202 protein-coding genes, 2 tRNA genes, 1 pseudogene and 1 riboswitch are annotated in these 230,686 nt (G+C 54.8%); of the genes and pseudogenes, 86 read left to right on the top strand and 119 right to left on the bottom strand.

Features of this window, described 5'->3' with window-relative positions; genetic code table 11:
- Positions 1-461: 461 nt before the first annotated feature.
- From wrbA to G5574_RS20550, 3 genes are read left to right on the top strand one after another with little or no spacing between them, the layout of a single operon-like run.
- Positions 462-1,061, top strand: a complete 600-nt coding sequence (gene wrbA / locus G5574_RS20560; protein WP_164483114.1) for an NAD(P)H:quinone oxidoreductase — start codon at positions 462-464, stop codon at positions 1,059-1,061.
- A 20-nt stretch (positions 1,062-1,081) separates the two neighbouring features.
- Positions 1,082-1,312 carry a YccJ family protein gene (locus G5574_RS20555; RefSeq protein WP_006118682.1) on the top strand — a complete coding sequence of 77 codons (231 nt, stop codon included), beginning with the start codon at positions 1,082-1,084 and terminating at the stop codon, positions 1,310-1,312.
- A gap of 54 nt (positions 1,313-1,366) precedes the next feature.
- Complete coding sequence (locus tag G5574_RS20550; protein ID WP_033737598.1) at positions 1,367-2,740, top strand: NAD-dependent succinate-semialdehyde dehydrogenase; 1,374 nt, start codon at positions 1,367-1,369, stop codon at positions 2,738-2,740.
- A gap of 65 nt (positions 2,741-2,805) precedes the next feature.
- Here the strand turns inward: G5574_RS20550 and agp are convergent, their stop codons facing one another.
- From agp to G5574_RS20535, 3 genes are all read right to left on the bottom strand, one after another.
- Positions 2,806-4,413, bottom strand: a complete 1,608-nt coding sequence (gene agp / locus G5574_RS20545; RefSeq protein WP_174250606.1) for a bifunctional glucose-1-phosphatase/inositol phosphatase — start codon at positions 4,411-4,413, stop codon at positions 2,806-2,808.
- 261 nt (positions 4,414-4,674) lie between these two features.
- A tRNA-Ser gene (locus G5574_RS20540) sits at positions 4,675-4,762 on the bottom strand.
- Positions 4,763-4,833: 71 nt separating this feature from the next.
- Positions 4,834-4,921 (bottom strand) — tRNA-Ser (locus tag G5574_RS20535).
- A gap of 222 nt (positions 4,922-5,143) precedes the next feature.
- Here G5574_RS20535 and yccA point away from each other — a divergent pair.
- Together yccA and tusE are read left to right on the top strand one after the other, a co-directional pair.
- A complete protein-coding gene (gene yccA, locus G5574_RS20530; RefSeq protein WP_133745120.1) occupies positions 5,144-5,800 on the top strand; it encodes an FtsH protease modulator YccA in 657 nt (218 codons plus the stop codon).
- Positions 5,801-5,902: 102 nt separating this feature from the next.
- Positions 5,903-6,229: a sulfurtransferase TusE gene (gene tusE / locus G5574_RS20525; RefSeq protein ID WP_006118678.1), complete on the top strand. Its 327-nt coding sequence runs from the start codon at positions 5,903-5,905 to the stop codon at positions 6,227-6,229.
- On the opposite strand, the gene yccX is transcribed toward tusE, so the two are convergent.
- The gene (yccX, locus tag G5574_RS20520; protein ID WP_033737600.1) at positions 6,230-6,508 is read right to left on the bottom strand and encodes an acylphosphatase; all 279 of its coding nucleotides are present in this window, start codon (positions 6,506-6,508) and stop codon (positions 6,230-6,232) included.
- Between the two features lie 81 nt (positions 6,509-6,589).
- On the opposite strand from yccX, the gene rlmI reads away from it, so the two are divergent.
- Both rlmI and hspQ read left to right on the top strand, forming a co-directional pair.
- On the top strand, positions 6,590-7,780 hold the full coding sequence (gene rlmI, locus G5574_RS20515) for a 23S rRNA (cytosine(1962)-C(5))-methyltransferase RlmI (RefSeq protein ID WP_033737601.1): 1,191 nt from the start codon (positions 6,590-6,592) through the stop codon (positions 7,778-7,780).
- 59 nt (positions 7,781-7,839) lie between these two features.
- On the top strand, positions 7,840-8,157 hold the full coding sequence (gene hspQ / locus G5574_RS20510) for a heat shock protein HspQ (protein ID WP_006118675.1): 318 nt from the start codon (positions 7,840-7,842) through the stop codon (positions 8,155-8,157).
- A 33-nt stretch (positions 8,158-8,190) separates the two neighbouring features.
- Here the strand turns inward: hspQ and G5574_RS20505 are convergent, their stop codons facing one another.
- Entirely contained in the window at positions 8,191-8,604 is a 414-nt protein-coding gene (locus tag G5574_RS20505) for a CoA-binding protein (protein ID WP_164483112.1), read from the bottom strand.
- 167 nt (positions 8,605-8,771) lie between these two features.
- Between G5574_RS20505 and G5574_RS20500 the strand changes: the two genes are divergently transcribed.
- Positions 8,772-9,410 carry a YccT family protein gene (locus G5574_RS20500; RefSeq protein ID WP_006118673.1) on the top strand — a complete coding sequence of 213 codons (639 nt, stop codon included), beginning with the start codon at positions 8,772-8,774 and terminating at the stop codon, positions 9,408-9,410.
- A 68-nt stretch (positions 9,411-9,478) separates the two neighbouring features.
- On the top strand, positions 9,479-9,937 hold the full coding sequence (gene mgsA, locus G5574_RS20495; protein WP_039341234.1) for a methylglyoxal synthase: 459 nt from the start codon (positions 9,479-9,481) through the stop codon (positions 9,935-9,937).
- A gap of 1 nt (position 9,938) precedes the next feature.
- Here the strand turns inward: mgsA and helD are convergent, their stop codons facing one another.
- Positions 9,939-11,993, bottom strand: a complete 2,055-nt coding sequence (gene helD, locus G5574_RS20490; RefSeq protein ID WP_164483111.1) for a DNA helicase IV — start codon at positions 11,991-11,993, stop codon at positions 9,939-9,941.
- 123 nt (positions 11,994-12,116) lie between these two features.
- Between helD and G5574_RS20485 the strand changes: the two genes are divergently transcribed.
- Both G5574_RS20485 and yccS read left to right on the top strand, forming a co-directional pair.
- Complete coding sequence (locus tag G5574_RS20485; RefSeq protein WP_054634211.1) at positions 12,117-12,560, top strand: YccF domain-containing protein; 444 nt, start codon at positions 12,117-12,119, stop codon at positions 12,558-12,560.
- Positions 12,541-14,688: a YccS family putative transporter gene (gene yccS / locus G5574_RS20480; protein WP_110267708.1), complete on the top strand. Its 2,148-nt coding sequence runs from the start codon at positions 12,541-12,543 to the stop codon at positions 14,686-14,688. Before G5574_RS20485 ends, yccS begins: the two co-directional genes overlap by 20 nt.
- On the opposite strand, the gene G5574_RS20475 is transcribed toward yccS, so the two are convergent.
- A complete protein-coding gene (locus G5574_RS20475; RefSeq protein ID WP_033737607.1) occupies positions 14,685-15,311 on the bottom strand; it encodes a TfoX/Sxy family DNA transformation protein in 627 nt (208 codons plus the stop codon). The two genes, yccS and G5574_RS20475, sit on opposite strands and share 4 nt — an antisense overlap.
- 210 nt (positions 15,312-15,521) lie before the next feature.
- On the opposite strand from G5574_RS20475, the gene sulA reads away from it, so the two are divergent.
- Both sulA and ompA read left to right on the top strand, forming a co-directional pair.
- Positions 15,522-16,013 carry an SOS-induced cell division inhibitor SulA gene (sulA, locus tag G5574_RS20470; protein WP_033737608.1) on the top strand — a complete coding sequence of 164 codons (492 nt, stop codon included), beginning with the start codon at positions 15,522-15,524 and terminating at the stop codon, positions 16,011-16,013.
- Positions 16,014-16,364: 351 nt separating this feature from the next.
- Entirely contained in the window at positions 16,365-17,435 is a 1,071-nt protein-coding gene (gene ompA, locus G5574_RS20465; protein ID WP_033737609.1) for a porin OmpA, read from the top strand.
- An 82-nt stretch (positions 17,436-17,517) separates the two neighbouring features.
- On the opposite strand, the gene matP is transcribed toward ompA, so the two are convergent.
- Complete coding sequence (gene matP, locus G5574_RS20460; protein ID WP_164483110.1) at positions 17,518-17,985, bottom strand: macrodomain Ter protein MatP; 468 nt, start codon at positions 17,983-17,985, stop codon at positions 17,518-17,520.
- Positions 17,986-18,080: 95 nt separating this feature from the next.
- Between matP and G5574_RS20455 the strand changes: the two genes are divergently transcribed.
- Both G5574_RS20455 and fabA read left to right on the top strand, forming a co-directional pair.
- Positions 18,081-19,907 (top strand): AAA family ATPase, encoded by a 1,827-nt coding sequence (locus tag G5574_RS20455; RefSeq protein WP_039341249.1) that lies wholly within the window; start codon positions 18,081-18,083, stop codon positions 19,905-19,907.
- 68 nt (positions 19,908-19,975) lie between these two features.
- The gene (fabA, locus tag G5574_RS20450) at positions 19,976-20,494 is read left to right on the top strand and encodes a bifunctional 3-hydroxydecanoyl-ACP dehydratase/trans-2-decenoyl-ACP isomerase (RefSeq protein WP_006118663.1); all 519 of its coding nucleotides are present in this window, start codon (positions 19,976-19,978) and stop codon (positions 20,492-20,494) included.
- Positions 20,495-20,563: 69 nt separating this feature from the next.
- Here the strand turns inward: fabA and rmf are convergent, their stop codons facing one another.
- The 6 genes from rmf to rlmKL all read right to left on the bottom strand — a co-directional run bounded on the left by rmf (position 20,564) and on the right by rlmKL (position 28,531).
- The gene (gene rmf, locus G5574_RS20445; protein WP_006118662.1) at positions 20,564-20,731 is read right to left on the bottom strand and encodes a ribosome modulation factor; all 168 of its coding nucleotides are present in this window, start codon (positions 20,729-20,731) and stop codon (positions 20,564-20,566) included.
- Positions 20,732-20,989: 258 nt separating this feature from the next.
- Positions 20,990-21,574: a membrane integrity-associated transporter subunit PqiC gene (gene pqiC, locus G5574_RS20440; protein WP_033737612.1), complete on the bottom strand. Its 585-nt coding sequence runs from the start codon at positions 21,572-21,574 to the stop codon at positions 20,990-20,992.
- Positions 21,571-23,214, bottom strand: coding sequence for an intermembrane transport protein PqiB (gene pqiB / locus G5574_RS20435; protein WP_033737613.1), 1,644 nt, complete (start codon positions 23,212-23,214; stop codon positions 21,571-21,573). The genes pqiC and pqiB overlap by 4 nt, the downstream gene beginning before the upstream one ends.
- Complete coding sequence (gene pqiA, locus G5574_RS20430) at positions 23,201-24,469, bottom strand: membrane integrity-associated transporter subunit PqiA (RefSeq protein WP_006118659.1); 1,269 nt, start codon at positions 24,467-24,469, stop codon at positions 23,201-23,203. The genes pqiB and pqiA overlap by 14 nt, the downstream gene beginning before the upstream one ends.
- 16 nt (positions 24,470-24,485) lie before the next feature.
- Complete coding sequence (locus tag G5574_RS20425; RefSeq protein ID WP_033737615.1) at positions 24,486-26,411, bottom strand: ABC transporter ATP-binding protein; 1,926 nt, start codon at positions 26,409-26,411, stop codon at positions 24,486-24,488.
- Positions 26,412-26,416: 5 nt separating this feature from the next.
- Complete coding sequence (gene rlmKL, locus G5574_RS20420; protein ID WP_164483109.1) at positions 26,417-28,531, bottom strand: bifunctional 23S rRNA (guanine(2069)-N(7))-methyltransferase RlmK/23S rRNA (guanine(2445)-N(2))-methyltransferase RlmL; 2,115 nt, start codon at positions 28,529-28,531, stop codon at positions 26,417-26,419.
- Between the two features lie 108 nt (positions 28,532-28,639).
- On the opposite strand from rlmKL, the gene G5574_RS20415 reads away from it, so the two are divergent.
- Positions 28,640-29,749, top strand: a complete 1,110-nt coding sequence (locus G5574_RS20415) for a YcbX family protein (RefSeq protein WP_164483108.1) — start codon at positions 28,640-28,642, stop codon at positions 29,747-29,749.
- 1 nt (position 29,750) lies between these two features.
- On the opposite strand, the gene G5574_RS20410 is transcribed toward G5574_RS20415, so the two are convergent.
- From G5574_RS20410 to G5574_RS20395, 4 genes are all read right to left on the bottom strand, one after another.
- The gene (locus tag G5574_RS20410) at positions 29,751-30,293 is read right to left on the bottom strand and encodes a cell division protein ZapC (RefSeq protein ID WP_006118654.1); all 543 of its coding nucleotides are present in this window, start codon (positions 30,291-30,293) and stop codon (positions 29,751-29,753) included.
- Between the two features lie 142 nt (positions 30,294-30,435).
- Positions 30,436-31,446 carry a quinone-dependent dihydroorotate dehydrogenase gene (pyrD, locus tag G5574_RS20405; RefSeq protein ID WP_033737618.1) on the bottom strand — a complete coding sequence of 337 codons (1,011 nt, stop codon included), beginning with the start codon at positions 31,444-31,446 and terminating at the stop codon, positions 30,436-30,438.
- Positions 31,447-31,580: 134 nt separating this feature from the next.
- A complete protein-coding gene (locus G5574_RS20400) occupies positions 31,581-32,882 on the bottom strand; it encodes a flippase (protein ID WP_039341264.1) in 1,302 nt (433 codons plus the stop codon).
- 83 nt (positions 32,883-32,965) lie between these two features.
- Positions 32,966-33,946, bottom strand: coding sequence for a glycosyltransferase family 2 protein (locus G5574_RS20395; protein WP_164483107.1), 981 nt, complete (start codon positions 33,944-33,946; stop codon positions 32,966-32,968).
- A 756-nt stretch (positions 33,947-34,702) separates the two neighbouring features.
- Here G5574_RS20395 and ssuE point away from each other — a divergent pair.
- Genes ssuE through ssuB form a run of 5 tightly spaced genes read left to right on the top strand, consistent with a single transcriptional unit; the run spans position 34,703 to position 38,963 of the window.
- Positions 34,703-35,254: an NADPH-dependent FMN reductase gene (gene ssuE, locus G5574_RS20390; protein WP_039341268.1), complete on the top strand. Its 552-nt coding sequence runs from the start codon at positions 34,703-34,705 to the stop codon at positions 35,252-35,254.
- Between the two features lie 9 nt (positions 35,255-35,263).
- Positions 35,264-36,217, top strand: a complete 954-nt coding sequence (locus tag G5574_RS20385) for a sulfonate ABC transporter substrate-binding protein (RefSeq protein WP_006118649.1) — start codon at positions 35,264-35,266, stop codon at positions 36,215-36,217.
- Positions 36,218-36,227: 10 nt separating this feature from the next.
- Positions 36,228-37,376 carry an FMNH2-dependent alkanesulfonate monooxygenase gene (gene ssuD / locus G5574_RS20380; RefSeq protein WP_033737623.1) on the top strand — a complete coding sequence of 383 codons (1,149 nt, stop codon included), beginning with the start codon at positions 36,228-36,230 and terminating at the stop codon, positions 37,374-37,376.
- 10 nt (positions 37,377-37,386) lie between these two features.
- Complete coding sequence (gene ssuC, locus G5574_RS20375; RefSeq protein ID WP_033737624.1) at positions 37,387-38,178, top strand: aliphatic sulfonate ABC transporter permease SsuC; 792 nt, start codon at positions 37,387-37,389, stop codon at positions 38,176-38,178.
- Positions 38,175-38,963, top strand: a complete 789-nt coding sequence (gene ssuB / locus G5574_RS20370; RefSeq protein WP_164483106.1) for an aliphatic sulfonates ABC transporter ATP-binding protein — start codon at positions 38,175-38,177, stop codon at positions 38,961-38,963. Before ssuC ends, ssuB begins: the two co-directional genes overlap by 4 nt.
- 32 nt (positions 38,964-38,995) lie before the next feature.
- Here ssuB and pepN read toward each other — a convergent pair whose 3' ends face one another.
- A complete protein-coding gene (gene pepN, locus G5574_RS20365) occupies positions 38,996-41,611 on the bottom strand; it encodes an aminopeptidase N (RefSeq protein WP_039341279.1) in 2,616 nt (871 codons plus the stop codon).
- Positions 41,612-41,852: 241 nt separating this feature from the next.
- Between pepN and pncB the strand changes: the two genes are divergently transcribed.
- The 4 genes from pncB to G5574_RS20345 all read left to right on the top strand — a co-directional run bounded on the left by pncB (position 41,853) and on the right by G5574_RS20345 (position 47,426).
- The gene (gene pncB / locus G5574_RS20360; protein ID WP_164483105.1) at positions 41,853-43,058 is read left to right on the top strand and encodes a nicotinate phosphoribosyltransferase; all 1,206 of its coding nucleotides are present in this window, start codon (positions 41,853-41,855) and stop codon (positions 43,056-43,058) included.
- 157 nt (positions 43,059-43,215) lie between these two features.
- Complete coding sequence (asnS, locus tag G5574_RS20355; RefSeq protein WP_039341285.1) at positions 43,216-44,616, top strand: asparagine--tRNA ligase; 1,401 nt, start codon at positions 43,216-43,218, stop codon at positions 44,614-44,616.
- 300 nt (positions 44,617-44,916) lie between these two features.
- The gene (ompF, locus tag G5574_RS20350) at positions 44,917-46,026 is read left to right on the top strand and encodes a porin OmpF (protein ID WP_033737627.1); all 1,110 of its coding nucleotides are present in this window, start codon (positions 44,917-44,919) and stop codon (positions 46,024-46,026) included.
- A 209-nt stretch (positions 46,027-46,235) separates the two neighbouring features.
- The gene (locus G5574_RS20345; RefSeq protein WP_033737628.1) at positions 46,236-47,426 is read left to right on the top strand and encodes an amino acid aminotransferase; all 1,191 of its coding nucleotides are present in this window, start codon (positions 46,236-46,238) and stop codon (positions 47,424-47,426) included.
- Between the two features lie 42 nt (positions 47,427-47,468).
- Here the strand turns inward: G5574_RS20345 and G5574_RS20340 are convergent, their stop codons facing one another.
- From G5574_RS20340 to cmoM, 7 genes are all read right to left on the bottom strand, one after another.
- Positions 47,469-48,098 carry an MBL fold metallo-hydrolase gene (locus G5574_RS20340; RefSeq protein WP_058701021.1) on the bottom strand — a complete coding sequence of 210 codons (630 nt, stop codon included), beginning with the start codon at positions 48,096-48,098 and terminating at the stop codon, positions 47,469-47,471.
- A gap of 36 nt (positions 48,099-48,134) precedes the next feature.
- On the bottom strand, positions 48,135-48,686 hold the full coding sequence (gene mepK / locus G5574_RS20335) for a peptidoglycan L,D-endopeptidase MepK (protein ID WP_033737630.1): 552 nt from the start codon (positions 48,684-48,686) through the stop codon (positions 48,135-48,137).
- A gap of 187 nt (positions 48,687-48,873) precedes the next feature.
- Positions 48,874-50,688 carry a L,D-transpeptidase gene (gene ldtD, locus G5574_RS20330; protein ID WP_164483104.1) on the bottom strand — a complete coding sequence of 605 codons (1,815 nt, stop codon included), beginning with the start codon at positions 50,686-50,688 and terminating at the stop codon, positions 48,874-48,876.
- Between the two features lie 169 nt (positions 50,689-50,857).
- A complete protein-coding gene (mukB, locus tag G5574_RS20325) occupies positions 50,858-55,324 on the bottom strand; it encodes a chromosome partition protein MukB (protein WP_006118637.1) in 4,467 nt (1,488 codons plus the stop codon).
- A complete protein-coding gene (mukE, locus tag G5574_RS20320) occupies positions 55,321-56,046 on the bottom strand; it encodes a chromosome partition protein MukE (protein WP_006118636.1) in 726 nt (241 codons plus the stop codon). The genes mukB and mukE overlap by 4 nt, the downstream gene beginning before the upstream one ends.
- Positions 56,027-57,349, bottom strand: a complete 1,323-nt coding sequence (mukF, locus tag G5574_RS20315) for a chromosome partition protein MukF (RefSeq protein ID WP_033737632.1) — start codon at positions 57,347-57,349, stop codon at positions 56,027-56,029. Before mukF ends, mukE begins: the two co-directional genes overlap by 20 nt.
- Positions 57,346-58,137, bottom strand: coding sequence for a tRNA uridine 5-oxyacetic acid(34) methyltransferase CmoM (gene cmoM / locus G5574_RS20310; protein ID WP_110267717.1), 792 nt, complete (start codon positions 58,135-58,137; stop codon positions 57,346-57,348). Before cmoM ends, mukF begins: the two co-directional genes overlap by 4 nt.
- A gap of 125 nt (positions 58,138-58,262) precedes the next feature.
- Between cmoM and elyC the strand changes: the two genes are divergently transcribed.
- Positions 58,263-59,048 carry an envelope biogenesis factor ElyC gene (gene elyC, locus G5574_RS20305; protein WP_058701024.1) on the top strand — a complete coding sequence of 262 codons (786 nt, stop codon included), beginning with the start codon at positions 58,263-58,265 and terminating at the stop codon, positions 59,046-59,048.
- Positions 59,049-59,147: 99 nt separating this feature from the next.
- Here the strand turns inward: elyC and kdsB are convergent, their stop codons facing one another.
- The 11 genes from kdsB to serC all read right to left on the bottom strand — a co-directional run bounded on the left by kdsB (position 59,148) and on the right by serC (position 72,122).
- Positions 59,148-59,897, bottom strand: a complete 750-nt coding sequence (gene kdsB, locus G5574_RS20300; protein WP_039341301.1) for a 3-deoxy-manno-octulosonate cytidylyltransferase — start codon at positions 59,895-59,897, stop codon at positions 59,148-59,150.
- Positions 59,894-60,076: a Trm112 family protein gene (locus G5574_RS20295; protein ID WP_006118631.1), complete on the bottom strand. Its 183-nt coding sequence runs from the start codon at positions 60,074-60,076 to the stop codon at positions 59,894-59,896. The genes kdsB and G5574_RS20295 overlap by 4 nt, the downstream gene beginning before the upstream one ends.
- Before the next feature lie 84 nt (positions 60,077-60,160).
- Positions 60,161-61,378: a winged helix-turn-helix domain-containing protein gene (locus G5574_RS20290; protein ID WP_164483103.1), complete on the bottom strand. Its 1,218-nt coding sequence runs from the start codon at positions 61,376-61,378 to the stop codon at positions 60,161-60,163.
- 21 nt (positions 61,379-61,399) lie between these two features.
- Positions 61,400-62,401, bottom strand: coding sequence for a tetraacyldisaccharide 4'-kinase (gene lpxK, locus G5574_RS20285; RefSeq protein ID WP_033737637.1), 1,002 nt, complete (start codon positions 62,399-62,401; stop codon positions 61,400-61,402).
- Positions 62,398-64,146, bottom strand: coding sequence for a lipid A ABC transporter ATP-binding protein/permease MsbA (msbA, locus tag G5574_RS20280; protein WP_033737638.1), 1,749 nt, complete (start codon positions 64,144-64,146; stop codon positions 62,398-62,400). The genes lpxK and msbA overlap by 4 nt, the downstream gene beginning before the upstream one ends.
- Positions 64,147-64,180: 34 nt before the next feature.
- The gene (locus G5574_RS20275) at positions 64,181-66,436 is read right to left on the bottom strand and encodes a DNA internalization-related competence protein ComEC/Rec2 (RefSeq protein ID WP_164483102.1); all 2,256 of its coding nucleotides are present in this window, start codon (positions 66,434-66,436) and stop codon (positions 64,181-64,183) included.
- Positions 66,437-66,637: 201 nt separating this feature from the next.
- The gene (ihfB, locus tag G5574_RS20270) at positions 66,638-66,922 is read right to left on the bottom strand and encodes an integration host factor subunit beta (RefSeq protein WP_003849360.1); all 285 of its coding nucleotides are present in this window, start codon (positions 66,920-66,922) and stop codon (positions 66,638-66,640) included.
- 82 nt (positions 66,923-67,004) lie between these two features.
- A complete protein-coding gene (gene rpsA, locus G5574_RS20265; protein ID WP_033737767.1) occupies positions 67,005-68,678 on the bottom strand; it encodes a 30S ribosomal protein S1 in 1,674 nt (557 codons plus the stop codon).
- A gap of 121 nt (positions 68,679-68,799) precedes the next feature.
- Positions 68,800-69,480 carry a (d)CMP kinase gene (cmk, locus tag G5574_RS20260; protein WP_006118623.1) on the bottom strand — a complete coding sequence of 227 codons (681 nt, stop codon included), beginning with the start codon at positions 69,478-69,480 and terminating at the stop codon, positions 68,800-68,802.
- A 189-nt stretch (positions 69,481-69,669) separates the two neighbouring features.
- Positions 69,670-70,956 carry a 3-phosphoshikimate 1-carboxyvinyltransferase gene (aroA, locus tag G5574_RS20255; protein ID WP_039341315.1) on the bottom strand — a complete coding sequence of 429 codons (1,287 nt, stop codon included), beginning with the start codon at positions 70,954-70,956 and terminating at the stop codon, positions 69,670-69,672.
- An 80-nt stretch (positions 70,957-71,036) separates the two neighbouring features.
- Complete coding sequence (serC, locus tag G5574_RS20250) at positions 71,037-72,122, bottom strand: 3-phosphoserine/phosphohydroxythreonine transaminase (RefSeq protein WP_164483101.1); 1,086 nt, start codon at positions 72,120-72,122, stop codon at positions 71,037-71,039.
- Between the two features lie 310 nt (positions 72,123-72,432).
- Here serC and ycaO point away from each other — a divergent pair, with 310 nt between their 5' ends.
- The 4 genes from ycaO to pflA all read left to right on the top strand — a co-directional run bounded on the left by ycaO (position 72,433) and on the right by pflA (position 78,684).
- Entirely contained in the window at positions 72,433-74,196 is a 1,764-nt protein-coding gene (ycaO, locus tag G5574_RS20245) for a 30S ribosomal protein S12 methylthiotransferase accessory factor YcaO (RefSeq protein ID WP_058707603.1), read from the top strand.
- Positions 74,197-74,574: 378 nt separating this feature from the next.
- Positions 74,575-75,435 carry a formate transporter FocA gene (gene focA / locus G5574_RS20240; protein WP_164483100.1) on the top strand — a complete coding sequence of 287 codons (861 nt, stop codon included), beginning with the start codon at positions 74,575-74,577 and terminating at the stop codon, positions 75,433-75,435.
- 72 nt (positions 75,436-75,507) lie between these two features.
- Complete coding sequence (gene pflB / locus G5574_RS20235; RefSeq protein ID WP_164483099.1) at positions 75,508-77,790, top strand: formate C-acetyltransferase; 2,283 nt, start codon at positions 75,508-75,510, stop codon at positions 77,788-77,790.
- A 153-nt stretch (positions 77,791-77,943) separates the two neighbouring features.
- On the top strand, positions 77,944-78,684 hold the full coding sequence (pflA, locus tag G5574_RS20230; RefSeq protein WP_164483098.1) for a pyruvate formate lyase 1-activating protein: 741 nt from the start codon (positions 77,944-77,946) through the stop codon (positions 78,682-78,684).
- 96 nt (positions 78,685-78,780) lie between these two features.
- Here the strand turns inward: pflA and G5574_RS20225 are convergent, their stop codons facing one another.
- The 6 genes from G5574_RS20225 to lrp form a co-directional block, all read right to left on the bottom strand.
- Positions 78,781-79,935 (bottom strand): MFS transporter, encoded by a 1,155-nt coding sequence (locus G5574_RS20225; protein WP_006118615.1) that lies wholly within the window; start codon positions 79,933-79,935, stop codon positions 78,781-78,783.
- 316 nt (positions 79,936-80,251) lie between these two features.
- Positions 80,252-81,544: a serine--tRNA ligase gene (gene serS / locus G5574_RS20220; RefSeq protein ID WP_039341327.1), complete on the bottom strand. Its 1,293-nt coding sequence runs from the start codon at positions 81,542-81,544 to the stop codon at positions 80,252-80,254.
- A gap of 91 nt (positions 81,545-81,635) precedes the next feature.
- Positions 81,636-82,979 carry a replication-associated recombination protein A gene (locus tag G5574_RS20215; protein ID WP_164483269.1) on the bottom strand — a complete coding sequence of 448 codons (1,344 nt, stop codon included), beginning with the start codon at positions 82,977-82,979 and terminating at the stop codon, positions 81,636-81,638.
- A gap of 7 nt (positions 82,980-82,986) precedes the next feature.
- Positions 82,987-83,598, bottom strand: coding sequence for an outer membrane lipoprotein periplasmic chaperone LolA (lolA, locus tag G5574_RS20210; protein WP_006118612.1), 612 nt, complete (start codon positions 83,596-83,598; stop codon positions 82,987-82,989).
- A 182-nt stretch (positions 83,599-83,780) separates the two neighbouring features.
- Positions 83,781-87,269 (bottom strand): DNA translocase FtsK 4TM domain-containing protein, encoded by a 3,489-nt coding sequence (locus G5574_RS20205; protein WP_164483097.1) that lies wholly within the window; start codon positions 87,267-87,269, stop codon positions 83,781-83,783.
- 118 nt (positions 87,270-87,387) lie between these two features.
- A complete protein-coding gene (gene lrp / locus G5574_RS20200) occupies positions 87,388-87,882 on the bottom strand; it encodes a leucine-responsive transcriptional regulator Lrp (protein ID WP_006118610.1) in 495 nt (164 codons plus the stop codon).
- Positions 87,883-88,406: 524 nt separating this feature from the next.
- On the opposite strand from lrp, the gene trxB reads away from it, so the two are divergent.
- The 5 genes from trxB (at position 88,407) to infA (ending at position 94,296) form a co-directional block, all read left to right on the top strand.
- Positions 88,407-89,375, top strand: a complete 969-nt coding sequence (gene trxB / locus G5574_RS20195) for a thioredoxin-disulfide reductase (RefSeq protein ID WP_033737645.1) — start codon at positions 88,407-88,409, stop codon at positions 89,373-89,375.
- Between the two features lie 135 nt (positions 89,376-89,510).
- On the top strand, positions 89,511-91,277 hold the full coding sequence (cydD, locus tag G5574_RS20190; RefSeq protein WP_164483096.1) for a heme ABC transporter permease/ATP-binding protein CydD: 1,767 nt from the start codon (positions 89,511-89,513) through the stop codon (positions 91,275-91,277).
- A complete protein-coding gene (cydC, locus tag G5574_RS20185; protein ID WP_164483095.1) occupies positions 91,277-93,007 on the top strand; it encodes a heme ABC transporter ATP-binding protein/permease CydC in 1,731 nt (576 codons plus the stop codon). The genes cydD and cydC overlap by 1 nt, the downstream gene beginning before the upstream one ends.
- Before the next feature lie 33 nt (positions 93,008-93,040).
- A complete protein-coding gene (gene aat / locus G5574_RS20180) occupies positions 93,041-93,733 on the top strand; it encodes a leucyl/phenylalanyl-tRNA--protein transferase (protein WP_110267728.1) in 693 nt (230 codons plus the stop codon).
- Positions 93,734-94,077: 344 nt separating this feature from the next.
- On the top strand, positions 94,078-94,296 hold the full coding sequence (gene infA, locus G5574_RS20175; protein ID WP_002211347.1) for a translation initiation factor IF-1: 219 nt from the start codon (positions 94,078-94,080) through the stop codon (positions 94,294-94,296).
- Between the two features lie 90 nt (positions 94,297-94,386).
- On the opposite strand, the gene clpA is transcribed toward infA, so the two are convergent.
- Entirely contained in the window at positions 94,387-96,663 is a 2,277-nt protein-coding gene (gene clpA, locus G5574_RS20170; protein ID WP_006118605.1) for an ATP-dependent Clp protease ATP-binding subunit ClpA, read from the bottom strand.
- Positions 96,664-96,716: 53 nt separating this feature from the next.
- The gene (gene clpS, locus G5574_RS20165) at positions 96,717-97,037 is read right to left on the bottom strand and encodes an ATP-dependent Clp protease adapter ClpS (protein WP_006118604.1); all 321 of its coding nucleotides are present in this window, start codon (positions 97,035-97,037) and stop codon (positions 96,717-96,719) included.
- A 318-nt stretch (positions 97,038-97,355) separates the two neighbouring features.
- On the opposite strand from clpS, the gene cspD reads away from it, so the two are divergent.
- Positions 97,356-97,580, top strand: coding sequence for a cold shock-like protein CspD (gene cspD, locus G5574_RS20160; RefSeq protein WP_006118603.1), 225 nt, complete (start codon positions 97,356-97,358; stop codon positions 97,578-97,580).
- Positions 97,581-97,647: 67 nt separating this feature from the next.
- On the opposite strand, the gene G5574_RS20155 is transcribed toward cspD, so the two are convergent.
- The gene (locus tag G5574_RS20155) at positions 97,648-99,297 is read right to left on the bottom strand and encodes an ATP-dependent nuclease (RefSeq protein ID WP_058701033.1); all 1,650 of its coding nucleotides are present in this window, start codon (positions 99,295-99,297) and stop codon (positions 97,648-97,650) included.
- A gap of 135 nt (positions 99,298-99,432) precedes the next feature.
- On the opposite strand from G5574_RS20155, the gene G5574_RS20150 reads away from it, so the two are divergent.
- The 3 genes and pseudogenes from G5574_RS20150 to ltaE all read left to right on the top strand — a co-directional run.
- Positions 99,433-100,332: a LysO family transporter gene (locus G5574_RS20150; RefSeq protein ID WP_039341349.1), complete on the top strand. Its 900-nt coding sequence runs from the start codon at positions 99,433-99,435 to the stop codon at positions 100,330-100,332.
- A gap of 123 nt (positions 100,333-100,455) precedes the next feature.
- Positions 100,456-102,177: a ubiquinone-dependent pyruvate dehydrogenase gene (poxB, locus tag G5574_RS20145; protein WP_033737651.1), complete on the top strand. Its 1,722-nt coding sequence runs from the start codon at positions 100,456-100,458 to the stop codon at positions 102,175-102,177.
- 62 nt (positions 102,178-102,239) lie between these two features.
- Positions 102,240-103,238 (top strand): annotated as a pseudogene (gene ltaE, locus G5574_RS20140) (low-specificity L-threonine aldolase); the annotation flags it as partial.
- A 90-nt stretch (positions 103,239-103,328) separates the two neighbouring features.
- On the opposite strand, the gene G5574_RS20135 reads toward ltaE, so the two are convergent.
- Complete coding sequence (locus tag G5574_RS20135) at positions 103,329-104,129, bottom strand: N-acetylmuramoyl-L-alanine amidase (protein ID WP_174250623.1); 801 nt, start codon at positions 104,127-104,129, stop codon at positions 103,329-103,331.
- A gap of 20 nt (positions 104,130-104,149) precedes the next feature.
- The gene (locus G5574_RS20130) at positions 104,150-104,470 is read right to left on the bottom strand and encodes a heavy metal-binding domain-containing protein (protein ID WP_033737653.1); all 321 of its coding nucleotides are present in this window, start codon (positions 104,468-104,470) and stop codon (positions 104,150-104,152) included.
- Between the two features lie 105 nt (positions 104,471-104,575).
- On the opposite strand from G5574_RS20130, the gene G5574_RS20125 reads away from it, so the two are divergent.
- The 6 genes from G5574_RS20125 to G5574_RS20100 all read left to right on the top strand — a co-directional run bounded on the left by G5574_RS20125 (position 104,576) and on the right by G5574_RS20100 (position 109,053).
- Positions 104,576-105,115 carry a lipoprotein gene (locus tag G5574_RS20125; RefSeq protein ID WP_058701036.1) on the top strand — a complete coding sequence of 180 codons (540 nt, stop codon included), beginning with the start codon at positions 104,576-104,578 and terminating at the stop codon, positions 105,113-105,115.
- A gap of 222 nt (positions 105,116-105,337) precedes the next feature.
- Positions 105,338-106,066 carry an arginine ABC transporter ATP-binding protein ArtP gene (gene artP, locus G5574_RS20120; protein WP_110267732.1) on the top strand — a complete coding sequence of 243 codons (729 nt, stop codon included), beginning with the start codon at positions 105,338-105,340 and terminating at the stop codon, positions 106,064-106,066.
- Between the two features lie 15 nt (positions 106,067-106,081).
- Positions 106,082-106,813 (top strand): arginine ABC transporter substrate-binding protein, encoded by a 732-nt coding sequence (artJ, locus tag G5574_RS20115; protein ID WP_033737655.1) that lies wholly within the window; start codon positions 106,082-106,084, stop codon positions 106,811-106,813.
- Positions 106,814-106,819: 6 nt separating this feature from the next.
- The gene (artQ, locus tag G5574_RS20110) at positions 106,820-107,536 is read left to right on the top strand and encodes an arginine ABC transporter permease ArtQ (protein ID WP_164483094.1); all 717 of its coding nucleotides are present in this window, start codon (positions 106,820-106,822) and stop codon (positions 107,534-107,536) included.
- On the top strand, positions 107,536-108,204 hold the full coding sequence (artM, locus tag G5574_RS20105) for an arginine ABC transporter permease ArtM (RefSeq protein ID WP_039341365.1): 669 nt from the start codon (positions 107,536-107,538) through the stop codon (positions 108,202-108,204). The genes artQ and artM overlap by 1 nt, the downstream gene beginning before the upstream one ends.
- A 117-nt stretch (positions 108,205-108,321) precedes the next feature.
- Complete coding sequence (locus tag G5574_RS20100) at positions 108,322-109,053, top strand: arginine ABC transporter substrate-binding protein (RefSeq protein WP_164483093.1); 732 nt, start codon at positions 108,322-108,324, stop codon at positions 109,051-109,053.
- A 60-nt stretch (positions 109,054-109,113) separates the two neighbouring features.
- On the opposite strand, the gene rlmC is transcribed toward G5574_RS20100, so the two are convergent.
- From rlmC to G5574_RS20050, 10 genes are all read right to left on the bottom strand, one after another.
- The gene (gene rlmC, locus G5574_RS20095) at positions 109,114-110,259 is read right to left on the bottom strand and encodes a 23S rRNA (uracil(747)-C(5))-methyltransferase RlmC (protein WP_164483092.1); all 1,146 of its coding nucleotides are present in this window, start codon (positions 110,257-110,259) and stop codon (positions 109,114-109,116) included.
- A gap of 48 nt (positions 110,260-110,307) precedes the next feature.
- Entirely contained in the window at positions 110,308-110,775 is a 468-nt protein-coding gene (locus tag G5574_RS20090) for a YbjO family protein (RefSeq protein WP_033737659.1), read from the bottom strand.
- A gap of 73 nt (positions 110,776-110,848) precedes the next feature.
- Positions 110,849-111,694, bottom strand: coding sequence for a putrescine ABC transporter permease PotI (potI, locus tag G5574_RS20085; protein WP_164483091.1), 846 nt, complete (start codon positions 111,692-111,694; stop codon positions 110,849-110,851).
- Positions 111,691-112,653 carry a putrescine ABC transporter permease PotH gene (gene potH, locus G5574_RS20080; protein ID WP_039341374.1) on the bottom strand — a complete coding sequence of 321 codons (963 nt, stop codon included), beginning with the start codon at positions 112,651-112,653 and terminating at the stop codon, positions 111,691-111,693. The genes potI and potH overlap by 4 nt, the downstream gene beginning before the upstream one ends.
- Positions 112,654-112,662: 9 nt before the next feature.
- Complete coding sequence (potG, locus tag G5574_RS20075) at positions 112,663-113,796, bottom strand: putrescine ABC transporter ATP-binding subunit PotG (RefSeq protein WP_033737661.1); 1,134 nt, start codon at positions 113,794-113,796, stop codon at positions 112,663-112,665.
- Positions 113,797-113,906: 110 nt separating this feature from the next.
- Positions 113,907-115,016: a spermidine/putrescine ABC transporter substrate-binding protein PotF gene (gene potF / locus G5574_RS20070; protein ID WP_033737662.1), complete on the bottom strand. Its 1,110-nt coding sequence runs from the start codon at positions 115,014-115,016 to the stop codon at positions 113,907-113,909.
- 491 nt (positions 115,017-115,507) lie between these two features.
- Positions 115,508-115,987, bottom strand: a complete 480-nt coding sequence (locus tag G5574_RS20065; RefSeq protein WP_033737663.1) for a type III secretion system chaperone family protein — start codon at positions 115,985-115,987, stop codon at positions 115,508-115,510.
- 86 nt (positions 115,988-116,073) lie between these two features.
- Positions 116,074-116,976 carry a 30S ribosomal protein S6--L-glutamate ligase gene (rimK, locus tag G5574_RS20060; RefSeq protein WP_033737664.1) on the bottom strand — a complete coding sequence of 301 codons (903 nt, stop codon included), beginning with the start codon at positions 116,974-116,976 and terminating at the stop codon, positions 116,074-116,076.
- Between the two features lie 22 nt (positions 116,977-116,998).
- On the bottom strand, positions 116,999-117,721 hold the full coding sequence (gene nfsA / locus G5574_RS20055) for an oxygen-insensitive NADPH nitroreductase (protein ID WP_033737665.1): 723 nt from the start codon (positions 117,719-117,721) through the stop codon (positions 116,999-117,001).
- Positions 117,722-117,737: 16 nt separating this feature from the next.
- Positions 117,738-117,992 carry a DUF1418 family protein gene (locus G5574_RS20050; RefSeq protein WP_054687954.1) on the bottom strand — a complete coding sequence of 85 codons (255 nt, stop codon included), beginning with the start codon at positions 117,990-117,992 and terminating at the stop codon, positions 117,738-117,740.
- 236 nt (positions 117,993-118,228) lie between these two features.
- Here G5574_RS20050 and G5574_RS20045 point away from each other — a divergent pair, with 236 nt between their 5' ends.
- On the top strand, positions 118,229-118,492 hold the full coding sequence (locus G5574_RS20045) for a GrxA family glutaredoxin (protein WP_033737667.1): 264 nt from the start codon (positions 118,229-118,231) through the stop codon (positions 118,490-118,492).
- A 105-nt stretch (positions 118,493-118,597) separates the two neighbouring features.
- Here G5574_RS20045 and ybjM read toward each other — a convergent pair whose 3' ends face one another.
- Positions 118,598-118,963: an inner membrane protein YbjM gene (gene ybjM, locus G5574_RS20040; RefSeq protein WP_033737668.1), complete on the bottom strand. Its 366-nt coding sequence runs from the start codon at positions 118,961-118,963 to the stop codon at positions 118,598-118,600.
- 254 nt (positions 118,964-119,217) lie between these two features.
- Between ybjM and G5574_RS20035 the strand changes: the two genes are divergently transcribed.
- Together G5574_RS20035 and ybjG are read left to right on the top strand one after the other, a co-directional pair.
- Entirely contained in the window at positions 119,218-120,921 is a 1,704-nt protein-coding gene (locus G5574_RS20035; protein ID WP_164483268.1) for an aspartate:alanine antiporter, read from the top strand.
- Between the two features lie 367 nt (positions 120,922-121,288).
- Complete coding sequence (gene ybjG / locus G5574_RS20030) at positions 121,289-121,894, top strand: undecaprenyl-diphosphate phosphatase (RefSeq protein ID WP_033737669.1); 606 nt, start codon at positions 121,289-121,291, stop codon at positions 121,892-121,894.
- 91 nt (positions 121,895-121,985) lie between these two features.
- Here ybjG and G5574_RS20025 read toward each other — a convergent pair whose 3' ends face one another.
- Positions 121,986-123,188: a serine hydrolase gene (locus tag G5574_RS20025; RefSeq protein ID WP_164483090.1), complete on the bottom strand. Its 1,203-nt coding sequence runs from the start codon at positions 123,186-123,188 to the stop codon at positions 121,986-121,988.
- Positions 123,189-123,461: 273 nt separating this feature from the next.
- Here G5574_RS20025 and G5574_RS20020 point away from each other — a divergent pair, with 273 nt between their 5' ends.
- Positions 123,462-124,118, top strand: coding sequence for an HAD family hydrolase (locus tag G5574_RS20020; protein WP_039341391.1), 657 nt, complete (start codon positions 123,462-123,464; stop codon positions 124,116-124,118).
- A gap of 1 nt (position 124,119) precedes the next feature.
- Here the strand turns inward: G5574_RS20020 and G5574_RS20015 are convergent, their stop codons facing one another.
- Together G5574_RS20015 and G5574_RS20010 are read right to left on the bottom strand one after the other, a co-directional pair.
- Positions 124,120-125,256 carry a PQQ-dependent sugar dehydrogenase gene (locus G5574_RS20015; protein ID WP_164483089.1) on the bottom strand — a complete coding sequence of 379 codons (1,137 nt, stop codon included), beginning with the start codon at positions 125,254-125,256 and terminating at the stop codon, positions 124,120-124,122.
- A gap of 159 nt (positions 125,257-125,415) precedes the next feature.
- Positions 125,416-126,051 carry a carbonic anhydrase gene (locus G5574_RS20010; RefSeq protein WP_033737671.1) on the bottom strand — a complete coding sequence of 212 codons (636 nt, stop codon included), beginning with the start codon at positions 126,049-126,051 and terminating at the stop codon, positions 125,416-125,418.
- Between the two features lie 375 nt (positions 126,052-126,426).
- Between G5574_RS20010 and rimO the strand changes: the two genes are divergently transcribed.
- A complete protein-coding gene (gene rimO / locus G5574_RS20005) occupies positions 126,427-127,755 on the top strand; it encodes a 30S ribosomal protein S12 methylthiotransferase RimO (protein WP_039341398.1) in 1,329 nt (442 codons plus the stop codon).
- On the opposite strand, the gene G5574_RS20000 is transcribed toward rimO, so the two are convergent.
- From G5574_RS20000 to G5574_RS19975, 6 genes are all read right to left on the bottom strand, one after another.
- Entirely contained in the window at positions 127,752-128,201 is a 450-nt protein-coding gene (locus G5574_RS20000) for a DUF4385 domain-containing protein (RefSeq protein ID WP_033737673.1), read from the bottom strand. The two genes, rimO and G5574_RS20000, sit on opposite strands and share 4 nt — an antisense overlap.
- Positions 128,198-129,103, bottom strand: coding sequence for a glutathione ABC transporter permease GsiD (gene gsiD, locus G5574_RS19995; RefSeq protein ID WP_039341402.1), 906 nt, complete (start codon positions 129,101-129,103; stop codon positions 128,198-128,200). Before gsiD ends, G5574_RS20000 begins: the two co-directional genes overlap by 4 nt.
- A complete protein-coding gene (gene gsiC / locus G5574_RS19990) occupies positions 129,103-130,029 on the bottom strand; it encodes a glutathione ABC transporter permease GsiC (RefSeq protein ID WP_058701044.1) in 927 nt (308 codons plus the stop codon). The genes gsiD and gsiC overlap by 1 nt, the downstream gene beginning before the upstream one ends.
- A gap of 109 nt (positions 130,030-130,138) precedes the next feature.
- Positions 130,139-131,674: a glutathione ABC transporter substrate-binding protein GsiB gene (gene gsiB, locus G5574_RS19985; protein WP_164483088.1), complete on the bottom strand. Its 1,536-nt coding sequence runs from the start codon at positions 131,672-131,674 to the stop codon at positions 130,139-130,141.
- Positions 131,675-131,728: 54 nt separating this feature from the next.
- Positions 131,729-133,618, bottom strand: a complete 1,890-nt coding sequence (locus G5574_RS19980) for a dipeptide ABC transporter ATP-binding protein (protein WP_164483087.1) — start codon at positions 133,616-133,618, stop codon at positions 131,729-131,731.
- The gene (locus G5574_RS19975) at positions 133,581-134,540 is read right to left on the bottom strand and encodes an isoaspartyl peptidase/L-asparaginase family protein (RefSeq protein ID WP_164483086.1); all 960 of its coding nucleotides are present in this window, start codon (positions 134,538-134,540) and stop codon (positions 133,581-133,583) included. The genes G5574_RS19980 and G5574_RS19975 overlap by 38 nt, the downstream gene beginning before the upstream one ends.
- A gap of 218 nt (positions 134,541-134,758) precedes the next feature.
- Here G5574_RS19975 and moeA point away from each other — a divergent pair, with 218 nt between their 5' ends.
- Both moeA and moeB read left to right on the top strand, forming a co-directional pair.
- Entirely contained in the window at positions 134,759-135,994 is a 1,236-nt protein-coding gene (gene moeA / locus G5574_RS19970) for a molybdopterin molybdotransferase MoeA (protein ID WP_164483085.1), read from the top strand.
- Entirely contained in the window at positions 135,995-136,762 is a 768-nt protein-coding gene (gene moeB / locus G5574_RS19965) for a molybdopterin-synthase adenylyltransferase MoeB (RefSeq protein WP_058707619.1), read from the top strand.
- A gap of 93 nt (positions 136,763-136,855) precedes the next feature.
- On the opposite strand, the gene G5574_RS19960 is transcribed toward moeB, so the two are convergent.
- The 7 genes from G5574_RS19960 to mntR form a co-directional block, all read right to left on the bottom strand.
- Positions 136,856-138,448, bottom strand: a complete 1,593-nt coding sequence (locus G5574_RS19960) for an ABC-F family ATPase (RefSeq protein ID WP_039341417.1) — start codon at positions 138,446-138,448, stop codon at positions 136,856-136,858.
- A 321-nt stretch (positions 138,449-138,769) separates the two neighbouring features.
- Entirely contained in the window at positions 138,770-139,171 is a 402-nt protein-coding gene (locus G5574_RS19955) for an H-NS family histone-like protein (protein WP_014606234.1), read from the bottom strand.
- 702 nt (positions 139,172-139,873) lie between these two features.
- Positions 139,874-141,403 (bottom strand): efflux transporter outer membrane subunit, encoded by a 1,530-nt coding sequence (locus G5574_RS19950; protein WP_164483084.1) that lies wholly within the window; start codon positions 141,401-141,403, stop codon positions 139,874-139,876.
- A gap of 1 nt (position 141,404) precedes the next feature.
- Positions 141,405-142,973, bottom strand: coding sequence for a DHA2 family efflux MFS transporter permease subunit (locus G5574_RS19945; RefSeq protein WP_033737679.1), 1,569 nt, complete (start codon positions 142,971-142,973; stop codon positions 141,405-141,407).
- Positions 142,970-144,118 (bottom strand): HlyD family secretion protein, encoded by a 1,149-nt coding sequence (locus G5574_RS19940; protein WP_033737680.1) that lies wholly within the window; start codon positions 144,116-144,118, stop codon positions 142,970-142,972. The genes G5574_RS19945 and G5574_RS19940 overlap by 4 nt, the downstream gene beginning before the upstream one ends.
- Before the next feature lie 143 nt (positions 144,119-144,261).
- Positions 144,262-145,371 carry an SLC13 family permease gene (locus G5574_RS19935; protein WP_054634256.1) on the bottom strand — a complete coding sequence of 370 codons (1,110 nt, stop codon included), beginning with the start codon at positions 145,369-145,371 and terminating at the stop codon, positions 144,262-144,264.
- A 24-nt stretch (positions 145,372-145,395) separates the two neighbouring features.
- On the bottom strand, positions 145,396-145,854 hold the full coding sequence (gene mntR, locus G5574_RS19930) for a manganese-binding transcriptional regulator MntR (RefSeq protein ID WP_033737682.1): 459 nt from the start codon (positions 145,852-145,854) through the stop codon (positions 145,396-145,398).
- 212 nt (positions 145,855-146,066) lie between these two features.
- Between mntR and G5574_RS19925 the strand changes: the two genes are divergently transcribed.
- Positions 146,067-146,252 (top strand): hypothetical protein, encoded by a 186-nt coding sequence (locus G5574_RS19925; RefSeq protein WP_133745104.1) that lies wholly within the window; start codon positions 146,067-146,069, stop codon positions 146,250-146,252.
- 396 nt (positions 146,253-146,648) lie between these two features.
- Here G5574_RS19925 and ompX read toward each other — a convergent pair whose 3' ends face one another.
- On the bottom strand, positions 146,649-147,161 hold the full coding sequence (gene ompX, locus G5574_RS19920) for an outer membrane protein OmpX (RefSeq protein ID WP_164483083.1): 513 nt from the start codon (positions 147,159-147,161) through the stop codon (positions 146,649-146,651).
- Positions 147,162-147,530: 369 nt separating this feature from the next.
- Here ompX and rhtA point away from each other — a divergent pair, with 369 nt between their 5' ends.
- From rhtA to glnQ, 5 genes are all read left to right on the top strand, one after another.
- Positions 147,531-148,442, top strand: a complete 912-nt coding sequence (rhtA, locus tag G5574_RS19915) for a threonine/homoserine exporter RhtA (protein ID WP_033737685.1) — start codon at positions 147,531-147,533, stop codon at positions 148,440-148,442.
- 320 nt (positions 148,443-148,762) lie between these two features.
- Positions 148,763-149,266, top strand: coding sequence for a DNA starvation/stationary phase protection protein Dps (gene dps / locus G5574_RS19910; protein ID WP_033737686.1), 504 nt, complete (start codon positions 148,763-148,765; stop codon positions 149,264-149,266).
- A 331-nt stretch (positions 149,267-149,597) separates the two neighbouring features.
- On the top strand, positions 149,598-150,344 hold the full coding sequence (glnH, locus tag G5574_RS19905; RefSeq protein WP_110267746.1) for a glutamine ABC transporter substrate-binding protein GlnH: 747 nt from the start codon (positions 149,598-149,600) through the stop codon (positions 150,342-150,344).
- Between the two features lie 78 nt (positions 150,345-150,422).
- Positions 150,423-151,082, top strand: a complete 660-nt coding sequence (gene glnP, locus G5574_RS19900) for a glutamine ABC transporter permease GlnP (RefSeq protein ID WP_033737688.1) — start codon at positions 150,423-150,425, stop codon at positions 151,080-151,082.
- A complete protein-coding gene (glnQ, locus tag G5574_RS19895; protein ID WP_039341430.1) occupies positions 151,079-151,801 on the top strand; it encodes a glutamine ABC transporter ATP-binding protein GlnQ in 723 nt (240 codons plus the stop codon). The genes glnP and glnQ overlap by 4 nt, the downstream gene beginning before the upstream one ends.
- Positions 151,802-151,881: 80 nt before the next feature.
- On the opposite strand, the gene rlmF is transcribed toward glnQ, so the two are convergent.
- Both rlmF and G5574_RS19885 read right to left on the bottom strand, forming a co-directional pair.
- Positions 151,882-152,805 (bottom strand): 23S rRNA (adenine(1618)-N(6))-methyltransferase RlmF, encoded by a 924-nt coding sequence (gene rlmF / locus G5574_RS19890; protein WP_033737779.1) that lies wholly within the window; start codon positions 152,803-152,805, stop codon positions 151,882-151,884.
- Positions 152,806-153,011: 206 nt separating this feature from the next.
- Positions 153,012-154,118: an SDR family oxidoreductase gene (locus tag G5574_RS19885; protein ID WP_162286260.1), complete on the bottom strand. Its 1,107-nt coding sequence runs from the start codon at positions 154,116-154,118 to the stop codon at positions 153,012-153,014.
- Positions 154,119-154,443: 325 nt separating this feature from the next.
- Between G5574_RS19885 and G5574_RS19880 the strand changes: the two genes are divergently transcribed.
- Positions 154,444-155,073 (top strand): flavin reductase family protein, encoded by a 630-nt coding sequence (locus G5574_RS19880; RefSeq protein WP_369974373.1) that lies wholly within the window; start codon positions 154,444-154,446, stop codon positions 155,071-155,073.
- Between the two features lie 191 nt (positions 155,074-155,264).
- Here the strand turns inward: G5574_RS19880 and hutG are convergent, their stop codons facing one another.
- Both hutG and hutI read right to left on the bottom strand, forming a co-directional pair.
- On the bottom strand, positions 155,265-156,053 hold the full coding sequence (hutG, locus tag G5574_RS19875) for an N-formylglutamate deformylase (RefSeq protein WP_110267748.1): 789 nt from the start codon (positions 156,051-156,053) through the stop codon (positions 155,265-155,267).
- On the bottom strand, positions 156,050-157,267 hold the full coding sequence (hutI, locus tag G5574_RS19870) for an imidazolonepropionase (RefSeq protein WP_110267749.1): 1,218 nt from the start codon (positions 157,265-157,267) through the stop codon (positions 156,050-156,052). The genes hutG and hutI overlap by 4 nt, the downstream gene beginning before the upstream one ends.
- An 84-nt stretch (positions 157,268-157,351) precedes the next feature.
- Here hutI and G5574_RS19865 point away from each other — a divergent pair, with 84 nt between their 5' ends.
- Complete coding sequence (locus G5574_RS19865) at positions 157,352-158,707, top strand: formimidoylglutamate deiminase (RefSeq protein ID WP_110267750.1); 1,356 nt, start codon at positions 157,352-157,354, stop codon at positions 158,705-158,707.
- Positions 158,704-159,249: a HutD/Ves family protein gene (locus tag G5574_RS19860; RefSeq protein ID WP_110267751.1), complete on the top strand. Its 546-nt coding sequence runs from the start codon at positions 158,704-158,706 to the stop codon at positions 159,247-159,249. The genes G5574_RS19865 and G5574_RS19860 overlap by 4 nt, the downstream gene beginning before the upstream one ends.
- Here the strand turns inward: G5574_RS19860 and hutC are convergent.
- Positions 159,233-159,988, bottom strand: a complete 756-nt coding sequence (gene hutC, locus G5574_RS19855; RefSeq protein WP_039341448.1) for a histidine utilization transcriptional repressor HutC — start codon at positions 159,986-159,988, stop codon at positions 159,233-159,235. The two genes, G5574_RS19860 and hutC, sit on opposite strands and share 17 nt — an antisense overlap.
- 303 nt (positions 159,989-160,291) lie before the next feature.
- On the opposite strand from hutC, the gene hutH reads away from it, so the two are divergent.
- From hutH to G5574_RS19840, 3 genes are all read left to right on the top strand, one after another.
- Positions 160,292-161,848 carry a histidine ammonia-lyase gene (gene hutH / locus G5574_RS19850; RefSeq protein ID WP_164483082.1) on the top strand — a complete coding sequence of 519 codons (1,557 nt, stop codon included), beginning with the start codon at positions 160,292-160,294 and terminating at the stop codon, positions 161,846-161,848.
- Positions 161,849-161,858: 10 nt separating this feature from the next.
- Positions 161,859-163,541, top strand: a complete 1,683-nt coding sequence (gene hutU, locus G5574_RS19845; RefSeq protein ID WP_006118568.1) for a urocanate hydratase — start codon at positions 161,859-161,861, stop codon at positions 163,539-163,541.
- 410 nt (positions 163,542-163,951) lie between these two features.
- Complete coding sequence (locus G5574_RS19840; RefSeq protein ID WP_164483081.1) at positions 163,952-165,115, top strand: M20 aminoacylase family protein; 1,164 nt, start codon at positions 163,952-163,954, stop codon at positions 165,113-165,115.
- Here G5574_RS19840 and ybiB read toward each other — a convergent pair.
- The 4 genes from ybiB to G5574_RS19820 all read right to left on the bottom strand — a co-directional run bounded on the left by ybiB (position 165,112) and on the right by G5574_RS19820 (position 169,546).
- The gene (ybiB, locus tag G5574_RS19835) at positions 165,112-166,080 is read right to left on the bottom strand and encodes a DNA-binding protein YbiB (protein WP_058707632.1); all 969 of its coding nucleotides are present in this window, start codon (positions 166,078-166,080) and stop codon (positions 165,112-165,114) included. The genes G5574_RS19840 and ybiB overlap by 4 nt on opposite strands.
- 27 nt (positions 166,081-166,107) lie before the next feature.
- Positions 166,108-168,270, bottom strand: coding sequence for an ATP-dependent DNA helicase DinG (gene dinG / locus G5574_RS19830; RefSeq protein WP_039341457.1), 2,163 nt, complete (start codon positions 168,268-168,270; stop codon positions 166,108-166,110).
- A gap of 197 nt (positions 168,271-168,467) precedes the next feature.
- Positions 168,468-168,986, bottom strand: a complete 519-nt coding sequence (locus G5574_RS19825) for a GNAT family N-acetyltransferase (protein ID WP_110267754.1) — start codon at positions 168,984-168,986, stop codon at positions 168,468-168,470.
- On the bottom strand, positions 168,983-169,546 hold the full coding sequence (locus G5574_RS19820) for a helix-turn-helix domain-containing protein (RefSeq protein ID WP_164483080.1): 564 nt from the start codon (positions 169,544-169,546) through the stop codon (positions 168,983-168,985). Before G5574_RS19820 ends, G5574_RS19825 begins: the two co-directional genes overlap by 4 nt.
- 147 nt (positions 169,547-169,693) lie before the next feature.
- Between G5574_RS19820 and G5574_RS19815 the strand changes: the two genes are divergently transcribed.
- Positions 169,694-170,428 (top strand): MerR family transcriptional regulator, encoded by a 735-nt coding sequence (locus G5574_RS19815; RefSeq protein ID WP_006118575.1) that lies wholly within the window; start codon positions 169,694-169,696, stop codon positions 170,426-170,428.
- A 172-nt stretch (positions 170,429-170,600) separates the two neighbouring features.
- On the opposite strand, the gene G5574_RS19810 is transcribed toward G5574_RS19815, so the two are convergent.
- From G5574_RS19810 to bglX, 8 genes are all read right to left on the bottom strand, one after another.
- On the bottom strand, positions 170,601-171,332 hold the full coding sequence (locus G5574_RS19810; RefSeq protein WP_033737703.1) for an ABC transporter permease: 732 nt from the start codon (positions 171,330-171,332) through the stop codon (positions 170,601-170,603).
- On the bottom strand, positions 171,320-172,267 hold the full coding sequence (locus tag G5574_RS19805; RefSeq protein ID WP_054687967.1) for an ABC transporter ATP-binding protein: 948 nt from the start codon (positions 172,265-172,267) through the stop codon (positions 171,320-171,322). Before G5574_RS19805 ends, G5574_RS19810 begins: the two co-directional genes overlap by 13 nt.
- The gene (locus G5574_RS19800; protein WP_164483267.1) at positions 172,260-173,435 is read right to left on the bottom strand and encodes an ABC transporter permease; all 1,176 of its coding nucleotides are present in this window, start codon (positions 173,433-173,435) and stop codon (positions 172,260-172,262) included. The genes G5574_RS19805 and G5574_RS19800 overlap by 8 nt, the downstream gene beginning before the upstream one ends.
- Before the next feature lie 2 nt (positions 173,436-173,437).
- Positions 173,438-174,295 carry a glycine betaine ABC transporter substrate-binding protein OsmF gene (gene osmF, locus G5574_RS19795; RefSeq protein ID WP_050504735.1) on the bottom strand — a complete coding sequence of 286 codons (858 nt, stop codon included), beginning with the start codon at positions 174,293-174,295 and terminating at the stop codon, positions 173,438-173,440.
- A gap of 231 nt (positions 174,296-174,526) precedes the next feature.
- On the bottom strand, positions 174,527-175,060 hold the full coding sequence (gene idi, locus G5574_RS19790) for an isopentenyl-diphosphate Delta-isomerase (RefSeq protein ID WP_006118580.1): 534 nt from the start codon (positions 175,058-175,060) through the stop codon (positions 174,527-174,529).
- A 147-nt stretch (positions 175,061-175,207) separates the two neighbouring features.
- Positions 175,208-177,103, bottom strand: coding sequence for a methyl-accepting chemotaxis protein (locus G5574_RS19785; protein WP_054634278.1), 1,896 nt, complete (start codon positions 177,101-177,103; stop codon positions 175,208-175,210).
- 177 nt (positions 177,104-177,280) lie between these two features.
- Positions 177,281-178,387: a suppressor of fused domain protein gene (locus G5574_RS19780; protein ID WP_164483079.1), complete on the bottom strand. Its 1,107-nt coding sequence runs from the start codon at positions 178,385-178,387 to the stop codon at positions 177,281-177,283.
- Positions 178,388-178,583: 196 nt separating this feature from the next.
- The gene (bglX, locus tag G5574_RS19775; RefSeq protein WP_033737709.1) at positions 178,584-180,881 is read right to left on the bottom strand and encodes a beta-glucosidase BglX; all 2,298 of its coding nucleotides are present in this window, start codon (positions 180,879-180,881) and stop codon (positions 178,584-178,586) included.
- A 151-nt stretch (positions 180,882-181,032) separates the two neighbouring features.
- Here bglX and dld point away from each other — a divergent pair, with 151 nt between their 5' ends.
- Positions 181,033-182,736 (top strand): D-lactate dehydrogenase, encoded by a 1,704-nt coding sequence (gene dld, locus G5574_RS19770; RefSeq protein WP_039341475.1) that lies wholly within the window; start codon positions 181,033-181,035, stop codon positions 182,734-182,736.
- A 50-nt stretch (positions 182,737-182,786) separates the two neighbouring features.
- On the opposite strand, the gene G5574_RS19765 is transcribed toward dld, so the two are convergent.
- The 3 genes from G5574_RS19765 to G5574_RS19755 all read right to left on the bottom strand — a co-directional run bounded on the left by G5574_RS19765 (position 182,787) and on the right by G5574_RS19755 (position 187,085).
- Positions 182,787-185,240, bottom strand: a complete 2,454-nt coding sequence (locus G5574_RS19765) for a DUF3772 domain-containing protein (RefSeq protein ID WP_033737711.1) — start codon at positions 185,238-185,240, stop codon at positions 182,787-182,789.
- A gap of 134 nt (positions 185,241-185,374) precedes the next feature.
- On the bottom strand, positions 185,375-186,322 hold the full coding sequence (pbpG, locus tag G5574_RS19760) for a D-alanyl-D-alanine endopeptidase (protein WP_164483078.1): 948 nt from the start codon (positions 186,320-186,322) through the stop codon (positions 185,375-185,377).
- 175 nt (positions 186,323-186,497) lie between these two features.
- The gene (locus tag G5574_RS19755) at positions 186,498-187,085 is read right to left on the bottom strand and encodes a Yip1 family protein (protein ID WP_033737713.1); all 588 of its coding nucleotides are present in this window, start codon (positions 187,083-187,085) and stop codon (positions 186,498-186,500) included.
- Between the two features lie 206 nt (positions 187,086-187,291).
- Between G5574_RS19755 and G5574_RS19750 the strand changes: the two genes are divergently transcribed.
- Positions 187,292-187,870, top strand: coding sequence for a DedA family protein (locus G5574_RS19750; protein WP_033737714.1), 579 nt, complete (start codon positions 187,292-187,294; stop codon positions 187,868-187,870).
- Here G5574_RS19750 and G5574_RS19745 read toward each other — a convergent pair.
- Entirely contained in the window at positions 187,864-188,637 is a 774-nt protein-coding gene (locus tag G5574_RS19745) for an SDR family oxidoreductase (protein WP_033737715.1), read from the bottom strand. The genes G5574_RS19750 and G5574_RS19745 overlap by 7 nt on opposite strands.
- 156 nt (positions 188,638-188,793) lie before the next feature.
- Between G5574_RS19745 and G5574_RS19740 the strand changes: the two genes are divergently transcribed.
- Together G5574_RS19740 and G5574_RS19735 are read left to right on the top strand one after the other, a co-directional pair.
- Positions 188,794-190,608, top strand: coding sequence for a glycoside hydrolase family 15 protein (locus G5574_RS19740; protein WP_164483077.1), 1,815 nt, complete (start codon positions 188,794-188,796; stop codon positions 190,606-190,608).
- Between the two features lie 195 nt (positions 190,609-190,803).
- On the top strand, positions 190,804-191,943 hold the full coding sequence (locus G5574_RS19735; protein WP_033737717.1) for a L,D-transpeptidase family protein: 1,140 nt from the start codon (positions 190,804-190,806) through the stop codon (positions 191,941-191,943).
- A 115-nt stretch (positions 191,944-192,058) separates the two neighbouring features.
- Here G5574_RS19735 and G5574_RS19730 read toward each other — a convergent pair whose 3' ends face one another.
- Positions 192,059-193,081, bottom strand: coding sequence for a transporter (locus G5574_RS19730; protein ID WP_033737718.1), 1,023 nt, complete (start codon positions 193,079-193,081; stop codon positions 192,059-192,061).
- A gap of 162 nt (positions 193,082-193,243) precedes the next feature.
- Here G5574_RS19730 and G5574_RS19725 point away from each other — a divergent pair, with 162 nt between their 5' ends.
- Both G5574_RS19725 and ppk2 read left to right on the top strand, forming a co-directional pair.
- Positions 193,244-194,848, top strand: coding sequence for an inorganic phosphate transporter (locus tag G5574_RS19725; RefSeq protein WP_006118524.1), 1,605 nt, complete (start codon positions 193,244-193,246; stop codon positions 194,846-194,848).
- A gap of 14 nt (positions 194,849-194,862) precedes the next feature.
- Positions 194,863-195,780, top strand: coding sequence for a polyphosphate kinase 2 (ppk2, locus tag G5574_RS19720; RefSeq protein WP_039341492.1), 918 nt, complete (start codon positions 194,863-194,865; stop codon positions 195,778-195,780).
- A gap of 12 nt (positions 195,781-195,792) precedes the next feature.
- Here ppk2 and dusC read toward each other — a convergent pair whose 3' ends face one another.
- From dusC to G5574_RS19705, 3 genes are all read right to left on the bottom strand, one after another.
- Positions 195,793-196,797, bottom strand: coding sequence for a tRNA dihydrouridine(16) synthase DusC (dusC, locus tag G5574_RS19715; protein ID WP_164483076.1), 1,005 nt, complete (start codon positions 196,795-196,797; stop codon positions 195,793-195,795).
- A 2-nt stretch (positions 196,798-196,799) separates the two neighbouring features.
- Complete coding sequence (gene rhlE / locus G5574_RS19710; protein ID WP_033737723.1) at positions 196,800-198,149, bottom strand: ATP-dependent RNA helicase RhlE; 1,350 nt, start codon at positions 198,147-198,149, stop codon at positions 196,800-196,802.
- Between the two features lie 224 nt (positions 198,150-198,373).
- Positions 198,374-198,766, bottom strand: coding sequence for a YbhQ family protein (locus G5574_RS19705; protein WP_033737724.1), 393 nt, complete (start codon positions 198,764-198,766; stop codon positions 198,374-198,376).
- Positions 198,767-198,943: 177 nt separating this feature from the next.
- Here G5574_RS19705 and G5574_RS19700 point away from each other — a divergent pair, with 177 nt between their 5' ends.
- Genes G5574_RS19700 through G5574_RS19690 form a run of 3 tightly spaced genes read left to right on the top strand, consistent with a single transcriptional unit; the run spans position 198,944 to position 201,911 of the window.
- Positions 198,944-199,705: an endonuclease/exonuclease/phosphatase family protein gene (locus G5574_RS19700; protein ID WP_006118519.1), complete on the top strand. Its 762-nt coding sequence runs from the start codon at positions 198,944-198,946 to the stop codon at positions 199,703-199,705.
- Complete coding sequence (clsB, locus tag G5574_RS19695; protein ID WP_033737726.1) at positions 199,702-200,946, top strand: cardiolipin synthase ClsB; 1,245 nt, start codon at positions 199,702-199,704, stop codon at positions 200,944-200,946. Before G5574_RS19700 ends, clsB begins: the two co-directional genes overlap by 4 nt.
- Positions 200,946-201,911 carry a lysylphosphatidylglycerol synthase domain-containing protein gene (locus G5574_RS19690; RefSeq protein ID WP_033737727.1) on the top strand — a complete coding sequence of 322 codons (966 nt, stop codon included), beginning with the start codon at positions 200,946-200,948 and terminating at the stop codon, positions 201,909-201,911. The genes clsB and G5574_RS19690 overlap by 1 nt, the downstream gene beginning before the upstream one ends.
- A 37-nt stretch (positions 201,912-201,948) precedes the next feature.
- On the opposite strand, the gene G5574_RS19685 is transcribed toward G5574_RS19690, so the two are convergent.
- Positions 201,949-202,656, bottom strand: a complete 708-nt coding sequence (locus G5574_RS19685) for a Bax inhibitor-1/YccA family protein (protein WP_164483075.1) — start codon at positions 202,654-202,656, stop codon at positions 201,949-201,951.
- Positions 202,657-202,751: 95 nt separating this feature from the next.
- The gene (locus G5574_RS19680; RefSeq protein ID WP_164483074.1) at positions 202,752-203,846 is read right to left on the bottom strand and encodes a DUF1615 domain-containing protein; all 1,095 of its coding nucleotides are present in this window, start codon (positions 203,844-203,846) and stop codon (positions 202,752-202,754) included.
- 106 nt (positions 203,847-203,952) lie between these two features.
- Here G5574_RS19680 and G5574_RS19675 point away from each other — a divergent pair, with 106 nt between their 5' ends.
- Positions 203,953-204,738 carry an OBAP family protein gene (locus G5574_RS19675; protein WP_006118514.1) on the top strand — a complete coding sequence of 262 codons (786 nt, stop codon included), beginning with the start codon at positions 203,953-203,955 and terminating at the stop codon, positions 204,736-204,738.
- Here the strand turns inward: G5574_RS19675 and moaE are convergent.
- The 5 genes from moaE to moaA all read right to left on the bottom strand — a co-directional run bounded on the left by moaE (position 204,735) and on the right by moaA (position 207,433).
- Entirely contained in the window at positions 204,735-205,187 is a 453-nt protein-coding gene (gene moaE, locus G5574_RS19670; protein ID WP_058701075.1) for a molybdopterin synthase catalytic subunit MoaE, read from the bottom strand. The two genes, G5574_RS19675 and moaE, sit on opposite strands and share 4 nt — an antisense overlap.
- Positions 205,188-205,433 carry a molybdopterin synthase sulfur carrier subunit gene (gene moaD, locus G5574_RS19665; RefSeq protein WP_006118512.1) on the bottom strand — a complete coding sequence of 82 codons (246 nt, stop codon included), beginning with the start codon at positions 205,431-205,433 and terminating at the stop codon, positions 205,188-205,190.
- Positions 205,426-205,911 carry a cyclic pyranopterin monophosphate synthase MoaC gene (gene moaC, locus G5574_RS19660; protein WP_033737733.1) on the bottom strand — a complete coding sequence of 162 codons (486 nt, stop codon included), beginning with the start codon at positions 205,909-205,911 and terminating at the stop codon, positions 205,426-205,428. Before moaC ends, moaD begins: the two co-directional genes overlap by 8 nt.
- A gap of 2 nt (positions 205,912-205,913) precedes the next feature.
- Positions 205,914-206,429: a molybdenum cofactor biosynthesis protein B gene (gene moaB / locus G5574_RS19655; RefSeq protein ID WP_006118510.1), complete on the bottom strand. Its 516-nt coding sequence runs from the start codon at positions 206,427-206,429 to the stop codon at positions 205,914-205,916.
- 14 nt (positions 206,430-206,443) lie between these two features.
- A complete protein-coding gene (moaA, locus tag G5574_RS19650; RefSeq protein WP_172912616.1) occupies positions 206,444-207,433 on the bottom strand; it encodes a GTP 3',8-cyclase MoaA in 990 nt (329 codons plus the stop codon).
- Positions 207,422-207,555, bottom strand: a riboswitch (molybdenum cofactor riboswitch). Its footprint overlaps the gene before it by 12 nt.
- 201 nt (positions 207,556-207,756) lie before the next feature.
- Here moaA and G5574_RS19645 point away from each other — a divergent pair.
- Positions 207,757-208,662, top strand: coding sequence for a gluconeogenesis factor YvcK family protein (locus G5574_RS19645; protein WP_164483073.1), 906 nt, complete (start codon positions 207,757-207,759; stop codon positions 208,660-208,662).
- 1 nt (position 208,663) lies between these two features.
- Here the strand turns inward: G5574_RS19645 and uvrB are convergent, their stop codons facing one another.
- Complete coding sequence (gene uvrB / locus G5574_RS19640) at positions 208,664-210,685, bottom strand: excinuclease ABC subunit UvrB (RefSeq protein ID WP_033737734.1); 2,022 nt, start codon at positions 210,683-210,685, stop codon at positions 208,664-208,666.
- Between the two features lie 882 nt (positions 210,686-211,567).
- Between uvrB and G5574_RS19635 the strand changes: the two genes are divergently transcribed.
- Positions 211,568-212,290, top strand: coding sequence for an ABC transporter ATP-binding protein (locus G5574_RS19635; protein WP_033737785.1), 723 nt, complete (start codon positions 211,568-211,570; stop codon positions 212,288-212,290).
- On the opposite strand, the gene bioD is transcribed toward G5574_RS19635, so the two are convergent.
- From bioD to bioB, 4 genes are read right to left on the bottom strand one after another with little or no spacing between them, the layout of a single operon-like run.
- Positions 212,291-212,962, bottom strand: coding sequence for a dethiobiotin synthase (gene bioD, locus G5574_RS19630; RefSeq protein WP_054634286.1), 672 nt, complete (start codon positions 212,960-212,962; stop codon positions 212,291-212,293).
- Entirely contained in the window at positions 212,959-213,714 is a 756-nt protein-coding gene (bioC, locus tag G5574_RS19625) for a malonyl-ACP O-methyltransferase BioC (RefSeq protein ID WP_164483072.1), read from the bottom strand. The genes bioD and bioC overlap by 4 nt, the downstream gene beginning before the upstream one ends.
- Entirely contained in the window at positions 213,698-214,849 is a 1,152-nt protein-coding gene (gene bioF, locus G5574_RS19620) for an 8-amino-7-oxononanoate synthase (protein WP_033737737.1), read from the bottom strand. The genes bioC and bioF overlap by 17 nt, the downstream gene beginning before the upstream one ends.
- A complete protein-coding gene (gene bioB, locus G5574_RS19615; RefSeq protein WP_006118502.1) occupies positions 214,849-215,880 on the bottom strand; it encodes a biotin synthase BioB in 1,032 nt (343 codons plus the stop codon). Before bioB ends, bioF begins: the two co-directional genes overlap by 1 nt.
- 85 nt (positions 215,881-215,965) lie before the next feature.
- On the opposite strand from bioB, the gene bioA reads away from it, so the two are divergent.
- Positions 215,966-217,258, top strand: coding sequence for an adenosylmethionine--8-amino-7-oxononanoate transaminase (gene bioA / locus G5574_RS19610; protein WP_164483071.1), 1,293 nt, complete (start codon positions 215,966-215,968; stop codon positions 217,256-217,258).
- 73 nt (positions 217,259-217,331) lie between these two features.
- A complete protein-coding gene (locus G5574_RS19605) occupies positions 217,332-217,808 on the top strand; it encodes a kinase inhibitor (RefSeq protein ID WP_033737738.1) in 477 nt (158 codons plus the stop codon).
- Between the two features lie 49 nt (positions 217,809-217,857).
- Here G5574_RS19605 and pgl read toward each other — a convergent pair whose 3' ends face one another.
- Positions 217,858-218,856 carry a 6-phosphogluconolactonase gene (gene pgl / locus G5574_RS19600; protein ID WP_164483070.1) on the bottom strand — a complete coding sequence of 333 codons (999 nt, stop codon included), beginning with the start codon at positions 218,854-218,856 and terminating at the stop codon, positions 217,858-217,860.
- A gap of 155 nt (positions 218,857-219,011) precedes the next feature.
- Here pgl and G5574_RS19595 point away from each other — a divergent pair, with 155 nt between their 5' ends.
- Positions 219,012-219,830 (top strand): pyridoxal phosphatase, encoded by an 819-nt coding sequence (locus G5574_RS19595; protein WP_058701081.1) that lies wholly within the window; start codon positions 219,012-219,014, stop codon positions 219,828-219,830.
- Positions 219,831-219,864: 34 nt separating this feature from the next.
- Here the strand turns inward: G5574_RS19595 and modC are convergent, their stop codons facing one another.
- From modC to G5574_RS19575, 4 genes are all read right to left on the bottom strand, one after another.
- Positions 219,865-220,926: a molybdenum ABC transporter ATP-binding protein ModC gene (gene modC / locus G5574_RS19590; protein ID WP_164483266.1), complete on the bottom strand. Its 1,062-nt coding sequence runs from the start codon at positions 220,924-220,926 to the stop codon at positions 219,865-219,867.
- Positions 220,920-221,615, bottom strand: a complete 696-nt coding sequence (gene modB / locus G5574_RS19585; RefSeq protein WP_006118496.1) for a molybdate ABC transporter permease subunit — start codon at positions 221,613-221,615, stop codon at positions 220,920-220,922. Before modB ends, modC begins: the two co-directional genes overlap by 7 nt.
- Positions 221,612-222,385, bottom strand: coding sequence for a molybdate ABC transporter substrate-binding protein (modA, locus tag G5574_RS19580; protein WP_174250605.1), 774 nt, complete (start codon positions 222,383-222,385; stop codon positions 221,612-221,614). Before modA ends, modB begins: the two co-directional genes overlap by 4 nt.
- Positions 222,386-222,520: 135 nt before the next feature.
- Positions 222,521-222,676, bottom strand: a complete 156-nt coding sequence (locus G5574_RS19575) for an AcrZ family multidrug efflux pump-associated protein (RefSeq protein ID WP_006118494.1) — start codon at positions 222,674-222,676, stop codon at positions 222,521-222,523.
- A gap of 141 nt (positions 222,677-222,817) precedes the next feature.
- Here G5574_RS19575 and modE point away from each other — a divergent pair, with 141 nt between their 5' ends.
- From modE to gpmA, 6 genes are all read left to right on the top strand, one after another.
- Positions 222,818-223,600 (top strand): molybdenum-dependent transcriptional regulator, encoded by a 783-nt coding sequence (modE, locus tag G5574_RS19570; protein ID WP_164483069.1) that lies wholly within the window; start codon positions 222,818-222,820, stop codon positions 223,598-223,600.
- Positions 223,601-223,676: 76 nt separating this feature from the next.
- A complete protein-coding gene (modF, locus tag G5574_RS19565; protein WP_164483068.1) occupies positions 223,677-225,149 on the top strand; it encodes a molybdate ABC transporter ATP-binding protein ModF in 1,473 nt (490 codons plus the stop codon).
- A 220-nt stretch (positions 225,150-225,369) separates the two neighbouring features.
- Positions 225,370-226,416 carry a galactose-1-phosphate uridylyltransferase gene (gene galT / locus G5574_RS19560; protein ID WP_164483067.1) on the top strand — a complete coding sequence of 349 codons (1,047 nt, stop codon included), beginning with the start codon at positions 225,370-225,372 and terminating at the stop codon, positions 226,414-226,416.
- On the top strand, positions 226,413-227,561 hold the full coding sequence (gene galK, locus G5574_RS19555; protein WP_006118490.1) for a galactokinase: 1,149 nt from the start codon (positions 226,413-226,415) through the stop codon (positions 227,559-227,561). The genes galT and galK overlap by 4 nt, the downstream gene beginning before the upstream one ends.
- Positions 227,555-228,589, top strand: a complete 1,035-nt coding sequence (gene galM, locus G5574_RS19550) for a galactose-1-epimerase (RefSeq protein WP_054687986.1) — start codon at positions 227,555-227,557, stop codon at positions 228,587-228,589. The genes galK and galM overlap by 7 nt, the downstream gene beginning before the upstream one ends.
- 148 nt (positions 228,590-228,737) lie before the next feature.
- Complete coding sequence (gpmA, locus tag G5574_RS19545) at positions 228,738-229,490, top strand: 2,3-diphosphoglycerate-dependent phosphoglycerate mutase (protein ID WP_006118488.1); 753 nt, start codon at positions 228,738-228,740, stop codon at positions 229,488-229,490.
- 60 nt (positions 229,491-229,550) lie between these two features.
- On the opposite strand, the gene aroG is transcribed toward gpmA, so the two are convergent.
- Positions 229,551-230,603, bottom strand: a complete 1,053-nt coding sequence (aroG, locus tag G5574_RS19540) for a 3-deoxy-7-phosphoheptulonate synthase AroG (RefSeq protein ID WP_006118487.1) — start codon at positions 230,601-230,603, stop codon at positions 229,551-229,553.
- Positions 230,604-230,686 lie beyond the last annotated feature (83 nt).

The raw sequence follows: 230,686 nt of genomic DNA, 5'->3' as shown, positions 1-230,686 counted from the left end.
TGTATCTGTTTTCAGGCGCTATTGTGATCAGTGCTCCGGGCGAATGCAATTCCGTTTGCTGCCGCGTGACTGTCGCCTCGCATCAGGCGGCACCCCGTCGCCTAACACGGTCTGGGCTGGAGCGATAACAGGTGAACATACCTGCACCTGTTTGCGATCTTCTGATGCATGAACGTTCAGTGCCACATCGCTTCACGTGAGGCGGCTTGATGTTCATCGAAGGACATGTGCGTGGAAGCCTGTGTGACATTCCACCTTTTAGGTCTCTGGATCGCTGAAAATTACATTTAGAAACAGACTCTACGCTAAGAATTGACTTAAAAGACGACGATTAATCCTTAAAAAAACCCATTCTCAGCATTTTCAGTGTCGTTACGCTGACTGTCTGACCGGTGATTTCTCACAGTCAGGTAAAGCTCTTCTATACTTTTCGATGTGTTGACTAACTCCCGGAGAGATCAATGGCTAAGATTCTGGTGCTTTACTATTCAATGTATGGACACGTTGAAACCATGGCGAACGCTGTCGCAGAAGGCGCACGCAAGGTGCCTGGCGCCCAGGTAGATGTGATGCGCGTCCCTGAAACCATGGATGCACAACGCTTTGCGGAAGTTGGCGGTAAAACTCAGCAATCCGCGTCTGAAGCGACGCCAGAGATACTGCCTGACTACGATGCCATCATCGTGGGCACCCCTACCCGTTTCGGCAACATGTCAGGGCAGATGCGAACATTCTGGGACCGGACAGGCGGCCTGTGGGCCTCTGGCGCGCTCTACGGCAAAATTGCCAGCGTCTTTACCTCCACCGGTACCGGAGGAGGACAGGAACAAACCATTACGTCTGTCTGGACCACCCTCGCCCACCACGGCATGGTCATCGTGCCTATCGGCTATGGTACCAAAGAGATGTTTGACATTTCTGAGGTCCGCGGCGGTACGCCTTATGGTGCCACTACGCTGGCCGGTGGTGACGGTTCACGTCAGCCAACCCAGGAAGAATTGATTATTGCCCGTTTCCAGGGCGAACACGTTGCCGGGCTGGCAGCAAAACTTAAGGACTAACCTTTCAGAAGGAGATCAGTATGTCGACGAATCAGTCAAAAGCACATCACGTTGGTGAATGGGCCAGTTTGCGTCACACCTCGCCCGAAATTGCCGAGGCCATTTTTGAAGTCGCAAACTATGACGAGCGCCTGGCGGAAGAGATCTGGCGTCAACAGGGAAGCGATGACGTATTAATCCGCGCGTTTGAAAAAACCGATCAGGACGTCCTCACGTGGGACGACAAAACGGTTGAGCGAAAGAACGTCTGACGGCATGGCGGGCATGGCCCCGCCCTTTTTTTATCGTTGACCACGGAGAATTCTATGTCTTCCTATCAAAGCATCAACCCGGCAAACAATCAGTTAATGAAAAGCTGGCCTTCCCATGACAGCGCGGCCGTGACGCAAGCGCTGGAAACGGCGGATCGGCTGTTCCACTCTGACTGGAGTAAAGGCGCTATTCAGCCACGACTTCAGGTATTGAAAAAACTGGCTGATCTGATTGATGACCGTGCGGAAGAACTGGCGACTATTGCCAGTAAAGAGATGGGCAAGCTGATTGGCCAAAGCCGTGGCGAAGTCAAAATCTGCGCGCAAATCGCCCGCTATTACGCTGAGCATGCAGAACGCATCCTGAAGCCACAACCTTATGAAAGTGAGTTGGGCGATGCCTGGGTTGAGTATCATCCCATTGGTGTGCTGGTTGCGGTCGAACCGTGGAACTTCCCCTACTACCAACTGATGCGCGTGCTGGCACCAAATCTGGCACTGGGTAATCCGGTACTGGCTAAACACGCCAACATCGTGCCGCATTGTGCCGATGTCTTCGAAAAGCTGGTGAAGGAAGCGGGCGCGCCTGAGGGTGCCTGGACCAACCTGTTTATCTCTACCGATCAGGTTGCGGAACTGATTGCCGATGACCGGGTACAGGGCGTGGCTCTGACAGGATCCGAACGGGCGGGAAGCGCCGTTGCTGAACAGGCCGGTAAGCATTTGAAAAAATCCACGCTGGAGTTGGGCGGCAATGACGTCTTTGTGGTCACGGAGGATGCCGATCTGGATGAAGCCGTTCGTCAGGGCGTGCAGGCGCGACTGAGCAACTGCGGTCAGGTCTGTACAGCAGCCAAGCGTTTTATTCTGAACGAGAAGATTGCGGATACCTTTATCGATAAATTCAGTGCGGCGCTTAACGCAGCGGTGTTGGGCGATCCGCTGGATGAGAAAACCACTCTGGGACCGCTTTCGTCGGCTGATGCGCGCGATCGTCTGGTTAAACAGGTTGATGAAGCCGTCGCAAACGGCGCTAAGCTGGTCACAGGTGGTAAAGCGGTGGCGGGCGTAGGGTGCTATTACCAGCCCACGCTGCTTACCCATATCACCCGCGATAACCCTGCCTATTTTCAGGAGTTTTTTGGCCCGGTGGCGCAGGTTTATGTGGTCGCCAGTGATGACGAGGCGGTGGCCCTGGCCAATGATTCACACTATGGGCTGGGCGGTTCCGTGTGGACACGCGATATTGCGCGTGGCCGTAAGCTGGCCTCCGCCATTGAAACGGGCATGGTGTTCATCAACTCGCAGAGCGACACCTCTGCGGAGCTGCCTTTCGGCGGTGTGAAGCGTTCTGGCTACGGACGCGAACTTTCCGATCTGGGTATCAAAGAGTTTGCGAACCAGAAACTGGTGGTTGTGGCCGGATAAGCAGCCTGAAGCGTAAAAAAAACCCCGTCTTGACGGGGTTTTTTGTTTTCAGTGACCGAAAGCTATTAGTTGGCTGCAGCGGGCTGCTTCGCAGGACTGTTATCCGTTTTATTTTGCGCGTTGGCGGCGTTTTCCGCTTTGGCTTTGTCATCCGCTGCTTTCTGGGCAGCAGCCTTATCAGCGCTGGCCTTCTCATCCGCCGCCTTTTGCGCAGCGGCTTTATCCGCGGCGGCTTTATCAGCTTTCGCTTTCTCGTCAGCCGCTTTGTCCGCCTTTACCTTATCGTCAGCCGCTTTCTGGGCAGCAGCGTTATCAGCCGTCGCCTTATCGGCGCTGGCTTTATCGTCAGCTTTTGACTCCGCAGGATTCGCCGCGCCCGCGTTGGCACTGGCCGCTGGCTGCTCTGCCGCCGCCGGTTGCAACGCGGTCCCCTGCAGCGCGCTGTTCAGCACCTGGGTAAACTGCTCCCAGCTGCAGTAACCGTTCGCGTCAGTCGGGCAACCCGCCAGTTGCAGGGTGACGCGCTTCGGTGGCGTTTTCAGACTTAACACCTGGGCATCGCGCAACTGATCGGCGGTCTGATACACGTATTCCATCTTCAGCAGGTCTTTGTTGTTTTTGGCATCATGCCAGCGTTCAAAAACCACCTGTCCACCGATGGGCGTTTTCTCATAGGTCTCTGGCAGATCATAAGGTTTGACCTGTAAGGCGCTCAACAATGACGCTATGTTGGAGTCATGCCCTACCATCAGGGTCACTTTGGGTGAGTCAGCTTTATCCTGATCGATGAGCTGGCTGCGGATATAGTCCACCAGCGGAGCCGCGACGTTGCGTGCCACATCTGGTGTGGTAAACAGCGTGTCCTGATAACCGTTTTTGATCGCTGACAGTGACTGCCACTGCTCAGGGGTTTTAATTTGCCCCCAGGCAACCTGATCCAGCGGGAAGCCTTCGTAATATTGCAGCGTAAAGGCATCCATAAGGGAATTCCCCACTTTCAGCGGTCCGTTCACGCCAGGCTCTTTGCCGTTTTCAACAATAAAGGTATTTTGCCCACTGCTCAGATCGCACTGCTTTTTGTTATTACAGGCCGGAGAAGACTTGTAGTCGACAATTTTGTCCAGACGCTGATACGCTGGCTTCAGGGCCAGCTTCTCATTAGCGGCAGTCATGTCCGCCAGCGCTTTTTTGATGAATTCTTCATTGCCGTCGGTGATCACGGGATTAAATACCGGATCCATGCTGCCCATTTCATCCTGATGGGTCACCGTAATATCACAGCCCGGGAAGGCACCATTTACAAAAAACTGGGCCGTCGCTACGGTACGTTGCAGGCTGTTTGCGTAGACAAACACACTGTTGCTGTCCGGACAGGCGCCGTTCTTCACCAGGCCCTGCTGCGCAAGCCACTGGCGCGTGTAGTTACCCATATAGACTTCCAGCACGCCACCTTTGGTGGTCAGTTGCCCGCCGGGCACCTCCCACTCTGGCCAGCTTTTTTTGGTGGACTGTGCCAGTACGCTACCGTTATCCGCAAGCGGCGCACGCAGATTATGGCGGCTAAACATCAGTACCTGCTGGAGCTGCATCTCGTTATCCGCGGCGTGGGCCAGCGTCCCGATCGGTAATGCAGCGAGTACCGACAATGCGCAAAGACTCAGTTTCTTGATCATTGTGCCTATTCCATTCATTCAGTAAAAAAACACTCTGGCTATCAACCGATTAGCTCGCCATAGAGCGACGTGACGGATAGTGTAACTCAGCTTGCCCCTGAAAAGCGCCAGGTGACAGTAAAAACAATTACTGGACTATAGCAGAGATACCGGACGCGGGTAAAAACAGTCCAGTTTACTGAAAAGGCAGGGATAATAATGAAGAAATGTGTCAGGCACGTAAAACGAAACAGGCCAGCACGCTGTGCTGGCCTGTGAATGTGGCGGAGGAAGAGAGATTCGAACTCTCGGATGGTTTCCCATCGGCGGTTTTCAAGACCGCTGCCTTAAGCCGCTCGGCCATCCCTCCGGGTTGTCATACTACTGCAAAGGCAAGATGCGATAACGCTGTCTTGCCACTTCACTCTTTAAGAGATGAAGTGGCGGAGGAGGAGAGATTCGAACTCTCGGATGGTTTCCCATCGGCGGTTTTCAAGACCGCTGCCTTAAGCCGCTCGGCCACCCCTCCGCAATGACGCGCACTATAAACATCCCCTATGGAGATGTAAAGCCTGTGATAATCCGTTCGCCTGAAAAACAGTCAAAAAAGCGTTATTCGTTGTCAAAATCGCCAGTGTGCTCAAAGAATTAGCGTTTTTTTCGCGTAAAGAAGGGTAAAACCTCTTTTCACGCTTTATCGCGCTGCGTATTCTCAACGCATATTTGGTGTTCTGCCTTACAGGAGCGCAACATGGACAGAATAGTTTCATCATCATCGCGACAGTCATTACTGAGTACGCACAAGGTCCTGCGTAACACCTATTTTCTGCTGGGCCTGACCCTCGCCTTTTCCGCGCTGACCGCAACAGCGAGTACACTGCTGGCCCTGCCCGCCCCGGGTTTGATCCTGATGCTGGTGGGCTTCTATGGTCTGATGTTCCTGACCTACCGTCTGGCTGACAGCCCGGCGGGAATTTTAGCTGCTTTCGCATTTACGGGCTTCCTGGGCTACTGTCTGGGTCCTATCCTGAGCACCTATCTGGCCGCAGGGATGGGTGACGTGATCGCCCTGGCGCTCGGCGGAACGGCACTGGTGTTTTTCTGCTGCTCTGCCTATGTGCTGACAACAGGACGGGATATGTCTTTCCTTGGCGGCATGATGATGGCGGGCTTTGTCGTGTTACTGGTCGCCGTTGTGGCGAACCTGTTCCTGCACTTGCCAGCGCTGCAACTGGCGATTAGCGCCCTGTTCATTCTGTTCTCGGCGGGGGCTATTTTGTGGGAAACCAGCAACATCATTCATGGCGGCGAAACCAACTATATTCGTGCAACGGTCAGCCTGTATGTTTCCCTCTATAACATCTTCGTGAGCCTGTTAAGCATCCTGGGTTTCTCACGCAGTAACTAACGCACTGCAGGTAAACTGAAAAACCCCGCTCAGGCGGGGTTTTTGCTTTTTCTGTGGGGCCAGTTTGGTAAACTGCAGCCCGAACGAATCTGAGGATGCACTATGAATTACAACGGTGACGAAATTGCTGTCGATGCCGAAGGTTATCTGAAAAACCATCAGGACTGGAGCGAAGGCCTGGCGCTGCAGATTGCGGCAGAAGAAGCCATCACCATGACAGATGCCCATTGGGAAGTCGTGCGCTTCGTACGCGACTTTTATCTGGAATTTAATACTTCCCCCGCCGTAAGAATGCTGGTGAAGGCGATGGCAAAAAAGTATGGCGAAGAAAAAGGAAACAGCCGTTACCTGTTTCGCCTTTTCCCCGAGGGCCCTGCTAAGCAGGCAACCAAAATTGCCGGTCTGCCAAAACCGGCAAAATGCCTGTAATCAACCCGTGGTGAAGCCGTGCGGCATGTCAGCGGCATGATGCGGCTCCACCAGGACCTTTTCTACACGGGCTGTGCGCGGCCCGCCCGCTTTTAACCAGTCAAGTAATGCATTGACCTGTTCGGCATCGCCGCAGGCCAGGACTTCCACACGACCATCTTCAAGGTTCCGTGCGTAACCCTGCACGTTAAGTGTGTTTGCTTTCGCCTGGGTGCTGTAACGGAAACCCACGCCCTGCACCGTGCCCTGTACCCAGACTTTGTAACAGACCTTCGCCATGGCCTTCTCCTGCCTTTCGTTGCAATTTGCCGTTATCCACTGGACAATAGCGCCTCATTTTTTCAGGTAAGCATAGCAAATATGACCGTTCGATTGATTCTCGCGAAGGGACGTGAAAAGTCCCTGCTCCGTCGCCATCCCTGGGTTTTCTCTGGGGCCGTTGCTCGTCTGGAAGGCAAAGCGCAACAAGGTGAAACCATTGATGTCTGTGACAGTAATGGCAAATGGCTGGCTCGCGCCGCCTATTCACCGCAGTCACAGATTCGCGCCCGCGTCTGGAGCTGGCAGCAGGACGAATCCATTGATATCGCCTTTTTCGTGCGGCGTTTTCAGCACGCGCTGGTCTGGCGTGAATGGCTGGCTGAGCGCGATGGGCTGGACAGCTATCGCCTGATCGCTGGCGAGTCGGATGGTCTGCCTGGCGTGACTATTGACCGTTTCGGACGCTTTCTGGTGCTGCAGTTATTATCCGCCGGCGCAGAATACCAACGCCCGGCTATCATTTCAGCGCTGCAGCAGTGCTTTCCGGATTGTGCTATCTACGATCGATCTGATGTCGCTGTCCGTAAAAAAGAAGGGCTGGAACTGGCGCAGGGCACCGTTACCGGTGAGTATCCTCCCGCACTCTTGCCGATCACCGAACACGATATGAAACTGCTGGTGGATATTCAGGGTGGGCATAAAACAGGCTATTACCTTGACCAGCGCGACAGCCGTTATGCCACACGGCGCTATGCCAAAGATGCTCGCGTGCTTAACTGTTTCTCCTACACCGGTGGCTTTGCCGTATCAGCGCTAATCGGCGGTTGTCAGGAAGTTATCAGCGTAGATACGTCTCAGGACGCGCTGGATGTTGCACGACAAAACGTTGAGCTGAATAAGCTGGATCTCGCGCGTGCTAAATTTCAGCGCGATGATGTCTTTAAACTGCTGCGCCGCTACCGTGATGAGGGTGAAAAATTTGATCTCATCATTATGGATCCGCCTAAGTTCGTGGAGAATAAAAGCCAGCTCATGGGAGCCTGCCGTGGCTATAAAGACATTAACATGCTGGCCATTCAGTTACTGAATCCCGGCGGAATATTGATGACCTTCTCCTGTTCGGGCTTAATGGCTACCGACCTTTTCCAGAAAATCATCGCAGATGCCGCACTGGATGCCGGCCGTGACGTGCAGTTTGTTGAACAGTTCCGCCAGGCGGCCGATCATCCCGTGATTGCAACCTATCCTGAAGGACTTTACCTGAAAGGCTTCGCCTGCCGCGTCATGTGACTTGAAATGACTGTCCCTGCCCCCATATAACAGGCAGGACAGTTTTTTCGGAGGTCATCATGATTGCCAGTAAATTTGGTATTGGTCAGCAGGTTCGTCATCGCCTCTCCGGCGTGCTGGGTGTCATTGTCGATGTCGATCCTGAATACGCGTTAGATGAGCCGCACCTGGATGAAATTGGTGCCGCCGATACCATGCGCAGTGCGCCCTGGTATCATGTGGTGATGGAAGATGAACAAGGCAGTCAGGTTCATACCTATGTGGCTGAAATTCAGTTGGCCGGTGAAACCAGCCCGGAACATCCTGAGCAGCCCTCAATGGATGAACTGGCCGCCTCGGTACGTAAACAGCTTCAGGCTCCTCATCTGCGCCATTAACAGCGGGCGGCAACGGTGTTGCCGCGCCTGATATTAGTGTCCCAGCCCCAGTCTCGGGATCTCGATTTTGGGGCAACGATCCATAATCACCGTCATTCCCGCATCCTGGGCCAGCACGGCGGCCTGCTCATTGATTACCCCAATTTGTAACCAGAGCGAATCGGCTCCGGCAGCGATGGCTTCCTGAGCCACTTCCCATGCCGCCTCTGAATTGCGGAACACATCCACCATATCGATTTTTCCCGGCACCTCTGCCAGCGATCCATAGGCTGTCTGCCCTAACAGGGTTTTGCCTGCCAGCTTCGGACTCACCGGAATAACCTCATAGCCTTGATCAAGCAGATACTTCATTACGCCATAACTGGGGCGTTCCGGACGATCACTCGCCCCCACCAACGCGATGCGTTTTGTCCGGGTCAGTACCTCACGAATAGTCTGATCATTCATGTCCATCTCCTTTCACTTTAATCTTTAGTGTAGATGAGGCGTTACAGAGTTCGCACCTGGCGTAAAGACATATTGTGCCGCTTCGCTCGAATATATATGTATAATTGTAAACTTAATGCCATAATGTAAAAAATTGCTACATCCACCCACTTTTGACCGGAGTCGAAATGAAGCTGTCAATGGCTGTAACGGGGTTTATTGCCCTCCTCGTTTCGGCGTCCTGTTCTGCAATTACGTTAAAACTTGATCCGCAGATTACGCTAATGGTACTGGACGGGCGTAAGATTTCAGGCTCTCTCTTGAAAGGGGCCGACAGCCTGGAGCTTGAACGGGGTCAACATCAATTTTTATTTCGGGTAGAACAACCGGCAGATCCGCGTAAGACGGCGCTACCGGGCTACCAGTCCGTGCCCATGATCGTGGCATTCACTGCGGCGGCAAAAACCATCACGATTCGCCTGCCACCGCTGACCAGTGCGCGCGAGCGACATAACTTCGACCGAACGCTGGCCTTCAGGCTGGTGGACGAGAAGGGCAAAGAAATATTCAGCGTGCGCGATCGTCTGCCCACCAGCCCGGGCGTGGACATCGAAAAAGCCATGGTTAAGTATAATCGCATGGGCCTGGCGGCCTCTGTGCCGCAATTCGCGAATCTTACCGCGCCCTCTCCTTCTGCCCAACTGACGGCGGACCTCGCCTGGTCCGTTCAGAGCACAACGCCTTCAATTCAGCGCTGGTTTGAACGTTTTGATGAAGCAACCCGCCAGCAATTTATCAATCTGGTCAAAATGCTGCGGGCAAGCTGATAGACAGAAAGCGTACAAGGTAAACTGCGGCAACGGGCTGTTGGGCTCACTGGCATCAGGATGCTGTTATGGACTACACCGTACGAACGCTTGGTCAACAAAAACATATCGCGCTGGTCGCCCATGACCATTGCAAAGCTTCTCTGCTGGACTGGGTTACACGAAACCAATCCGCACTTGAACCCCATATTCTTTACGCAACCGGGACGACCGGTAATCTCATCAACCGTCACACCGGCCTGAACGTGAACGCGATGCTCAGTGGCCCGATGGGCGGCGATCAACAGGTCGGTGCGCTCATTGCCGAAGGCAAAATAGATGCGCTGATGTTTTTCTGGGATCCGCTTAATGCCGTGCCCCACGATCCTGATGTTAAGGCCCTGCTTCGTCTGGCGACAGTGTGGAATATTCCGGTCGCCACCAATCGGGCAACGGCCGATTTTATTATTCAGTCACCGCTTTTTTCGCAGACAGTGGACGTGCGAATCCCGGATTACGCACGCTACCTTGCCGAACGCCTGAACTGATTCAGGCTTTACGTAATACGGGTACATCCAGTGCCCGGAACGCATCGACGAAGACTGAGGGTTGTTGTTTATCGAACAGCAACCAGACCTGTTGCCGCGCGCGCGTCAGGGCAACATACGCCAGCCGGTGCTCTTCTGCATCAGGGAAGTCTTCGGGCTGCGGCAGCAGCCCCTGCTCCATAATGGACTCACGCTGCGGCGCGGGAAACCCTTCTTTGCCTTGCTGCAGACCCAGCACAATGACGTAATCGGCCTGCTGACCTTTACTGGCATGAATGGTCATAAAATCGATACGCATTTTTGGCCAGCGGGTTTTTGCCTTATCCAGCAGTTCAGGACGCAAATAGTGATAGCGGGCCAACAGCAGTACGCGCTCATCCGCTTTAACATAACCGCTTAGTTTGTTAAGAAGTGCCTCAAGCTGATCGTGCGGGAGCAAAGCAATCGACTTTTTATTCCCTTTCGTCAGACTGTTTAAGGGCTTACGCAGTTGATGCGGATTTTGCTGGATAAACCGATTTGCCACTTCACCAATACGATCATTGAAACGATAGGTCGTATCCAGCACACAACGATCGCCCTCACCAAAATAGTGATGGAATGCCGTTGTCAGACTCATCTCTGCGCCGCTGAACCGGTAAATTGCCTGCCAGTCATCGCCCACCGCAAACAATGTCGTGCGTGTGTTTTGCTGACGCAGCGCGCTGAGTAAAGCCGCGCGTTGTGGCGAGATATCCTGAAATTCGTCAACCAGAATATGCTTCCAGGGACTGACAAAGCGGCCCTTTTCGAGGATCGCGATGGCCTGATGAATCAGCCCGGAGAAGTCGACTGCGCCCTCGTCCTTAAGCGCACTTTTCCAGGCCTTCAGAAGGGGTGCCATCAATTTAATCCGCTTACTGAATACGTCGCGCAGCGCGTCAGGTACATCCTCAATCATGGCGGCCTGTGCGCCGCCATGCATCCGCATCAGGCCAAGCCAGCGTTCAAGACGAGACGCCAGGCGCTGTGCTAAACGATCATCCTGCCAGAAAGGGCCTTCGCTGACCTCCCACTCCAGTTCATCACGCAACCATTGCCGCCAGCCATTCGCCTGAGCTTTTTTTTCATTACACTGCTGACGCCAGTGGTCGATCAGCCATGTCCGACGCGCGTCGGGATCGCTTTCGAGTTTACTGATGACCGGCTGTTTATGACTTCCTTCCCGAATGATATGCAGGGCCAGCGCATGAAACGTACGCGCCTGGATATCCCCGGCCCCTAAGCGGCTTTGAATACGGTCATTCATCTCTTCCGCCGCATGACGACCAAATGCCAGCAACAAAATCTGATCGGCAGCGGCCAGTCTGCGCTGTAACAGCCACCCCGCGCGGGCCACTAATACTGACGTTTTGCCGCTGCCAGCGCCCGCCAGCACCAGCACAGCGTCTTCGCCGTTAACCACCGCTTCTGCCTGTGATTCGTTCAGCGGGGTGGATTCCACCGTGGCGAAAAAATCCCGGTAGCGGGTCAACATGGCGGCCGTCCAGTCACGATTGCGCTGCGTCATCGCCGTCTCGCCCTGCTGCAGCCAGTATTGGCAAAATGCCCAGTTTTCACGGCAGGAATCAAACTGCTCAATGCGGGAAAGCGGCAAAGGTAACGCGTCAAATTGTTTGCGGATCTTATCTTTGATCGCCTGAAGTTCGCTGCGCTTCAGCCAACGCTCCTGTTCGCTGAATCCCTGAATGTCGTCGCGCAGCGCCTGTAAAACCGCCGCGCATACTTCACTCATTTCCTGACTCCAGCTTTGCCACGACTGCATGAGATAGTGGAAAAAACGCTGCGTCTCCTGCCATTCCGTACCGTGCAAACGCACAACCTTGTTGTCCGCCAGTAAGAATTCCAGTTCACCCCACACCATTCCCCGTTTACAGGTGATGTCGGACAACTGATTGAAGGGGATCAAATATTCGTGTTTGTCGCCGCTGACCTCAACGCCCGCGGATAACAGGCGAACACGATGATAAGGATGCTGGGCAAGCCGTTTGCCCATGGATGTTGCTTTAAGTTCCACGCCGACACCAACGACCGAGATAGAGAGTAATCGGAGTTTACCTGTCAGACTCTTGACGCTCCAGCCTTAAAACACGCTAAACTTGGCGGCACAGATTGCGGAGTGCAAAAGGAAAAGCCTGTTATGCGTACTGTTTTAAATATTCTTAATTTTGTCCTGGGTGGATTTTTCACCACGCTGAGTTGGTTATTCGCCACGCTCATCAGTATCGTCCTGATCTTTACCCTGCCCTTAACGCGCTCCTGCTGGGAGATCACTAAGCTGTCATTTCTGCCGTTTGGCAATGAAGCGGTCCATGTTGACGTTCTGCGCCCGGAGAATAAAAGCCCTATCATGAACACCGGCGGCACGTTTCTGAACATTTTCTGGTTTATCTTTTTCGGTTGGTGGTTATGCCTGTCGCACATTTCTGTCGGCATCGTGCAGTGCATCAGCATTATTGGTATTCCGGTGGGCCTCGCCAATTTCAAGATTGCCGCCATTGCACTCTGGCCGGTAGGACGTCGGGTCGTCTCTGTGGAAGAGGCGCGTGCCGCGCGTGATGCCAATGCCCGCCGCCGCTATTAGTATGCTGTCCGGGTGGCGAAAGTATCTTTTTAACAGCACCTGGCGTTATCTGCTGCGCATTCTGTTTGCCTTATCAGGATGTGCGGCTGTGCCCTGGATACTGCAGCAAATTGAGTGGACGATTCCGTTAACCCTCGGCGTGGTTGCCGCCGCGCTGGCCGATCTGGATGACAGGCTGGCCGGGCGGCTTAAAAACCTGCTGATTACCTTACTTTGTTTTTGCATCGCTTCGGTTTCAGTAGAGCTGCTGTTCCCGCATCCGTTGGTATTTATTATCGGCCTGGCAGGTTCAACATGGGGATTCATTCTGTTAGGCGCGCTGGGACAGCGCTATGCCACCATTGCATTTGGCGCCTTACTGATTGCCGTTTACACCATGCTGGGCATTGGGTTGTTCTCACAATGGTATATGCAGCCCATGCTGCTGTTGGTTGGGGCTCTGTGGTATAACCTGCTGACGCTGCTGGGCCATTTAATGTTTCCGGTTCGTCCAGTGCAGGAACAACTGGCAGCCAGTTTTTCACAGCTGGCCCACTATCTGGATGCCAAAGCCAATCTGTTTGATCCTGACGCGGGTGAACAGGATGATGCTGCATTTGTTAAAGCCGCGATGGTAAACAGCCAGCTTGTTGCACAGCTCAATCTGACCAAGACCACCTTGCAAAGCCGTTTACGAGGTGACAGAGGCTCACGCGGTACCCGACGCAGCCTGCACTATTACTTCGTGGCTCAGGATATCCATGAACGCGCCAGCTCTTCGCATCTGCAGTACCATCTTCTGCGTGGCGACTGGCGTTACAACGAGATCCTGTTTCGCTTTCAGCGTTTACTGAATATGCAGGCACAGGCCTGTCGCCAGCTTGCCCGGGCGATTCTGCTGCGCGAACGCTGGGAACATGATGGCCGCTTTGAGCGTGTTTTTGAACGTCTGGAAAATGCGATTCACCGGCTGGCACAGAGCGAGCCGGATGCCGCCCATACCGGTGCACTGCTTTGGCTGCTTCGCAACCTGCAGGCCATCGATGCACAACTGGCCTCAATCGAAACCGAGCAGGCGCAGGCAGTTGATCCGCAGCACAGCGACAACCTGCTGTCACGCGAAGAACTGAGTGGCTGGAGTGATATTAAACTGCGCCTCAGCCTTCACCTGAGTCCGGCCTCTGCCCTGTTTCGCCACGCCGTACGCATGTCGGTTGTGATGTGTGTGGGATACGGATTTATTCAGATTACCGGGCTGGAGCGCGGCTACTGGATCCTGCTGACCAGTCTGTTTGTTTGCCAGCCTAACTATAGCGCAACCCAACGCCGACTGGCGCTACGCATTGGCGGCACGCTCGCGGGCATTGCGCTTGGACTGCCCCTGCTCTGGCTGGTCCCTTCCATTGAAGGCCAACTGGTCTTGATTGTGGTCACGGGCGTCATGTTCTTTGCGTTTCGTCAGGTGCAGTATGCTCATGCAACCTTGTTCATTACTCTGCTGGTGTTGTTCTGTTTTAATTTGTTAGGCGAAGGCTTTGAGGTGGCCCTGCCCCGGGTAGTGGACACGTTACTGGGCTGTGCGCTGGCCTGGCTGGCCGTCACCTTTATCTGGCCAGACTGGCGTTTTCGCCAGCTTCCGGCGGTGGCGACGCGCACACTCAATGCCAATTGCCGTTATCTGGATGCCATTATGGAACAATACCATCAGGGCAAAGATAATCGCCTCGCTTACCGTATTGCCCGCCGCGATGCACACAATGCTGACGCGGAACTGGCCTCCGTCGTGTCGAACATGAGCAGTGAAACCCGTACCAACCCTAAGCTGCGGGAATCGGCCTTTCAGCTACTTTGCCTGAACCACTCGTTGCTCAGCTATATCTCCGCGCTGGGGGCGCACCGCGATAAAGTCACTGATCCAGCGCTGCTGGCACTTCTCGACGACACGGTGTGCTATGTCGAAGATGTGCTGCAAACCGACATCGTCAGTGACAGCCGGGCTGAGGAAATGCGTCGGGAACTGGAACAACGCCTTACCCGGTTTACCGCCGGGTCTGATTCGCCTACGCCGCTGGTACTGCAGCAACTGGGGTTACTGGTTGCCTTGCTGCCGGAAATCGCTCGCCTGCGGCGTGCTTTAGGTTCTCACTAAGGCCCTTTCTTCGCCTCTTCCACTGTTTTGAGCGCAGCCTGGTACCATTCACCCAGCTCCGCTTTAACCGTTGGCGGGAGAGCGGCTTCATGATGGCCCGAAATAGCACCCTGAAGCGCCAGCAAGGTTTTGAAACCTAGGTGCTGGTTATAACGTTTTAGTTTTAACCAGCACGCCCTGGCGCCGACCTCGTGCAGGTGTTTAACGCTGCAAATGCCTATCTCATGCAACATCATTTCCAGCCGTAAGCTGACATTAGGCAGATCTTTTAAACGCACCCGGCCTTGTCGGTCATCCTGTTCCCGACGGGCGGTCTGTAGTGAGGCCGCTGAGAGCGCAACCAGATGCTCCGGGTCACACCATAAATTTTCATCGACCCTGAAATAATTCAGGCTGACCGGCATACCGCGTTTGCGAAAAATAAGCGGCTCCAAGGGGCGTTTAGCCACATATTCCCGCAGGGCTTCGCTGGCGCGCAGATAAAGCTGATCGTCTTTTATCAAGGCAAACACGACGCGCTCAACAGCTAAGGCGTAACCGCCAAACTGAGTACGGGATTCGACATTACCTAAAGGTGCCAGTTGTTGTTTTGATCGCAAAACGACCCGCTGTTCTTTCTTCATATCATCACCTCCTTGTAACAAAAACCTGTTAAAAACGTTACTATTCAGTCGGTTAGAAGATAAGAAAATTCAGTTGCAGGTTCAATGAATAAATCACTTTGGCGTCAACATTATGCGAATTTTGCGAGGCATTTTCAGAAATTCAGGTTGATCTTTATCCAGGATGTCATTACTGTATATCCATACAGTCAACTGCTGAGTGATTAATTTATGCGCACCCAACATCCCCGTAATGTATGCCCGACTCACCGTTACGCTTCGCCTTCTGACCCCGCTTCTCAGAGCGGCTGGATTACTGAATTGCGCTATAGCGAAAAACCGGGAATGATGCAGATGCTGCTGTTACCGTTGCTTCAGCAACTGAGCCAGCAATCCCGCTGGCAGCTTTGGTTAACACCTGCGCATAAGTTGAGTCGGGTCTGGATGCAGGAAGCAGGCTTGCCCCTGGAGAAAAGTATGCATATCGCCGACGCTGAACGTTACAACGCCGTCGAGGCCATGATTAAGGCCCTGCGTACGGGAAATTACAGTGTCGTTTTAGCCTGGATTCCCTACGATCTGGATGAAGATGAGCGTCGGGAACTGGAGCTCGCTGCGGCTGAAGGTGAAGCGTTAGGACTCATCCTGCGCTCGGGTGAGTCCCCTAAAACGCCAGTCAGACCAGAAAGTCGGCTAAAAATTCAGTCTGATTTGTTTCATTAAGTAAAAAATGAGATTTATCTCAAGAAATTTTTTCTCTCGCGTTGGGCTAAGACACTGATTCTGCTCCTGCCAGTAATGACAATGGCTTAGCCCCCATTTTGCGGGTTACCCCCATCACAGAAGTTCACCCTAAATTGTTAGAATTTATGTATAAAACACTGTTTTTTTACATAAGTGCCTCACATCACACTTGTAAGTTTCCAATCTCGTTGTAGACTTTATCTCGCCAGGGTGCTCAATAACCTCCGTTTTTTGCGGTAGAGTCATAAGCGAGCGTTTTGACCCGGCGAAGGATTAAACCAAGAGCAACCTTTATGCTCATTGCCTATTTGGATGATAACGAGGCGCAAAATGAAAAAGACAGCTATCGCAATTGCAGTGGCACTGGCTGGCTTCGCTACCGTAGCGCAGGCCGCCCCTAAAGATAACACCTGGTACACCGGTGCTAAACTGGGCTGGTCTCAGTATCACGACACTGGCTACTACGGTCACGGTTACCAAAATAACGACGGCCCAACTCACGAAAGCCAACTGGGTGCTGGCGCATTCGCCGGTTACCAGGCTAACCCATACCTGGGTTTCGAGCTGGGTTATGACTGGTTAGGCCGTATGCCTAACAAAGGCAACCAGGTTAACGGCGCTTTCAAAGCACAGGGCATCCAACTGGCTGCTAAACTGAGCTACCCAATCGCTGACGATCTCGACGTTTATACCCGCCTGGGTGGTATGGTATGGCGTGCAGATTCTACCCAGCAAGTAGTTGGCGGCAACCGCATCAGCGACCACGACACCGGTGTTTCTCCACTGGCAGCGGTTGGTGTTGAGTATGCTCTGACCAAAAACTGGGCAACCCGTCTGGATTACCAGTGGGTGAACAACATCGGTGACGCACAGACCGTTGGTGCTCGTCCAGACAACGGCATGCTGAGCCTGGGTGTTTCTTACCGTTTCGGTCAGGATGATGTTGCTGCGCCAGCTCCGGCTCCAGCACCAGCACCAGCGCCAGTTGTTCAGACTAAGCGCTTTACTCTGAAATCAGACGTTCTGTTCACCTTCAACAAGTCAACTCTGAAGCCAGAAGGTCAGCAGGCTCTGGATCAGCTGTACAGCCAGCTGAGCTCAATGGATCCTAAAGACGGTTCAGTCGTTGTTCTGGGCTTCACCGATCGCATCGGTTCAGAGCAGTACAACCAGAAACTGTCTGAGAAACGTGCTCAGTCTGTAGTAGATTACCTGGTATCTAAAGGTATCCCTGCTAACAAGATCTCTGCTCGCGGCATGGGTGAATCTAACCCAGTGACTGGCAACACCTGTGACAGCGTGAAAGGCCGTAAAGCCCTGATCGACTGCCTGGCGCCAGACCGTCGTGTAGAAATCGACGTTAAAGGTATCAAAGACGTGGTAACTCAGCCTCAGGCTTAAGTTATACGTGATAAAAAACCCCGCGCATGCGGGGTTTTTTTTGTCCTTTAATCCGGAGCAGGCCTGAATATTGCTCCGTAAACTACCCGTTGTCAGTATCCGACTTGCCCAGTATAGCCTGCAAATCCTGCTTCAGCGTCGACATCTGGCTGGCGTACTTTTCTTTGCGTTCGGCATCTTCAATTAGCTGCACAATCGTTTCAGACAGGGTGCAGTTGCGCCGTTGCGCCAGGCCGGCCAGCCGCTGCCAGACCAGATATTCCAGATCGATGGATTTTTTTCGTGTGTGCTGATGCTCGGCATTGAAATGCCGTTTTCGCCGCGCACGGATCGTTTGTTTAAGCCGGTTGTCCAGTTCGGGATGAATGTGTTGGCTAATCCAGTCGTTAACGTCGACGGGATTATTCTCCATCATTAACAGCTTATCGACTGCCGCCTGTGCCGCGCTGAGTTCAAGGTGACGCGTGACCAGTTCACCTTCCCGATGTTTTTTCACCAGGTATTTCCACTTCCATCCACATTCAAGATTTTCGAGCTGCTGGTATTTCATCGGAATCTCATCGTGATCACGTAACGAACTAAGAATAACAGCTTTTTTACTGGATGCAGCAACGAAAAACATGTCGTCAGTGTCACAACTTCTGATTGAACTCCGCAGTGCTTAAGCACAGTGAATCCTGTATAATCTCGCTTTTCTCAAAACAGACAAATGCGATTATTTTGACCAGCACTCAACTCACGTGGCAAACCTTACAGCCGGATAGCGCGCAATATCAATCCGTTTTCTCCCGAATTGCTGATGAAGAAACCGATGCTTTAGCAACGGTGCAGCCCCGATTGCTGAATGCGCTGGCCCACTTGCACCATCAGAGTCAGGGTTTTCCTTTGCTGCTGGTTCGCAGCCAGGAAAACCGCGATTATCTCTCGCTGATCGCCAGTGCGGCACAGCGCGTAATGGGCACCGCTTCGTCCCTGGCGGGCGGGGATTATCATATCCTGGCCGACAACGTCACGTTGCAGCCGCCCACTGACAGTCAGCGTCCTTTTACCAGCCAGGGTGGTGTGCATTTTGCCGACTGGATTGAGCAGGAGCAGCTGTTTGGCTGTGTCCGGGTACATAAAGATCGTATTCAGCTGGAACCTGGTCTGATCCATCGTGCCAATGGCGGAACGCTGGTGCTTTCACTCCGTGCGCTCCTCGCTCAGCCCCTGCTCTGGCTGCGGCTGAAAAGAAGCATTGAGCAAGGCTACCTCGAATGGCTGTCGCAGGATGAGCGCCGCCCTTTGCCTGTCTCTGTCCCGCCGCTTCCGCTGAAGTTAAATCTGGTGCTCTGTGGCGAACGCGATACGCTCGCTGATTTTCAGGAGCTGGATGCCGAAGCGCATGAGATGGCGATTTACACTGAATTTGAAGAAAACCTTCAAATTGTGGATGAAGATGATGTGCTGGCATGGTGCCGCTGGACAGTAGATTTGGCCGCACAGGCTGATATCGCTGCGCCAGATGAGGACTTTTGGCCTGAGCTCATCAAAGAAGGCGTTCGCTATAGTGGCGATCAGGAAACCTATCCCCTTTGTCCACGTTGGCTGCTGCGTCAACTACGTGAGACCGCGTTGATGGGTGAAACACTAAACGCTGAAGCCTTGCGTGACGCGCTGGAAGCACGTCTGTGGCGCGAAAATTATCTGAATGAACGCATGCGTGATGAGATTTTGCTGCGCCAGATTTTGGTCGAAACGGAAGGCGAAGTGGTGGGCCAGATCAACGGTCTTTCCGTCGTGGAATATCCCGGTCACCCGCGGGCCTGGGGCGATCCCTGCCGTATCACCTGCGTGGTTCATCCTGGCGACGGTGAATTTACCGACGTCGAACGCAAAGCGGAGCTGGGCGGCAATATTCATGCTAAAGGCATGATGATTATGCAGGCCTATCTTATTGCGGAGCTGGAGTTAGATCAGCAACTGCCTTTTTCTGCTTCGCTGGTGTTTGAACAATCCTATTCGGAAGTTGACGGCGACAGCGCGTCGCTGGCAGAACTGTGTGCTCTGATCAGTGCCCTTGCCGATACGCCGCTAAATCAGCAAATCGCGGTCACGGGCTCGGTCGATCAGTTTGGTAACGTCCAGCCGGTCGGTGGCCTGAATGAGAAAATTGAAGGCTTCTTCGACATCTGCCATCAGCGTGAGCTGACAGGTCAGCAAGGTGTGATTATTCCTGCCTGCAATGTGCGCCACCTGAGTCTGAATCAGCAGGTTGTGAGTGCGGTCGAAGCCGGTCGTTTCCATATCTGGGCAATCGATACGGCTGATGAAGCGTTGCCCTTACTGACAGGAAAAGTCTGGAACACGGAAGACGGCGAAGGCGAATGCCTGCTGCGTACGATTCAGGAGCGCATCAGTCAGATGAATCAGCCTGAGCCCACTCCCCGGGCATGGCCGTTGAGATGGCTTAACTGGTTCAACCACCGTTAATCTCATTTGCTCAGTGTACAACTGTTCGCTAATATTCGTGATTCACTAAAAGAAGGCTTAATAAGAACATGGTAGATAAACGCGAATCCTATACCAAAGAAGACCTGATCCTGTCTGGTCGCGGTGAACTGTTCGGCGAAAATGGTCCGCCACTCCCTTCCGGCAATATGCTGATGATGGACCGCGTGGTCAAAATGACCGAGGACGGCGGGAAATACGATAAAGGCTTCGTGGAAGCTGAACTGGATATCAATCCAGATCTGTGGTTCTTTGGCTGCCATTTCATTGGTGATCCGGTAATGCCTGGCTGTCTGGGCCTGGATGCGATGTGGCAACTGGTTGGCTTCTATCTCGGCTGGCTGGGTGGCGAAGGAAAAGGCCGCGCGCTGGGCGTGGGTGAAGTTAAATTCACCGGTCAGGTTCTGCCAGACGCGAAAAAAGTCACCTACCGCATTCACTTTAAACGCGTGATTAACCGTAAACTGGTGATGGGCGTGGCAGATGGTGAAGTGTTTGTTGACGGGAATTTGATCTATACAGCCAGCGATCTGAAAGTTGGCCTGTTCAAAGATACTGCTGCATTCTGACGTTTCATTCCACAGAAACGAAAACCTCCGCACAGTGCGGAGGTTATATCCCTTTTCAGTGACATCCGGCTAAGCCGCAGCCGACCTGTCCTCCATGGCTTGTCGCCAACCTCCCAACCAGTGAGACTTAGCGTCTATCATTTGATACGGACACATCTCTTTAGAGCGTCCTGTAATGCCAGCTTGATAACCACGTGAATGGGCGCGCTCAAGGCGGTCTCGTTTCTGTCTCTTCATACTCCGTGTCCCTCATGTAAGGTCTGTGGAATCTGGTGGAAAGAAAAAGGTGGCGAATTAATGTTCAGCCACCCTTTTGTTTTACTCGCTCTGTATGAAAAGATCAATGCGCAATATTCACGCCAGTGTCACAAATATGACCTGCTCCAGACATATACTTTCTGTTTCACCCTATGAAACTGTGACGATATCCGTATGATTTATAAAGAAAGCCTGGAAAACGTCAGAAAAATTATATGTGCTGAAACAACACGTTAACTAAAGCCCTGTTGCGGTTGACTCTGCCGTGGTTGCACCGCGTGCAATCTGCTGTGCGATTTGCTGCCAGCCCTGTGCCAGCGTTTTAACCAGCGAATCATAGCCATCTTCCCGCTGCGGTAGCACCAGATTAAAAGCCTGCTTTGTGAAGCGCCCCTGATGTTCCAGTGTCCACTGACCGCTGATAACCGCCTTGCCATCATAACGGCCCTGGAAATCATTCACCGTTACGCTCAGCGTATCGTGCTCCTGACCGATAAGCGTCTGGGTAACCAGACGGCCGGGTAACGCTTTCGTCAGATTAGTGATCAACGTTTGTTGCAATTGCTGATCGAGCGGGCTGGCCCACAGATTATTAGCGGCAATGACATATTTTACGTCGCTGGTCTGATAGACCAGCCCATTGCCCGCCAGATAGTCGGGGACCGTAATTTGCTGCACCCATAATGTCGGCTGCGCATTCGCCTCGCTGCTTATCACCTGCATTGAGGCTGCCCCCGAGGGCAGCTGATAATAGGTGGTATTGACCGTACTGCTACAGGCACTCAGTGCGAGAGCGGCAAAAAGCATTAATCCTTTTTTCATTGTTTCGCCCTCTTTGGCTGGGGATCCTGTCCCGGTTTGGCCTCAAACACTAACGCATTACTTTTCGCATTTAACGTTTTTAACACGGGCTGAAGTTCACGCAGCACCTGATCAAGCCGTTGCATATCGCCCACCAGCTTGCTGTAAGCCGGGGAGCCTGGCTGTAACCCTTTCATGCTACGGTTCAGCTCACGAAGCGTCTGCTGCGTTTCTTCTGGCAAGGTCTTCATCGCCGGACTGCTGGTCACCACATTGATGTTATCAATAGTACGCTGCAGATCCCTGAGCGTCTTCTGACTCTCTTTCAGTGTGCCCGTGGCTTCCGTCACCATGTTGTTCAGCGGTAAACTGTTAATCTTATCCAGCGCCGCCATCAGTTTTTGCTGGATCTGACTGAGGCCGCCGCTTACTGTTGGAATCACTTCGTATCCCGCGACTTTATCCGGACCGGTATACGGCGGTGCGTTATTATAGAAGTCGATATCCACATACAGCGCACCGGACAGCAAATTGCCCGTTTTCAACGTTGCGCGCAGGCCACGTTTCTTACCATCCTGCAGATGCTGCTCAAGATCGAAGTTTTGCCCTAAACGGTTAATAAAGCGATCGGGTTCAATACGAATCAATACCGGCACGCGATAATCATTATTTAACGCCTGAGCGGTGCCCGCATTCATGAACGGCACTTCCGCAACGGTACCCAGACGAATGCCGCGGAATTCAACCGGCGCGCCCACCTGCAAGCCACGAATCGAATCCGAGAAGAACATCAGATAGTCGATATGATTGGTGTACAGCGAATCCTGAATACTGCGTTGATCGTCGAACAAATGATATTCAGCCTGATTCTGCGCCGCTTTGCCTAAATCCCACCCGTCCGGGACGTCAAAACTCACCCCGCCGCTAAACAGCGTGGTCAGGGATCCCATTTCGACACGCATCCCTGAGGCCGACATATCGACCGCGATGCCGCTGTCTTTCCAGAAGCGCACATTGGTCGTCACCAGGCGATCGTAAGGCGCGGCGATAAACAGCTGATAGGTCATCAGGCGTTTATCCGTGTCGAACGTACTGGTTTCAACGGTGCCGACACGGAAACCGCGGAACAGAACCGGATCGCCCGGATTCAGTTGGCCTGCTTTATTACTGTCGAGCGTAATCCGGATACCTTTGGCATCCGGCGGCGCAAGCGGCGGTGAATCCATCAGGGTGTACTGCTCCAGAGGCGCTTTTTTGGTGCCAGGCTGCAGCTCAATATAGGCCCCGGAAAGTAACGTGCCCAGACCGGTTATCCCTTCACGGCCCACCTGCGGTTTAACTACCCAGAAGACGCTGTCGCTGTGCAACAGTTTTTCCATACCGGCATTCAGTCGGGCTTTAATTTCCACATGATGAAGATCGTCTGTCAACACCGCACTTTCCACCACGCCAACGTTCACGCTGCGACTTTTAATCGTGGTTTTGCCCGCTTCGATCCCTTCTGCACTCTCGGTGATCAGGGTCACTTCGGGCCCCTGATGGCTGAAGTGATAAAACAGAATCCAGCCGCCTATTAATAACGTGACAATAGGGACGATCCATACCGGTGACCAGCGCTTGATCTGGTCCACTTTGGCATAACCGTGATTATTTTCCGTCAAGATGCGGCTCCTTCATGTTTTTCTCACCAGCACGATCCCAGGTTAAGCGCGGGTCAAACGTCATTGCCGCAATCATGGTCAGAATCACCACCAACGCAAACAACACCGCTCCCCATGCCGGATAAATTTTCATTAATTGCCCCATGCGCACCAGCGCAGAGAGCACGGCAATCACAAAGACGTCAATCATTGACCAGCGCCCCACAAACTCAACGACTTCATAAATCCGGTGCATTTTGTGGCTGTCGCGCTGCCCTCGCCCACTGGCATCCCAGCACAGCCAGCCAATCGCCAGCATTTTCAGAGACGGCACCATAATACTGGCGATGAAAATCACCAGCGCGACCGGATAAGAGCCATCGCCCCACAGCAAAATGACGCCAGCCATGATGTTGGACGGCATCGCGGAGCCCAGGGTTTCCGTAATCATGATGGGCAGCAGATTGGCCGGCACGTAGAGCATAACGGAGGTGATCAGCAGTGCCATGGTCCACTGCAGGCTGTGCTTACGTCGGGCATGGGCAACTACGCCACAACGGGGGCATTCCTGCTGCGCCACGGGCAAGATCGCCGTACAGCAAGGACAGGAGCGCAGCCCCTGCCTGAGTCCGCTAATGCCGGGCTGTGGTGCATGCGGCAAAGGCGGCGGTGCCTCAATTTGCAGCCAGAGCCAGCGACGGTCCAGGCACTGAAACGCCCGCAGTTGTAAAAGACAAAACAGACACCAGGGCCAGAAACTGGTTTCAAGGCTGATTTCGCCATAGGCCATGAGCTTCACAAAACTTACCAGCACACCGGCCATAAAAATTTCGGCCATGCCCCAGCTCCGCATATGAAACAGAATACGCGCCAGCCCCAGTTTCAGGCTAAGGGGCATCTTGACCTGGTTGACCAGCAGGACCAGCGTGACCATGCAAAACGCCGGAATCGCCTGAACAAACAGCAGAAACAGGGTGGCCAGGCTGGCATAGTCATCGGCCACCATGACACCAGGAATTTGCATCAGGCTAATCTGGCTGGAGAGCCCAGCCACTTTCATGGTGATAAACGGGAACAGATTGGCCAGGACTAACATAAACAGTGCCGCCAGCGCATAGCCGGTGGGACGTTTGCGTGGCTCTGACCAGTTGACTGTCAGGGACGTGTGGCAGCGCGGGCATGACGCGCGGCTGCCAACAGGGATATCCGGCAGTTTGACCATCAGGTCGCATTGTGGACAAAGCATCCACGCACTGGTTTTGTCTGCAGAACACATTCCCTGACCCTTATCGCTAGCCGCCGTTTTTCATTGATTCCAGTTCTTCCCAACGCGCAAACGCGGTTTCCAGCTGCGCTTCCACCTGAGCCAGTTCATCCAGCACCGGCTGCGTTTTATCGTGCGGCTGGCTGAAGAAATCCGGGTGGCTCATGCTTGCCTGCAGTTCGCCGATACGCGCCTCTAACTGTTCCAGTTTTTGCGGTAACTGCTCCAGCTCACGCGTCAGGTTATAGCTTAGTTTGTTCGCGCTGCGTTTGGCAGATTCATTTTTCGGTTCAGCAGACTGAGCGGCACGATTTGCCTCTTTCGCTTTCGCGGTCACCTGCGTTTTTTGCTGCTTATAGGCCGCACGCTGCTGTTGGGCATCGTGATAACCCCCGACGAAGGTGCCAATCTCACCATTGCCTTCAAAGATCCAGCACTCCGTCACGGTGTTATCCACAAACTGACGATCGTGGCTGACCAGCAGCACGGTGCCCTGATAGCCGTCGATAAGCTCTTCCAACAGTTCCAGTGTTTCCACATCAAGGTCGTTGGTCGGTTCATCGAGGATCATCAGGTTACTTGGGCGCAGAAACAAACGCGCCAGCAGCAGGCGGTTACGTTCGCCACCGGACAGCGCTCTGACAGGTGTCATCGCCCGCTTGGGATGGAACAGGAAGTCCTGCAGATAACCCAGCACATGGCGGGGCTTACCGTTCACCAGCACTTCCTGCTTCCCTTCGGCGAGGTTATCCATCACCGTTTTGTCGGGATCGAGTTCTGCACGATGCTGATCGAAATAGGCCACTTCAAGCTTGGTGCCTGAATGCACGCGGCCATGGTCGGCCTTAAGCTGTTGCAGCATCAGGCGCAGTAAGGTGGTTTTGCCACAGCCATTTGGGCCAATCAGGGCAATCTTGTCGCCGCGCTGAACCTGCGCCGAGAAATCGTTAACCAGTTGCTTGCCGTCTACCGCGTAATCGACATTCTCCAGCTCAAAGACAATTTTGCCGGAACGGGACGCTTCGCCGACCTGCATATTGGCTTTACCCATCACCTCACGGCGCTCTGAGCGCTCGCGACGCAAGGCTTTTAACGCGCGGACGCGGCCTTCATTACGGGTACGGCGCGCCTTAATCCCCTGACGGATCCACACTTCTTCCTGTGCCAGCTTGCGATCAAACTCGGCGTTTTGCATTTCTTCAACGCGCAAGGCTTCTTCTTTGCCTTCCAGATAGGCGTCGTAGTTACCTGGCCACGAAACCAGTTTGCCACGATCCAGATCCACGATACGGGTGGCCATATTGCGAATAAACGAACGGTCATGAGAGATAAACACGATGCTGCCGCTGAAACTTTTCAGGAAGGTTTCCAGCCAGTCAATCGTTTCAATATCCAGGTGGTTCGTTGGCTCATCCAGCATCAGTACGCGTGGATTACTGACCAGCGCACGTCCGAGCGCGGCTTTACGTAACCAGCCGCCCGATAACGACGACAGCTCCGTATCCGGCGACAGGCCAATCTGCTGCAACACATCATTGATGCGACTTTCCAGTTGCCACAGATTGTGGTGATCCAGAATGCCCTGCAAGCGTGCCATCTCATTGAGGTTCCTGTCGCTCGGATCCTCCATGACCTGATGGGAAATCGCGTGGTAGGCTTTCAGATGCTCCGCCTGTTCCTGTACGCCTTCTGCCACAAAGTCGTAAACCGAGCCGGTAATATTTCGCGGCGGATCCTGTTGCAGACGTGCGACGACCAGATCGGTCTCATAAATGATGCGACCATCATCCAGCGGTTGCTCGCCGTTGATGATTTTCATCAATGTGGATTTACCCGCACCGTTACGACCAACCAGACACACGCGCTCATTCTCTTCGATGTGCAGCTCGGTGTTATCTAACAGCGGCGCATCGCTGAAGGAGAGATAAGCGCCGTGGATACTAATTAATGACATGTAGCTTATTCCTTACCGGCATGTGTAATCAGCCAGCAGTTGTGAATTTGGCGATTACGCGCAAAATCCTGTGACAGGGTTTTCTGTGTGATGTCCTGCGCCTGAAGGCCTAATGCCTTAAGGCCGTCCAGATCCATTTTGAAACCACGTTTGTTATTCGAGAACATGATGGTGCCGCCTTTGCGCAGCAGACGCTTCAGATTGCGCATCAGCATCATATGGTCGCGCTGCACATCGAAACTCTCTTCCATACGTTTAGAGTTTGAGAACGTAGGCGGATCGATAAAGATCAGATCGAAATTTTCATCAGTTTCATTCAGCCAGCTCAGGCAGTCCGCATGCAATAAGCGATGCTGACGGCCTGTCAGGCCATTCAGCCGCAGGTTCCGTTCCGCCCATTCCAGATAGGTGCGCGACATATCCACTGTGGTCGTAGAACGCGCGCCGCCCAGCCCCGCATGGACGCTGGCGGTGCCGGTGTAGGCAAACAGATTCAGGAAATCTTTGCCCTGGCTCATCTGGCCCAGCATTTTGCGCGCAATATGGTGATCGAGGAACAACCCGGTGTCCAGGTAATCGGTCAGATTCACCAGGAAGCGGGCATTGAATTCCTGCACCTCGAAATAATCGCCCTTCTCGCTCAGTTTCTGATACTGCGCTTTGCCCTTTTGGCGTTCGCGGGTTTTCAGGATGAGGCGGCTGGACGGCAGCTCCAGCACGCTGAGCGTCGCGCTGATAACATCGAACAGGCGCTGACGGGCTTTATTTGCGTCGATAGTTTTCGGTGGCGCATATTCCTGTACCACTACCCAGTCCGCATAGCGATCCACCGCCACGTTGTAGTCAGGCAGATCGGCATCATAAATGCGATAGCACTCAATCCCTTCCTGGCGCGCCCATTTATCGAGCTTCTTCAGGTTTTTACGCAAGCGGTTAGCGTAATCTTCGGCAATCTGGTTGGCGCGCTCACCACTGGCGGCAGATAACTGATAATTCTTCTGTACGCAGTCCAGTGGTCCGTTTTTCGCCTTGAACTGCCGCTCGGCGCGCAGTTGCAGGCAACTGAGCAGCTCGGGTGAGGCGCTGAACAGCGATAAGTTCCAGCCCGCAAAATGCTGCTTCATCAGCCGCCCCAACTGACTGTGCAGGGCAATAAGCGCAGGCTCGCTTTCCAGACGCTCACCGTACGGTGGGTTACTCAGTACCGTGCCCGTTACGCCGTTCTCAAGCGGATTGTTCAGCTTCAGCAGGTCCTGTTGACCAAAGGTGAACAACTCGAAAACGCCTGCGCGGCGGGCGTTGGCTTTCGCCCATTCCAGCACCCGGCCATTATTATCGAAACCATAAAAACGTGCCTGACAGGCCGCCGTGCCCGCACGGGCCCGCGCCTGCGCATCGCGTTTAACGTCCAGCCACAGGCTTTCGTTAAAGCCGGCCCAGGCCGTAAAGCCCCACTGGCTCCGGAGTAAACCTGGCGCACGATCGCAGGCCATCAGTGCCGCTTCAATCAGCAGCGTACCGGAACCACACATCGGGTCGATGAGCGGCGTAGTCGTTTGCCAGCCTGAACGCATCACAATGGCTGCGGCCAGGTTCTCTTTCAACGGCGCCTGACCGGTTTGCTGGCGATAACCACGCTGGTGTAATGCGCTGCCGCTGAGGTCCAGTGCAATGCTGGCGCGATCGTCGTCGAGCCAGACGTTAATGCGGATATCCGCCTGTTCACGAACCACATCTGGTCGTGGCAGATTGCGGCGGGTAAAGCTGTCAACAATCGCGTCTTTGACACGCAACGCGCCAAACTGACTGTTACGGATCGCCTCGTTAGTCCCGTTAAAATGCACCACAAAGGTTTTATCGCTGCCAAAGGTAGCAGGCCAGTCAATGCCCTGCACACCAAGATAAAGATCGAGATCGCTGTACACGCCCACCTCCGTCAGCGGAAGCAGAATGCGCGACGCCAGACGGCTCCACATCAGGCTTTGATACATGACGCGATCGTCAGCTTTGAAGTGAACGCCTCCCTGTACCACTTGCAGGTCCTGCGCGCCCAGCGCGTCCAGCTCATTTTTTAACAGCTCTTCGAGCCCACGCGCCGTGCTGGCAAACAGAGAATTCATATCGTCACTTTTTACTCTTGAGAAAATTGTTGCGCATTATAGCGAATCGCAGACCTATGTCATAAAGTTAGCTTCTTTTGTCTTGCGCGCCTGCTTCAGGAGACTGTCATGATTACGCTTTCCCGCTTGTTTATTCATCCTGTTAAATCAATGCGGGGGTTGCAGGTTTCCCATGCCTGGGCTGCCAATAGCGGATTGACCTTCGATCGCATTTTTATGGTGACCGAACCCGATGGCACTTTTATTACTGCGCGCCAGTTCCCGGAAATGGTGCAGTTTACGCCCGCCGTCACCCCTGAGGGATTATTTTTACAGGCGCCCGACGGCAGTCAGTTGCTGATTCGCTTCGCCGATTTTACGCAAACGGAAGCGCCAACAGAGGTATGGGGAAACACCTTTACCGCCCGTATCGCGCCCGAGGCGATCAACCAGTGGCTGAGTGCCTTTTTCCCAAGACCGGTCCAACTGCGCTGGACTGGACCACAGCCGTCACGCCGCGTGAAGCGCTTCACCGAGGTGCCGCTGGGGTTTGCCGATGGCTATCCTTATCTGTTAGTGAATAATGCCTCTCTACGGGATCTGCAGCAGCGCTGTCCGGCCAGCGTGCGCGTTGAGCAATTTCGTCCTAACCTGGTGGTCAGCGGTGCGCCTGCCTGGGATGAAGACAACTGGGCGGAGATTACGGTAGGTCAGGTACATTTTGCCGTCCCTAAGCCCTGCAGTCGTTGCGTGTTTACTACGGTTAGCGTTGAAAATGGCCAGAAACATCCTGACGGACAACCTCTCGCCACACTTCAGGGCTTTCGCACCGCACAGGACGGCAGTGGTGACATTGATTTTGGCCTGAACCTTATTGCGCTAAACAGCGGGATTATTCGTGTCGGTGATGACGTCAAGGTCGTCAAACGCCAGCCGCCACGCGCCTATGGTGCGGGAGAGGTTGTGGAAACCCTCAAGCCGCAGCAGCAATCCCCCAATGCGGTGACGATTTCGTATCAGGGCCAGACATTCAGCGGCGATAACCAGCAAATTTTGCTTGAGCAGCTCGAAGCCCAGGGGTTCCGCATTCCCTACTCGTGTCGGGCAGGTTTGTGTGGCAGTTGCAAAATCACCCTGGTGGCGGGAAAAGTGAAGCCCTTAAAACAGAGTGCCATCCGTGAGGATGGCACAATATTGAGTTGCAGTTGTATTCCTGCCGGGGATATTGATGTGAAGTAAGTTACACCGCGCGTGCATAACGCGTGGTTTTTTCCTGCTGATGCGGTTGAAGACGGTCGTTCATCACTTTAATCGCATCCCCTAACACCATTCCTTTGCCCGCCAGCGTTAACGCGGGCTGCGCCAGCAGGCAGAGCGCGGCGTTATCGCCATTTTCAACCACCAGCAAACGTGCCTGCTCGCCATTCTCGGCCAGCGTAACCTCAACCATCTCGCCGACCGCAGGTTGCATTGGCTGGCGATGTGCGGAGAAATGCCAGCTTTTGGGCATCAGGGGTTTTAGAAAGCGGGCGGCCACCAGCGCATTTAACACCAGTTCGGCGCGCTGATTACTGCTTAACGGGCTCTGGCGGCACTTCTCTTCAAAGGTGAAATAGAGCGCGGCGTCATCAACACAAAATCCGGATTCCGTGAAAGCATCCGGTGTCAGCATTTTGCGTGCATAGCGGGAACGAAAAAGCATACCGTCAGCCAGATCGAGCATCATCCGGTCGTGCTCGGCGTCATAATACCAACGCCAGTTGTCATCGGGTTTAATTTTCATCGTGTGCCCTGTATTTACCGCTGTGCTAAAGGCAAAATATCTGTCGAAGAATAATGAATGCTGAAAAATCGTGCAACAGGACAAAATATAAACGAGCCGGAGAGAGAAATAAACCCCCCGGCGCATTAATAGAGCGATTCTCTTAGATGTGGGTCACGATATCTTTAATTAAGCCCGGACCTTTATAAATAAAACCAGAATAAATTTGAACGAGCGTGGCGCCGGCAGCGATTTTTTCTCGTGCTGCGGTCAGCGAATCAATTCCGCCCACGCCAATAATGGGCAAACGCCCCTGCAGCTCTTGTGACAGACGCTGAATGACGGCGGTGCTGCGCGACTGAACCGGACGTCCACTTAATCCCCCGGCTTCCTCGCTATATTTCAGTCCATTCACCAGGGTACGATCCAGCGTAGTATTTGTGGCAATGACGCCATCAATTTGGTGGCGAACTAAACTGTCAGCCACCTGGATCAACTCGTCTTCAGAAAGATCCGGCGCGATCTTTACAGCGACAGGCACATATTTGAGATGCCGCTTTTCCAGTTCTTTTTGTTTTGCTTTGATGGAACTGAGCAGATCGTCAAGCGCCTCACCATATTGCAGAGAACGTAAACCTGGCGTATTCGGTGACGAAATATTGATGGCAATATAACCGGCATGGGCATAAATTTTCTCCATGCACAGCAGATAATCGTCTTTGCCCTGCTCCACTGGCGTATCTTTATTTTTGCCAATATTGATGCCCAGCACGCCCTTGAATCGGGATTTTTTGACATTTTCCACCAGATTATCCACGCCGAGATTATTGAATCCCATGCGGTTAATAATCCCTTCGGCTTCAACTAAGCGAAACATGCGCGGCTTATCGTTACCTGGCTGAGCCCGTGGTGTGACCGTTCCCACTTCAACAAAACCAAATCCCATTGCGCCAAACGCATCAATGCACTCGGCATTTTTATCCAGCCCGGCCGCAAGGCCCAGCGCATTATCAAACGTCAGCCCCATACAGGTCACGGGGCGCGAGGGTAAACGCTGGCGGATAAGGGCTTCCAGCGGCGTGCCGCTCATAAAGCGTAACTGCTGAAAGGTGAGATGGTGCGCGCGCTCAGGATCGAGCCTGAATAACGCCGGTCGGACGATTGAGTAAAACATGCACTCTCCTGGAAGACGGAAGCGACGGTGGAAATCAGTGCACAGGAAATTGTGCGCCAGAATGGTAAGGTGCTCTGGCGCAAAAGTAAATCGTGGGGCGTTAAGCGAGGAAACTGTTTGACGCAGATTTGATCTTACACAACGGAATCGTTTGCCGTGCGCGAATTCATCCTGTCCGGAAACGCATAGTCACGCCAGATATTGTGGCGAACCATAATGCCAAAAATACCGATACAGACCAGCACTTCCGCCAGCACCATTGACCATGCTGCGCCGATCGCGCCAAATTTCCACGCCAGCAAACAGCAAACAGGTACGTTGACGACGCCCGCGACCATCATCACCATCATGCGCTGACGCGCCAGCCCGTGCGGAATCAGAATCTGCAGTCCGGCGGGATAGGCGATATTGCCGAACAGGAAGCACAGCACAAAGACGCGGAGAACATCGGCTGACGGCAGGAAGTCTTTGCCTAACAGCAATGACACCACCTGATCGGCAAACAGCCAGGTAAAGATCACAATAGACAGACTGAGGCCAAAAGACAGCATCAGGCTTTTACGTGTGGCAGCAACCGCAGCCGCTTTATCGCGACCAAACAGATGGCTGACGCGCGGGAAAAACGCGCTGCCAATCTGCTCCGGTACAGAATTCGCGGCTTTGCGCAGCCTGTCCGCACCGTTGTAGATCCCCACCATGTAGTGGGAGGTAAAGCTGGCGAGAATCACGACGTTTACGCTGTTAAACAGGTTAGCACCGGCAATGGCGATAAACACATCTGCACTGTCGGTAATGCGCTGTTTGATCTCTTTCGGTTCGAAGCGATACGCGCCAATCACCTTCATTTCCAGCACAAACTTTAGCGTAATAATGGCGTTAATAATTGATACCGCGCCCGGTATCAGCGCCGCCAGCCAGGTATCGTCCGGTGTTTTCACCAGTAAAAACGTCAGCGGGATGGCACAAAAGTTGCCAAAGGTGGCGATCATCGCCGTTTTACCCAGCTTCTCAAAACCCTGCATCAGCCAGCCAAAGGAAAACAGTGAACCGACTAACGTGGTGCAGTTAGCCAGAATAATAAAAAACAATGAATGCCAGGACGGATTAAACCAGGTCGCCGTGAGCAATGTGCCGCTGGTCAGCAGCAGCAGCATCAGTTTGGCATTGAATGTTGACCAGAAGAGTTGCGTCACGCGCGCCTTATCATCACGGTGGTGGGCAATGTCTTTAGTCGTAAAAACATTGAACCCCCAGTCAGAAATCGTACTGCAGTAAAGTACGCAGGCGATGGCCAACGCCAGAATCCCCATATGATCGACACCCAGCACGCGCGCCAGGTAGGGTAAGGTCGCCAGCGGAAACAGGAAAGAAGCTCCCCGGTACGCCAGCAAAGATAAGATATTGACTACTAAACTTTTATCGAGCACTTTTGCCATGTCGCAACAACCTTATACACATTGCATGCCTCACCTTCTCATTTCGCTCAGGTGCAAACAATATCACTTGCCATTTTTCGGAATTACGGAACGCGTTTGAGTTCTTTTTTCACTTTATGGCTTTGCAATAAAATGAAGGTTTCCGGACTGTTGAACAGCAGCCACTCTTTCAGACTGCTGGCTTTAACTCTGCGCCCGAAATAACGAATCGCATTAAGCACATAGTCAGGAACGGGCGTCTGGTTGTAGAGCGACAAATAAATCATCAACCGGAAGGAATGAAACAGGTAGGCTTTTTCTAAATCCTTTTTCAATTCACTTTTATGAAGTGAACGGCACAATGTGTTGAAGGTTGTAATAAATGCATTGTAGCGTTGAATAAAAAAGGTCGGGTTTTTGCTACTGTTGGTCAGTGAGCCGCCACGGATGCGCTGTTTGTAATAGGTTTGACGGCTTACCCAGACCTGATTGCATTTCATAAACACCGATAACGTGAAATTATGGTCTTCATGAACACGATCGATAAAACGTAACTGATGCTGCTGGATGACGCTTTTTTTCACGACATAATTCCAGGCGGCGGAAGTATACGAACCGTTTTGTAACAATCCCAACAGGACATCCTGCGGGCGCTGAATGCCAAACAGGCCGTGCCTGACTTTCGGCCATGTGATTTCCGCTTTGTCTTCACGGTAAGCACTGGAATTAAAACAAAACAAATCCGTATCCGGATAATGCTCAATGACCTGAGCCAGTTCGCTGACAAGGCCGTCCACCACCACATCATCAGGATCGCAGAAAAAAACAAACTGTCCTTTAGCGGCCTCTACGCCTTTGTCACGCGCATTGCCTGCTCCTCCATTCGGAATCGTGATCACCTTGACCTGGGGCAGGTGCGCATAATGCTGTTCAATTAACGCCACTGTCCCGTCAGTCGAACTGTCGTTAACAATGATAATTTCATTCGGCGCGCGAATTTGACTTACCAGGGAGTCAACGCATTCAACAATATATTTCTCAACGTTGTACGTTGGAATAATGACCGATAACAGGATGTCAGACATACATGATTTCTCTGCTGTTAGAAAATGAAAAATAAAATCCACCAGCCTGAGACAGGCACTGACTAAGGGCGAATAGTTATATTTAAAATAACAGGCGCTTACATTGAGCAGCGTTATTTTAATGCCTGATGCCGCAAAATGCCTGCCTCAATATCGTGCGGAGGCAGCACAGGCAAAAACCATCGTAAGAAAAACTAAAGTTTAATCACTTACCTTTCGTCACTTTGTTGAGAAATCATTTAATAAATACATCAGTCCCCTTTTCACTTTCGCCCTGCCGCCTGTAACCAGTTGTGAAATTCCATTAAAATTTTTATAAATGCTGGCCCTGTTTATCTGACACTTTTGTGGAACCCGTCTTAAACCCAGGTTTATCACATCACAAAACCCCGTTGAAACATCGAATCTTTTTCGCTTTGTCCATTTTGATAACCCACAGTCAGAGAAGACCATTCTTTTCTTTCATAGATTTATTTCAATATTGCGATATTCAAGTAACCAAATGTACGAAATCCATCTGCGACAGAGAATTCATTCATCCGGATTAATGTATCCCGTTGCGTACCAGGCCGTTTTTAAGATTTGTCGTAGCGGTTTTCTCCTGGATTCCAGATGCCACGCCTTATCTTCCTTTTGCGGTTTTCACCTTTAGATTGTCAGAAAAATCATTTAAGCCCTGCCGTGGCCTCTGCCAGGATGAAAGCCTGAGTTCTCAACAACAGATAATCAATAACTTTCAGTTATAAGGAGTAGTGAATGCGAGTGCTTACCCTGGCAGGCAGTCCACGGTTTCCTTCACGGTCCACCTCGTTACTGGCGCTGTGCCAGCACAAACTGGAAGCGCGCGGCGTGGAAGTTATTCCGTGGAATATTCATAACTTTCAGCCGGAAGACCTTATTAACGCCCGCTTTGATTCTCCGGCGATTCTGGCGCTGAGCGAGGACTTGTCTGCCGCCGATGGTCTGGTGATTGCTACGCCCGTTTACAAGGCGTCTTTCTCGGGTGCGCTGAAAACGGTGCTGGACCTGTTGCCCGAACGCGCACTGGCACACAAAGTCGTGCTGCCGCTTGCCAGTGGTGGCAGCGCAGGCCACATGCTGGCGCTGGATTACGCGCTCAAGCCCGTTTTAAACGCGCTGAAAGCGGAAGAAGTGCTTCATGGGGTTTATGCCGAAGATAAACAGATCACGCATTACGATCGTCAGCCAGAACTGGATCCCCTTCTGGCCACCCGCCTGGATGAGGCGGTGGATTCTTTCTCACTGGCATTGTCACGCCGTCATCAACCGGTTGCCTGGGCAGTATAAGGATTAAGCATGAAACGGATAGTAAGCGCATGGTTACTGGCAGGGATGTTGATAACGGGAACTCAGGTTTATGCTGCTGAGCCAGCCCCCGAACAGGTGCGTATCGGCTACCAGAAAGGATCGGTCAGTATGGTGCTGGCAAAAGCTCACCGGTTACTGGAAACGCGTTTCCCTCAGACCAAAATACAGTGGGTTGAATTTCCAGCCGGGCCACAAATGCTGGAAGCCCTGAACGTTAACAGTATTGATATTGCCAGTACCGGCGATATTCCACCCATTTTTGCCCAGGCGGCGGGGGCAGATTTACTCTATATCGGCTCGGAGCCGCCTAAGCCCAAAGCCGAGGTGATTCTGGTCAGCCAGGACAGCCCGCTGAAATCGGTGGCCGACCTGAAGGGCAAAAAAGTGGCCTTTCAGAAAGGCTCAAGCTCGCACAACCTGTTACTGCGCGCACTGGAGGAGGCCGGCCTGTCAATCAAAGATATACAGCCGGTTTATCTTACGCCTGCCGATGCCCGCGCGGCCTTTCAGCAGGGTAACGTTGATGCCTGGGCGATATGGGATCCCTATTATTCCGCAGTGCTGCTTCAGGGGCACGTTCGCGTTTTAAAAGACGGTACCACACTCAATCAGACCGGTCCGTTCTACCTTGCGACGCGCGCATTCGCCCAGAACCATAATGACTTTGTCTTAGCAACGCTCAAAACCTTTAGCGATGCGGAAGCGCTGACGCGCAGCGAACGTGACCAGAGCATTCATCTGCTTGCCACCTCCATTGGCCTGCCTGAGGCGGTCATTGCCAGTAATCTGGATCATCGTCCCCCTAGCCCGGTCAGCCCGGTCAGCGCGCACACTGTTGCGTTACAACAGAAAACCGCCGATCTGTTTTATGCCAATCACCTGATTCCCGTGAAAGTATCAATTGCCGATCGCATCTGGCATCCCCGTAGCGTGACGCAATAAGGAGAGAAAAATGAGTGTTTCCGTATTCTGGTTCCTGCCCACCCATGGTGACGGTCACTACCTTGGCACGGCCGAAGGTGCGCGCCCGGTCGATCATGCGTATCTGCAGCAGGTCGCGCAGGCAGCCGATCGCCTGGGTTTTGGTGGCGTGCTGATCCCGACCGGCCGCTCGTGTGAAGATGCCTGGCTGGTGGCCGCCTCATTAATTCCGGTCACTCAGCGCCTGCGTTTTCTGGTTGCCCTGCGCCCTGGCGTGATTTCACCGACTCAGGCCGCCCGCCAGGCCGCGACGCTCGATCGCCTGTCTAACGGACGTGCACTGTTTAATCTGGTAACGGGCGGCGATCCCGAAGAGCTGGCAGGTGATGGCGTTTTCCTCGACCATCGTGAACGCTATGCCGAATCGGCCGAGTTCACCCGCGTCTGGCGCCGGGTGCTGGAAGGTGAAACAGTAGACTACGAGGGCAAGCATGTGCATGTGCGCGGGGCGCGCCTGATGTTTAAGCCGGTGCAGCAGCCTCGTCCACCGCTGTGGTTTGGCGGGTCATCAGAGCCCGCTCAGGATCTGGCCGCTGAACAGGTTGATGTGTACCTCACCTGGGGCGAGCCGCCTGAACTGGTAAAAGAAAAAATTGAACAGGTGCGCGCGAAAGCCGCTGCTCAGGGCCGCCAGGTTCGTTTTGGTATCCGCCTGCATGTCATCGTCCGTGAAACCAATGAAGAAGCCTGGCAGGCCGCCGACAAACTGATTGCTAACGTTGATGACGCCACTATTGCCAGAGCGCAAAGCGCCTTCCAGCGTACCGATTCCGTTGGGCAGCAACGCATGGCCGCCCTGCACGGAGGTCGCCGTGACAAACTGGAGATTAGCCCCAATCTCTGGGCTGGCGTTGGGCTGGTTCGCAGCGGTGCCGGTACCGCGCTGGTGGGCGATGCCCCAACCGTAGCGGCGCGAATGAAAGAGTACGAAGCGCTGGGCATTGAAACCTTTATTCTTTCCGGCTATCCGCACCTGGAAGAAGCCTATCGCGTGGGCGAGCTGCTGTTTCCCCATCTGGATCTGAAGATACCTGAAGTGCCTCAACCTCGGGTCGTTCAGGCGCACGGTGAAGCAGTTGCGAACGATTTTACCCCCGAGAAAAAAGCCGCACGGGCCTGAGGAGATCGCCATGATCCGATTACGTCAATCCTTCTCAGCGGCGCTTGTGCCCTGGCTGTTACCGGTGTTACTGGTCGTGGTCTGGCAGATTGCGTCGCAGACCGGCTGGCTCTCCAGCCGTATCCTGCCGGCACCGGAGAAGATCGTCACCACCTTCTGGCAACTGGCCGCCAGCGGCGAGCTGTGGCGGAATCTGGCTATCAGCAGCTGGCGCGCGCTGCTGGGCTTTAGCATCGGCGGTTCGATCGGGTTAGTGCTGGGATTGATTACCGGCACCTCACGTCTGGGCGAGCGCCTGCTGGATACCTCGGTACAAATGTTACGTAACGTGCCTCATCTGGCGCTTATCCCGCTGGTCATCCTGTGGTTTGGTATCGATGAAACCGCCAAAATTTTTCTGGTGGCGCTGGGCACACTGTTCCCGATTTATCTGAATACGTATCACGGCATTCGCAACGTGGATCGGGGGCTGGTTGAAATGGCACGCAGCTATGGCTTATCAGGCTGGAGCCTGTTTGTGCAGGTGATATTGCCGGGTGCGTTACCGAGCATCATGGTCGGCGTGCGTTTTGGTCTGGGATTAATGTGGCTCACGCTGATTGTGGCTGAAACCATTTCCGCTAACGCCGGGATTGGCTACCTGGCCATGAATGCCCGTGAGTTTCTGCAAACCGATGTGGTGATGGTCGCCATTATTCTTTATGCCCTGCTGGGGAAACTGGCCGATGTCAGTGCGCTACTGCTGGAACGTGTCTGGTTACGCTGGCATCCGGCTTATCAACATAAGGAGGAAGCTGCATGATTAACTCCGCTATACCGGCGCGTCTGACGGCCGGTACGCCGGTTGGTGTAAAGGGCGTCAGCAAAAAATATGGCGAGCGTACGATTCTTAATAACCTCGACCTGCACATACCGTCTGGACAATTTGTGGCCGTCGTGGGCCGCAGCGGCTGCGGCAAAAGTACCCTGCTGCGTTTGCTGGCCGGGCTGGAAAACAGCACTGAGGGTCAGCTACTGGCCGGCACTGCGCCATTGCACACGGCGCGCGACGAAACCCGTCTGATGTTCCAGGATGCGCGACTGCTGCCCTGGAAAAAAGTGATTGATAACGTGGCACTTGGTCTGCGGGGCAATGCCTGGCGGGAAGCCGCACACGAGGCGCTGGCGGCCGTTGGGCTGGCCGATCGCGCCAGTGACTGGCCTGCCGCCCTGTCTGGCGGTCAGAAACAGCGCGTGGCACTGGCTCGCGCCCTGATTCATCGCCCCGGTCTGCTCCTTCTGGATGAGCCACTCGGCGCGCTCGATGCGTTAACCCGAATTGAGATGCAGGAGCTGATTGAATCACTGTGGCAGCAACACAATTTTACGGTGCTGTTGGTCACCCATGATGTCAGTGAAGCGGTTGCAATGGCGGATCGGGTTCTGCTGATTGAGGAAGGTCGGATTGGGCTGGATTTGCAGGTTGATTTGCCGCGTCCCCGGCGGCGGGGTTCCGCCCGTCTGGCCGAGCTGGAAGCGGAGGTGCTGGATCGGGTGATGCGTCGCAGTGCGGCAGATAAACCGCCGCGCTATGCGCAACAGCGCTGATGAAACGGCGGGCCATGGCCCGCCGTTTTTTATCAGGCGTTAAGCGCCTTGGTAATTTTCTCGTACAGATCGCCCGACAGTTTCTCCAGACCCTGTAGCTGCTCCAGCGCCTGGCGCATCAGCGCCTGACGGCGAGTATCGTAACGTTTCAGACGAATCAATGGCTCAATCATGCGCGACGCAACCTGCGGATTTCGGGTATTTAAATCCGTCAACATCTCCACCAGGAAGCGATAGCCGCTGCCATCTTCGGCATGGAAGGCCGAGGGGTTCCCCGATGCGAAGGCACCGATCAATGAACGAATACGGTTGGGGTTCCCCATGCTGAACGAACGGTGCGACAGCAACCGGCGCACGTTAAGTAACGCATTCTGCGCCGGGCTGGTGGCCTGCAACATAAACCATTTGTCCATCACCAGGCCATCGCGATGCCAGCGATCGTCATAGTCAGCCAGTAAGGCGTCACGGCACGGCAACTGCGCCGCCACGGCGGCCGAGAGTGCCGCCAGGGAATCGGTCATATTATTCGCGCGCTGATACTGTGCCTGAACCAGTTTATCGGCCAGATCCATGTCACCAAACGCCAGATAGTACAGGCAGATGTTTTTCAGTGACCGTTTGCCTGTTTCCGCATGATCAACGTGATAGTCCGCCTGCTGATTGGCGTTATACACGGCAAAGAATTCATCCGCCAGTTCACGCGCCAGCGTACGGACCAACGCTTCGCGCACCAGCGCAATGGCCTGCGGATCGATAATCTCAAACAGCTCGGCAATTTCGTTCTCACTCGGCAATGTCAAAATCAGCGCCGTCAATGCCGGGTCGCTGTCTGCGTCAAGCAGCACGGTGCGGAAAGCATCGGCAACGTGCAGCGGCAGTGACAAATGCTGCCCCTGCTGATGACGCGCAACATTGAGACGTAAATAGGTTGCCAGCAGACTTTGCGCCGCATCCCAGCGGGAAAAATCGTTACTGGCATGGCGCATCAGGAAGGTGAGCTGGGCATCGCTCCACTTGTAATCAAGTTTCACAGGTGCGGAGAATTCACGCAGCAGTGAGGGCACCGGCTGGAAATAGACGTTATCAAACGTAAACGTCTGGAACTCTTCCGTCACGTTCAGGACGTGATGCACAGGATGGCCATCGCGCTGCAACGGAATCACCTTGCCCTGGCCGTCATACAGTTCGATATCCAGCGGGATGTGTAGCGGCAGTTTTTCTTTCTGATCGGCTGTCGGTGGCGTGTGTTGCGTAACGTGCAACGTGTACTGCTCCAGTTCCGGATTGTAGTCGTCGCGTACCGTGACGGTTGGTGTACCTGACTGGCTGTACCAGCGGCGGAACTGAGACAGATCAACGCCAGACGCGTCTTCCATCGCCTGAACAAAATCATCGCAGGTGGCGGCGCTGCCGTCATGCCGTTTGAAGTACAGTTGCATCCCTTTCTGAAAGTTCTCCTCTCCCAGCAAGGTATGCATCATGCGGATCACTTCCGATCCTTTTTCATACACGGTTAAGGTGTAGAAATTATTCATTTCGATCACCTGATCCGGCCGGATCGGGTGCGCCATCGGACTGGCATCCTCAGCAAACTGCGCGCCGCGCATGATACGGACATTATCGATACGATTAACGGCGCGCGATCCCAGGTCTGAACTGAACTCCTGATCGCGGAAGACGGTCAGCCCCTCCTTGAGGCTCAACTGGAACCAGTCACGACAGGTGACGCGGTTGCCGGTCCAGTTGTGGAAATATTCATGGCCTATAACGGCCTCAATCCCCAGGTAATCTTTATCGGTTGCGGTTTCGGCTTTTGCCAGCACATATTTGGAGTTAAAGATGTTAAGCCCTTTATTCTCCATCGCGCCCATATTAAAGAAGTCCACCGCGACAATCATAAAGATGTCGAGGTCATACTCCAGGCCAAAGCGCTCTTCATCCCACTTCATGCTGTTTTTCAGCGAGGTCATTGCCCAGTCGGCGCGGTCCAGATTGCCTCTGTCAACAAAGATCTCCAGTGCGACATCACGCCCCGAACGCGTGGTAAAGCTGTCGCGCAGCACGTCAAAATCACCTGCCACCAGCGCAAACAGATAGCAGGGCTTCGGGAACGGATCCTGCCATTTCACCCAGTGACGTCCCTGCTCGTCATGACCACTGTCGATACGGTTGCCGTTCGACAACAGGAAAGGATAGCGGTTGCCATCGGCAATGATGGTGGTCGTGAAACGCGCCAGCACATCCGGCCGATCCAGATACCAGGTAATATGGCGGAAGCCTTCGGCTTCACATTGCGTACAAAGTGCCTCACCGGACTTGTACAATCCTTCAAGCGCGCTGTTGCGGTCAGGATGAATGTCATTCACGATTTTCAGCGTGAAACTGTCTGGCAACTGGCTGAGTACCAGTGCGCCTTCTTCCTCTTTATAAGCCGTCCAGGCCTGGCCATTAACTTCCAGCGAGATCAGGGTCAGATCTTCACCGTCCAGACGCAATTCAGCCCCGTTATCACCCTGGCGTTTAACCTGACTGATGGCCGTGACGCGCGTAGTCGACTCATCCAGTTCAAAGGTTAAATCAATATCGGTGATGGTATAATCGGGAGCCCGGTAATCGTGGCGATATTTTATTTTTGGCTGCTGCGTCATATTTCGTCTCGCAATGAATAGTTTACCCGTCAAAGTCTAAGCCTGATGCGTTAAGCTTGCCATGCGTAATGCATGTCGTGGGCAAAATGGCTACACTTTCTTAACAATGACACAATTCGGCCTCGACTCGCTATCCTGAAATATGCTGTGATCGCCGTCTGTTAGTGATTTATACTTTTGCGTCTTTGTGACGTTTAATACACCGGGCTCTGCGCCACCGAACAGGATGCCGAAACGCGCCATGACAGGACATGCTTCCCCGATACTGACTTCGCTGCTGGATACTGACGCGTATAAGCTTCATATGCAGCAAGCCGTCTTCCATCGCTACTATGATGTTACGGTAGCGGCGGAGTTTCGCTGCCGCAGCGATGAGTTACTGGGTTTTTATGCTGACGAAATCCGTGCAGCGATCAATGCCATGCAGACGCTGGCGCTGACCGACGCCGAATATGCCTGGTTATCTGACCTCCCCTTCTTTGCTGACGACTACCTTAACTGGCTGCGCAATTTTCGCTATGACCCCCAGCAGGTCGACGTGCAAAATCACAACGGCAAGCTGGCCATCCGAATTCAGGGGCCCTGGCGTGAGGTCATCATGTGGGAAGTTCCCCTGTTGGCCTTGATCAGCGAAGTGGTGCATCGCCATCGTACACCACACACCGGCAGTCAGCAGGCCGTGGACTTTCTGCACCAGAAACTGGCGACGTTTAAAACGCAAATTGCGGATACCGATATGTCACGTTTTCGGTTGATGGATTTTGGTACCCGTCGCCGCTATTCCCGGTCGGTGCAGGAAGCCATTGTCAGTACGCTGAAGCAGGACTTTCCCTGGCTGATGGGCACCAGCAACTATGATCTGGCCCGCCGTCTTGAACTGACGCCTGTCGGCACGCAGGCGCACGAATGGTTTCAGGCTTTTCAGCAAATCAGTCCGGTGCTGGCGAACAGCCAGCGGGCCGCGTTACAGGCCTGGCTGGATGAATATGATGACAAACTGGGTATTGCGTTAACGGACTGCATCGCTATGGACGCCTTCCTGCGCGACTTCGGCCCGGTCTTCGCCCGCCGTTACCAGGGTTTACGCCATGATTCGGGCGACCCGGTTGAATGGGGTGAAAAAGCCCTGGCGCATTATCAGCAACTGGGCATAGATCCACAGAGTAAAACCCTGGTGTTCTCCGACAACCTGAATCTGGATAAAGCGCTGGCGCTCTATCGCCACTTTGGTCAGCGTACTCACGTGGTGTTTGGCATTGGCACCCAACTGACCTGCGATATTCCCGGCGTGACGCCACTCAATATTGTCATTAAGCTGGTGCAGTGTAACGGGAAGCCGGTTGCCAAGCTGTCAGACAGTCCGGGCAAAACCATTTGTCAGGATAAAGCCTTCGTCAGAGCCTTGAGAAAAGCCTTTGACCTGCCACTGGTAAAAAAAGCCAGCTAAGCGCTATGTGACTGGGGCGCGCTGCGCCCCGCTTTTCTGGCAATAAATCTGCCCTTCCCCCTGAATTTTGCTTGTTTCCTGTTGACTCGCAAGTAACATAGCAACACCCCAGTCTGGGGAATTCATTCACACACTTCTTCTATATAGAGAGATATTTATGAGCGTAGTGCCTGTAGCGGATGTACTGCACGGTCGCGTCGCGGTTGACAGTGAAGTCACCGTACGTGGTTGGGTACGTACCCGAAGAGATTCAAAAGCCGGTCTGTCCTTTATCGCCGTGTATGACGGCTCCTGCTTTAATCCCGTTCAGGCCGTCGTCAATAATTCTCTGAATAATTACCAGGACGAAGTGCTGCGCCTGACTACCGGCTGCTCCGTCATTGTCACGGGTACCGTTGTGGCATCTCCGGGCCAGGGGCAGGCGTTTGAAATCCAGGCGACAAAGCTGGAGGTGGTAGGCTGGGTGGAAGATCCCGACAGCTATCCTATGGCGGCCAAACGTCACAGCATTGAGTATTTGCGTGAAGTCGCCCACCTGCGTCCACGCACGAACCTGATTGGTGCCGTAGCCCGTGTTCGTCACACGCTGGCGCAGGCGCTGCACCGTTTCTTCCATGAGAACGGCTATTTCTGGGTTTCTACGCCGCTGATTACCGCTTCCGATACCGAAGGTGCGGGTGAAATGTTCCGCGTATCAACGCTGGATCTGGAAAACCTGCCGCGTGACGATCAGGGCAAAGTCGACTTTTCAGAAGACTTCTTTGGTAAGGAAGCTTTCCTGACGGTATCCGGCCAGCTCAACGGCGAAACCTACGCCAGTGCGCTGTCAAAAATTTATACCTTTGGCCCCACCTTCCGGGCCGAAAACTCCAACACCAGCCGTCATCTCGCCGAATTCTGGATGCTGGAGCCAGAAATAGCCTTCGCCTCCCTGGATGATGCGGCCGATCTGGCGGAAGCCATGCTGAAGTATGTGTTTAAAGCCGTCCTGGAAGAACGTGCAGACGACATGGCGTTCTTTGCCGAGCGCGTTGATAACGACGCCATCGCTCGTCTGGAGCGCTTTGTTACCACAGACTTTGCGCAGGTCGACTATACCGATGCCGTCGAGATTCTGATGAACTGCGGCCAGACGTTTGAGAACCCTGTCTCCTGGGGCATTGATTTGTCTTCTGAGCATGAGCGTTACCTGGCGGAGAAACACTTTAAAGCGCCTGTCGTTGTGAAAAACTACCCGAAAGACATCAAAGCGTTCTACATGCGCCTTAACGAAGACGGTAAAACCGTGGCCGCGATGGATGTGTTAGCGCCTGGCATTGGTGAAATTATCGGCGGTTCACAGCGTGAAGAGCGTCTGGATGTACTGGATGCGCGTCTGGAAGAGATGGGGCTCAAAAAAGAGGATTACTGGTGGTATCGTGATCTGCGTCGCTATGGCACCGTTCCCCATTCCGGATTCGGATTAGGTTTCGAACGTTTAATCGCCTATGTCACAGGCGTACAAAATGTAAGAGATGTTATTCCATTCCCACGTACGCCACGTAATGCGAGCTTCTGATTTTCAGCATTTAATATAAGAAATTCATATATATAAAGAGGTCGGCTTCGCCGGCCTTTTTTTATTTTTGTAAATTTTGATATGACTCACAAAGTTCCGTTATTTTTACATTTAGAAATACATTTTTTATCTTTGAAACAAGATTACGACTTTTGTAGCATTTTCGCAGTAGAATTACCCGATGGGGGATGGAAAGATGCGTGCAGACACAGGAGACACCAAACTTCTTTCAAGGTTCATGTAAAGATTTCTTGACGGCAGTGGCAGGTGTCCAAATAACTCCAATGAGGGTAATAAATAATGATGAAGCGCAACATTCTGGCAGTGGTTATCCCTGCTCTGCTCGCCGCTGGCGCAGCCAATGCAGCAGAAGTTTATAACAAAGACGGCAATAAGCTGGACCTGTACGGTAAAGTGGATGCACGTCACCAGTTCTCTGATAACTCAGGTGATGACGGCGATCAGACTTATATTCGCTTCGGCTTCAAAGGCGAAACCAAGATCAATGACCAGATGACTGGTTACGGTCAGTGGGAATACAACATTCAGGGTAATAACTCTGAAGGTTCTGATGCGCAAACTGACAATAAAACCCGTCTGGGCTTTGCTGGCCTCAAGTTCGGCGATGCCGGCTCAATCGACTATGGCCGTAACTACGGTGTGGTTTATGATGCCATCGGCTGGACAGATATGCTGCCAGTATTCGGCGGTGACTCAGGTAACTCAGACAACTTCATGAACGGTCGTAGTGGTGGTCTGCTGACCTACCGCAACAGTAACTTCTTTGGTCTGGTAGATGGCTGGAACTTTGCGCTTCAGTATCAGGGCAAAAATGAGAATTCAAATCGCGCTGATCGTAGAGCAAATGGCGATGGATGGGGTGCATCAACATCTTACACCTCGCCAATCGGCGTAGGCATTGTTGGTGCATATAGCAGCAGCGATCGTACTGACTCGCAGGCTCAGGGTGTTGCAGCCAACGGCAATATTGTTGGCGCTGGCAAACATGCTGAAAGCTGGGCAACCGCTCTGAAATATGATGCTAACAATGTTTATCTGGCAGCGATGTATGGTGAAATGCGTAATGCAGCACCAATTTCAATCGTTACTGGCCCAACAACTACCGCTCCTGCCTTTGCAAACAAAGCTCAAATCATTGAGATGGTTGCACAGTACCAGTTTGACTTCGGTCTGCGTCCTTCACTGGCTTACGTTCAGTCCAAAGGCAAAGACATTGAAGGTATCGGCGATGCGGATATCTACAAATACTTCGATGTGGGCGCAACCTACTACTTCAACAAAAACATGGCCACCTACGTTGATTATAAAATCAACCAGCTGGACAAAAACAACCCACTGGGCATTCCTAACGACGACGTAGTCGGCCTGGGTGTGGTTTACCAGTTCTAAGTTTGTTGATGCAGTACAAAAAACGGAGCTTCGGCTCCGTTTTTTATTGCCTTTATTCAGCGCAGCCGATACGTGGCCCCCTTCTCCCTATAAGTACCGGTAATTCTGCCGACCGGACAATGAATTTTATCGCAAACGGTTGGCATTTCGCCGTGCTGACGTTAACCTGATGCTTCATTTGCTAAAGTTCACGCTACTGGACCCGACTCATGTTTGAATCGATCTCTGCTGCACCTGCCGATCCTATCCTTGGCCTGGCCGATCTGTTTCGTGCCGATGACCGCCCGAATAAAATTAATCTCGGTATTGGCGTTTATAAAGATGAAACCGGGAAAACCCCGGTGCTCACCAGCGTTAAAAAAGCAGAGCAATATCTGCTGGAAAACGAGACCAGCAAAAACTACCTGAGCATTGACGGTCTGCCGGATTTCGCACACTGCACTCAGGAATTGTTATTTGGTAAAGGCAACGCCCTGATTTCGGCGGGCCGCGTACGTTCCGCGCAGACGCCAGGCGGGACAGGTGCACTGCGTGTCGCTGCGGATTTTCTGGCCACGCAGACGTCGGTGAAGCGCGTATGGGTCAGCAACCCGAGCTGGCCGAACCATAAAAACGTGTTTAACGCCGCGGGTCTCGAAGTGTGTGAATACTCGTATTATGATGCGGTCAACCATACGCTGGACTTTGACAGCATGCTGGCCTCGCTGAAAGAGGTTAAAGCCGGTGATGTGGTGCTGTTCCACGGCTGCTGCCATAACCCAACCGGTATCGATCCGACAGCAGAGCAGTGGCAACAGCTGGCTGCGCTTTCCAAAGCCAATGGCTGGTTGCCGCTGTTTGACTTCGCCTATCAGGGCTTTGCCCGTGGGCTGGAAGAAGATGCAGCAGGTCTGCGCCTGTTTGCGGCCAGCCATCAGGAGCTGATTGTGGCCAGTTCCTATTCCAAAAACTTTGGTCTGTATAATGAACGCGTGGGTGCGATTACGCTGGTGGCGAGCGATGCAGCCACGGCCGATACTGCCTTCAGTCAGGTGAAGTACACGATTCGCGCTAACTACTCTAACCCACCGTCACACGGTGCGGCAGTGGTGGCAACCATCCTGGGAAATGACGCGCTCCGTACCATCTGGCAGCAGGAGTTGTCCGATATGCGTCAGCGTATCCAGCGCATGCGTCAGCTGTTTGTGAATACGCTGGCGGAAAAAGGGGCGCAGCAGGATTTCAGCTTTATCATTAAGCAGAACGGTATGTTCTCGTTCAGCGGGCTGACCAAAGATCAGGTCATTCGTCTGCGTGAAGAGTTTGGCGTATATGCGGTGAACTCAGGCCGGGTGAACGTGGCCGGGATGACGCCCGATAATATGTCTGCCCTGTGTGAAGCGATTGTCGCCGTGCTGTAATCCTGTCCTTATGAAAAAAAATGGGCCTGAGTGGCCCATTTTTTATTGCAGAAAAGGATTCGTCAGACGTTCACGACCTAAAGTGGATAGCGGACCGTGACCGGGCAAAAACGTCACATCATCTCCCAGCGGCAACACTTTGTTTTTGATGGCATCAATCAGATGCTGATGGTTACCCTGCGGAAAGTCGGTGCGTCCTACACCACCGTTAAAGATCACATCACCGGAAACCAGTAAACGCCCCTGTCGGTCAAAAAACACGATATGACCTGGCGTATGACCGGGACAGTGCAGAACCTCAAGATTAACCTGACCAACCTGAACAGTGTCCCCCTCTTCCAGCCAGCGATCGGGCGTAAGCGGCGCGCAGTACTCAAGTCCAAACATCTGGCTCTGCGTGGGCAATGCCTCAAGCCAGAACGCATCCTGTTTGTGCGGGCCTACCAGTGGTATGTTCCAGCAGGCCGCCAGTTCCGCCGCGGCCCCGACATGATCAAGATGACCATGCGTCAGCAGGATCTGGCCAGGCGTTAAATCAAGCTGTTTCAGCGTTTGCCTGATTGTATCGGCGTCACCACCCGGATCCACTATCGCAGATTCACGTGTGGTGTCGCACCAGATAACCGAACAGTTCTGCGCGAAGGCGGTAACGGGGATAATGTGATAATTCATAACGCTCCATGGTCGGCACCCGCAGCGTTGCCGACGTTACGACCAGTGCCTGACCGGACCGGTATCAATATGTACAAAGTTGCTGCTGGGGTAATATCCTACACCACCCGCCCGCATTTTTAACGCGGCTTTCCGGACATTCGCCAGACTAATCCCCTCAATATGGAAATCCATCGCCTGACCTTTGGTGTGGTAGCTGTGTTTTGCGACACCAGGACCAGATTCGCGCAGCATATTATTGGTGGCCAGAGTACGGTAGCCCGAGATCAGCTGAACGGGCTTACGCGTTTCCAGCAGCGCCTGGAGGCGGTAGAGCTGATCGAAAAGGTGGGGATCGATACTTTTGATTTTATTGGCGCGGTAGTCACGGAAAAAATGGTTAAGACGCGATAACTCGCTCTTGTCGTAACTTTTACCGTTGAAGAATTCTGTTTTGAGGGTTTCACCCGTGTGAAGGTTATTCAGCGTTAAGACGCGCGGTCGTGACGTAGACAGTGAAGCCATCGCTGACGTCGGCAACAAAGCCAGTCCCGCAGCGGCACTTCCGCAAAACAACAGTTTGCGACGGACAGAATCAATTGTAGACATGAAGCGTTTTACCTGAGAACAGAGCCAATGACACGTGCAAAAAACGCACTGGCGGAACCATAACTTTCTCGCGGTAGCACGTCAACCCATGTCTGGCAAGTTTGGAAGGCGGGGCCTCATCGGAGACACCGCCTTTCTCAGGTCATCTTCCTGCGCGCAATGCGCACTTACGGTTAAAAATCAACCGTTAGAGGAGCAACTGCTGCGCGCGACTCAGCACCAGACTCCCGGAACGGGCAGTATTATCATAATTGTAAATATCTGTACGAAACTGCGTTTTACCATCATCCGCGACCCAGGCGGTTAAATAATACAGGTTAACCGGTATCCGATGGCGAATAGGCACATAGCGCGTATCACCCTGTTTTAACGTCCCCGAGATACGGGCATCATTCCAGCCTACATCCTGCAGCAGAATGCCCGCCAGTTCAGACGCTTTGTTGACCCGCACGCAGCCCGAGCTGAGTGCGCGAATATCGCGCTGGAACAGATTATGATTGGGCGTGTCGTGCAAATAGATAGCATCTGAACTGGGCATATTAAATTTGAAACGGCCCAGTGAATTGGTCTGCCCCGGCGCCTGACGAATTCGGTACGGGAACGACGAGGCTGACACCATACTCCAGTCGATCATGGTGGGATCGATCACTTCCGCATCCGCACTCCAGCCCGACAGCAGGGTATATCCATGCTTATACAGGTACGTCGGGTCCTGTTTCACTTTTGGAATGATGTCTTGGCGCACCAGCGTGGTAGGCACATTCCAGGGCGGATTCAGCACCACGTTGTTGAGCGCGCTGCGCATCAGTGGCGTTTTACGGTCTGGCCGGCCCACAATCACCCGCGATGTCAGCACCCTGGTGCCGTTGTTGTAATAATTCAACGAGTAATTGGGAATGTTGACCATAATGCCGTTGTGCATATCATCCGGCAGCAAACGCAGGCGTTGAATGTTCAGCGCCAGCAGGGCGGCACGTTGCTGAGGTGACACATTCAGCCATTCACGTGTACGCGGACCAATGGCTCCATCCGCGTCCAGCCCCTGCCACTGTTGAAAGCGTTTTACCGCTGCGACCAGATTATCGTCATAGACATTGACGCCACTTGTCGCCGTAGGTGCCACTTGTACGTTGTCCGGCGCGCCTGGCGGTGGCGGCGGAATAGCGTTCACGGCAACGGCAGACGGGCTGACCGCGACAGGTTCACTGTGGCTGACCGTAACTGGCGCAGTAGGAACCGCATCGTCATTCGGCGCAGGTGCCGTCGCCTGTGCACTTAACATACCGCTGCGCCGCAGGATTTCCCGCAGTGCCGGTACATCATCACTGACCTGACCCGGCCTTACCGTGTCGCGATTTTTGATTTGCGGCCACGGCTGTTTATCGTTAAGCAGGTTTATTAACGCTTTGTGCATTAAGGGATACTGCGGATGTTGCGGTTCCAGCGAATTCACAAAGGCCGCTGCCCGCCCCGCATTCACGGCGTTCTGCCAGGCATTAATGACGGACACCGACGGCACCGCCAACTTATAGGGCACCGTACTGTAGAGCCACGTTTCCCCCTGTGCAGGAACCGACGAGACAAACTGCAGATAACCCAGCATGGCATCGGACAGTGTCACATCGCGGGCGAATCCGGTAATGGATGGATCGGTCAGACGCTCCACCCACCGGGTAAATTGTGGCTGGACGCCGGATAACGCTACCTCAGCCAGCTGCTGCTGAAACTTCTGCACGGCGTCATGATCCTGCCAGATCGGTTGCATATTTCGCGCGGCATACAGGGCGGCCAGTGAAGCACCGTAAAAAGGCTGACTGTCACTGGCAAACGCCTGGCGAATTTTTTGCTGACTGGCAGAAACAGAGGTGGTGGCCTGGGTCGAATGGACACCGGGCATGGCCGCGATGATAGCCGCCTGGGACGGCACGCACGGACTCAGCGCAAGTGCCAGCACCAGCCATGAACTAACCTGATGAATTGTTAAGCCTTTATTCAGTAACATCCCTGCCCCCTTCATTAATCTACCGCGCAGCCTGAGAGGAAAAAGCTGCAATCGGGCTGTTACTCATATGACTGAGTATACAAACAAAAACGGCATTTGCCTCCTGCGACAAATGCCGTTACCAGATTAACCAATGGCGCTGTTTTTGACTATCCTTGCCGCACGAATATTATGTCGTCGTTTCACTGGCCGAATCGGCTTCACTGCCGCGTTTGGCAGGCAGCGGATCGGCGGCGAAACCCCGTAATCCCACGACATGAACGTGTTCGGTGTTGTTAAACACTTTACGCATCAGTTTGTAGGTCGTGCCCTTCTCAGGACTGATGTTCTCAGGTGCAGCGATGACCAGTTGCATCTCCAGGCGCTCACAGAGTTCAAACAGCGTGGCGATTGAACGCGCATCCAGACGGGCGGCTTCATCCAGGAACAGCAAGCGGCAGGGTGAGATATCTTTCCCACGCAGACGGCGTGATTCCTCTTCCCAGCTCTGCACGACCATGACCAGGATCGACATACCGGTACCAATCGCTTCACCGGTAGAGAGCGCACCACTTTCTGCACGCAGCCAGCCATCGGAGCCACGATTCACCTCGACTTCCATCTCCAGGTAGTTACGGTAATCCAGCAGTTCTTCACCAATTGTCTGTGGCGTGCGCTGTCCCATATCGATCTGTGGATTGAGGCGTTGATACAGTTTTGCCAGCGCTTCCGAGAAGGTCAGTCGGTTGCTGTTAAACAGGTCCTGATGCTGTTCATGCTCTTCGGACAAGGTATCGAGCAGCATCGCGTGTGTTTCCCGCACGTTCACGTTGAGCCGCACGCTGCGTACCTGTCCAAAGCTGACGGTCTGTAACCCCTGGTTCAGCTGGCGAATACGGTTCTGTTCACGCTGAATCGTTTTGCGAATAATGTTCGCCACGCTGCGTGAACTGATGGCCAGCGTTTGCTCGCGGGCAGTCAGCTCTTCCGTCAGACGGTTCAGCTCGATTTCCATCTGTTCGATGGCTTCAACCGGATCGTCGGTACGGATAATGTCCTGACGGATACGTTCGCGCAGATGCTGATACACGGCGATAAAGAACTGAATTTTACGCTCTGGCCGTTTGGGATCTTCCGACAGGCGCAGCACATCGCGCAGGTGTTCGTTATCCGCCACCGCCAGGCGCAGCGCACCGAGTGCCTTATCCGACATTGAACGCAGCTCATCCGCGCTCAGGTAAGCCAGCTCCCGACGATGCAGACGCCGCTCCACGCCATTGTCCTTCACCAGACGCAGCACCATGCACCAGCCTGCTTTGGCACTGACCACCTGTTCGCGGATCTGATGATAGTTGCGCTCAAGCTGGCGCAGTTTCTTCTGCAGATTGTCCATTTCGGCTTCGCAGAAGGTGAGCTGTTTCTCCAGTTGGTTACGACGGGCACGATTGTGACTGAGCGCGGTATACAGCTCGTCACGGCGGATACGGGCGCGTTCTTCCGCGCTGGCATCGGCCTGCACACCGATATCCTGCATCTCCTGCTGCAACTCTTTCAGCATGTCGCGTTTGGCGTCATAAGCGCTTTTCAGCGATGCCAGCACCTGAGAATACTGGGTCAGCTGCGACTGATGGGCGCGCAGGCGCTCACGGCAGCGGCTGCGCTCCGCTTCCGCCTGCTCCAGACGCTGGCGCAGCTTATCACTCAGATCGGTGTTGCCACCGAGCATACTGGCCGAGTCGTCATAGCTGAAGTGAGCGCGACGCTGTACCACCTCGGTCAGCGCAAAAGCCTGCTGACGCGCGCGTTGCTGCTGCTGCTGTGCATGCTGGTAATCTGCCTGCAACTGGTCGTGCTGTTCCGGATCGCTCTGCAGCACCGCCAGCATCGGTTCAAGTTTGGCCAGCTTCGCCCCATGCTGATGGAGGAAGCGTGCGGCTTCCTGCGCGTCTTCCACCTGCTCACGGATCTCTTCGCAACGGTCTGCCAGCGTGTCGTCCAGTAACAGATTCACGCGCGGCAACAGGCGGTTAAGCTGCGCAACGCCCTCTTTGGCCAGGTCAAACTGCTGACGTTGCTGCTGATTGTTGCTTTCATGCTGGTTGAGCGCACGTTCCAGCTCACCCCGACGGGCGCCGAGCTGACGAATCTGCGCTTCGGGATCGTCATCAAAGGCGACCGCCAGATGGCTACCGATAAAACGGCTGAATGACTGATGAAGCCGCTGCGTCTTTTGAACGTCAAACGACAGGGTGGCATACCGTTCCGCCAGACGATCGCGTTCGTTATTGAGCAACTCCAGCTGGTTTTCGCGTGCCGCCCGGCCGAAAAGCGGGATTTTAGGGAAGCGGGAATAGCGCCACTGGCGCTCGGCCACCTTGACCACGACGGCATTTTGTAACTCGTCGACGCTGAACACGCTGTCATCAAAGGATTGCGGATCGCCCTCGATCAAATAGAGATCTTCCGGGCACTCTTCCAGGCCATCCAGTTGCTCACGCACCAGCGAAAGATCGGGCACCACAATGGCGTGACGTGACGGGCCGTACAGGGCGGAGAAGTAAGGCGCATCGTCGAGCGTGACATCGTCATAAATCTCAGACAGCAGCACACCGCCAAAGCGTTCGGCCAGCTGGTTCAGTCGCGGATCTTCCGCACCGCCCGGCTGGCTCAAGCGCTCAATCTGCTGCTCAATTTCACGTTTCCTTGCGGCCACTTCATCACGTTCAACAGTGGTTTCACGTTCCCGCTCCAGCAGCTGCTGCATGTATTCCGTAACGTCCTGGCTGCTGGTCAACGCCTGACCGGTTTGCTCGCTGAGCTGCGTCAGGATTTCTTGCGCAGCCAGCCAGTGCGGCGCACGCGCGGTCAACGTCGCGATGCGCTGACGGAGCTGTTCCAGCTCCTGACGCATCAACATACGCTGTTCGCCCGCATCGGCAACGCTGCTGTTCAGCTGCTCGATTTGGGCTTCCAGTTCACGCTGCAATCCTTCCAGCGCATCAGGCTCATATTGCTGCCCCTGACGCTTGCAGAATTCCGCCAGCAGACGTTCTGCCTCCTGCTGCTCGCGCAGGCGCTGTTCAAGTTCGCTCAGACGCAGGCGCAGTGAAGCAAGCTGATCGGCGTGGTGACGCTGATTGCTGGCATCACGCAGGAGATCGCGCCCGACTTGCCAGGCCTCTTTACGGCTGACCTCACCGGCAATGCTGGTCACCAGCGATAAGGCCTGTTCAAACTGACTGTGCGCCGCTTCGGCCACACTCAGTTTCTGCTCCAGGCGCAACAACTGCCCGGTTGCTTCTTCTTCTTTGGCCTGGAAGCTGGCCTGCCATTCCGCCGCGTTGTCAATGTTCAGCTCAGGCAATTCACACAGCGAACGCGCACGTTCCAGAGCCTGTAACGCCTGCTGATACTGAATGGCACGGGTTTGCTGCACGTCCAGCGCCTGCTGAAAATCGGCCAGCTGACTTTTCAGCTCATCCACTTCCAGTTCGGCCGCTTCAGCACGGGCTTCATTTTCTTCCTGGATTTCACGCGCTTCGGCCACGACTTCACTCTGTTCTTCCAGGCGAAGTGTCAGATCCTCGATATCACTGTCATAACGGGTAATTTTTTCCTGCTGGCGCATTGCCGTCTGCACCAGATTCAGGTGATCGCTGGCCGCCTGATAATCGATTTCAAGATCGTTCTCTGCCCCGCTGTGTTCAGCCAGCTCTCGTGCCATTTCCACGTGGCGATACTGCTCCGACGCCAGCTGCTTGCGGCTGGTGAACAGTTCATTGCGCAGCTGTAGTGCGCTATCCAGGTGGATGCGTCGTTCATTGGCATGACGCATATAGTCGGCCGATACATAGCTGGTGGCTTCAGAAATCAGGTGCTTAAACAGATCGCGATCAGACTGGGTTACGCGGATCGCTTCCAGCGTCATACGGTTCTCGCGCAGCGCAGCTTCCATGTCCTGGAACGCTTTACGCACGCCACTGTTTTCAGGCAACAGATAATCGCGCAGAGAACGGGTGATGGCGCTGGAGATACCGCCGTACAGAGAGGCTTCAATCAGGCGATAAAACTTACTGCGGTCGCTGGCGGTACGCAGACGACGCGGCACAATCCCCAGATCAAACATCATCGCGTGATAGTCCGTTACCGAGCTGTACTGCCGATACTGGACACCTTCCAGCGCCTCGACGCGTTCTTTGACCTCATTAAGCGGTAACACGCGCGCCTGACGGCTGTTCAGAATTTCCGTGAGCATGTCTGTGGGCAGCGTATCCGTGGGCAGGCCATGGATACTAAAGGGCTTGATATCAACCTTTTTGTCACGTCCTGCCACCTGCTGTAACCGGACCCCGACCACCACACGTTGATGGCGTGAGTTCACTACGTCCAGCATCGCGTAGCAGACGCCTGCCCGCAGTTTACCGTGCAGGCCTTTATCGCGTGAGCCTGAGGTTGCGCCCGCTTCGGTGGTGTTACGGAAATGCAGCAGGGTTAAGTCAGGAATCAGCGCCGTGACAAAGGCTGCCATTGTGGTGGACTTACCTGCCCCGTTCCCGCCCGACAGCGTGGTGACCAGTTCATCCAGATCAAAGGTTCGGGCAAAAAACCCGTTCCAGTTGATCAGGGTTAGCGAACGAAATTTGCCGCGTTCAATCATGCCTGCTCTTCCTCCGCGATATCACCCGCATCGCTGTCATTCTCTTCACTGTCATCAGCCTCTGTGGCTGCCGTCGTGTTGTCCAGCAACATCGCTTCGCCATCGCGGATCAGGCGCAGTTGCGCTTCACGCGCATCATCACCGCTACGGACATCGGCACCAAAGCGGAAGACAGACTCGGTAATACGAAACTTGCTGCTGTCGTTGCCAAAAAACCACACCATGCCCAGACGGCGCAGGCGGCTTAAGGACGCACGCATTTTTTCCTGTAACTTAGCCCGATCGAGATCCGACCCGGTTGAACGCTGGTTAACCAGCTTCAGCAGCTTGCTTTCGTCCGCCAGGGACAGCAGTTCATCATAGAGTTCCTGTTGCGTGAAAATGCCTTCATTCGCCAGGCGTTCCGGGCTGAGATACAGATAGCAGAGGATTTTCCCGACCATCATGTCCAGTTCGGAAAGCACGGAACGGGGAATCAGCGTGGTTGAGCGTGGACGCAGATAGAAAAAGCCCTCTGGAGCACGAATCAGCTCAACGTTGTAGCGCGTGTAAAACTCTTCCAGATACTGCTGGTAATCCATCAGAAAAGCGTGGTTATCCAGCTCTTCAATGCCAATATGGCGACCGGCACGTAACTGGCTGTCCAGCGCCGGAAAAATCGGATTTGCCAGTGCCTGTGCCAGCTTAACCGGCATCACTTGTTCAATATTTGTCGATGACATGTGCCTGCACCTTGGCTCCGTAATCATTAATGGCTTGCCATTCCACAGGCAAACCGGCTAAATCGGCTTCCGCTACACCTAATCGCACCGCCTGGTCCACGACAATGCGCGCAAGGTCGAAGTGACGCGCGCGCGGGTACTGGGCCAGATAGTCGCGCATGACGGCGGCGAGGTTAAGCGGTTTTTGCTGCGTTTTATAAATCGTTAAGGCTTCTTCGATCATGGCCGCCAGCTGCTCGCGAATTTCATTAAATTCTTCGAACTCCAGTTCAGCAGGTAATTCGCCCATCACTTCGTCATTACGCAGCGTCAGCTCATCGTCACGCATATCGTAAAGACGTTCGGCATTGGCATAAGTCAGCGCCCAGGGTGAGTCAAAATAGTTCTGTACGGATACGCGCAGGCGCTGGGCAAAAACACGGTTTTTGTCCATGTCGATAGCGGTGCGGATAAATTTATGCACGTGGCGGTCATAACCAATCCACAGGTCAATGGCCTGCTGTCCCCAACTGGTGATGCGGTCGAGTTTACTTTGCAGATCGAACACCAGTTTATCGACGAAGCCCAAATCCGGGCTGTCCAGCGTCGCATCCTGAATACGCAGCAGATTTTCCTGGAGTTTGTCACCAGCCGCTTCCAGCGTATCCTGCAATTCACGCAGCGTACCGGAAGTTTCCGACAGTAACATTTCACAGCTTGAAATCGCGGCGCGCCAGTCTTTATTCAGTAGCTCCGCAATATCCGCTTTCACCGCCTGCTGCTGCTCATCCATCAGGCGTTGCGTCATATCAATGCTGTCGAAGATTTCGGCTACGGAGTATTTCAGCGGCGCGAATACGTTACGATGCCAGTGAAATTCATCGCCATTCTCCTGCGCCGCGTCGGCGGCACGCTTAAGTTCAGCGGCAACGATGGAAAGCTGCATGGAAAGCCGCAGCGTGGAGAACTCGCGCTGGCGGATATAGTAATCCGTGATGCCGATGGCCAGCGGCGTCAGACGATAAATTGCATTGCCTTCAGTTAATTCACTGGTGAAACGGTTCAACAGGCGCTGACGCACCATATCATTGATGGCGTTGTTGGCCCGCACCAGTACGGTTTCGCTGGTTTGTTCAAACGCTTTGCTGACATGACGAAACGCATCGACCAGGTCACCTTCACTCATTTCTCCGTCCATGCGCTCGCCATTCAGCGTGGCGATGGCCAGCAAAAAAGCCAGACGTTCAACGGGCAGCGCAAGGGAGAAGTCGTTCTTGCGCGCCCAGGATACCAGCTCCGGTACCGTCTGGGAAAATTCACTCATAATTCGTCCTTCTGCCCGGGTTTGCGCGCGGTCACGTGGATGTAACGCCCTAAGCTTAAAAAGGGTTCCTGACGGCAAAAACGCCGCTCCATCTCAATGATTTCGTCGTCGCTTTTTGGCTCGCCTTTAGGCGGCTTCATATAGTCGCTGAACACCCGAATCCCGGCACGCTGTTCAATCTGGAAACCGCAGGCCTGTAACCAGCGTGACACATCGTCAGGATCGCGCGGAAAGTCCGGTGACAGCGTGCGCTTCTTACGCTTGGTTAAGTTGGTACGAAGGTAACCAAAATTGCCCAGCGTCAGGGTGCGTAATGTTAACCCATGCAGGTTATAAAACATCAATGACAGCACGCCTCCCGGCCGCAATGTATCAAACAGGGCTTTCAGCACGGTTTCCGGTTCAGCGACCCATTCAAGCACAGCGTGAAACAATACCAGATCCACCGGCTTATCCAAATGTTCACCGACCTGCTGCGCGCTAATTTGTTTGAATTGCATGTTATGGCTCACACCCAGCGCATCCGCATTTTCCTGGGCACGCCGCAACATTTCACCTGAGAGGTCGCACAGCAGAATCTGATGGCCCCGCGCGGCCAGTCCACTTGAAATTTGCCCAATGCCACCGCCCGCATCCAGCACGTTCAGTGAGGGAGACGAGGACGTCAGGCTGGGAAGCAAGGCTTCAAGCTCATCCCAGACGATTGCCTGACGCACCCGGCCTTTGGTGGTGCCGTAAATATTTTGCGAAAATTTATCCGCGAGATCGTCAAAGTTACGATCCTGCATGGCATGGACTCCGGTATGCTGCGGTAAAACGTATGCTATTTTGTCACAGGTGCCGTAAGAATGAAGCTTTCATGCCCTTCTTCTGCTCTGGCTGCTGTTTTTTCGGACAACAAGAGGGATTTTACATGTTTTTTATGCTGAAAAAGGCATTTGGCAACCTGTTACTGCCCCTGCCTTTTCTGCTTCTTTTAATGGCTGTCGGCATTTTGCTGCTTTGGTTCAGCCGCTGGCAGAAAAGCGGTAAAATCTTTATCTCAGTGAGTTGGCTGATGTTATTACTGATAAGCCTACAGCCGGTCGCCGATCGCTTACTGTTGCCCGTCGAATCGCATTACCCGACGTGGAATGGGACTGAAAAAGTCGATTACATCGTGGTGTTAGGGGGCGGCTATACCTATAACCCGGCCTGGGCGCCCAGCTCGAACCTGCTGAACAACAGTTTGCCTCGCGTGACAGAAGGTGTGCGTCAGTGGCAGCGCCATCCGGATGCTACCCTGGTCTTTACCGGTGCTGCGGCAGGGCAAAATCCCAAAAGTAATGCCTGGGTCGCCGCACAGGTTGCCGAAAGCTTGGGCGTACCTTCATCGCACATTCGTCTGCTGGATCAGCCAAAAGATACCGCACAGGAGGCGCAGGCTGTCAGCACGCTCATCGGGCACCACCCTTTCCTGCTGATTACCTCAGCTAATCATATGCCGCGCGCGATGCGGTTTTTCACTCAGGCAGGACTCAAGCCGATTGCAGCGCCCGCCAATCAACTGGCGATTACTTCACCACTTAACTGGTGGGAGCGTTTTTATCCTTCCCCGCTGTGGATGAGTCACAGCGAACGCGCGATCTACGAAACGCTGGGGAGCGCATTGCAACGCTTCTCATCCGCCTCACCCTCTGCCGCACGATCTGATGGATAGACGCAAAGGCGCACATCCGTCATGGCGCAGGCTGAGTGGACCGGAACCCGGCGCCTCAGCCGCGTGCGCAGACGGTCATCGCACAAGAAGCGGAACAGGTCAGCGAAGCATCGCGGCGCGGACCCGGGTGAGATCCTCTGGCGTATCCACGCCAACGCCCGGAATCGTTTTTGCCACCGCAACGTGGATCTTTTCGCCATACCACAGCACGCGCAACTGCTCCAGCAGTTCGATCTGCTCAAGCGGACAGGGTTCCCAGCTGATATAGCGACGAATAAACCCGGCACGATAAGCATAAATGCCGATATGGCGCAGCAGCGTGTCACCGATCTGTTCCCGGGACTGCGCATAACGTTCACGATCCCAGGGAATCGTCGCGCGTGAAAAATACAACGCGTAGCCTCTGGCATCCATGACCACCTTGACGGCGTTGGGATTGAACGCCTCTTCCGCATCCGTAATCGGCACCGCCAGCGTCGCCATGCCGGCGTCAGCCTGAGCCAGATTGGTCGCCACCTGATGGACGATATCAGCGGGGATCATGGGTTCGTCGCCCTGAACATTGACGATGATCTGGTCATCCGCGAACTGATATTTTTCAATCACTTCTGCAAGGCGTTCCGTACCGGAATGATGGTCGGCGCGTGTCATACACACCTCGCCACCGGCAGCCTCGACAGCGCGGGCCACCTCAGGATGATCGGTCGCGACAATCACACGGCTGGCACCCGATTCCCGGGCGCGCTCCATCACATGCACCACCATTGGCTTGCCATGAATATCAACCAAAGGTTTACCCGGTAAACGGGTGGAAGCATAACGCGCAGGAATGATGGCAATAAAACTCATGGATGGATCTCTTCAACCGATAACGTACGGGCTTCGTTTTCCAGCAGTACCGGAATACCGTCACGCACAGGGAAAGCCAGCGCGTCGGGCTTGCAGATCAGCTCTTGCTGTTCTTTGTTAAAGTACAATTTGCCATTACAAACCGGGCAGGCAACGATTTCGAGTAAACGGTGATCCATATGTCCTCCATCTCGGACCGAGAGCGTAAGGACTAAAGCATATCACAGCGCTGATGAGAGCGGGTAAATCACACCCGCGCTGCATCAGGAATTGTTAAGCTGCCAGCGCGTTGGCCAGTGTGTCAGTAACGCCGAAGGCGCATTCTTTAGCAAGACCGTTTCGGCCCCCTGCCAACGGGCGAAGCGTTCAATAGCACGTTGCACGTCATTGAGAAAGGAAACGGTTACCGCGACGTCAGGTTCAAGCCAGATGTTGTTAATTTCCAGCAAGGCTGTTGAGCGCACCATCCGTGCATCCAGGCGGGCTTTGAGTTGGCCCCGATGCAGCACCGGTAAGACAAAATAGCCATATTTACGTTTGGCCGCAGGCGTGTAACTTTCAATGCGGTAGTCAAAGTCAAACAACGCAAGCGCACGTTTCCTGTCCCATACCAGCGGATCGAAAGGGGATAACAGCGTGGTATGTGTTGCGATCAACGGCGTGGCTAATGCGGCCTGAGCGTCCCGATGCAGCCACATCTCTCCCATGCCGTCGACCTCAACCGGCATGATTTCGCCGGCCGCCTGTGCCCATAAGATAAAGTCTTTAATGGGCGCGCGCTTTAGCCGGTAATAGTCTGCCAGCCACTCACGGCGAAAAATGCCCAGACTGCGTGCGCTGTTCACTAACATCAGGCGGACAGCGTCATCCTCACTGATAGCATGCAGCGCATCCTGCCAGTCAGGCATGACACGTGAGCGTAAATCATAGACGCGCTGAAAATTATGGCGCGCTGACACCATTAACTCCCCTGAACTGAACAGGTTTTCGAGATGCCGCTTGTGGGGTTTCCATGCCCACCATCCTGGCTTATGATTTTTTCCACTGGCGAAATCAGCCGATCTGACGGGCCCGTTGTCGCGTATATAGGTAAGTAGATCAGCGATTTCCTGCTGATGTTCCGTTGCCCAGTCTGCACTGTACTTCCAGCCCAGGCGCTCTGGCGACAGCATGCGGTGCCGCAGTAACCGGTAATCTGCGCGGGGAATAAAACAGGCTTCATGCGCCCAGTATTCGAAAATCTCCCCCTGCGCCAGCGACTCGTCCAGCCAGACGGGCGGATAGTCGCCTAAGCGACTGAATAAGACAAGATACGGACTGCGGGCCACCACATTGATGGTGTCGATTTGCAACAGCGACATGCGGCTAATGCAGGCTGAAATATCCTGAAAACGTGCCCGACGTTTCACCGGACGCAATAACCCCTGCGCCGCGAGCTGAATATTACGTGCCTGCTGTCGTGAAAGTGAATGCGTGCCCATTCTCTTCCTTCTCAGTGGAAATTAGTGCGGCTCTCGTGGTGAATACATGCCACACAGGCGTTGTATATCGTCTAAGAGTAGCGTCGCTGCCTCAGCCTGCAGATGGGCATCGACGGGAAGATACCACCATGAGGATTGCGCGAATGCGCGGCATTTAACGGCATCTTTCTCCGTCATCAACAGCGTTTGGCCGGGCGTGACCAGACGCGACAGTTCCTCTTCGCTGTAAGCATGATGATCGGCAAAGGCGATCTCCGCAACGGGCGTCAGACCGTGCTGTTTTAAGGTATGAAAAAAGCGCGGCGGATGACCAATGCCGGCCATGGCGACGACATCGTGCAACGTGTTGAGCGGTCGTTGTTCACCGCTGAGCAGATGGGTTGCCATCCCCGCCTGCAGTTGCATGGCAATTTCGCCCTGCTGCGCTTCACCACCGTTAACGATCACCGCGTCTACCGTCTTAATGCGGGATGCCCGTTCCCGCATGGGTCCGGCAGGTAACCACCAGCCGTTGCCAAAACGTCGCACGCCATCCACCACCACAATTTCCCGATCGCGCTGGAGCGCATAATGTTGCAGGCCATCATCAGTCACGATGAGATCCAGTGAATGATGTTGCAGAAGGGCTTCAATCGCCTCACGGCGTCGCGGTGCCACTGCAACGGGTGCAGCTGTGCGCTGCGCAATCAGCACCGGCTCGTCACCCGCCTGATCGGTGGCGGTTTCCGCAGTGACACGCAGCGGATAGCGGTCTGCTTTCCCCCCGTAGCCGCGGGAAATCACACCTACCCGTAATCCTCGCTGCTGCAGGGCGTCAACCAGCCAGATGACCACGGGTGTTTTACCATTCCCGCCCGCGGTCAGATTCCCCACCACGACAACAGGCAAGGGCGCACGCCAGCTTTTACGCCAGCCACGCCGGAAACTGAGGCGGATCAGCGCCGTAATGGCGCCATAAAGCACACTGAGTGGCCACAGGACTAACCATAATGGCGATCGGCCACTCCAGATGCGCTCAATCATTGGCCGAACTGCATTTTATGGAGTTGGGCATAAGCACCTTTTTCCGCCAGCAGGTCGGCGTGCGTACCGCGTTCGATGATATTGCCCTCTTCCACCACCACAATTTCATCCGCTTTTTCAATAGTAGAAAGGCGATGCGCAATCACCAGTGAGGTGCGGTTTTTCTGCAGCTCATCCAGGGCAGACTGGATAGCACGCTCGGACTCGGTGTCCAGCGCAGAGGTGGCTTCATCGAGAATCAGGATAGGACAGTCACGCAGCAGAGCGCGGGCGATGGCGATACGCTGGCGTTGACCGCCTGATAGCAGCACACCATTTTCCCCGATGACGGTATCCAGCCCCTTGTCCATTTTATTAATAAAGTCCATCGCGTGTGCCATCGTCGCCGCCTTTTCGATTTCCTCGCGGCTATACTGTTCACTGCGCGCATAGGCAATGTTATTGGCAACGGTATCGTTGAACAGATGCACATTTTGCGACACAAGTGCGACCTGATTACGCAACGACGCTAAGGTGTATTCACGCAGGTCATGGCCATCCAGTAAAATCTCGCCCTGCTGAATATCATAAAAACGCGTCAGCAAACTGGCGATAGTCGATTTACCTGAGCCGGAGCGCCCGACTAAGGCAACGGTTTTTCCGGCAGGCAGCATCAGGTTAATGTTTTTCAACGCAGGTGTTTCACGGCCGGGATAGGTGAAGGTCACCCCACGGAATTCGACATCACCTTTTGCGCGCGTGATTTCACGCGTACCGGTGTCGTTCTCCTGCTCACTGTCGAGAATGGAGAACAGCGTCTGACAGGCCGCCATACCACGCTGAAACTGCGCATTCACATTTGTCAGCGATTTCAGCGGACGCATCAGAGCGATCATAGATGAGAAGACCACCGTAATGGTCCCCGCAGTCAGCGTATCCATCACGCTGGGGAAACTGGCGGCGTACAGAACGAATGCCAGAGCCAGAGAAGCAATGAGCTGAATAACCGGATCGGAGATTGAAGAGGCTGAAACCAGCTTCATCCCCTGCTGACGCATGCGGTTACTGACCTTGGCAAAACGCTCGGATTCAATGTCCTGGCCACCAAAAATCAGCACTTCTTTGTGCCCTTTCAGCATCTGCTCGGCACTGGTCGTCACCTGTCCCATGGTGTTTTGCATCGATTTGCTGATGTTGCGGAAGCGCTTTGATACGGTACGAATCGCGAAGGATACGATTGGAGCCAGAACAATCAGAATCAACGACAGCTGCCAGCTGTAATAAAACATCATGATAAACAGGCCAATTATCGAAGCGCCTTCACGCACCACGGTGACCAGCGCCCCCGATGACGACGAGGCGACCTGTTCCGAATCATAGGTGATGCGAGAGAGTAACGTACCCGTGGATTGCTGATCGAAGAACGCAACCGGCATGCCCATCATATGGCTGAACAGACGACGGCGCATATTCATCACCACATTGCCTGACACCCATGAGATGCAGTAGCTGGAGATATAGCTGCTTACGCCACGAACCAGCATCAAGCCGATGACTGCCAACGGCATCCACAGCATCACGGATCTGTCCGCTTTACCAAAGCCGTCATCCAGCAAAGGCTTCAACAGGGAGAGCATTAACGTATCGCCTGCGGCATTAATAATCAGGGCAGTAGCCGCCACAATTAAGCCAGCTTTGTTGGGTGCGATCATCGGCCAGAGTCGACGGAATGTCTGCCACGTTGAGAGATCTTTATCTTGATGCATTATTTATTCACGTTGTTGGAAATAGCCGGTCATTCTACCTGGATTCGCGTTTGACGCCAAACCACTGATGATACCAACGGGGCACTAATTGTTCTCTGAAGGAAAAAACCTGCACGGTGTTTGCCTCTATTTTGATACTAATTTGTCCGGACTGACCGGTATCACGCCAGTCATAAGCGTGTTCACGGTAATTTCGCAGCACGGACTTCGCGGGCATTCGCCACGCATTATAGCGTGCTACAGAGGTGATGGCGGTATGGCCGGCGATGCTGCGCAGCAGTAAGCGCGATGAGGATGTCCGGCTGCCATGATGAGGTACCTGCAGAATATCCGCCTTTAACTGCTGCTTTTCCAGCCGCACTAACTGCCGCTCCGCCTCGGTTTCCAGATCGCCCGTGAGTAACAAACGGACGCTTCCATCATCCACACTCACCACGCATGAATCGTTGTTTTTCCCCTGGTTGGGAGACGTTGCTGGCCAGAGCACCCGGAAATGTAGCCGTTTCCAGCGCCATGTGGTACCGCGTACACAGGGTAAATGCCCGCTTTCTGTAAGTCCGCTGCGCAACCGTACAGTAGGGACATGTTGCAGAATAGCCGACAGCCCGCCGGTATGGTCAAGATGCCGGTGGCTGAGAATAACCTCCCGCAGTCTGAGTCCTTTACGTTCAAGCCAGGGCAGAATAACGCGGCTCCCTGCATCGCTGTATTTCCAGCGTGGACCGGTATCGTAGAGCACCGCTTCATCGCCCTGGCTGATGACGACGCTCAATCCATGCCCCACGTCCAGCATATCAATGCGCCATAGCGCTTCCGGCTTAGCATGGCGGGAAAACAGGATTGCCAGTGCGACAGCGCTACAACTGAACGGCATGGAGAACAGTACGCCGGAACGCCACAGGAGTAGCCCTCCCCATATGACTATTATCAGGAAAGGTGCGCCTTGCAGCGGCCACCAGCCTGCCGGTAGCAGGGCAAGGCCGGAGAACAGAAACCGCAGGGACAGATCGGCCGCCTGCCACCCCCACACTGATAATGCCGGGAAAGGTAGCAACAGGGTGATGAGTATCAATGGCACCGTAATAAACGACACGACAGGAATCGCAAACAGATTAGCGAACAGCGCGGTCAGGCTGATGCCATTAAATAATGCGGCCTGAAGCGGCACCATCAGGATCATCATCCCCAGTTGCAGATGAAGGAGTTGCAGTAAAAACCAGCGCCGCCTGTCACGAAAGCGCTCGGCCAGAGGAAACCAGCGATACCAGGTCAGCAACATCCCCACCGCCAGCACCGACAGCCAGAAGCTGTCCGAGAGGACAGTAAGCGGATCCAGTGCCAGCAACAACCCTACGCAGAGCGTCCAGATTTGCCAGGGGCTGAGCTGTATACCTGTTATACGTGTTATTGCCCATAGCGTCAGTGCCAGTAATGCCCGCTGCGCTGGCGCCTGGGCCCCTGAAAGCCACGTATAGAGTGCGGCACAGAGCCAACTGACAATGAGCGGATACAGATAGCTAATGCAGCGTGCCGGTAACAAAAACTGGCTGCCCCGCGCCAGTAGCCATCCGGTGCCCGCGGCCAGGCCAATGTGCATACCTGAAATGGCCATAAGATGCGCCGTTCCGGTATCACGTAACAGCTGACGGGTTGCCTCACTCAGATTGTCGCGAATGCCAAAAGCCAGTGCCTCCAGCGTAGCCGAAGCGGGTAAATGTTCGTAATGTTGCCTGTGGCCACGAATATGCTGCCAACGCCAGCTGCATTCAGACTGCACAGGATGTTGCTTGATAATGCGCCCCTGCACCGGGGTATGATTCGCCATGGCAAAGCGTTGTGCGTCGAATTCTCCCTCATTGAGTCTGGCATGAACAGCGCGTAACCTGAGCCGCATTTGCCAGCGCTGCCCCGGACAATAGGCTGTAGCGTTATCCTGCAGTGACAGCCAGGCAAAACGGGGAGGAAAGAAAATCCGGTTTCCCGCTTTCAACATTCTGACCCGAATACGTGACGCGTCTTGTTTTACCTCTTCAATTTGCACGACAAACCAGGCGGGTCGGGTACTCATCCATTCCGTGTCGTTGACCAGGGATTGCGCATTAACCAGCCCCCAGGCGGCCAGCAAAAGCGCACAGCCTGCGATGCGGACATAACGTACGGACATCCCCACCAGACAAGTGCCACACAGCAGCATCACGACAATAAACGTTCGCGAAGGGAGCTGAGGCACGATCAGTAAGGGTAACGCGGTCAGCGAGGCCAGTCTCGCCAGTCCAATCCATGTCAACATACCGTATCCCGCTGATGAACTGGCGTAAGTATGTCCTTCAGACTTTCAGGGTAAAACGCGTAAAGAGTGAATTAAGAAAGGGTTTCCAGAGAGGATAATTCGTTGCAGCGCAGACGCATTTTTTTGCGGGAGAGCGAACATAATCACGCGGGCAAAAAAAAACGACATCCTGAGATGTCGTTTAGGCGTTTCGGTATCAGCTTAGCCGTAGATGTTAGCACGGTCACGCAGTTCTTTGCCCGGCTTGAAGTGGGGAACGTATTTACCTTCCAGATCCACTTTGTCACCCGTTTTCGGGTTACGGCCAGTGCGCGGTGCGCGATAGTGCAACGAAAAGCTGCCGAATCCCCGGATTTCAATGCGTTCGCCCTGTGCCAGCGTTGTGGCCATGTGCTCAAGCATCTCTTTGACTGCATCCTCAACGACTTTCGCCGGTATATGAGTATGCTGTCCCGCCAGCCTTTCAATCAATTCTGACTTGGTCATGTAACCTCCGGTTAATCCCTACAGGAATGTATGACAGCCTTTACCGAAACCGGGCGGATGAATCCGCCCGGTGCAAGGTCGATTACTCGCCTTTAGCCGCTTTGAACGCTTCAGCCATTGCGCTTGAGAAGTTGCCTTCTTCCTGTTTGGTGTTAACAGTGTTGATAGCTTCTTTCTCGTCAGCCTGGTCTTTCGCACGAACAGACAGGCTCACTACGCGGTTTTTACGGTCAACGCCAGTAAATTTAGCTTCAACGTCGTCACCGACGTTCAGAACCAGTGTAGCGTCTTCGATACGGTCCATTGAAGCTTCAGAAGCGCGCAGGTAACCCTCAACGCCGTCTGCCAATTCAACTGTAGCACCTTTCGCATCAACTGCAGTCACTTTACCGGTGACGATAGCACCTTTCTTGTTCAAAGTGATGTAGTTGTTGAACGGATCTTCTGCCAGCTGTTTCACGCCCAGAGAGATACGCTCGCGCTCTGCATCAACCTGCAGTACAACGGCAGCGATTTCGTCGCCTTTTTTGTACTCACGAACGGCTTCTTCGCCAGTCGCGTTCCAGGAGATGTCAGACAGGTGAACCAGACCGTCGATGCCACCGTCCAAGCCGATGAAGATACCGAAGTCAGTGATTGACTTGATTTTACCTTCAACGCGATCGCCTTTGTTGTGGGTCTCAGCGAACTGCTGCCATGGGTTAGATTTGCACTGCTTCAGACCCAGGGAGATACGACGACGCTCTTCATCGATGTCCAGAACCATCACTTCAACCACATCGCCTACGTTTACGACTTTAGACGGATGGATGTTTTTGTTGGTCCAGTCCATTTCTGAAACGTGTACCAGGCCTTCAACGCCTTCTTCGATTTCAACGAAGCAGCCGTAGTCAGTCAGGTTGGTTACACGACCAGTCAGCTTGGTGCCTTCTGGATAGCGCTTAGCGATAGCCACCCATGGATCTTCGCCCAGCTGCTTCAGACCCAGAGATACACGGGTACGCTCGCGGTCGAATTTCAGGACTTTAACGTTGATTTCATCGCCAACATTCACGATTTCGCTTGGATGCTTAACGCGCTTCCAGGCCATGTCAGTGATGTGCAGCAGGCCGTCAACACCGCCCAGATCAACGAATGCGCCGTAGTCAGTGAGGTTCTTAACGATACCTTTAACTTCCATGCCTTCCTGCAGGTTTTCCAGCAGCTGATCGCGCTCTGCGCTGTTCTCAGATTCGATAACCGCACGACGTGAAACCACGACGTTGTTGCGTTTCTGATCAAGCTTGATCACTTTGAATTCAAGCTCTTTGCCTTCCAGGTGCAGTGTGTCGCGTACTGGACGCACATCAACCAGTGAACCTGGCAGGAACGCACGGATACCGTTCAGCTCAACTGTGAAGCCACCTTTGACTTTGCCGTTGATAATACCGGTAACAGTTTCAGCTTCTTCGTAAGCTTTTTCCAGCGTGATCCAAGCTTCGTGACGCTTAGCTTTCTCACGTGACAGCAGAGTTTCACCGAAGCCATCTTCCACTGCGTCCAGAGCAACGTCAACTTCGTCACCAACCTGGATTTCCAGTTCGCCGGCTGCGTTTTTGAACTGCTCTGCAGGGATTGCAGATTCAGATTTCAGGCCCGCATCAACCAGAACAACGTCTTTGTCGATAGAGACAACAACGCCACGAACGATGGAACCCGGGCGGGTTTCGATTTCTTTCAGGGATTCTTCAAATAGTTGAGCAAAAGATTCAGTCATATTGATAATCTTAGGATTCTTCAATTTAACGTCCATCTGACATCATGTCGGATGGGGTTGTTTCACATGCCCTGCACCGGATCCGTGGCACAGGGTTAATACATTCGTTTAAGCCGGAAGATTACACACCAAGCGTTTTGCGGGCATAATTTAACGCGTTATCAATAACCTGCTCGATGGACATCTGGGTTGAATCCAACACCAAAGCATCAGCGGCAGGGACTAACGGTGCGATAGCGCGGTTGCGATCGCGGTCGTCGCGTTCTTTTATCTCGGCTAAAAGGCGATCAAAGTTAACATTAAAGCCATTCTCCTGCAACTGTAGCATACGTCGCTGAGCACGTTCTTCCGGGCTGGCATCAAGGAAAATCTTTACAGGCGCATCGGGGAAAACGACGGTGCCCATATCCCGCCCGTCTGCAATCAAACCGGGTTCCTCGCGAAACGCGCGTTGACGACGTAACAGCGCTTCCCGAACGCGAGGAAAAGCCGCGACGCGTGAGGCGGTATTACTGACTTCCTGGGTACGAATTTCGCTGGTGACGTCTTCCCCTTCCAGGATGACCTGCATTTCGCCATGATGAGAAAGGAAACGCACATCAAGATGGGCGGCGATAGGCACTAACGCCTCTTCAGACTCAATATCGACCTGATGATGTAATGCGGCTAAGGCCAGTACACGATAAATTGCGCCGGAATCCAGTAAATGCCACTGTAATGCTTCCGCCATCGCCTTGCACAGGGTGCCCTTTCCCGCGCCACTTGGCCCATCAATTGTTATGACCGGGGCAGTTGCTGTCATCATTCCCTCCTGTTGCTGCGCGCATTTTGGCCGGTTGGCCGTCACAAATGTCGGGCATTATACGCTGCCCGGCGACGCTTAGTTACCTTTTGAGAAGAGGCAATGAGAAATTTAGCCAGGAAAAAGGCCTCTGGCGTGGAAAAGCGTCCTGAAGATGATGAGCCCGATGCATGACATCGGGCGAGGGGATTAGGCGTTTTCGCTAATTTTTTGCAGCTGTTCAAAATAATCAGGGAAGGTTTTTGCCGTACAGCCTGGATCAAGAATGGTAACGGGCGTATCGGACAGCGCAACCAGCGAGAAACACATCGCCATACGGTGATCGTTATACGTGCCGATGTCGGCATGCTTCAACGTCTCAGGCGGCGTGATGCGAATAAAATCGTGCCCTTCTTCCACCTCGGCACCGACTTTACGCAACTCGGTTGCCATAGCCGTCAGACGATCCGTTTCTTTAACTCGCCAGTTATAAATATTGCGCAGTTGCGTCGTACCTTCTGCAAACAATGCCGCAGTGGCAATGGTCATGGCAGCATCAGGAATATGGTTCATATCCATATCAATAGCGCGTAATGTCCCGGCCGTGCAGGCAATATAGTCATCGCCCCACTCAATTGATGCACCCATCTTTTCGAGTACATCCGCAAAGCGAATATCGCCTTGTACGCTGTTGCGACCAATGCCGGTGACACGCACGGTACCGCCTTTGATTGCGGCTGCGGCAAGAAAATAGGAGGCAGAAGACGCATCCCCCTCCACCAGATATTCACCTGGTGACTGGTAGTGCTGTTTACCCTTAATCAGGAAGTGTTGATACTGCTGATTCTCAACCTCGACACCAAAGCAGCGCATCAGGTGCAGAGTAATGTCGATGTAAGGTTTGGAAACCAGCTCACCTTTAATGCTGATACGGGTAGGATTTTCAGCTAACGGAGCCATCATCAGAAGCGCGGTCAAAAACTGGCTGGATACGCTGCCATCTACTGTAACGTCGCCGCCAGTAAACCCACCCCGCAGGCGGACTGGGGGATAATCTGTATTTTCGAGATAGTCTATAGTAGCCCCACCTTGCCGTAGTGCATCGACCAGGTGCCCGATAGGGCGTTCTTTCATGCGTGGTTCGCCCGTCAGGACGACATCCTGCACACCCAGGCAAAGCGCTGCCGCAAGCGGCCGCATGGCAGTGCCGGCGTTGCCCAGAAACAGCTCTGTGGGCTGTGATGCATGCAGCGGCCCACCCTTTCCTGTCACCTCGCACACCGTACGATCGCTGGAAAGCGTGAACTCAACACCCAGTGCATCAAGCGCATTAAGCATGTGCTTAACATCGTCGCTGTCCAGCAGATTAGTTAATCGGGTTTTACCTTTCGCCAGTGCAGCAAGCAGAAGCGCACGGTTTGACACGCTTTTGGAACCGGGCAAATTAACCGTACCATTAACGCGAGCGATGGGCTGAAGGGTCAGGGAATCTTGCATGTGAAACGTAATCCTTAAAAAACGATGACTCCGCCAGAGGGCGGAGTCGGGTGTCAGTCATTCCACTGACAGTGAAAGACTTAGCCGTGGCGGCGTTCGAAATCAATCATGAAATCGGTCAGCGCTTTAACGCCTTCCAATGGCATCGCATTGTAGATTGAGGCACGCATGCCGCCCACAACACGGTGACCTTTTAATGCGTGCAGACCTGCCTTAAATGACTCTTCCAGGAAGAGGCTGTCCAGCGAGGCATCAGCCAGTTGGAAAGGAATGTTCATCCGGGAACGGTTTTGCAGTGCCACATCGTTACGGTAAAAATCGCTGTTATCGATGAGACCATAGAGTAATCCGGCTTTTGCCTGATTAATTTTTTCCATCTCAGCGACACCACCCTTCTGCTTCAGCCACTTAAAGACCAGGCCACTCAGATACCAGGCAAACGTAGGTGGCGTATTAAACATGGAATCATTTTCAGCCAGAACGGTGTAGTCAAGGATGGAAGGCACGCTTTGATGCGCGTTGCCGAGAAGATCGTCCCGTACGATAACCAGGGTAAGGCCAGCCGGACCAATATTTTTCTGCGCACCTGCGTAAATCACACCATAGCGCTTGATATCAATTGGGCGTGACAGAATCGTGGAGGAAAGATCGGCGACCACAACCTTGTCACCAAAGTCAGGCTCTTCGTCAATAGCCAGACCGTCAATGGTTTCATTTGGGCAAAAATGCAAATAGGCGGCCGTGTCGCTGACATCCCATTCGCGCATCGGCAGGATGGCGCGCTTACCCTTTTGGGTCGTTTTGACATCCAGCGTTCGCGGTGAGCAATATTTTTCCGCTTCTTTAATGGCACTGTGAGCCCAGTAGCCTCCATCTGCATAGTCCGCACTGGTCGCACTGCCGAGTAAATTGCCCGGTACAGCAGCAAACTGCGCACGTGCGCCGCCATGACAGAATAATACTTTGTAATTGGAAGGAATTTTCAGCAGATCGCGGAAGTCCGCTTCAGCCTCTTCTGCCACCTGAATAAATTCTTTACTGCGGTGGCTTATCTCCATTACTGAAGTTCCCAGACCATGCCAGTTTGTCAGTTCTTGTTCTGCACGGCGGAGTACTTCGCTCGGCAGCATCGCTGGCCCAGAGCTAAAATTATAAATTTGCGTCATTTCCCTCACCACTGTCATATCGAACGGTTATGAATAACGATTCGGTTTTATCACTGCCTTCTGGTGGCTGCAATCATAAATCGAACTGCGGTCACATTTTTTCGGCATGACGCACCGAAGGTTATATTACTAATGTAATCCGGCACGAAATATTGTGAGGCGGCTTCCTTTCATGCAGTCCCGGCTTTGGCTCAGATGACAAAGCATGAGAAAAACGACGGTAAAATTGCGGCGTCTTGATAGCGAACAGACGGTAAAAAACGTATCATTGCGCGCTTTATGTCTCCCCATTTACAGAGAGAGCGGCACCATGACGCAAACTTTTATCCCGGGCAAAGATGCCGCCCTGGAAGACTCCATTTCACGCTTCCAGACCAAATTACAGGATCTGGGTTTTAATATTGAAGAAGCCTCCTGGCTGAATCCTGTGCCACACGTCTGGTCTGTCCACATTCGTGATCGCGACTGCCCCCTCTGCTTCACCAATGGTAAGGGCGCCAGCAAAAAAGCCGCTCTGGCCTCGGCGCTGGGAGAATATTTTGAACGCCTGTCCACGAATTACTTTTTTGCTGATTTCTGGCTTGGCAACAGTATCGCCCAAGGGGATTTTGTTCACTATCCCAATGAAAAATGGTTTGCTCTGCCTGAAGACGACAGCCTGCCTGAAGGCATCCTGGATGCGCGCCTGCGCGCCTTTTACGATCCTGAAAACGCCCTCTCCGCTTCAGATTTAATCGATCTCCAGTCGGGTAACAGCGCACGCGGCATCTGCGCCCTGCCCTTTACCCGTCAGTCCGATCAGCAGACCGTTTATATTCCGATGAATATTATTGGTAACCTGTATGTGTCGAACGGCATGTCCGCCGGCAACACGGCCAACGAGGCACGGGTACAGGGGCTGTCAGAAGTTTTCGAGCGCTATATTAAAAATCGTATCATCGCCGAGTCCATCAGCCTGCCTGCCATTCCTGAATCCGTGATGGCGCGTTACCCCGATGTGGTTGAGGCCATCGCCCGTCTGGAAGCCGAAGGGTTCCCGATTTTTGCCTATGACGCATCACTGGGTGGGAAATATCCGGTTATCTGCGTTGTGCTGTTTAATCCTGCCAACGGCACCTGTTTCGCCTCTTTTGGCGCGCACCCTGATTTTGGTGTCGCGCTGGAGCGTACCGTTACCGAACTGCTTCAGGGCCGCAGCCTGAAAGATCTGGATGTGTTCACGCCGCCCACGTTTGATGATGAAGAAGTGGCAGAGCACGCCAACCTGGAAACCCACTTTATCGATTCAAGCGGCCTGATCTCCTGGGATCTGTTTAAAGAAACAGCGGATTATCCCTTCGTTGACTGGAAATTTGATGGCACCACCGAGCAGGAATTCAGTACGCTCATGGCGATTTTCAAAGCCGAAGGTCAGGACGTTTACATCGCTGATTATGAGCACCTCGGTGTGTATGCCTGCCGCATTATTGTGCCCGGTATGTCAGATATTTATCCGGCTGAAGACTTGTTGCTGGCGAATAACAGCATGGGTGCAGGTATTCGTGAAACGCTTCTGGCCCTGCCCGGCAGCAACTGGAATCCTGAAGAGTACCTGGATTTAATTTCTCAGCTGGACGAAGAAGGTTTTGATGACTTCACGCGTGTCCGCGAGTTGCTGGGACTGGCGACAGGCAAAGATAACGGCTGGTACACGCTGCGCATTGGCGAACTCAAAGCCATGCTGGCCCTGGCTGGCGGTGATCTCGATCAGGCGCTGATCTGGACGGAATGGACAATGGAATTTAATGGCTCCGTATTCAGCCCGGAGCGTGCAAATTATTACCGCTGTCTGCAAACTCTGCTGCTGCTGGCGATGGAAGATGAGCGGAATCCGCTTGAGTATCACGCAGCCTTTGTGCGTATGTATGGTGCTGACGCTGTCGACGCCGCCTCGGCCGCAATCAGCGGTGAGGCGGCCTTCAATGGCCTCCAGCCGGTAGACAGCGATCTTAAGGCTTTCCCTGCTCATCAGGCTTTGCTTGCTGCCTATGAAAAGCTGCAAAAGGCGAAACGTCTTTACTGGAAAAACGCCTAATCTTTCGCGGCTCTGTTTCAGGATAAAGCGATAATAATCTCACAGGCACCTTATTTAATGGGTGCCTTTCTTTTTTTGAGAATAAGTATTTAAGGGATGTATTGTTCAGCGTTTTTATCATCATTATTTAAAGCAACATAACAGATGCATTTCGTTAACTCCGCAGAGATCGTCTTGACGGCACTCCGCCCTCCATTAAACAAAAACTGCATAATTTAAAATATTTTTAATCATTATATTTCAATAAATTAACCGAAAAAAATCCCGTCTTTCAGTGAAACACGCTCCGTCCTTGCATGGCTGATCATGATCCAAATCAACTTCTGTAACTGTTGCCTTTGTTATCATTTTTTCAGACAACTTTTGGAGTGAGTTAGTGTGAAAGCTGACAATCCTTTTAATCTGTTATTACCCGCCGCGATGGCGAAAGTGGCTGAAGATGCTGGCGTTTATAAAGCCACTAAACATCCCCTCACCACGACCTTTCTGGCCTTTACTGCGGGCATGTTCATCTCGATTGCTTTCGTGTTTTACATCACGGCTACCACGGGCAGCGGTGCTGTGCCTTATGGCCTGGCAAAACTGATCGGCGGCATCTGTTTTTCACTGGGACTCATACTGGTCGTGGTATGCGGTGCCGATCTTTTCACATCTACCGTCCTCATTGTGGTCGCCAAAGCCAGTGGACACATCACCTGGGGGCAACTGGCACGAAACTGGATAACCGTTTATATCGGTAACCTGGCTGGCGCGTTATTTTTCGTCACGCTCATGTGGTTCTCCGGTGAACAGATGGTGGCAAACGGCGCGTGGGGATTAAACGTCCTGCAAACAGCCGACCATAAAATGCATCATACTTTTATCGAAGCCGTTTGCCTCGGCACATTGGCCAATTTGATGGTCTGCCTGGCGGTCTGGATGAGCTATTCAGGACGGACATTGACCGATAAAAGCCTGATTATGATTTTGCCGGTGGCCATGTTTGTCGCCTGTGGTTTTGAACACAGTATCGCCAATATGTTTTTGATTCCTTTCGCGATCGTGATACGCGACTTTTCCGGGCCTGAGTTTTGGCAGGCCGCAGGGGCCACAGCAGCACAGTTCCCGGCCCTCACCGTTAAAAACTTTATTTTCGACAATCTGATTCCGGTCACGCTCGGTAACATCATTGGCGGCGGCCTGCTAGTCGGATTGACCTACTGGGTAATTTACTTACGCGGTGGTAAAGAAACGCACTAATCCTGTCTCAACGGCATATCGCAGCCTGGTACGCCCGAGAGCAAAAGTCTCCTTAAATAAGGCAGGTATATTATGACCGAACGTAATGCAAAACTCGCTTCAGCCTGGCAGGGATTTAATGAAGGCGAATGGCAGAACAGCGTCAACGTACGCGACTTTATTCAGAAAAACTATACGCCTTATGAAGGCGACGAGTCCTTTCTGGCCAGTGCCACCGAGGCCACCACAACACTGTGGGAGAGCGTGCTGGAAGGCATCAAAATTGAAAACCGCACCCATGCACCAGTCGATTTTGATACCGATCTTGCCTCAACCATCACTTCCCACGATGCCGGTTACATCAATAAATCACTGGAAAAAATTGTTGGCCTGCAAACCGAAGCCCCGTTGAAACGCGCCATTATTCCTTTTGGCGGTATCAAAATGGTTGAAGGCTCTTGCAAGGTCTATGGTCGTGAACTCGACGCGTCTCTGAAAAAGATTTTCACGGAATACCGCAAAACGCATAACCAGGGTGTTTTTGATGTTTATACACCTGACATTTTACGCTGCCGTAAATCTGGCGTATTGACCGGCCTGCCTGATGCTTATGGTCGTGGACGCATCATCGGTGATTATCGTCGTGTTGCCCTATACGGCATTGATTATCTGATGGCGGATAAGTTTGCTCAGTTCACCTCACTGCAAAACGATCTTGAAAACGGCGTAAACTTGGAAGCCACGATTCGCCTGCGGGAAGAAATTGCTGATCAGCACCGTGCGCTTGAACAAATTAAAGCGATGGCAGCCAAATACGGTCATGATATTTCTGGCCCGGCCACCAACGCGGCTGAAGCCGTTCAGTGGACCTATTATGGCTATCTGGCTGCAGTTAAATCACAGAACGGCGCGGCCATGTCTTTTGGCCGGGTGTCGACTTTCCTCGATATCTACATCGAACGCGACCTCCAGGCAGGAAAACTGAACGAAGAGCAGGCACAGGAACTGATTGACCATCTGGTCATGAAACTGCGCATGGTCCGCTTCCTGCGTACACCGGAATACGATGAGCTGTTTTCTGGCGACCCTATCTGGGCCACCGAATCGCTGGCGGGGATGGGCGTTGATGGTCGCACGCTGGTCAGTAAAACCACGTTCCGTTTCCTGAACACGCTTTACACCATGGGCCCCTCCCCTGAACCAAACATGACCATTCTGTGGTCTGAAAAACTGCCCGTTAACTTCAAAAAATATGCGGCTAAAGTTTCAATCGACACCTCGTCACTGCAGTATGAAAATGACGACCTGATGCGTCCTGACTTTAACAACGATGATTACGCCATTGCCTGCTGTGTCAGCCCTATGATCGTCGGCAAGCAAATGCAGTTCTTTGGTGCCCGCGCCAACCTGGCAAAAACCTTGTTGTACGCGATCAACGGCGGCATGGACGAAAAACTGAAAATGCAGGTGGGGCCGAAAGAAGCCAAAATCATGGATGAAGTGCTCGATTTCGACGTCGTGATGGCCCGTCTGGATCACTTCATGGACTGGCTGGCAAAACAGTATGTCACCGCACTGAACATCATCCACTTCATGCATGATAAATACAGCTATGAAGCGTCACTCATGGCGCTGCACGATCGTGATGTTTACCGCACCATGGCCTGCGGTATCGCCGGACTGTCTGTGGCTGCGGATTCACTCTCAGCCATTAAATATGCCAAAGTGAAACCCGTGCGTGATGAAGATGGCCTGGCAATTGATTTCGACATCGAAGGCGACTATCCCCAGTTCGGTAACAACGATCCGCGCGTGGACGACCTGGCATGCGACCTGGTTGAACGGTTTATGAAGAAAATTCAGAAACTGGAAACATATCGCAACGCGGTGCCAACGCAGTCCGTTCTGACCATTACCTCTAACGTCGTTTATGGCAAGAAAACCGGTAATACGCCAGACGGCCGCCGTGCAGGCGCCCCCTTTGGCCCTGGCGCTAACCCCATGCACGGTCGCGACCAGAAAGGAGCGGTAGCATCGCTGACCTCGGTAGCGAAATTACCCTTTGCGTACGCTAAAGACGGTATCTCTTATACTTTCTCCATCGTGCCTAATGCGCTTGGCAAAGATGATAATGTACGTAAAACCAATCTGGCAGGACTAATGGATGGTTACTTCCATCATGAGGCCAGTATTGAAGGCGGCCAGCATCTGAATGTTAACGTGATGAACCGGGAAATGTTGATGGACGCAATGGATAACCCTGAGAAATATCCTCAGTTAACCATCCGCGTTTCGGGCTATGCCGTTCGCTTTAACTCGCTCACCAAAGAGCAGCAGCAGGACGTGATTACCCGTACCTTTACCCAGTCACTCTAGTTCGCCCTTGAGGCTCCTTCATGGAGCCTCTTCTTTCGAGTCAGGTTTGGTCGCTGTCTGTATGACGGATAACCACCAAAATTGATTTCCCGTTCAGAGCGCACCGGAGAGTGCGCCACCTGCTTCGCAGGCTCATCAGGAGAATACATCGCAATGTCTGCCATTGGTCGCATCCACTCATTTGAATCATGCGGAACCGTAGACGGTCCCGGCATCCGTTTTATCACCTTTTTTCAGGGCTGCCTGATGCGCTGCCTGTACTGCCACAACCGTGATACTTGGGACACGCATTGCGGCAAAGAAATTACCGTCGACGCGCTCATGGCGGACGTTCTGTCTTATCGCCATTTCATGAATGCGTCCGGTGGCGGGGTGACGGCTTCAGGCGGTGAGGCCATTTTGCAGGCGGAGTTTGTGCGCGACTGGTTTCGCGCATGTCAAGCTGAGGGCATTCATACCTGCCTTGACACCAACGGCTTTGTCCGCCGCTACGATCCCGTTATTGATGAATTACTGGATGCAACAGATTTGGTGATGCTTGACCTCAAGCAGATGAACGATGACATCCACCAGATTCTTGTCGGTGTGTCGAATCATCGCACACTCGATTTTGCGCGCTATCTTCAGAAGAAAGGAAAACGGACGTGGATTCGTTTCGTCGTCGTGCCCGGCTATTCTGATGATGATGACAGTGTCCATCGCTTAGGTGCATTTACGCAGGATATGGCAAATGTGGAGAAGATTGAGCTTCTGCCTTATCACGAGCTGGGTAAGCATAAATGGATTGCGATGGGTGAAGAGTACAAGCTCGACGGTGTAAAACCGCCCAGTAAAGCGACCATGGAACGGATCAAGCATATTCTTGCCAGCTACGGACATGAAGTGATGTATTGACAGGCCACGTCACCGCAGCCAGTAGACGATAACCGTCTGACAGTCAGCGCAGCCAGACGGCGAAGGTTAAGTGTCACCGCCTGGTTATCGTTATGATCAGGCATGTGCCACTGGCGTGGCATGGTGATCGGCTTTACGCAGTAACATGACTAGGTAAACCAGCGCTACCGCCGCGATCATAACGAACAGCAGACGGTCGGAATAACTTTGCATCAGCATGGCCGTCATGCTTGGTCCGGCCAGGCTGCCCACGGTGTAGCTCAGTAACAGCGCCTGATTCATTGCCACCAGTTCATGGTGCGCCACGGTTTCGCAGGCCCATGACATAGCGACCGGATAAAGCGTAAAACCTGCCAGCCCCAGCACAAACAGGGCCGGGGCCATCGCGGCATTTGTCAGCATCGCAATCGCGCCGAGGATCACCACAAATACCTGCACTCGCAGTACCATCATGCGGCCAAAGCGGTCAGCAAGCCGACCAATCGGCCACTGCCCGACAATGCCGGCACTCACCAGCAAGGCCATCCAGTAACCCACGTTGGCATCACTCATACCCTGATGAGAAAGATAGAGCGGCATCAAGCCGTACAGCGATCCCAGAACAATGCCAGAAATAATACAGCCGTTAATACCGAGACGAGAACTGCGACGACGCAGCATAGGTAAAATTCGTCCGCCTGGCGTAGCTTCTACGGTATCGCTGTTGGCAGAAACCTGCGTGAAGATTAACGGTAAGATGGCGCTGATGACCGTGGCGGTTACCCAGGGAATCACACTCAGTAATTCGGTAGACAGTTTGCTCACCAGCAGTTGTCCGGCAACCGTACCCAGGTAATAGACGATCATATAGGCAGCGAGCAACTGCCCACGGTTACGTACTGTTCCACTGCATAACAATGCGCTTTCCACCACGACCCAGACTAACGCGCAGCCGATACCGGCCGTGAAGCGGAGCAATGTCCATGCCCAGAATCCTTCCAGCGCCAGCATGCACAGTGTCGACAGCGCAAAAAGGCCGGTCGCCAGATAATAGCTTCGGTTAAAACCGTATCGCTTGATCAGCCAGCCAGCCACTAAAGTGCCCAGCAGGTTACCGGTGTAATACGACGAACTCACCACGCCTACCTGCCATGTTGCCAGCGCATCATGCGTCAGCCAAAGGGGCACTAACGTATTCAGTACCGCAATGGAAACTGTCATTAATAACAGGCCGCAAAGCAGCAATATCACAGGACGTGACCAGGTCGACATAGGAGATAAAAACCAAAAGAAATGAAGGAAATTGCGCGCAGTTTGCCATCGCGCGTTGTAAAGTCAACGGGAGGAATGAGGGTGCAGCACATTTTGCTGCGTGACCATTTAAATTATTTATCTTCAGTAAGTTAGCCATCTGTCAGGCATCAGATAACTTTGCGCTATCTCTATGATAATCTGGATTTTTACGCTTTCTGCCCGCGTCGTCATCGATAATGTTTATTTGTGATAAATTTTAAACGTGTTGAGGATGCCTCGCGGTAAAGATAAAAAAACCCAGCCTGAGCTGGGTTATTTTAGACAGGGTGAACGCTTAGCCAATAAATTCCAGGCCGTTCATATAAGGACGTAATACCTCTGGCACGGCGATGCGGCCGTCCTGCTGCTGGTAATTTTCCAGCACGGCAACCAGCGTACGTCCTACGGCCAGGCCCGAGCCATTCAGGGTATGCACCAGACGCGGTTTTTTATCCTGCTTATTGCGGGTGCGCGCCTGCATACGGCGAGCCTGGAAATCCCCCATGTTTGAGCAAGAAGAGATTTCACGGTAGGTATTTTGCGCCGGTAACCATACTTCTAAATCGTAGGTTTTTGTCGCACCAAAGCCCATATCACCGCTGCACAGCAAGACCTTGCGATACGGCAGGTTCAGCAGTTGCAACACTTTTTCAGCATGGCCAACCAGCTCTTCCAGCGCATCCATAGAGGTTTCAGGCGCGACGATTTGCACCATTTCAACTTTGTCGAACTGGTGCATACGGATGAGCCCACGCGTATCACGGCCATAGGAGCCTGCTTCAGAGCGGAAGCAGGGTGTATGTGCCGTAAGCTTCAGCGGCAGGCTCTCTTCTTCAACGATTTCATCCCGCACAAGGTTGGTCAGCGGCACTTCAGCGGTCGGAATGAGCGCGTAATGGCTGCTTTCGGATTCTTCTTCCAGCGGACGGGTATGGAACAGATCTTCACCAAACTTAGGTAACTGGCCTGTACCGTATAAGGTCGCATGGTTAACCAGGTAAGGGACGTAAGTTTCCAGATAACCATGTTGTTCAGTGTGCAGGTCAATCATGAACTGGCTGAGCGCACGGTGCAGGCGAGCAATCTGGCCTTGCATAACCACGAAGCGTGAGCCGGTGAGTTTCACTGCCGCAGCAAAGTCCAGCCCTTTAGCCGCTTCGCCCAGCTCAACGTGATCTTTCACCTCAAAATCAAACTGGCGGGGTTCACCCCAGCGACTGATTTCCAGGTTTTCCGTGTCGTCTTTCCCCAGCGGCACTTCATCCGCAGGAAGATTCGGCAGCGCCAGGCTGAAATCGCGGATCTGATTTTGCAGCTCGTCCAGTTCTGCTTTAGCCGCATCCAGGCGTTCGCCCAGGCTGTTCACTTCCTGACGCAGTGGCTCGATGTCTTCCCCACGTGCTTTGGCCTGACCGATGGATTTGGAGCGGGAGTTGCGCTCGGCCTGCAGGTTTTCCGTTTCAACCTGCAAGACTTTGCGACGCTCTTCGAGCGAACGCAGCATTTCCACATCCAGTTTAAATCCTCGGCGTGCCAGTTTTTCTGCGACTGCGTCTGGCTCATTACGCAGCAGATTGGGATCGAGCATGCTTATCCTGTGTATTTATGAGTTAAAAGAAGGGGACGCACTCCCGCTGGAATGCGTTGAAAACATTGACCACATTACCGCAACGTCTGTTTCAGCGGTAGCGTTTTGTCGGGCTATTTTGATCGAGTTCAGTCAGCCAGGCCAGCTTTTCGCCAATTTTGCCTTCAAGACCGCGTTGAGTGGGATGATAGTAACGCGTTTGCGCCATTTCGGGTGGGAAATAGACTTCACCCGCAGCATAGGCATTGGCTTCGTCATGCGCATAGCGATAGCTTTCGCCCAGCCCCATCTCTTTCATTAGCTTCGTGGGGGCATTGCGCAAATGATCGGGAACATCGAAATCTGGATGGTCGCGTGCATCACGCATCGCCGCCTTAAACGCGTTATAGACGGCGTTACTTTTTGGCGCACAGGCGAGATAGACAATGGCCTGCGCAATCGCTCGCTCCCCTTCTGCCGGACCAACCCGGGTGAAACAGTCCCAGGCCGCGATAGCCACCTGCATGCCTCGTGGATCGGCATTGCCGACGTCTTCAGACGCAATGGCCAGTAACCGACGCGCGACATACAGCGGATCGCCACCGGCGGTAATAATACGAGCGTACCAGTACAGGGCGGCATCCGGTGCCGATCCCCGGACGGATTTATGCAAGGCAGAAATCAGGTCATAAAAGCGATCGCCTTTATTATCGAACCGGGCAGACCGTTCCCCCGCCACTTCGGTCAGCAACTGGGGCGTCAGCTCGCGTTTGCCTGTGCCGTCGGTTTCGGCCATATCGGCCATCATTTCCAGCGTATTCAGAGCACGACGTGCATCGCCGTTGACCAGTTCCGCAATCATACGCCGCGTATTGTCAGGTAACAGGATATCGCTGTTGCCATAACCCCGACTTGCATCCTGCATCGCCTGGTCAAGCACCTGCTCAATATCTTCTGTGGTCAGGGATTTAAGTAAATAGACACGAGCACGTGACAGCAGTGCGGAGTTAAGCTCAAAGCTGGGATTTTCTGTCGTGGCACCGATAAACGTGATAGTGCCGTCTTCAATATGGGGAAGAAACGCATCCTGCTGACTTTTGTTGAAGCGATGGACTTCATCTACAAACAGGATAGTGCGGCGGCCCGCCTGCTTGCTCAGCCTTGCGCGTTCAATGGCTTCACGAATCTCTTTGACACCAGAGGTGACCGCAGAAATACGCTCAACGTCCGCATTGCCATAGTGAGCGATAATCTCGGCCAGCGTTGTTTTTCCTGTCCCTGGCGGTCCCCAGAGAATCATGGAGTGCAGGTGCCCCGCTTCGATCGCGCGCGGCAACGGTTTACCCGCAGCCAGCAGGTGCTGCTGTCCAATGTATTGCTTCAGGGTTGCTGGCCGCATACGCGCGGCCAGCGGTTTAAAATCTTCACTGGAAAAATCCAGGGACAGGTTACCCACTACCACCTCACTGACGTTGGTCATCCACCGTGACGCCTTTTGGCGGGGTGAATGTGAATTTATCCGGGCTAATCGGGCCGTTTTTCTGGCTCTTTAGCTGGTAGTTACTGCGCTGCCCATCCTGCTCGACGGCGCTAAACTGATTAATGGTGCCATCTGGCGTCACATCAATCGTGAACTGCTTGAGGTTGCCATCGCTTTTCTTCGGCGTCAGTTCAAATTTGTCACCCTGCTGTTTTACGTTGTATTGCTGCCAGTCACTGGCCTGGTTACGGGCAATCAACATAAACGGTGTATTGCTGGTCGCATTCTTTAACAGGCTGACCGTAGCTTGTTCAACAAACGGGTTATAGAACCATAACGATTTCCCGTCAGAAATAATGATGCTCTCGTCGGGTGCGGTCATATGCCAGTTAAACAGGCTGGGGCGCTTAACCCAGAGCTCGCCTTCACCCTCCTGCACGTTGGCACCGCTGCCATCGGTCACCTTTTGAGTAAAGCTGGCGTGGAAGCTGTTAACTTTATTAAGGCGCTGTTGCAGGTCGCTCGACGCATCGGCGAGAACGTTGGCTGACCCCAAAGCGGCCAGCAGGCCTAAGGCGATTACGCGTAATTTCATCTGCTTAAATCCTTATTAAATCGTTTCCCGTTGATCACGTGACTAAGCCTGGTCGCTGTCCTGCGTTTAATACAGGAGAAAAAACCGAAACACTAATCAACTATGGGGGTTAACCGCTAAAAAACAATGAGCCAGTGGAAACTGGCTCAGTGTTTTGTGTTTCAAAGCTTATCGTTCAGGCTTTACATATCATGGGGTGGTGGAGAGAGCACTTCACGGTTACCGTTGTGGCCCGGTGACGAGACGATGCCCTGTGCTTCCATCTGTTCAATGATGCGCGCAGCACGGTTATAACCGATACGGAACTGACGCTGTACGCCCGAAATCGAGGCGCGTCGCTTATCCACCACAAAGGCAACAGCCTGATCGAACAACGGATCGAGTTCTTCATCGCTGTCAATGCCGCCCCCGCCTTCACTTTCTTCGCCCGCCGTAATGCTTTCAATATATTGCGGACGCCCGCGCGCTTTCCAGTCCTGCACGACAGCATGTACTTCCTGATCGCGCACAAAGGCACCGTGAACACGCACCGGCATTGATGAGTTGGGCGGCATGTAAAGCATATCGCCCATCCCCAGTAACGATTCTGCACCGCCCTGATCAAGGATGGTTCGCGAGTCAATTTTACTTGAGACAGTAAACGCGATACGGGTAGGAATGTTGGCTTTGATGAGGCCGGTAATGACGTCAACTGACGGACGCTGGGTTGCCAGAACAAGGTGGATTCCCGCCGCACGCGCTTTCTGTGCAAGACGTGCAATCAGTTCTTCCACTTTCTTACCGACAGCCATCATCAAATCGGCGAACTCATCCACCATCACCACGATGTAAGGCAGTTTTTCCAGCACTGGCGGCGTCATATCCATGCTGTCGCCTGGCTTCCAGAACGGATCGGGAATCGGCCGCCCCATTGCATCCGCCTGCGCCACTTTTTCGTTGTAGCCGGCCAGATTACGTACACCCAACGCCGACATCAGCTTATAGCGACGCTCCATCTCACCGACACTCCAGCGCAGCGCGTTCGCCGCATCTTTCATATCGGTCACGACTTCGGTAAGCAGATGCGGAATGCCTTCGTAAACGGAAAGCTCGAGCATCTTGGGGTCAATCATAATAAAGCGCACATCTTCCGGCGTGGCTTTATACAGCATGCTGAGGATCATCGCATTCACGCCGACGGACTTACCGGAACCGGTTGTACCCGCTACCAGTAAGTGTGGCATTTTAGCCAGATCGGCGACGACTGGCTGGCCGGCAATATCTTTACCCAGCACCACAGACAGCGGCGAGGGATTGTCACGGAATTTTGGACAATCCAGCACTTCACGCAGGTAAACGGTCTGGCGATGTCGGTTGGGTAATTCCAGACCAACATAGGGTTTGCCAGGGATCACTTCAACCACACGCACTGCCGTAGTCGACAGGGAGCGGGCCAAATCGCGTGACAGGTTAGAGATACGCGCCGCTTTCACGCCCGGCGCGAGATCCAGTTCAAAACGGGTAATCACAGGTCCTGGCGAAATGCCCACCACCTCGGCCTTGACGCGGTAGTCACCCAGACGCGCTTCAACCAGTCTTGCTGTCTGCTCAAGGGCGAACATATCAACCGGTTCTTCCTCTTCCGGCGGCGCGGTCAGGAGATCGAGTGACGGTAAGGGTGTAGAAGGTTTTTCCAGTGGCTGCTCGTGACGCATCAGGAAGGGGTGAATCAGGCTGTCATGCACAGATGGCTTCGCCTCCCCGACCGGCTCCGGCTGCTGCGCAGGTGCGGCAAAGTGATCGGCCGCAAAGGTCTGGGCTGATTCTACACGCTGAGCCGCAGGCTGTTCTGGTGCCGCCTGAACGTGCTGCCAGGGCTCATGTTGTGGCGCGACCTCGCTGACGTCCGGCGATGCTGCAATGGTGAACAGCGGCTCGACAGGGCCATCGTCGACCAGGTCCTTCATTGGGGAGAAATCGAAGGCCGCTGACGTATCCAGATTGAAAACGGGTGCATTGTCTTCAGGCACCGTTTCATAGCGCTGTTGCTGTTGCTGTTGCTGTTGCTGTTGCTGTTGCTGTGCGAACTGACGCGCCAGCGAGGCCTGCTGCAATGCCAGCTCATCGTCCTCGTGCGCGTCGTCCTGCTGCCAGCTTTCGCCATAGCGTTGCTGCTGCTCTGACTGGAACGCCTGACGCAACTCTGCCTGTTGCAGCGCATCCTGCTCCTCTGCTGACCAGTCAGTGAGTGACGTATCTTCTTTCGTAGGTTGTGATGACGGCAGTTCAGCACGTTTGGCTTTTTCTTCCGCCATACGCTGTGAAGGCAGTTTAATACCATACGAGGCCAGCTCACGTCGGGTAGGCAGTTTAACCGGATTAGGCCGCGGCAGCGCCGGACCAATCCCCTGTTTCACCTGTGGATTCGACACCGTTTCAGGGACAGGTTCAAACAGCGGTGAGGATGCTGATGATGCTGCGGTTGCCGCAGCACCGGCGACGGCAGCGCTGTTCAGCGAGGCTGCCGACGTGGCTTCACGCCAGTTACCCATTTTGGGTTCGTCATCCTCATAAGCGGTAAAGTGCGGGGCAGCCGCCGGTGCATCGTCCGGTAACTCAAAGCGGTAGCGCGGCGGTTCAGTGAGAGGCTTCTCCTGTGACACCGGCTCGCGCGGTGCAATGTGCGTCATCACCGGGGCAGGATGAGGCGATGCCGCAACAGGCGAAACAGGTTCAGGCGTCGCTGCAACCTGTTCAGGCTCAGGTGAAGCTGATGGCGCACTGACAGGCGTTGCCGCCATTGTTGCGGCAGCAGGCTGCGCAGGTGCTGTGGCAGTAGCCTGAGCGGTTGCTGTCGGTGTCGTGGTCGCAGATACTTCGGCTGTGGCCGCAACAGCGGCGCGGGTGGCGGTGGCGGCCCTGGCTAACAGTGGATCGTGCGCATCCAGATCGGGCTGCGCCTTACGCGGCGCGGTTAGCAATACGTCATCGTCGTCGTCCGTCTGAGCATGAAGGACGGGCGCGCTCTCGTGATAATCGTCTGCTTCGTCCTCTTCATGCCAGGGTTCATCATGACGTGAGCGGTTGCTGGCGAATGTCAGCACGCCCATGACCACGCCACCGATTCTTTCCGCAATGGTTAACCATGACCAGCCCGTATACAGCGTGATCCCTGCGGCCCAGATGCAGAGCAAAGTCAGTGTGCCACCTGCCGGACTGAACCAGGGTGAAATGGCATTACTGACGAGGCTGCCAATGACGCCTCCGGAAGCGAAATACCAGATGTCGTCCGCGTTGAGCGCGGCCATCCCACAGGTGGTGACGACCAGGGCCAGGACACCGATTAAGCGTAAACCAATGGCAAAGTAGTCCACATAATCCTGGTTATCCCGCTGGCGAAACGCTATCCAGCACAGCCCCAGTATGACCGGCGGAATGGCATAGGCCATCACACCAAAGATGAAAAGCAACGTATCAGCCAGCCATGCGCCGACTGTGCCACCCATGTTATGGATAGGTTCATGCCAGGCCGTTTGCGACCAGCTCGGATCGGAAGGATTAAAGCTGACCAGGGAAACCATCAGGTAGATGGCGAACAATGCCACCAAAATAAGTAACGCTTCCAGCAGACGGCGTCCGCTGCTCAGCGACTGTAACGAAACGTCTTTATCTTCTGTGTATTCCTGGCTCAAGAGATCTCTCCAGGTGCCTGTAAAGTAAGAAACAACAGCGTCGGGCTCACCCGACGCTGGTCCTGTATGTATTCACAGGAGTGTACCGAAATTTCCCAGGCTTTGCACCTGCCACGCATCAGCGCGTTTTGATCACCAGACGATTGCTCTGTTTGACCTCTTCCATCACCACATAAGTACGCGTGTCGTTTACGCCTGGCAGGCGCAGCAAGGTTTCACCCAGCAGCTTGCGGTAAGCGGACATATCAGGCACGCGCGTTTTAAGCAGGTAGTCGAAATCACCAGAAACCAGGTGACACTCTTGAGTTTCCTCAAGTTTTTGCACAGCGGCGTTAAATTGCTCAAACACATCAGGTGCGCCACGATTCAGAGTAATCTCAACAAATACCAGTAATGAAGCATCCAGGTAGTGAGGGTTGAGTTGCGCAGTATAGCCAAGGATGAATCCCTGGCGTTCAAGACGGCGTACACGCTCAAGACAAGGTGTAGGAGATAATCCTACACGTTTGGAAAGTTCCACGTTTGAGATGCGACCGTCTTTCTGCAATTCATTGAGAATGTTTCTGTCGATCCTGTCGAGATCCTTACCGGGGCGTTTCTTATTATCTACCATTATTATTGTCTCTCTTCATTCCTTCCCTTTACCTGCCATCCCCTGAAAACGGTCATTGTTCGGGGCATTTTTGAAGTGAAATAACGGCGTCTGAGCGCATTCGTACCTATTTGTATGACGCATGCTGTCTGTCCACCGCATGCGTCATGACCAATATCAGACGATAAAATTCGTTCGGTACTCTGCCCAAAACCCGGCGGCAACACCCGTTTTGTTCAGACTAAGTTATTCGCTTCTCACACTGTTTTCGCAAATGCGCAGGCGATTGTCAAAGTAAAATGTCTAAATTCAGGACAAGATGCCAGACACTTCGCTGGGTCACTGTTTTTAAATGAGTATTTTCGTGCGATGGTGGTCTGTAAACTGAATTTTTGCCCCCTTTTGGCACAGGAGGCAGGCGAAAAAGCCATTCATCGTCTACGCCGTTTGCAGCAATCGCTAACAAAAGTGCGCAAGTGTTGTCATTGCTACGGCATATTCCCTACAATCGCAGGTTATGTCAGGTGAATAAAACTGAGGAACGCATGAGTACGGCTAAACACAGTAAGTTGCTCATTTTGGGCTCTGGTCCGGCAGGTTATACCGCGGCCGTCTATGCTGCACGCGCCAATTTGAATCCAGTACTGATTACCGGGCTGGAAAAAGGCGGTCAGCTGACCACCACGACGGAAGTGGAAAACTGGCCGGGCGACCCGCATGATCTGACAGGTCCCTCGCTGATGGAACGTATGCATGAGCATGCCGAGAAATTTAACACGGAAATTATTTTCGATCATATTCATACGGTCGATCTGCAGAACCGTCCCTTCCGTCTGACCGGTGACAGTGGCGAATATACTGCCGATGCGCTGATTATTGCCACGGGTGCATCAGCACGCTATCTGGGCTTACCGTCGGAAGACGCTTTTAAAGGCAAAGGCGTTTCGGCCTGTGCGACCTGTGATGGTTTCTTCTACCGCAACCAAAAAGTCGCCGTTATCGGTGGCGGAAATACCGCGGTTGAAGAAGCACTTTATCTGGCGAATATCGCCTCTGAAGTGCATTTAATTCACCGCCGCGACAGCTTCCGCGCAGAGAAAATCCTTATTGACCGCCTGATGGAAAAAGTCAGCAACGGCAATATCGTGTTGCATACACACAGAACGCTGGAAGAAGTGGTCGGCGATCAGATGGGCGTGACGGGCCTGACGCTACGTTCAACGCTGAATACCGAAGAGACCGAAACGCTGGATGTTGCCGGCCTGTTTGTTGCTATCGGACACAGCCCGAATACGGCGATTTTCGATGGTCAGCTGGCGCTGGAAAACGGCTACATCAAGGTACAGTCCGGCCTGCATGGTAATGCCACGCAAACCAGTATCCCTGGCGTGTTTGCCGCGGGTGACGTCATGGACCATATCTACCGTCAGGCCATTACCTCTGCCGGTACCGGTTGTATGGCTGCGTTAGATGCAGAGCGTTATCTTGACGGATTGGTTAAGAACGATAAGTAAGTTGTTAATAACCTGATCTTAATTGTTTGAGGCGACTGTTTTTCAGTCGCCTTTTTTATTATCACCATGCTAAATTCAGGCGCCGGGTGTGAGGACCAGCCTCATTTCATTTGTCTTTGCCACATTGGGTTTCGCATGAATAAATCGCGTCAGCAGCATCTTACTCGTTGGCTTCGTCAACAGTGTCATCATGCTGGCCCCTGGTTGCGCGTTACGTCGTTGCTGGGCTGCGCTGGCGCGCTTCTGATTATCATGCAGGCATGGCTTTTAGCGTCGCTCCTGCAGGCGCTGATTATTGACAGGCATTCTCCAGCCTCCCTTTTGTCCTCATTTTCACTTCTGATCCTGTGCTTTGTTCTGCGCGCCGCGCTGAATTATGCCCGGGAGCAGGCTGGATTTCGTGCCGGGCAGGCCATCCGTCAGGCTTTGCGTAAACAGGTGCTGGATCGTCTGGCAGCGTTGGGTCCGGCCTGGATACAGGGCAAGCCCGCCGGCAGTTGGGCAACGTTACTGCTTGAGCAAACCGAGGATATGCAGGCCTATTACGCGCGTTATTTGCCGCAGATGACGCTGGCGGCGGTCATTCCCTGTTGCATATTGCTCACCCTGTTTCCGTTAAACTGGGCGGCAGGTCTGATCCTGTTCGCGACCGCGCCGTTGATCCCGCTTTTTATGGCCCTGGTCGGCATGGGCGCGGCCGAGGCTAATCGCCGTAACTTTGTGGCGCTCGCACGCCTGAGTGGCAACTTTCTGGATCGCTTGCGTGGTCGGGAAACCCTGCGTCTGTTTCATCGGGCAGACGCCGAAAAACAGGCGATTGCTGACGCCACGACGGATTTCCGTCAACGGACGATGGAGGTTCTGCGTCTGGCCTTTCTTTCTTCGTCAGTACTGGAATTTTTTGCGTCACTGTCCATCGCCGTTGTCGCCGTTTATTTTGGCTTTTCCTATTTGGGCGAACTGCACTTTGGTGATTATGGCCGCGGCGTGACGCTGTTTGCCGGCTTCCTGGTGCTGATTCTGGCCCCGGAATTTTTTCAGCCTCTGCGCGATCTGGGCACATTCTACCATGCTAAAGCGCAGGCAATTGGCGGTGCCGATGCGCTTGAACGCTTTATGCAGGAAACGCCAGAGGCCGAAAACGCATCCGCCAGCGACGCCTTTAGCGCAACGGCGCCAGTAGAGCTGGTGGCAGAAAATCTGACGGTGCACGCGCCCAATGGCCATCGGCTCTGCGGCCCGCTCACCTTCACCCTGCGCACAGGCACGCGCGTCGCGCTGGTGGGCAAAAGCGGTGCAGGCAAAACCGCACTGTTAAATGCCCTGCTGGGCTTTTTACCCTATCAGGGATCGCTGAAAGTTAACGGTATTGAACTTCACCGTATCGCACGCCATGACTGGCATCGGCATCTTGCCTGGGTCGGCCAGAATCCCCAGCTACCCGCCGCAACGTTACGGGACAATATCATCATGGATGCGCCGCACGATCCCGCACGGCTAAGTGCCTTAATCGCATCATGTGGGATCGATGAATTTCTTTCCCGACTGCCTGCCGGACTGGATACCGAACCGGGGGATGCCAGTCATCACTTATCGGTCGGTCAGGCACAGCGCATTGCCGTAGCCCGCGCGCTGTATAAACCCGCCCAGTTATTGTTACTGGATGAGCCCGCTGCCAGCCTGGACAGTCAAAGTGAACATCATGTGATGCAGGCATTAAATCAGGCGGCCACGCGCCAGACGACACTGATGATCACCCACCAAATTGATCTGCTTCAGACATGGGATGCGATCTGGGTAATGCAGGCCGGTCAGATCGTACAGCAGGGCGACTGGCAGACGCTGACTGCGTCCGGTCCGTTCAGTGATTTATTACAACACCGGCAACAGGAGATTTTCTGATGACGGCTCTGCGTCCCTTTCTGCGGCTATGGCTGCGTCATCCCTTCCGCCTGACGTCAGGGATCGTGCTGGCGATTGTCACGCTGTTAGCCAGTATCGGCTTGCTCACGTTGTCGGGCTGGTTTCTGGCCGCCTCTTCTGTAGCCGGTGTGGCTGGTCTGTACAGTTTCAACTATATGCTTCCCGCCGCTGGCGTGCGCGGCGCAGCGATTACCCGTACCGCCGCCCGGTATTTTGAGCGGTTAGTAAGTCACGACGCAACGTTTCGGGTTTTACAGCATCTGCGTGTCTTCACGTTTAGCCGCCTGATTGCGCTTTCTCCCGGCCAGCTCGCGCTCTTTCGTCAGGCCGATCTGCTTAATCGTTTTGTTGGTGATGTGGATACGCTGGATCATCTCTATTTGCGGGTCCTCTCGCCGCTGCTGGGCGCGTTTATCGTTATCGTCGTGGTAACAGCCGGCCTCAGCCTGATTGATCTGCACCTGGCGCTGGTGCTGGGCGGCATTCTGCTTACGCTGCTCTGCCTTTTTCCCCCGCTGTTCTACCGTCTGGGCGCGCCCACCGGCATCGCGATTGCCCGGCAGCGATCGCGCTGGCGAGAGCAGTTAATGCACTGGCTGGCGGGACAGGCAGAACTGACACTGTATGGTAACGCTGCCCGCTGGCGGGCCAGGCTGGACGAAGATGAGCAGCAGTGGCAGGACGCACAACGTCAGCAGGAGCGTTTACAGGCGCTGGCGCAAAGTCTGCTGCTGTTATGCAGTGGCCTCACTGTTACTGCCCTGCTCTGGCTGAGCGCAACAAGCATTGCGCAGCAGCAACTGCCCGGACCGCTCATTGCCCTGGTGGTGTTTTGTGCCCTGGCAGCTTTTGAAGCACTGGCGCCGATCGCGAGCGCCTTTTTGCCCCTGTCTCAGGTAATCACAGCAGCACAACGCGTCAATGACGTTATCGATCAGTCGCCTGCCATCCTCTTTCCATCCACAAGCACGGTTCCCGCCGGTGCGCTGCAACTCAGGATTGACGCGCTGGATTTCCGTTATCCGGGACGACCTGAAAAGGTGTTGGATCAGTTTTCACTGACGATGAAAGCCGGTGAACGTATTGCCCTTCTCGGCCCCACAGGCTGCGGCAAGTCCACCTTGCTTGGGCTGCTCACCCGCGCCTGGGAGGCGCAACAGGGCGAAATCGTATTGAACAGCGTACCGCTTGCGGACTGGGATGAAGCCCAACTTCGCCAGCGCATCAGCGTAGTCACCCAGCGCGTCCATGTGTTTAGTCAGACGCTACGGGACAATTTGTTGCTGGCCTGCCCCACCGCCAGTGATGCAATGCTTGAAAATGCACTGGTGCAAACCGGGCTTCAGTGCCTGCTGGAAAATGAAGAAGGGCTTAATGCCTGGCTGGGTGAAGGCGGCCGTCCGCTGTCGGGTGGAGAGCTACGCCGCCTGGCCATCGCCCGGGCGATGTTACACAACGGCGACTTATGGCTTCTGGACGAGCCGACTGAAGGACTTGATGCCACCACCGAGCAGCAGATTCTCGCCCTTCTGCAGCAGATCACCACGGGTAAAACGGTCATTATGGTAACGCATCGTCTGCGCGGCCTGGCGCAAATGGACCGAATTTGCCTTATGGACAGCGGTAAGATCGTCGAGCAGGGAAATCATTCTGAATTAGTCGCAAAAGGTGGACGTTACTGGCGTTTCCAGCAACGCTTTGCGCTATAGTGCTGAGCAAACGCTGAGGGGTACATTACCGCGATGAGACTGGTTCAACTGTCACAAGAGTCGTTGCGCTTTCCGCCACCGGAAACCGCGCTGCGCGAGCCGAACGGCCTGCTGGCGATGGGCGGCGATCTCTCCCCTGCACGCCTGCTGAGTGCCTATCAGCAGGGTATTTTTCCCTGGTTCTCGCCCGGCGATCCGATTTTGTGGTGGTCACCCGATCCGCGAGCGGTGTTATTCCCGACGCAGTTCCATCTCAGTCGCAGTATGAAGCGGTTTCATCAGCAGTCACCTTATCGGGTGACGATGAATGAGGCCTTTGGCGATGTCGTTGACGGCTGTGCCCTGGGCCGCGAAGAAGGTACATGGATTACGTTTGAAGTGAAACGCGCCTGGCAGAAGCTCTATGAACTGGGCCACGCGCACTCGATTGAAGTCTGGCGCGATCAAACCCTTGCAGGTGGCATGTACGGTCTGGCGTTGGGACAAATCTTTTGCGGCGAATCGATGTTCAGCCTGCAACCCAATGCGTCAAAAACAGCCTTACTGGTATTCTGTCAGCATTTTATTAAGCACGGGGGCCAGTTAGTGGATTGTCAGATACTTAACCCCCATACCGCTTCGCTGGGAGCGGTTGAGATTGCACGCGATCGTTATCTTGAGCAGGTAAAGAACCTGACATCCCTGGCCGTTGACAGCGGCTGCTGGCGTAATCAAACCCTTTTTTAAAAGTTGCGTAGATGTTTTGCACACATAAAGTCGGTTAAGTGATATAATAGCCAGGTTTGGTATGTCGTCCGCGCTTGGTTTTCAAGCCGGAATTGCCAGGCTGGGAATCTCATCGCACTCTCGGAACTGTTTCAATCGTGCGCGTGTTACCGGTTGATTCAGATTCTTAGCCCGCTAATCCCCCGCAGACGTCACATAAACACCCGAATTTAACCGACATGCTCGCGTTGACACGCGAAGCACGGCGATGCGTTGGCTTTATTGCCGACGGTTCTTTACATAACTTGTTGAATTGGGCATTATCTTGCCGATTCAACTGAAAGGTAGTACACCCAGAGGATTCGATGGCCAAAGAAGACAATATTGAAATGCAAGGTACCGTACTGGATACGTTACCTAACACCATGTTCCGCGTAGAACTTGAGAACGGACACGTGGTTACCGCTCATATCTCCGGTAAAATGCGTAAAAACTACATCCGCATCCTGACGGGCGACAAAGTGACTGTCGAGCTGACCCCGTACGACCTGAGCAAAGGCCGCATTGTCTTCCGTAGTCGCTGAGTTGCGTTGATGCTGCTGCCTGCGTGCGCGCAGGCGGACAAAAAAAAGGCCGGATTTTATCCGGCCTTTTCTCGTTCTGTGAAACGGTGCTTAGTGCACCGTCCCTTCCGTTTTGCGTTTTTGCGCGCTGAGGAAGTGATAGGTCAGTTGCCCCTTCTCTTTATCCAGCGCAACGGAAACCGATCCCCCGTCGACCAGAGAACCAAACAGCAGTTCGTTCGCCAGCGGTTTCTTCAGGCTCTCCTGCACGGTACGCGCCATTGGACGGGCACCCATCGCTTTGTCATAGCCCTTCTCTGCCAGCCAGTCACGCGCTTCGTCACTGACTTCCAGCGAAACGCCTTTCGCATCCAGCTGCGCCTGCAGTTCAACAATAAACTTGTCGACCACCTGGTGAATGACGTCCGTTGACAGGTGGCTGAACCAGATAATGTTGTCCAGACGGTTACGGAATTCAGGCGTAAAGATTTTCTTAATCTCTTCCATTGCATCCGTACTGTTGTCCTGATGAATCAGGCCAATAGATTTACGCTCAGTTTCACGCACGCCGGCGTTGGTGGTCATCACCAGCACCACGTTACGGAAGTCCGCTTTGCGACCGTTGTTATCAGTCAGCATGCCGTTGTCCATGACCTGCAACAACAGGTTGAACACGTCCGGATGCGCTTTCTCAATTTCATCCAGCAGCACAACGGCGTGAGGATGTTTGATCACCGCATCGGTCAGCAAGCCGCCCTGATCGAAACCGACATAGCCGGGAGGCGCACCAATCAGACGGCTGACGGTGTGACGTTCCATATATTCGGACATGTCGAAGCGCAGCAGTTCGATGCCCAGCGCTTTAGCTAACTGGACGGTCACTTCGGTTTTACCCACACCGGTAGGACCGGCAAACAGGAACGACCCTACCGGCTTGCGATCCTGACCCAGACCTGCGCGGCTCATCTTGATGGCTTCAGTCAATGCCTCAATGGCATTATCCTGACCGAAGACCAGCATTTTCAGACGGTCGCCCAGATTTTTCAGCGTATCGCGATCGGTTGCTGACACACTTTGCTCCGGAATACGGGCAATACGCGCCACCACCGTTTCAATGTCCGCCACATTCACCGTTTTCTTACGTTTGCTGGCAGGCATCAGGCGCGCACGGGCACCGGCTTCATCAATGACATCGATAGCCTTATCCGGCAAATGACGATCGTTGATGTATTTCACCGCCAGCTCCACCGCCGCGCGCACGGCTTTCGCGGTGTAACGTACATCATGGTGCGCTTCGTATTTGGTTTTCAGACCATTAAGAATCTGCACCGTCTCTTCAACAGAGGGCTCGGTAATGTCAATTTTCTGGAAACGACGCGCCAGGGCACGATCTTTCTCAAAAATATTGCTGAATTCCTGATAAGTGGTTGATCCCATTACGCGGATTTTGCCACTGGAGAGCAGCGGCTTAATCAGGTTAGCGGCATCCACCTGTCCACCCGATGCGGCGCCCGCACCGATAATGGTGTGAATTTCATCAATAAACAGGATGCTGGAGTTATCTTGCTCAAGCTGTTTCAGCAACGCTTTAAAACGTTTCTCAAAGTCACCACGGTACTTGGTGCCCGCCAGCAGCGAACCAATGTCCAGCGAGTAAATGGTGCAGTCCTTCATCACCTCTGGCACGTCGCCCTGAACGATTCGCCAGGCTAATCCTTCCGCAATCGCGGTTTTACCGACGCCCGACTCACCCACCAGCAGGGGGTTATTTTTACGGCGACGACACAGAACCTGAATCGTACGTTCCAGCTCTTTGTCGCGGCCAATCAGCGGATCAATGCCGCCAACGCGAGCAAGCTGATTAAGATTGGTGGTGAAGTTTTCCATACGTTCCTCCCCGCCTGCTTGCTCTTCGTTAACCGGATTTTCAGCACCAGGTGCCTGGCCCGGTTCGTCTTTGCGCGTACCGTGAGAGATGAAGTTCACCACATCGAGGCGGCTGACTTCGTGTTTGCGCAGCAGATACGCTGCCTGGGATTCTTGTTCGCTGAAGATGGCGACCAAAACATTCGCGCCATTGACTTCGCTGCGTCCGGATGACTGAACGTGGAACACGGCGCGTTGCAACACGCGCTGGAAGCTGAGCGTCGGTTGCGTATCGCGCTCCTCTTCACTGGCGGGCAGCACAGGCGTGGTTTGTTCAATGAAGGCTTCAAGCTCCTGCCGCAGAGCCACAATGTCCACCGTACAGGCTTCCAGTGCCTCTCTTGCCGACGGGTTACTGAGCAATGCCAGTAACAAATGCTCGACGGTCATAAACTCATGACGGTGCTCACGCGCTCTGGCGAAAGCCATGTTTAAACTGAGTTCCAGTTCTTGATTGAGCATTAGGCACCTCCTCCAGTTAATCGCTCTGACCTGCTTCCTGTATGGAGAGAGGCTCAGGCTTTTTCAAGCGTACACAGCAACGGATGATGATTGTCCCGCGCGTAATTGTTCACCTGTGCCGCTTTCGTCTCAGCGACTTCTGCGGTAAATACACCACAGATGGCTTTACCGTGGTAGTGAACTTTCAGCATCAGTTGCGTTGCACGTTCAATATCATAAGAAAAGAACTTTTGCAGAACGTCAATAACAAATTCCATAGGTGTATAATCGTCATTATTCAGAATGACTTTATACATCGAAGGTGGCTTTAACTCTTCGCGTACTTTACCTTCGGCTAAGTGTTCGAAATTTAGCCAGTCTTTAGTGTTTGCCATAGTGTTCCGTTGTGAGTCAGTACGTCATCATCAAACCCGGTGTCATCTGTAGAGTTTAACACGTGTGTCAAGTGCACTGCCGCTAATGAATCGGTCAGCCAAAAATTCGTTACGCGACCTGTATCACAAAATTTCAAATAGCGTTAACCACCTCAAATTTTGATGATTTTCTCCCCACCTGGCCCAGTGGTTTGCTTGACGATCGCGGCGATTTTTCTACATTCTAGCTTCACAAGCTGATTGAGTTTTAATCAAACCCGACTCACAGCTTACGTCACCTCACCTACTTATAAAATGTCTTGCGAGGGAAGTAAAAGCATGGAGACAGGTACCGTTAAATGGTTCAATAACGCCAAAGGTTTCGGCTTTATCTGTCCAATCGGGGGCGGCGAAGATATCTTCGCACACTACTCAACAATACAGATGGATGGTTACAGGACGTTAAAAGCGGGCCAGCAGGTCCATTTTGACGTTCATCAAGGCCCGAAGGGCAACCATGCCAGTCTTATTGTACCCGTAGAAGCGCAGCAGGCCGTGGCCTGACATCCCCAACGTTGGACCGCTCCGTCAAAAATGCCAGCCTGATGCGCTGGCATTTTTACTTTATGCCTTAACCCGCCTTCCCCTGCGCCAGTTGGATGACGCGAACAAACATCTCTTGCAGACAGGTCGGAACAGACGCGGTTCCGCGTTCTGCGGCCGCCATAGCGACCGTGATGGCCAGTTCCGGTTTTGATGCGCGATGAATCGCTTTGGTAATAATACGCCTGGAATTAACAGGCACGTTTAACGGCAGATGCGCTGCCGCATGGTAAACCTCGCTAAAGCCGTTGTTGTAGAGGAACTGTTCCATATCGGCCGCCGGAAGCTGGGTCAGATGATGCTTTTCATTATCATGCGGCTGAAGCTGGCTGCGCGCCGTGGCGGCATATTTTTTTCCTGCCATGTCGCCATCCGTCAGGACATGCCAGGCGATGCCCATGCGTCGGGCAAATTTCAGCAACGGCTTCAGACCTGACTGCGCATATTCAATGACTTTTATCCCTTCTGCCGCGAAGTGATAACCGCATTGTCGTGCCATCTGATTGATAATCCAGACTTCGGTTTCACCTTCCACCAGCAACCAGCAACGGGCAAACAACGCTGAGGGGCGGTTAACACGAATATGAAAGCCGATGCGACGGCTGTCTTCTGCACTCAATCCTTCAGGGCCGATGCGCCACGCCGCCACGCGCGTGGGTTCGCGTACCAGTCGACACACATCCTCTACCGCCACCTGCGACAATAACTCGCCCGAGTTGGTCGTGGCAATCTTCTGCAACGGCAGCAGCGCAAGCAAGTTCCAGGCCACCGAAAGCATGATGGGGTGCAGTCGTGTTTCCGGATCTTCAATTAACAACAGCGGTCGCGCACCCGGGAGCAACGGCTCATTGCCCCTTGCCTGCATCAGTAAGCTAAACATCCGCAGCAAAATCAGCTGACGGCTGCGCACATCGGTCGCAGCAATCAGATGATTAAGCTGATCCAGCGAACGCCAGCCCTCAACGCCATCCCGTGACTGTGGATCGACGCGGAACGCCTGGCTCCCGTGATCCGGATGCTGCACCAGAAAATAGTGCTCCATCAGCTGCTGTAGCGTTTGCACGCCCTGACGCAGGACCGCATCGCTCAACTGTTGGGGATGACGGTCCAGATCGCGCGTCAGGTTATCCAGCTCCTGCGTCAGCTGATTTAATGTCGTCAGACGTTCATCCACCCGGCTGGCAACGGGACGCAGGCGGCGGCTAAAACGCGCATCGCGCAGGCGTAATACCGGATTCATACGCAGAAGAACATCGATCGCCTCAGCCGTTCCCGCTTCAGGCAACACCTGGCCCTCGCTGTCGATAAAGCGTCGCGAGGATCGAATCTGGCCAGCGTGTCGTCTGGCCTGGATGCTGTAACGCAGATAGCGTTGTCCGGGTATCGCGCCTCGCCAGAAAGGCGCAAGTGGTCCGCTGGTTTCTGCCTCATCCTCACGAAAATGAAAAACCACAGACAGGCGATGCACCTGGTCGTCCCTGTCACCTGGCGTAAAATGAAAATCGTCAGACGTAAAAACATACTCGCGCGTGTGCGGTGACAGCAGCAGACTCAGTGCATCCAGCAGACTGGATTTCCCCCAGGCATTTTCGCCGATCAACAGGTTAATGCGCGTTAACGGAAGAGAAAGCTGATTAATGCCGCGAAATCCCCGGATATCGATATGTTCCAGATTCATAGCGCTTTATCCTCTGAGCTGACCGAAGAAGGGAACGCGTTGCTCTGGCGGTCAGGTGACTTTACCGTCAGGGTTTACTCCCCTGTGCTTTTTCGTTAGCGTAGCGTCAATTTTAACATGGACGATCTTTTCATTATGTATTCAGGACTGTTACTGATTCTACTCCCGCTCTTCGCTGGCTGGCTGTTACCCGTCCGGCAGGCCAGGTTTCTTAAGGCGGTAAATCGTCTGCTGGGCTGGATGGTCTACGTCATTCTGTTTTTTATGGGCATCAGCCTGGCTTTTCTGGACAACCTTAGCAGCAATCTGATCACCGTTTTTTATACGGCATCCGTCGCTGCGGGCTGTATTTTACTGTGCAACCTGCTGGCATTGCGCTGGCTGGAACAGCGGATGCCCTGGCAACATCATCATAAACAGCAAAAACTGCCGTCACGTTTACATATGGCGCTGGAATCGCTGACGTTGTGCGGCGTCGTAGTCCTCGGCTTTGCGCTGGGCCTTACGCAATGGCCCTGGCTGCACCATGCATCCGCAGCCAGTGAATATGCCTTGATCTTCCTGCTCTTGCTGGTCGGTATTCAACTGCGCGGCAGCGGCATGACGCTGCGTCAGATTATCCTGAATCGCCGGGGGATGACGGTTGCCTGTGTCGTCCTGCTGAGTGGCTTACTGGGCGGCATTATAGCGGCGCTGATACTGGGGCTCCCCCTTAAAACCGGCCTGGCACTCGCCAGTGGCTTTGGCTGGTATTCCCTTTCCGGCATTCTGATGACAGAAGCCTTTGGGCCAGTGATCGGCAGTGCCGCTTTTTTTAATGACCTGCTGCGAGAGCTTATCGCCATTATGCTGATTCCCGCGCTGATCGCCCGCCACCGCAGCAGCGCGCTGGGCTTGTGCGGCGCGACGTCAATGGATTTTACCCTGCCCGTTTTACAACGTGCAGGCGGTACCGATATTGTGCCGGCGGCGATCGTGCATGGATTTATTATGAGCCTGGCCGCGCCCGTGCTTATTGCGCTGTTCTCAGCCTGAGCGCGAAATTCAACTTTTGATGCAATTTTTTACGGTAGAGTTGAATGACTCTCGTCTACGCTTCTTGGTAGCTGTTTAATTCTGCCCTCCCCGGGATGGCAACGAATGACCAAGGAGATGAAGATGAAACAAACCGTCGCGGCGCTGGTGGCCAAAACGCTGGAAAACGCCGGTGTAAAACGTATTTGGGGCGTCACAGGTGACTCGTTAAACGGACTCACTGACAGTCTGAACAAAATGGGCACCATTGAGTGGATGCCTACCCGCCATGAAGAAGTGGCAGCTTTTGCTGCGGGTGCGGAAGCGCATGCCAGTGGCACGCTTGCGGTCTGCGCGGGTTCCTGTGGGCCAGGTAACCTGCATCTGATTAACGGGCTGTTCGACTGCCACCGCAATCGCGTTCCGGTACTGGCCATTGCCGCCCACATCCCCTCCAGTGAGATCGGCAGCGGTTACTTCCAGGAAACGCATCCACAAGAGTTGTTTCGCGAGTGCAGTCACTATTGCGAACTGGTCTCCAATCCCGAGCAGTTGCCCCAGGTATTGGGCATTGCCATGCGCAAAGCGATTCTGAACCGTGGGGTTTCCGTGGTGGTGCTGCCGGGCGATGTGGCGCTGCAACCCGCTCCCGATGCTGCGCGTGCAGAGTGGTATCCACCGCAGCTACCCGTCGTGTTGCCGTCTGCCGATGAACTGGCGACCCTGACACAAACACTGAATGACGCCCGCAATATTACGCTGATGTGCGGCAGCGGCTGTGCCGGTGCGCATGAGGAAGTGGTGCAACTGGCGGCAACGCTGAAAGCCCCTGTTGTGCATGCGTTGCGCGGCAAAGAGCATATCGAATATGACAACCCGTACGATGTGGGCATGACCGGGCTAATCGGTTTCTCCTCGGGTTATCATGCCATGATGAATGCGGATACGCTGGTGCTGTTAGGTACTCAGTTCCCCTATCGCGCCTTCTATCCTGAGAAAGCCAACATCATTCAAATCGATATTAATCCCGGCAGTCTGGGATCGCACTGTCATGTCGACCAGGCGTACGTCGGTGATGTCAAAACGACGCTGCGCGCGTTGCTGCCGAAGCTGCAGGTGAAAACCGATCAGCATCATCTCGACAGTGCGCTGAAACACTACGCGGAAGCGCGTAAGGATTTGGATGCGCTGGCCACCGCGAACGACAGGCAGCCCATTCACCCGCAGTATCTGGCTCAGCAAATCAGTGAACTGGCTGACGAAGATGCTATTTTTACCTGCGATGTGGGCACGCCGACCGTGTGGGCGGCGCGTTATCTGAAGATGAACGGCAAACGTCGCCTGCTCGGATCGTTTAATCACGGTTCGATGGCGAACGCCATGCCACAGGCGATGGGTGCACAGTCGCTTAACCGGGACCGTCAGGTCGTGGCGCTCTGTGGCGATGGTGGATTCAGCATGCTGATGGGTGATTTTCTGACCGTCGCACAGCTGAAATTGCCTGTCAAACTGGTCATTTTTAACAACAGTTCGCTGGGGTTTGTCGCCATGGAAATGAAAGCGGGCGGCTACCTGACTGACGGGACGGATCTGCATAATCCTGACTTTGCGGCCATTGCCGAGGCCTGCGGCGTGAAAGGTATTCGGGTTGAAAAAGCGTCAGAACTCAATGGCGCACTGGAACAGGCCTTTGCCCATGACGGCCCGGTGCTGGTGGATGTGATCACCGCGAAGGAAGAGCTGGCTATGCCGCCGGAGATCAAGCTGGAACAGGCCAAAGGATTCAGCCTCTATATGCTTCGTGCCATCATCAATGGGCGGGGTGACGAAGTGCTGGAGCTGGCAAAAACCAACTGGCTACGGTAAAACAGAGTGCTCTTGCGGGCGGGTTCTCTGCCCGCCTGTTTTCCGCAGACCAGGAGCGCCCGATGATCGATTTACGCAGTGATACCGTCACCCGTCCCGGCAGCGCGATGTTACAGGCGATGATGGCCGCTGAAACCGGTGATGACGTCTATCGCGATGATCCCACCGTCAATGCACTGGAAGCCGAAGCCGCACGTCTGAGTGGTAAAGCGGCAGCGCTGTTTTTCCCTACCGGCACGCAGGCGAACCTCGTGGCCCTGCTCAGCCACTGCGAACGCGGCGAAGAGTATATTGTGGGCCAGCAGGCGCACAATTATAAATATGAAGCCGGCGGCGCGGCGGTGATGGGCAGTATCCAGCCCCAACCCATTCTCGCAGCAGCAGACGGCAGTTTGCCGCTGGATGTCGTGGCAGACGTTATTAAACCCGACGACATCCATTTTGCCCGCACCCGGCTGCTGAGCCTGGAAAATACCCATCATGGGAAAGTGTTACCCGCTGCCTACCTGGAGCAGGCCTGGCATTTTACCCGAGCACATAAACTGGCGCTGCATATCGACGGCGCTCGCATTTTCAATGCGGTCGTCGCACAGCAAACCACGCTGGAAAACATTGCCCGCTATTGCGATACCTTGACCATTTGTCTGTCGAAGGGCCTGGGCGCGCCGGTAGGCTCGCTACTTTGCGGCGAGGCAGCCTATATCGAACGTGCACGCCGCTGGCGCAAAATGGCCGGCGGAGGCATGCGCCAGGCCGGTATTCTGGCGGCGGCGGGCCTGTATGCGCTGCAACACAACGTTACGCGTTTGCAAACGGACCACGACAACGCCGCCTGGCTGGGACAGGAACTGCAAAAGATGGGGATTGACGTCGCTGAGCAGCAGACGAATATGCTGTTCGTGCGCATCCCGGTCGATCAGGTTACGGCGCTGGGCCAGTGGATGCATGCGCACAACGTCCTGATGAGTGTGGGCCCGGTAACACGGATTGTGACCCATCTGGATGCTGAGCGTCCCGCGCTTGAAACGGTGCTCGGCCACTGGCGGGCCTTCCTGGCACAGCACCGTCCTGATGCGGCATCGGATGCGGTGAACCTGCCCGCCTCGCCTTACGCAGGCCGCTGACCTCGCCACAGCGCCGTGATCGAGGGATTATTGCGCTGTGCCGTATTTCTCCAGCAGGGCCTGCGCTATCGCCAGGGTTTCGGCATCCGCGAAGCCCTGAATATTTGCAGAACGAAAATGCATCTGAAAGGCGGCAATCAGTTTCTGTTGCTCGTCCGCGCTCATTCCTTCCGTCACCTGATAACCATAACGCTGCAAGCACTCCAGCAGGGTTGCGGCTGGCACAGCGGCGTAACGATCGCGTCCGGCCAGATAAAACGCCACGCGTTGTGAATCGGGCCACGCGCCAATGCCCTCAGCGGCCAGTTGCTGCCAGGGAAACAGCGGGCCGGGATCCTGCTTACGCTGCGGCGCGATATCGCTATGGCCCACTATATTTTCCGGCGCGATGCCATAGCGCTGCGTTATATCGCGTACCAGCGCCGCCAGGGTGCGAATCTGCGCAGGGGGGAACGGTTGCCACGTCACTCCGGCCGGCGTCCGGCGGTAGCCGTTGTTTACCAGTTCGATGCCCACCGAGGTGTCGTTAATACGGGTTGCGCCGCGCCAGAAGCTGGCGCCGGCATGCCAGGCCAGATCCTGCTCCGGTACCAGTTGCCAGATAATGCCTTTACCGTTGCGCTGCGGTGGCTGGCGGGGAATAAGATAATGCACGCTGACGTCACGGTCAGTCAGCGTAGCCAGCGAGGAGGAGAAATCCTCGGCGGTATAGTGAATCACCACCACCTTCACGCGCGGACGCGCGCCCTGTGCGGGATGGCGCAAATCAACCCAGTAGCCCGATCGTGATTCAATGCCTGAGTGGCAGCCCGCCAGCAGCAGCGCCATCAGACAGCACAGGAGGCGTTTCAACGAATAACAACCGCCGTGCCGCTGACGCTAACCATCAGCATGCTGCTGTCTTTCCCTACGGTTTCATAGTCAATATCAATGCCCACCACCGCGTTCGCCCCCAGCGCTCTGGCCTGCTCTTCCAGCTCTTTAAACGCGATCTCGCGCGCTTTACGCAACTCTTTCTCATAAGCGCCCGAGCGGCCGCCCACAATATCGCGAATCCCGGCGAAAAAATCGCGGAATATATTGGCCCCCAGAATCGCTTCACCGGTGACTACGCCGCAGTATTCCATGATGCTGTGTCCTTCCAGCGTCGGGGTTGTTGACAATTTCATCGTACTCTCCTGTTACCGAAACGGGTCAAAGGCTCTTTCACCTAAAAGCAGGGCTATACTCTATGTTAAAAAAGCACCTTGCCAGAGAACAATAAGGAAATCGAGATGAGAAACAAAGGTTTTGCGCTTTTGCTCCCGGCTGCGCTGCTGCTGAGTGCCTGTACGACGGTCGAGCCGGTAATCAAGGATAATGGCCCGCGCATGGCCCCCTGCGTGGAAGGTGGCCCGGACACCGTCGCCCAGCGTTTTTACGACATGCGTATCGAGCATCCTTCATCCGGCCTGCCTGATACCGCGACGCTGGCACAGTATCGCCCTTACCTGAGCGATGGACTTTATCAGGCGCTGCTGCAAGCCAGCCAACGTCCTGATGCGGCGACGTGGCGCAACGGCGATCTCTTCTCCAGCCTGGCTCAGGGGCCAACCGGGGTTGACGTTGCCGATGCTTCCACGATTCCTAACCGGGATGCCCGTAACATTCCCCTGCGCGTGAAAATGAGCCGCGGTGACAAACAGTGGCAGGACGAAGTGCTGATGATTCATCAGGGCAGTTGCTGGGTCGTCGATGATGTCCGCTATGTGGCAGATGTCCCGCATCCTGGCGGAGGATCGCTTAGCCAGCTGCTTGAAAAAACAAAGAAATAAACGCTTTTTGACATCTGCAGATAAAAACGCCGGCGGCCAGGCCGTGCGTTTTTATCCCGCGCCACCTCCGGTTCCCCGTCTTCTCACCGCCTTGTCTCGCGATATCTTGTGCTAATCTTTTGTGTGTTTACCGCTTATTCGTAAATTTTAAGCCACCTTAATTGCATAACTATTTTGGTGACGTTAAAATCCGCAAAACTAATAGCTATTCAAAATTGGCGCATGAGTATTCAACTAAACGCGATTAATTGTTTCTACGGTGCTCACCAGGCGCTGTTTGACATTAACCTGGAATGTCCGCAGGGCGAAACGCTGGTGCTGCTTGGCCCAAGCGGCGCAGGAAAAAGTTCGCTGTTGCGCGTGCTGAATCTGCTTGAGCGCCCACGCTCAGGCCAGTTGCACATTGCAGGTAATGATTTCGACTTCAGCAAAACCCCTTCAGAGGCCGCGATACGCGAGCTTCGTCAAAATGTCGGAATGGTCTTCCAGCAATATAATCTCTGGCCGCACCTGACGGTGCTGCAAAACCTGATGGAAGCCCCCTGCCGTGTACTGGGCCTGAGCAAGGCCGACGCACGCGCCAGAGCCGACAAGCTCCTCGATCGTCTGCGCCTGACCAGCTATAGCGACCGTTTCCCCCTGCACCTTTCTGGCGGGCAACAGCAACGCGTAGCCATTGCCCGTGCGCTGATGATGGAGCCGCAGGTGCTGTTATTTGATGAACCCACTGCCGCGCTCGACCCTGAAATCACCGCCCAGATCGTCAGTATTATCCGCGAGCTGGCTCAGACGCAGATTACACAGGTTATCGTGACGCACGAAGTGGACGTGGCCCGTAAAACGGCCAGCCGTGTAGTTTATATGGAAAACGGGCATATCGTGGAACAGGGTGATGCCAGCCGCTTTACACAGCCGCAAACCGAGGCGTTTGCACATTATCTTTCGCACTAAGTCAGGATGCTAAAAATGAAAAAAGTCGTACTTGCTGCACTGCTTGCCGGATTGAGTTTAAGCGCCTCCGCCGCTGAAACTATTCGTATTGCCACCGAGGCCTCCTATCCTCCGTTTGAATTTGTCGATGCCAACAACAAAATTCAGGGCTTCGACGTCGATCTGGCGAATGCGCTGTGTAAAGAGATGGATGCAACCTGTACCTTTACCAACCAGTCTTTTGACAGCCTGATCCCAAGCCTGAAATTCCGCCGTTTCGATGCCGTTATGGCCGGTATGGACATTACGCCTGAGCGTGAAAAGCAGGTGCTGTTCAGCAAGCCTTACTACGATAACTCTGCGATTTTCGTGGCGCAGAAAGGCAAAGTGGCCAGTGTTGACGCGCTGAAAGGTAAACGTGTAGGCGTGCAAAACGGCACCACACATCAGAAATACCTGGCCGACAAACACAGCGACATCACCGTTGTCCCTTATGACAGCTATCAGAATGCCGTGCTTGACCTGAAAAATGGCCGTATCGATGCGGTCTTTGGCGACAGCGCCGTGGTAAACGAGTGGCTGAAACAAAACGCGAATCTGGCCCCGGTGGGTGAGAAAGTCACGGATAAAGCCTACTTTGGCACCGGTCTGGGCATCGCCGTTCGTCAGGGCAATACCGAGCTGCAAGGCAAGTTCAACACCGCGCTTGATAAAATCAAGGCCAATGGTACTTACAAAACCATCTACAACAAATGGTTTCAGCAGTAATCTCTGATGAATGAAATAATTCCGCTTGCAAGCGCCGCCGGCATGACCGTCGGCCTTGCTGTTTGTGCCCTCATCGCTGGCCTTGTGCTGGCGATGATTTTTGCTGGCTGGGAGTCAATGCGGCTGCGTCCGTTCGCCTGGGCAGGCACCGCACTGGTCACCCTGATTCGCGGCCTGCCAGAAATTCTGGTGGTGCTGTTTATCTACTTTGGTGCCTCGCAACTGCTCCTGACGCTGTCTGACGGTTTTACGCTACATTTCGGTCTGTTCAGCGTACCGGTTAAGATGCAGATCGAAAATTTTGATGTCAGCCCGTTCCTGTGTGGCGTGATTGCACTGGCTATGCTTTACGCCGCCTATGCGTCACAAACGCTGCGCGGTGCGTTAAAAGCCGTGCCGGTCGGTCAATGGGAATCGGGCCAGGCGCTGGGCATGAGGAGGTCGGCGATCTTTTTCCGCCTCATCATGCCGCAGATGTGGCGTCATGCGCTGCCCGGTCTGGGTAACCAGTGGCTGGTCTTGCTGAAGGACACTGCGCTGGTGTCGCTTATCAGCGTTAACGACCTGATGTTGCAAACCAAAAGCATCGCTACGCGTACGCAGGAGCCCTTTACCTGGTTCCTGATTGCGGCAGCCATTTACCTGGTGATTACGCTGTTTAGCCAGGCAGTGCTGCGTCGTATTGAACACCGTACAACCCGTTTTGAACGGGGGAACAGCTGATGCTGCAATATTTACCCGAACTGTTGAAAGGGCTTCATACCAGCCTGACACTGACTGCGGCGTCGCTGGTGGTCGCGCTGTGTCTGTCGCTGATGTTTACCATTGCACTGACCCTGAAAACACCGCTGTTTTCGCCCCTGATTAAAGGATTTATCACGCTGTTTACCGGCACCCCGCTGCTGGTGCAGATTTTCCTGATCTACTACGGGCCCGGTCAGTTTCCCAGCCTGCAAAAACTGCCGTGGCTGTGGCATCTGCTGTCACAACCCTGGTTGTGTGCCATGCTGGCGTTGTCGCTGAACAGTGCTGCCTATACCACGCAGCTGTTTTACGGTGCGGTGCGGGCGATACCTGCCGGTCAGTGGCAGTCCTGCGAGGCGCTGGGCATGACGCCCAGACATAGCCTGCGCATTTTGCTGCCTTATGCGTTTAAGCGTGCACTCTCCTCTTACTCCAATGAAGTCGTGTTGGTCTTTAAGGGCACCTCGCTGGCGTTTACGATTACGCTGATGGAAGTCATGGGACACGGTCAGTTACTGTATGGCCGGACCTACGATGTCACGGTTTATGCGGCTGCGGGACTGATTTACCTGTGCGTTAACGGCCTGCTTACCCTTCTGATGCGCCTGATCGAAAAACGCGCTCTGGCCTTCGAGCGTCGCGACTGATCTTCAGGCAGGGAAACCTGCCTGAGTAATTTTTCAGTCACATTTATTGCATAAAAATTCATTATCTGGCATCTTACTCCGCTGTATGTTATGTGACTGATGGCCAGGGAGCCTGTAATGAAAAAATGGATGATTGCTGCAGTACTGGTAAGCCTGGCGGTAAGCGCGCAGGCCGCTGAGAAAATTCGTTTCGCCACCTCTGCTACCTATCCCCCTTTTGAATCGCTGAACAGCGACAACCAGATTGTCGGCTTTGATATTGATCTGGCAAAGGCCCTTTGCCAGCAGATGAAAGCGGAATGCTCGTTTACCAATACGGCATTTGACAGCCTGATCCCCTCGCTGAAGTTTCGCCGATATGATGCCGTCATTGCCGGCATGGACATCACGGCCGAGCGCAGCAAACAGGTCGATTTCACCCAGCCTTATTATGCCAACTCGGCGATTGTGATTGCCCCGAAAGGCAAATTCAGCGCGATAAGTGACCTGAACGGTAAACGCGTAGGCGTCGAAAACGGCACCACGCACCAGAAATACCTACAGGACAAACATCCGGACATCAAGGTGGTGGCTTATGACAGCTATCAGAATGCCATTCTGGATATGAAAAGCGGCCGTCTTGACGGCGTGTTTGGCGACAGCGCGGTGGTCAATCAGTGGTTAAAAACCAACAGCGATCTGGCCAGTGTGGGTGAGCATGTGACGGACGCCGATTATTTTGGGGCAGGCTTAGGCATTGCGGTACGCAAAGGTAACGACGGCCTGCGTGAGAAACTTAACCAGGCACTGGCGGCACTTAAAGCCAACGGCACCTGGCAGAAAATCAACCAGCAATGGTTTCCTGAATAAGGTTTATGGGCCAGCCGCGTACTCTGCTGACCGGTTCTGCACTGTCCTCAGTTCAGCAGCTTACCTGGCTGGCCCGCCCTGACGTTGATGCGTCAACAGCGTCAGCACCTCATAATGCGCGGTGTGCGGGAACATATCAAACAGCTGGACCTGCGTTACCCTGTAGTCACTGAGCCGGGCGATATCCTGCGCCATGGTCTGTGCATTACAGCTTGAATAAAGTACATAATCCGGTGCCATCGCACGGAGATACTCACACAACTCACGGCCAATCCCCCGACGCGGTGGATTGACCAGCACCAGCTGCGGCACCGCTTCGCGTCCCAATGCAAACGCGGTGGAATCCAGCGCGGCAAAACTGACATTATCCAGGCCCAGCATATCGGCAGAGCGTTCTGCACAGCGAATCGCTTCGGCGCTGATTTCAATCCCGGTAAGCTGCAGGGCCGGCGAGGCGCAATGCAGGCCAAATCCGCCCACCCCGCAGAACAGATCCCACATGCTGGTTACCGGAAGCGCACGGACCCAGTCGCGCGCCGTGGCATACAGCGCACTGGCGACCTGAGGATTGGTCTGGAAAAAACTCTGAGGGCGGATCCACAAGGGCACCCCATTGAACGTTTCTGCCAGCGACTGGGTCGGCGTTAACGGAATCTCCTCCTCCCCTTCCAGAATGGCCATATGAACCGGCTGGATATTGGCGGAGATCACTGTCAGTTGCGGCAGCTGTTGCTGAATCCAGGGCAGCGCAGCTCGCAGTTGTGCCAGCTTCGTGTGCGAGCGCAGAACAAAGCGCAGCATCATGCCGCCCTGCGTGCTTTCCGTCAGCAGCAAATACTTCAGCTCACCGCGCTGGCGTTCAATGTTGTACGGCGTTAACCCCGCGCGCGCGATAAACGGTTTTAAGGTTGCCAACACTGGTGAAAAACGGTCAGGGTAAAGCGGACAGTCCGACAGATCGACGGCCTCGCCGTTGCGCTGCACGATGCCAAAAACAGGCCGCTCTACACTTCCACTGACCACCATCTTCGCTTTATTACGAAACCCTTCCTGGGCCGAGGCGACCGGCGGCAGCCAGGTTGCAACCGGAACATCAGCCAGCAGTTGGGCCAGCAGAGACTGTTTTTCATCAAGCTGCTGTGAATAGGGTTTTTCGAGCCACTGGCATGAGCGGCAGCGGTTAGCGTCATAGAGCGCGCATTGCATGGTAAAGCCTGTATTGCCTGTCGGGAGGGTGAGCAGAGCGCGATTGTATCACCGCTTACGAAAAAATGCGCGGCTACTGGCGGGCAGAAACAACAGCAGGAATACCGCCAGGTCGGGCAGTTTTTGCTGCAAGGTGTGGTGAATGATCTGCAGATTACTTTCGCCGTCAATACTGAAAATTTCCGGATAGATCCCGCCCGTGGAGGCCATCAGCATGTAGCACAACACCACAATCTGCACCACGACAAATCCCCAGCGCCCGCGATTGCTCCCGCGCATCAGGGTAAAGGCACAGCGCAGCTCAAATAAAAAAATGATCTGACTGGCAATGAAAATCAACGTGGAATCCCAGGACTGCGCACTGCGATGGAGAAAGTTGATGATTTCGGTATAGCCCAGCGCGTTCACCAGCATCAGCACGCTGAGGCAGCGCGTGGCAATAATGGCGATGCCGGCCACCGTAACGGGCACCGGCGCATCCGGTAAAACAGAACTGTGCTTCAGGGTTTCCGACATGTCCTCGACTCCGCCACGCGATAAAAAGGCTGGATAAACCAGCCTTTATCTATATTGGCAAACGTCAGGCATTTCAGCCACGTTTAGCTTTCTGAATATCGCTTAAACGCTGTTTTTCTTCATGCGCCATCACGCGCCAGGCGATAAAACCGACAATGCCCACGACAAACAGGATGAGTGACGCCAGGGCGTTAATCTCCGGATTGACCCCACGACGCACCGTGGCAAAAATCGCCATCGGCAACGTTGTCGCGCCCGGCCCGGTGACAAAGCTGGCAATCACCAGATCGTCCAGCGATAAGGTAAAGGCCAGCAGCCAGCCGGTGACGATAGCGGGTGCAATCATCGGTACCGTAATCACGAAAAACACCTTCAACGGCGTCGCGCCCAGATCCATCGCCGCCTCTTCAATGGAACGGTCCAGCTCATGCAGGCGCGAGTTAATCACCACCGCCACGTAGGCTGTACAGAAGGTCACGTGCGCCAGCCAGATGGTCAGCGTGCCGCGTTCGGTTGGCCAGCCCAGCGCATTACCGAGCCCCACAAAGAGCAGTAACAGCGACAGACCGGTAATCACATCCGGCATCACCAGCGGTGCGGTCAGCATAAAGGCAAAGCCGTTATGCCCACGAAAACGCCCAAAGCGCACGATAATTACCGCCGCCATGGTGCCCAGCACCACCGCCATGGTGGCGGAAAGCGCGGCGATGGTCAGGCTCAGCACCACCGCATCGATCATGGCATCGTCCTGGAACAACACCTGATACCAGTGGAAGGAGAAACCTTCCCACACCGTCACCAGCTGCGAGCTGTTGAAGGAGTAAACCACCAGCAGCAGCATCGGCGCGTAGAGAAATAAAAAGCAGCAGGCCAGGATGACTGTGCGCCAGGGAGAGCGGATCGTTGGCAGATTGTTCATCCCTTCTCTCCCATTTCGCGGTTTTGGTGTTTGTGGAACCAGATAATCGGCAAAATCAAAATCAGTAAGATGATCACCGCCAGTGCCGACGCCACCGGCCAGTCACGGTTGTTAAAGAACTCCTGCCACAGAATGCGGCCAATCATAATACTGTCCGGGCCGCCCAGCAGCTCAGGGATCACGTACTCGCCGACCGCCGGAATAAACACCAGCATGGATCCGGCAATGATGCCGCCTTTGGTCAGCGGCACAATCACGCTAAAGAAGGTTTTCAGCGGACGCGCGCCCAGGTCCAGCGAAGCTTCCACCAGCGAATAATCAATGCGCGTCAGCGCGGTATAGATCGGCAGCACCATAAACGGCAGATAGCAGTAGACGATGCCAATGTACACCGCCGTGTTGGTATAGAGGATGATCAGCGGATGATCGATCACCCCCAGCCACAGCAGGAAACGATTAAGAATACCGTTATTGTTCAGCAGCCCCATCCACGCATAAACCCGCACCAGAAACGATGTCCATGAGGGCAGAATCACCAGCAGCAGCAGGATGGATCGCATTGAAGGCTTACTGTGCGCGACCGCCCACGCCAGCGGATAACCTATCAGCAGGCAAATCACCGTCGAGATAGCGGCCACTTTTAATGACTGCAGATAGGCGTCAATGTAGAGCGGATCGTCGCTGAGCGTGACGTAGTTGCCCAGATTGAGCACCAGGCTCAGCTGATCGTCAGCCCAGTTAACCAGTTCGGTATAGGGCGGAATGGCGCGCGCAATGTCGGCAAAACTGATCTTAAGTACGATCAGGAAAGGCAGCAGAAAGAACAGCGTCAGCCATATGTAAGGTAAGGCAATGACCAGCTTGCGCCCGTGCTGCATTTTGACGCGCGTTGCCCAGCGCTGCAGCGGCGTGCCCAGCAGTTTGGCAGGGGCTTTAGTGCGTTGAAAAATCTGGCTCATCCCGCCTCCTTAAACCGTCAACACCACGCAGCTGTCGCTGTCCCAGCACAGGCGGACTTCATCGCCCCATGTCGGTAGCCCTTTGCGGTAGCGATGTTCATTTTGCAACTGGGCGCTCAGCATCTGACCGCTGTGCAGGCGCACGTGATAAATGGACAGATCGCCCAGGTAGGCAATATGGACCACTTCACCGACGGCAAAGTTACAGCCATCCGCCGGCACCGTTTCGCACAGCATCACTTTTTCCGGGCGCAGCGCAACATGTACCGGCACGTTATCGACCACCGACACGTCCGAATCGACTTTAAGCGGATGTTTCAGGCCCGGGCTGTCAATCACCAGGCCATCTGCCTGACGCTCACGCAGCAGACCTTCAAACACATTGACCGAACCGATAAATTCCGCGCTGTAGCGGCTGGTCGGATGCTCATAAATCTCCTCCGGCTCGCCGATCTGCACAAATTTGCCCCGGTTCATGATAGCGATGCGCCCCGCCATCGTCATGGCTTCTTCCTGATCATGCGTCACCATCACGCAGGTTGCCCCCACCCGTTCCAGGATATCCACCACTTCCAGCTGCATCCGATCGCGCAGCTTTTTATCGAGCGCGCCCATTGGCTCATCCAGCAGCAGCAGTTTTGGCCGTTTTGCCAGGCTGCGCGCCAGCGCCACGCGCTGACGCTGACCGCCCGAAAGTTGATGGGGTTTGCGCTTAGCAAACTCCTGCATATGTACCAGCGATAACATTTCTTCGACACGGCTGGTAATTTCGCCTTTAGCCAGCTTGTCCTGTTTCAGCCCGAACGCAATGTTCTGCTCCACCGTCATGTGGGGAAACAGCGCGTAACTCTGAAACATCATATTGATGGGACGCTGATAGGGCGCGACATGCGACAGATCGTGTCCATCCAGCACAATCTGCCCGCTGGTGGGCTGTTCAAAGCCTGCCAGCATGCGGAGTAAGGTCGATTTACCACAGCCGGATGCGCCGAGCAGGGCAAAAATTTCGCCTTTATAAATAGTCAGGCTGACATCGTCCACGGCATGCTGGCCGTCAAAGGATTTTGTCAGATTACGAATTTCCAGTAACGGCGTTAACGCTTTTGCCGTTTTAGTCTGCGGGCGTGGGATGGCATCGTTCACTCATATCTCTCCGGAGCCAGGCGGAACAACGCGGCAAACAGTGCCGCTAAAAATGGCACAACAGAGGCCGGGACTGCGCCTCTGTTGCTGTAGCAGGACATGCCGTTTCGTTACTTACCGCTTTTAACCTTAGTCCATGCACGCGTGCGCACACGATCCAGTTTAGGATCCTGTACCTTCAGTACAAACAATTTGGCCATGGCATCCGGCGTAGGGTAAATGCCCGGATTGTTGCGGATATCGGCATTAATCAGCGGCAGAGACGCTTTATTGCCGTTGGCATAATTCATTTTGTTGGACACGTCAGCAATAACTTTCGGATCCATGATGTAGTTCAGCCAGGTGTAAGCCGCGTCCACATCTTTGGCATCTTTAGGAATCGCCATCATATCAAAGAACGCCAGTGCGCCCTCTTTCGGTACGCTGTAGCCAATGTTGACGCCGTTCTTCGCTTTTTCCGCACGATTTTTTGCCTGAAGAATATCGCCGGACCAGCCGATCGCCACACAGATGTTGCCGTTGGCCAGATCGTTAATGTATTGCGACGAGTGGAAGTAACGAATATTTGGACGCAGCTTCAGCAGCAGATCGGTCGCGGCGCCGGAATAATCCTTAGGATCGCTGCTGTTCGGATCTTTGCCGAGGTAGTTCAGCACGGTCGCGAAAATTTCTTCAGGTGCATCCAGGAACGAGACGCCACAGCTTTTCAGTTTTTCCAGGTTCTCAGGTTTCAGCACCAGATCCCAGCTGTTGACCGGCGCATCTGCACCCAGTGCGGCTTTGACTTTTTCAACGTTGTAGCCAATGCCGGTGGTGCCCCACAAATACGGAATGGCATATTTATTACCCGGATCGTGCTGGGCAACCTTCTCCATCAACGCCGGATCAAGATTTTTATAGTTGGGCAGTTTGCTTTTATCCAGCGGCTGGAACACGCCAGACTGCAGCTGACGCGCCAGGAAGCTGGACGAAGGCACCACCACATCGTAGCCGGTGCTGCCGGCCATCAGTTTGCCTTCCAGCACTTCGTTGGAATCAAACACGTCATAAACCACTTTAATGCCGGTCTGCTTTTCAAAGTTCGGCACGGTATCGGGCGAAATATAATCCGACCAGTTATAAACGTGCAGCGTTTTATCTTCCGCCATGGTACTGGCTGAAGCAGCCATCAGCACCCCAGCAACCACACCTGACAACCATTTTTTACGTTGGTTGAACATGTTTTTAATCCTCCTGAGCGGGTTATAACAACGCTGCACATCAGTGATCCGACATTGCGTTTTTATGATTTAAAAATCAGTGACACAATGAATCATTATTCAGTGGACGTTTAATAGTAAAAACCTATACCAGCACGGTATTCCTGCGGTTAGTGCCGCACCGCAAGCATAGCCGCCCCGTTCGGGGTTAACCATACCTCAGCGTAAAAAACGCCTGAACGTAATATTTTATGCATGTTTAAGCTATGAGGTTCGGCTTTTACGGCATAAAGAACGTCATAAATCTGGCAATTAAGGGCTTAATGCAGAATAAAACATTACGGTTACAAAATAACCTACCTCCTTCACAATTGATAACATTGAGAATATTTGACGCTGAAGGAAAAAACGATTGCATGACGCGTGCGGCAGGAAAGCCTGTGCCAGGGACAGGCAGCGTGACAGGCATAAAAAAGCCGTCCTGGCAGACGGCTTAATCACGGCGGTGAGGATCAGTGAAGAACGGAATGCATGCTGCTGGTGGCAACATGCTCTTCATCTTCACCCATCATCAGCAGGTTGTTGGCGAAGGCTTCCATGATGACCATGGAAATTTCTTCTTCGCTCTGCTTCATGAAATGCGAAAACTGGCCGAAGGTTAATCCGGCTGTGATCATCATCGACTGGCACACAATCAGCTTCGGCAGATTGTCATCCTGAATATCGATAAACGCTTTCACCGTTAACGAACTGGCGTTAATTTGCGACAGGTCACCCACCAGCGGAATTAACGCCGTCGGCTTCACTTCCGCCAGTGCTGAAAACAGAATGACGTTGTCTACCAGGTCGATTTTAGCGTCAAACACCCCGTCGAAGTTTTGCATATGCGGCAAATGCAGCGCCTGACAAGCATCACATTCAAACCAAGTGATATTTTGCTGATCCAGCCAACGACGCAGCAGGTCGATATCCGGAACGACAAGAGAATCCATTGTAAAATCCCATGGGGTGATAAATAAGCGACTTAGCTTACGGAAAAATGTGGTGAGTTTCCATGAAAACCACTGAAAAGCGCGGGTCAACCTGCGGTTTTAGGACGGTGCCCGGGGGTAGCGTACCGCTCAATATGATCGATCATCATACCTGCAATGTTAAGACCACTTGTAGTTTCAATACCTTCCAGACCGGGTGAGGCATTCACTTCCATCACCAGTGGACCGCGATTTGAACGCAGAATATCTACACCCGCGACATCCAGCCCCAACACCGCCGCCGCTTTAACGGCCATCAGACGTTCCTGCTCACTGATGTCAACGATGCGGGCTTTACCGCCCCGGTGCAAATTCGAACGAAAATCGCCCTCTTTTGCCTGACGCTCAATCGCCGCCACGACCCGGTCGCCAATCACCAGACAGCGTACATCGCATCCGCGCGCTTCCTGAATAAACTCCTGCACCAAAATATGCGCATTCAGTCCACGAAACGCATCGATGACACTTTCAGCCGCCTGGCGGGTTTCCGCCAGAACCACGCCGATGCCCTGCGTGCCCTCGACGAGCTTTACCACCAGCGGCGCACCGCCCACCATGGCGATCAGGTCCTGTGTATCATCGGGCGACGAGGCGAACCCGGTCACCGGCATGTCGATGCCATCACGGGCGAGCAGTTGCAGGGAACGCAGTTTGTCCCGGGCACGCGTGACCGCAGCGGACTCATTGAGTGGATAGCTGCCGCACATCTCAAACTGGCGCAGCACCGCCGTGCCATAGAAGGTGATTCCGGTACCGATACGGGGAATCACGGCATCGAAGTGACCCAGCAACTCGCCACGGTAATGGATACCGGGCGAGGCAGAATTGATGTTCATGTAGCAGGAAAGAGGATCAATGATTTGTACAAAATGACCACGCTGTTCGGCGACTTCACGTAAACGGCGGCAGGAATAGAGCGATCCATCGCGCGACAGAATAGCCATTTTCATCAATTAAAATCCTTGGGTTGTATTAGCGTGTTGCCCAGCCCTGCTGATGCAGGTAGTCCAGCATAAACGGGCGCGTTTCTTTAATAATCAGGCGCTGAATCAACTGACTCCAGGTTTCGCTGCGCTGGTTGCTGTCGCGTTGTTCGTAATAGATCGCCGTCCGGTTATCGTAATCAGCCAGCACGGCCGGATCCACTGGTTGATAGCGATTTTCATGCACTAACATGGCCTGGGGAATACGCGGCTTCACATCCGGCACCGATTCGGGATAGCCCAGACAAAAACCAAACAGCGGCAGGACAAATTTTGGCAGCCCCAGCAGTTCTGTTACCTGAGCGATATTGTTACGGATGCCACCAATAAAAACGCCGCCCAGCCCCAGCGACTCTGCTGCAACCATGGCATTTTGCGCCATCAGCGCCGTATCGACACAGCCCAGCAGCAGTTGTTCTGCGCGGCCCAGCTGCGCATCAGGACAAATTTGCAGATGACGATTAAAGTCAGCACAAAATACCCAAAACTCAGCGGCTTCCCCTACCCATGTCTGTCCGCCTGTTAATGTCACCAGCTGCTCACGCATGGCCGGATCGGTGATACGGATGATGGATGAGCACTGCAAAAAGCTGGACGTGGACGCCGATTGCGCCGCAGCAATAATCGCTTCGCGCTGTTCAGCGCTTACCGGCTGGTCAGTGAACGCGCGAATTGAACGGTGGCTGCACAGTAAATCGATTGTCGGTGTCATAAAGTCTCCAGCTGATTTATCTTTTTTTGTCGGAAAGGTTGAACAACTGCGGCGCAAGCGCTTTCGCACTGCGCCACATCAGGAGCCAGGCGGCAGGCAACATTAGCAGAATGCCGATGATAAACAGCGCGGTAGCCAGCCCGGGTGTAGCCAGGCGGCCCGGCAGGCCAGGGAACCAGTGATTCACAACCAGCAATGCACTGGCAATCAGTAACCCACCCAGCGCTTCCATCACCAGCAGTGCTTTCGGCAATTTAGCGACGTTTTGCATGCGTTTCTCCTGCCTCAAGGCCAATCGCCCCCCAATTATGGTTAACATCCGCAAATTTGCACATCAGAGGTGTCGGGATTGTTCCGCTCTGCCGACGTGCGACGGATTCATCGGGGACGGGCATTAGACTAACAGGTAATTCCTGCTTTCTTTAAGCGCAACGAGCGGGCATCATAGGCCGCTTTTCTGACGTGATTCCGTGTCACTCACACGACGTCCCTTGCAAGGAGTTTTCGATGATTGCTGTTATTTTTGGTCGTCCCGGCTGCCCGTACTGCGTTCGCGCAAAAGAACTGGCTGATAAACTGCAAGCTGAGCGTGATGATTTCAACTATCAATACGTAGATATTCAGGCGGAAGGCATTACTAAAGCGGATTTAGAGGCCAGTGCGGGGAAACCGGTCAGCACCGTGCCGCAAATTTTCCTGGATGAGCAGCATATTGGTGGTTATACCGAGTTTGCCGCATGGACGAAAGAGAATCTGGGCTTCGTGGCCTGATTTCGCTCACCCGGTCAGCGCGCTGACCTCACGGGTGAGTTCTTCGTTGCCTGCATCAGATACCGTTCGCAGAGTGCCGGGTCTCTGATGCAGGCCGTTCCGGCCTTACTGTCTGATTGCCACAATCAGCTTCATCAGTCTGACGATTAATGCGCCGCATCCTGCCCAGAACATCCCGCTCAGGCTCCAGACCATAATATAGTCCCAGCGTGCCGGCACAGCGAAAATACCGTGCAGCAACAGCGCCGCCAGCAAGGTGCCAACAGAGGCCATGATCAACGTACTTTTCAGCGGTGCCGAGTGCTGCATAAACGCCATCAATCCACCCGGCAGTAAAAAAAGCAATAATGCAGGCTGACTGTGCAACGCATGTTTATCCAGGGCACAAAAATCCTGGGCAAAAATAAACACCAGACAATAAAGCAGACCTCCTGACAGACAGGTCGCCCAAAAATAATAACGCTGCGGCATAACTCCCCACTCATTTAAAACACGCCAAAACATCGCTTTTGACCTTGATGAGCCTGGTGGAAATAAAAATAAACAGTCGTTTTGTGTACGAATGAAAGTCGCCAATGGCTGAGAAAGTATTTTCTGATTAGAATATTACCCGCGTTATCCGCGCAGTCATTATGGATGACGTAACGGCACGCTTACGGTCTGGACAAGATAGCGAAAAACAGACCACTCTTCAATACGTTACACGTAAACAAGAAGTTAAAATGTTGAATGTTAACATCGCAGAATTGTTAAGAAGTAATGACATTTTGTTATTATTTTTCGTACTGGCGTTGGGACTTTGCTTAGGAAAATTACGTTTTGGCTCTGTCCAGCTCGGAAATTCCATTGGCGTATTAGTCGTTTCGTTATTATTAGGCCAGCAACACTTCTCGATGAATACCGATGCCCTGAGCCTGGGCTTTATGCTGTTTATTTTTTGTGTCGGCATTGAAGCCGGCCCTAACTTTTTCTCTATTTTCTTTCGGGACGGGAAAAATTATTTCATGCTGGCCATTGTCATGGTCGCCATTGTCATGGTCGCCAGTGCTCTGCTGCTGGCGCTGGGCTTTGGCAAGCTTTTCGGCTGGGACATCGGCCTCACCGCCGGTGTTCTGGCGGGTTCGATGACGTCGACGCCAGTCCTGGTGGGCGCGGGCGATACGCTGCGTCAGAGCATTAGCGACCCCAGGCAGTTAGGCATCATGCAGGATCAACTCAGTCTGGGCTATGCGGTTACCTATCTGGTGGGGCTGGTCAGCCTGATTTTCGGTGCACGTTACCTGCCACGTCTGCAGCATCAGGATCTGTCCACCTGTGCTCAACAGATTGCGCGTGAGCGCGGTCTTGATGCCGACAGTCAGCGTAAGGTTTTTCTGCCCGTTATCCGCGCCTATCGCGTGGGCCCGGAGCTGGTGGAATGGAGCGGCGGTAAGAATCTGCGCGAGCTGGGCATCTATCGCCAGACGGGCTGCTATATCGAACGTATCCGACGCAACGGTATTCTCGCCAGCCCCGATGGCGATGCTGTGCTCCAGCTGGGCGATGACATTTCGCTGGTGGGCTACCCGGATGCGCACGCGCGCCTGGATCCCAGTTTCCGCAACGGGAAAGAAGTCTTTGATCGCGATTTGCTCGACATGCGAATCGTGACCGAGGAGATTGTGGTGAAAAATCACAATGCCGTGAACAAGCGGCTGAGCAAACTTAACCTGACCGATCACGGCTGCTTTTTAAACCGCGTCATTCGCAGTCAGATAGAAATGCCTATCGACGACAATATTATGCTGAACAAAGGCGATGTGTTGCAGGTCAGCGGGGAAGCCCGCCGGGTGAAAAGCGTCGCCGATCGCATCGGCTTTATTGCTATTCACAGCCAGATGACCGACTTACTGGCTTTCTGCGCCTTTTTTATCATCGGCCTGATGACAGGACTGATCACGTTCCAGTTCAGCAACTTCAGTTTTGGCATCGGTAACGCGGCCGGGCTGTTATTTGCCGGTATCATGCTGGGCTTCCTGCGGGCTAACCATCCTACCTTTGGCTATATTCCGCAGGGTGCGCTGACGATGGTCAAAGAGTTTGGTCTGATGGTGTTTATGGCAGGGGTTGGCCTGAGTGCAGGCAGTGGAATCGATCACGGTATTTCCAGTAACGGGGCGCTGATGCTGTTGTGCGGCCTGCTGGTCAGCCTGCTGCCGGTGGTGATTTGCTACCTGTTTGGTGCCTATATACTGCGCATGAACCGGGCACTGCTGTTTGGGGCGATTATGGGTGCCCGCACCTGCGCGCCAGCCATGGAAATTATCAGTGATACCGCGCGCAGCAATATTCCGGCTTTAGGCTATGCCGGCACCTATGCTATTGCCAACGTCCTGCTGACGCTGGCCGGCACGCTAATCGTCATTATCTGGCCGTTATTGCCTTTATAAAATTTTTTTACTGACGTCCAGAACTTTTTATTTTGATCACAGTCTGAATAAGTGCCACTGCTTTTCTTTGAAATCCCCAAATTGTGGAGCCCGCTGGTCTTTTTCCCGGCGGGTTTTTTTATGCCTGCTTTTCTCCCGTCCTATTTAACACAAAAAAGTCATAAAAGTTAAACCGCGTTGCAACCTCCGTGCAGATTAAGAACCTTGTGATGGACTCGCCGGGCATCTGGATTCAGGATAGCTGACTTAATTTGTTAGCAATGTGTGCTGGCAGATGCGACAGACTCCATCCGGTTTGACCTGCTTGTCAGGCTTTTTTTGGATCGAGAAAATCTGAACATCAGTAAAACGAGGAACCGTTCACGTAATGGAAGAATTAAACCGTACCCTGTTCACGGCGATTAACGCGACGCCCGACTCACCTCACTGGTTACTACAGCTTGCCACGTTTATTGCCAGAGACGTCATTGCCATCGTGCCACTTTTGATTGTGGCGTTGTGGTTATGGGGCCCGCGCGATCAGGTTGCGTCACAGCGTGTGCTGGTGCTGAAAACCGGCATCGCGCTGCTTTACGCACTGGCGATATCCTGGTGCGTTGGTCAACTGTTACCGCATCCGCGGCCTTTCGCCATTGGTTTCGGTTATCAGTTTCTTCATCACGCACCTGACGACTCGTATCCGAGCGATCATGGCACCACCATTTTTACTTTTGCGCTGGCCTTTCTCTTCTGGCACCGCCTCTGGTCAGGCGTCATCCTGATGGTCGTAGGTACCGCAATCGCCTGGTCACGTATTTATTTGGGCGTGCACTGGCCAATGGATATGCTGGGCGGCTTGCTGGTAGGTATGCTGGGTTGTCTGGCGTCGCATCTTGCCTGGCAGCTTTATGGTGAACGCCTGTTGAATGTTCTTAACCCCGCTTACCGACTGCTGTTTGCGCTACCGATTCGTAAAGGCTGGACGCAGAGTTAATCTTTTGCTGATGTCGGCGCAAACGTACGTGGATTTCAGGGCCAAACGGGCCGCCTGCCGTAAAAAAGGGACGCCCTCGCGTCCCTGATTGTTAGCTGAACCACTTCCCGAACCAGCCGTTGAACTTCATCATCACAAAATCAATCATCCGGCTGAAGAAGCCGCCCTCCGGCACATCCTGCAGCACGACCAGTGGCCGTTGTTCAATGGTTTTGCCATCCAGCTGGAAATTAATGGTGCCGACGACCTGATTTTTCTTCAGCGGCGCTTCTAACTGGCGCGATGACAGCGTATAGCTGGCTTTCAGGTTTTTCATCTGACCTTTTGGAATGGTCAGCGCGGCATCTTTCGCCACGCCCAGACTGACCTGACTCTGATCACCAAACCAGACGCGCTGCTGGGCGAACGGGGCACCCGCTTTTAATGGCGTAACCGTTTCAAAGAAGCGGAAACCCCAGGTCAGTAGCTTTTCGCTTTCACGGAAGCGAATGGCATCGCTGGCGGTGCCCAGCACCACCGAAATCAGTCGCATATCGCCCTCGGTTGCCGAGGCGACCAGATTATTACCTGCGCCTGACGTATGGCCCGTCTTGATGCCGTCAACGTGAAGGTTGGTGCTCCAGAGCAGACGGTTGCGGTTCATCTGGCGAATATGATTGAAGGTGAACTCTTTCTCTTTATTCAGTGCGTACTCTTCCGGCACATCGCGGATCAACGCCTGACCAAGCAGCGCCATATCCCGTGCGGTGCTGTACTGCCCTTCCGCATCCAGACCGTGTACCGTCATGAAATGTGTATTGGTCAGCCCCAGCGCTTTAACGTAGTTATTCATCAGCCCGATAAACGCGTCCTGACTGCCTGCCACATAGTCGGCCAGCGCGATACAGGCATCATTGCCTGACTGGATCACAATGCCTTTATTCAGCTCATGCACCGGAATACGATCGCCCGGTTTAAGAAACATCAGCGACGATCCGCGCAGTTTGGGGTTGCCGGTCGCCCAGGCATCCTGTCCTACGGTCACCATGTCATCTGGCTTAATTTTGCCGGCTTTAATTGCCTGCCCAACCACATAGCTGGTCATCATTTTGGTCAGGCTGGCTGGATCAAGCCGCTGGTCCGCATTGGACTCGGTCAGGACCTTGCCGCTGGCATAGTCGATTAAGATCCAGGCTTTGGCATCAATTTGAGGAGCATCCGGTGCCTGTACTGCCAATACAGTCATCGGTGCAATCAGTAGCAAAGAGGTGGCAGCGACGCGCCGCAGGTGAGATGAGAAGCTAGTTTTTGTCATGAGCTTGACCGGATTGTCCTTGTTAAAACGGAAAGTCAAAGGCGTGAAACCCTCTGTCAGAACGCTACCCGCTGGCGTGACTGAAAAAAACCGCTTAATCGTAAAGTTTTATAGATTTTAGTAGATTAACCCTGGCATGACCGCCGCGCGCGTGCCATTTTCCGGCAACAGTGTCGTCCATAAAAATGCGTTAAATTCCGAAATTTTCATCAGAAAGTTAAGGCCGTCACAAAACTGGGTTAACCTGACGCTATTCACTCGAGGAGAACCCGTATGGACCTGGCACTGTTTGATCTGGATGAAACGCTGATTAGTGAAGACAGCACCGGCCTGTGGCTGCGCTGGCTGGTTTCACAAGGCTTTGCGTCCAGTGAGCTGATTGAGGAAGAGCAGGCGCTCATGCGCCAGTATTACGCCGGGACGCTGTCCATTGAAGACTATATGCATAAAACGCTGTCCCCGTTAAGCGGCATGGCGACCCTGACGGTTGAGGGCTGGATCCGCCGCTTTATTCATCGCGACATTATGCCGCGCGTCTATCCTGAAGCCCGGGAACGTCTCAAATGGCATCAGTCACGTGGCGACAGAATCATTGTTATCTCCGCCAGCGGTGAACATCTGGTGACGCCGATTGCCCGCCAGTTAGGGGCCTGCGGTGCCCTCGCCATCGGTGTGGAAGTGGTGGATGAGCGCTACAGCGGCAACACCTACGGAACGATGACCTTTCAGCAGGGCAAAGTGACGCGGGTGGAAGAATGGAAAGCCCAGCGGCCGGATGAACACTACTCACATACCTGGGCTTACAGTGATTCTCTGAACGACCTGCCGATGCTGGTGCAGGCCGATTATGCTCACGTGATTAACCCTGCGGAACCGTTACGCCAGGAAGCCGAAAAACGCGGCTGGCCGGTTTACCACTGGGCGCGTTAAGTTAACCGCGGGAGGCGCTGGCGTCCTGCGCCAGCTCTACCTTCAGGAGCTTGCCGTTAGCTTCATCCGTCAACACATACAGATACCCATCCGGCCCCTGGCGGACATCACGAATGCGTTCGTTTCGCTCACCCAGCAGGCGTTGCGCCTCAACGACTTTTTCACCATTGACACGCAGTCGAATCAGTTGCTTCTCTTTCAGCGCCCCGATAAAGAGCGAGTTTTTCCACTGGGGGAAACGGGCACTGTTATAAAAGGCCATGCCGCTTAGCGCTGGTGAAACTTTCCAGTAAAATACCGGCTGTTCCGTGCCCGCCACGTGCGTGCCTTTCGATTCAGGAACCTTGCTGCCGTTGTAATCAATGCCGTAGGTCGCCAGCGGCCAACCATAATTTTTCCCTTTTTCGATCACGTTGACCTCATCGCCACCGCGTGGGCCGTGCTCACTTTCCCACATGACCTGTGTCCAGGGATTAAGCGCCAGGCCTTGTGGGTTACGTAAACCGTAGGCCCAGATTTCAGGCCGGGCACCCTGCCTGCCCACGAAAGGATTATCCTTGGGAACGCTACCGTCGCCGTTCAGGCGCAGCAGTTTTCCCTGGAGCTTGTCGAGATCCTGGGCGGCGCTGCTGACAAAATTATCCCCGAAGGCAATCCACACAAACCCCTGACGGTCAAAGGCCAGCCGGGTTCCAATATTGTTGCCGCTTGAGAGCCGGAGCGTTTGGCTGATGACTTCACGAAAATCGGTCAGCTGGCGATGATCGTCGCTGAGTGTGCCATAACCCACGACGGCCCCCGTCTTGCCGTCGCTGTCCGCTTTGGTATAGCTGAGCCACACCCGACGGCTCTGGGCAAAATCCGGGGCCAGCACCACATCCAGCAGGCCGCTCTGTCGCTGCGCCCACACCGCGGGCACGCCCTTAATCGGCTCAGATAAACCGGTATCAGGTCGCCAGCTACGCAACTGGCCGGCGCGTTCAGTGATGAGTAACGTCTGGTTATCCGGTAAAAAGGCCACCGACCAGGGATGGTCCAGCTTATCCTGAAGCACCTTCACCGTCAGATCATCCGCCCATAACGGGCTGGAAACGAGTAACGCGCCATTCAGTAACAGTAGGGTGGAAACACGGGTCATAGCATTCTCCAGACAGAGGCAGTGTGTTTAAGCGTAGTCAGCCTGTCCGGCATGATGTTGAGGATTTACAAAAGATTAAACAGCGTGGGCGTGATAAAGACGGGATGAAAAAACAGGCGATAAGGGGCCCGCGACCTGAACGGCGCGGGCAAACGGAACTTACTCGAAAAAGGTCTCGGGATTATCCGCCAGCGAGATGAACTCTTTACCGCCGGGCGTGAGCGCCAGAATGGTGCCCGACTCAATGTCGTAAACCCAGCCATGCAGACGCAGCTTGCCCTGACGTAACCCTACCGACACCGAAGGATGGGTTTTCATGTTGTTTAGCTGCGCAATCACGTTCTCCTGCACCATAGCGTTGAGCTTTTTCTCGGGTGATTCATAGTCACGCTGCTCCACCACCGCTTTGGCCGCATCGGCAAAGCGCAGCCAGTGCTCGACGGCTGGCATGCTGTCCATGCAGGCACAGGACGAAATCGCGTTCATCGCACCGCAGTTAGAGTGGCCACAGATGATGATGTCAGAAACGCCCAGCACCATCACCGCATACTCAATGGTGGCTGACACGCCACCCGGCTCCGGCCCAAAAGACGGCACAATGTTGCCCGCATTACGGATAACGAATAGCTGCCCGGGTTCCTGCTGCGTGACCAGCTCCGGCACCAGACGGCTGTCTGAGCAAGAGATAAACAGGGCTTTCGGGTTCTGATTTGAGGCCAGACTTTTGAACAGCGCCTCTCTTTCAGGAAAGACAGTCTGCTGAAAACTCAGAAACCCGTTAATGATCTCTTTCATTATTTTGCTCTCACATTATCCACGTCATTGTCTGAAAGGCCAGGCTCTCAGCACTTGTTAAGCGAATCATTATTAATGAAAACAAGCAAATATCAACCAACAATATGACCGTCAAATGGCGTTATCACCTGCGTTGATAAGAAAATTAACGAATTAATTTTTAGCTATTTATTAGAAATCCTTTTGCAAAACGGCGGGTTACTGCGGTTTTCTTCCTTTCCGATCATCGGCTTAAACGCCTGTCACTCTCGGGAACCCTTTACGGTTTTTTGCGTGACTTTACACTGTTATGCCTGAGGTCAGATAACGCTACAATTTTCATCGCAACACAGGTAAAATCGCGCGCCATTGCTGTGCTGAACCGGAAACCACCTTATGTCCACTACTACTACACTGCCGCCGCGCGTGGGATTTGTCTCGCTTGGCTGCCCCAAAAACCTTGTCGACTCTGAGCGCATTCTGACGGAACTGCGCACCGAGGGCTATGAGGTGGTCCCACGCTATGACGATGCGGAAATCGTTATCGTCAACACCTGCGGATTCATCGACAGCGCCGTCCAGGAATCGCTGGAAGCGATCGGTGAAGCCCTGAACGAAAACGGCAAGGTGATTGTGACCGGCTGCCTGGGAGCGAAAGTCGACCAGATTCGCGAAGTGCACCCGAAGGTACTGGAAATCACCGGTCCGCACAGCTATGAACAAGTGCTGTCGCACGTGCACCGCTACGTGCCGAAGCCCCAACATAATCCGTTCCTGAGCCTGGTGCCGCAACAGGGCGTGAAGCTGACGCCGCGTCATTACGCTTACCTGAAAATTTCTGAAGGCTGCAACCATCGCTGCACCTTCTGTATCATCCCGTCTATGCGCGGCGATCTCGACAGTCGTGCCATTGGCGAAGTGCTGGACGAAGCAAAACGACTGGTTGAAGCGGGCGTGAAAGAGTTGCTGGTCATTTCGCAGGATACCTCGGCTTACGGCGTGGACGTGAAACACCGCACAGGGTTCTGGAACGGCGCGCCGGTGAAAACCAGCATGGTGAGCCTGTGCGAGCAGTTAGCGAAACTCGGCGTGTGGGTTCGCCTGCATTATGTTTATCCTTATCCTCACGTGGACGACGTGATTCCACTGATGGCAGAAGGCAAGATTCTGCCGTATCTGGATATCCCGCTTCAGCACGCCAGCCCACGCATTCTGAAGCTGATGAAGCGTCCGGGTGCCGTGGAACGCACGCTGGAGCGCATTAAGCGCTGGCGTGAGATCTGCCCGACGCTGACGCTGCGCTCAACGTTTATTGTAGGCTTCCCCGGCGAAACCGAAGAAGACTTCCAGATGCTGCTCGACTTTATTAAAGAAGCGCGTCTGGATCGTGTGGGTTGCTTCCAGTACAGCCCGGTTGAAGGCGCAACGGCAAACCAGTTACCCGATCCGGTCGATGACGCAGTGAAACAGGAACGTTATGACCGCTTTATGCAGTTGCAGCAGCAGATCTCTGCCGAGCGCCTGCAGGAAAAAATCGGCCGTGAAATTATGGTCATCATCGATGAAGTCGATGAAGAAGGCGCGATTGGTCGCAGCATGGCTGACGCGCCAGAGATCGATGGTGCCGTTTATCTGAATGGCGAGAGCAACGTTAAGCCGGGCGATGTTCTGCGAGTCAAAGTGGAACATGCTGACGAATACGATTTGTGGGCGAGCCGCGTCTAACCATACTTCTGCTGGTGCGCTTTTTTGCGCGCCAGATAGTCGTCATCTGCCCGTAGCTTATCCCAGTACGCTTTGAAAATGGCCGCCGCAGCGGCCTTTTCTTCGTCCCTGCCCCGGGGCAACTCCTTGCCCTCCGCATCGTATTTTCGTCCGCCCTTATGATTGCTGTAGCGGCGCGCGCGGGTGTAGCCCATTTGAATAAATTTGCGCGCCATGTCCATGCCCACAAAGTCATCCTGCTGGCGATAGGCTTCGAACAGCCGCATGATTTCTTCTGCCGAGGCTTTCGCAACCTCAACGGTACGAAAACGCCAGTGCGGCAGGATTTCGCCTTTATAGGGCTGGACCATCAGCACGCCCTGCTCACCGCGCCCGACCTGATAACGTTCAGGATGTTTGCGGAAGTCGATGGTGCTGAAGTCTTGTTCATAGTCAAAAGGTTTCATGTCTTCAGTTTAGGATCAAGTGCGTCACGAAGCCCGTCGCCAAGCAAATTAAAGGCTAAAACCGTGAAAAAAATAGCCAGTGCCGGAAAAATCGCCACGTGCGGCGCGATAACCATATCCGCGCGCGCTTCGTTGAGCATCGCGCCCCACTCTGGCGTCGGTGGCTGCGCGCCCAGCCCCAGAAATGACAGGCTTGCGGCGGTGATAATCGAGGTCCCGATGCGCATGGTGAAGTACACCACAATGGAGGATACCGTGCCGGGCAGCAGGTGACGTATCATGATCGTCCAGTCTGACGCTCCGATACTGCGGGCTGACTCGATGTAGGTTTGCCGTTTCAGTACCAGCGTATTGCCGCGCACCAGGCGGGCAAAGGCGGGAATACTGAATATCGCCACGGCGATAATGACGTTACTGATGCCACTGCCCATGATGGCCACGACGGCAATCGCCAGCAAAATGCCGGGAAACGCAAACAGCACGTCGCAGATGCGCATGGTGATCCTGTCCCACCAGCCTTCATAGTAGCCCGCCAGCAGTCCTGCCAGCGTCCCCACTATCGCCCCTATCGCGACGGAAACGAAGCCGGCGAGAAGCGAAATTCGGGTTCCCACCAGCACGCGGCTAAAGATATCGCGTCCCAGTGAATCCACGCCAAACCAGTGCACCAGTGAGGGGCCGTCGTTGAGTCGGTCGTAATCAAAGTAATTTTCTGCATCGAATGGCGCAACATACGGTGCCGTAAACGCCAGTACGATCAGCACCAGGACAAACAGGCCCGCCAGCAGAGCGACCGGCTGACGACGAAAGCGTCGCCAGAATTCCCGCCAGGGCGTTCTTACCCGGTTGCTGTCCAGCAGTGGCATGTGTTTGAGTGCCGCTTCCCGTCGCCAGTTTTTCATCAGGTGTCCTTAAAGCGAATCGCCGGGTTAATGACGGCATACAGCATATCGACAATCAGATTGATCAAAATAAACTCCAGCGAAAACAGCAATACCTCTGCCTGAATCACCGGATAGTCACGCATCTGTACCGAATCCACCAGCAGGCGTCCCAGCCCCGGCCAGTTGAACACGACCTCAACCACAATCGAGCCACCCAGCAGGAAACCAAACTGCAGGCCCATCATGGTGACCACCGGTATCATGGCATTCCGCAGACCGTGCTTAATCACCACGCGGTACTCACTGACGCCTTTGGCACGCGCGGTGCGCATGTAATCTTCCTGCATCACCTCCACAAAGGATGCCCGGGTGAAACGGGCCATCACAGCCGCTACCGCCGCGCCCAGCGTGAGAGAGGGCAAAATATAGTGCTGCCAGCTGTCTGCGCCCACCGTAGGCAACCAGCCCAACTGGACGGAAAACACGTCCATCAGTAACATGCCCAGGGCAAAAGCCGGAAAAGAGATACCCGAAACCGCGAGCGTCATGCCGAGGCGATCCGGCCAGCGATTGCGCCATACGGCCGAAACAATGCCGATCGCCATGCCCAGGATCACCGCCCACACCATGCTGGTGAGCGTCAGCCACAGGGTTGGCATAAAACGCGTAGCGATTTCCGCCGAAACCGGACGCCGGGAAACCAGCGACTGACCAAAATCCCCCTGCAGCGCATTGACGATAAAGTGCACGAACTGCACCGGCAGCGGTTTATCCAGGCCCAGCTCCTGACGGACCAATGCCACCACAGACGCATCGGCTTCCTGTCCGGCAATCAGCCGCGCCGGATCGCCCGGCAGCAGATGGACAAACAGAAACACCAGCACTGCCACGATAAACAGCGTGGGAATCAGGCCCAGCAGGCGTTTAAGAAAATAGTTAACCATGTGACATCCCACACAACAGTCAGCAGCGCAGCTGACCTGCCCGGTGCCTCATTGCTGACGAGGCACCGGGCATCACACATCCTGTTCAGGACAGAACAGGTCCGGCGACTTACTTCATCTCGGCGTCATCAAAACTGAATGACGTGTCCGGCATCATGTAAAAACCGCTCAGGTTTTTGCTGTGTGCGGACACCAGTTGCTCCACCACCAGCGGGATCCACGGATGATCGTTCCAGATGGTGTCCTGCGCATCTTTATACAGTTTGGCTTTTTCCGCCTGATCGGTCGTTTTCAGCGCGTCGGCCAGGTCTTTATCCACCTTCGGATTGCTGTAAAACGCCGTGTTGAAGATCGCCGGTGGCCAGGCTGCGGTTGCGAACAGCGGCGTCAGCGCCCAGTCGGCTTCCCCCGTTGAGGCTGACCAGCCAGTGTAGAACATGCGCACGCCGCTCTCTTTCTGGCCCTTGCCTTCCACTTCCGCTGCGCGCTGTCCCGCATCCATCGCGGTCACTTTCACCTTCACGCCGACCTGTGCCAGTTGCTGCTGAACAAACTGCAACACTTTCTGTGCCGTGCTGTGGTTATGCGACGACCAGAGCGTGGTGTCGAAACCGTTCGGATAACCCGCTTCTTTCAGCAACGCTTTTGCTTTAGCGGGATCGTAAGGAATGGGCGGATACGTTTGCGCATAGGCAATAGAGGGAGGCACTATGCCGGTGGCAGGTGTGGCATAACCGGCGAACGCAACTTTAACCAGTGCCTGGCGGTTGATCGCGTACTCCAGCGCCTCACGCACTTTCGGATTATCAAACGGTTTTTGTGTCACATTCAGGCTGATGTAGCGCTGCATGATGGAGGGCGATACCACCACGTCCAGCTTGCTGTCCTTCTCCAGCAATTTGGCCTGCTCATAAGGCACCGGGAAGGCAAAGTTCGCTTCACCTGTCTGCAGCATGGCCGCACGCGTATTGTTATCCACGACCGGGCGCCACGTAATGCTGTCGAGTTTGGGATAGCCTTTTTTCCAGTAGCCGTCCCATTTCTTCACCTTCACAAAATCGGTCTGATTCCAGGTCACAAATTCGAACGGCCCGGTGCCCACCGGATGAAAACCGATGTCCTTACCGTATTTTTTCAGGGCGGCAGGGGAAATCATCACCGCCGCAGGGTGCGCCAGAATATTAATAAAGGCCGAGAACGGCTGCTTCAGCGTAATTTTCACCGTCGTGGGATCGACCGCTTCCGTGCTGGCGATGTATTTAAACAGGTTATAACGTTTGAGATGGCTGTCGGGATTACTGGCCCGATCCAGGTTGACCTTGACCGCCTCGGCATTAAAGTCGGTGCCATCCTGAAACTTCACGCCTGAGTGCAGCTTGATGGTATAGGTCAGGCCATCGCCGCTCACCGTGTAACTGTCCGCCAGCACATTGGTCAGTTTCATATCTTTATCAAAGCCAAACAGCCCCTGATAAAATGATTTCGCGACCGCCTGGGACAAGGTGTCGTTAGCGTCATAGGGATCAAGCGTGGTGAAATTAGAGGCGACGGCGATCACCGCATCACCCGCGGCCCAGGCGGGCAGCGTCATGACGCTACTTAATATCCCTGCTGCCAGTAAGCTTCTACGCATCGTTATCTGCATTGTTTTCTCCTGTAATCCCTGTCTGATTTATCGCCGTGGCGATAGCGTATTATTTCAGATCGCGCTGGTGGCAGAGCGAGCCACAAAATGACCGGGGGCCACTTCCATCAGCGAAACCCGTTCGGGTTCATCGCCCAGTGCACGAATCGGGCTGGGGATCTCATCGACCAGCAGACTGCGCTCGCGTTGCCGACGTGTCGGGTCGGCAACCGGCACGGCGGCCATTAATTTTTGGGTATACGGATGATGTGGCTGCCCGAATACCGACTGACGTGGGCCGATTTCCACAATCTGTCCAAGATACATCACCGCTACGCGGTGGCTGATGCGCTCAACCACCGCCATATCATGGGAAATAAACAAAAAGGCGATACCAAATTCACGCTGAAGGTCGAGCATCAGGTTGATGATTTGTGCCTGAATGGAGACATCAAGCGCGGACACCGACTCATCGGCAATAACCACTTTGGGGTTCAGCGCCAGTGCCCGCGCGATGCAGATACGCTGACGCTGGCCACCCGAAAACTCATGCGGATAACGCTTTGCGTGTTCCGGCAGTAAGCCAACCTTTTCCAGTAACCAGGCCACGCGCTGTTCCGCTTCGCGTCGTGGCATCACCTTGTGAACCAGCAGCGGCTCCATAATCGAAAATCCCACCGTCAGGCGCGGATCGAGCGATGCATAAGGGTCCTGGAAGATAAACTGAATATCGCGCCGCAGATGTGCCAGCGCCGCTCCAGAAAGATCGTTAATACGCTGCCCGTCAAAGGTAATGCTGCCTCCCTGACTGGCGACCAGTTTTAGCAGTGAACGTCCGGTGGTCGATTTACCGCACCCGGATTCCCCCACCAGCGCCAGCGTTTCGCCTGCATACAGATCAAAGCTGATGTTCTCGACCGCGTGCACCCGGCTCGTTACGCGATTCAGTAATCCTGAGCGAATATCGAAGCGCGTGACCAGATTGCGCACCTGCAGGATGGGCGGGCGATCGTGACGTACGGTGTTTTGCGGTACGTCGGGTGCCGCATCGTTGAGCAGGAGAGGAAATTTCGCGGGCAGCGGCTGGTCCTGCATCGCACCCAGGGTCGGGACAGCGGCCAGCAACGCCCGGGTGTAAGGCTGCTGCGGTGCGCTGAACAGCTCGGCGGTAGGGGCGTTTTCCAGCACCTCACCGCGATACATCACCTGGACGCGGTCCGCCATTTCCGCCACCACGCCCATATCGTGAGTGATAAAAATCACGCCCATCTGCATCTCTTTCTGCAGCTCGCGGATCAGTTGCAGGATCTGGGCCTGAATCGTCACGTCCAGGGCAGTGGTCGGCTCGTCGGCAATCAGCAGCGCAGGCTTACACGACAGAGCCATCGCAATCATCACGCGCTGCCGCATACCGCCGGAAAGCTGGTGAGGATAACGGCGCAGCATACTTTGTGCGTCAGGAATGCGTACCCGATCCAGCATACGACGCGCTTCCGTCAGGGCTTCGGACTGGCTTTTACCCTGATGCAGTCGAATGGATTCTGCGATCTGATCGCCTACCGTAAACACCGGATTCAGCGAGGTCATCGGTTCCTGGAAAATCATAGCCATATCCGCGCCGCGCACCCTGCGCATCTGACCGCGCGGCATCCGCATCAGATCCAGTGCCTCACCACTGCGTCGACGCAGCCGTATCTCGCCACTGACCTCTGCGCTGTCCTGCGCCAACAGGCGCATGATCGCCAGTGAGGTGACGGATTTGCCCGAGCCGGACTCGCCCACTAAAGCCAGCGTTTCGCCGCGAAACACATCAAGTGAAAGATGACGCACGGCTTCGGTCACCTGGCCGTCATGGTGAAAACGTACGTTCAGGTCGCGCACCGCCAACACCTGTTCGGGGGACAGAGGGAGCCTGTCAGGCTGGCTGTTAGCTTTCACGGTAAATTGCGACCTCTGCGACGTCATCCACCCGGGCAACAGCCCGGTACATGCCTTCGCTGTTGAACGGCAGTGCCACATTGCCCCCCCGATCAACCGCAATCAGCCCACCGCTGCCGCCCAGCTCCAGCACGCTGTCATGAATCACATTGACGCTGGCCTGTTGTAATGTCCGCCCGGCGTAACGCATTTGTGCCGCCACATCGTAGGCCGCCAGGGTGCGGATAAACACTTCGCCAGTGCCGGTGCAGGACACCGCCGCGCTGTCGTTACTGGCATAGCAGCCTGCACCAGGCAACGGTGAGTCGCCTACGCGCCCCTGCTGTTTATTGGTCATGCCGCCGGTCGACGTCGCCGCCGCCAGGTTTCCCGCCAAATCCAGCGCCACGGCACCGACCGTGCCAAACTTATGATCCGGGTCAAGAGGATCGCCGCCCTGGGCGGCGCCATCGTGGTCAAGCACAGCGGCATCGCTGCGCAGCGCCCGTTGCAGTTGCTCCAGGCGTTCAGGCGTGGAAAAGAAATCCGGTTCAACCTGCTCAAGCCCCTGCGCAAACGCAAAGGCTTCGGCCCCTTCCCCAATCAACAGGACATGCGGGCTGTGGTCTAACAGCGCACGCGCTGCCAGTACCGGGTTGCGCAGCCGGGAGACGCCCGCCACTGCCCCAGCCTGCAGCGTTCTGCCATCCATGATGCTGGCATCCAGCTCATGCGTGCCCTGATGGGTAAACACAGCACCTTTACCCGCATTAAACAGCGGGCACTCTTCCAGCCTGCGCACCGCTTCAGTCACCACATCCAGCGCGGATGCGCCCTGCGCCAGCAGGGTTTGGCCATGTGTCACAATATCGTGAAGCGCCTGACGATAAGCCTGTTCTTTCTCTGCGCTCATGGCAGCACGCGTAATTGCGCCTGCGCCGCCATGAATGGCGATCACTGCTTTAGCCATACTGCGTTACCCTGTGGTTGCATCAGAAGGAAAAACACTGATTTTGAATGGTTTTACGTCTTGTTAGCGTATTTTTGAATATAGAAAGCCCGCCATAGCTTGTAAAGCGGAAACTGGTCCCGCGCTAATAACCTTTCGTTGTGGCTTATACCGATGTGACTCTGAGGATAAAAGCCACCATAATAGTCAGCAATTGCAACAGACAGACTGAGACAATAATGGAAAGCTTTACTGCCGGACTGATTTCCCTTGAAGACGCGCAACAGAAGATGCTGGCGCAACTGACGCCCATCACCGAATCCCTGGATGTGCCCCTGACCGACGCGGCCGGGCGCATCACCGCCTGCAGCGTGACCTCCCCCATTGATGTACCGCCTTTTAACAACTCAGCCATGGACGGTTATGCCGTCAGGCTTGCTGATGTGCAAGAGGGTCAGCCCTTAACGGTTGCCGGTAAAGCCTTTGCCGGTGCGCCGTTTTCGGGTGACTGGCCTTCGGGCAGCGTCATCAGAATCATGACGGGCGCGCCGGTACCGGACGGCTGTGATGCCGTTGTCATGCAGGAGCAAACCCATCTGCAGAGCGAACAGATTGTTATTGATGCGCCCGTAAAAGCCGGACAAAACATCCGCCTGATCGGCGATGATATCCGGGCAGGCCATCAGGTCCTTGCGCCTGGCGTGCGCCTGGGTGCTGCGGAACTGCCGTTGCTGGCCTCATTAGGCATCGCCACGGTGAAGGTGCTGCGCAAACTGCGCGTGGCAATTTTCTCCACCGGGGATGAGCTGCAACCCGTGGGCCAGCCGCTGTCTGACGGGCAAATCTATGACACCAACCGGTTTGCCATCTCCCTCATGCTGCATAAGCTGGGCTGCGAGGTAATCGATCTTGGCATTGTTCGCGACGATCCGGTCGTCCTGCGGGCTGCCTTTATGAACGCCGATCGCCAGGCCGATGTGGTCATCAGCACCGGCGGTGTCTCTGTCGGTGAAGCCGACTTTACTAAGGCGATGCTGGAGGAACTGGGCAGTATTCGCTTCTGGAAGCTGGCCATTAAACCGGGCAAACCTTTCGCCTTTGGCCGCCTGGCAAACAGCTGGTTCTGCGGCCTGCCCGGCAATCCGGTCTCGGCCGTCGTGACCTTTTATCAACTGGTGCAGCCCCTGCTGGCCCGTCTGACCGGACAGTCAGCTTCGGCTTTACCGCCACGTCAGCGCGTGCGTACAGCAAGCGCACTGAAAAAATCGCCGGGCCGTCTGGATTTTCAGCGCGGTGTGCTGCGGCGAAATGCTGAGGGTGAAACAGAAGTCGTCAGCACGGGTGCCCAGGGTTCGCATGTGTACAGCTCGTTTTCACAGGCTAACTGCTTTATCGTACTGGAGCGTGAGCGCGGCTATGTCGAGGCGGGAGAATGGGTAGATGTTGAGCCCTTCAACGCCCTGCTGGAGGGATAAATGCTGCCCGAACTCAGCCACGAGGAAATGCTGCGCTATAACCGGCAAATTGTCCTGCGGGGGTTTGACTTTGACGGACAGGAAGCCCTGAAGGCCAGCCATGTGTTGGTCGTGGGCCTGGGCGGTTTAGGCTGTGCAGCCGCACCTTATCTGGCGGCAGCGGGCGTCGGTCACCTGTCTCTGCTGGATTTTGATACGGTTTCGCTCTCAAACCTGCAGCGACAGATTCTGCATCATGATGCGGATATTGGTCGGGCCAAGGTCGAATCCGCCCGGGCACGCCTGGCGGAGATCAATCCCCACTGTCAGTTATATCCTGTCCACGGCCAGTTGGACGATAACGCGCTGCGGGCGATCATCGCCAGGCAGCAGGTCGTGGTCGACTGCACGGATAATGTCAGCGTGCGTGAACAGCTTAACCGGCTTTGTTATGAACTGAAGGTGCCTCTGGTTTCGGGCGCGGCGATTCGCATGGAAGGTCAGTTGAGTGTGTTTGACTGGCAGCCTGGTGCGCCCTGCTACCGCTGTATCAGCCGTTTGTTTGGCGCTCAGGTGCTCAGTTGCGTGGAAGCCGGTGTAATGGCGCCGCTGGTGGGCGTTGTCGGTGCCATGCAGGCGATGGAAGCAATAAAGCTGCTGACCCGGTTTGGCACGCCCGCGCGCTCACGTTTGCTCATGTATGATGCCATGCGCGCAGAGTTTCGCACGATGCATGTCGCACAGGATCCGAATTGTGAAGTCTGTGGCCATTCTGAGTGCACAGGCTAAAAGCCGGTCTGATTGAACGCTGAGCGTGAGCGATTACAAAAGGCGGGGCAATGCACGAAAGAAAATGGGGTAGCCAGCGCTACCCCGCAGGCCTTAAACGATGCCCTGACTGCGCAGGTAGTCTTCGTAATTCCCGGTGAAATCGACGATGCGATCCGCCTTGATTTCCATTACACGCGTCGCTAGTGAGCTGACGAATTCACGGTCATGGGAAACGAAAATCAGCGTGCCTTCATACATTTCCAGCGCCATGTTTAATGACTCGATGGATTCCATATCCAGGTGGTTGGTGGGTTCATCCATAATCAGAATGTTAGGCTTCTGCATCATCAGCTTGCCGAACAGCATGCGCCCTTTCTCACCACCCGACAGCACCTTGGCGGGCTTTTTAATGTCGTCCTGAGAAAACAACAGGCGGCCAAGAATACCGCGTACGGCCTGCTCATCATCGCCCGGCTGCTTCCACTGACTCATCCAGTCAAAAACCGTCAGATCGTCAGCAAAATCGTCTGCGTGGTCCTGCGCGTAATAGCCAATTTTGGCATTCTCGGACCATTTAACGCTGCCGCTTTCTGGCGTCAGTTCGCCGACCAGGGTTTTTAACAGCGTGGATTTACCGATACCGTTAGCCCCTAATATCGCCAGTTTTTCACCGACTTCCAGCAGCAGATTAAGATTTTTGAACAGAGGACCGTTATCAAAGCCTTTCGTCAGGCCTTCCACTTCCAGCGCATTACGGAACAGTTTCTTATCCTGTTCAAAACGGATATATGGATTCTGACGGCTGGAGGCTTTCACTTCTTCCAGTTTTATTTTATCCATTTGTTTAGCGCGCGAGGTGGCCTGACGCGATTTAGAAGCGTTGGCACTAAAGCGGCTGACAAACGACTGCAGATCGGCAATTTGCGCTTTTTTCTTGGCGTTATCCGCTAACAGACGTTCACGCGCCTGGGTGGCCGCGGTCATATATTCATCATAATTACCGGAATAAACGCGCAGCTCGCCATAGTCCAGATCGGCCATGTGCGTGCAGACCATATTGAGGAAGTGACGGTCGTGCGAAATGATAATCATGGTGCTGTCGCGTTCGTTTAACACCTGCTCCAGCCAACGGATGGTATCGATATCCAGGTTGTTGGTCGGTTCGTCCAGCAGCAAAATATCCGGATTAGAAAACAAGGCCTGGGCTAAAAGAACGCGTAATTTAAAGCCTGGCGCAATTTCGCTCATCGGCCCGTAATGCTGTTCAACCGGGATGCCCACGCCAAGTAATAATTCACCGGCGCGCGATTCCGCGCTGTAACCATCCATTTCGCCATACTGTACTTCCAGGTCTGCGACTTTGTAGCCTTCCTCTTCGCTCATTTCGGGCAGGGAATAAATACGGTCACGTTCCTGTTTCACTTCCCATAATTCATGGTGCCCCATGATTACCGTATCAATCACACTATATTGTTCAAAGGCGAACTGGTCCTGGCGTAATTTACCAATACGTTCATTGGGATCGTAGGAAACATTGCCGCCCGACGGCACCAAATCGCCACCCAAAATCTTCATGAAGGTGGATTTTCCGCTGCCGTTCGCACCGATTAAACCGTACCGATTACCCCCGCCAAATTTAACGGAGATATTTTCGAACAGTGGCTTGCTGCCAAACTGCATGGTGATATTGCTGCTAACTAACACGGCATTGACCTTAGTGAAGAGAGTGGATGGAAAACGGCGGCTATTATGCCAGATGTGACGTAGCGCACGCCAGTCTCCGGCTACCCTTGCATGAGTGTCTGTTGAAAACGCATGACTTTTTATTTTCACTGCCCGTACGTTTGCCGCTTAACCCAGCCGCTGGCTAAACGTACCGGACGCTGCGCAGAGGGGAAGCCCTACCTGCGCACGCCACACCGGGTGCATGACAGCGAGAGTAATAAAGCAAAGAGCAGGGTTTTTTAAATAAAAAAAGCCGGCGACATAAATGTCGCCGGCTACCACTTACAAGGATTGTGTCGATTAATCGATCAGGAAGCTGTCCAGGCTTTTACCTTCGTCCAGCGCTTTTTTAATTGCTGCTGGCGTGCGGCCCTGGCCGGTCCATGATTTTTTCTCGCCATTTTCGTCGGTGTAAGAATATTTAGCCGGACGTGGCGCACGCTTAGTGCGTTTTTTACCCTGCTCCAGCGCACCTAATAATTCATTAGGATCGATGCCATCAGCCAACAGCATTTCGCGATATTTCGATAACTTCTCTTCTTTTTCACGATTCTGTTGTTCTTCAGCGTGCGCTTCTTCACGACGTTCCGTTACTACAACGGTCAATTTCTCAAGAATTTCTTCCAGATCGCTCAGTGGCAGTTCACGAGCCTGGGCACGTAATGTGCGAATGTTGTTTAGAACTTTAAATGCGTCACTCATCACAATATCCTTGATTAAGGGGTTTAATTAAACTGTAGCGTCAAGATTACCTAATTCAAATAAAAAAATAAATTAATTTATTACTACAGATAATTCCGATAGGTTTTTTAAATGTCAGTGAAGTATTCAGAATGCTTATGTGGAGAGATAATTAACCTCAAATTAACACTAAATGCCTGCTATCCTTGCACAATGTAAACGATTTCATTGATTACACTTACTGTATGAATTCGCTATGCGCTTTTAAATTTTAACGCTGAATATTTTTTAACACCGGTGAAGAATTTGGATTAATTTGCCTGTCCTGACTCAGACGTTCTCCGCCCGGAACACGCGGTCTGTGAACAAAATAGCTGACGTCGGGTACGAGGTTTATCGCGCTTCGCCACAATAATATCGGCTTTATGGCGAATAAAATGTGGGGATATTGCCTTTGTCCCCCTTCACTCCCCGACAAAAATGCTGCATCGGCACAGGCAAGGCGACGGCGTTTCACAGCCGTTATAAGGTTGAATACATTTACAGACAATTTATGCTTCACAGTAAGTGCGCCGGCTAAATAGCCAGCAACCCTTTTAAACCACCAGCTTTAAGGGTGATTAAATGAGTTTACTGAACGATATAACAGATAAATAATAAAGCGCAGGTATTACACTGTCTGATAACAGGCCGTGGTCTGCCGAAAGGCCACGGCCTGAAGGATTAATTTACCTGGGTCGCAGGTCCAAACACGTCATACTGAGGGAGCTGAACGTTTTGATAGGTTTCCCAGCCGCCGCCCAGCGCTTTGTAGAGCGCCACGAGATCCAGCCCGCTTTGCATGCGCGCCTGTGTTGCCTGCTCCTCGGCCTGGGCGAGCTGGCGCTGCGCATCTAGCACCTCAAGGAAGGTCGATAATCCCTGGCGATAGCTGTCGCTCGCCAAATCAAAGGTCCGTTGCAGTGCACCGGTCGTTTCGTCCAGCGCCGTGACGCGCTGCTGATCGGCCCGGTAACTCACAAGGGCGTTTTCGACATCCTGCAAAGCCGTCAGCACCGTCTGGCGATAATCCAGCGCCGCGCTGGCCTGCTGAGCACGTGCAAGCTTCACGCTGGAAACCAGCCGGCCCCCCTGAAAAAGAGGAATCGACAGCGAAGGCCCCACGCTATAGAAGTGGCTGCTCCAGTCGTCCAGATAACTGGCATCGGTATTGCGCACGCCCAACTGTCCGGTAAGAGAGAGGCTGGGGAACAGCTGTGCGACAGAAACGCCGATCCCGGCGGTTTGCGCATGGAGTTTCGCCTCTGCCTGGCGAATATCCGGGCGTCGACGCGCTAAGGTTGAGGGAATGCCGACCGCGACCGCATTCGGCAAGGCTGGCAGCGCTTTCGGCGTCTGCAGTTCTGCATCCAGCGCGCCGGGGGTTTTACCGATAAGCACAGCCAGACCGTTCATCGCCTGACGCGTTTGCGCCTGATACTGCGGTAGCTGCGCCTGTAAACTGCTCAACTGTGCCCGGGCATTTTCCACATCGGTTAACGGCGCCAGGCCATTGCGCTGCTGGCTTTGTGTCAGTTGCCAGGTCTGATCCGCCACCGCGATTTGCTGTTGCAGCGTGTTGACGGTTGCCTGCGCCCCACGCAGTTGTAACCAGGCACGGACAACTTCCGCTTCCAGCGACACCAGCGCATCGTTACGTTGCTCAATGGCCGCCTGTTGCTGTGCATTGGCTGATTCGATCTGACGTCGTACCTTGCCCCACAGATCCAGTTCCCAACTGGCATCGAAGCTGCCCTGATATAAGGTGACGGGCTGCGTCAGCCCGTTCAACTGGCTGGCGACAGTGCTGTCTACCTGGTCATTGACCCCATTCGCTTTCAGCAAACCTTCCAGCCCCAGTTGCTGACGCGTGACTTTTGCCGAACCGTTCAGGCTGGGAAACAAGCCGCCCTGCGACTGAGATAACTGCTCGCGCGCGCCCGCAATGCGCAGGACGGTCTGCTGCAACGACAGATTACCCGCGATTGCGCGGGCAATCAGGCTGTCCAGTTGGGGATCGTTGAAGTTACGCCACCAGCGCGTATCCACTGCCGACGTCTGCGGTTTCGAGCGCTCCTGAGAATCCAGCGCGTGGTAGCTGCCCGGCAGCTGAGGTTTTGGCGCCTGGTAGTCCGGGCCCACGCTGCAACCTGCCAGCGATAACGTCAGCAACAAGGTAAAGGGATTCAGGCGATACGTAGTCATAACCTTCATGTCAGTGTGCTCCTGCACTGCCTTCGCTTTTGACGGGCGACAGCAGCCAACAAAATGGAATCAAAATCAGGGCGACAATACTTAAGCCTGAAAAGACGTCGATATAAGCCAGAATGCGTGACTGGACAATCATCTCTTTATAGAGCTGGCCGGTTGCCAGCGTCACGGGATCGCCCACCGCCGACGTAAAGTCGCGAATCGCCTGCGCCCAGTGCTGAACGGTAATGTTAAATTGTTCATTTAACGGCGTCATGTTGTGCACCATGTGGGCCGAACGCGCCTGCTCCCGCTCCGTAATTGCCGCCGTGGATAACGAGATGCCAATCGAACCCGCAACGTTACGGAACATCGTAAATAATGCTGATGCATCCGCGTTCAGGCGTTGTGGGATGGTAATGAAGGCAATGGTGGTCAGCGGCACAAACAGGAAGCCCAGGCCAATAGACTGCGCACTGCGCATCATGACCAGCGTGGAGAAATCGACATTGGGCGTTAACGTGGACGAGTAGAAAAACGCCAGGGCCAGGCAGCTAAAACCAAATGCGATGATATAGCGGGTTTGCACGACCGGCATCAGCTTAAGCACCAGCGGAATCGTCAGCACAATCAGCACGGCTCCGGGTGAAAGCACCAGCCCTGACCAGGTCGCCGTATAACCCAGATCCTGCTGGGCCAGTTGAGGCAGCACGACGGAACTACCATACAGAATCATCGCCATCCCGGCCATGAGCAGGCCCGCAACCCAGAAGTTACGGTCTTTCATTACCAGAATGTCGACCACCGGTTTGCGGGCATACATTAGCCAGTAGACGGCTCCGACAATGCCGACCAGCGCCAGTACCGCGAATAACACAATAAAGTGCGACGCAAACCAGTCCTCATCTTCACCCCGATCCAGCATCACCTGCAGGCAGCCCAGGCCCAGCGTAATTAAACCGATACCGATGTAGTCAATTTTCAGTTTGCCCTTGGCCCACTTGCGCTCCCATGGCGGATCTTCCAGCAGCGGCAAAATGGCCATGATCGTCAGGATACCGACCGGGATATTGATAAAGAACACCCAGCGCCAGCTGTAGTTATCCGTAATCCAGCCGCCCAGCGTCGGGCCGATAACAGGCGCCACGATAATCGCAATCGAGGAAAGGCCAAACGCTTTGCCCCGATCCTCAGGTTTAAAGTAGTCGAGCAGCACCGACTGCTGCACAGGCTGCAGGCCACCGCCGAAAAACCCTTGCAGGACGCGGAACAGAATGATCTGCCAGAGTTCGGTGGCAATACCACACAGGAATGAGCAGATCGTGAACATGACGATACAGATTAAGAAAAACTGTTTACGGCCAAATAAACGACTGAAGAAGGCAGAGATGGGCAGCACAATGCCGTTCGCCACGAGGTACGAGGTTAGCACCCAGGTGGATTCATCGTAACTGGATGAGAGCGAACCGGCGATATGTGGCAGGGCCACGTTCACGATGGTGGTATCCAGGATTTCCATAAATACCGCCAGCGTTACCGTAATGGCCACGAGCCACGGATTACTGGCGGGTTTCCAGCTCTGCGATTCACTCATTCCACGGTTACCTTCGGTTCAACCGATAAGCCCAGTGGCAGTGGACGGTTAGGATCCAGTCCTTTATCAATCACAATCTTGACCGGCACGCGCTGAACGATTTTCACGTAGTTGCCCGTGGCATTCTCCGCCGGGAAGGTCGAAAAGCGCGAACCGGTGCCCATCTGGATGCTGTCGACGTGGCCTTCAAGTTTCATGTCAGGCCAGGCATCCACGCTGATGGTTACCTTGTCGCCGGGATTCATTCGCTCCAGCTGTGACTCTTTAAAGTTGGCGGTGATCCAGATATCCGGGGAAACCAGTGAGAACAAGGCGCTGCCCGCCTGAACCAACGTTCCCAACTGGACATTTCGCTTAGTCACAAACCCGTCGTAAGGAGCACGAACCTGAGTGTAAGACAGATTCAGCTCGGCCACATTCAGTTGGGCTTTTGCCTGCTCGACCTGTTCCTGACGCGCTTCAACATTGGTTTCCTGCTGACGGATTTGCAGGGCCACCTGCGAGGCGACTTCCACCTGAGCTTTGGCGCTTTGCAGTTGTGCCTGCGCGGAGCGTAACTGCGCCGAGGCTGAATCAATGTTGCGTTGACTGGTGGCGCGGGGATCGACGCCGCGCTGACGACGGTAATCCGCCTGCGCATTCAGGTAGTTGGCCTCGGCTTTGGCCTGATCGGCCAGCGCCTGGTCGCGTTGCGCCGGGTACTGAACGCGCGACAGTGCCAGTTGCGCCTGAGCCTGGTGCAACTGTGCCATGGCCAGGCCAAGCTGTGCTTTTGCCTGCGCGCGCTGGGCTTCGTTATCGCTGGGATCGATTTCCACCAGCAGATCGCCCTTCTTCACGCGCTGGTTGTCTTTCACCAGCAATTTTACGACGTAACCCGAGGCTTTCGCTGCGATAGTCACTGCGTTGCCTTCGGTAAACGCATCGTCAGTCGTTTCTTCATTACGGGTGGTAAACCAGAAGAAGAACGCCACGATCAACATCACCACGACGACGACCGCCAAAATAATTAACGGCTTTTTGCCGGGACGCTTACGCGGTTTCTCGTCGTTATCGCTTTGGCTATCGTGTTCTGGGCTGTTTTTATCGGGCGCGTTTTCTGTGTCTTTCTGATGTGGGTCGCGGTTGTTGTTGTTCTCGCTCATAGTGTCCGTCGCTGGCTAAGGCCCTCAGTCCTGGGCGTAGAAAGTCAACTAAACATTAGATCGAAAACTGACAAAATCCAGTACAACTTTACTTAACTTGAGAAAGTTCGCACGTCCTGCCACGAGGGCAGGACAGGTTCGCGTCAGGCAACCAGTTTGAGCAACAGCCAGCCGGTCAGCATCGACCATGCGAGTAAGGGAACGGAGAACAGATGGAAGCGCCACCAGATGGCACGATCTTTCGCCATGCGCAGCGCAATCAGGTTGGCAAGCGAACCCGGTAGCAGGCCAAACCCACCGATATTGACCGCCCAGGCAAGGACGTCTGAAGGCGGCACTTTCTGCAAAAGCAGGATCGTGGCAGGCACATTACTGATCACCTGTGACAAGCCAATCGCCAACAGGTAAAGCTCCCCTTTGGCAAGATGGGCAATCGCATCAAAATGGGCCTGCACAACAGGCAAGCGTGTCAGCAAGAACACGTCCAGGAACATGACGATAAAGACCACCAGCAGGCTCCAGTCGATATTCAGCAATACCTGGCGCGCCATAATAAAAAAGCAGACAAGAATCAGCAGTAGCGCCCAGCCGGTCAGGTGCCACTCCAGCGCGGCGATAAACAAGACGTAAAGCGCCAGACTGACGGCAAACAGCGGCTTCTGCCAGCTGTGCTGTTCTGCGTTCTCATGTTTTTCAATCGCGCGTTTGGCAAAACTAAACCAGGTGACGACCAGCAGGCTTAACAGCAGCCAGACGGCCAGCGGCGTCATTTGCCAGATAAAACCGACTACACTCAGCGAGCCGTGGCTCCACAGCAAAATATTCTGCGGATTGCCCACCGGCGTCAGCAACGAACCGGCATTTACGGCCAGCGCTTCGAAGATGATTAAGCGGGAAATCGGTAAATGGGAAAACTTGCGCAATGTCAGCGTCAGCGGCACCAGAATAAACAGGGCCACATCGTTGGTTAAGAAGGTCGAGAGCACCGCCGCCGCCAGCACCATAAACAGGGCCAGCGTGCGCTCATGCTTAAACCCCGCAATTAACCGACCGCCCAGAACATCAAAATACCCACTGGTTTCTAACCCCTTGGTGAGGATAAGCAGCCCACTCAGGGTGATGATGGTGTGCCAGTCCACTGCGGCAGGCAGATCCGCCCAGTGGTAATGAGCAAGAAACAGCAGAACAACCCCAACAACGACTAACAAGTGCAATATATGGTCATGCAGAAATGAGCGAAGCACAATGGGCATGATGTCCGGCGCCTTAACTGAGGATTAATTGTTTTGGTAAAATTTCTGGAATACGGCCAGGGTTTCATCACTGACGTGATGTTCGATGCCTTCAGAATCGCGGCGTGCCGTTTCCGGACTAATGCCAAGCGCTAACAGGAAGGTTTCAACGATGTGATGGCGGGCGCGGCTCTCTTCAGCCAGCTTTTCCCCTTCACGCGTCAAAAAGACGCCGCGATAAGGCACCTGCTCGACCAGGCCGGCAGTTCCTAACCGCTTTAACATTTTGGCGACGGTCGGTTGCGAAACCCCCAAACGCGCGGCCATGTCGACCTGGCGCGCCTCGCCAAACTCACCAATCAAATCAGAGATTAGCTCAACATAGTCATCAATCAGTTCACGACGATGCGCTTCGCGCACCTGCCGAAAACCTTCGACATGCTCTTCAATATCTTTTAGTGGTCCTTGCGGGGCAGAAACCACGCTTTTGGCACGACGACTCATTCAGCTTCCTCTTTATTTTTTCCACACCAGCCCTTCCGTGTGGATTTAGCTGCGCTCATTGTAAACCAGGCGCAAATAAGCTCAAATTTTTCGTCGTTAGCCTTGGCTAAACGGTATAGCCAGTGCTATATTTGCCGATAATGTAAACAGAGTGATGCATTAAAGCACGATCTCTGCTTACCGTTGCGTTAAATTTTATGGGAGGTGATGCTATGAGCACTCTGAAAAGCTGTATCGACTGCAGCAAATGCTTCCAGGCCGAAAAAATAACATCAGGAAAATCCTGGTGGTGCCTGCTGACGCGCTCCCCTTTTACGCTGCGCCTCATGCTTATTGAGCGTCTGCTGGGCCAGCAGCCGGAAACACGCTACTGCCAAAAACTGATCTGGCGCGGCTGAATCCGTTTTCACATTCAGATTCATTACCCACGCGCGGCCTGTTTTCCTTTCCTCGCCGCGCGCCTGCATTGATCCACGCTTCTGATCTAGTCACCTGTGCCCTGCGCTTAGCGCTGTTCCTGTAAAGGTAAGCGTCAAAATACAGCCGCTGTGTAAGGCGCCCTTCTTTTATTCTGTGCGGGCCTGGAAAAAAGGCTTCCTGCCAGGGAAGTCCGGGGCGCGGGTTAATGTCAGAACGTAATGCGGCGCGGAGAAGACAGATACAGGGACAGTCGCGGTGGCAAAGACAAAGACAAAGACAAAGACAAAGACAAAGGCAGGTTATTAGCGCGGGTTTTTGTTACCAATAAAAACGGCCCTGAAGAGGGCCGTTTTTTTAATCTCGACTAAGCTCGCTTAGAAGCTGTAGCCTACGCCAGCAATCCAGGTGCCAACGTCAACGCTACGGATGCGGCTCTGCTCATAGCCAACGTCCAGTGCAACGTTTTCCATTGGGTTGAACTGCATACCTGCGCCGTAAGAGAAACCGTAGTCGCTGGTGTCAGCTTTGTCGCGTGAAGTGGTGTCGTTAGCCTGGTATTTGCCGTAGCCAACACCAACCACACCATAGATGCTTGCCCAGTCATTCAGACGGAATGCTGGACCACCGGTGATACCGTAGTACTGGCCTTTATTGTAAATGCCGTCTTCGGTACGATCTTTCTCGGTGTAAGTGAATGAGCCGATCCAACCCAGTGGGTTAGAACCGTCTTCATAGCGATATTTCAGGTTGAAGCCGTTTGCTTTGTTAGCAAAGCCCTGGTAGTCGCTCTGTGCGTAGCCACCGGTTACGGTGCTCTGTGCCATGGCGGAACCTGTTGCGACTGCTAACACACAGGCTAATGCTGAAAGACATGCAATTTTTTTCATAACCACCTCAAATGTGAAAGTACTTCTCTCCTGACAACGCTAAAAATATAACAAAAAATAGCGAGAAACTCTGCCCGCATTTTGTTGTCTAACACAGTGTTTGGTGTAACAGAAAGTTAATGGAGTTTCCTATGTCATTCATTTTTCTTATAAAAACCGTCATATCCTTGCAATAATGACCCCAAACAAATTTTCATTCTTTAAGTAAATTCCTAAAAAAACCTGACATTAATTTACTTTTCAGCCGGAAAAACTGATTAAAAAGCAGGCAAACAGACAAAATTAAAATCAGTTTACGTCCCCTTTTTGACCAACATTTCCTTTACACTGGTCATCTTGTTAGCTCATTGATTGGGAAGTATCAACAGGATGTCAGTTTCGCCACTCAAATCGCTCACGCCAGCTTTACTCCCTGTCGTCGTGTTACTTATCTCGATGTTGTCGCTTCAGGGCGGCGCCTCACTGGCAAAAACACTTTTTCCCACCGTGGGTGCCACCGGCATCACCGCATTGCGCCTTGGCTTTGGCACCGTCATCCTTTGCCTCATCTTCAAGCCCTGGCGACTGCGTTTTCGTCCTGAACAGCGCATGCCGCTGATTATTTATGGCTTAGCATTGGGTACGATGAACTTTTTATTTTACCTGTCTATTCGGACGGTACCGCTTGGCATCGCGGTCGGGCTGGAGTTTGTTGGCCCGCTTACGCTTGCGCTGCTCGGCTCACGTCGGCCACTCGATTTTCTTTGGGTCATACTGGCGGTCATTGGGCTGTGGTTTTTACTGCCGTTCAGTACCGGTATTACCTCCGTCGATCCGATAGGTGCACTATTTGCGCTCGGTGCCGGTGTCTGTTGGGCAGTCTATATTCTGTCAGGGCAGCGCGCGGGCGCAGAGCACGGCGCGGCAACGGTCGCCATCGGCTCCCTGATCGCTTCGCTGATTTTTGTTCCCGTAGGGCTGACGTTTGCCGCAAGCGGCATCTGGCAATGGAGCGTCGTGCCGGTTGCCATTTTAGTGGCCTTTCTTTCAACGGCGCTTCCCTATTCACTGGAAATGATGGCACTGACCCGTTTACCTGCGCGCATTTTTGGTACGCTGATGAGTCTTGAGCCTGCGGTGGCGGCGCTGTCTGGCATGCTTTATCTGAATGAGAGCCTTTCTGGCGTGCAGTGTCTGGCGCTGCTGGCGATTATCCTGGCCTCGTCCGGCGCTACCCTGACCATGCGTCCCAGAAAGCGCCAGTTAAATGCAATAGAATTATCTGATAATAAAAAGAAATAACAGGTTTCCGCCTGCTGAAAGGCAGGCTAAATAACAATAACTCTCATGCCGATAATTATTTCAGTTAATGTGTAATAGAAAGTTAATATTTAATACAGATAAAAATCATTCGATTGAATTTTTATTTAACCATATGTATTTAAAGTGCTTTATGAAATTTTAACTTTAACAATTTATTAACTATTTCACCCGCGCACCCACGCACGCTAAGGTGAATGCTATTTCATCCATTGATTAAGTCAATCCTGCAAGGCGGCAAATCGCTGCTATACTTAGTTTCGTACTTGATAGGACAACCATTGAAAGAGAGGACTGAAACAATGAGTACCGCTAAACTGGTTAAAACAAAATCTTCTGATCTACTTTATACCCGTAATGACGTGGCAGATGACGAAAAGCGCGCCACCATTGAGGTGCTCAATCGCCTGGTCGTGGAGTTCATCGATCTGTCCCTGATCACTAAGCAAGCGCACTGGAACATGCGCGGCGCGAACTTCATCGGTGTGCACGAAATGCTGGACGGTTTCCGTACCACCATCACCGATCATCAGGACACTATCGCGGAACGCGTGGTGCAACTGGGTGGTGTAGCACTGGGTACCACTCAGGTCGTCAACGATAAAACGCCACTGAAAAGCTATCCGCTTAATATCCACAGCGTACAGGATCATCTGAAAGCGCTGGCCGACCGTTATGCTGTGGTGGCTAACGATACGCGCAAAGCGATTTCTGAAGTGAAAGATGAAGATACCGCCGATATTTTTACCGCGGCTTCTCGTGACCTGGATAAATTCCTGTGGTTCATTGAGTCTAATATCGAATAACGGTTTTACAGGCTATTACCAGGCGGGGAAACCCGCCTTTTTTACGTCTGTATTACTATAATTTATGACTTTGTTAACATTTCTGACGCTGCGCCCTTCCCGTTTTCGCCTTCTGATGCACACTACTCCTGCACCACTTTAGCGCTTCGCACCATGATGGACCACCATAATGGTGCATCGGCGCGACAGGTTGCAGAATCGTGTCAGCGATGATCTCCTGATCATTATGTTTTTTACATTTTGAAAAGTTGGCATACTTTTTTCATATGATAGCCCGCAAATGATAGCTCGCAAACCCGGGCCCTGTGCCTGGTCGCAATAAGGAAAAATGATGAAATCGCTATTTAACATCTCTGTGGCCGCGTTGGCGCTGGCCTTCTCTCTCTCCACTCCCGCAGCAGAAAAGAAACTGATCGTCGCCACCGATACGGCTTTTGTCCCGTTTGAATTCAAACAAGGTGACAAATATGTCGGCTTTGACGTGGATTTATGGGATGCCATTGCGAAGGAACTGAAACTGGATTACACCCTGAAGCCGATGGACTTCAGCGGCATCATCCCTGCCCTTCAGACGCACAACGTTGATGTGGCACTGGCCGGCATTACCATTACTGACGAGCGCAAGAAAGCCATTGAGTTCTCTGATGGCTACTACAAAAGCGGTCTGCTGGTCATGGTGCGTAACAACGAGAAAGACATCAAAGGCATTGACGATCTGAACGGCAAAGTGGTGGCGGTGAAGAGCGGCACGGGTTCCGTAGATTATGCGAAGGCGCACATTAAAACGAAAGATTTGCGTCAGTTCCCGAATATCGATAACGCTTACATGGAACTGGGCACCAACCGCGCTGACGCAGTGCTGCACGATACGCCCAATATCCTCTATTTCATCAACACCGCAGGTAAAGGCCGTTTCAAAGCTGTAGGTGATTCTATTGAAGCCCAGCAGTACGGCATTGCGTTCCCGAAAGGCAGTGATGAACTGCGTGAAAAAGTGAACGGCGCGCTGAAAACGCTTAAAGAGAACGGTACCTACAATCAACTCTATAAAAAGTGGTTCGGAACTGAACCGAAATAATCACTGAGCCCGTTTTTTATTTTTCAGCAGGGACCCTGTCCCTGCTTTTTTCCATCGCAACAACAGCGGAGTTTCACCATGGATTTTGACTGGAGCGTCATCTGGCCAGCCATGCCCGCGCTACTCGAAGGCGCAAAACTGACCTTAATTATTTCCATTATTGGCCTGGTCGGTGGATTGATCATCGGCCTGGTCGCGGGTTTTGCCCGCGCATACGGTGGCTGGCTGAGCAATAATATCGCCCTGGTTTTTATTGAAATCATTCGCGGTACGCCCATCGTCGTGCAGGTTATGTTCATCTATTTTGCCCTGCCTATGGCGTTCCCGGATTTGCGCATCGATCCGTTCACCGCCGCGGTGGTAACCATTATGATTAACTCGGGTGCCTATATTGCGGAAATTACCCGCGGTGCGGTCCTGTCCATTAACAAAGGCTTTCGCGAGGCCGGGCTGGCTTTGGGCCTGTCAGGCCGCGAAACCCTGCGCTACGTCATCATGCCGCTGGCGCTGCGTCGTATGCTGCCCCCGCTGGGCAATCAGTGGATTGTCAGCATTAAGGACACCTCGCTGTTTATTGTGATCGGTGTGGCCGAACTGACCCGCCAGGGACAGGAAATTATTGCCGGTAACTTCCGCGCGCTGGAAATCTGGAGCGCTGTGGCCGTTATTTATCTTGTGATTACGTTGGTGTTGAGCTTTGTGCTGCGCCGTATTGAGAAAAGGGTGAAAATCCTGTGATTGAATTTAAAAACGTCTCAAAGCATTTTGGCCAAACCCAGGTGCTGCACAATATCGACCTGAAGATTAATCAGGGTGAAGTCGTCGTGATTATCGGCCCCTCCGGTTCGGGTAAATCGACGCTGCTGCGTTGCATCAACAAGCTGGAAGAGATCACCAGCGGCGAACTGATCGTCGATGGCCTGAACGTTAACGATCCCAAAGTAGACGATCGCCTTATTCGTCAGGAAGCCGGCATGGTGTTTCAGCAGTTCCACCTTTTCCCGCAGATGAGTGCGCTGGATAACGTGGCTTTTGGCCCGATTCGCGTTCGCGGTGCCAGCAAAGAAGACGCACGAAAACTGGCCCATAGCCTGCTGGCGAAAGTGGGCCTGGCCGAGCGCGCCAACCATTTCCCTTCTGAGCTTTCGGGTGGACAGCAACAGCGCGTGGCGATTGCCCGGGCACTGGCGGTGAAACCCAAAATGATGCTGTTTGATGAGCCCACCTCCGCGCTGGACCCAGAACTGCGTCACGAAGTGCTGAAAGTCATGCAGGATCTGGCTGAAGAAGGCATGACAATGGTTATCGTCACACACGAAGTGGGTTTTGCCCGGAAAGTGGCGTCGCGCCTGATCTTTATTGATAAAGGCCGCATTGCCGAAGACGGCGATCCGGACCGTCTGATCAGTGATCCGCCCAGCGAACGTCTGCGCGAATTTTTACAGCACGTTTCCTGAGCGCGAACGGGCCGGCAGGCGGCCCGTTTTTCTCTGGCGACGCCACACGATGATGCAGCGAACTGACGCAAGCGCCTGCGTTAGCGGGACAATCGCTGCGCGCGTTGGGCGGCGGACATAAAGCTCCAAGCCAGGAACCGGCTCTGCTTCTGCCCCTGCGCCATATTGACCACACGTACCACCTGGGTATCCAGCGCCTTCAGCTGTTTCTCCAGCGCGGGTAAATGCTCTTTGCGCGATACCAGCGATGTAAACCAGACGACCTGCTGAGCCAGACTGGCGCTTTCAGCGATCATTTTCCCGACAAAGCCCTTTTCTCCCCCTTCGCACCACAATTCATTGTGCTGGCCGCCAAAGTTCAGCGGTGCAGCCGGTGCCAGTCCCAGGTTGCGCGTTTTGCGCTGTGAACCGGCCGCCGCCTCTGCCGCAGAAGCGTGAAAAGGCGGATTGCAGATGACCGCATGGAAGTTTTCATTCTTATTCACCACGCCATTCAGCACCACGGCGGGATTTTTTTGCCGACGCAGGCGGATCAGGCGTTGCATGCCCGGGTTCGCCGCGACAATTTTTGTCGCCGTTTTTAGTGCCGCGTCATCAATATCCGTGCCGGTAAAACGCCAGCCATATTCCGCCGCGCCGATCAGGGGATAAATACAGTTCGCCCCGCAGCCAATATCCAGGATGTCCGCCGGCGGGATCCTGCCCTGGTTGTCCAGTGCCAGTAAATCGGCCAGGTAGTGAAGATAGTCAGCGCGCCCCGGCACGGGCGGGCACAACGAACCAGGCGCCAGTTGCCAGTCAAGGCCGTAGAACCGTTTAAGCAGCGCCTGATTCAACAGCATGACCGCTTCAGGATCGGCAAAGTCCACCGACATGACGCCATAGCCGTTGGGCCGGACTTTTTCTGCCAGCGGCGGGTGCGCTGCCGTCAGCGCGGCAAAATCATATTCACCCTGGTGGCGGTTACGGGCATGGAAAGGGGACGGGCTGGCAGACTTTTTCATACGTTCTCTCATATTTTCAGGCGCGCGTACAATACGCTGTGGCGGGCAGAAAATAAACCGCATTCTCGGACAGAGCGGCCAGCAGGCCGACGTTGCGGACGTGCGAAATCGCGAGGGTACGGCGTCGTTGCAGGAAAGCGAGGTGAGCAAAAAAGCAAAATGCGCCCCGCCAGCAACAATGCTGGCGGGGCGTTAAGTCTGCGGGATTATTTAAAATCGACGCGCATTAAATCCTGAATCGGCATGCCCCGGGTGGTTTCAACACAGCGGTCAATATAGCTGGTGAATCCTGGCGGTGAGCTCATGCCCAGACGCAGTAATTTGTCGTTAGAGAACACTACATTCAGACGGGCGAACTCGCCGTAAAGACGCATTGCGCGCAACATCAGACGTTCGTTGCAGGGTCCGTAGATCTTTTTAAAGTTCTTACGCTCTTTAACGATTTCGCTGAAATCAACCTGCAGATAATTCGGTGCCAACGGGGCACTTTTTTCTGCACTGGCAAAAGCCGAATCAATTTCAGAGAAGGTATTACTGCTGCGCTCGCCGGCAGAGATGTGATAAACCATCTCCTTGGTGCAGCCATGATCCATCAGGAACACCAGCGATTTGGCACAGTAGTCTACCGGGATGACATCAACACGGTCATCGAGTGAGCAGAGGAATTTCTCCAGCTTCATGACCATTTTAAACACCCAGAAGATGCTGCCTGACGGCGTGCACCCTTCCTGAGAGTGGCCCACCACAATGGACGGACGCGCGATGACCAGTGGCAGATGCGGCAATTCCTGTTTGATCTTATTTTCGATATACGACTTGGAATAGGTGTAATCGACAATGTGATCTTCGCGTGAAGACAGCACCAGATCTTCTTTTACAATCTCACCGTGATCCGGGGCAGACGACATCGCCGTGCCGACGTGGACGAATTTAACAAACTCAGGCAAGGCTGCCATTCTGGCGGCCAGTTTAAACGTCCCTTCCACGTTGACGCGCCAGATATCGTTATTCTCACCAAATGACGCAATCGCTGCGCAGTTGATAACGTGGCTGATCTGATCGATGCGCGCATCATCCAGGAAAAGCTCCGGGGCCAGCAAATCGCCGACCAGAATCTGATCTGCTGTCAGGCGCGCAATCGCCTGCGCCGAACATGAAAACTTGGTTAAATTATCTTTAACCCTCTCCAGTCCCTGGTTAGCATCGCTGGCTCTGACGAGCAGCAATAACTCAACATCCTGGCGCATCAGCAATTCTGCCACGACTGCACCACCAACGAATCCAGAAGATCCTGTAACAAGAATTTTTTTCATATTCGACCACGAGAACAATTGATGAGATTGCATAATGCCTCAGTTTCGTTAAACAAATACGAAACTTTCATTAGCACAAAATGTATAAAATGATTCCGTTTAACTTTCGTTTACTTTTTAAACACATCTTTTCGCGGATTGCTCATCAAATAAATAATTAAGATATTGATATTTAAAGTTATTAACGCTGTAGTACAGAACATTCCCTCCTGTCGCTGAACCAGACTAATCTGGTTAACAATGCGCAAAAAAGCGGTGCGGCTCTGACGGTTTAACGCATGGCGGACAGGCCAGGCTAGACTCTGTTTTTATCCAGGAGATGACGATGCATAAACGCTATTCCTATCAGCCCCGCGCCGGACACGGTTTGCCTCACGATCCACTGAATGCCATCATTGGCCCACGTCCAATAGGCTGGATCAGCAGCACCAGCGCCAAAGGCGTGCGCAACCTTGCGCCCTACAGTTTTTTTAACTGTTTCAATTACCAGCCGCCCATTATTGGCTTCGCCAGCAGCGGCTGGAAAGACAGTGCGCAAAACATCGCTGAAACAAAAGAATTTGTCTGGAATCTGGCGACCCGACCGCTGGCGGAGGCCATGAATGAAAGCTCAATTTCTGCCCCAGCCGATCAGGACGAGTTTGCCCTGGCAGGCTTAACCCCTCTGGCCGCCTCGCAGGTCAAGGCCTGTCTGGTACAGGAAAGTCCGGTGAATTTTGAATGCAGGCTGACACAACTGATTCAGTTACAGGATGCCGGCGGGCGCGCCATCGACAGCTGGCTGGTGCTGGGCGAAGCCGTTGCCATCCATATTGACGAAAGCCTGCTGGAAAACGGTATTTATCAGACGGCGAAAGCGGAACCGATTTTACGCGCCGGTGGACCCAGCGCGTATTACGGCATTAGTGAAGCACAGCGCTTTGACCTGGTGCGGCCCGATGCGCGCCGCAGCTAAGTCAGAGCAGTTCTGCCGAATGCGTTCGTAACGTTTTGACCGCACGGGCGATCTCAGGTGCCAGCCAGCGATCGTCCTGCCAGCGGGTAACGACTTCGCGCCGTTGCCGCCAGGCGCGTCGCGGACCAGTGCGCTTTACTGTGGCATTCCTGCGTCTGACAGGCGGGCGCTACGCATCACGAACGTCGCCGTCAGCCCTTGCCCTGCGCCACAAAGCTGTGTAAAAGCGGCTTCAGGACTTTTTTCAGTTCTGCCGCGCGGGCTTCATGCCAGGTAAAGGGCGGTGTCTCGTCCATATAATTGATTTGCGACAGCTCCAGTTGCACCGCCTGGATCTGCCGATCGGGTTGACCGTAAGCGCGCGTAATGTAGCCGCCTTTGAAACGGCCATTGACAACCCAGCTATAGCGATCCTGCGCGCTGCATACCGATGTCAGCCCGTCGATGACGCGATTGCTGCAACTGGCCCCGTCATTGGTACCAATATTGAGATCCGGCAGGCGACCGTCAAACAGTCGTGGAATTTCACTGGCAATCGAATGGGCGTCAAACAGCAGCGCATAGCCAAATTCCGCTTTCATCTGCGCCAGCGTCTGCTGGATCTGCTGATGATAAGGCTGCCAGATTGTCTGAATATATCCCTGTCGCTGTGCATCCGTGGGGGCTTTGCCCGCAACAAATGTCGGCGTGCCGTCAAACAGGGTTTCCGGAAACAGGCCGGTGGTGGCGGTCGTATAAAGCGGTTGATTGTCTGAGGGACGATTGAGATCGACAACAAAGCGTGAGTAGCGGCCAATAACCAGACTGGCTCCCATATCACGCACAAAATCATAAAGGTGTGGAATGTGCCAGTCCGTATCCGGTAAGTCACGGGCGGCATCGCTGAGCCCGGCTTCAACTTCCGGTGTTAACATCGTGCCGGCATGGGGAATACTGACCAGCAGCGGGATAGTCCCTTGGGTAAAATGAAAAGGTGTCATTGTACTTCTCCGCGGTAGATAACGGTACAGGGCAGTTCACCGCCCAGCCAGTAAACCAGTTCCGCCGGGCGGGCCAGCGGCCAGTGAACAAAACTGGCCACTTTTCCCGCCTCCAGCGAACCGTGACTTGCCTCCAGCCCCAGCGCCTTTGCCCCCCACAGGGTCACGCCTGCCAGCGCTTCTTCCGGTGTCATGCCGAACAGGGTGCAGCCCATATTCAGCATCAGGCGCAGCGACAGCGCGGGCGATGTGCCGGGGTTGGCATCACTCGCCAGTGCCATGGGCACACCATAGCGTCGGAACAACGCTACCGGCGGGCGCTGCGTTTCCCGCAGCAGATAAAACGCGCCGGGCAATAACACGGCTACCGTACCCTGTTCTGCCATTGCCTGAACATCCGTTTCCGTTGCATATTCCAGATGATCGGCGGACAGCGCGCCATAACGGGCGGCCAGCGCCGCTCCGCCCAAAGAGGAAAGCTGCTCGGCATGCAGTTTCACCGGCATGCCCAGCGCCGTTGCCCGGTCAAATACCCGGGCGACCTGCTGCGGGGTAAACGCCAGATGTTCGCAGAATGCATCCACCGCATCCGCCAGGCCTTCGGCGCTGATCTGAGGTAACAGGCGGTCACAGATGATCGTGATCCAGCCATCGGGATCCTGTTTAAATTCGGGCGGAACCGCATGAGCGGCCAGGCAGGTGGCCTGCACATCCGCAGCCACCTCCTGACTGAGCTGTCGAATGGCACGCAGCATACGTAATTCACTTTCTTCATCCAGACCGTAGCCGGATTTAATCTCGACGGTGGTCACGCCCTCGGCCAGCAAGCGATTCAACCGCCAGCGGGCTGTCTCTACTAACGTTTGTTCACTGGCATCACGGGTGGCCCGAACGGTAGAAAGGATGCCGCCGCCCTGGGCCGCAATATCGGCATAGCTCACGCCGTTGAGGCGCTGCTCAAACTCCTGACTGCGATCGCCACCAAAAACCAGATGCGTGTGGCAGTCCACTAAACCCGGCGTGATGATCCCGCCCGGCAGACGATGATGTTCACGCGCCTCAAAAGCCGGCATCGCGGCGGCGGGCCCAACCCATACCAGCCTGCCCGCCTTTACTGCCAGCGCACCCTGTTCGATAAGATGATAGTGGCCGCTTTGCATGGTTACCACATCTGCCCCGCTCCACACGCTGTCTACCTGGAGTTTTTCTGCCATTCCCGCCTCACAATGCGCTTGCCGTTTACAGCAAACTTTAAAGTATGTATATGTATATACAACTACATCCTTTGAGGATCAACCATGGCAACTTTTTTTGCGCCACGCGCATGGCTGGCCGGAGGCTGGCATAAACAGGTGCGTATCAGCGTCAACGCGGCGGGCATGATTGATGCGATTACGCCCGACGGTGATGACAGGCAAGCGACACGTTTAGCCGGTAACGTGATTCCCGCTATTGCGAATTTGCATTCACATGCTTTTCAACGTGCCATGGCCGGTCTGGCTGAAGTGGCGGGCGATCCGCAGGACAGCTTCTGGACCTGGCGCGATCGGATGTATCGCATGGTGCAGCGTCTGACGCCCGGGCAGGTAGGTGATATCGCCGCCCTGCTGTATATCGATATGCTAAAAGGCGGCTATTGCCAGGTCGCAGAATTTCATTATCTGCATCACGATATTGACGGTAAACCTTATGCGGACGATGCCATGCTGCGCCAGCTTATTGCGGCGGCAGAGACGGCAGGCATAGGTCAGACGTTGCTACCGGTGCTTTACAGCTACAGCGGTTTTGGCGCTCAGCCGCCGGTGCCGGGACAAAAGCGCTTTATTCAGCAGACCGACAGCTATCTGCAACAGCAGGTACGTCTTCAGACATGGATAAAAGATAAACCCCTGCACAACGCAGGCCTCTGCTTTCACTCACTGCGCGCCGTCAGTGAAGCGCAAATGCATGCCGTGCTCAGCGCCAGCGAGACCACGTTACCCATCCATATTCACATCGCCGAGCAGGAGAAGGAAGTCAATGACAGTCTGGCCTGGAGCGGCGAGCGTCCGGTGAGCTGGCTGATGACGCGTTTCGATGTCGATGCACGCTGGTGCCTGATTCATGCAACGCATCTTGATGACAGCGAAGTGACGCGCCTTGCCGCCAGCGGTGCGGTTGCCGGGCTCTGCCCGACCACGGAAGCCAACCTCGGTGACGGTATTTTTCCCGCCGTGGACTATATCGCCCAGGGCGGACGCTGGGGCATTGGCTCTGACAGTCATGTCTCGCTCAGTGTTCAGGAGGAGTTGCGCTGGCTTGAATATGCCCAACGCCTGCGCGACCGTCGTCGCAATCGCATCACGCTGCCCGACCAGCCCTCAGTCGGCGATCTGCTGTGGCAACAGGCCGCGGCGGGCGGTGCCCAGGCCTGCGGAATAAAGAGTGGGGCGCTGGCCGTCGGGCAACGCGCCGACTGGCTGGTATTACGCGATGACGCCTGGCTGGGCAGTGTGGATGAGTCTGCCCTGCTCAATCGCTGGCTGTTTGCTGGCCAGCGCGAGCAGATTCGCGACGTGTATGTGGCGGGTAACCGGGTGATCAGCGATGGCCATCATGCAGAAGAAGAAGCCTGTGCAGCCCGTTTCGCGCAGGCAATGGCAGCGTTGCGATGAGAAGCGTTTTTTCTTTAGACAGCTTACCCGTCAGTCGCTGGCGCAACGGCGGTGGCGAAACACGTGTAATTATCGGCTATCCGCCCGGGGCAAACGACTTCGCCTGGCGCGCCAGTATTGCCACCATCGCCAGCGACGGCCCCTTCTCGGCGTTTACCGGTGTCGATCGCATTATCACTCTGCTAAACGGCAGCCCTGTTCTGCTGCGTGGCGAGAACGTCGCGCATCGCCTGTTGCCGGAAAAGCCCTGGGCTTTTGCGGGGGAGCAGGCACTTGAGGCTCAGTTGCAGGGTAAAGCGCCCAGTCAGGATTTTAACATCATGACACGACGAGGCGAATGGCGGGCACAGGCTGACGTCGTCACCGACGCCGTCAGCAGCGAGCACGGTGTGGCATGGGTGCTGGCAGGAGAATGGCGCATCGTTCACGATGCGCCATTAGCGGAGCAGCAGGGCGTCTGGTGGGTCGATCATCCCACCCGACTGCAGCCGGACAGCCAGGATGCGAGGTTACTGTTTATTCGTCTTACCCGTGCCCTTTAAAGCGCCCCAGCAGCTTGTAACGCGAGCCGGGATAGAGTAAACGCGCATAGGTCACAATCTTGTTATCGCTCCAGGTCTGGCGACGGATAAGCAGGCAAGGCTCGTGCTCATCAATCGCCAGATATTTACGCTGTCGCGCATCCGGCATCACCGCCTCAACGATATGTTCACCCGCCGTCAACGGTGCCGCGCGCATCAGGTACGTATAAGGCGTGAGCGTGTGGTAATCCTGGGCCAGGTAATCCGGGGCCAGTTGTGGATTCACTAGCCGATCTTCCAGCTGCACCGGCATGTCATTTTCATAATGCACAATCAGAGAATGAAACAGCGTTTGTCCGGTTGTCAGGCCCAGAACGGAAGCCTGCTCCGGATCGGCTTTATTCTGACCAATCGTGAGAATTTTGCAGCTGTGCTGATGACCCCGCTGCGCAATTTCATCCGCGATGTTGTGCACCTCAAGCATGGCTGTGTAGCCTTTCATCTCCGCGACAAACGTACCAACGCCTTGCATACGTACCAGAAATCCTTCGCTGGTTAATTCCCGCAATGCCCGGTTAATCGTCATACGACTTACGCCAAGCTCATTCACCAGCTCGCTTTCTGAAGGCACCCGTTGGTTAGCTTTCCAGTGGCCTTCACGAATCTGGCTGATGATTGCCTGTTTAACCCGTTGATAGATGGGTGCGGGTTCGTCACTCATGGCCGCTGCCAGTTGTGCAATTGCCGTGTGCTCGGCCATATCGTATTCCTTAAGCTGATAATGCCCAAAGTTTACTGCCTGACGGGCTGGATGTATATACATTCCAGCCTGAGATCGGCACGTAAACCGTGCACCTGCTGCCTTACAGCGGTGCAGGAAACCCGCCTGCTGCCCACGTTAGCCCTCTGTTAATGCCTGATCAATTTTGTGATCGTTCTGGCATGCCGATTGCAACTTGTATAGACAAGAATAGACAGTTATGTTTCACTCGCGTTATTCCGCTATTCGGGTCAACAGAACGGCCAGCGAATAAGCCAACCCTTGTATAGACAGGAGCAAAGTATGTCAGGTTCGTCTCAGGGATTACGTCTGGTGCCAGGCAAGGTCGATCTCGCGATGTTGCGCGCAATATATCAAGGCAACGTCACACTCAGCCTTGATGACGGCGCTCGCCGCGCCATCACTGAAGCGCAACAAACCGTTGAAGCGATTGTGGCCTCCGGTAGCGTGGTGTACGGCATCAATACCGGTTTCGGTAAACTGGCGCAGACTCAAATCCCCGCCAGCCGTCTTGCCGATCTGCAGCGAAACCTGGTGCTGTCTCACAGCGTCGGCCTGGGGGAACTTCTGCCCGATAACGTGACGCGCCTGGTGGTCGCCAGCAAAATCATCAGCCTTTCCCGTGGTCATTCTGGCGTGCGGATTGAACTGGTGGAGGCGTTGCTGGGCCTGTTCAATGCGGGCGTGATGCCGTGCATTCCCGCCAAAGGATCGGTGGGGGCCTCTGGCGATCTGGCCCCACTGGCGCACATGTCGCTGATGCTGCTGGGTGAAGGTGAAGTACGGGTCAACGGTGAACGCATTCCGGCGACGGAAGGTCTGGCAAAAGTGGGCCTGACGCCGTTTGTGCTGGGTCCCAAAGAAGGGCTGGCCTTACTCAACGGTACCCAGGTATCGACTGCGCTGGCCCTGCGCGGCCTGTTCGAAGCGGAAAATCTGTTTGCCGCAGGCTTAATGGCGGGCGCGCTGTCGCTGGAAGCGATTAAAGGCTCATTAAAACCGTTCGACGCGCGTATTCATCAGGCGCGTGGCCAGCATGGCCAGATTGCCGTGGCGGCCGCCGTCACCGCCCTGATTGAAGGCAGCGAGATCCTGGGTTCTCATACCCATTGTGGGCGCGTGCAGGATCCCTACTCTGTCCGCTGCGTCCCCCAGGTCATGGGAGCGTGCCTGGATAACCTCAGCCATGCCGCCCGCATCCTGCAGATTGAAGCCAACGCCGCGTCCGATAACCCGCTGGTGTTCACCGAAACCGGTGATGTGATCTCCGGTGGCAACTTCCATGCTGAACCCGTGGCTTTTGCCGCAGACATTATTGCCCTGGCCGTCGCCGAAGTGGGCGCCATCTCTGAACGTCGACTGGCCCTGCTGCTGGATACCGGTTTGTCCGGTCTGCCCCCTTTCCTGGTCCGCGACGGCGGCGTGAACTCCGGTTTTATGATTGCTCAGGTCACCGCGGCGGCGCTCGCCTCCGAAAATAAATCGCTGGCGCATCCCGGCAGCGTCGACAGTTTGCCTACCTCGGCTAACCAGGAAGATCACGTGTCGATGGCCACCTATGCCGCCCGCCGACTGGGCGACATGTGCTTTAACAGCGCGGCGGTAGTCGGCATTGAAGCCATGGCAGCGGCCCAGGGCATTGAGTTTCATCGTCCCCTGCAAAGTTCTGCACTGATAGAACAGGCCATTGGCACGATCCGCGAACGCGTCGCCTTCCTTGAGGAAGACCGCCTGCTGGCACCGGACATCGAAGCGATGCGCCAGTGGGCAAGCCGCTGCGACTGGCCGCAGGCACTCACCGCATTGTTACCCAGCATGGGCACCCATTCAGTTGAATAAGGAATCCGTCATGAGCGAAACCCTGGCAAAAGTGGTAGCACGCGAGATTCGTGCGCCGCGTGGAAATACACTGCACTGCGCAAACTGGTTGATTGAAGCGGCCTACCGCATGATTCAGAACAACCTCGATCCCGATGTGGCAGAGCGCCCGGAGGATCTGGTGGTCTATGGCGGGATTGGTAAAGCCGCGCGTAACTGGGCATGCTTTGAGCAAATTTTACGTTCGCTACAGGTGCTGCAACCCGACGAAACCCTGCTGATCCAGTCGGGCAAGCCGGTTGGCGTGTTTCGCACCCATGCGGATGCGCCACGCGTACTGCTGGCTAATTCCAATCTGGTGCCGCACTGGGCCAACTGGGATCACTTCCATGAACTCGATAAGGCCGGGCTGATGATGTACGGCCAGATGACCGCCGGTTCCTGGATTTACATCGGTGCGCAGGGGATTGTACAGGGCACCTACGAGACGTTTGTCGAGGCCGGACGTCAGCATTACAACAATGATTTAAGTGGACGCTGGATCCTGACGGCCGGATTAGGCGGCATGGGCGGTGCCCAACCGCTGGCCGGCGTGCTGGCCGGGGCCTGCGTGCTGGCCATTGAATGTCAGGAATCGCGTATCGATTTCCGTTTACGCACCCGCTATGTCGATCACAAAGCCACCTCGCTGGATGAAGCCCTGACGTTAATCCACGCGGCCACGCAGGCGAAGAAGGCAATCTCCGTGGGTCTGTTAGGCAACGCGGCAGAAATCCTGCCGGAGCTGGTGAAACGCGCCAAAGCCGGTGGGCCGAAGCCGGACATCGTGACCGATCAAACCTCGGCGCACGATCCCGTCAACGGCTATCTGCCGATTGACTGGGATGTGTCGCGCTGGGAGCAGGAACGTAAGGCGAATCCTAAAGCCGTAGAAAAAGCCGCCCGCGCCTCCATGGCGGTGCATGTGCAGGCGATGCTCGACTTTTGTCACATGGGCATCCCTACTGTGGATTATGGCAACAATATCCGCCAGGTCGCGCTGGATGAAGGTGTCAGCAACGCGTTTGATTTCCCCGGTTTTGTGCCCGCCTATATCCGTCCCCTGTTTTGCGAGGGCAAAGGACCGTTTCGCTGGGTGGCCCTGTCTGGCGATCCGGAAGATATCTATAAAACGGACGCTAAACTCAAAGCGCTCTTCCCTGAACATAAAACGCTGCATCGCTGGCTGGATATGGCGCAGGAACGCATCGCTTTCCAGGGGTTACCGGCACGTATCTGCTGGCTGGGGCTGGGCGAACGCCATCTTGCGGCGCTGGCCTTTAATGACATGGTGCGCACCGGCGAGTTGAAAGCGCCGATAGTCATTGGCCGCGATCATCTCGACTGCGGTTCCGTCGCTTCGCCCAACCGTGAAACCGAAGCGATGAAAGACGGTTCGGACGCGGTCTCTGACTGGCCATTACTGAACGCCCTGCTTAACACGGCGGGCGGTGCGACCTGGGTCAGTCTGCACCACGGCGGCGGTGTGGGCATGGGCTTCTCTCAGCACGCCGGCGTGGTGATTGTGTGTGACGGCAGTGAAGCGGCAGATGCGCGTCTGGGCCGCGTGCTGTGGAACGATCCCGCCACTGGCGTGATGCGCCATGCCGATGCCGGCTATGAACTGGCGCAGACCTGTGCCCAAAAGCACGGACTGAACTTACCGATGCAATAACGGTATCAAAACGCGCGGTTCCGGCGAGCACCATGCCGGAACCGCACAGCCCCAGCCTGCTGTCACATCGAGCCACGTCAGACGGTAATGAACCTAGGACAATCCGGATGATACGCCCATAAACCGTGTTGAACCCACGGCGTCATCGAATGCCAGAGTACGATGGATCTTACCGGGAGCCTGTGCCGTGCCCCTGCTGGCCGATCCGTCCTGCTAAGACAGCCTTATCGGTATTGGCTTTCTGTGCGTGAAACGAGAACCGGCATAAACGACTGCATTTTTGTACACTTGCTTATTACTTATTCCATTTTGATTTAGCCTGTCATCCCATTTCGGCTTTTCGGTAATAGACGTACCGCTGTCAGATCTCTAAAGTGAAGCTTCCTGAATGATATGGAGCGCGATACTGCATGACTCTTTCCCCTGCCCTGCTTGACGAAGCGCTGCGCTGGCGCCATCAGTTTCATCGCGAACCTGAACTGGGTTATCAGGAACATCAGACCAGCGATAAGGTCGCTCAGGAGCTGGAACTTGCAGGCCTGCAGGTGTTTCGCGGTCTGGCTGGCACCGGCGTGGTGGGCACGCTGGAAAATGGCGCCGGACCGGTTATCGGCCTGCGTGCGGATATGGATGCACTGCCGATCAACGAGAAAGGTGATGCGGCCTGGCGCTCTGCCACGCCCGGCGTGATGCATGCCTGCGGCCATGATGGTCACACGGCAATTTTGCTGGCGGCAGCAAAACATCTGGCGGCTACGCGTCGCTTCAGCGGCACTGTGCATTTCATTTTTCAGCCGGCGGAAGAGAATCTGGGCGGTGCACGCAAAATGGTCGAAGAGGGCTTATTTACGCGCTTCCCGATGGATGCCGTTTACGCGATGCATAACTGGCCGGGCTTACCGCTGGGATCGCTGGCCGTCAATCCCGGCGCAATGATGGCCTCGCTGGACGCCTTTGAAATCACCCTGAGCGGTAAGAGTTGCCATGCGGCCATGCCGGAGAGCGGTGCCGATCCGATGGTGGTCGCCGCCGAACTGATCCTGGCGCTGCAAACTATTCCCTCACGTCGCCTGTCGCCGCTGTCATCTGCGGTTGTCAGCGTCACCCAGATTCAGGGCGGTGAGGCGATTAACGTGATTCCGGAACAGATTGTTCTGCGCGGAACGGTGCGCTGTCTGCAGGACGACGTGCGCAAACGGGTTCATGCCCTTGTTGATGATTTTGTGACGACGCTGCCGAAACCTTTTGGCGTGTGTGGGGCCATTCACTGGCTGCCCGGCTATCCGGTAACGGCGAATCATGCTGGCCCGGCTCAGCAGGTGCATGACGTTGCCGTTAGTACCTTCGGCGAAGGCCAGGTGCGCTGGCAGGTGAATCCGTCCATGGCCTCGGAAGACTTTGCCTGTATGCTGGAAGCCTGCCCTGGCGCCTACTTCTGGCTGGGTGCCGATGGCGCAACGCCCTCCGCACCGCTGCACAATGCCCATTATGACTTCAACGATGCGCTGATTCCGACCGGAATCCAGTTCTGGCAGAACCTGGTGGAACAGGCTCTGCCACAGACGCGCGCTTAAAAACCCGCTGCCGCGAGCCTGTCCAGACCGGCCTGCAGCGTCGCCGCCTCACCGCTGGCACGCAGGCAGCAGGCAATCTGCAGACGCAGCGAGGCGGGCAGTGGACGTTGCTGATTCAGCACCTCCTGCGTCCAGCGCGCGGTCTCCTCTGCCGATTTGTCCGCGGGCAGCGCTACACTGATTTCCGGCTGCCTCTCCACCCAGACCTCGGCCTGCTGTCCAGCACCGCCCACGTAGCTGATGGACGGGCAGCGCTGCGGATTGGCGTAAACCTCGCCCTCTGTGCCATTCAGCAAAATAGCCGGGGCATCGATATCATTAAAAAACGTTGCCACCCGCGGCACGTATTCGGGATGCGAGACGCTCGACAGGCGTAGCGCCTCGCGTTCGCCAAACGGGGTGGCCAGTTTTGCCAGCGTATGGGCGCTGTTGCGGACGCCCATGCGCCAGCGCAGCGACAGCTGTTTTGCCATTGGTGGACAGAGGTGATCGATGGTGATAAACACCAGTTCGCCCTTGTCGAGCAACGTCTGCGCCTGCTCTGCAGTGGTGACCGGCATGATGCCCAGCGCCGCAAACACCGCTTCGCTGGTTATGCGCGTCGCATCGTCGCTGACGCCGTGAACCAGCACCGGCAAACCCAGCCGGTTCAGCACCAGCGCCAGCAGGGGCGTCAGATTGCCCTGACGACGCGCACCGTTATAGCTGGGAATGACCACGGGCATCGGACGGCCTGCGGGTGCCTGCAGGCGCAGCATACGCGCCTGCATCGCCTGATAAAATCCGCGCATCTCCGCCTCGCCCTCGCCCTTGATACGCAGGGCAATTAAAATACTGCCCATTTCAAGATCCGGTACGCTGCCGTCCAGCATAGCGCCGTAAAGTGCAACGGCACTGTCGAAATCAATATCACGTGCATGGTTCTTACCACGCCCGACTTCTTTGATAATTTTATTCAGTTCCATCACTCGTTTCCGTTCAGTGGTACCGACTTAACGCCGCGTCGCACGCGGTTGGCGCGCGCCAGGTTTGGATCGGGCCTTCAGGGCTTCAGGCTCAGGCGTCACCGGTTGTTCAATGGCGAACACGGGCAACGCGGCTAACAGCCGGGCACCGTAAGCTTTGCTCAGCAGACGGCGATCGTAAATCACGATTTCGCCATAGCACTGGTGGCTGCGAATTAAGCGCCCGACCTGCTGAATTAACGTAAAGGAGGCGCTGGGCAGGCTTTGCACTTCAAACGGATAGCGTTTGAGACTTTTTAGCCACTCTCCCTCGGTTAAAATTACCGGACTGTCTATGGGCGGGAAAGCGATTTTATGAATGTGCACCTGGCTGAGCAGCTCGCCTTTTAAATCCAGCCCCTCGGCAAAGGACTGCAAACCAATCAGAATGCTGGTTTCGCCCTGTTCTATCCGCTTACGGTGCAGGGCGATCAGCCGGCTACGCGGTTGATCGCCCTGCACCAGCATCATCAGGCGCAACTCGGGCAACGCCTCGACAAATTGCTGCATGGCCCGACCGCTGGCAAAGAGGACCAGAATGCCTTTGTGTTTATCGGTCTGCATTTGCTGGCGAAAAAAGGCCGCCATCTCGGCGATATGGGCTGCTTCATTCGCCATCAGCGGCTCGTAGCGCATCTGCGGGATAACGAGCTTACCCTGGTCGACGTGGCTGAACGGCGAGTCCAGCGCCACGAAGCGGTCCCCGGCCTTTTCATTCAGCCCGGACATCTCCTGCAGGCGGGTAAAACTGTTTAATGAGCGCAGCGTCGCAGAGGTCACCACCACATGCGGGATCTTTCGCCACAACATTTTTTCCAGTTGATCGCAGACGCGAATGCCTGCGCAGTGAAACAAGAGATGTGCCTGCCCCTCACGCAGCTCGCGGGTAATCCATTTGGAGACGGGTGCGCCAGAGGCTTTCTCCATCGCGGCCAGCCGCCACAGTTTGCTGACCGATTCAAACCAGCCAAAGTGGCGGTTAAGCTGCAATAAATTGCGATGCAGACGGACCAGATCAACGCTGCCGGTTTGTTCACTCAGCGCGTTGATCAGTCCCTCCGCCAGCCCGCGCAGCGCATCGCTCAGCTTAAACAGACGCGCGCACAGCGCCAGCACATCCTCAGGCAACGCGCCCAGTACAAAGCGAAACTCGCCGGGCTGATTATGCGCGGGTAACAGCGGGCTTAATGCATCGCTTATCACGGTCAGTAACTCGCGCAGTTCATCACAGTGCGCTTTCAGGCGTTCAGAACTGGCCAGCGGAGGCGGCGATTTGGGCCGCATCTGGCTCATTATCGCCTCGACCAGTTTGACAAACAGATCGAGCTGCAGGCTGGTCCAGCCCGGCGTAATATCCGCGCTCATCTCCAGCGCATCCCGCGCCACGTCGGGCAGATGGTGGCCTTCATCCACCACCAGCATCAGGTTTTTGGCGGGCGGCAATACCGATTCATTTTCCATTGCCGCCATCACCAGCGCGTGGTTGGCGACCACCACATCGACCTGCTCGATTTCACGTCGCGCGATAAAAAACGGACACTCCCGATACCAGCGACAATGCACGCCCAGACAACTGGCTTTATCCGTCGACAGGCGCTGCCACAGGCTGTCGCTGACGTTTTCATCGCTGTGATCGCGCAGGCCATCCCACTGATGGCGATCGAGTGACTTTTGCAGCCGTCCGCACAGGATCTGCTCGTCTTTGGTGCTGCTGACCGCGTCATCATCCAGGTAGAACAGCAAATCAGCCTGCTGATGATCATCCGCCACCAGCGCAGCCAGGTTACGCGGGCAGACGTAACGTCCCCGCCCAAAGGCCGCCGTAAAGGTTAAATCCGGAATGATTTTTTTCAGCAACGGCAAGTCTTTGCTGAAGATTTGATCCTGCAAGGCTACGTTGGCCGTGCTGATCACCAGCCGTTTCTCTTCGGCACGGCTGACGGCGATACCGGGGATCAGATAAGAAAGGGTTTTGCCCACACCCGTGGGCGCTTCCACGGCCAGGTGACGACCGTCATCACCCGACAGGCATTTTGCCACCTCAGCAATCATCTGACGCTGGGCCGGGCGAGGAATAAAATCGGGCACCTGTTGCTGCAGCGCTTTGTACCACTGTGCTATCTGGCTTTTTATTGCTGCTGTCAGGGCCATGTTCAGATTACCGTGTTACTCATTGGCCTGTATTTTTACACAGTATTGCGGTGTCGTCAGCTTTCAGGTCTGTTTTTTCGTGCCCGCTTCAGAAACGAGTGACGAGGCGGGCGGGCTGAGCACCGGACAAACCGCGCGGCGCAGTGCATGTTTGATTGCCGATCCCGTTGACCCGGCGCACTCTCGCAGCACATCCGCTACGTCAGCAGCTTAAACATCACCGTGGTCGCGTCCATCTCACCGTGAATGGATTCCGCATAGAGAGGAATAAATCCGGCCACCTGCCAGTTCAGCGCCAGGTAAAGCTCGCTGGCGACATCGCCACGCCGCGTGTCCAGCACCAGTAAGCGTTTCCCCTGCTGGCGTGCCCGCTGCTCTGCCTGCTGCATTAACTGGCGTGCAATGCCCTGCCGCCGCGCGCGGGGATGCACTAATAATTTACTGATCTCGGCCCGGTGTCGGCCATTCGGCATTGCGCTCGCGTTCAGCATAACCGTCGCGACAACCGCGCCATGCTGACGGGCGACCAGCAGCTCACTTTGGCCCTGTTCCAGTCCGGCAAGCTGACGTTGCCAGAACTGATGAATGGCCGCCCGGTCATCGGGCTCGATAAACCCGACGCTGGCCCCGTCGGCGACACAGGCCTGTAAAACCTCGACCAGCTCGCTTAACGCCTGGTGCGCCGCACCGGCACTGAGTGATTCATAGAGTGTCATGGTTTACATACCACCAGCAGGTAACGCGCACCTTCAGTCAGATGCGCCTGAAAGCCGGATGCGCCCGTAAGATGGAAACGCAGGCTGTCGCCCGGACCGAGTGTCCAGCTCTGCGCGCCCATCGTTACCGTCAGTTGCCCTTGTCGCAGCCAGATATGCTGCTCCATGCCCTGCACGGGCGGCGCATTGTAATCAATACGGGCACCCGGTCGCAGCGTTCCCTCAATAAGCTCACATCGGAAGGTGGCCGCAGGCGGCGATACGTTACGGCGAATAAAACCGCTGGCTTCGTCCTGCCAGACCGGTTGGCGATCGCGCGTAATCAGCAGATCGTTACCTTCTTCAACTTCGCTCAACAGGCGTGACATTGTTAAACTGTAAGCGACGCATAAGCGGTTCAGGAGAGCAGCCGTTGGACTGGTTTCAGCGCGCTCAATACGCGATAATGTTGCCCGGCTAATGCCTGTTGCGGTGGATAACTCATCCAGTGACCAGCCCTGTTTTATGCGCAGTTCTGCCAGGCGAGCCGCGAGGCGTTGTTCAGTATTATCAGCAGCCATTTTTATCTCTATTATGAAATTTAATTCTCACAATTGAGATAGGACACCATTTAAGCGCAGCCGTCAAGTTGTACATTTAAAAATTGGTTGTACAACTTAACAGGCTTCGCTATGGTGGTTTCATTCAGGTCAGTGAAAGAGGTAAATATGACATTATACAGTATCGGCGACGTCGCCGAGCGCTGTGGCATAAATCCGGTTACCTTACGCGCCTGGCAACGACGTTATGGATTATTGAAACCACAACGTACTGAAGGCGGTCATCGACAGTTCGATGAAGAAGATGTTCAGCGCATCCAGGAAATTATGCGCTGGATTGAGAGTGGAGTCCCGGTAGGCAAGGTAAAAGCCCTACTGGAAGGCGGCGATGTTGATACGCATGATGGCTGGACGGCTATGCAGGACGAGCTTATCAGCATACTGCGCCATGTAAGACCGGCAAAGCTACGCAATAAAATCGCCTTAATTGGCCGCGAATATGCAGTCGATTCGTTGATCGATCATGTTTTTATGCCCGTAAGGCAAAAACTCAGCCTTGATCAGAATACGGCCCGCACGATGTGCAGCCTGCTGGACGGCATTCTGATCGACTATGTGGCGTTCTGTCTTGCCAGTAATCGCAAAAAGGCAGGCAAGGAAGCGCTGATCATTGGCTGGGGCATTGAGGATCGAACCCGCATCTGGCTGGAAGGCTGGCGGTTATCCCAGCATGGCTGGCGGATTGATGTGCTGTCAGAACCGCTGGATGTTCCGCGACCGGAGCTGTTTCCCGGGCTGAATATGTTTGTTTTTACGGGGAAAAAACTGACGCGTCGTCAGCAGGAACAACTGTCGCACTGGCAGGAGCAGGGATTCTCTGTTCTTTTGCATGAGGCTCACTGACACAAAAACGCACGCTCGGCACTATGACGGCTGCCTTGCGCGCGCTATCATCCCCGCCTTCCCATCAACACCTTCAGGTTATTTATGAACTGGAAAAAAACCTTTTTCGCCACGCTGTTTGCTATTCTGGCGCTTGGCGGAACCAGTGGGCTGATGCTGGTTGGCTATTCGCTCATCGTCCATTCACGCTAAATCTGCGCTGTAGCCGTTCAAACAGGCGATCGCAGACAATCGCCAACAGTGCGACCAGTAAAGCGCCCTGCAGCACATAGGCGGTATTAAAGCCGCTTAATCCAATAATGATGGGCGATCCCAGGCTTTTTGCCCCTACGGTAGAGGCGATGGCTGCCGTACCGATATTGATAATCACTGACGTGCGCATTCCCGCAATAATCACCGGCGCGGCCAGGGCGAGCTCCACCTGCCATAAGCGCTGCCAACGGCTCATTCCCACCCCTACGGCAATCTCCCGGCTGCTGGCAGGTACGTTGTCCAGCCCCGCTAAGGTGCCCTGAAGGATGGGCAGCAAACCATAGAGCAGTAATGCCACGATCGCGGGCCAGGCGCCAAATCCCATCACCGGGATCGCAATGGCCAGCACGGCCACAGGCGGGATGGTCTGACCGGCTGCCGCAATGGTTTCCAGCAGAGGGCGGAAAGCGCGACCACTGCGACGCGTCGCCAGCACGCCACAGCCGACGCCGATAACGGTTGCCAGCAGACTGGCTACGACCACTAAAAACAGGTGCGCCAGGGTGAGTTGCCAGAAACTGTCCTGCTGGTAGAGTGGGCGCGCAAGTTCAGGGAACCAGGCGGCAAACAGCGGCCCACTGTAGGGCATCGCCCAGAGCAGTCCCAGATAGAGCAGCACCAGCCACAGTAGCGGATCGGCTAACCGTCGCATCGGCCCGTCTCCGCATGATGCAGCAGGTCAGCGAAGTGAAGCACACCAAGCGGGCGGTGATCGCCATCGACTACCGGCAATTTATCGGTGCCGCGACTGATAAACTGCGACAGCGCCTCACGTAACGTCAGATCTGCCCTGAGCGGTTCTGCTTCCAGCCATTCGCCATGACGCACCACGCTGCCGACCTGTCCGAGCGCCAGTAGCCGCAGTCCTCTTTCACTGCGGCCAAAAAAATCCCGGACAAAATCGTTGCCTGGCCGGGTCAGCAACGTCAGCGGTTTCCCCTGCTGAACGATCTCACCGTCATGGAGCAGCACGATGTTGTCGGCCAGCGTCAGGGCTTCATCAATATCATGCGTCACCAACACAATCGTGCAGCCGGAGACCTGATGGATACGTAACATTTCCTGTTGTAGCGCGCTGCGCGTTACCGGATCCAGTGCACCAAACGGTTCATCCATCAGTAACACCTGGGGATCGGCTGCCAGCGCCCGGGCAACCCCGACGCGCTGCTGCTGCCCGCCGGAAAGCTGATGCGGATAGCGACGCAATAAGGCCGGATCCAGATTCAGTAGCGTCATGAGTTCCGCAATTCGTGCCTGGCGGCGTGCATTCGGCCAGCCAAGCAAGGCGGGCACGGTGGCAATATTCTTTTCGATCGTCCAGTGGGGAAATAACCCCGTCGACTGAATCGCATAGCCCATTTGTCGGCGCAGGGCCTGCGCATCCAGCTGACGAATCGACGTCCCCCGAAAGCGAATATCGCCCTGATCGTACTCCACCAGGCGGTTAATCATTTTCAGCGTGGTCGACTTGCCGGAACCCGACGTACCCAACAGAACGCTAAAGCTTCCCTCGGCAAGCGTCAGAGAAAGATTTTTCACCGCCGCCTGGCCCGCAAAGTATTTTGTGACGCGCTCAAACTCAATCATCGCTTCGCTCCAGCAGGGCTATCACTACCCGAAATAACGCATCCAGCATGACCGCCAGCGCAATGACCGGGATCACGCCTAACAGCACCAGATCCAGCGCATTGCTCAGCAATCCCTGGAAAATAATAGCGCCGAATCCGCCTGCGCCAATCAGCGCCGCGATCACCGCCATGCCCAGCGTCTGCACCACCACCACACGTAATCCTGCCAGCCACACTGGCAACGCCAGGGGGACGTCAACGGTAAGGAACTGCTGGCGGCGACTCAGTCCCATGCCGCGCGCAGTTTCGCGCACGTCCGGAGGCACCTGTTGCAGACCGGTCACCACATTGCGCACAAGCGGCAACAGCGCATAGAGCACCAGGGCGATGATCGCGGGCGCCATCCCAATGCCGCTGATGCCCCATTCACCTGCCAGGGGAACACGTTTTGCCAGCGCCGCCAGCGGGGCAATCAGTAAACCAAACAACGCCACTGAGGGCACTGTCTGAACGACATTCAGTACGCCAAACACACTGCTTTGCCAGCCAGGCCGTCGGTAGAGCGCTATGCCAAGCGGCAACGCGATGAGTAAGGCAGGCAGAACGGTGCCGACTAATAACGTCAGATGGCGCAGTAAAGCGGCATCGAACACCGCCTCACGACTGGCATATTCTTTAAGCAGAGACAGCTGTGAAAGTTGACCGCTGAACAGCAGAAACAGGGGGATGATCCAGACCGACAGATTCAGCACGAGCTGCCAGCGCTTATGTTTGGTTAACTGACGCACCGTATCCGTGATGAGCAGTAGCGTAATGGCACTTGCACACCACATGCCGCTGGCAAACCGGGTACGCGCGAGCCGGCTACCCTGCTCCGCCACCCATGTTGCCTGATCGCCGCACACGCCAGTCAGCGCCGCCAACAGCAGGGCGGCGGTGAGGAATTGCAGGGCGCTGCGCAGGGAAGACGATCGTATCCATAACAGTGCCACCAGCATCAGCCACAGCGGGAGCACCAGGCTGCCGTGTGCGGTTTGCCAGAGCATCAGGGACTGGCCGCTGACCAGCCGGTTGGCCGCCACAATGACAAACGGCAGCCCGCCCAGCACCAGACTCAGGAGCAAAACAAGGACCAGAGCCACAGGCTGTCGCCAGGGCCAGCTGATGACCGACCGCGTAAGCGACACCGTTACAGCAGCTTTTGCTGTTGCAGCCACGCTTTTGCCACACTGCTGGCATCCTGCCCTTCCACAGCAATTTTGGCGTTGAGCTGTTGCAATGTCTTTTCGTCAAGTGCACTGAACGCCGGTTTTAGCCAGGCATCCATTTGCGGATAGGCTTTGAGCACCGCTTCACGTACAACGGGTGTGGGCGCATAGATGGGCTGCACGCCTTTGGGATCGCTCAGGGTTTTCAGGCCCAGCGCGGCAACCGGGCCATCCGTGCCGTAGGCCATGGCCGCATTTACCCCGGAGGTTTGCTGGGCGGCCGCACCGATAGTCACCGCCGTATCGCCGCCTGCCAGCGATAACAGTTGATCCTGCTTAAGCGTAAAGTCATAGGCTTTTTCAAAGGCCGGCAACGCATCGCTGCGTTCAATAAATTCCGCCGAGGCAGCCAGCTTAAACGTACCGCCTTTTTTGAGATAAGCGCTCAGGTCCTGTAGTGAATTAAGCTGATTTTTTTCGGCCACATCATTGCGCACCGCAATGGTCCAGGTGTTATTGGCGGGCGCGGGCGTCAGCCAGATCAGGTGATTTTTCTCTGCATCCAGCTTTTTGACCTTCTCATAACCCTGACGGGCATTCTTCCAGGCACTGTCTTTTTCGTCGTTAAAAAAGAACGCGCCATTACCGGTGTATTCCGGGTAGATATCCAGTTCCCCCGCCGTAATGGCACCGCGTACCACCTGGGTGGCGCCCAACTGGATTTTATTCACGGTTTTGACACCATGCTTTTCCAGCACCAGCAGAATCACATTTCCCAACAGTGAGCCTTCGGTATCAATCTTGGAACCGACACGAACCGGTTCGGCCGCATGCGCCATCCCGAGACTAAACACTACTGCACCGATGCCCGCCCAACCGCGAATAGTTGCCATGTTGCTTTCCTTATCACGTTATTCACCTGGAGTCGCCGTTGGTTGTCAGCACTGCGAAACGCGCACGGGCACCCCACCGTTTTTATTCATTGCAATAAAAGCGTAGCCTGGCAACAGCGTTGCGCGATCGGTTTTGTGACGAAACCGGCCCTGACCACATCAGCCAGGGCGAGATCGTTATGCCGGGAAAGTGAAATGCTCAAGGTAGGCAGGAATACGCGGGAACGTATGAAGAAACCAGGGCGTAAACTGCTGCGGCTGCTGCTGCATTTGCCGGGCGATATCCTGCATCGAACGGTAGTCGAAAGCGTCGGCCTCCTGCGGATTAAGCTGGGGCAGCTCATCGCTGACCGCAAAAAACACATGGCCGTATTCATGCTCTGTCAGACCATTACTCAGGGGCAGGTTGTAGCTCAGTTCGAAGATCGGCGTCAGCGACAAGGTCATGCCCATTTCTTCACGTAACCGACGTTCAGCCGCGTCTTTAGTCGACTCATGAGGATAAGGATGGCCGCAGCAGGTATTACTCCAGAGGCCGCCGCAATGGTATTTATCGCTGGCGCGACGCTGAAGCAGCAATTCCTGACGGGCGTTAAAAACATACACCGTCACGGCACGGTGCAGTAATCCTTTTTCATGTACTTCCAGCTTTTCCATTTTGCCAGTGGGGCGATCAAGATGGTCGACGAGGATGACTTCAATAGCAGACATGAGGATTCCTTGAATGTGTTCCTCATCATTCTGGCACAAGATCGGCGAGGTTGAGGGGATAAAATTGTGCTGTTTATGCACAAATCTGTCAGAGGGTGAAGCCGATCGGCAAAAATGTCGGGCCAGCGGAGGCTGGCCCGATGGGCGTTACAGTTTAAAGCTTTTCACAACCTGCTCCAGTTGCAGACTTTGCGCTTCCATCGCCTGGGCGGCTGAAGAGACTTCTTCAACCAGCACGGCGTTTTGCTGCGTGGTGCTGTCTAGCTGGTTGATGGCCACGTTGACCTGCTCAATGCCCATGCTCTGTTCACGGCTGGCCGCCATAATCTCGCTCATCAGGGTGGTCACGCTGCTGACGCCCTGCACCAGTTCGTCCATCGTCTGCCCGGCCTGCTCGACCAACTGGCTACCCGCATCGATATTGGCTACGGACTCTTCGATGAGTTTTTTGATCTCACGGGCGGAGTTAGCGGAACGTTGCGCCAGGTTACGGACTTCTGATGCCACCACGGCAAAGCCCCGGCCCTGTTCTCCGGCACGCGCCGCTTCAACGGCGGCGTTTAGCGCCAGGATATTGGTCTGGAAGGCAATGCTGTCGATCACGCTAATGATATCCACGACTTTACGTGAAGAGTGATGGATTTCACCCATGGTGCTGACGACCTGCCGAACCACCTCTGTGCCACGTGCCGCCACCTGTGACGCCTCACCGGCCAGCTGGTTCGCATGTGTGGCGTTATCGGCGTTCTGACGCACGGTGCCGGTCAGCTGTTCCATTGAGGCCGCCGTCTCAACAATCGAGCTGGCCTGATCTTCCGTCCGTGACGACAGATTCGTATTACCGCTGGCAATTTCACGTGATGCGGCTGAAATGGCCAGTGCGCTGCTGCCAACCTGCTGCATTAACCCTTGCAGGTAGCTGATAAAATTATTGAAGCTCTGTGCCACCGCGTTGAATTCCGGGCTGTTGCTGGCCGGCAGGCGCTGGGTCAAATCCGCACCGCCTGTCGACAAGGCTTCAATATTTTGATTCAGCATTCTCAGACGCTTCATCATCGCGCGGACAAAGCCTAACAGCACCAGTAACAGAATAACTGCCAGCGGGATCTGTACCAGGCCCAGACGCATCAGCATGTTGTGGGACTGTGCTTTCAGGAGGCTGCTCGGAACGCTACTGGCCAGATACCACGGGCTGCCCGGAATAGCCTGTAAAAACAGCGTCTGTTCACCGTCATGACTATTGTAAGTGGTTTCTGTCGGCTGGGTGCCTGCGTGAGCCAGCAGGGTTTTCAATGGCCCAGCCATTGGATTCTGCAGGTCGCTCAGGTTTTCAAGTTTTGGCGTACCGTTCGCCAGCGCTGCGTTGCCGACCACTTTGCCGTCAGACTCAACGATCAGTACGTCTCCATGAATTGCCTCGCCCATTTTTTTAGCCAGTTGGTTGAAAAAACCCAACGTAACGTCGATGGTTGAGACGCCCCAGACGGAACCGTCGCGGTAGATGGCCATCGCACAGTTGGTACGCGGCTGTGGGCTGGCGGCATCCTGATAAGCCTTAGCCCAGGCACACTGCCCTTTTGGTGCAGCCATCCCGTCTTTGTACCAGGGTTGCTCCCAGTACTTGTCAGCCGCCTCAGAGTTCCAGTAGGTATTCACCTGCAGCTTATTGCTGGCATCGCGCGCGAAAAAGCTGCTGTCTTTCTCTTTTCCGGCTTCGCGACGATTAGGTAAGGGCCAGATACCGCCGCCAAAGACGTTGCTGTCCTGATACTGGTTGACCAGCGCCGGTAATAAGGTGTCGATCGCCGCGCTGTCGATAACGGCCGCAGCCTCGGTGATGGCGCGTTGCTGCGCCTGCACACGGTTCATTTGCTCAACAATGCCGGTAGCCAGTGAATCCACCTGATAACGAATCAGGCGGCTTTCATTTTCCACCAGTTGAGGCGCAACAAACTGATTAATTACCCAGATAGTGACCAACATTAACGCAACAAAGAAGCCGATAAGTGTTGCGGTGAAGCGGGATTGCGTGGTCTTTAACATCATTGTTCCCCTGACCTTTTGTGGCGCCATTGCCTGATCCGGGTTAACGGCACAGCAAAGGGGAACTTGAGTAGACTAGATCACAAATTTAACAAGTCATTTAACAACAAAGATATTTAATTGCGCCAGGTGCGTAACTTTCTTACCCCTGGCGGCAGGCGCACCCGATTGCGCGGCTTATCCCGCCTCGACGACCTGCTCGCGTGGCCGGAAAATATGGGTATTTCCGCCAGCGGAAAGGCGTTCACGCAGTTGTTGCCCGCCCTGGGGTTCAGCCTGAGCAAACTGACGCTCCGCTTCGGTTACCGGCGTGGCCCACAGTAACGTTGGCCTGTCGCCATCGCGCCTCGGCAGGACAAACTGCGCGCTTTCCGGTGCCAGCTCGTTGGCTAACAGATAGCTTTCAAATCGCACAGGAGCTACTTCCGAAGCCAGCGTATGGCCTTCGCCGAGCCAGGTGAGGCGCGCCCATGGTAAATGCACAAATTCTGCCAGCGCACTGGCCATTTGCACCGCATTGCTCTCCGTCATCACCTCGCCATCAACAGCCATCCCCAGCTCTGCCCGGCGATAGTGCGGTGCCAGTTCATCAAACAGAAAATCCACCTGCGGCATGGGACGAATACTCATCCCCAGCGTCAGAAAATACCAGATGCCGTTGTGATAATGCTGCGACAGCGCCATTGGCGGCCAGTTGCCTTGATCGATCGCGTAGTATTTTACCGACTCGCCAAACTGCGCCTGATAACAGGTCATCAGATCCTGCTGTACCTTGTCCCATTCGCTGCCGTCATGCCATTCACGCCAGAACTGCCGTTGCTGTTCGGCCAGGGCGTAATAATGGTTAGTGGACGCCGAACCCAGGGGTGCGGTCAGCCGGTTCTTTTTAATACAGCCTGCAGAAAAACTGACCTGCTTATCCTGATAAAGACTCCAGCCCGGGATCACGGCAAGAAGCTGACCGTAGTACCAGAGTGCTGCGCCCGCGTCGCCCGGTTCCCAGAGTATTTGCAGCCCGGCCGGATCCAGCGGCGGCTCCGCTTCCAGGTTACGACAGTATTCGGCACTTAACAGGGGGGCAATGCCCTGCGCCATCGCCTGGTGATCGTCCTCAACCGGCGCGGGCAGGAGGTTACGTAACCAGCAGCCCCGCACCGCAAACTGGCTACGAAACAGGTCAGTGGGCCAGATATAGAAATAAGCAGTACGCGCATCCTGTTCGACAATGGCCGTCAGGGTGCGCTGCTGATTGTAGGCTTCGGCAATCAGTGTTTGGTACGTCATAGCGCCTCATTCGTGCTTGAGGAATCCATTTTCCCCGAGGATAGAGCAGGATCATGCCTGTCGCCATGTCAGACAAGGGTAAAACTCTCAAAGTGGGGAGGTCCGGGCAGGATGGCTGAAGCAGAAACGGGATGCGCTTCCCCGGAACGGGGAAGCGTTAATCAGCACGAACCGGACGCGCGGTTCGTGCCGGGGCTTACTGATAGGTAAACTGGGCGTTCTGGGTGCGTACTGAGTCCAGACCAATCATGACGTTAAATTTGCCCGGTTCAGCAACGTGTTTCATCTGCTGATTCCAGAATTTCAGTGCATCAACGTCAATCCTGAAGGTCACTTTCTGCGACTCCCCGGCTTTAAGCATGATCCGTTTGAACCCGTGCAGCTCTTTTACCGGCCGGCTCATGCTGGCTACCGGATCGTTCAGGTACAGCTGGACGACCGTGGCCCCGTCAACTTTACCGCTGTTTGTTACGGTCACGCTGGCTTCAACACTGCCGTTGTGCGGCATGGTTTCAGCGGACAGCGTCACCGGCGACACGGTAAACGTGGTATAGCTCAGGCCGTAACCAAACGGATAGAGCGGGCCATTTTCCGCATCGTAATAATGGGACGTGTACTTGTTTGGCTTGGCAAAGTTATAAGGCCGGCCGGTCGGCAGATGGTTGTAATAGATGGGAATTTGTCCCACGGAACGCGGGAAGGACATCGGCAGCTTGCCGGACGGGTTGTAATCGCCAAACAGCACATCCGCAATGGCATTGCCCCCTTCTGTCCCGCTGAACCAGGTTTCCAGCATGGCATCGGCCATACGATCTTCGTTGACCAGCGCCAATGGACGACCGTTCATCAGTACGATGACCAGCGGCTTGCCTGTTGCCTTCAGCGCAGCCAGTAATTTTTGCTGCGCAGGTGGAATCATCAGATCGCTACGGCTGGACGCTTCGTGCGCCATGCCCTGCGCTTCCCCCACGGCGGCCACGACGACATCTGCCTGTTTTGCCTTCTCTACCGCCTCATCGATCATGGCCTGTGCGGAGCGCGGATCGACGACGATGGCAGGTTCATACATATTCAGGAAGTCCTGAATACCTTTGTTGTCTGACACGTTGGATCCTTTGGCATACAGCAGCGTCGCTTTACCCTGCGTCGCATTTTGCATCCCCTGCAACAGCGAAACAGACTGTTTCGCGACACCTGCCGCTGACCAGCTGCCCATGATATCGCGCTGGCTGTCTGCCAGCGGCCCGATCAAGGCAATGGTGCCGGATTTTTTCAGCGGTAACGTATTCAGGCGGTTTTTCAGCAGCACCATACTTTTGCGTGCCACATCCCGGGCTTCGGGACGATGCAGGCGGCTTTCCGCATTGGTGTCCTGGGGATCGCTCTCTTTCGGCCCCAGATGACTATAGGGATCGTTAAACAGCCCCATGTCGTATTTCACGTTAAGCACGTGGCGCGCCGCATCGTCGATTTCCGCCCGACTGACAATGCCGCGTTTCACCAGGTCCGGTAAGTATTTGCTGTAGTATTCATCGCTCATACTCATATCGACACCGGATTTGAGGGCAATACGCACCGCATCCTGGGGATCGCTCGCCACGCCATGTTTAATCAACTCTTTGATCGCACCGTGGTCGCTGATGGTGATCCCTTTAAATTTCCAGTCACGACGCAGCAGATCTTTCAGCAGCCAGCTGTCGGCCGTGGCGGGCACACCATTAATGGAGTTGAGCGCCACCATGACGCCGCCGCTGCCGGCATCCAGAGAGGCTTTATACGGCGGCAGATAGTCCTGGAACATGCGTTGCGGACTCATGTCCACGGTGTTGTAATCCCGTCCGCCTTCAACCGCACCGTACAGCGCAAAGTGCTTTACGCTGGTCATAATGTTGTAGCGGTCTGCCGGGCTTTTGCCCTGCATCGCCTTCACCATGGTGCGTCCCATTTCGGACGTTAAATAGGTGTCCTCGCCGAAGCCTTCGGACACGCGTCCCCAGCGCGGCTCCCGGCTGACGTCAACCATCGGCGCCCAGGTCATATTTAACCCATCGTCTGCCGCTTCATAAGCTGAAATGCGCCCAACCTCTTTAACGGCATCCAGATCCCAGCTGGAGGCTAACGCCAGCGGAATCGGGAAAATCGTCCGCTGACCGTGCACGACGTCATAGGCGAAAAACAGCGGAATTTTCAGCCGGCTGAGCTGCATCACCTGATCCTGCATCGCCCGGATATCCGGGCGCGTAACCGTATTAAAAATCGCGCCCACCTGCCCCTTGTGGATCATCTCACGCACGGCTTCTTTTGGCGTATCCGGTCCCACGCTAATTAAACGCAACTGGCCAATTTTCTCATCCAGCGTCATCTTTTTAAGCAGATTATTGACGTAGGCATCACGCGCCTTTTCGGTCATCGGATGCTGAACGGTGGGCTCCCCGGCCAGTGCAGGTTGCAGCGCAAGGGAAACAGCGAGGCTAACAGCGCAAATCCATTTCATCGGGTTGGGTTCTCTTAAGTAACTGCGCAATATCGACTAAATGCAGGATGGCATCATCAGAGCATAGCATGTCGCCTGCGGCTATCACACTGCGCCCGACGCAACTGACGTGCTACAGTAAGGACGCATGCATACGACAAGGGAATTGCCCATGATGACATCGTCTGTCCTGATTGCCGATCTGCGCCGTCTGGTTGGCACAAGTAACGTTCTGACTGAGGCCGCGCACACGGCTCGCTATCGTAAAGGCTTTCGTTCTGGTGAAGGCGAGGCGCTGGCCGTGGTGTTTCCGGCTACGCTGCTGGAGCTGTGGCGCGTACTGCAAACGCTGGTCGCTGCGGATGCAATCATTTTGATGCAGGCGGCCAATACCGGCCTGACCGAAGGCTCGACGCCGCAGGGCGACGACTACGATCGTCCGTTGGTGATTATCAGCACACTGAAGCTGGATAAGCTACAGCTCATCGATAAGGGCCGACAGGTCCTGGCCTTTCCGGGCAGTACCCTGTATCAACTGGAAAAGATCCTGAAGCCGCTGGGCCGTGAGCCGCACTCGGTGATTGGATCTTCCTGTATTGGTGCGTCGGTGCTGGGTGGCATCTGTAATAACTCTGGCGGCTCGCTGATCAAACGCGGCCCGGCCTACAGTGAAATGGCGCTGTTTGCTCAGATTGATGCCCAGGGGCGGCTGAAGCTGGTCAATCATCTGGGCATTGACCTGGGCACCTCGCCGGAAGAGATTCTGGGACGCCTGGATGACGATCGCTGGCAGCCGGACGATGTCCTGCATGATGGCCGTCACGCGTCCGATCATGATTATGCTGACCGCGTGCGCGATGTGAATGCCGATACGCCCGCCCGTTTTAACGCGGATGCCCGTCGTCTGTTTGAAGCGTCCGGCTGCGCAGGCAAGCTGGCGGTTTTCGCGGTACGCCTGGACACATTTGAGCAGGAACCGCAGCAGCAGGTGTTCTATATCGGCACTAACGATGCCGCCGTGCTCAGCGACCTGCGCTGCCATATGCTGGCCCATTTTAAAAACCTGCCCGTTGCCGCGGAATATATGCACCGGGATATCTACGATATCGCCGAAGTGTACGGCAAAGATACGTTCCTGATGATTGACAAGCTGGGCACCGACAAGATGCCCCTGTTTTTTACGCTTAAAGGTCGGGTTGACGGCTGGCTTAATAAACTGTCTTTCATAAAACCGCATCTGACTGACCGGCTGCTGCAACGGCTGAGTCGCCTGTTTCCGGCGCATCTGCCGAAACGCATGAAGCAGTATCGCGATAAATACCAGCATCATTTAATGCTGAAAATGTCGGGTGACGGCGTCGAAGAGGCGCGCAACTACCTGCGGGAGTTTTTCCGTGAAGGTGGCGGAGAGTTTTTTGAGTGCGAAGGCAAAGAAGGCGCGCACGCTTTCCTGCACCGCTTTGCCGCTGCCGGTGCGGCAGTGCGTTATCACGCTGTTCACGCCACAGAGGTTGAAGATATTCTGGCGCTGGATATTGCGCTGCGCCGCAATGACAGAGACTGGTTCGAAACCCTGCCTGCCGGGATAACGCAGTCGCTCAGTCATCAGCTGTATTACGGCCATTTTTTCTGCCATGTCTTCCATCAGGACTACATCGTTAAAAAAGGGGTGGATGTCCATGCCCTGAAAGCGCAAATGCTGGCGATTCTGAAGACGCGCGGCGCGGAGTATCCGGCAGAGCATAACGTCGGCCATCTCTATCAGGCCCAGCCGCAGTTGGCCGCGTTCTATCGTCAGCTCGATCCGACCAACAGCTTTAACCCCGGTATTGGCAAAACCAGTAAGCTGAAAGGCTGGGCGGTCAGGCAGCCCTGACGTCTCAAAAGGCCATGAAAAAACAGGCAGCCATAGGGCTGCCTGTTTCATTAACGCGGTTGCTCTGTGACCGTTACGTCATCGCTGACATCCGAGGCCAGCAGCTGGCGACGTTCGATAATCATGGTCTGCGGCGTCGACAGGACGATCCCTTCTTTACGTAATCGCGTCAGAATATCAAACAGCAGATCGCTTTTTGCGCCTGCAATCTGGCGCTGGCTGGCCACGTTACCGGTTACGCTGAGTACTATGCCCTGCGCGGTAAGATCTTTAAACGACACTGACGGTTCCGGCGTCTCCAGAATGCGCTCATTCTCTTCATACACCTTAAGCAGAATTTCACGTACCTGCACGGGGTCAATATTGAGCGGGAACGTCAGGGTAATCGTCACCACGCCCTGCGCGTTACCCATGGTCGCGTTACGGACGTTCTGAGAAATAAACTGCGAGTTAGGCACGATCACCGTAGATTTATCGCCCAGCTGAATTTCCGTCGCACGCACGTTGATGCGACGAATATCCCCTTCCACGCCGCTGATCGTTACCAGATCGCCCACTTTCACCGGGCGCTCAGTCAGCAGAATCAGACCCGAAATAAAGTTCTTAACGATCTCCTGTAAGCCGAAACCGATACCGACAGATAATGCACTGACGATCCAGGCCAGCTTGTTCCATTGCAGCCCCATAATCGACAGGGTCAGCAGGATAATCAGCACATAGCCCACGTTACTGAACAGCGTCACCAGGGACACCCGCATCCCGCTGTCCATGGTGGTTTTGGGCAGGAAGTCGTTGTCCAGCCAGCGCCGCACTGAACGCAAGACGTAAATCCCGACAATCAGGCACAGCAATGCATTTACCAGGTGCGCCGGAACGATATTCAGCGACTCCAGGCCTTTACCGCCCCAGAATTCGATGGCCTTCTGCAACAACTCAATCGGCGTGGACGAGGCAAAGGTGCCGTTGAGCAGCGCCAGCGCCACAAACAGCACCAGGAACGTTTTACCTATCGCCGCCAGAATGGTAGCCACCTGCTGCAGATGACGTTCATCAATGTTCAGTGAACTCTGGATGCGTTTACCTGTCGTGTTACTGATCGAGAACAGACTCTCACAGCCGTCGTTGACCAGATGACTGAGAATATAAAATGAGCCAAACAAAATGCCGCACCACACCAGCTCATAGCTGAGAAAACGCGCCAGCGTGACGTAGCCGATCACCAGCGAGGCCAGGATGGTCAGCGCGGTGATCGTCAGCGCCATCTGAATCAATCCAACCAGGGTAGAACGCGCTTCCGGCGGCGTACCCGACTGCGCCAGGCGACGACGAACGCGCTTGGTGCGCATGCTGATCGCCAGTGCCGTAGTGCCGATAAGTAATGCCGTCAGGCCGTTGGCAAAAATACTGGTATTCAGGCTGGTGCCGACGGTGTAGTTAAAGGACTCGACCATCTGAAAGATAAACACCAGCAGGGCCGTAATCGGCGGGAACGGTTTAAGCGCGATGGCGACTTCGTTCGAAATCGTCGGCAGACGCCAGCTGGGACGACGCGTGGATAAAAAGGCACGACCCAGCCCGGCAATCAGGCCGCAGTAGACGCTGAGTTCGACCAGACGGTAAATAAAGTCCTGCACATCGCTGGAGACTTCATCGCGGCGCGTAAAGGCCTGCGAAATAAAGACGAAGGTCAGGACAACGGCCGCCAGGCTGGTCAGCGCCACGGCAGTTGCCAGAAAACTACGGCGCAAACGCCCTTCAGGCAATTTATTGATACTGACCCAGGCCAGGAACTCTTCACCATAGCGACGGCCGAGCGTCATCACCAGCACCGCGGCCAGCAACCAGCCAACCGTGCCAATGCGCCAGCCCGGCTCCCAGGAGAGTGCGGCCGTGTCTTTCAGCTCATTGAGAAAATCGCCAATTTTTTCCGCGTCCAGATCCTGACTACTTAACACGGGCGCCCAGAAGCGCGGCCCCAGAATACTGCCTGAATTCAGGGCGAGTTTATTTTTTAGCTGGTCGCGGCGCAGATTGACGATTTGTGAGGAGAGCATCAGTGCACTGTTTTTAATGCCTTCCGCCTGCTTGATTTGATCGTCAAGCTTGCTCTTCTGACTTTCCAGCGCGCTGCGTTTGCGCGTCACGTCCGGTGTCTCTTTGACGCCGCTTTCCGGTTTGGGTGCCGGACCGAGCACGGCCAGCTGCGCTTCCAGTTGTTGACGATCGGGCTGTAACGCCTGCGCAAGCGTATCCGTATTGCCTGATAACTCCAGCGCCATCTCATTCAGACGACTGAGCTTATTTTCGTCGCTTTCAACGGAGACCTGGCTTTTAATTTTATCGAGGATCTTCTGCATTTTCGGCAGCTCGACAGAGGCATCCACCTTGGGTTTGTCGTCGGTTTGCTGCGTGGCTTGCGTCGCATCGTCGGCAAAACTCAGCGCGGGTGCGAGCGTCATCAACGCGAAAAAAATCAGAACACTAAATGAACGTAACTTGAGCATATCAATGAGATTCCGGCACAGTAATCAGGCGAATCACCCTCGCCATTTGCGGGTAGTTTAGATTTTCGTCTGCCATGAAACTATAGGAATACAGGTCAATCTCAGCCGGGGAACCGTAGCGCCCCGGCAGAGGATTACTCTACAGCGGCCCCATTGGCTGCGTTGCTGGCAACCTCATCCGCTTTTTGTTTTTTATAGGCCAGTGCAGCCGCCGGAACCGGCGCAGCCTTGCCGGTTTCCAGCCAGTCGCGCAGACGATTCGCATCGGCGAAATGGGTATATTTGCCAAACGCATCGAGTACCACCAGCGCGACCGGGCGGTTCTTAATCATCGTCCGCATGACCAGACAGTGCCCCGCCTGATCGGTGTAACCCGTTTTCGTTAACTGGATATGCCAGCCATTTTTATACACCAGGTGATTGGTATTGCGGAACGGTAGCGCATAACTCGGATGGGCAAACACGGCGGTTTCTTCTTTGGTCGTGCTGAGCTCACCCAGAAGCGGATATTCACGCGTCGCTTTCAGCAGCTTCACCAGATCCTGGGCGCTGGACACGTTTTTGATAGAGAGGCCCGTGGGTTCAACGTAATGCGTGTGCATCATGCCGAGCGCGCGCGCCTTGGCATTCATTGCCCGGATAAAAGCATCGTACCCGCCCGGATAAGCGTGAGCCAGACTGGCTGCCGCGCGGTTTTCCGAGGACATCAGCGCCAGCATCAGCATACTGCGGCGACTAATTTCGCTGTTCAGTTTGACGCGCGAAAACACACCACGCATCTCGGGGGTCTGGCTGATATCGACCTTCACCATCTCGTTCATCGGCTGGTGCGCATCCAGTACCACCATGGCCGTCATTAACTTCGTGATGGACGCGATGGGGCGCACCCGATCCGGGTGACTGGAGAACAGGACTTTACCATTGGTCAGATCGACAATCAGGGCGCTCCCTGAGGCGATTTGCGGCTGAGCAATCGGGGCCATCTGCGACAACGTGGTGGTCGCCTGTGCTGGAAGGGTAAAAACCTGCCCGGAAACGAGCAGCGCCAGCGACAACAGTGAAAAGCGAATTTTTGCAGGCATCGTGGAAAAAAGACCCGGTTAAGATTGTGCGCTGTGTAAACACAGGCCGCCAACGCCTGAACAGGCAGAGCGCGGGCTGGCCGCAGCATCATACGCTGAAGTCAGGGAATTTTCCTGGTGAGATTGTTTCTGAGCGTTAAAAAAAGGTTGCCGCCCTGTAGGCGGCAACGGCAGGTTAAAACAGACGCGGGCCATAGCCCCATAACACCACGGTCAGAGCCAGTAGCACTTCGAAGACCAGCACACCAATAGCGAGTGTTGAACTGGAAAAACGCAGACTTTCGTCACGGTCGATATTCAGAAACAGCGGAATGCCGACATACAGCAGATACCCGGTATACAGGAGCGCCAGCGCTGCCGCCAGCACACATAGCCAGACCAGCGGATAAAGCGCGACAAGGCCGCTCAAAAACAGGGGCGTAGCGACATAGCCCGCAAATACGGTGCAGCGCCCCATGCTGGGACGATGGGGATAGTCACGCGCCATCCAGTGAATCACCCGCCCCATAACGGCGACGCCGCCCAGGATCACCAGATAGAACAGAATCCCCAGGCCCAACGCCGTCAGCAAATTAAGCTGCACATATTGCCCTTCTCCCAGGTTCCAGCCTGACTGAGTGGTGCCAATCATGGCGCAGATCACCGGCACAGCGGCCATCAGCAGCACGTGGTGAGTGTAATGGTGCGAAACCGTTTCGTTCTCTTGCTTGATAGTGCGCATTTCCTGGTTCGGATGCGCTAACAAACCCCAGACATGGTTCATACGCTTACTCCTCTGACCGATTGGGCCACCCGATCTGTTAACATTTCCACAAGGGGGCAGCAGTCATTTGAGTATAATCGGCAGGATAATTTCTGGGGCCTCTGCGCAAAAAAACGGCGAAAAAGATCGCTTACGGGGTCTTAATCCGCTGTCCTGGCAAATCGGGTATAGACTGAAAGAAAAATCTTCACACAGGGAGTTCAGCCTTGCATTTGGATATCAATGGGTTAATTACGCAGTACGGCTATCTTGCGCTGTTTATTGGCTGTATTGCCGAGGGCGAAACGTTTTTGCTGCTGGGCGGGGTTGCCGCTCACGAAGGGCTACTGCACTACAGTGGCGTCGTACTGGCGGCGATGGCGGGCGGCGTGGTGGGCGATCAGATGCTCTACTGGATTGGCCGGCGTTTTGGTACCCGCATTTTGCGACGCTTTAAAAAACATCAGGATAAAGTGGTGAAGGCGAACCGCCTGATTAAGCGTCGTCCCAGCCTGTTCGTGATTGGCGCACGTTTTATGTATGGCTTTCGTATTATTGGGCCAATCATTATTGGCGCAAGCCGCCTGAAGCCGCTGAAGTTTTTTCTCCTCAACGTCACCGGGGCGGCTGTCTGGGCACTGCTGTTTGTTACGCTCGGCTATTTTGCAGGCGGCATTATCGCCCCCTGGCTGCACAAACTCGACCAACACTTTAAACACCTGCTATGGCTGGGCGCGGCGGTGGTCTTTGCGTTTGTGCTGCGCTGGGCGATTCGCCGCTGGAATCATCACCGGGCCGATCAGTAGCCTTTAAACTGTGGGTTGGCCAGCATAAAGCCGCCGTCGATAATAAACGACTGACCGGTGGTATAGGTCGCCCACTCGGAACTCAGCCAAGCTACCATACTGGCAATTTCGTGCGTATCGCCAGGGCGGCCGGCAGGAATTTCCGGCATTTTTACGTTGTGCGCATCCGCGTCGGACATCTTGTTCATCGGCGTCGCAATCGCCCCCGGGGCGACCGCATTGACCAGAATATTGTGGGGCAGCAGACTCAGCGCCATCGATTTGGTCAGGCCGCCTGCCGCATGTTTTGCCGCGGTATAGGCCACTGAGCCCGGCAAGGGCGTATGCTCGTGCACAGAGGTGATGTTGATGATGCGTCCGCCCTGCCCTTGTTTGATCATGTTACGTGCCGCCACCTGCCCACAGATAAAGACGCCATCGACATCCACGCTGAAGGTTTTACGCCAGTCTTCCCAGGTCACGTCCATAAAGTCGGCTTTAAAATTTGCCCCGGCATTGTTGACCAGCACATCGATACGGCCCAGTTTGTCGATCAACTGCTGCAATACCTTGCCGCCTTCTGGCGGATCGGCCAGATCGAGCTGAATCGTCTCTGCCCGTTGTCCGGTCTCTTCTACCCGACGGGCGGTCCGCTGTGCGCCTTCCTCGTCTGAACGCCAGGTGATGCCAATATCAAAGCCCTGTTCGGCTAACATCTCAGCACAACGGCTGCCGATGCCCGAATCCGATGCGGTCACAATGGCCACTTTTCGTTGGGGTGCTGTCATAACGGTCTCCTTTGGAAGTGTATGAAAAGTATATACCGGGCTGAAAATTGTGCCGGACGCGGACAATGGGCTCGCCAGGTTAACGATCTGTGCCCGAACGAAGCGGTATGCAGGTACCTGGCTATAGTTAAGTCAGACACTGACAGGGAGAACGCGATGAGTAAGGTTAAACGCAAGATTGACGATCATGGTGTCATAGGTGATCTCCGCACCTGTGCGCTGGTCGCAAACGATGGCACGATCGACTATCTCTGCTGGCCGGAGCTGGACAGTCCGTCGGTGTTTTCGGCCTTACTGGACAGTGACGAAGCGGGCCTGTTTTCAATCGCACCCGAGTGGCAAAACGCCCGTCGGCAACAAATTTACCTGCCGGATACCAATATTCTGCAAACGCGCTGGCTGGCCGAAGAAGGCGTGGCCGAAATTACTGACTACATGCCCATCTGCGATCGTCAGGACAAACTGCCACGCATTATCCGCCGGGTGAAAATGGTGCGGGGTCAGGCCCGGTTTAACATGGTCTGTTCGCCTCGCCATGATTACGCCCGCGCGGAAACCCGCGCCGAGATTCAGCGCGGTTGTATCGATTTTCATGCGACGGATCAGCCCTCGCTTCGGCTGGCCGCCACGGTCGTGATGACCCTGGAAGGTAATAACGCCACCGCCAGTTTCGAGTTAAAAGCGGGTGAACACGCCGAATTTGAATTCGGCAGCGTAAATGACGCACACGTTGAAAAACTGGCGACCGCGAACTGTTTCGAAGAGACGCTGAGCTACTGGCGTGAGTGGAGTTGCCACAGCACCTATCGTGGCCGCTGGCAGGAAATGGTCCAGCGCTCCGCCTTGGTGCTGAAGCTGCTGACCTCCTGGCAGCACGGCTCCATTGCCGCCGCCGCAACCTTTGGCCTGCCGGAGGAGCTGGGGGGCGAACGTAACTGGGATTACCGTGCCTCCTGGATACGCGATGCGTCCTTCAGCATGTACGCGCTGATGCGCCTGGGCTACGTGGATGAGGCCAAGCACTTCACCGAATGGGTTGGTCGCTGTGTGGAGAACAGCCATCATGACGAGATGCGTTTACAGGTGATGTATCGCCTGGACAGCAGCACGGAACTGCAGGAAATGTCGCTGCTCAACCTGTCCGGCTATGCCGATTCCTGCCCGGTCAGGATAGGCAACGATGCCTGGCAACAGAAACAACTGGATATCTATGGCGAACTGATGGATGCCATTTACCTTGCCAATAAATATGGTGAAGCCATCTCTCAACGGGGCTGGAACCATGTCTCAGAGATGCTGGACTGGCTCTGTGATAACTGGCATCAGCCGGATGCGGGCATCTGGGAAATGCGCGGTGAACCGGAGCACTTCCTGCACTCCCGTTTGATGTGCTGGGTGGCCATGGATCGCGGGCTGCGTCTTGGCATGAAACGTTCCCTGCCGATGCCTTATGAGCGGTGGGACCGTACCCGGCGCGAGATTCGCGACGATATCTGGAAAAACTTCTGGAACAGCGAACGCGGCCATTTTGTTTCGACCCGCCATGGCGATTACCTGGATGCCTCCATGCTGCTGATGCCGCTGGTGCGTTTTGTCGGCGCAACCGACCCTGACTGGATTGCCACGCTGGATGCCATCAAGGCGAATCTGGTCAGCGATGGGATGGTGCGCCGCTATAACATCCATGAAACCCCGGCGGACGGGCTCACTGGCGGAGAAGGTTCATTTGGTGCCTGCTCGTTCTGGTACGTCGAATGTCTGGCACGTGCCGGACGCGTACGCGAAGCCCATTTTGAGTTCGAGAAATTACTGAGCTACGCTAATCCGTTGGGGTTATATGCCGAAGAGTTCGACAGCCACGGCCAGGCACTAGGCAATATGCCGCAGGCGCTGACGCATCTCGCCCTGATTAGCGCCGCCTTTTTCCTGAACCGCAAGCTAAACGGAGATGTCACGTTATGGCAGCCGTAGAGGGCGTTTTTCGCCCAAAATGTTAATGAACAAAGGCAGATAACGCAGGTAAGTCAGGTAAAGTATTTCGATGCGGTAAAAATCCTGATTCACAACATCAGTTTAATGAACATATAATGCGCAGCAGGTCATAGTGACCAGCATGGGTTCGATACATTGACAAGCCTGAAACATGGCGATAAAGACTTGTAAAATATGAAAAAAAGCATTCGCGCGTTCGCTTCACTTGCATTGGCTTTGGCGGCATTCAGTCAGTCAGCCCTTGCGGTTGTTTATCCCTTACCGCCGGCGAACAGCCGTCTGACCGGGCAAAACATTGAGATTACGATTCCTCAGGACAGTAAACTGCCTCTGGAAGCTTTTGCAGCACAGTTCCAGATGGGCCTCAGCAATATGCTGGAAGCCAATCCGGGTGTTGACGTTTATCTGCCTAAGCCTGGCAGCAAACTGATTATCCCTCAGCAGTTACTCCTGCCTGACGCCCCGCGTGAAGGCATCGTGATTAACAGTGCTGAAATGCGTCTTTATTACTACCCGAAAGGTACGAAAACCGTGGTCGTTCTGCCTATCGGTATTGGTGAGCTGGGTAAAGATACGCCGCTGAACTGGACCACAACCGTTCAACGTAAAAAAGATGGCCCGACCTGGACGCCCACCAAAGCGATGCACGCTGAATATGCATCACGTGGCGAAAATCTGCCGGCCGTGTTCCCGGCAGGCCCGGATAACCCAATGGGGCTGTATGCACTCTACATCGGGCGTCTGTACGCCATTCACGGCACCAACGCCAACTTTGGTATCGGCCTGCGCGTCAGCCACGGCTGTGTCCGCCTGCGTGCCGATGATATCAAATGGCTGTTCGATCACGTGCCAGTTGGCACGCGCGTGCAGTTTATCAACCAGCCGGTGAAAGCGTCTGTTGAGCCAGACGGTTCACGCTGGATGGAAGTGCATAATCCGCTGTCGACCACGGAAGAGCAGTTTAACTCTCGTGAACTGGTGCCGATTACGCTGACTCAGGCGGTTGGCAAAGTACTGGTAGACGGTAGCGTGAATCAGTCTCAGGTTGATAAGGCCATCCAGAACCGCTCTGGTATGCCTGTACAGGTTAATGCGCCAGAAAACAGCGTGGCCCCTGCGCCTGTTCCCTTCAATGAAGGTGAAGATGCTGAGCCGAAAGAAGAGCCCATGACGCCAGTGATGTCGCAGCCTGCTAACCCGGTCGCGGTCCAGTCAGAGCCCGCGCCGCAACAGGCTCAACCTGTGCAGCCTTCGCAGCCGCAGCCAGAGCAACCACAGCAGTCGCAACCTGCCCAGCCACAGCCGGCGCAGTAACATTCGCCTGTTACGGGCCAGCCATTCAGGCCCGGTCGTCAGGTCAGTGAAAAGCCAGCGTTGGCGATAGCCACGCTGGCTTTTTTATTGGTCACGGGCTCCACTGTCAACACCACTATCTGGACGGACGGCGAAAACTCAGCCAGCCGGCCAGCAGCGTGAAGGCCAGGACGATCAGAACCAGCAGTAAAAACCCGTGCGGGTTCGACGCCAGCGGAATGCCGCCCACGTTCATGCCAAAAAATCCCGCCACAATGTTAATCGGCAGCGCAAGCACCGTAATCACGGTCAGCAGATAAAGTGTCCGGTTACTCTGCTCCATCAACCGTGCTGCAATTTCCTCCTGCAGCAGACGGATGCGCTCCATCAGGCTGGCCAGGTCGTTCAGCACCACGCTAAATTCTTCCGTGAACGCCCGCAGCTCGCGGAGCGTGTCGCGGTTGAGCCAGGCGGGTGGGCGGTTAAGCAACCGGAACAGCGCCGCCGGTTCGGGTGCCAGCAGGCGCTGAATGCGCAGCAGCATGCGCCGGTAATGCCCCAGCTCACTGCGGTTGGCCTTGATTGCCGGACTTAATAAACGCTCTTCAATGTTATCGACTACCTGGCTGATGCGACGCACCACCAGTTCCAGCTGCAACTCCTGTTCACCGAGCAGGTAAAGTAACAGGGCCTCCGCACTGGGAAAATTATGCTTCGCCAGCCCCTGCTGCATCTTTTCGATCATCACTGACGAGCGATAACGTGCGCTCACGACCAGATTATGACGGCACCAGATCCACAGGGTCGCATTTTGCGTACTGCGATTTTCCTGGCTCAGCGTGACGTCGTTCAGTACCGCCAGCAGGGCATTGCTTTGTTCCGCTAACCGTGTGCGCGGCGAGGCGGAATGGATCTCGTCAAAAAAATCATCATCAACCTGAAAGTGGCCCTGCACCCAGTGCTGTGCCCGCGCGTGATTCAGATTGATATGTAACCAGAGAAAGCCTTCTTCAGGAGGGTGTTCACCGAGTTTTACCGCTTCACGGGCATTCAGGCGTTGAGGGAGGGCATCAGGAGAAAAGCGATAACCATGGATGAGTCCGGCCACATCATCATCAAAATCACGTTTTTGTGGGGTGAGAACAACGTCTGTCGCCATGGCAATCCTGTCAGCATCATCAATTAAGATCCACAGCCTGCTGAAGTTTTGTTACAGCAAAATGACCTGTGCCGCCTGGATCATTTTTTTGTCATAAAAAGCGGGTATCACACAGCGTTAACCAGATGTAACTCCGCATCTGCATCCGCTAAGAGGTACGGCATGAGCGAAAACAGTTTATCCTCTTCAGGCACGACGCAGGGACGTCCCGATTTCAACGGCAAAGGCAGCCGCGCAACCAAAACGGCTTTTTATGTCCTGTTAATAGCCGGTCTGGCCTTTGCCGGATTTAATCTGTTTCACGATGTGGAAAAAACTAACACGCCCGTCACCAGTTATGTGCCTTTCTTTCTGCTCGGCCTGGCGCTGCTGATTGCGCTGGGCTTTGAATTCGTTAACGGGTTTCACGATACCGCCAACGCGGTCGCTACGGTGATCTACACGCATTCGCTGACGCCCGGTGCGGCCGTCGTCTGGTCAGGGCTGTGCAACTTTCTTGGCGTGATGCTTTCCAGCGGCGTGGTCGCGTTTGGCATTATTTCGCTTCTGCCCGTCGAACTCATCCTGCAGGCCAGCAGCGGCAACGGCTTTGCCATGATTTACGCCCTGCTGTTCTCGGCGATTATCTGGAATCTGGGCACCTGGTACTTTGGCCTGCCCTCGTCGTCGTCACATACTTTAATTGGCTCGATTATTGGCGTGGGTGTGGCGAATGCGATGTTGCATGGTCGCAGTGGCCTGAGTGGCGTTGACTGGGATCAGGCGCTGAAGGTCGGCTATGCCTTACTGCTCTCGCCCGTCGTGGGTTTCGTCTGCGCCGCCCTGCTGCTGTGGGCCATGAAGCTGTTGATTCGTAACCGCCAGTTGTACGAAGCCCCGCACAGCAACGAACCGCCGCCGGTCTGGATTCGTGGCCTGCTGATTCTGACCTGCACCGGCGTCTCCTTTGCTCACGGGTCGAATGACGGGCAGAAAGGGATGGGACTCATCATGCTGATCCTGGTTGGCACCATGCCCATCGCCTATGCACTGAACCGTTCACTTCCGCCCGAGCAAATCCCGCGCGTTGCCGCACTGAGTGACGTGACGGCGCGCCAGTTACTGCATATTCAACCGGCCGCCACGCCCGCCCCGGATTCACGCAATGTGTTGACGGCCTTTGTCAGCACTGACACGGTCAATCCGAACGTCTTGCCCGCGCTTGGCATGACGTTACGGGATATCAGCGACCAGATTCGCCGCTACGGCTCGATGGACAATATTCCGGCCCAGTCCGTGACCAATACCCGCAATCAAATGTACCTGGCCGCAGAATCGATCAAGCACCTGCAAACCGCCCATGTCTCGCTCCCCGATGAGACGGCACGTAACCTGAAGGCGGTGAAAACAGAGCTGGACAGCGCCACACGCTTTATTCCGATGTGGGTGAAGGTGGTGGTGGCAATCGCGTTGGGGCTGGGCACCATGGTGGGCTGGCGACGTATTGTGGTCACCGTGGGTGAGCGCATCGGCAAAACCCATCTGACCTATGCGCAAGGGGCCAGCGCCGAACTGGTGGCGATGGCGACCATCGGCGCGGCCGATGCCTTTGGTCTGCCGGTCTCCACGACGCATGTGCTCTCATCCGGCGTGGCGGGCACCATGGCGGCGAACCGCTCTGGCCTGCAGATGTCCACCCTGCGCAATCTTGCCGTCGCCTGGATATTGACGCTGCCGGTCTCGATTTTACTTTCTGCCCTGCTCTACGGGCTGTTCATTCATATCTGACCAGGTGAATTGTCATGGCAACACACGACAACAGTTTCAATCGCGACGCTTTTAATCAGCGTTTAATGCAGGAGTTCTATGACAGCTACGACGAAGAGCTGGAGCTGGAGCTGGACGATCTGCGCTTTAGCGAGGCCGCGCCCACGGGCAGCGATGAAAAAGCCTGGCGCCGTCGTTATTTTCGCGAGCTGCTGCAGTTGCAGGGTGAGCTGGTGAAGCTACAGGACTGGGTAATGCGCACCGGCCATCGGCTGGTCATTCTGTTTGAGGGCCGCGATGCGGCCGGTAAAGGAGGCGTGATTAAGCGCATTACGCAACGCCTTAATCCGCGCACCTGCCGGGTGGCTGCGCTGCCCGCGCCCAACGATCGTGAAAAAACCCAGTGGTACTTTCAGCGTTATATCGCGCATCTGCCCGCCGCGGGCGAGATGGTGCTGTTTGACCGCAGCTGGTACAACCGGGCAGGCGTGGAGCGCGTCATGGGATTTTGCAGTGATGCCGACGTGGCGGAGTTTTATCGCAGCGTGCCCGAGTTTGAAAAAATGCTGACCCGCAGCGGGATTCAAATCATTAAGTACTGGTTTTCGATCACGGACGAGGAGCAGGAGCTGCGCTTCATGAGCCGTATCCACGATCCCCTCAAGCAGTGGAAGCTCAGCCCAATGGATCTGGAAAGCCGCCGCCGTTGGGAAGATTACACGGAAGCAAAAGAAGAGATGCTGAGCCGCACCCATATTCAGGAAGCCCCCTGGTGGGTTGTTCAGGGCGTAGACAAGAAACGGGCGCGCCTTAACTGCATCAGCCACCTTTTGCAGCAGGTGCCTTATGAAGCCGCCCCACACGACGAAATCATTCTGCCGCCGCGTGAACGCTCACAGGACTACCACCGCAACGAGGTGCCGGAAAATATGATCGTGCCAGAAAAGTATTGATCGCGTGCGCGGCTAAGCGCCGCGCTGTCCCGCTCTCACTTCCGGTGAGGCTGAAGAGAACTGACAGGTCTGCCGCTGTAATGCCGCATAGCGGTCAATCGCCGTAGCAATATCGGCTGAGGTTTTTAAGGCGCGAATCTCAGCGAACAGCTCACCCGCTTCGACGTAGGCTTTACGCAAATAGCCCAGCCACTGTTTGATACGTGCGAGATGGTACATGCCCGTATCACCCTGTTTTTCAAGCCGGGTATATTGTTGCAGGAGTACCACCACCTCCGGCCAGGCCATGGGCGCATCATTGTATTTGACGACCCGGCTCAGGTTAGGCACGTTAAGCGCACCACGCCCAATCATCACCGCATCACAGCCTGTGATTCGCAGACAATCCTGGGCGCTTTGCCAGTCCCAGATTTCGCCATTCGCGATAACCGGAATAGACAGTCGCCGACGAATCTCGCCAATCGCCTGCCAGTTAATAGCCTCAGCACGGTAGCCGTCTTCTTTGGTACGGCCGTGGACGACCAGTTCGCTGGCACCTGCCTGCGCTACCGCATCCGCAATTTCCATGCTGCGGGCGCTGGAATCCCAGCCCAGGCGCACCTTAACCGTAACGGGCAAGGAGTCAGGTACAGCTGCCCGCATGGCTTTGGCCGCGCGGTAGATTAAGTCGGGATCTTTTAACAGCGTCGCCCCGCCGCCGCTGCCGTTGACCAGCTTCGACGGGCAACCGCAGTTCAGATCCACGCCCCACGAGCCCAGCTCAACCGCGCGGGCCGCGTTTTCCGCCAGCCACTCGGGATGCTGCCCCAGCAGTTGCAGACGAACCAGCGTACCCGACGGCGTCCGGCTGGCATGATGCAGTTCGGGACAAAGGCGATAGAAGGATTTTACCGGCAGCAGTTGGTCGACGACGCGCAAAAATTCCGTGATGCACAAATCGTAGTCGTTGACGTCCGTCAACAGCTGGCGCACCAGAGAATCCAGTACGCCCTCCATGGGTGCCAGTAAAACCCGCATGATCAGACGTTTCCGCTGCGTTTAGGCGCGGGCCGACGTGGACGAGACGCAGGCTTGTCAGACTGGCCCGCTGCGGGTCCCTGACGACGCGGCTGCGCACGCTTGTCCCCTTGAGGACGCGCCGCGCCGGCACCTTGTCCGCCCTGCCCCCGACCACGGCCGCGTGAAGACGGTGACTGGCGGCCGTTCACAATCGGTTCCGCTTTGATGCTGGGATCCGGCTCATAGCCCGGCACAGCCAGTCGTGGAATTTCACGCTTCAGCAAGCGCTCAATATCACGCAACAGTTTGTGTTCGTCGACGCAAACCAGCGACAGCGCTGCACCCGTTGCGGCGGCACGACCGGTACGCCCAATGCGGTGTACGTAGTCTTCAGGCACGTTTGGCAATTCATAGTTCACGACGTGCGGCAGTTCTTCAATATCCAGACCGCGGGCCGCGATATCCGTCGCAACCAGCACACGAATCGCGCCGGATTTGAAGTCGGCCAGTGCACGGGTACGTGCGCCCTGACTCTTGTTACCGTGGATGGCGGCGGCCGTAATGCCGTCTTTACCCAGCTGTTCGGCAAGGTGATTGGCACCGTGCTTGGTGCGGGTAAAGACCAGCACCTGCTGCCAGTTACCTTCGCCAATCAGCTGAGACAGCAGTTCCCGCTTGCGCTTTTTGTCAACAAAATGCACCTGCTGAGAAACCTGCTCAGACGCGGTATTGCGGCGCGCGACTTCAACCTGCTCCGGGTTGTGCAGCAGTTTTTCTGCCAGGGTTTTGATCTCATCTGAGAACGTCGCCGAGAACAGCAGGTTCTGACGTTTAGCTGGCAGTTTGGCCAGTACGCGGCGGATATCGTGGATAAAGCCCATATCAAGCATGCGATCCGCTTCATCCAGTACCAGCACTTCAACCTGAGACAGGTCAACGGCGTTTTGATGAGCCAGATCCAGTAAACGGCCCGGCGTGGCCACCAGAATATCGACGCCGCCGCGCAGCTTCATCATCTGCGGGTTGATGCTGACGCCGCCAAACACCACCAGCGAACGCAGCGGAAGATATTTGCTGTAGTCGCTGACGTTTTCACCGACCTGAGCGGCCAGTTCACGGGTCGGTGTCAGAATCAGCGCGCGCACCGGACGACGGCCACGCACTGTTCCGGTATTCTCGGACAGTTTCTGTAATAAAGGTAAGGTAAACCCGGCGGTTTTGCCGGTGCCGGTCTGGGCGCTTGCCAGCAGATCGCGGCCGGACAGCACAACAGGAATCGCCTGGCGCTGAACAGGCGTCGGTTCGCTGTAGCCCTGCTCAGCTACCGCACGCAGAATATCGGCACTCAGGCCGAGAGAGTCAAAAGACATGACGAGTATTACTCCGGTCCACTCTGACCGCGTTTGGCGGTGTAGTTTTCAGAGGGATAGTGACGCCAGCTGAGGCTGACGCGTGAAAAGGGTGCAAACTACGATGCATAAGCGGCGGAGTGTAACAGCTTTACCGCCCCTGTGCGAGATAGCTCACAATTGATTACATATCTCTCAACGACAAAAGCCACCTTGCGGTGGCTTTTTTAGCGCGACAGCCTGATTCAGCTGCGTTTTTTCTCAATGCGTCCTGCCGGCTCTTTCGCCAGCAACGACACCAGCGCGGGCCCCAACAACATCACCACGCCAAGGCTGGCTAACAGTAAGTTGTTGTGGAAAATGCGCGACACCAGGAACAGCGTCATCATCGCGGCACCGAAATAGTACGTGGTGGTCGCTTCTTCCAGGTAATCACCCAGGGTACGTAAACGGGCACTACGCTGCGTGATCAGCATGGCGATAAACACCGCTGCATAGGCCACCACCAGGGTACTGCACACTTCGACCAGTGCTTTATGTTTCCAGCCCCAGACCAGTGCGGCAATCACCAGCAGGTGCATCGCGATGTGGGCCCAGGTTTGACCGGTAATAATTTGAAAGCGATTCGACAATTTCATTTCTCTCTCCTGCAGACCTGGCACGTTGCACAAATGCAACCGTAACCGGCCAGGGACGGTTTCTCAATGTAAAGCAAATTTCAGATAACGCCCTAATTATTCCTCTTCTTCACCCTCCATTTGTGACAAAGACTACACTTTGTTGTTGATGAAGATGAAAAGGAGCGCGTCGCGAGTATGCCACAAATCAAGCAAGGATTTTCATTTAAAGTCCTGACGATTAATACCCATAAAGGTTTTGCCCCGTTTAACCGACGCTTCATCTTGCCCGAATTGCGTGAAGCGGTGCGCGCAACGTCAGCAGATATCGTTTTTTTGCAGGAGGTGATGGGAACCCATGACATTCACCCTCTGCAACATGAAAACTGGCCTGATACCTCCCACTACGAGTTTCTGGCCGACACGATGTGGAACGATTTTGCCTATGGGCGCAATGCGGTTTACCCGGAAGGACATCATGGCAACGCCGTGCTGTCGCGTTTTCCCATTGCTGAGTACGACAATCGCGATGTTTCAATTGCCGGGAGCGAAAATCGCGGCATGTTGCATTGCCAGCTTACCCTGCCCGATGGCCGGGGCACGCTGCATGTCATCTGTGTGCACCTGGGGCTGAAAGAGGCGCACCGTCGTGCCCAGTTGGCGATGTTAAACGACATGGTGATGGCGTTACCCGCTGACGCACCTGTCGTCGTCGCCGGTGACTTTAACGACTGGCAGGGGCGAGCCAACAACATACTGCAAAAAGGGGCGGGACTAAAAGAGGTCTTTAGCCTGAAAAGCGGACGACCTGCGCGGACGTTTCCGGCACGCTTTCCCCTTCTGCGACTGGATCGTATTTACGTGCGCAATGCGACGATCAGTCAACCCTGGGCATTGCCGCGTAAACCCTGGTCACACCTTTCCGATCACGCGCCGCTGGCGGTGGAGATCCATCTATGAATTTTGAGTGGCAAGACGGCAACAAACTGCGCCTGCTGGAAAACGGGGACGCATTTTTCCCCCGGGTATTTGGCGCGATTGCACGTGCCGAACACAGCGTACTGCTGGAAACCTTCATTCTGTTCGAAGACGATGTGGGCAACGCCCTGCACAAGGTGCTGCTGGCGGCGGCGCAGCGCGGCGTCAAGGTCGAAATGATGGTCGATGGCTACGGCTCCTCCGAGCTGTCCCAGAGTTATGTCAACAGTCTGACGCAGGCGGGCGTGCGCTTTATCTATTACGATCCGCGTCCGCTGATCATGGGCATGCGAACTAACGTCTTTCGCCGTCTGCACCGTAAAACTGTGGTCGTGGACGGCGTTATCGCCTTTGTCGGCGGCATCAACTTTTCCGCCGAGCACTACACGGATTTTGGCCCGGAAGCCAAACAGGATTATACCGTGGAGGTCAAAGGTCCGGTGGTCGCCGACATTACCCGCTACCTGCAAGAGGCGATTGGCAGTCAGGCCACCACTCGCCGCTGGTGGGGACAGCGTTCACATCGTCCGGCCAAAAACACCCTGCCCGGCGACGCGCAGGTCCTGTTTGTCTATCGCGACAACGATCAGCACCGGGATGATATCGAGCAGCATTATCTGGACATGCTGCGCACCGCCAAACAGGACGTCATTATCGCCAACGCCTACTTTTTCCCTGGCTACCGTTTGCTTAAGGAGATGCGCAATGCGGCACAGCGCGGCGTACGCGTGCGACTGATTGTGCAGGGTGAGCCGGATATGCCGATTGTGAAAGTGGGCGCTGAGCTGCTTTATAACTATCTGGTGGATGCAGGCGTGGAAGTCTATGAATATTGCCGCCGACCGCTGCATGGCAAAGTGGCGGTGAAAGATCAGCAGTGGGCTACCGTTGGCTCAAGCAATCTCGACCCCTTGAGTTTGTCCCTCAATCTTGAAGCCAACCTGATCATTCACGATCGCAACTTTAACCAGACATTACGTGATAATCTTGAGCATTTACTGGCTGAAGACTGTCAGCGCGTCGAAGAGGATAAGTTACCACCACGCACCTGGTGGCAGCTGACGAAAGGCGTTGTCGTGTTCCACTTTCTGCGTCACTTCCCGGCTATCGCCGGCTGGTTACCGGCGCATACGCCAAAGCTGGCTCAGGTGGATCCGCCGGTTCAGCCCGAAATGGAGACGCAAGATCGCGTCGAAGCCAACAATGAAGGAGCCAATTCCTGATGGCAAACACGCATCCACGCTGGAAACTGGCAAAAAAAATCCTGACCGGGCTCTTCTTCGTCGCCGTCATTGTGCTGCTGGTGATCTATGCACGCAAAGTGAACTGGGATGACGTTTATAAGGTCATTGTTAACTACAACCGCTTTGTGGTGCTGACCGCGGCGGCACTGGTTATCGTCAGTTATCTGGTTTACGGCTGCTACGACCTGATTGGTCGGGCCTACTGTGGTCATAAGCTGGCCAAACGTCAGGTAATGCTGGTGTCATTTATCTGCTACGCCTTTAATCTGACGCTCAGTACCTGGGTTGGCGGTGTCGCTATGCGCTACCGGCTCTATTCGCGGCTCGGCCTGGACAGTGCGACGATTACGCGCATTTTCTCCCTCAGCATCGCCACTAACTGGCTGGGCTACATCCTGCTGGCGGGCGTGATCTTTAGCGCAGGCCTGGTCCCGATTCCCGGCGGCTGGTTTATCGGCGAAACCACACTACGGCTTATTGGTGCCGCGCTGCTGGTGCTCGTCGCGTTTTATCTCTGGGCGTGCGCGTTTTCTAAACGTCGTCGCTGGAAAGTGAAAGGGCAAACCCTGCAGTTGCCTTCCCTGCGCATGGCGCTGTTTCAGTTTGCCGTCTCCTGCGCCAACTGGCTGGTTATGGGCACGATTATCTGGCTGCTGCTGGGCCGGGATGCCGGTTATCCCATGGTGCTGGGCGTACTGTTAATCAGTAGTATCGCAGGCGTAATTATTCATATTCCGGCGGGGATTGGGGTGCTAGAAGCGGTATTCGTGGCGCTGCTGGGCGGCGAGAACCTTTCACACGGGACCATCATCGCCGCGCTGCTGGCTTACCGCGTGCTGTACTTCATTTTGCCGTTGCTCCTGGCACTGGTGCTGTATCTGGGGCTGGAGAGCCGCGCGAAACATATGCGCCATAAGAATGAGCAGAAGCTACAAAAATCGTAGTAAACGGCTGCTCTGGTTCACCAGAGCAGCCTGTTTTTTAACGGCGGTTGCCAAAAATACGCAGCAGCATCAGGAACAGGTTGATGAAATCAAGATAGAGCGTCAGCGCGCCCATAATTGAGTAGCGGCGCAGGTTTTCCGTGTCACGCGCATCAATCTGCTCACCGATATTTTTCAGTTTCTGCGTGTCATACGCGGTCAGACCGACAAACACCACCACACCGATGTAGGTAATGGCCCACATCAATGCCGGGCTTTTCAGCCAGAAGTTCACCAGCGAGGCCAGCAGAATACCAATCAGCGCCATAAACAGCAGACTGCCCAGGCGGCTTAAATCACGTTTTGTGGTGTAGCCGTAGAACGTCATGGTACCAAACATCCCGGCCGTGACGAAGAACGTGCTGGCAATGGACGAATAGGTGTACACCAGAAAGATACTGGCCATGGTCAGCCCGGTCAGGGCCGAATAGAGCATGAATAACCCCGTCGCCACGGCCCCGCTCAGGCGATGCACCATACCTGAGAGGAAGAACACCAGCGCCAGTTGCACAATGATCAGGCCGAAGAAGGTGATGCGATTTGCAAACACCAGCTCCATCACCGCCGGTGTGCGCGCGGCAAACCAGGAGACGAAGGCAGTGAGTAACAAACCACAGGTCATCCAGCCATAAACCTGTGCCATATAAGCCTGCAACCCACGAGATGCAGGCTGAACTATTGAATCATTCTGTGGATATCGGTCCATGATGCACCTCTTGTTAAACAAATGTGTTGTGCCCCAAAACGGGCTGTCTGAGTAAGTGTGGCACAGCTCTGTTCAACTGTGCCACAACGCCGTACTTATCGACGTGACAGGCACTGCTGATAACGACTGTCGACGCGTTGAGCAAACCACGCCGTGGTTAAATTGCGGGTAATTTTAGGACTTTCAAGTCTGATGCCCGGCAACATTTCCCGTGGCAAAGGCTTTCCGGCCATCTTGTCTGCCAGCGTAAAAACCTGCTTCCACAGATCGCTGTCGCTGAAGTCCTCCTTTTCGCCCCGCTCCAGATCGTGGCGGATTTCGCGGTTGCTCATATCAATGCGTTTCGCCAGCGTCCGCACCGCCAGCTCCGTCGATCCTGGCGTGTCCGAACCATACTGAATCAGATCGCCATCCAGCGCCAGCTTCATCCCTGTCGCGCGGGCTACCGCCGCCTGGAACGCCGCATTGCGGCTGGCGTACCAGCCCGCATTGTAGTCCGCGAACCGGTAAAGCGGCTTGCTGTAGTCAGCCGGATAGCCCAGCAGGTGCATTGTGCCGAAATAGACGCCGCCATGACGCGTGAAAACTTCACGGCGAATGGAACCGTCAACCGGCCATGGATAGCCTTTGGCATGGGCTTCTGCAAACGCAATACTCACCTGCATCGGTCCGCCGGTATGAACAGGGTTGAGGTTGCCAAACAGCTTCTGCCCCATGGGCACCATCTCAATAAAGTCGTCGAAAATGGCGCTCAGATCTTTTTCACTTTTCGCCTTATCCAGCCGCGCAGCGTAGCTTTCGCCATTACTGGACTTGATTAACAGCGCGGTGCGCACTAAAAACGCCGGAACATGCACCTTCGCCGCCCGGCGGTCGATCTCCTCCCAGGCGATTTTTGCCATACCGGGTACGGTGCCGTTGGCGTCAAATCCTGACTCCTGACCCGCCACCGCAATAACCGCGCACAAATTACTGTCGCTGGCGGTCAGGCCCTGGGTACGGAACGACGTATAGATATCGTCAGCCCAGCCTGATTTATCGCTGACACCGGCGGGCAGCAGGCGCTGAATCTGCGCTTTGACATCCTCAGGTTGCCTGGCGGGCGCTTCTGGTGTTTTTTTGCTGCTACAGCCCGCCAGTATCAGGATAGCGAGCAACGTCAGGCGTTTGGGGAATGAAATGAATGACATACCTGTCCTCTGAGGCAAAAAGAGTAGCTTAACACTGCGCCGCTTCGCAGGGCAGATGCGATTATATGAACTAAGGTTATCTCTTTTCACGAAAAAGGGATGTTTTATGTCAAAACGCTGGACACTTATCGCACTGAGCCTGCTGCTGGCCGGCTGCGGCGGCAATAACACACCGGCTCAGGTCAGTTCGCCGGGCGCCCCCACTTCACCGACGCTAAAAGCGCTGGACAGCGGCGCGGCCGTGCTGCAGTCCCGCCCGCCCATTGATGCGATCAATGCCTATCTGGATGGTTTTCATTTCTATAACGGCGACAAGAACGGCCAGATGGAAGCCCATCACTATGTGACGGTCCTGAATGATGATGTGATGCAGGCGGTGATTTATGACGGTAATACGCGCGATGCGCGCCTGATGGGCGTGGAATATATTATCAGTGAGCGTCTGTACCGCACCCTGCCCGCCGAAGAGAAAAAACTGTGGCACAGTCATCAGTACGAGGTGAAATCCGGTTCACTGGTCGCGCCCGGCCTGCCGGCCGTCGCAGAAAAAGCGCTGATGACGCGCATCGTCAACACGTACGGGAAAACCTGGCATACCTGGCACACCGACCGCGACAAGCAACTGCCCATTGGCATTCCGGCGCTGATGATGGGCTTTACCGCCGACGGGCAAATGGATGCGCGCTTGCTGGCCGATCGCGACCGCCGTTTTGACATCGACAGTCAAAAAATTCGTGCTGAACGGGCGGATATCGTCGCACATCCCGTGGTGCCCGGCGCCAATGCCTGGCAGGACGGTGACGTTATTCAGCTTCGGCGAGGACAAGGCGGCGGTGAACACGCGCACGGCAACACGCAGTTTGCTCCCGCCGAACAGCGAGGTACGCCTTAATCCCAGCGCTGCGCAGCCTCGTGATCGCTGCTGCGTGCATCGACCCAGCGATCGCCCTGCCCGGTGGTTTCCCGTTTCCAGAACGGGGCGCGGGTTTTCAGGTAATCCATGATGAATTCCGCAGCGGCAAAGGCGCTGCTGCGGTGCGCACTGGTGACGCCGACAAAGACAATCTCATCGCCGGGAAACAGTTCACCAATGCGGTGGATGACAGAGACGCGCTGAAGCGGCCAGCGCTGGCGCGCTTCGTCAGTAATTTCCTGCAGTGCCTTCTCGGTCATACCGGGATAATGTTCCAGCGTCAGGGCCGCAACATCATCGCCCAGGTTGTGATTGCGCACTTTGCCCGTGAACGTGACAACCGCGCCGTCTGCGTCGCACCCTGCCAGCCACTGGTATTCCTGCGCCATCGCAAAGGGCGCGGGACCGACCCGAATTTGCGTGTCCATTTATCCTCCGGTAACGGGTGGGAAAAAGGCGACTTCATCGCCGTCCTGTAAAGGGTGCGTCATGGGGCGTAGCGTCTGGTTAACCGCCGCCAGTAATCGTTCGCTGTCGAGCGCCAGCGCCCAGCGTTCGCCCTGCTGAGACAACGCTGTCCGCAGCGCCGCGACGTCGGGATAGTCGGCGGCCAGCGTCAGCGAGTCCGTGCCCACCAGCTCCCGCACCTGCGCAAAAAACAGCACCTTAATCATGGGCTGCCGCCTGAAAATCGCCGCTTTTGCCGCCGCTTTTATGCAGCAGGCGCAGCCGATCAATCACGATATCTTTCTGGACGGCTTTGCACATGTCATAGATGGTCAGCGCCGCCACGGAAGCCGCCGTCAGGGCTTCCATTTCTACCCCGGTTTTCCCCGTCAGCCGACACAGCGAGGTAATGCGAACCCGGTTCAATTCGGGTTCCGCGACCAAGTTGATCTCCACTTTGCTCAGCATAAGCGGATGACAGAGTGGGATCAGTTCCCAGGTGCGTTTTGCCGCCTGAATACCGGCAATGCGCGCTGTGGCGAACACATCACCCTTGTGGTGACGGCCTTCCATGATCATCTGTAACGTTTCTGGCTTCATCAGTACCAGCACGTCGGCCTGCGCTTCGCGTACCGTATCGTCTTTGGTGGAAACATCCACCATGTGGGCTTCGCCCGCGGCGTTGATGTGGGTAAGTTGTGACATGCTTAAAGCTTCTTTAAATGAGTGACAAAATTGCAGGGACGCGTACGCGCATCCAGTTGGTCAGCGATGATGCGTTCCCACGCGGTGGTACAGGCTGACGTTGAGCCCGGGACCGCAAAGATCAACGTCTGGTTAGCCAGACCGGCCACCGCACGGGACTGCAATGTCGAGCCGCCAATGTCTTCGTAAGACACCATGCGGAACAGCTCGCCAAAGCCGTCAATCTCCCGATCGAACAACGGCAGCAGCGCCTCAGGCGTGCTGTTTTTCGCATTGAAGCCGGTGCCGCCATTAATAATGACCACCTGGACATCTTCACTGGCGATCCAGCGCGACACAATCGCGCGAATACGGTAAACATTGTCGGGAACAATGGCGTGATCGATCACGCTGTGGCCCGCCTCGGCTGCCGCTTCACGCAGATAATCGCCGGAGGTATCGCTGCTGGCATCACGGCTGTCAGAGACCGTCAGCATAGCGAGCTGTAACGGTTGAAACGTGCTGGCTGATTTGCCCATGTCTGCTCCTGCAGTTAACCGCCAATATAAGAAAGATTTTGTGTAATACCGGTATTTCCCTGTAACAGGAAATGCGTCTGCTTCTTCTGGCCCAGGCTGCTGGCAATGCGTGCCTGAAGTTCATCTTGCTGGTCGTCAGAGGCCAGCAGATCGCGTAAAGGGATCCCGCCATCGCCAAACAGGCAGAGATGCAAATTTCCCTGTGCGGAAACCCGCAGACGGTTGCAGCTGGCGCAGAAATCTTTGGAATACGGCATGATAAGCCCGATTTCACCGACGTAATCCGGATGATAAAACACCTGGGCCGGGCCATCACTGCGGCCGCTGATACGACGCTGCCAGCCCTGAGCAATCAGTTGATCGCGGATAACTTCGCCCGATACATGCTGCTGGCGAAACAGCGCACCGCCCTCGCCGGTTTCCATCAGTTCGATAAAACGCAGCTGGATGGGACGCGTACGGATCCAGTCAAGAAAGGTCGCCAGATGGTGGCTGTTGACATCGCGCATCAGCACGCTGTTGACTTTGACCTGGCTAAAACCCGCCTCAAAAGCCGCGTCAATCCCGGCCATCACCTGGTGGAACTTGTCCTGACCGGTAATCGCATGAAACTGACGTGCATCAAGGCTGTCCACGCTGACGTTCAACGCGGTCAGTCCCGCGTCGCGCCACTGCTTAACATCGCGCGCCAGTCGATAGCCGTTGGTGGTGACCGCAATCTGGCGAATCGCAGCATTTTCGTTAACCGCGGCGATAATGTCGGTGAAATCACGACGTAAAGAGGGCTCACCGCCGGTCAGACGCACTTTTTCAGTGCCCGCCGCCGCAAAGGCGCGCGTGACACGGCGAATTTCATCCAGTGAGAGAAAGCTTTTATTGCGGATACCGTTTGGCTGATAACCCTCCGGCAGGCAATAGGTACAACGGAAATTACAGACATCCGTGACCGAGAGGCGCAAGTAATAAAACTTACGCGCAAATGCATCAGTAAATTGTGACACCAGAGAACACCTTTCCAGTTCGGGAGATGCAGTCATTTCTTCCTGCACCCTGGCAGCGCGGAGGCTACGGCCTGAATCCCCTATCCGCAGACGTAGGCATTCAGGCTTGAGTGTACGTTAACCGGCTGATTAACGCGGTATACAGATGGTAGCGCGATTAGGGTAAATGCGCCATCCACGGCTTTTACTCTGTGTGCGCAGTAACGTTAACTTTCACCGTATTTCGCGCCCGGGATACGGTAAACTGCCGGTCATAAACTGACACACATCATCCTCGTTTGCACCCTGCGCGTTTCACGCCTCTGCAGACGCGAAAAAGGAGAAATATGAATCGAACACTGGCGGACCTGGATCGCGTCGTGGCACTGGGCGGCGGACATGGATTAGGTCGCGTGATGTCGGCCTTGTCACCACTGGGTTCGCGCCTGACCGGCATCGTTACCACCACTGATAACGGTGGCTCCACCGGCCGCATCCGTCGGGCTGAAGGCGGTATCGCCTGGGGCGATCTGCGCAACTGCATTAACCAGTTGATTACCGAGCCCAGCGTCGCGTCCGCGATGTTCGAATACCGCTTTACCGGCAATGGCGAACTGGCCGGGCACAATCTGGGCAATTTAATACTGAAAGCGCTGGATCATCTGAGCGTGCGTCCGCTGGAAGTGGTCAATATCATCCGAAATCTGCTAAAAGTTGACGCGTTTTTAATCCCGATGTCTGAACATCCGGTGGATTTGATGGCAACAGATGACGGAGGCAATGCCGTTTATGGTGAAACCGCCATTGATGAGATGCGCGCACCACCACAGGCGTTAATGCTGCATCCTGTGGTGCAACCGACGCGCGAAGCGCTCGATGCCGTTGCAGAAGCCGATTTGATTCTGATTGGGCCAGGCAGTTTCTACACCAGCCTGATGCCCATTCTGTTAATGAAAGAGATGGCGCAGGCGCTGCGCCGCACGCCCGCGAACATGGTGTTTATCGGCAACCTGGGCCGTGAACTCAGTCCGGCGGCGGCGGCGCTGACCGTGGCGGATAAGCTGCGAATAATGGAAGAGGCGATTGGTAAACGGGTCATCGACGCTGTGGTTGTCGGACCGGCCACGGACGTCAGTCTGATCGACAACCGCCTGATCATCCAGGAGCCGCTGGAGGCCGCAGATATTAAATATCGTCACGACCGCCAGCTGCTACGCGGCGCGCTGGAGCACGCCATCCAGCGGTTTAACTGACTCAGGACACCGCGATAAACAAGGTGCGCAGTTCCTGGAGCTGATCGCGCAGGCCAGCAGCCTGTTCGAACTCCAGGTTTTGCGCATGCTGCTGCATCTGCCCTTCCAGTTCGTGAATCTTTTTCTGCAACGCCTGCGGTGACAACGCCAGGTAATCCGTCTCTGTCTCGGCGGCGTTGCGCTTGCCGGGTTTGGCTTTACCCCGCGTTTTCACCACGTTATTGCCCAGTTCCAGAATATCGGTGATTTTCTTATTCAGGCCCTGCGGTACGATGCCATTCTCTTCGTTGTAGCGCTGCTGCTTCTCACGACGGCGCTCGGTTTCTTCAATGGCGCGCGCCATGGAAGGCGTGATCTTATCGCCGTAGAGGATCGCTTTACCATTGATGTTACGTGCAGCGCGCCCGATGGTCTGGATCAGGGAGCGCTCGGAACGCAGGAAGCCCTCTTTATCGGCATCCAGAATGGCCACCAGCGAGACTTCCGGCATATCCAGCCCTTCACGCAGCAGGTTGATGCCTACCAGCACATCAAATTTGCCCAGGCGCAGGTCGCGAATAATTTCCATGCGCTCGACGGTATCGATGTCAGAGTGCAGATAGCGCACCTTTTCACCGTGTTCTTCCAGGTACTCCGTCAGGTCTTCGGCCATACGTTTGGTGAGCACCGTGACCAGTACGCGTTCATTGACGTTAACGCGCTGGCGGATCTCTGACAGCAAATCGTCCACCTGAGTCGCCACGGGCCGCACCTCAAGGATCGGATCCAGCAGCCCCGTCGGACGCACCACCTGATCGATCACCTCATCGCCCGATTTTTCCAGCTCGTATTTGCCTGGCGTGGCGGAGACATAAATGGTCTGAGGGGCCAGCGCCTCGAACTCTTCAAACTTCATGGGGCGGTTGTCCAGCGCCGAAGGCAGGCGGAAGCCATATTCGACTAACGTCTCTTTACGCGCCCTGTCCCCGCGGTACATGCCGCCAATCTGCGGAATGGTTACGTGCGACTCATCGACGACCAGCAGGCCATCCGCCGGCAGATAGTCAAATAAGGTCGGCGGCGCTTCCCCCGGTCCGCGGCCAGACAGATAGCGGGAGTAGTTTTCGATACCAGAGCAGTATCCCAGCTCCCCCATCATTTCGAGGTCAAACTGCGTCCGTTGGGTAATACGCTGCTCTTCCAGCAGTTTGTTGTTTTCCAGCAGGATCTTGCGCCGTTCGGCCAGTTCAACCTTGATGTCTTCCATGGCCTGCAGGATACGCTCACGTGGCGTAACGTAGTGCGTTTTAGGGTAAATGGTAAAGCGCGGCACCACCGATTCGACCTGACCGGTAAGCGGGTCAAACAGGGACAGCCGCTCCACCTCTTCATCGAATAATTCAACTCGCAGGGCCATATCGTCAGATTCGGCCGGGAAGATATCAATGACTTCGCCCCGGACCCGGAACGTCCCGCGCTGAAACGCCTGATCGTTACGCGTGTACTGTAACTCCGACAGGCGACGCAGGATGCTGCGCTGATCGATAATCATGCCGCGCGTTAAGTGCAGCATCATTTTCAGATACAGATCGGGATCGCCCAGGCCGTAGATGGCAGACACGGAGGCCACGACAATCACGTCGCGCCGTTCCAGCAACGCTTTCGTCGCGGAGAGGCGCATTTGCTCGATATGTTCGTTAACCGACGCATCCTTTTCAATAAAGGTATCCGAACTGGGCACGTAAGCTTCGGGCTGGTAGTAGTCATAGTACGAGACAAAAAACTCTACGGCGTTTTCGGGAAAGAACTCCTTCATCTCGCCATACAGTTGCGCCGCCAGCGTCTTATTAGGAGCCAGCACCATGGTAGGACGATTCAGGTCGGCAATAACGTTAGCAACGGTAAAGGTTTTACCCGATCCGGTTACGCCTAACAGCGTCTGGTGCGCCAGGCCGTCTTCCAGTCCGGCTTCCAGACGGCGGATCGCTTCCGGCTGATCGCCAGAAGGCTTGAAAGCGGAGTTCAGTTTAAAATCTTTACTCATGAATGCGGTTCCTGCAGAAGAAAGACGGCGGGCAGCCCATTATTTTACTCTGCTATGGCAATTTTGCCAGAAAAAAATACTGGATATAATACCAGTGATGATGCACAGTATTGTCGCCAGGTTTTACTTGACTCTGGCACTTTTGCCTAGGCAAACACCCGTTTTTGTTGCGCAAGGTTATCCCCAAGCCACGTATTGATTTAACATTTGTCAAGCCTGTGTCATAAAATTGCAGTTTGATGAATCGCGTCCAATCCGGCAGGCTTGTTTTTTACTAACACACTGATTTTTAATAGTAAGTAAAAAAAGCCCAGATTGTCATCATTACGTGACCAGGCCGCGTATTTCCTCGCTTCTAACCTGTTTTCATTATCTAATGCACAAGGTTATCCACAGGAATAGTGGATAACTGATGAGAGGCCTTGGAATATCGGCTGTGCATAATTTTTTCTGCCGCCGCGTTTTGATGAAAAAAAATTTTTTTTAGCGAAATTTTTAACGCCAATAGCGTTGTTTTAGCGCGATGCATGGCGCGCATTCAACGTTGATCGTCTGGCTTTTCAGGTTGCTGTTTTTTACAGCAGACTGCCTGCGCCATTTATGGGCAACTGCACCTGACGCTCATTTTTCCTGCACCCTCATCGCGCTGCGCAGTCGTCCCGCCCGTCAATTGTTCACTTTTACTTATATTTAAACCGTCAAAATTCCGCATGTTAAGCGCGCAAACTTCGTTCACTCCGACTCTGGCCCGGTAATTGCATGCTCTGTGATCAGGATGTCATGCGCCACAGCAGCAGTCATAGCCCTGCTATTCTGTTAGTGCGATTTACCCGTTATGAGCAGCAAAACATTCAGGTTAATTATCTGGAAGGAGCGCGTCAGATGCTAAGTTTACGGTCGGTGAATCAGTTTTACGGAAAAAATCATATTCTCTGGAATGTGGACCTTGACCTGCCCCCCGGCACCTGTACCGGCATACTGGGACGTCCCGGCATGGGAAAAACCACGCTGGTGAACTGCATCATGGGTAAGCTTCCCATCAACAGCGGCACGATTAGCTGGCAGCAGGATGGCTCGCCGCCAGAGGACCTGCTGTCGCAGCCTGCCGATCAACGTGCACGTCAGGGCATTGGTTACGTGCCACAGGGACGACATATTTTCACGCAGATGAGCGTAGAAGATAACTTACTGATTGCCCTGCTGGCAGGCGCTGAATCGCGCGAAAATCACCGGCCTATCCCGGAAATGATTTTTGATCTTCTGCCGGCTCTCTATTCACTGCGTCAACAGCGCAGCGGGGATTTGCCGGTTTACCAGCAGCAGCAACTGGCCCTTGCCCGCGCGCTGGTATTACAGCCACGCCTGCTGATTCTGGATGAGCCCGCCGATGGCATGGCGCCCTGGCTGGAAGAAGAGATGGGTAACCTGATTCGGCGTCTTAACCGGGATTACGGCCTGACGATTCTGCTGCTGGAGCAGCGGGTTTCCCTGATTCGGCGCGTCGCTGACAGCTTTTTGCTGTTGCATCGCGGGCGTAATGTGGCGCAGGGTAACGTCACCCTGCTGGATGACGGTACGCTCGATAAATGGCTGACGATGGCGTGATTAATCCGGTAGCGTCAGATAGTGACCACAGTCCGCCTGCTGGCTGTCATCCGCTAACCAGGGAATGACACCCAGACAAGGCGCGGGCAGGCGCTCCTTCAGGGCCGTAAGGTATGCCTGATAACGCTGGCCGGGCGGCTGAACCGTGTTGGCAATCCAGCCAGCCAGTCGCAGTCCACGCGCCCTTACCGCCTCGGCGGTCAGCATGGCATGATTAATACAGCCCAGTTTTACACCCACCACCAAAATCACCGGTAGCCGTTCAGTCTCAACCCAGTCGGCATAGGTTTGCGTCTCAGACAGCGGCGTATACCAGCCGCCCGCGCCTTCAATCAGAATCCAGTCAGCCAGCGGCTCCAGCTCGCGAAGCCCTGCCGATAGCGTTGAAAAGGTAATTGGCCTGCCCTCCTCTGCGCTAACGATATGCGGCGATGTCGGCTCCATAAAGGCCAGCGGATTCACCTGCTCATAGCAGAGCGGCACACTGCTGTAACGTTGCAGCGCCAGCGCATCGCTGTTACGGATGCCTTCTGCGGTTAACGTACAGCCCGAGGCCACCGGTTTGTAGCCCGCACAGCGGTAGCCTGCTGCGCTCGCCGCCTGCAGCAGGGCGCTACTGGCAACGGTTTTACCGACTTCAGTATCGGTACCGGTGATAAACCAGCGTGTCATGATTCACTTACTCCATACATCAAATGATAACTGAGACGGAAACCCTGTTCGTCCCGTGGCCAGTGAGCTTCAAGCTGTGCCAGACGGCGACGCGTCAGCACATAATCGGCCCGTCCGGCATGCAGATGCGTTGCGCCAATGCCCTTCAGAGAGCGCATGGCGCTGAGCGCATCGGGAAAATGCAGGGTGACGGTTTGCGCGTGACAGCGCAGCCGTTGTGTAGCACAGGCCGCGGCGATCGCCTGCGCCGGCAGAAAGCGGTTGGCGTGCACATGCGCGTCAAGATGCGACCAGGCCTCGTGAACCTCATGCAGCGATCCCGCGCTCAGCGTTGAAAACAGCATACAGCCGCCGGGTTTCAGCACCCGCGTAAACTGTCTGAGCGCGGCCGGCAAATCGTCGCTCCATTGCACCACCAGATTGCTCCATAACAGGTCAATGCTCTGATCGGCTAACGGCAGTGCGTCGATGTCGCCCGCCAGATAATGATGCGCCACCGCGTTTTGCCGGGCCTGATGCAACATCTGCGGCGACAGATCCAGCGCCATGACCTGTTTCCCCCGGTCGCGCCATAGCCGGCTGTACCAGCCGGTGCCACAGCCCGCATCCAGCACCTGTGGACCGGTTTGAGCAGGCACCCATGCCAGCAGCGCATCCCCGCTGATCCGTTGCAGTTCGGCATGCCTGTCGTAACACGACGCCGCGCGCCCAAAGGCTCTGGCTACGGCACGTTTATCAATGTGCAGCGTCATGAAGTGCCTCCAGCAGGACATCAATATCGTCTGGCTGATGTGCGGCGGTCAGCGTGATGCGCAAACGTGCCGTGCCCGGCGGTACGGTAGGCGGACGAATCGCGCTGACCCAGCAACCGGCTTCGGCTAAACGGGCCGACAAGGCCATCGCCTGGGCGTTATCGCCAACAAGTAACGGTTGGATGGCGCTGGATGACGGCATAAGCGACCAGGGCAAGGAGGAGGCGCCCCGGCGGAAATGAGCAATGTTGCGGCTCAGGCGCTGGCGCAGTCCATCGCCTGCCTGCACCTGTTTCAGGGCGGCCAGTAACGCGCTGGCCTGTGCTGGCGGCATGGCGGTTGAGTAGATGAGGTGGCGCGAAAACTGCACAAAATAGTCTGCCGTCGCGTCATCACACAGCAATGCCGCGCCGCTGACGCCAAAGGCTTTACCGAAGGTGACCACCAGCAGTTCGGGCTTAATGCCCTGTTGCCAACAGCTGCCGCGCCCCTGCTCACCTGTGACGCCAATGCCGTGCGCATCGTCAACCAGTAACCAGGCCCCGGCCTCACGCGACTGCGCCGCCAGCGTCTGTAACGGCGCGCTGTCACCATCCATGCTGAAGATCCCTTCCGTGACCACCAGCGTTTGCCCTTCACAGGGCGCACTCAGTCGCACAGCCAGACTGTCCGGATCGTTATGGGCGAAACGACGCAGTTGCGCAGGGCTGTGACTTGCAGCATCCAGCAACGAGGCATGGCTCAGCTTGTCAGCAAGAATGCGATCGTTTTTCCCGGCGAGCAGGTGAATGACCGCCTGGTTGGCGGCAAAGCCGGAAATAAACAGTAATGCCCGGGGATAACCCAGCCACCCGGCCAGTTGCGCTTCCAGGGTGGCATGAAGAGCCTGGAAACCGGTGACATGGCTGGATGCGCCTGCCCCCGCCCCGGCCAGTGCCGCGCCCTGTTGCCATCCGGCAATCACCGCCGGGTGCTGGCTTAACCCAAGATAATCATTACTGGAAAAGTGACGATAATCCCGGCCTGCATAGCGGATCAGGCGCGTCTGACTGGCGTCAACTACGCGCCGTTCGCGCCAGCCCTCTTCAGCACGGCGCTGCGCGAGCGCCTGCTGTATGCGTTGCGGCCAGCCCATTACAGCGCCGCGTTATAGAATTTTTCTGTGTCGGCATTGAGCAGTTGCTCACTGAGCTGCTGCTGTTGCGCATTATCGCCATGGGCGGTCTGAGTATGTTCCGGATTCAGTCCGAGCTTGCGGAACAGCAGCATATCTTTGTCTTCTTCCGGGTTTGGCGTGGTCAGCAGCTTGCAGCCGTAAAAAATCGAGTTAGCCCCGGCCATAAAGCACATCGCCTGGGTTTGTTCATTCATCTGTTCGCGGCCCGCCGACAGACGCACGTGCGAGGCAGGCATCATGATGCGGGCGACGGCTATCGTGCGGATAAAATCGAAAGGTTCGACATCGTCATTGTCTGCCAGCGGGGTGCCTTTCACCTTGACCAGCATGTTGATCGGCACGCTTTCCGGCGGCGTCGGTAAGTTGGCCAGTTGCACCAGCAACCCGGCGCGATCATTAACCGTTTCGCCCAGGCCAACAATCCCGCCCGAGCAGACCTTGATACCAGCCTCGCGCACCTTGCCCAGCGTATCCAGTCGTTCCTGATAGCTGCGCGTGGTAATGATGTTGCCGTAAAACTCCGGCGAGGTATCCAGGTTGTGGTTATAAAAGTCCAGCCCGGCGCGACCTAAACGCTGGGCCTGGCTGTCGCTCAGCGTTCCCAGCGTCATGCAGGTTTCCATGCCCATTGCTTTCACGCCTTCGACCATTTTTTCCAGATAAGGCATATCGCGATCGCTGGGGTTTTTCCACGCCGCGCCCATGCAGAAGCGGCTGGATCCGGCCGCTTTCGCTTTTTGCGCCGAACGCAGGACCTCATCCACCTCCATCAGGCGCTCTGATTCCAGCCCGGTCTTGTAGCGGGCACTTTGCGGACAGTATTTGCAGTCTTCCGGGCAGGCACCCGTTTTAATCGACAGCAGCGTGCTGACCTGAACCTGACGCGGATCGAAGTGCTGGCGATGTACCTGCTGTGCTTCAAACATCAGTTCAAGAAACGGGCGTTCAAACAGGGCCTGTGCCTGGGCTAGCGTCCAACGTTGTGACATTACGTACTCCAAAAAAGGTGTCATCCCGACAGTTAACGTGGTTATACTTGTAAACTAAATCTTTTTATTTTGGTTTACAACTACGATGTTTACGCTTCAGGACGCCGAATTCGACCGCCAGTATATCTGGCATCCTTACACCTCCATGCAGCAACCGTTGCCCTGTTACCCGGTCGTGGCGGCACAGGGTTACACGCTGCAGCTGGCGGATGGGCGCACACTGGTAGACGGGATGTCCTCCTGGTGGGCGGCGATTCATGGTTACAACCATCCACGCCTGAACCAGGCCCTGCAGCAGCAGATGGCCCAGATGTCCCACGTGATGTTCGGCGGGATTACGCATCCCGCCGCGGTGGCGCTGTGTCGTCAGTTAGTGGCGATGACACCTGACGCGCTGGCGTGCGTATTCCTTGCAGACTCCGGCTCCGTTGCCGTCGAAGTGGCAATGAAGATGGCGTTGCAGTACTGGCTGGGTCGGGGAGAAACGCGTCAGCAGTTTTTAACCCTTAAGCGTGGCTATCACGGTGATACATTTGCGGCGATGTCGGTGTGCGATCCGGATAATTCCATGCACAGCCTGTGGCGCGGCTATCTGCCCGAGCACCACTTTGCCGAGGCGCCGCAATGTGGTTTTGACGCGGCCTGGAATGAAGAAGATTTTCAGGATTTCGCCCGGCTGATCGAACAGCATCAGCATCAGTTGGCCGCGGTGATTCTGGAGCCCATCGTACAGGGCGCGGGCGGCATGCGTTTTTACCATCCCCGCTACCTGCAGAGGGTACGCGAGTGGTGCGATCGTTACGGCATCCTGCTGATCGCTGATGAAATCGCCACGGGCTTTGGCCGCACCGGCATGCTGTTTGCCTGCGAACATGCGGCGATCACACCGGACATCCTGTGCGTCGGCAAAGCCCTGACCGGCGGCACGATGAGCCTGGCCGCCACGCTGACCACACGTGATGTCGCCGATACCATCAGCCGCAGTCCGGCGGGCTGCTTTATGCATGGCCCAACCTTTATGGGCAATCCGCTGGCGTGCGCCGTCGCGACGGAGAGCCTGAAAATGGTACAGGAAGGCCACTGGCGCGGGCAGGTCAGCGCTATCGAGCGTCAGCTTCAGGCGGGACTGACGCCACTGCGCCAGTCGCCAGCGGTAGCCGATGTTCGTGTGCTGGGCGCGATTGGCGTGGTAGAAACTCACCGTCCAGTGAATATGGCCGCCCTGCAGCAGTTTTTCGTCAGTCAGGGCGTCTGGATTCGGCCCTTTGGTCGTCTGATCTACCTGATGCCGCCCTATATCATCGCGCCTGAAGCACTGGATACGCTGATCCAGGCCATGGCCGCAGCCCTGGCGAACCCCGGCCATTTTCTGCGTTGAGCCCTGAAGGCTGGACGTCCAGGCGGTTTTGGTTAAGATGAAGACGCAGTCACCATAAACCCAAGGAGATGTGATGCGAGTTTATAGTCAGGATTTACACGACGGCGACAAAATGCCGGAAAAGCATGTTTTCAACGGGATGGGCTATCAGGGCGAAAATGTGTCACCGCATCTTGCCTGGGAAGACGCGCCGGAAGGCACAAAAAGTTTTGTCGTGACCTGTTTCGATCCTGATGCCCCGACCGGCTCAGGCTGGTGGCACTGGGTGGTCGCCAATCTTCCGGCCGATACCACATCGCTGCCGCAGGGTGCGGGTTCCGGTAAAGCCGCCTTACCTGCAGGTGCCGTGCAAACCCGCACAGATTTCGGCCAGGCCGGGTACGGCGGGGCCGCGCCACCGGCGGGTGAAACGCACCGCTACATTTTTAGCGTCCATGCGCTGGATGTGGAGAGCATTGAGGTCGATGCAGGCGCCAGCGGCGCGATGGTGGGCTTCAACGTGCATTTTCACGTATTAGCCAGCGCGTCATTGACCGTTCATTACGTCTGACTGCGCGTGCTCTTCTGCCGCTCCCGCCCGGGAGCGGCAACGCTGAACGTTAAGCCAGCTGATGTACCACAACCCACATTGGGCCCTGTCCAACGGCATAACGGCCGACAGGTTCAAGTTGCCCTTGCGGTTGAGTAATGCGGTATAGCTCAATGTGATGCGACTTCTGTCCTGCCGCCACCAGATACTGGCCCGTGTGGTCGATATTGAAGCCCCGCGGCTGCGTTTCGGTCGGCTGGAAGCCCTGCACCGTCAGTAGCGCGCCATCTTCACTCACGCTGAACACCGTAATGGTGCTGCTGGTGCGATCGCAGGCGTACAGGAAACGTCCGTCCGGCGTCAGGTGAATATCGGCGGCCCAGCGCGTGCCGGTAAAATCAGGCGGCATCATATCGAGCGTTTGCACCGATTCCATTTTGCCGTGTGCATTCTTCAGTGACCAGACTTCGACCGTGCTGTTAAGTTCATTAACGCTGTAGGCGTACTGGCCGTTGGCATGAAACGCCATATGACGCGGGCCCGCGCCCTCTGCCGTAGTGACCTGTTGCTGGGAATGCGGCGTTAACTGACCGTCCGCCCCGAGGTTAAACAGGCAGATGCGATCCTGTTTGAGCGCGGGCACATATAACGTGCTGTCGGCATTATCGATGTTCGCAGAGTGACAACCTGCCAGACCGTCGATCACCTGGCTCGGAGCCTGGGGCACACCGTCAGCGCCGATGGGGCTGATGCTGACGCAGGCATCATTGTAGGAGCCACAAAACAGGAAACGGCCAGCGTGATCGGTGGAGATGTGGGTGGGGCTGCCCGGCAACGGCGCCTGACCCGCTTCCGTTAAGGTGCCATCCTGCGCAATACTAAAGGCCAGCACGCGGAAATCCGGACGCACGCCCACATACAAGAAATCTTTTTTCGGACTGACCACCATAGGCTGAACCTGACCGGCGATATCCGTTACCTGCAGTAGCGTCAAGGTGCCCTCATCGTTCAACTGCCAGACATGGATTTGTTGACTCTCGGGACTGGCGGTGTAGACAACCTGCTTCATGTATTCTCCTTTTTCGCTGACTCATGTTGTTCTGCAGGTCACTGTAGCGCGTTTTTTTCTGTCTCGCTGGAATGATTTGTACCCTGATTTTTGTTTCCGGGCCACAGTCAGGTGTAGACTTGCTGTTTCGCTAACCTATCCAGATGAGAGGATTAATGAGCTATCGTGTAATCGCCCTCGACCTTGACGGCACGCTGTTGACCCCGACGAAAACCATTCTGCCCCAATCCACAGAAGCGATTACCCAGGCGCGCAAAGCGGGCATCAAGGTGATTATCGTGACCGGACGCCATCACTGTGCCATTCATCCTTTCTACCAGACGCTCAATCTGGATACGCCCGCCATCTGCTGTAACGGGACCTACCTGTACGATTATCCGGCGAAAAAAGTCCTGGCTGCCGATCCGCTGGATACCGACGTTGCGGTACGTGTGATCGAGATGCTGGATGAACATCATATTCACGGTCTGCTGTATGTGGACGATGCGATGCTCTATCAAACGCCGACCGGCCATGTGATTCGTACGCTGAAATGGAGTGAGTCATTACCTCCACATCAGCGTCCGGTGTTCAGACAGGTGGACAGCCTGGCGCAGGCCGCCAGAGAGGCGCAGTCGATCTGGAAGTTTGCCCTGTCTCACGACAACACAGCAGCGTTGCAGCAGTTTGCGCAGCGTGCGCAAGACGAGCTGGGTCTGGCCTGCGAATGGTCCTGGCACGATCAGGTCGACGTTGCCCGCGGCGGTAACAGTAAAGGCAAGCGCCTGGCGCAGTGGGTAGAATCCATCGGGCTGACAATGCAGGACGTCATTGCCTTTGGCGACAACTACAACGATCTGAGCATGCTGGAAACGGTGGGGCTGGGCGTGGCCATGGGCAATGCGGATGACGCCATTAAAGCCCGGGCGAAGAGGGTCATCGGTACGAATCTGGAAACCGGCATTGCCGAGACGCTTTATCAGCTCGTTCTGTAAGTTTCACTGACCCGATGAGCACGGTTTCAGCGGGTCATTCCGGTGTGACAGAGACGCTTTTAATCTGCGCGTACAGCCACTGCTCCGGGCGAATGTTAAGTTCGTCCCGGGCCCAGGGAGAGATGCGCGCCCAGAGTTCGCTGATACCGATGCGCAGCTTAACCTCCACCTGATCGCCCACCTCAATTAACTCCACCACCTGTGCCGGCAGCACATTGCGAACAGAGCTGTGTTTTGCCGGTTGCAGCGTCAACGAAACATCGGCCGACGCTATCCTTATCCGTAACGGCGTTTTGACCGGCTGATTTACCCGACTGACCCAGATATGCTGATCGCCCAACGATAACGCCGTCATCGGGTAATCTGGATGATGCTCTAGCACCTGAACGCGCAGTACGCTGGTCAGGTCGCTGACCGGCAGCCAGGGGCGCATCGCACTGCTGCTCCAGACCCGCTCCAGCGGGCCAAAGGCCTTCACCTTGCCGTGATCCAGAACCAGCACCGTCTCGGCCAGTTGCAGAATTTCGTCGAGGCTGTGAGAAACGTACAGCACCGGGATATCCACCTGCTTTGCCATTTTTTGCAGATATGGCATCAGCTCACGCTTGCGCGGCAAATCCAGCGAGGCCAGGGGTTCATCCATTAACAGGATATCAGGGGCGCTGAGCAACGCCCGCCCGATGGCCACCCGCTGCTTTTCGCCGCCCGAGAGCGAGAGCGGAAAACGGTCCAGTAAGGGTTCGAGTCCCAGTAAGTCCACCAGCGTGTCAAACTGCCCTTTCATACTGGCTGCCAGGCCATAGCGTAAGTTACCCCGGACACGATAGTGCGGAAACAGTCGCGCCTCCTGGAAAACGTAACCCACGTTGCGCTTTTCAGGCGGCAAGGCAATCTGCTGTTCGGCGTCAAACAGCACACGGTCATGCAGCTGAATGCGCCCGCGCTGCGGCCGGGTCAGCCCCCCAATCGCGTTGATTAACGAGGTTTTACCCGCACCCGACACGCCAAATATTGCCGTGATGCCGTTGGCGGGAACCGTCACGTTGATCTCCAGCTCGTGTTCGCCCAGCCGTTGTGTGAAATCGAGCGTCAGCATCCGGCCCCCATCCGTTTCCGGCCCCATTGCGCCAGCCATTCAGACACCAGCAAGGAGGCCAGTGCCAGCACCACCGCGATAACGCACAGACGCGCAGCGGCCCCTTCTGCCCCGGGCGTTTCAATCAGCGTATACATCGCCAGCGGCAGCGTGCGCGTTTCGCCAGGAATGTTGGAAACAAATGTAATAGTGGCACCGAATTCCCCCAGTGAGCGGGCAAAGGCCAGCACCGTACCGACGATAATACCGGGCAGCGTTAACGGCAGCGTAATGGTAAAAAAGACCCGCCAGCGGCCCGCGCCCAGCGTCCGGGCCGCCTGTTCCAGCCGGATATCCACGGCGTCCAGCGCCAGGCGAATGGCCCGCACCATGAGCGGAAAGGCAATCACCGCCGACGCCAGTGCCGCACCGCGCCAGCTAAACGCGAAGCTAAAGCCGAACCATTCATACAGCTTTTCACCAATAAAGCCGCGTCGGCCCAAGCCAATCAGTAACAGATAACCGACCACCACCGGCGGCAGCACCAGCGGCAGGTGAATCACACCGTCCAGAAGCGCTTTACCCGGAAACTGGCAGCGGACCAGAACCCATGCCATAAGGATGCCGAAGGGCAGACTGCACAGGACGGCAATGCCGGAGACCTGCAGGCTGAGCATCACGGCCTGCCATTCAACATCACTGAGTATCATTTTTTAGGCGTGAATCCGTATTGGGTAAACACTGCGGCCGCTTCCGGCCCTTTCAGGTAGTTATAAAAAGCCTTAACGGCCGCGTTGTCGCGATCTTTAACAATCGCGACAGGATATTCGACCGGTTTATGGCTGTCTTCCGGAAAGGTGCCGACCACCTGGACTTTTTGGCTGGCGACCGCATCAGAGCCGTACACAATGCCGTAAGGCGTTTCATTACGTTCCACCAGCGCCAGGGCGGCACGGACATTGTTGGCGCGCGCCAGCACAGGTGACAGTGAAGACCAGGCACCCAGCTTCTCAAGTGCCTCTTTGGCATAGATGCCCGCCGGCACATGATCGGGATCGCCGACCGCCAGACGTTCGCCTTTCAACAGACGTTTCCAGTCGGTTTTATCGTTAATCGTTACCGGCCTGGCGTTCTCACTACGTGGCGCTATCAGAACCAGATCGTTGCCCAACAGGGTATAGCGGGTTGTGTCGATCATGCTTTTTTTCGCGACCGCATCATCCATCCACTGCTGATCGGCTGAGATAAACAGATCGGCGGGCGCGCCCTGCTCAATCTGACGGGCCAGGACTGACGACGAGGCAAATGACGACACCACCTCTGTCCCATGTGTTTTCTTATAGTGTGCCGCAATCTCGTTAAGCGCATTGGTCAGTGAGGCCGCCGCAAAGACGGTGATTTTATCGGCTGCCAGCGCCGGAACGGCCAGTGACAGGGCAATTACGGCGACAGTTGCGGAACGTAGTAAGGTTAAACGCATGATTTTTCTCCAGTGATCGTTATATATAAAATAATACAGCGAACGGCCTGACAGCCAGACAAAATGATTAAAAGAGGAAGAAAAGCGTGGACGTAAAACAGCAACGTCCGTGCTGAGACGGACGTTGCAGGAGGATTAATGCTGAGAGCGGGCGTTAGTGTTGTCGCGGCGACCCGTTTTAGAGATGAGGTTAAACACTTCACCCAGACCGTAAATCAGGCCTAACATAATCGCCATAACCACAGGTACCATAATCACTGCCACGGCGAGGCTTTTAATGAGTTCCAGCATGGAAAGTCCCACTTTGCGGATAAAAAAGAGATTGTAACGGCTCAGTAAAAATTTGCGCAGACCTTTTCGTGCTTTTACTTTGAGGCGCAAAGCTCGTTATCATCAGCCCGATCACGCGACTTACCCTTTGCAGGAGCCACCATGCAAGCCGACCTCACCCTTCATATTCGCCTGCAGCAGAAACTGTTTGCCGATCCCCGCCGCATTGCCTTGCTGCAACGCGTGCAGCAAACCGGCTCCATCAGTCAGGGCGCTAAACTGGCGGGCATCAGTTACAAAAGCGCCTGGGATGCCATCAGCGACATGAACCACCAGGCCGGGCAGGAAGTCGTGGCACGCGCGACCGGGGGCAAAGGCGGTGGCGGCGCGCAGTTAACCCGCTACGGTGAACGACTGGTACAGCTGTTTGGCCTGATGGAAAAGATTCAGCAACATGCCTTCGATGCGCTGCAGCAGGATACCCTGCCGCTCGACAGCTTACTCGCGGCTATCGCCCGCTCCTCCCTGCAAACCAGTGCACGTAATCAACTGTTTGGTACCGTCGTGCACAATGATGCTCAGCAGGTGATACAGCATCTGACGATTCTGCTTGCCGATGGCGTGACGCGGCTCAACATTGCCCTTACCGAGCGCAGCGCAGAACGGCTGAATTTGCACGCCGGAAAAGAGGTGCTGGTATTAATCAAGGCCCCGTGGGTCAGTGTGCATACCGCGCCCACTGATGCCGAGAATCAGCTTGCCGCAACGCTGACCGCTATCGAAAAAGGCCAGCAGGTGAGTGAAGTGCTGATGACCTTACCCAGTGGCGAAACGTTGTGTGCCACGCTGGATAACCGTGAAACGGAACAGCGTCAGCTTCACATCGGCATGAATGTTATCGCCAGCTTCAGCGCCAGTCATGCGATTGTTGCCTCACTGCGGTGATTTTCACCGTCCGGTTTGACATCCCTGTTTGCAGTCGCTAAAACGTCAGTTAACGCTGCATAAAATGGAACAAATCATGGCTTCATTGCAAATTTCGCAAGGCACATTTCACCTTAATGATACCCGGGTGCTGTCCCTGGCCGATGTGCATCTTCGCCGGGGTGAGCGCTGGGCGTTTGTTGGCGCAAACGGCAGCGGCAAGTCCTCGCTGGCACGCGCGCTTTCTGGCGAGCTTCCCCCGTTATCGGGTAAGGTGACGCACGATTTTCAGCGCCCGTGGCGCCTGTCGCTGGAGCAGCTACAGAAGCTGGTCGCCGAGGAATGGCAACGTAACAATACCGATTTACTCAGCGAAGGTGAGGACGACAGCGGCCGCACCACGGCGGAAATTATTCAGGATGCGGTGAAAGATGCCGCACGCTGTGAACGTCTGGCGGCGCAGTTTGGCATCAGTAGTCTGCTCAGTCGCCGCTTTAAATACCTGTCGACAGGCGAGACGCGAAAAACGCTGCTGTGCCAGGCGCTGATGGCACAGCCTGATCTGCTGATTCTGGATGAACCTTTTGACGGCCTGGATGTGGATTCCCGCGCGAATCTGACGGCCACCTTAGCAACGCTGCATGCGGCTGACGTCACGCTGGTGCTGGTGCTGAACCGCTTTGACGATATTCCGGATTATGTCGATCAGGTGGGCGTTCTGGCCGAATGCAGCCTGACGCAGGTCGGGCCACGCGAGACCATTCTGGCCCAGACGCTGGTCGCCCAGCTGGCTCGCAGTGAACAGCTGGACAGTATGGCGTTGCCGGAGGCCGATGTGCCCGATCAGTTGCCCGCGTTGGCGGATGATGCGCCGCGCGTGATCCTGCGCAACGCGGTGGTGTCCTATAACGATCAGCCCGTGATCAACGGCCTGAACTGGCAGGTGAATCCCGGTGAGCACTGGCACATCATTGGCCCCAATGGCGCGGGTAAATCCACCTTACTGAGCCTGGTGACGGGCGATCATCCGCAGGGTTACAGCAATGATTTGACCCTGTTCGGCATTCGCCGCGGCAGCGGCGAGACCATCTGGGACATCAAGCAGCATATCGGCTATGTCAGCAGCAGCCTGCATCTGGACTACCGGGTCAGCGTGAATGTGCGCACCGTGATTTTATCGGGCTTTTTCGATTCGATTGGTCTCTATCAGGCTGTATCTGACCGCCAGATGGCGCTGGCGCAACAGTGGCTGGCGCTGACAGGGATGGATAATGCGATGGCGAATGCGCCGTTCCACAGTTTGTCCTGGGGGCAACAACGGCTGGTCTTAATCGCCCGCGCGCTGGTTAAGCATCCCACGTTATTGATCCTTGACGAGCCCTTGCAGGGGCTGGATCCGCTTAACCGGCAACTGGTGCGCCGCTTTGTGGATATTCTGATTGGGGAAGGCCGGACCCAGCTGCTGTTTGTTTCGCATCATGCCGAAGATGCCCCGCACTGTATTACGCATCGCCTGCATTTTCTCCCTGATGGCACAGGCGGCTACCGTTATCAGCAAGATGTGATCTGACACAACCCTGCCGTGCAAACGGCGGGGATATTACCTGCAATGTAAACGTTACCATTTAAAACCCCATTCCATGACCATAATGTGCCTTTTCGCCTTTAAATAAGAATAGTCATCTTGTGTAAACGATACCATTTATTCAGACTCGATCACGCTTTCATGCCGTTTGATGTGCTATTTTTTAGCGATGATTTTTTTATTTTGACGCTGACCAGGATGCGACATGCAAAAATTTAACCCGGCCGATCATCCCCATCGCCGTTACAATCCCCTGACCGACCAATGGATTCTGGTTTCACCTCACCGGGCCAAACGTCCCTGGCAGGGTGCGCAGGAAACGCCCGCGGTAAATGCCCTGCCGTCACACGATCCAGACTGTTTTCTGTGTGCAGGAAATACGCGCATTACCGGCGATGTGAACCCGGATTACAAAGGTACGTACGTTTTCACCAATGACTTTGCTGCGCTGATGACGGATACGCCGGATGCACCCGAAAGCGATGATCTCCTGATGCGTTGCGAAAGCGCGCGCGGCACCAGCCGCGTGATTTGCTTTTCGCCCGATCACAGTAAAACGTTGCCTGAAATGTCCCTGAGCGCGCTGGAAGAGGTCGTGCGCACCTGGCAGGAACAGACCGCAGAGCTGGGCCAGCATTATCCGTGGGTGCAGGTGTTTGAGAACAAAGGCGCCGCCATGGGCTGTTCGAATCCGCATCCGCATGGCCAGGTCTGGGCCAACAGCTTCCTGCCTAACGAGGCCCAGCGCGAAGATGACCATCAACGTCAGTATTTTGCAAAAACCGGCTCGCCGCTGCTGGTGGATTACTGTGCGCGTGAACAACAAGACGGCAGCCGCACCGTAGTGGAAACCGAGCACTGGATCGCCGTGGTGCCGTGGTGGGCCGCCTGGCCCTTTGAAACCCTGCTATTGCCCAAAGCGCACGTGAAACGCATGACCGATTTGAGCGAGGCGCTTCGCAACGATCTGGCGAAAGCCCTTAAGCTGCTGACCAGCCGCTATGACAACCTGTTCCAGTGCGCCTTCCCCTACTCCATGGGCTGGCACGGTGCGCCGTTTAACGGCGAGGAAAACGCCCACTGGCAACTTCATGCCCATTTTTATCCGCCGCTGCTGCGTTCAGCCACGGTGCGCAAATTTATGGTCGGCTACGAGATGCTGGCTGAAACCCAACGCGATTTAACTGCGGAGCAGGCAGCAGAACGTCTGCGCGCCGTGAGTGACATTCATTTCCGTGAGGCACAACAATGAGCTTAAAAACCATCACGCAGCAGGTCTTTACCGACACCTTTGGCTATGCGCCCACTCACACGATTCAGGCACCCGGCCGCGTCAACCTGATTGGCGAGCATACGGATTATAACGATGGTTTCGTTTTGCCTTGTGCCATTGACTACCAAACCGTTATCGCCTGTGCCAGACGCGACGATCGTCAGGTACGCGTTGTGGCCGTGGATTACGATCAGGCGCAGGACAGCTTCTCACTGGACGATCCCATTACCAGCGTGAGCGAGCCGATGTGGGCAAACTATGTGCGCGGCGTGGTGAAGCATTTACAGAAGCGCGCGCCTGATTTTAACGGCGTGGATATGGTGATTAGCGGTAACGTGCCTCAGGGCGCGGGCCTCAGCTCCTCTGCCTCGCTGGAAGTGGCCGTCGGGACCGTTTTTCAGCAGTTGTTCAACCTGCCGCTGGATGGCGCCGCCATTGCGGTAAACGGTCAGGAGGCGGAGAACCAGTTCGTGGGCTGTAACTGCGGCATTATGGATCAGCTGATTTCCGCGCTGGGGCAAAAAGATCATGCCATGCTGCTGGATTGCCGCTCACTCGGCACCAAACCGGTTTCCCTGCCGGAAGACGTGGCCGTGGTGATCATTAACTCTAATTTCCGCCGAAACCTGGTGGGCAGCGAATACAATACCCGCCGCCAGCAGTGTGAAACCGGTGCGCGCTTCTTTAATAAGAAAGCACTACGCGATGTCGGCCTGGCGGAATTTGAGGCGGCGGTCGCGCAGTTAGATCCTGACGTCGCGAAGCGCGTGCGCCATGTCATTACCGAAAATGCCCGTACGCTGGAAGCCGCAGAGGTGCTTTCGCGTGGCGATTTAACGCGCATGGGGGAACTGATGGCGGAATCGCATGCCTCAATGCGTGATGACTTTGAAATCACCGTGCCGCCTGTCGACACGCTGGTTGAAATTGTTAAAGCCGAGATCGGCAATCGTGGTGGTGTCCGTATGACCGGTGGCGGCTTCGGGGGCTGTATCGTTGCGCTGATGCCGCTTGAGCTGGTTGATCAGGTGCAGGCCGCCGTCGCCAGCCAGTACGAAGCTAAAACGGGCATCAAGGAGACCTTCTACGTGTGTAAAGCTTCAGAAGGAGCAGGTCAATGTTAAGCGATGTCAATTCCCATGCGCCGGATGGTCAACCATGGCGCATCACCGTGCTGCGTAATGCGCACGGAATGGTGGCCACCTTTATGGACTGGGGAGCAACCTGGCTGTCGGCGCGCGTGCCACTTCAGGACGGCAGCGTGCGCGAGGCTCTCTTAGGCTGTGCCACGCCGTCCGATTATCTGCATCAGGATGCCTATCTGGGGGCGACCGTTGGCCGTTACGCTAACCGTATCGCCGGGGCAAAACTCAATACCCTCAACCGACAACTGCTCGCCAACCAGGGTGAGCATCAGTTACACGGTGGTCCGGACGGGTTCGATAAACGCCGCTGGCAGATTATCAGCCAGTCAGAAAGCGAAGTGCATTATCGTCTGGATTCGCCTGACGGCGATCAGGGCTATCCGGGAAATCTGATCGCGGATTTGCGCTATGTGCTGGATGACGATAACTGCCTGTCCATCCACTATGAAGCCCGGTGCGATCAACCCTGTCCGGTGAATCTCACTAACCATGCTTACTTTAATCTTGATGCGCATCATGGCGATGCGCGCCAGCATCGCTTACAACTGCACGCCGATCGTTATCTGCCCGTCGATAGCGAGGGTATTCCCAACGGCCCGCTGAAAGCCGTGGACGGCACCAGCTTTGACTTCCGTCAGGCCAAAAGCCTGGCGCAGGATTTCCTTGCCGATGCCGATCAACAGGCGGTTAAAGGCTACGATCATGCCTTTCTACTTAACAGCGCGGGCGATGCGAGCCAGCCCGCAGCAGCGTTATGGTCGCAGGACGGCAAGCTGCAGTTAAGTGTAACGACGTCGGCCCCTGCCCTGCAGCTGTACAGCGGCAACTATCTGGCTGGCACGCGCGCCCGGGAGCAGGAAAGCTATACTGCTTACCAGGGGATTGCGCTGGAGAGTGAGTTTTTACCGGATTCGCCCAATCATCCCGAGTGGCCACAGGATGATTGCTGGCTGCAGCCGGGGGATCGTTGGGAATCCGTTACGCGCTATCGTTTTACCTCACACTGAGCCGCCGGGTGAAAAACGCACAGTGCGTCACAGACAGACTTACGCAGTGCGCTGTTTTCCGCTATGGTAGAGCGCAATGGTCGGCCAGCGGGCTGGCGACAACAGGTTTCCATTATCTCAGAAACATCAAGTATTAAGGAGTTAAGCTATGGCTGTAACTAAGCTGGTTCTGGTGCGACACGGCGAAAGCCAGTGGAACAACGAAAACCGCTTCACCGGATGGTATGATGTAGACCTTTCTGACAAAGGCCGTACCGAAGCTAAAGCAGCCGGACAGCTGCTGAAGAAAGAAGGTTTCGTGTTCGATTTCGCCTACACCTCCGTGCTGAAACGCGCCATCCATACCCTGTGGAATATTCTGGATGAGCTGGATCAGGCCTGGCTGCCCGTTGAAAAATCCTGGCGTCTGAACGAGCGTCACTATGGTGCGTTACAGGGGCTGGATAAAGCCGAAACCGCCGCTAAATATGGTGACGAGCAGGTCAAACAGTGGCGTCGTGGCTTCGCCGTGACTCCGCCGGAGCTGGATCGCAGTGATGAGCGTTTCCCGGGACACGATCCGCGTTATGCGTCATTGTCCCCTGAGCAACTGCCTACCACGGAAAGTCTGGCACTGACCATTGATCGCGTTATTCCTTACTGGAACGAAAGCATCCTGCCACGCATTAAAAGTGGTGAGAAAGTGATTATCGCCGCACACGGCAACTCACTGCGCGCGCTGGTGAAATACCTGGATAACATGAGCGAAGACGAGATTCTTGAGCTGAATATCCCTACCGGCGTTCCGCTGGTTTACGAATTCGACGAGAACTTCAAGCCCGTCAAACACTACTACCTGGGTGACGCCGATGAGATCGCAGCGAAAGCGGCGGCCGTGGCAAACCAGGGTAAAGCGAAGTAATGTACTGACCTGTAAAAAGGGCCAGACTGCGATGTCTGGCCCTTTTTTATGGCCTCACGGTTAACCGCGACGCTGTTTGACCGCATCGGCCAGCTGACGTAATACCTTTTCGGTATCTTCCCAGCCGATACAGGCATCGGTCACGCTCTTACCGTAAACCAGCGGTTCACCGCTTTCCAGGCTCTGATTGCCTTCCACCAGATGGCTTTCGATCATCACGCCAATGATGCCGCGCTCGCCATTGATCATCTGCTGTGCCACATCATCAGCCACCTGCATCTGCTTCTGGAACTGCTTGCTGCTGTTTGCGTGACTGAAATCGATCATCACCTGCTGCGGTAAGCCAGCCTTCTCCAGTCCGGCCTTCACGGCACTGACGTGGCTGGCGCTGTAGTTAGGTTCTTTTCCGCCGCGCAGGATGATGTGACAGTCGCTGTTGCCGCGCGTTTCCACAATTGCAGAGTGGCCATATTTGGTCACGGACAAGAAACAGTGCGGTGAACCGGCTGCGTTGATCGCATCAATCGCCACTTTAATGGTGCCATCGGTCCCGTTTTTAAAACCGACCGGGCAGGAAAGACCGGAAGCCAGTTCACGGTGCACCTGCGACTCTGTCGTCCTGGCACCAATAGCGCCCCAGCTCATCAGGTCAGCGACATACTGCGGCGTAATCATGTCCAGGAACTCACCCGCCGCAGGCAGGCCAGAATCGTTAATCTCCAGCAGCAGCTTACGCGCCAGGCGCAGGCCATCATTTAACTGGAAGGTGCCATCCATATAGGGATCGTTGATCAGCCCTTTCCAGCCAACGGTGGTACGCGGTTTTTCAAAGTAAACGCGCATTACCACTTCCAGCTCGCCCTTCAGCTGCTCACGCAGGTTTAACAGACGTGCGGCATACTCTTTTGCGGCCTCGGTATCGTGGATAGAGCAGGGTCCAATTACCACCAGCAGCCGATCATCGGCCCCGTTCAGGATCTGGTGAATGGCCTGACGCGCCTGAGAAACGGTTTGCGCGGCACGTTCGGTTGCAGGAAATTTTTCCAGCAGGGCAACGGGGGGCAACAGCTCTTTTATCTCTTTAATGCGTAAATCATCATTCTGGTAATTCATACTGATTCCATATAATTTCTGGCCCGGCGCGCGCCGGGCTCAACCCAGCCAATGTAGCCGGAAGCGCACAGGGTGTAAATTCT

The organism is Pantoea stewartii (genome assembly GCF_011044475.1).
Classification (GTDB): domain Bacteria; phylum Pseudomonadota; class Gammaproteobacteria; order Enterobacterales; family Enterobacteriaceae; genus Pantoea; species Pantoea stewartii.
This window is presented reverse-complemented; position numbering and strand designations above follow the sequence as displayed.

What these genes read in the sequence shown, in the direction of transcription:
- galT (WP_164483067.1), top strand. Translation starts at nt 225,370, where the DNA reads ATGCAAAAATTTAACCCGGCCGATCATCCCCATCGCCGTTACAATCCC.
- cydD (WP_164483096.1), top strand. Translation starts at nt 89,511, where the DNA reads ATGAATAAATCGCGTCAGCAGCATCTTACTCGTTGGCTTCGTCAACAG.
- aroG (WP_006118487.1), bottom strand. Translation starts at nt 230,603, where the DNA reads ATGAATTACCAGAATGATGATTTACGCATTAAAGAGATAAAAGAGCTG.
- yccX (WP_033737600.1), bottom strand. Translation starts at nt 6,508, where the DNA reads ATGGCGAAGGTCTGTTACAAAGTCTGGGTACAGGGCACGGTGCAGGGC.
- G5574_RS19645 (WP_164483073.1), top strand. Translation starts at nt 207,757, where the DNA reads ATGAATCGAACACTGGCGGACCTGGATCGCGTCGTGGCACTGGGCGGC.
- gsiD (WP_039341402.1), bottom strand. Translation starts at nt 129,103, where the DNA reads ATGAAAAACTGGCGACGGGAAGCGGCACTCAAACACATGCCACTGCTG.
- ssuE (WP_039341268.1), top strand. Translation starts at nt 34,703, where the DNA reads ATGCGAGTGCTTACCCTGGCAGGCAGTCCACGGTTTCCTTCACGGTCC.
- artM (WP_039341365.1), top strand. Translation starts at nt 107,536, where the DNA reads ATGCTGCAATATTTACCCGAACTGTTGAAAGGGCTTCATACCAGCCTG.
- G5574_RS19885 (WP_162286260.1), bottom strand. Translation starts at nt 154,118, where the DNA reads ATGAAAAAAATTCTTGTTACAGGATCTTCTGGATTCGTTGGTGGTGCA.
- G5574_RS20425 (WP_033737615.1), bottom strand. Translation starts at nt 26,411, where the DNA reads ATGTCATTAATTAGTATCCACGGCGCTTATCTCTCCTTCAGCGATGCG.
- dinG (WP_039341457.1), bottom strand. Translation starts at nt 168,270, where the DNA reads ATGGCCCTGACAGCAGCAATAAAAAGCCAGATAGCACAGTGGTACAAA.
- G5574_RS19675 (WP_006118514.1), top strand. Translation starts at nt 203,953, where the DNA reads ATGTCAAAACGCTGGACACTTATCGCACTGAGCCTGCTGCTGGCCGGC.
- bioD (WP_054634286.1), bottom strand. Translation starts at nt 212,962, where the DNA reads ATGACACGCTGGTTTATCACCGGTACCGATACTGAAGTCGGTAAAACC.
- G5574_RS20400 (WP_039341264.1), bottom strand. Translation starts at nt 32,882, where the DNA reads ATGGCAAAAGTGCTCGATAAAAGTTTAGTAGTCAATATCTTATCTTTG.
- G5574_RS20155 (WP_058701033.1), bottom strand. Translation starts at nt 99,297, where the DNA reads ATGAATCTGGAACATATCGATATCCGGGGATTTCGCGGCATTAATCAG.
- asnS (WP_039341285.1), top strand. Translation starts at nt 43,216, where the DNA reads ATGAGCGTAGTGCCTGTAGCGGATGTACTGCACGGTCGCGTCGCGGTT.
- G5574_RS20020 (WP_039341391.1), top strand. Translation starts at nt 123,462, where the DNA reads ATGGACCTGGCACTGTTTGATCTGGATGAAACGCTGATTAGTGAAGAC.
- clsB (WP_033737726.1), top strand. Translation starts at nt 199,702, where the DNA reads ATGAATTTTGAGTGGCAAGACGGCAACAAACTGCGCCTGCTGGAAAAC.
- G5574_RS19690 (WP_033737727.1), top strand. Translation starts at nt 200,946, where the DNA reads ATGGCAAACACGCATCCACGCTGGAAACTGGCAAAAAAAATCCTGACC.
- G5574_RS20500 (WP_006118673.1), top strand. Translation starts at nt 8,772, where the DNA reads ATGAAGCTGTCAATGGCTGTAACGGGGTTTATTGCCCTCCTCGTTTCG.
- trxB (WP_033737645.1), top strand. Translation starts at nt 88,407, where the DNA reads ATGAGTACGGCTAAACACAGTAAGTTGCTCATTTTGGGCTCTGGTCCG.
- G5574_RS19880 (WP_369974373.1), top strand. Translation starts at nt 154,444, where the DNA reads ATGCATAAACGCTATTCCTATCAGCCCCGCGCCGGACACGGTTTGCCT.
- pqiC (WP_033737612.1), bottom strand. Translation starts at nt 21,574, where the DNA reads ATGAAAAAAGGATTAATGCTTTTTGCCGCTCTCGCACTGAGTGCCTGT.
- G5574_RS19980 (WP_164483087.1), bottom strand. Translation starts at nt 133,618, where the DNA reads ATGACGTCGCAGAGGTCGCAATTTACCGTGAAAGCTAACAGCCAGCCT.
- lolA (WP_006118612.1), bottom strand. Translation starts at nt 83,598, where the DNA reads ATGAAATTACGCGTAATCGCCTTAGGCCTGCTGGCCGCTTTGGGGTCA.
- modC (WP_164483266.1), bottom strand. Translation starts at nt 220,926, where the DNA reads ATGCTGACGCTCGATTTCACACAACGGCTGGGCGAACACGAGCTGGAG.
- hutI (WP_110267749.1), bottom strand. Translation starts at nt 157,267, where the DNA reads ATGGCAGAAAAACTCCAGGTAGACAGCGTGTGGAGCGGGGCAGATGTG.
- bioF (WP_033737737.1), bottom strand. Translation starts at nt 214,849, where the DNA reads ATGGGCTGGCCGCAACGCATACAGCAGGCGCTCGCGCAGCGCCGTGCT.
- G5574_RS19575 (WP_006118494.1), bottom strand. Translation starts at nt 222,676, where the DNA reads ATGCTGGAACTCATTAAAAGCCTCGCCGTGGCAGTGATTATGGTACCT.
- G5574_RS19820 (WP_164483080.1), bottom strand. Translation starts at nt 169,546, where the DNA reads ATGGCTGCTGATAATACTGAACAACGCCTCGCGGCTCGCCTGGCAGAA.
- G5574_RS19725 (WP_006118524.1), top strand. Translation starts at nt 193,244, where the DNA reads ATGAGCGAAAACAGTTTATCCTCTTCAGGCACGACGCAGGGACGTCCC.
- ompF (WP_033737627.1), top strand. Translation starts at nt 44,917, where the DNA reads ATGATGAAGCGCAACATTCTGGCAGTGGTTATCCCTGCTCTGCTCGCC.
- mukB (WP_006118637.1), bottom strand. Translation starts at nt 55,324, where the DNA reads ATGATTGAACGCGGCAAATTTCGTTCGCTAACCCTGATCAACTGGAAC.
- G5574_RS20340 (WP_058701021.1), bottom strand. Translation starts at nt 48,098, where the DNA reads ATGAATTATCACATTATCCCCGTTACCGCCTTCGCGCAGAACTGTTCG.
- G5574_RS19730 (WP_033737718.1), bottom strand. Translation starts at nt 193,081, where the DNA reads ATGGCGACAGACGTTGTTCTCACCCCACAAAAACGTGATTTTGATGAT.
- G5574_RS20000 (WP_033737673.1), bottom strand. Translation starts at nt 128,201, where the DNA reads ATGAAACCTTTTGACTATGAACAAGACTTCAGCACCATCGACTTCCGC.
- pepN (WP_039341279.1), bottom strand. Translation starts at nt 41,611, where the DNA reads ATGACGCAGCAGCCAAAAATAAAATATCGCCACGATTACCGGGCTCCC.
- pflB (WP_164483099.1), top strand. Translation starts at nt 75,508, where the DNA reads ATGACCGAACGTAATGCAAAACTCGCTTCAGCCTGGCAGGGATTTAAT.
- ycaO (WP_058707603.1), top strand. Translation starts at nt 72,433, where the DNA reads ATGACGCAAACTTTTATCCCGGGCAAAGATGCCGCCCTGGAAGACTCC.
- G5574_RS20135 (WP_174250623.1), bottom strand. Translation starts at nt 104,129, where the DNA reads ATGGCGCTGCTGCTGGCGGGCTGCCACTCAGGCATTGAATCACGATCG.
- G5574_RS20475 (WP_033737607.1), bottom strand. Translation starts at nt 15,311, where the DNA reads ATGAAGAAAGAACAGCGGGTCGTTTTGCGATCAAAACAACAACTGGCA.
- G5574_RS20345 (WP_033737628.1), top strand. Translation starts at nt 46,236, where the DNA reads ATGTTTGAATCGATCTCTGCTGCACCTGCCGATCCTATCCTTGGCCTG.
- ybjG (WP_033737669.1), top strand. Translation starts at nt 121,289, where the DNA reads ATGGAAGAATTAAACCGTACCCTGTTCACGGCGATTAACGCGACGCCC.
- ompA (WP_033737609.1), top strand. Translation starts at nt 16,365, where the DNA reads ATGAAAAAGACAGCTATCGCAATTGCAGTGGCACTGGCTGGCTTCGCT.
- G5574_RS20025 (WP_164483090.1), bottom strand. Translation starts at nt 123,188, where the DNA reads ATGACAAAAACTAGCTTCTCATCTCACCTGCGGCGCGTCGCTGCCACC.
- galM (WP_054687986.1), top strand. Translation starts at nt 227,555, where the DNA reads ATGTTAAGCGATGTCAATTCCCATGCGCCGGATGGTCAACCATGGCGC.
- moaE (WP_058701075.1), bottom strand. Translation starts at nt 205,187, where the DNA reads ATGGACACGCAAATTCGGGTCGGTCCCGCGCCCTTTGCGATGGCGCAG.
- moeA (WP_164483085.1), top strand. Translation starts at nt 134,759, where the DNA reads ATGGAAAGCTTTACTGCCGGACTGATTTCCCTTGAAGACGCGCAACAG.
- artJ (WP_033737655.1), top strand. Translation starts at nt 106,082, where the DNA reads ATGAAAAAAGTCGTACTTGCTGCACTGCTTGCCGGATTGAGTTTAAGC.
- potI (WP_164483091.1), bottom strand. Translation starts at nt 111,694, where the DNA reads ATGAACAATCTGCCAACGATCCGCTCTCCCTGGCGCACAGTCATCCTG.
- G5574_RS20395 (WP_164483107.1), bottom strand. Translation starts at nt 33,946, where the DNA reads ATGTCTGACATCCTGTTATCGGTCATTATTCCAACGTACAACGTTGAG.
- artP (WP_110267732.1), top strand. Translation starts at nt 105,338, where the DNA reads ATGAGTATTCAACTAAACGCGATTAATTGTTTCTACGGTGCTCACCAG.
- G5574_RS20415 (WP_164483108.1), top strand. Translation starts at nt 28,640, where the DNA reads ATGATTACGCTTTCCCGCTTGTTTATTCATCCTGTTAAATCAATGCGG.
- nfsA (WP_033737665.1), bottom strand. Translation starts at nt 117,721, where the DNA reads ATGACACCGACAATCGATTTACTGTGCAGCCACCGTTCAATTCGCGCG.
- kdsB (WP_039341301.1), bottom strand. Translation starts at nt 59,897, where the DNA reads ATGAGTTTTATTGCCATCATTCCTGCGCGTTATGCTTCCACCCGTTTA.
- cspD (WP_006118603.1), top strand. Translation starts at nt 97,356, where the DNA reads ATGGAGACAGGTACCGTTAAATGGTTCAATAACGCCAAAGGTTTCGGC.
- elyC (WP_058701024.1), top strand. Translation starts at nt 58,263, where the DNA reads ATGTTTTTTATGCTGAAAAAGGCATTTGGCAACCTGTTACTGCCCCTG.
- ldtD (WP_164483104.1), bottom strand. Translation starts at nt 50,688, where the DNA reads ATGTTACTGAATAAAGGCTTAACAATTCATCAGGTTAGTTCATGGCTG.
- osmF (WP_050504735.1), bottom strand. Translation starts at nt 174,295, where the DNA reads ATGGCGCATGCGGCCGAACCGGTTCGTGTCGGTTCCAAGATTGATACC.
- G5574_RS19685 (WP_164483075.1), bottom strand. Translation starts at nt 202,656, where the DNA reads ATGGACCGATATCCACAGAATGATTCAATAGTTCAGCCTGCATCTCGT.
- G5574_RS19925 (WP_133745104.1), top strand. Translation starts at nt 146,067, where the DNA reads ATGAGCACTCTGAAAAGCTGTATCGACTGCAGCAAATGCTTCCAGGCC.
- modB (WP_006118496.1), bottom strand. Translation starts at nt 221,615, where the DNA reads ATGATACTCAGTGATGTTGAATGGCAGGCCGTGATGCTCAGCCTGCAG.
- G5574_RS19780 (WP_164483079.1), bottom strand. Translation starts at nt 178,387, where the DNA reads ATGACGTACCAAACACTGATTGCCGAAGCCTACAATCAGCAGCGCACC.
- pflA (WP_164483098.1), top strand. Translation starts at nt 77,944, where the DNA reads ATGTCTGCCATTGGTCGCATCCACTCATTTGAATCATGCGGAACCGTA.
- G5574_RS20385 (WP_006118649.1), top strand. Translation starts at nt 35,264, where the DNA reads ATGAAACGGATAGTAAGCGCATGGTTACTGGCAGGGATGTTGATAACG.
- rlmI (WP_033737601.1), top strand. Translation starts at nt 6,590, where the DNA reads ATGACCGTTCGATTGATTCTCGCGAAGGGACGTGAAAAGTCCCTGCTC.
- ihfB (WP_003849360.1), bottom strand. Translation starts at nt 66,922, where the DNA reads ATGACCAAGTCAGAATTGATTGAAAGGCTGGCGGGACAGCATACTCAT.
- agp (WP_174250606.1), bottom strand. Translation starts at nt 4,413, where the DNA reads ATGATCAAGAAACTGAGTCTTTGCGCATTGTCGGTACTCGCTGCATTA.
- lpxK (WP_033737637.1), bottom strand. Translation starts at nt 62,401, where the DNA reads ATGATTGAGCGCATCTGGAGTGGCCGATCGCCATTATGGTTAGTCCTG.
- G5574_RS20555 (WP_006118682.1), top strand. Translation starts at nt 1,082, where the DNA reads ATGTCGACGAATCAGTCAAAAGCACATCACGTTGGTGAATGGGCCAGT.
- potF (WP_033737662.1), bottom strand. Translation starts at nt 115,016, where the DNA reads ATGTTCAACCAACGTAAAAAATGGTTGTCAGGTGTGGTTGCTGGGGTG.
- ybiB (WP_058707632.1), bottom strand. Translation starts at nt 166,080, where the DNA reads ATGGAACTGAATAAAATTATCAAAGAAGTCGGGCGTGGTAAGAACCAT.
- uvrB (WP_033737734.1), bottom strand. Translation starts at nt 210,685, where the DNA reads ATGAGTAAAGATTTTAAACTGAACTCCGCTTTCAAGCCTTCTGGCGAT.
- msbA (WP_033737638.1), bottom strand. Translation starts at nt 64,146, where the DNA reads ATGCATCAAGATAAAGATCTCTCAACGTGGCAGACATTCCGTCGACTC.
- G5574_RS19955 (WP_014606234.1), bottom strand. Translation starts at nt 139,171, where the DNA reads ATGAGTGACGCATTTAAAGTTCTAAACAACATTCGCACATTACGTGCC.
- rlmKL (WP_164483109.1), bottom strand. Translation starts at nt 28,531, where the DNA reads ATGAATTCTCTGTTTGCCAGCACGGCGCGTGGGCTCGAAGAGCTGTTA.
- G5574_RS19810 (WP_033737703.1), bottom strand. Translation starts at nt 171,332, where the DNA reads ATGCGACGGTTAGCCGATCCGCTACTGTGGCTGGTGCTGCTCTATCTG.
- G5574_RS19595 (WP_058701081.1), top strand. Translation starts at nt 219,012, where the DNA reads ATGAGCTATCGTGTAATCGCCCTCGACCTTGACGGCACGCTGTTGACC.
- G5574_RS19605 (WP_033737738.1), top strand. Translation starts at nt 217,332, where the DNA reads ATGCGAGTTTATAGTCAGGATTTACACGACGGCGACAAAATGCCGGAA.
- wrbA (WP_164483114.1), top strand. Translation starts at nt 462, where the DNA reads ATGGCTAAGATTCTGGTGCTTTACTATTCAATGTATGGACACGTTGAA.
- G5574_RS19700 (WP_006118519.1), top strand. Translation starts at nt 198,944, where the DNA reads ATGCCACAAATCAAGCAAGGATTTTCATTTAAAGTCCTGACGATTAAT.
- hutG (WP_110267748.1), bottom strand. Translation starts at nt 156,053, where the DNA reads ATGACACCTTTTCATTTTACCCAAGGGACTATCCCGCTGCTGGTCAGT.
- modE (WP_164483069.1), top strand. Translation starts at nt 222,818, where the DNA reads ATGCAAGCCGACCTCACCCTTCATATTCGCCTGCAGCAGAAACTGTTT.
- G5574_RS19860 (WP_110267751.1), top strand. Translation starts at nt 158,704, where the DNA reads ATGAGAAGCGTTTTTTCTTTAGACAGCTTACCCGTCAGTCGCTGGCGC.
- rhtA (WP_033737685.1), top strand. Translation starts at nt 147,531, where the DNA reads ATGTCAGTTTCGCCACTCAAATCGCTCACGCCAGCTTTACTCCCTGTC.
- aroA (WP_039341315.1), bottom strand. Translation starts at nt 70,956, where the DNA reads ATGCAAGATTCCCTGACCCTTCAGCCCATCGCTCGCGTTAATGGTACG.
- rlmC (WP_164483092.1), bottom strand. Translation starts at nt 110,259, where the DNA reads ATGCAATGCGCGCTCTATGACGCTAACCGCTGCCGCTCATGCCAGTGG.
- G5574_RS19950 (WP_164483084.1), bottom strand. Translation starts at nt 141,403, where the DNA reads ATGAAGGTTATGACTACGTATCGCCTGAATCCCTTTACCTTGTTGCTG.
- G5574_RS20225 (WP_006118615.1), bottom strand. Translation starts at nt 79,935, where the DNA reads ATGTCGACCTGGTCACGTCCTGTGATATTGCTGCTTTGCGGCCTGTTA.
- G5574_RS19815 (WP_006118575.1), top strand. Translation starts at nt 169,694, where the DNA reads ATGACATTATACAGTATCGGCGACGTCGCCGAGCGCTGTGGCATAAAT.
- G5574_RS19945 (WP_033737679.1), bottom strand. Translation starts at nt 142,973, where the DNA reads ATGAGTGAATCGCAGAGCTGGAAACCCGCCAGTAATCCGTGGCTCGTG.
- G5574_RS20150 (WP_039341349.1), top strand. Translation starts at nt 99,433, where the DNA reads ATGTATTCAGGACTGTTACTGATTCTACTCCCGCTCTTCGCTGGCTGG.
- clpA (WP_006118605.1), bottom strand. Translation starts at nt 96,663, where the DNA reads ATGCTCAATCAAGAACTGGAACTCAGTTTAAACATGGCTTTCGCCAGA.
- ppk2 (WP_039341492.1), top strand. Translation starts at nt 194,863, where the DNA reads ATGGCAACACACGACAACAGTTTCAATCGCGACGCTTTTAATCAGCGT.
- ompX (WP_164483083.1), bottom strand. Translation starts at nt 147,161, where the DNA reads ATGAAAAAAATTGCATGTCTTTCAGCATTAGCCTGTGTGTTAGCAGTC.
- hutC (WP_039341448.1), bottom strand. Translation starts at nt 159,988, where the DNA reads ATGGCCGAGCACACGGCAATTGCACAACTGGCAGCGGCCATGAGTGAC.
- G5574_RS19740 (WP_164483077.1), top strand. Translation starts at nt 188,794, where the DNA reads ATGAGTAAGGTTAAACGCAAGATTGACGATCATGGTGTCATAGGTGAT.
- rpsA (WP_033737767.1), bottom strand. Translation starts at nt 68,678, where the DNA reads ATGACTGAATCTTTTGCTCAACTATTTGAAGAATCCCTGAAAGAAATC.
- potH (WP_039341374.1), bottom strand. Translation starts at nt 112,653, where the DNA reads ATGAGCCAGATTTTTCAACGCACTAAAGCCCCTGCCAAACTGCTGGGC.
- hutU (WP_006118568.1), top strand. Translation starts at nt 161,859, where the DNA reads ATGAGCGAAACCCTGGCAAAAGTGGTAGCACGCGAGATTCGTGCGCCG.
- clpS (WP_006118604.1), bottom strand. Translation starts at nt 97,037, where the DNA reads ATGGCAAACACTAAAGACTGGCTAAATTTCGAACACTTAGCCGAAGGT.
- yccA (WP_133745120.1), top strand. Translation starts at nt 5,144, where the DNA reads ATGGACAGAATAGTTTCATCATCATCGCGACAGTCATTACTGAGTACG.
- G5574_RS20050 (WP_054687954.1), bottom strand. Translation starts at nt 117,992, where the DNA reads ATGCAAAACGTCGCTAAATTGCCGAAAGCACTGCTGGTGATGGAAGCG.
- G5574_RS19805 (WP_054687967.1), bottom strand. Translation starts at nt 172,267, where the DNA reads ATGATTGAGTTTGAGCGCGTCACAAAATACTTTGCGGGCCAGGCGGCG.
- G5574_RS19745 (WP_033737715.1), bottom strand. Translation starts at nt 188,637, where the DNA reads ATGACAGCACCCCAACGAAAAGTGGCCATTGTGACCGCATCGGATTCG.
- dps (WP_033737686.1), top strand. Translation starts at nt 148,763, where the DNA reads ATGAGTACCGCTAAACTGGTTAAAACAAAATCTTCTGATCTACTTTAT.
- G5574_RS19865 (WP_110267750.1), top strand. Translation starts at nt 157,352, where the DNA reads ATGGCAACTTTTTTTGCGCCACGCGCATGGCTGGCCGGAGGCTGGCAT.
- poxB (WP_033737651.1), top strand. Translation starts at nt 100,456, where the DNA reads ATGAAACAAACCGTCGCGGCGCTGGTGGCCAAAACGCTGGAAAACGCC.
- pncB (WP_164483105.1), top strand. Translation starts at nt 41,853, where the DNA reads ATGACAGGACATGCTTCCCCGATACTGACTTCGCTGCTGGATACTGAC.
- hspQ (WP_006118675.1), top strand. Translation starts at nt 7,840, where the DNA reads ATGATTGCCAGTAAATTTGGTATTGGTCAGCAGGTTCGTCATCGCCTC.
- serC (WP_164483101.1), bottom strand. Translation starts at nt 72,122, where the DNA reads ATGACGCAAATTTATAATTTTAGCTCTGGGCCAGCGATGCTGCCGAGC.
- G5574_RS20410 (WP_006118654.1), bottom strand. Translation starts at nt 30,293, where the DNA reads ATGAAAATTAAACCCGATGACAACTGGCGTTGGTATTATGACGCCGAG.
- lrp (WP_006118610.1), bottom strand. Translation starts at nt 87,882, where the DNA reads ATGGTAGATAATAAGAAACGCCCCGGTAAGGATCTCGACAGGATCGAC.
- ssuD (WP_033737623.1), top strand. Translation starts at nt 36,228, where the DNA reads ATGAGTGTTTCCGTATTCTGGTTCCTGCCCACCCATGGTGACGGTCAC.
- bglX (WP_033737709.1), bottom strand. Translation starts at nt 180,881, where the DNA reads ATGAAATGGATTTGCGCTGTTAGCCTCGCTGTTTCCCTTGCGCTGCAA.
- G5574_RS19825 (WP_110267754.1), bottom strand. Translation starts at nt 168,986, where the DNA reads ATGACACTCTATGAATCACTCAGTGCCGGTGCGGCGCACCAGGCGTTA.
- mukF (WP_033737632.1), bottom strand. Translation starts at nt 57,349, where the DNA reads ATGAGTGAATTTTCCCAGACGGTACCGGAGCTGGTATCCTGGGCGCGC.
- glnH (WP_110267746.1), top strand. Translation starts at nt 149,598, where the DNA reads ATGAAATCGCTATTTAACATCTCTGTGGCCGCGTTGGCGCTGGCCTTC.
- mukE (WP_006118636.1), bottom strand. Translation starts at nt 56,046, where the DNA reads ATGTCATCGACAAATATTGAACAAGTGATGCCGGTTAAGCTGGCACAG.
- sulA (WP_033737608.1), top strand. Translation starts at nt 15,522, where the DNA reads ATGCGCACCCAACATCCCCGTAATGTATGCCCGACTCACCGTTACGCT.
- aat (WP_110267728.1), top strand. Translation starts at nt 93,041, where the DNA reads ATGAGACTGGTTCAACTGTCACAAGAGTCGTTGCGCTTTCCGCCACCG.
- G5574_RS19975 (WP_164483086.1), bottom strand. Translation starts at nt 134,540, where the DNA reads ATGGCTAAAGCAGTGATCGCCATTCATGGCGGCGCAGGCGCAATTACG.
- G5574_RS20010 (WP_033737671.1), bottom strand. Translation starts at nt 126,051, where the DNA reads ATGAAAGAGATCATTAACGGGTTTCTGAGTTTTCAGCAGACTGTCTTT.
- G5574_RS20100 (WP_164483093.1), top strand. Translation starts at nt 108,322, where the DNA reads ATGAAAAAATGGATGATTGCTGCAGTACTGGTAAGCCTGGCGGTAAGC.
- G5574_RS20090 (WP_033737659.1), bottom strand. Translation starts at nt 110,775, where the DNA reads ATGTCGGAAACCCTGAAGCACAGTTCTGTTTTACCGGATGCGCCGGTG.
- G5574_RS20015 (WP_164483089.1), bottom strand. Translation starts at nt 125,256, where the DNA reads ATGACCCGTGTTTCCACCCTACTGTTACTGAATGGCGCGTTACTCGTT.
- tusE (WP_006118678.1), top strand. Translation starts at nt 5,903, where the DNA reads ATGAATTACAACGGTGACGAAATTGCTGTCGATGCCGAAGGTTATCTG.
- G5574_RS19765 (WP_033737711.1), bottom strand. Translation starts at nt 185,240, where the DNA reads ATGCTCAAGTTACGTTCATTTAGTGTTCTGATTTTTTTCGCGTTGATG.
- moaB (WP_006118510.1), bottom strand. Translation starts at nt 206,429, where the DNA reads ATGGGCAAATCAGCCAGCACGTTTCAACCGTTACAGCTCGCTATGCTG.
- glnP (WP_033737688.1), top strand. Translation starts at nt 150,423, where the DNA reads ATGGATTTTGACTGGAGCGTCATCTGGCCAGCCATGCCCGCGCTACTC.
- G5574_RS19705 (WP_033737724.1), bottom strand. Translation starts at nt 198,766, where the DNA reads ATGAAATTGTCGAATCGCTTTCAAATTATTACCGGTCAAACCTGGGCC.
- G5574_RS19940 (WP_033737680.1), bottom strand. Translation starts at nt 144,118, where the DNA reads ATGAGCGAGAACAACAACAACCGCGACCCACATCAGAAAGACACAGAA.
- G5574_RS20295 (WP_006118631.1), bottom strand. Translation starts at nt 60,076, where the DNA reads ATGGATCACCGTTTACTCGAAATCGTTGCCTGCCCGGTTTGTAATGGC.
- mgsA (WP_039341234.1), top strand. Translation starts at nt 9,479, where the DNA reads ATGGACTACACCGTACGAACGCTTGGTCAACAAAAACATATCGCGCTG.
- rmf (WP_006118662.1), bottom strand. Translation starts at nt 20,731, where the DNA reads ATGAAGAGACAGAAACGAGACCGCCTTGAGCGCGCCCATTCACGTGGT.
- G5574_RS19735 (WP_033737717.1), top strand. Translation starts at nt 190,804, where the DNA reads ATGAAAAAAAGCATTCGCGCGTTCGCTTCACTTGCATTGGCTTTGGCG.
- G5574_RS20505 (WP_164483112.1), bottom strand. Translation starts at nt 8,604, where the DNA reads ATGAATGATCAGACTATTCGTGAGGTACTGACCCGGACAAAACGCATC.
- gpmA (WP_006118488.1), top strand. Translation starts at nt 228,738, where the DNA reads ATGGCTGTAACTAAGCTGGTTCTGGTGCGACACGGCGAAAGCCAGTGG.
- ssuB (WP_164483106.1), top strand. Translation starts at nt 38,175, where the DNA reads ATGATTAACTCCGCTATACCGGCGCGTCTGACGGCCGGTACGCCGGTT.
- matP (WP_164483110.1), bottom strand. Translation starts at nt 17,985, where the DNA reads ATGAAATACCAGCAGCTCGAAAATCTTGAATGTGGATGGAAGTGGAAA.
- hutH (WP_164483082.1), top strand. Translation starts at nt 160,292, where the DNA reads ATGTCAGGTTCGTCTCAGGGATTACGTCTGGTGCCAGGCAAGGTCGAT.
- moaC (WP_033737733.1), bottom strand. Translation starts at nt 205,911, where the DNA reads ATGTCACAACTTACCCACATCAACGCCGCGGGCGAAGCCCACATGGTG.
- G5574_RS20045 (WP_033737667.1), top strand. Translation starts at nt 118,229, where the DNA reads ATGATTGCTGTTATTTTTGGTCGTCCCGGCTGCCCGTACTGCGTTCGC.
- G5574_RS20485 (WP_054634211.1), top strand. Translation starts at nt 12,117, where the DNA reads ATGCGTACTGTTTTAAATATTCTTAATTTTGTCCTGGGTGGATTTTTC.
- mntR (WP_033737682.1), bottom strand. Translation starts at nt 145,854, where the DNA reads ATGAGTCGTCGTGCCAAAAGCGTGGTTTCTGCCCCGCAAGGACCACTA.
- G5574_RS20125 (WP_058701036.1), top strand. Translation starts at nt 104,576, where the DNA reads ATGAGAAACAAAGGTTTTGCGCTTTTGCTCCCGGCTGCGCTGCTGCTG.
- idi (WP_006118580.1), bottom strand. Translation starts at nt 175,060, where the DNA reads ATGTCTGCTATTGAAGTCATCCTCGTCGACCATCTTGATCGCCCCACT.
- dusC (WP_164483076.1), bottom strand. Translation starts at nt 196,797, where the DNA reads ATGCGGGTTTTACTGGCACCCATGGAGGGCGTACTGGATTCTCTGGTG.
- G5574_RS20550 (WP_033737598.1), top strand. Translation starts at nt 1,367, where the DNA reads ATGTCTTCCTATCAAAGCATCAACCCGGCAAACAATCAGTTAATGAAA.
- bioB (WP_006118502.1), bottom strand. Translation starts at nt 215,880, where the DNA reads ATGTCACAACGTTGGACGCTAGCCCAGGCACAGGCCCTGTTTGAACGC.
- cmoM (WP_110267717.1), bottom strand. Translation starts at nt 58,137, where the DNA reads ATGCAGGATCGTAACTTTGACGATCTCGCGGATAAATTTTCGCAAAAT.
- fabA (WP_006118663.1), top strand. Translation starts at nt 19,976, where the DNA reads ATGGTAGATAAACGCGAATCCTATACCAAAGAAGACCTGATCCTGTCT.
- G5574_RS20065 (WP_033737663.1), bottom strand. Translation starts at nt 115,987, where the DNA reads ATGGATTCTCTTGTCGTTCCGGATATCGACCTGCTGCGTCGTTGGCTG.
- G5574_RS19635 (WP_033737785.1), top strand. Translation starts at nt 211,568, where the DNA reads ATGCTAAGTTTACGGTCGGTGAATCAGTTTTACGGAAAAAATCATATT.
- artQ (WP_164483094.1), top strand. Translation starts at nt 106,820, where the DNA reads ATGAATGAAATAATTCCGCTTGCAAGCGCCGCCGGCATGACCGTCGGC.
- G5574_RS20130 (WP_033737653.1), bottom strand. Translation starts at nt 104,470, where the DNA reads ATGAAATTGTCAACAACCCCGACGCTGGAAGGACACAGCATCATGGAA.
- infA (WP_002211347.1), top strand. Translation starts at nt 94,078, where the DNA reads ATGGCCAAAGAAGACAATATTGAAATGCAAGGTACCGTACTGGATACG.
- serS (WP_039341327.1), bottom strand. Translation starts at nt 81,544, where the DNA reads ATGCTCGATCCCAATCTGCTGCGTAATGAGCCAGACGCAGTCGCAGAA.
- moeB (WP_058707619.1), top strand. Translation starts at nt 135,995, where the DNA reads ATGCTGCCCGAACTCAGCCACGAGGAAATGCTGCGCTATAACCGGCAA.
- rimK (WP_033737664.1), bottom strand. Translation starts at nt 116,976, where the DNA reads ATGAAAATGGCTATTCTGTCGCGCGATGGATCGCTCTATTCCTGCCGC.
- ssuC (WP_033737624.1), top strand. Translation starts at nt 37,387, where the DNA reads ATGATCCGATTACGTCAATCCTTCTCAGCGGCGCTTGTGCCCTGGCTG.
- pyrD (WP_033737618.1), bottom strand. Translation starts at nt 31,446, where the DNA reads ATGTTTTACTCAATCGTCCGACCGGCGTTATTCAGGCTCGATCCTGAG.
- G5574_RS20275 (WP_164483102.1), bottom strand. Translation starts at nt 66,436, where the DNA reads ATGTTGACATGGATTGGACTGGCGAGACTGGCCTCGCTGACCGCGTTA.
- pbpG (WP_164483078.1), bottom strand. Translation starts at nt 186,322, where the DNA reads ATGCCTGCAAAAATTCGCTTTTCACTGTTGTCGCTGGCGCTGCTCGTT.
- galK (WP_006118490.1), top strand. Translation starts at nt 226,413, where the DNA reads ATGAGCTTAAAAACCATCACGCAGCAGGTCTTTACCGACACCTTTGGC.
- G5574_RS19680 (WP_164483074.1), bottom strand. Translation starts at nt 203,846, where the DNA reads ATGTCATTCATTTCATTCCCCAAACGCCTGACGTTGCTCGCTATCCTG.
- rhlE (WP_033737723.1), bottom strand. Translation starts at nt 198,149, where the DNA reads ATGTCTTTTGACTCTCTCGGCCTGAGTGCCGATATTCTGCGTGCGGTA.
- dld (WP_039341475.1), top strand. Translation starts at nt 181,033, where the DNA reads ATGATGACATCGTCTGTCCTGATTGCCGATCTGCGCCGTCTGGTTGGC.
- pqiA (WP_006118659.1), bottom strand. Translation starts at nt 24,469, where the DNA reads ATGTGTTCTGCAGACAAAACCAGTGCGTGGATGCTTTGTCCACAATGC.
- bioC (WP_164483072.1), bottom strand. Translation starts at nt 213,714, where the DNA reads ATGACGCTGCACATTGATAAACGTGCCGTAGCCAGAGCCTTTGGGCGC.
- mepK (WP_033737630.1), bottom strand. Translation starts at nt 48,686, where the DNA reads ATGTCTACAATTGATTCTGTCCGTCGCAAACTGTTGTTTTGCGGAAGT.
- cmk (WP_006118623.1), bottom strand. Translation starts at nt 69,480, where the DNA reads ATGACAGCAACTGCCCCGGTCATAACAATTGATGGGCCAAGTGGCGCG.
- rimO (WP_039341398.1), top strand. Translation starts at nt 126,427, where the DNA reads ATGTCCACTACTACTACACTGCCGCCGCGCGTGGGATTTGTCTCGCTT.
- cydC (WP_164483095.1), top strand. Translation starts at nt 91,277, where the DNA reads ATGACGGCTCTGCGTCCCTTTCTGCGGCTATGGCTGCGTCATCCCTTC.
- modF (WP_164483068.1), top strand. Translation starts at nt 223,677, where the DNA reads ATGGCTTCATTGCAAATTTCGCAAGGCACATTTCACCTTAATGATACC.
- G5574_RS19785 (WP_054634278.1), bottom strand. Translation starts at nt 177,103, where the DNA reads ATGTTAAAGACCACGCAATCCCGCTTCACCGCAACACTTATCGGCTTC.
- yccS (WP_110267708.1), top strand. Translation starts at nt 12,541, where the DNA reads ATGCCCGCCGCCGCTATTAGTATGCTGTCCGGGTGGCGAAAGTATCTT.
- moaD (WP_006118512.1), bottom strand. Translation starts at nt 205,433, where the DNA reads ATGATTAAGGTGCTGTTTTTTGCGCAGGTGCGGGAGCTGGTGGGCACG.
- G5574_RS19840 (WP_164483081.1), top strand. Translation starts at nt 163,952, where the DNA reads ATGACTCTTTCCCCTGCCCTGCTTGACGAAGCGCTGCGCTGGCGCCAT.
- G5574_RS19935 (WP_054634256.1), bottom strand. Translation starts at nt 145,371, where the DNA reads ATGCCCATTGTGCTTCGCTCATTTCTGCATGACCATATATTGCACTTG.
- gsiC (WP_058701044.1), bottom strand. Translation starts at nt 130,029, where the DNA reads ATGGTTAACTATTTTCTTAAACGCCTGCTGGGCCTGATTCCCACGCTG.
- gsiB (WP_164483088.1), bottom strand. Translation starts at nt 131,674, where the DNA reads ATGCAGATAACGATGCGTAGAAGCTTACTGGCAGCAGGGATATTAAGT.
- G5574_RS20290 (WP_164483103.1), bottom strand. Translation starts at nt 61,378, where the DNA reads ATGGGCACGCATTCACTTTCACGACAGCAGGCACGTAATATTCAGCTC.
- bioA (WP_164483071.1), top strand. Translation starts at nt 215,966, where the DNA reads ATGTTTACGCTTCAGGACGCCGAATTCGACCGCCAGTATATCTGGCAT.
- rlmF (WP_033737779.1), bottom strand. Translation starts at nt 152,805, where the DNA reads ATGAAAAAGTCTGCCAGCCCGTCCCCTTTCCATGCCCGTAACCGCCAC.
- ybjM (WP_033737668.1), bottom strand. Translation starts at nt 118,963, where the DNA reads ATGCCGCAGCGTTATTATTTTTGGGCGACCTGTCTGTCAGGAGGTCTG.
- modA (WP_174250605.1), bottom strand. Translation starts at nt 222,385, where the DNA reads ATGCGTTTAACCTTACTACGTTCCGCAACTGTCGCCGTAATTGCCCTG.
- pgl (WP_164483070.1), bottom strand. Translation starts at nt 218,856, where the DNA reads ATGAAGCAGGTTGTCTACACCGCCAGTCCCGAGAGTCAACAAATCCAT.
- G5574_RS19755 (WP_033737713.1), bottom strand. Translation starts at nt 187,085, where the DNA reads ATGAACCATGTCTGGGGTTTGTTAGCGCATCCGAACCAGGAAATGCGC.